The sequence below is a fragment of the Pseudomonas sp. NFPP25 genome (genome assembly GCF_900116505.1).
GTDB classification, from domain to species: Bacteria; Pseudomonadota; Gammaproteobacteria; order Pseudomonadales; family Pseudomonadaceae; genus Aquipseudomonas; species Aquipseudomonas protegens.
In genome coordinates this window covers 1-227,315 of the sequence record NZ_FPBG01000002.1, presented here as the reverse complement: position 1 = coordinate 227,315, position 227,315 = coordinate 1, and the positions used below count along the sequence as shown (strand labels likewise).

The 227,315-nt window shown below is 61.7% G+C and carries 218 protein-coding genes, 2 tRNA genes, 1 rRNA gene, 1 other RNA gene, 1 pseudogene and 1 riboswitch (1 of these 224 running past the window's edge); of the genes and pseudogenes, 121 read left to right on the top strand and 102 right to left on the bottom strand.

All coding sequences use genetic code 11. The annotated features are described in order from the left end of the window. From BM382_RS08005 to BM382_RS07990, 4 genes are all read left to right on the top strand, one after another. Positions 1 to 640, top strand: partial view of a pyridoxal phosphate-dependent aminotransferase gene (locus BM382_RS08005; RefSeq protein WP_011063274.1) — the 3' portion only. The gene continues 542 nt to the left of window position 1, outside the view; the window shows 640 of its 1,182 coding nt (coding positions 543-1,182); the start codon falls outside the window, past its left edge; the stop codon is at positions 638 to 640. A gap of 108 nt (positions 641 to 748) precedes the next feature. Continuing rightward, on the top strand, positions 749 to 2,494 hold the full coding sequence (locus BM382_RS08000; RefSeq protein ID WP_072442558.1) for an amidohydrolase: 1,746 nt from the start codon (positions 749 to 751) through the stop codon (positions 2,492 to 2,494). After that, positions 2,494 to 3,420 carry a CobW family GTP-binding protein gene (locus tag BM382_RS07995; protein WP_011063276.1) on the top strand — a complete coding sequence of 309 codons (927 nt, stop codon included), beginning with the start codon at positions 2,494 to 2,496 and terminating at the stop codon, positions 3,418 to 3,420. Before BM382_RS08000 ends, BM382_RS07995 begins: the two co-directional genes overlap by 1 nt. Positions 3,421 to 3,585: 165 nt before the next feature. Then, the gene (locus tag BM382_RS07990) at positions 3,586 to 4,287 is read left to right on the top strand and encodes a hypothetical protein (RefSeq protein WP_011063277.1); all 702 of its coding nucleotides are present in this window, start codon (positions 3,586 to 3,588) and stop codon (positions 4,285 to 4,287) included. 101 nt (positions 4,288 to 4,388) lie between these two features. On the opposite strand, the gene BM382_RS07985 is transcribed toward BM382_RS07990, so the two are convergent. After that, positions 4,389 to 5,744, bottom strand: coding sequence for a serine hydroxymethyltransferase (locus BM382_RS07985; RefSeq protein WP_072442556.1), 1,356 nt, complete (start codon positions 5,742 to 5,744; stop codon positions 4,389 to 4,391). Between the two features lie 527 nt (positions 5,745 to 6,271). On the opposite strand from BM382_RS07985, the gene BM382_RS07980 reads away from it, so the two are divergent. Continuing rightward, the gene (locus BM382_RS07980; protein ID WP_011063279.1) at positions 6,272 to 6,874 is read left to right on the top strand and encodes a helix-turn-helix transcriptional regulator; all 603 of its coding nucleotides are present in this window, start codon (positions 6,272 to 6,274) and stop codon (positions 6,872 to 6,874) included. Beyond that, positions 6,861 to 7,742 carry a queuosine precursor transporter gene (locus BM382_RS07975; protein ID WP_011063280.1) on the top strand — a complete coding sequence of 294 codons (882 nt, stop codon included), beginning with the start codon at positions 6,861 to 6,863 and terminating at the stop codon, positions 7,740 to 7,742. The genes BM382_RS07980 and BM382_RS07975 overlap by 14 nt, the downstream gene beginning before the upstream one ends. A gap of 94 nt (positions 7,743 to 7,836) precedes the next feature. Here the strand turns inward: BM382_RS07975 and queC are convergent, their stop codons facing one another. The 7 genes from queC to cyoA all read right to left on the bottom strand — a co-directional run bounded on the left by queC (position 7,837) and on the right by cyoA (position 14,193). Next, positions 7,837 to 8,535, bottom strand: a complete 699-nt coding sequence (gene queC / locus BM382_RS07970) for a 7-cyano-7-deazaguanine synthase QueC (protein ID WP_072442940.1) — start codon at positions 8,533 to 8,535, stop codon at positions 7,837 to 7,839. Positions 8,536 to 8,655: 120 nt separating this feature from the next. Then, positions 8,656 to 9,210 carry a cytochrome b gene (locus BM382_RS07965; protein WP_011063282.1) on the bottom strand — a complete coding sequence of 185 codons (555 nt, stop codon included), beginning with the start codon at positions 9,208 to 9,210 and terminating at the stop codon, positions 8,656 to 8,658. A 158-nt stretch (positions 9,211 to 9,368) separates the two neighbouring features. Further along, on the bottom strand, positions 9,369 to 10,256 hold the full coding sequence (gene cyoE / locus BM382_RS07960; protein WP_011063283.1) for a heme o synthase: 888 nt from the start codon (positions 10,254 to 10,256) through the stop codon (positions 9,369 to 9,371). A 10-nt stretch (positions 10,257 to 10,266) separates the two neighbouring features. Continuing rightward, positions 10,267 to 10,596: a cytochrome o ubiquinol oxidase subunit IV gene (gene cyoD, locus BM382_RS07955; RefSeq protein ID WP_011063284.1), complete on the bottom strand. Its 330-nt coding sequence runs from the start codon at positions 10,594 to 10,596 to the stop codon at positions 10,267 to 10,269. Then, positions 10,597 to 11,223, bottom strand: a complete 627-nt coding sequence (locus BM382_RS07950) for a cytochrome o ubiquinol oxidase subunit III (protein WP_011063285.1) — start codon at positions 11,221 to 11,223, stop codon at positions 10,597 to 10,599. It abuts the gene before it with no gap. A gap of 3 nt (positions 11,224 to 11,226) precedes the next feature. Then, a complete protein-coding gene (cyoB, locus tag BM382_RS07945; protein WP_011063286.1) occupies positions 11,227 to 13,245 on the bottom strand; it encodes a cytochrome o ubiquinol oxidase subunit I in 2,019 nt (672 codons plus the stop codon). Positions 13,246 to 13,248: 3 nt separating this feature from the next. After that, on the bottom strand, positions 13,249 to 14,193 hold the full coding sequence (cyoA, locus tag BM382_RS07940) for a ubiquinol oxidase subunit II (protein WP_011063287.1): 945 nt from the start codon (positions 14,191 to 14,193) through the stop codon (positions 13,249 to 13,251). A 27-nt stretch (positions 14,194 to 14,220) separates the two neighbouring features. On the opposite strand from cyoA, the pseudogene BM382_RS32230 reads away from it, so the two are divergent. After that, positions 14,221 to 14,415, top strand: a pseudogene (locus BM382_RS32230) (hypothetical protein); the annotation flags it as partial. Positions 14,416 to 14,989: 574 nt separating this feature from the next. Here the strand turns inward: BM382_RS32230 and BM382_RS07930 are convergent. Beyond that, positions 14,990 to 15,499: a disulfide bond formation protein B gene (locus tag BM382_RS07930; RefSeq protein WP_011063288.1), complete on the bottom strand. Its 510-nt coding sequence runs from the start codon at positions 15,497 to 15,499 to the stop codon at positions 14,990 to 14,992. A 363-nt stretch (positions 15,500 to 15,862) separates the two neighbouring features. Further along, positions 15,863 to 17,044, bottom strand: coding sequence for an NO-inducible flavohemoprotein (gene hmpA, locus BM382_RS07925; protein WP_072442554.1), 1,182 nt, complete (start codon positions 17,042 to 17,044; stop codon positions 15,863 to 15,865). Positions 17,045 to 17,200: 156 nt separating this feature from the next. Between hmpA and norR the strand changes: the two genes are divergently transcribed. The 5 genes from norR to BM382_RS07900 all read left to right on the top strand — a co-directional run bounded on the left by norR (position 17,201) and on the right by BM382_RS07900 (position 21,586). After that, positions 17,201 to 18,757, top strand: a complete 1,557-nt coding sequence (gene norR, locus BM382_RS07920; protein WP_015636917.1) for a nitric oxide reductase transcriptional regulator NorR — start codon at positions 17,201 to 17,203, stop codon at positions 18,755 to 18,757. Between the two features lie 177 nt (positions 18,758 to 18,934). Next, complete coding sequence (locus BM382_RS07915) at positions 18,935 to 19,837, top strand: chemotaxis protein (RefSeq protein WP_072442552.1); 903 nt, start codon at positions 18,935 to 18,937, stop codon at positions 19,835 to 19,837. 3 nt (positions 19,838 to 19,840) lie between these two features. Continuing rightward, on the top strand, positions 19,841 to 20,320 hold the full coding sequence (locus BM382_RS07910; RefSeq protein ID WP_072442550.1) for a GNAT family N-acetyltransferase: 480 nt from the start codon (positions 19,841 to 19,843) through the stop codon (positions 20,318 to 20,320). Positions 20,321 to 20,418: 98 nt separating this feature from the next. Continuing rightward, complete coding sequence (locus BM382_RS07905; protein WP_011063293.1) at positions 20,419 to 20,745, top strand: hypothetical protein; 327 nt, start codon at positions 20,419 to 20,421, stop codon at positions 20,743 to 20,745. A 91-nt stretch (positions 20,746 to 20,836) separates the two neighbouring features. Next, positions 20,837 to 21,586 carry a YkgJ family cysteine cluster protein gene (locus BM382_RS07900; protein WP_072442548.1) on the top strand — a complete coding sequence of 250 codons (750 nt, stop codon included), beginning with the start codon at positions 20,837 to 20,839 and terminating at the stop codon, positions 21,584 to 21,586. Positions 21,587 to 21,617: 31 nt separating this feature from the next. Here the strand turns inward: BM382_RS07900 and BM382_RS07895 are convergent, their stop codons facing one another. Together BM382_RS07895 and BM382_RS07890 are read right to left on the bottom strand one after the other, a co-directional pair. Next, positions 21,618 to 23,201 (bottom strand): methyl-accepting chemotaxis protein, encoded by a 1,584-nt coding sequence (locus BM382_RS07895; RefSeq protein ID WP_015636920.1) that lies wholly within the window; start codon positions 23,199 to 23,201, stop codon positions 21,618 to 21,620. A 158-nt stretch (positions 23,202 to 23,359) separates the two neighbouring features. Further along, positions 23,360 to 23,605, bottom strand: a complete 246-nt coding sequence (locus BM382_RS07890) for a hypothetical protein (protein ID WP_011063296.1) — start codon at positions 23,603 to 23,605, stop codon at positions 23,360 to 23,362. Between the two features lie 213 nt (positions 23,606 to 23,818). Between BM382_RS07890 and BM382_RS07885 the strand changes: the two genes are divergently transcribed. The 7 genes from BM382_RS07885 (at position 23,819) to BM382_RS07855 (ending at position 33,740) form a co-directional block, all read left to right on the top strand. Then, positions 23,819 to 24,979 carry an efflux RND transporter periplasmic adaptor subunit gene (locus BM382_RS07885; protein ID WP_072442546.1) on the top strand — a complete coding sequence of 387 codons (1,161 nt, stop codon included), beginning with the start codon at positions 23,819 to 23,821 and terminating at the stop codon, positions 24,977 to 24,979. Continuing rightward, the gene (locus tag BM382_RS07880) at positions 24,976 to 28,071 is read left to right on the top strand and encodes a multidrug efflux RND transporter permease subunit (RefSeq protein WP_072442544.1); all 3,096 of its coding nucleotides are present in this window, start codon (positions 24,976 to 24,978) and stop codon (positions 28,069 to 28,071) included. Before BM382_RS07885 ends, BM382_RS07880 begins: the two co-directional genes overlap by 4 nt. Before the next feature lie 8 nt (positions 28,072 to 28,079). Next, on the top strand, positions 28,080 to 28,757 hold the full coding sequence (locus BM382_RS07875) for a heavy metal response regulator transcription factor (RefSeq protein WP_011063299.1): 678 nt from the start codon (positions 28,080 to 28,082) through the stop codon (positions 28,755 to 28,757). Continuing rightward, positions 28,747 to 30,111, top strand: coding sequence for a heavy metal sensor histidine kinase (locus tag BM382_RS07870; protein WP_041119787.1), 1,365 nt, complete (start codon positions 28,747 to 28,749; stop codon positions 30,109 to 30,111). Before BM382_RS07875 ends, BM382_RS07870 begins: the two co-directional genes overlap by 11 nt. A 226-nt stretch (positions 30,112 to 30,337) precedes the next feature. Beyond that, the gene (locus tag BM382_RS07865) at positions 30,338 to 30,562 is read left to right on the top strand and encodes a hypothetical protein (RefSeq protein ID WP_011063301.1); all 225 of its coding nucleotides are present in this window, start codon (positions 30,338 to 30,340) and stop codon (positions 30,560 to 30,562) included. Between the two features lie 190 nt (positions 30,563 to 30,752). Further along, positions 30,753 to 32,078 carry an OprD family porin gene (locus tag BM382_RS07860; RefSeq protein ID WP_053153705.1) on the top strand — a complete coding sequence of 442 codons (1,326 nt, stop codon included), beginning with the start codon at positions 30,753 to 30,755 and terminating at the stop codon, positions 32,076 to 32,078. A 138-nt stretch (positions 32,079 to 32,216) separates the two neighbouring features. Next, the gene (locus BM382_RS07855; RefSeq protein WP_015636925.1) at positions 32,217 to 33,740 is read left to right on the top strand and encodes a sensor domain-containing diguanylate cyclase; all 1,524 of its coding nucleotides are present in this window, start codon (positions 32,217 to 32,219) and stop codon (positions 33,738 to 33,740) included. Positions 33,741 to 33,808: 68 nt separating this feature from the next. Here BM382_RS07855 and lpxC read toward each other — a convergent pair whose 3' ends face one another. From lpxC to rsmI, 18 genes are all read right to left on the bottom strand, one after another. Further along, positions 33,809 to 34,720 (bottom strand): UDP-3-O-acyl-N-acetylglucosamine deacetylase, encoded by a 912-nt coding sequence (gene lpxC / locus BM382_RS07850; RefSeq protein ID WP_011063304.1) that lies wholly within the window; start codon positions 34,718 to 34,720, stop codon positions 33,809 to 33,811. Positions 34,721 to 34,832: 112 nt separating this feature from the next. Further along, on the bottom strand, positions 34,833 to 36,026 hold the full coding sequence (gene ftsZ / locus BM382_RS07845) for a cell division protein FtsZ (protein ID WP_011063305.1): 1,194 nt from the start codon (positions 36,024 to 36,026) through the stop codon (positions 34,833 to 34,835). Between the two features lie 72 nt (positions 36,027 to 36,098). After that, entirely contained in the window at positions 36,099 to 37,358 is a 1,260-nt protein-coding gene (ftsA, locus tag BM382_RS07840; RefSeq protein ID WP_011063306.1) for a cell division protein FtsA, read from the bottom strand. A 14-nt stretch (positions 37,359 to 37,372) separates the two neighbouring features. Then, the gene (locus BM382_RS07835; protein WP_015636926.1) at positions 37,373 to 38,239 is read right to left on the bottom strand and encodes a cell division protein FtsQ/DivIB; all 867 of its coding nucleotides are present in this window, start codon (positions 38,237 to 38,239) and stop codon (positions 37,373 to 37,375) included. 4 nt (positions 38,240 to 38,243) lie between these two features. Next, the gene (locus BM382_RS07830) at positions 38,244 to 39,200 is read right to left on the bottom strand and encodes a D-alanine--D-alanine ligase (protein ID WP_011063308.1); all 957 of its coding nucleotides are present in this window, start codon (positions 39,198 to 39,200) and stop codon (positions 38,244 to 38,246) included. Beyond that, complete coding sequence (gene murC, locus BM382_RS07825; RefSeq protein ID WP_011063309.1) at positions 39,197 to 40,651, bottom strand: UDP-N-acetylmuramate--L-alanine ligase; 1,455 nt, start codon at positions 40,649 to 40,651, stop codon at positions 39,197 to 39,199. The genes BM382_RS07830 and murC overlap by 4 nt, the downstream gene beginning before the upstream one ends. After that, positions 40,644 to 41,714, bottom strand: coding sequence for an undecaprenyldiphospho-muramoylpentapeptide beta-N-acetylglucosaminyltransferase (gene murG, locus BM382_RS07820; RefSeq protein ID WP_072442542.1), 1,071 nt, complete (start codon positions 41,712 to 41,714; stop codon positions 40,644 to 40,646). The genes murC and murG overlap by 8 nt, the downstream gene beginning before the upstream one ends. Further along, positions 41,704 to 42,915 carry a putative lipid II flippase FtsW gene (gene ftsW / locus BM382_RS07815; protein WP_169892250.1) on the bottom strand — a complete coding sequence of 404 codons (1,212 nt, stop codon included), beginning with the start codon at positions 42,913 to 42,915 and terminating at the stop codon, positions 41,704 to 41,706. The genes murG and ftsW overlap by 11 nt, the downstream gene beginning before the upstream one ends. A gap of 2 nt (positions 42,916 to 42,917) precedes the next feature. Continuing rightward, positions 42,918 to 44,264, bottom strand: a complete 1,347-nt coding sequence (murD, locus tag BM382_RS07810) for a UDP-N-acetylmuramoyl-L-alanine--D-glutamate ligase (RefSeq protein WP_019093698.1) — start codon at positions 44,262 to 44,264, stop codon at positions 42,918 to 42,920. Between the two features lie 5 nt (positions 44,265 to 44,269). Continuing rightward, complete coding sequence (gene mraY, locus BM382_RS07805; protein WP_011063313.1) at positions 44,270 to 45,352, bottom strand: phospho-N-acetylmuramoyl-pentapeptide-transferase; 1,083 nt, start codon at positions 45,350 to 45,352, stop codon at positions 44,270 to 44,272. Further along, the gene (murF, locus tag BM382_RS07800; protein ID WP_015636930.1) at positions 45,352 to 46,719 is read right to left on the bottom strand and encodes a UDP-N-acetylmuramoyl-tripeptide--D-alanyl-D-alanine ligase; all 1,368 of its coding nucleotides are present in this window, start codon (positions 46,717 to 46,719) and stop codon (positions 45,352 to 45,354) included. Before murF ends, mraY begins: the two co-directional genes overlap by 1 nt. Continuing rightward, positions 46,712 to 48,175 carry a UDP-N-acetylmuramoyl-L-alanyl-D-glutamate--2,6-diaminopimelate ligase gene (locus BM382_RS07795; protein WP_072442541.1) on the bottom strand — a complete coding sequence of 488 codons (1,464 nt, stop codon included), beginning with the start codon at positions 48,173 to 48,175 and terminating at the stop codon, positions 46,712 to 46,714. The genes murF and BM382_RS07795 overlap by 8 nt, the downstream gene beginning before the upstream one ends. Beyond that, a complete protein-coding gene (locus tag BM382_RS07790) occupies positions 48,175 to 49,914 on the bottom strand; it encodes a peptidoglycan D,D-transpeptidase FtsI family protein (RefSeq protein ID WP_011063316.1) in 1,740 nt (579 codons plus the stop codon). Before BM382_RS07790 ends, BM382_RS07795 begins: the two co-directional genes overlap by 1 nt. Next, on the bottom strand, positions 49,911 to 50,204 hold the full coding sequence (gene ftsL / locus BM382_RS07785) for a cell division protein FtsL (protein WP_011063317.1): 294 nt from the start codon (positions 50,202 to 50,204) through the stop codon (positions 49,911 to 49,913). The genes BM382_RS07790 and ftsL overlap by 4 nt, the downstream gene beginning before the upstream one ends. After that, complete coding sequence (gene rsmH, locus BM382_RS07780) at positions 50,201 to 51,142, bottom strand: 16S rRNA (cytosine(1402)-N(4))-methyltransferase RsmH (protein ID WP_085983368.1); 942 nt, start codon at positions 51,140 to 51,142, stop codon at positions 50,201 to 50,203. Before rsmH ends, ftsL begins: the two co-directional genes overlap by 4 nt. 2 nt (positions 51,143 to 51,144) lie before the next feature. Then, positions 51,145 to 51,600: a division/cell wall cluster transcriptional repressor MraZ gene (gene mraZ, locus BM382_RS07775; RefSeq protein WP_011063319.1), complete on the bottom strand. Its 456-nt coding sequence runs from the start codon at positions 51,598 to 51,600 to the stop codon at positions 51,145 to 51,147. A gap of 307 nt (positions 51,601 to 51,907) precedes the next feature. Further along, positions 51,908 to 52,261: RNase P RNA component class A (gene rnpB / locus BM382_RS07770), an RNA gene on the bottom strand. 72 nt (positions 52,262 to 52,333) lie between these two features. Continuing rightward, a complete protein-coding gene (gene rsmI, locus BM382_RS07765; protein WP_019093695.1) occupies positions 52,334 to 53,206 on the bottom strand; it encodes a 16S rRNA (cytidine(1402)-2'-O)-methyltransferase in 873 nt (290 codons plus the stop codon). A 219-nt stretch (positions 53,207 to 53,425) separates the two neighbouring features. Between rsmI and BM382_RS07760 the strand changes: the two genes are divergently transcribed. The 4 genes from BM382_RS07760 (at position 53,426) to BM382_RS07745 (ending at position 56,881) form a co-directional block, all read left to right on the top strand. Then, complete coding sequence (locus tag BM382_RS07760; protein ID WP_011063321.1) at positions 53,426 to 55,237, top strand: penicillin-binding protein activator; 1,812 nt, start codon at positions 53,426 to 53,428, stop codon at positions 55,235 to 55,237. After that, positions 55,237 to 55,608, top strand: coding sequence for a YraN family protein (locus BM382_RS07755; RefSeq protein ID WP_019093694.1), 372 nt, complete (start codon positions 55,237 to 55,239; stop codon positions 55,606 to 55,608). The genes BM382_RS07760 and BM382_RS07755 overlap by 1 nt, the downstream gene beginning before the upstream one ends. Positions 55,609 to 55,712: 104 nt before the next feature. Continuing rightward, a complete protein-coding gene (locus tag BM382_RS07750; protein ID WP_015636934.1) occupies positions 55,713 to 56,306 on the top strand; it encodes a phosphoheptose isomerase in 594 nt (197 codons plus the stop codon). Continuing rightward, positions 56,303 to 56,881, top strand: coding sequence for a BON domain-containing protein (locus BM382_RS07745; protein ID WP_011063324.1), 579 nt, complete (start codon positions 56,303 to 56,305; stop codon positions 56,879 to 56,881). The genes BM382_RS07750 and BM382_RS07745 overlap by 4 nt, the downstream gene beginning before the upstream one ends. A gap of 51 nt (positions 56,882 to 56,932) precedes the next feature. Here the strand turns inward: BM382_RS07745 and BM382_RS07740 are convergent, their stop codons facing one another. The 7 genes from BM382_RS07740 to rplM form a co-directional block, all read right to left on the bottom strand. Beyond that, positions 56,933 to 57,346 carry a ClpXP protease specificity-enhancing factor gene (locus tag BM382_RS07740; protein ID WP_011063325.1) on the bottom strand — a complete coding sequence of 138 codons (414 nt, stop codon included), beginning with the start codon at positions 57,344 to 57,346 and terminating at the stop codon, positions 56,933 to 56,935. 16 nt (positions 57,347 to 57,362) lie between these two features. Next, complete coding sequence (locus tag BM382_RS07735) at positions 57,363 to 57,980, bottom strand: glutathione S-transferase N-terminal domain-containing protein (protein ID WP_011063326.1); 618 nt, start codon at positions 57,978 to 57,980, stop codon at positions 57,363 to 57,365. Between the two features lie 152 nt (positions 57,981 to 58,132). After that, entirely contained in the window at positions 58,133 to 58,915 is a 783-nt protein-coding gene (locus tag BM382_RS07730; RefSeq protein WP_011063327.1) for a cytochrome c1, read from the bottom strand. Beyond that, positions 58,915 to 60,126, bottom strand: coding sequence for a cytochrome b (locus tag BM382_RS07725; protein WP_011063328.1), 1,212 nt, complete (start codon positions 60,124 to 60,126; stop codon positions 58,915 to 58,917). Before BM382_RS07725 ends, BM382_RS07730 begins: the two co-directional genes overlap by 1 nt. Next, on the bottom strand, positions 60,126 to 60,719 hold the full coding sequence (gene petA / locus BM382_RS07720; RefSeq protein ID WP_011063329.1) for a ubiquinol-cytochrome c reductase iron-sulfur subunit: 594 nt from the start codon (positions 60,717 to 60,719) through the stop codon (positions 60,126 to 60,128). Before petA ends, BM382_RS07725 begins: the two co-directional genes overlap by 1 nt. Before the next feature lie 253 nt (positions 60,720 to 60,972). Next, entirely contained in the window at positions 60,973 to 61,365 is a 393-nt protein-coding gene (rpsI, locus tag BM382_RS07715; RefSeq protein ID WP_003228056.1) for a 30S ribosomal protein S9, read from the bottom strand. A gap of 14 nt (positions 61,366 to 61,379) precedes the next feature. Beyond that, complete coding sequence (rplM, locus tag BM382_RS07710) at positions 61,380 to 61,808, bottom strand: 50S ribosomal protein L13 (protein ID WP_007928449.1); 429 nt, start codon at positions 61,806 to 61,808, stop codon at positions 61,380 to 61,382. Between the two features lie 247 nt (positions 61,809 to 62,055). Between rplM and BM382_RS07705 the strand changes: the two genes are divergently transcribed. Beyond that, a complete protein-coding gene (locus BM382_RS07705; RefSeq protein ID WP_072442539.1) occupies positions 62,056 to 63,096 on the top strand; it encodes an NADP(H)-dependent aldo-keto reductase in 1,041 nt (346 codons plus the stop codon). Between the two features lie 79 nt (positions 63,097 to 63,175). Here BM382_RS07705 and BM382_RS07700 read toward each other — a convergent pair whose 3' ends face one another. Then, positions 63,176 to 64,312, bottom strand: a complete 1,137-nt coding sequence (locus BM382_RS07700) for an acyl-CoA dehydrogenase family protein (protein WP_011063331.1) — start codon at positions 64,310 to 64,312, stop codon at positions 63,176 to 63,178. A 244-nt stretch (positions 64,313 to 64,556) separates the two neighbouring features. Between BM382_RS07700 and BM382_RS07695 the strand changes: the two genes are divergently transcribed. Continuing rightward, positions 64,557 to 65,456 carry a GlxA family transcriptional regulator gene (locus tag BM382_RS07695; protein WP_169892244.1) on the top strand — a complete coding sequence of 300 codons (900 nt, stop codon included), beginning with the start codon at positions 64,557 to 64,559 and terminating at the stop codon, positions 65,454 to 65,456. 42 nt (positions 65,457 to 65,498) lie between these two features. Here BM382_RS07695 and zapE read toward each other — a convergent pair whose 3' ends face one another. From zapE to BM382_RS07680, 3 genes are all read right to left on the bottom strand, one after another. Next, the gene (gene zapE, locus BM382_RS07690; protein ID WP_019093692.1) at positions 65,499 to 66,593 is read right to left on the bottom strand and encodes a cell division protein ZapE; all 1,095 of its coding nucleotides are present in this window, start codon (positions 66,591 to 66,593) and stop codon (positions 65,499 to 65,501) included. 88 nt (positions 66,594 to 66,681) lie between these two features. Then, complete coding sequence (locus tag BM382_RS07685; protein WP_015636937.1) at positions 66,682 to 68,037, bottom strand: tryptophan--tRNA ligase; 1,356 nt, start codon at positions 68,035 to 68,037, stop codon at positions 66,682 to 66,684. A 24-nt stretch (positions 68,038 to 68,061) separates the two neighbouring features. Beyond that, the gene (locus tag BM382_RS07680; protein ID WP_011063335.1) at positions 68,062 to 68,691 is read right to left on the bottom strand and encodes an alpha/beta hydrolase; all 630 of its coding nucleotides are present in this window, start codon (positions 68,689 to 68,691) and stop codon (positions 68,062 to 68,064) included. 144 nt (positions 68,692 to 68,835) lie between these two features. On the opposite strand from BM382_RS07680, the gene BM382_RS07675 reads away from it, so the two are divergent. Continuing rightward, positions 68,836 to 69,270, top strand: a complete 435-nt coding sequence (locus BM382_RS07675; RefSeq protein ID WP_011063336.1) for a Z-ring associated ZapG family protein — start codon at positions 68,836 to 68,838, stop codon at positions 69,268 to 69,270. Positions 69,271 to 69,347: 77 nt separating this feature from the next. Here the strand turns inward: BM382_RS07675 and BM382_RS07670 are convergent, their stop codons facing one another. Next, on the bottom strand, positions 69,348 to 70,106 hold the full coding sequence (locus BM382_RS07670; RefSeq protein ID WP_011063337.1) for a YiaD family glycine zipper/OmpA-like lipoprotein: 759 nt from the start codon (positions 70,104 to 70,106) through the stop codon (positions 69,348 to 69,350). 111 nt (positions 70,107 to 70,217) lie between these two features. Further along, a complete protein-coding gene (locus BM382_RS07665; RefSeq protein WP_072442537.1) occupies positions 70,218 to 70,862 on the bottom strand; it encodes an MBL fold metallo-hydrolase in 645 nt (214 codons plus the stop codon). 463 nt (positions 70,863 to 71,325) lie between these two features. On the opposite strand from BM382_RS07665, the gene rfaH reads away from it, so the two are divergent. From rfaH to wecB, 15 genes are all read left to right on the top strand, one after another. Further along, positions 71,326 to 71,862 (top strand): transcription/translation regulatory transformer protein RfaH, encoded by a 537-nt coding sequence (gene rfaH, locus BM382_RS07660; protein ID WP_308447954.1) that lies wholly within the window; start codon positions 71,326 to 71,328, stop codon positions 71,860 to 71,862. A gap of 360 nt (positions 71,863 to 72,222) precedes the next feature. Beyond that, positions 72,223 to 73,212, top strand: a complete 990-nt coding sequence (locus BM382_RS07655; RefSeq protein WP_072442535.1) for an FAD-binding oxidoreductase — start codon at positions 72,223 to 72,225, stop codon at positions 73,210 to 73,212. 12 nt (positions 73,213 to 73,224) lie between these two features. After that, entirely contained in the window at positions 73,225 to 73,998 is a 774-nt protein-coding gene (gene rfbF, locus BM382_RS07650; RefSeq protein ID WP_011063341.1) for a glucose-1-phosphate cytidylyltransferase, read from the top strand. Positions 73,999 to 74,000: 2 nt separating this feature from the next. Beyond that, a complete protein-coding gene (gene rfbG / locus BM382_RS07645; RefSeq protein WP_072442533.1) occupies positions 74,001 to 75,086 on the top strand; it encodes a CDP-glucose 4,6-dehydratase in 1,086 nt (361 codons plus the stop codon). 24 nt (positions 75,087 to 75,110) lie between these two features. Then, positions 75,111 to 76,424 (top strand): lipopolysaccharide biosynthesis protein RfbH, encoded by a 1,314-nt coding sequence (gene rfbH, locus BM382_RS07640; protein WP_011063343.1) that lies wholly within the window; start codon positions 75,111 to 75,113, stop codon positions 76,422 to 76,424. Positions 76,425 to 76,427: 3 nt separating this feature from the next. Further along, positions 76,428 to 78,134, top strand: a complete 1,707-nt coding sequence (locus BM382_RS07635) for a thiamine pyrophosphate-binding protein (RefSeq protein WP_072442531.1) — start codon at positions 76,428 to 76,430, stop codon at positions 78,132 to 78,134. Positions 78,135 to 78,140: 6 nt separating this feature from the next. Next, positions 78,141 to 79,073 (top strand): NAD-dependent epimerase/dehydratase family protein, encoded by a 933-nt coding sequence (locus BM382_RS07630; RefSeq protein WP_072442529.1) that lies wholly within the window; start codon positions 78,141 to 78,143, stop codon positions 79,071 to 79,073. Then, positions 79,070 to 80,380, top strand: coding sequence for a hypothetical protein (locus tag BM382_RS07625; protein ID WP_072442527.1), 1,311 nt, complete (start codon positions 79,070 to 79,072; stop codon positions 80,378 to 80,380). The genes BM382_RS07630 and BM382_RS07625 overlap by 4 nt, the downstream gene beginning before the upstream one ends. Next, the gene (locus tag BM382_RS07620; protein WP_239690405.1) at positions 80,335 to 81,351 is read left to right on the top strand and encodes a glycosyltransferase family 2 protein; all 1,017 of its coding nucleotides are present in this window, start codon (positions 80,335 to 80,337) and stop codon (positions 81,349 to 81,351) included. The genes BM382_RS07625 and BM382_RS07620 overlap by 46 nt, the downstream gene beginning before the upstream one ends. Before the next feature lie 113 nt (positions 81,352 to 81,464). Beyond that, the gene (locus tag BM382_RS07615) at positions 81,465 to 82,280 is read left to right on the top strand and encodes a glycosyltransferase family protein (protein WP_019096020.1); all 816 of its coding nucleotides are present in this window, start codon (positions 81,465 to 81,467) and stop codon (positions 82,278 to 82,280) included. 60 nt (positions 82,281 to 82,340) lie between these two features. Continuing rightward, the gene (locus tag BM382_RS07610) at positions 82,341 to 83,534 is read left to right on the top strand and encodes a glycosyltransferase family 4 protein (RefSeq protein WP_072442526.1); all 1,194 of its coding nucleotides are present in this window, start codon (positions 82,341 to 82,343) and stop codon (positions 83,532 to 83,534) included. A 2-nt stretch (positions 83,535 to 83,536) separates the two neighbouring features. Then, on the top strand, positions 83,537 to 84,766 hold the full coding sequence (locus tag BM382_RS07605; RefSeq protein ID WP_072442524.1) for a glycosyltransferase family 4 protein: 1,230 nt from the start codon (positions 83,537 to 83,539) through the stop codon (positions 84,764 to 84,766). Between the two features lies 1 nt (position 84,767). Beyond that, entirely contained in the window at positions 84,768 to 85,625 is an 858-nt protein-coding gene (locus BM382_RS07600; RefSeq protein WP_019096021.1) for a dTDP-4-dehydrorhamnose reductase family protein, read from the top strand. Between the two features lie 86 nt (positions 85,626 to 85,711). After that, the gene (locus BM382_RS07595; protein WP_011063353.1) at positions 85,712 to 86,722 is read left to right on the top strand and encodes a nucleoside-diphosphate sugar epimerase/dehydratase; all 1,011 of its coding nucleotides are present in this window, start codon (positions 85,712 to 85,714) and stop codon (positions 86,720 to 86,722) included. Further along, positions 86,715 to 87,842: a non-hydrolyzing UDP-N-acetylglucosamine 2-epimerase gene (gene wecB / locus BM382_RS07590; RefSeq protein WP_072442522.1), complete on the top strand. Its 1,128-nt coding sequence runs from the start codon at positions 86,715 to 86,717 to the stop codon at positions 87,840 to 87,842. The genes BM382_RS07595 and wecB overlap by 8 nt, the downstream gene beginning before the upstream one ends. Positions 87,843 to 87,926: 84 nt before the next feature. On the opposite strand, the gene BM382_RS07585 is transcribed toward wecB, so the two are convergent. The 3 genes from BM382_RS07585 to BM382_RS31565 form a co-directional block, all read right to left on the bottom strand. Continuing rightward, positions 87,927 to 88,427: a methylated-DNA--[protein]-cysteine S-methyltransferase gene (locus BM382_RS07585; RefSeq protein ID WP_011063355.1), complete on the bottom strand. Its 501-nt coding sequence runs from the start codon at positions 88,425 to 88,427 to the stop codon at positions 87,927 to 87,929. A gap of 165 nt (positions 88,428 to 88,592) precedes the next feature. After that, positions 88,593 to 88,847 carry a hypothetical protein gene (locus BM382_RS07580; RefSeq protein ID WP_011063356.1) on the bottom strand — a complete coding sequence of 85 codons (255 nt, stop codon included), beginning with the start codon at positions 88,845 to 88,847 and terminating at the stop codon, positions 88,593 to 88,595. Further along, positions 88,828 to 89,010 (bottom strand): hypothetical protein, encoded by a 183-nt coding sequence (locus BM382_RS31565; RefSeq protein WP_011063357.1) that lies wholly within the window; start codon positions 89,008 to 89,010, stop codon positions 88,828 to 88,830. The genes BM382_RS07580 and BM382_RS31565 overlap by 20 nt, the downstream gene beginning before the upstream one ends. 139 nt (positions 89,011 to 89,149) lie before the next feature. Between BM382_RS31565 and BM382_RS07575 the strand changes: the two genes are divergently transcribed. The 3 genes from BM382_RS07575 to BM382_RS07565 all read left to right on the top strand — a co-directional run bounded on the left by BM382_RS07575 (position 89,150) and on the right by BM382_RS07565 (position 92,284). After that, a complete protein-coding gene (locus tag BM382_RS07575; RefSeq protein WP_019093010.1) occupies positions 89,150 to 89,824 on the top strand; it encodes a response regulator transcription factor in 675 nt (224 codons plus the stop codon). Next, on the top strand, positions 89,817 to 91,148 hold the full coding sequence (locus BM382_RS07570) for a sensor histidine kinase (protein ID WP_072442520.1): 1,332 nt from the start codon (positions 89,817 to 89,819) through the stop codon (positions 91,146 to 91,148). The genes BM382_RS07575 and BM382_RS07570 overlap by 8 nt, the downstream gene beginning before the upstream one ends. 233 nt (positions 91,149 to 91,381) lie before the next feature. After that, a complete protein-coding gene (locus BM382_RS07565; protein WP_011063360.1) occupies positions 91,382 to 92,284 on the top strand; it encodes a LysR family transcriptional regulator in 903 nt (300 codons plus the stop codon). A gap of 24 nt (positions 92,285 to 92,308) precedes the next feature. Here BM382_RS07565 and BM382_RS07560 read toward each other — a convergent pair whose 3' ends face one another. From BM382_RS07560 to BM382_RS07540, 5 genes are all read right to left on the bottom strand, one after another. After that, positions 92,309 to 95,044 (bottom strand): winged helix-turn-helix domain-containing protein, encoded by a 2,736-nt coding sequence (locus tag BM382_RS07560; protein WP_072442518.1) that lies wholly within the window; start codon positions 95,042 to 95,044, stop codon positions 92,309 to 92,311. A gap of 293 nt (positions 95,045 to 95,337) precedes the next feature. Continuing rightward, positions 95,338 to 96,702, bottom strand: a complete 1,365-nt coding sequence (locus BM382_RS07555; RefSeq protein WP_011063362.1) for a DUF1329 domain-containing protein — start codon at positions 96,700 to 96,702, stop codon at positions 95,338 to 95,340. A 30-nt stretch (positions 96,703 to 96,732) separates the two neighbouring features. Beyond that, positions 96,733 to 98,622, bottom strand: coding sequence for a DUF1302 domain-containing protein (locus BM382_RS07550; protein WP_011063363.1), 1,890 nt, complete (start codon positions 98,620 to 98,622; stop codon positions 96,733 to 96,735). Between the two features lie 338 nt (positions 98,623 to 98,960). Next, positions 98,961 to 100,643: a fatty acid--CoA ligase gene (locus tag BM382_RS07545; RefSeq protein WP_019093006.1), complete on the bottom strand. Its 1,683-nt coding sequence runs from the start codon at positions 100,641 to 100,643 to the stop codon at positions 98,961 to 98,963. A gap of 146 nt (positions 100,644 to 100,789) precedes the next feature. Further along, positions 100,790 to 101,974, bottom strand: a complete 1,185-nt coding sequence (locus BM382_RS07540; protein ID WP_011063365.1) for an MFS transporter — start codon at positions 101,972 to 101,974, stop codon at positions 100,790 to 100,792. An 87-nt stretch (positions 101,975 to 102,061) separates the two neighbouring features. On the opposite strand from BM382_RS07540, the gene BM382_RS07535 reads away from it, so the two are divergent. Then, on the top strand, positions 102,062 to 102,835 hold the full coding sequence (locus BM382_RS07535) for an AraC family transcriptional regulator (protein ID WP_072442516.1): 774 nt from the start codon (positions 102,062 to 102,064) through the stop codon (positions 102,833 to 102,835). Here the strand turns inward: BM382_RS07535 and BM382_RS07530 are convergent. Further along, positions 102,819 to 103,448, bottom strand: coding sequence for a LysE family translocator (locus tag BM382_RS07530; RefSeq protein WP_011063367.1), 630 nt, complete (start codon positions 103,446 to 103,448; stop codon positions 102,819 to 102,821). The two genes, BM382_RS07535 and BM382_RS07530, sit on opposite strands and share 17 nt — an antisense overlap. An 84-nt stretch (positions 103,449 to 103,532) precedes the next feature. Between BM382_RS07530 and BM382_RS07525 the strand changes: the two genes are divergently transcribed. The 3 genes from BM382_RS07525 to BM382_RS07515 all read left to right on the top strand — a co-directional run bounded on the left by BM382_RS07525 (position 103,533) and on the right by BM382_RS07515 (position 106,379). Then, complete coding sequence (locus BM382_RS07525; protein WP_072442938.1) at positions 103,533 to 104,498, top strand: 2-hydroxyacid dehydrogenase; 966 nt, start codon at positions 103,533 to 103,535, stop codon at positions 104,496 to 104,498. 31 nt (positions 104,499 to 104,529) lie between these two features. Further along, positions 104,530 to 105,528 (top strand): class I SAM-dependent methyltransferase, encoded by a 999-nt coding sequence (locus tag BM382_RS07520; RefSeq protein WP_011063369.1) that lies wholly within the window; start codon positions 104,530 to 104,532, stop codon positions 105,526 to 105,528. Between the two features lie 52 nt (positions 105,529 to 105,580). Beyond that, positions 105,581 to 105,702, top strand: a riboswitch (yybP-ykoY riboswitch). A 92-nt stretch (positions 105,703 to 105,794) separates the two neighbouring features. After that, complete coding sequence (locus BM382_RS07515) at positions 105,795 to 106,379, top strand: TMEM165/GDT1 family protein (RefSeq protein ID WP_011063370.1); 585 nt, start codon at positions 105,795 to 105,797, stop codon at positions 106,377 to 106,379. Positions 106,380 to 106,463: 84 nt separating this feature from the next. Here the strand turns inward: BM382_RS07515 and BM382_RS07510 are convergent, their stop codons facing one another. After that, positions 106,464 to 107,282: a M48 family metallopeptidase gene (locus tag BM382_RS07510; RefSeq protein WP_011063371.1), complete on the bottom strand. Its 819-nt coding sequence runs from the start codon at positions 107,280 to 107,282 to the stop codon at positions 106,464 to 106,466. A 273-nt stretch (positions 107,283 to 107,555) separates the two neighbouring features. Here BM382_RS07510 and BM382_RS07505 point away from each other — a divergent pair, with 273 nt between their 5' ends. Further along, the gene (locus BM382_RS07505) at positions 107,556 to 109,697 is read left to right on the top strand and encodes a methyl-accepting chemotaxis protein (protein ID WP_072442514.1); all 2,142 of its coding nucleotides are present in this window, start codon (positions 107,556 to 107,558) and stop codon (positions 109,695 to 109,697) included. A 115-nt stretch (positions 109,698 to 109,812) separates the two neighbouring features. Here BM382_RS07505 and BM382_RS07500 read toward each other — a convergent pair whose 3' ends face one another. From BM382_RS07500 to BM382_RS07490, 3 genes are read right to left on the bottom strand one after another with little or no spacing between them, the layout of a single operon-like run. Further along, positions 109,813 to 110,433 (bottom strand): SOS response-associated peptidase, encoded by a 621-nt coding sequence (locus tag BM382_RS07500; RefSeq protein ID WP_011063373.1) that lies wholly within the window; start codon positions 110,431 to 110,433, stop codon positions 109,813 to 109,815. A gap of 35 nt (positions 110,434 to 110,468) precedes the next feature. After that, positions 110,469 to 110,729, bottom strand: a complete 261-nt coding sequence (locus BM382_RS07495) for a putative signal transducing protein (RefSeq protein ID WP_011063374.1) — start codon at positions 110,727 to 110,729, stop codon at positions 110,469 to 110,471. Between the two features lie 16 nt (positions 110,730 to 110,745). Beyond that, a complete protein-coding gene (locus BM382_RS07490; protein WP_011063375.1) occupies positions 110,746 to 110,928 on the bottom strand; it encodes a CPXCG motif-containing cysteine-rich protein in 183 nt (60 codons plus the stop codon). A gap of 140 nt (positions 110,929 to 111,068) precedes the next feature. On the opposite strand from BM382_RS07490, the gene BM382_RS07485 reads away from it, so the two are divergent. Continuing rightward, positions 111,069 to 112,235, top strand: coding sequence for a 1-acyl-sn-glycerol-3-phosphate acyltransferase (locus tag BM382_RS07485; protein ID WP_015636954.1), 1,167 nt, complete (start codon positions 111,069 to 111,071; stop codon positions 112,233 to 112,235). Positions 112,236 to 112,301: 66 nt separating this feature from the next. On the opposite strand, the gene BM382_RS07480 is transcribed toward BM382_RS07485, so the two are convergent. Beyond that, positions 112,302 to 112,589, bottom strand: a complete 288-nt coding sequence (locus BM382_RS07480) for a hypothetical protein (protein ID WP_015636955.1) — start codon at positions 112,587 to 112,589, stop codon at positions 112,302 to 112,304. Between the two features lie 189 nt (positions 112,590 to 112,778). Here BM382_RS07480 and BM382_RS07475 point away from each other — a divergent pair, with 189 nt between their 5' ends. Continuing rightward, positions 112,779 to 112,985 carry a hypothetical protein gene (locus BM382_RS07475; RefSeq protein WP_011063378.1) on the top strand — a complete coding sequence of 69 codons (207 nt, stop codon included), beginning with the start codon at positions 112,779 to 112,781 and terminating at the stop codon, positions 112,983 to 112,985. Between the two features lie 88 nt (positions 112,986 to 113,073). On the opposite strand, the gene BM382_RS07470 is transcribed toward BM382_RS07475, so the two are convergent. Further along, positions 113,074 to 113,658, bottom strand: coding sequence for a YajG family lipoprotein (locus BM382_RS07470; RefSeq protein ID WP_011063379.1), 585 nt, complete (start codon positions 113,656 to 113,658; stop codon positions 113,074 to 113,076). 206 nt (positions 113,659 to 113,864) lie between these two features. Between BM382_RS07470 and BM382_RS07465 the strand changes: the two genes are divergently transcribed. Beyond that, a complete protein-coding gene (locus BM382_RS07465; RefSeq protein ID WP_019096022.1) occupies positions 113,865 to 114,098 on the top strand; it encodes a hypothetical protein in 234 nt (77 codons plus the stop codon). Positions 114,099 to 114,833: 735 nt separating this feature from the next. After that, entirely contained in the window at positions 114,834 to 116,345 is a 1,512-nt protein-coding gene (gene mqo, locus BM382_RS07460) for a malate dehydrogenase (quinone) (RefSeq protein WP_011063381.1), read from the top strand. Between the two features lie 67 nt (positions 116,346 to 116,412). Here the strand turns inward: mqo and BM382_RS07455 are convergent, their stop codons facing one another. From BM382_RS07455 to BM382_RS07440, 4 genes are all read right to left on the bottom strand, one after another. Next, on the bottom strand, positions 116,413 to 116,700 hold the full coding sequence (locus tag BM382_RS07455) for a PA4642 family protein (protein ID WP_011063382.1): 288 nt from the start codon (positions 116,698 to 116,700) through the stop codon (positions 116,413 to 116,415). Between the two features lie 63 nt (positions 116,701 to 116,763). Beyond that, a complete protein-coding gene (locus tag BM382_RS07450) occupies positions 116,764 to 117,249 on the bottom strand; it encodes a hypothetical protein (protein WP_011063383.1) in 486 nt (161 codons plus the stop codon). 99 nt (positions 117,250 to 117,348) lie between these two features. Continuing rightward, the gene (locus BM382_RS07445) at positions 117,349 to 117,822 is read right to left on the bottom strand and encodes a WbuC family cupin fold metalloprotein (RefSeq protein ID WP_011063384.1); all 474 of its coding nucleotides are present in this window, start codon (positions 117,820 to 117,822) and stop codon (positions 117,349 to 117,351) included. A gap of 3 nt (positions 117,823 to 117,825) precedes the next feature. Next, positions 117,826 to 118,383: a hypoxanthine-guanine phosphoribosyltransferase gene (locus tag BM382_RS07440; RefSeq protein WP_011063385.1), complete on the bottom strand. Its 558-nt coding sequence runs from the start codon at positions 118,381 to 118,383 to the stop codon at positions 117,826 to 117,828. 164 nt (positions 118,384 to 118,547) lie between these two features. Here BM382_RS07440 and upp point away from each other — a divergent pair, with 164 nt between their 5' ends. Both upp and BM382_RS07430 read left to right on the top strand, forming a co-directional pair. Further along, the gene (gene upp, locus BM382_RS07435) at positions 118,548 to 119,186 is read left to right on the top strand and encodes a uracil phosphoribosyltransferase (protein ID WP_011063386.1); all 639 of its coding nucleotides are present in this window, start codon (positions 118,548 to 118,550) and stop codon (positions 119,184 to 119,186) included. A gap of 2 nt (positions 119,187 to 119,188) precedes the next feature. After that, entirely contained in the window at positions 119,189 to 120,463 is a 1,275-nt protein-coding gene (locus tag BM382_RS07430) for a uracil-xanthine permease family protein (RefSeq protein WP_011063387.1), read from the top strand. A gap of 58 nt (positions 120,464 to 120,521) precedes the next feature. On the opposite strand, the gene hemH is transcribed toward BM382_RS07430, so the two are convergent. Both hemH and BM382_RS07420 read right to left on the bottom strand, forming a co-directional pair. Continuing rightward, positions 120,522 to 121,544: a ferrochelatase gene (hemH, locus tag BM382_RS07425; RefSeq protein WP_072442512.1), complete on the bottom strand. Its 1,023-nt coding sequence runs from the start codon at positions 121,542 to 121,544 to the stop codon at positions 120,522 to 120,524. Positions 121,545 to 121,552: 8 nt separating this feature from the next. Beyond that, positions 121,553 to 122,461, bottom strand: a complete 909-nt coding sequence (locus BM382_RS07420) for a TIGR01777 family oxidoreductase (protein ID WP_072442510.1) — start codon at positions 122,459 to 122,461, stop codon at positions 121,553 to 121,555. Between the two features lie 194 nt (positions 122,462 to 122,655). Between BM382_RS07420 and BM382_RS07415 the strand changes: the two genes are divergently transcribed. From BM382_RS07415 to BM382_RS07360, 12 genes are all read left to right on the top strand, one after another. Beyond that, positions 122,656 to 123,642, top strand: coding sequence for an NAD(P)/FAD-dependent oxidoreductase (locus BM382_RS07415; RefSeq protein ID WP_011063390.1), 987 nt, complete (start codon positions 122,656 to 122,658; stop codon positions 123,640 to 123,642). Beyond that, complete coding sequence (locus BM382_RS07410) at positions 123,639 to 123,854, top strand: TIGR02450 family Trp-rich protein (RefSeq protein WP_011063391.1); 216 nt, start codon at positions 123,639 to 123,641, stop codon at positions 123,852 to 123,854. The genes BM382_RS07415 and BM382_RS07410 overlap by 4 nt, the downstream gene beginning before the upstream one ends. A gap of 120 nt (positions 123,855 to 123,974) precedes the next feature. Beyond that, the gene (locus tag BM382_RS07405; RefSeq protein ID WP_072442508.1) at positions 123,975 to 124,925 is read left to right on the top strand and encodes a YbgA family protein; all 951 of its coding nucleotides are present in this window, start codon (positions 123,975 to 123,977) and stop codon (positions 124,923 to 124,925) included. A 3-nt stretch (positions 124,926 to 124,928) separates the two neighbouring features. Next, complete coding sequence (locus tag BM382_RS07400; protein ID WP_072442506.1) at positions 124,929 to 125,864, top strand: MerR family transcriptional regulator; 936 nt, start codon at positions 124,929 to 124,931, stop codon at positions 125,862 to 125,864. A gap of 13 nt (positions 125,865 to 125,877) precedes the next feature. Next, complete coding sequence (gene phrB / locus BM382_RS07395) at positions 125,878 to 127,323, top strand: deoxyribodipyrimidine photo-lyase (RefSeq protein ID WP_019095045.1); 1,446 nt, start codon at positions 125,878 to 125,880, stop codon at positions 127,321 to 127,323. Further along, positions 127,316 to 127,741: a nuclear transport factor 2 family protein gene (locus tag BM382_RS07390; RefSeq protein ID WP_011063395.1), complete on the top strand. Its 426-nt coding sequence runs from the start codon at positions 127,316 to 127,318 to the stop codon at positions 127,739 to 127,741. Before phrB ends, BM382_RS07390 begins: the two co-directional genes overlap by 8 nt. After that, a complete protein-coding gene (locus BM382_RS07385) occupies positions 127,738 to 128,508 on the top strand; it encodes an SDR family NAD(P)-dependent oxidoreductase (protein ID WP_065365196.1) in 771 nt (256 codons plus the stop codon). Before BM382_RS07390 ends, BM382_RS07385 begins: the two co-directional genes overlap by 4 nt. After that, positions 128,505 to 129,752, top strand: a complete 1,248-nt coding sequence (locus BM382_RS07380) for an NAD(P)/FAD-dependent oxidoreductase (RefSeq protein WP_011063397.1) — start codon at positions 128,505 to 128,507, stop codon at positions 129,750 to 129,752. Before BM382_RS07385 ends, BM382_RS07380 begins: the two co-directional genes overlap by 4 nt. Beyond that, a complete protein-coding gene (locus BM382_RS07375) occupies positions 129,749 to 130,564 on the top strand; it encodes a DUF1365 domain-containing protein (protein ID WP_011063398.1) in 816 nt (271 codons plus the stop codon). Before BM382_RS07380 ends, BM382_RS07375 begins: the two co-directional genes overlap by 4 nt. Then, complete coding sequence (locus BM382_RS07370; RefSeq protein ID WP_019095041.1) at positions 130,551 to 131,822, top strand: SAM-dependent methyltransferase; 1,272 nt, start codon at positions 130,551 to 130,553, stop codon at positions 131,820 to 131,822. Before BM382_RS07375 ends, BM382_RS07370 begins: the two co-directional genes overlap by 14 nt. Next, positions 131,815 to 132,330, top strand: coding sequence for a DUF2878 domain-containing protein (locus BM382_RS07365; protein WP_072442504.1), 516 nt, complete (start codon positions 131,815 to 131,817; stop codon positions 132,328 to 132,330). The genes BM382_RS07370 and BM382_RS07365 overlap by 8 nt, the downstream gene beginning before the upstream one ends. Before the next feature lie 54 nt (positions 132,331 to 132,384). Continuing rightward, positions 132,385 to 132,693, top strand: a complete 309-nt coding sequence (locus BM382_RS07360; protein ID WP_011063401.1) for a YkgJ family cysteine cluster protein — start codon at positions 132,385 to 132,387, stop codon at positions 132,691 to 132,693. A gap of 8 nt (positions 132,694 to 132,701) precedes the next feature. Here BM382_RS07360 and BM382_RS07355 read toward each other — a convergent pair whose 3' ends face one another. From BM382_RS07355 to hemA, 6 genes are all read right to left on the bottom strand, one after another. Further along, positions 132,702 to 133,220: an acyloxyacyl hydrolase gene (locus BM382_RS07355; RefSeq protein ID WP_015636972.1), complete on the bottom strand. Its 519-nt coding sequence runs from the start codon at positions 133,218 to 133,220 to the stop codon at positions 132,702 to 132,704. Between the two features lie 116 nt (positions 133,221 to 133,336). Further along, positions 133,337 to 134,128, bottom strand: coding sequence for a glutamate racemase (gene murI / locus BM382_RS07350; protein WP_072442502.1), 792 nt, complete (start codon positions 134,126 to 134,128; stop codon positions 133,337 to 133,339). Then, positions 134,121 to 134,876, bottom strand: a complete 756-nt coding sequence (locus BM382_RS07345; RefSeq protein WP_072442936.1) for a molybdopterin-synthase adenylyltransferase MoeB — start codon at positions 134,874 to 134,876, stop codon at positions 134,121 to 134,123. The genes murI and BM382_RS07345 overlap by 8 nt, the downstream gene beginning before the upstream one ends. Beyond that, positions 134,870 to 135,700: a peptide chain release factor N(5)-glutamine methyltransferase gene (prmC, locus tag BM382_RS07340; protein WP_015636975.1), complete on the bottom strand. Its 831-nt coding sequence runs from the start codon at positions 135,698 to 135,700 to the stop codon at positions 134,870 to 134,872. Before prmC ends, BM382_RS07345 begins: the two co-directional genes overlap by 7 nt. Continuing rightward, positions 135,701 to 136,783, bottom strand: coding sequence for a peptide chain release factor 1 (gene prfA / locus BM382_RS07335; protein WP_011063406.1), 1,083 nt, complete (start codon positions 136,781 to 136,783; stop codon positions 135,701 to 135,703). Further along, positions 136,783 to 138,057, bottom strand: a complete 1,275-nt coding sequence (gene hemA / locus BM382_RS07330) for a glutamyl-tRNA reductase (RefSeq protein ID WP_011063407.1) — start codon at positions 138,055 to 138,057, stop codon at positions 136,783 to 136,785. The genes prfA and hemA overlap by 1 nt, the downstream gene beginning before the upstream one ends. Before the next feature lie 347 nt (positions 138,058 to 138,404). Between hemA and BM382_RS07325 the strand changes: the two genes are divergently transcribed. From BM382_RS07325 to ychF, 8 genes are all read left to right on the top strand, one after another. Then, positions 138,405 to 140,129, top strand: coding sequence for a tetratricopeptide repeat protein (locus BM382_RS07325; protein ID WP_011063408.1), 1,725 nt, complete (start codon positions 138,405 to 138,407; stop codon positions 140,127 to 140,129). 4 nt (positions 140,130 to 140,133) lie between these two features. Further along, positions 140,134 to 140,751: a lipoprotein insertase outer membrane protein LolB gene (gene lolB, locus BM382_RS07320; protein ID WP_019095037.1), complete on the top strand. Its 618-nt coding sequence runs from the start codon at positions 140,134 to 140,136 to the stop codon at positions 140,749 to 140,751. A gap of 1 nt (position 140,752) precedes the next feature. After that, positions 140,753 to 141,604, top strand: a complete 852-nt coding sequence (gene ispE / locus BM382_RS07315) for a 4-(cytidine 5'-diphospho)-2-C-methyl-D-erythritol kinase (RefSeq protein ID WP_072442501.1) — start codon at positions 140,753 to 140,755, stop codon at positions 141,602 to 141,604. 36 nt (positions 141,605 to 141,640) lie between these two features. Then, positions 141,641 to 141,715, top strand: a tRNA-Gln gene (locus tag BM382_RS07310). Between the two features lie 47 nt (positions 141,716 to 141,762). Further along, on the top strand, positions 141,763 to 142,704 hold the full coding sequence (locus tag BM382_RS07305; protein WP_003171603.1) for a ribose-phosphate pyrophosphokinase: 942 nt from the start codon (positions 141,763 to 141,765) through the stop codon (positions 142,702 to 142,704). A gap of 138 nt (positions 142,705 to 142,842) precedes the next feature. Further along, positions 142,843 to 143,442: a 50S ribosomal protein L25/general stress protein Ctc gene (locus BM382_RS07300; RefSeq protein WP_011063411.1), complete on the top strand. Its 600-nt coding sequence runs from the start codon at positions 142,843 to 142,845 to the stop codon at positions 143,440 to 143,442. A 168-nt stretch (positions 143,443 to 143,610) separates the two neighbouring features. Next, positions 143,611 to 144,195 (top strand): aminoacyl-tRNA hydrolase, encoded by a 585-nt coding sequence (gene pth / locus BM382_RS07295; RefSeq protein WP_011063412.1) that lies wholly within the window; start codon positions 143,611 to 143,613, stop codon positions 144,193 to 144,195. Between the two features lie 23 nt (positions 144,196 to 144,218). Continuing rightward, entirely contained in the window at positions 144,219 to 145,319 is a 1,101-nt protein-coding gene (ychF, locus tag BM382_RS07290) for a redox-regulated ATPase YchF (RefSeq protein ID WP_065365190.1), read from the top strand. Between the two features lie 60 nt (positions 145,320 to 145,379). On the opposite strand, the gene BM382_RS07285 is transcribed toward ychF, so the two are convergent. Together BM382_RS07285 and pobA are read right to left on the bottom strand one after the other, a co-directional pair. After that, positions 145,380 to 147,434 carry a TonB-dependent receptor domain-containing protein gene (locus tag BM382_RS07285; RefSeq protein ID WP_072442499.1) on the bottom strand — a complete coding sequence of 685 codons (2,055 nt, stop codon included), beginning with the start codon at positions 147,432 to 147,434 and terminating at the stop codon, positions 145,380 to 145,382. 189 nt (positions 147,435 to 147,623) lie between these two features. Then, complete coding sequence (pobA, locus tag BM382_RS07280) at positions 147,624 to 148,811, bottom strand: 4-hydroxybenzoate 3-monooxygenase (protein ID WP_072442497.1); 1,188 nt, start codon at positions 148,809 to 148,811, stop codon at positions 147,624 to 147,626. A gap of 190 nt (positions 148,812 to 149,001) precedes the next feature. On the opposite strand from pobA, the gene BM382_RS07275 reads away from it, so the two are divergent. Next, positions 149,002 to 149,892, top strand: coding sequence for a helix-turn-helix domain-containing protein (locus BM382_RS07275; protein WP_015636982.1), 891 nt, complete (start codon positions 149,002 to 149,004; stop codon positions 149,890 to 149,892). A 66-nt stretch (positions 149,893 to 149,958) separates the two neighbouring features. On the opposite strand, the gene BM382_RS07270 is transcribed toward BM382_RS07275, so the two are convergent. Then, positions 149,959 to 151,176 carry an MFS transporter gene (locus BM382_RS07270; protein ID WP_011063417.1) on the bottom strand — a complete coding sequence of 406 codons (1,218 nt, stop codon included), beginning with the start codon at positions 151,174 to 151,176 and terminating at the stop codon, positions 149,959 to 149,961. A gap of 87 nt (positions 151,177 to 151,263) precedes the next feature. Further along, positions 151,264 to 152,172: a LysR substrate-binding domain-containing protein gene (locus tag BM382_RS07265; protein ID WP_011063418.1), complete on the bottom strand. Its 909-nt coding sequence runs from the start codon at positions 152,170 to 152,172 to the stop codon at positions 151,264 to 151,266. 226 nt (positions 152,173 to 152,398) lie between these two features. Here BM382_RS07265 and BM382_RS07260 point away from each other — a divergent pair, with 226 nt between their 5' ends. The 8 genes from BM382_RS07260 to BM382_RS07225 all read left to right on the top strand — a co-directional run bounded on the left by BM382_RS07260 (position 152,399) and on the right by BM382_RS07225 (position 159,834). Further along, complete coding sequence (locus tag BM382_RS07260; RefSeq protein ID WP_072442495.1) at positions 152,399 to 153,517, top strand: ABC transporter ATP-binding protein; 1,119 nt, start codon at positions 152,399 to 152,401, stop codon at positions 153,515 to 153,517. Between the two features lie 15 nt (positions 153,518 to 153,532). Beyond that, positions 153,533 to 154,453, top strand: coding sequence for an ABC transporter permease (locus tag BM382_RS07255; protein WP_011063420.1), 921 nt, complete (start codon positions 153,533 to 153,535; stop codon positions 154,451 to 154,453). After that, entirely contained in the window at positions 154,450 to 155,259 is an 810-nt protein-coding gene (locus BM382_RS07250) for an ABC transporter permease (protein ID WP_019095032.1), read from the top strand. The genes BM382_RS07255 and BM382_RS07250 overlap by 4 nt, the downstream gene beginning before the upstream one ends. Positions 155,260 to 155,286: 27 nt before the next feature. After that, positions 155,287 to 156,321, top strand: coding sequence for an ABC transporter substrate-binding protein (locus BM382_RS07245; protein WP_011063422.1), 1,035 nt, complete (start codon positions 155,287 to 155,289; stop codon positions 156,319 to 156,321). A gap of 70 nt (positions 156,322 to 156,391) precedes the next feature. Then, positions 156,392 to 157,855 carry an amidase gene (locus BM382_RS07240; RefSeq protein WP_072442493.1) on the top strand — a complete coding sequence of 488 codons (1,464 nt, stop codon included), beginning with the start codon at positions 156,392 to 156,394 and terminating at the stop codon, positions 157,853 to 157,855. Positions 157,856 to 157,932: 77 nt separating this feature from the next. Continuing rightward, positions 157,933 to 158,009: transfer RNA gene (locus BM382_RS07235), tRNA-Met, on the top strand. Between the two features lie 180 nt (positions 158,010 to 158,189). Continuing rightward, a complete protein-coding gene (locus tag BM382_RS07230) occupies positions 158,190 to 159,029 on the top strand; it encodes a 5'-nucleotidase, lipoprotein e(P4) family (protein ID WP_072442491.1) in 840 nt (279 codons plus the stop codon). 118 nt (positions 159,030 to 159,147) lie between these two features. Beyond that, entirely contained in the window at positions 159,148 to 159,834 is a 687-nt protein-coding gene (locus BM382_RS07225; RefSeq protein ID WP_011063424.1) for a T6SS immunity protein Tli3 family protein, read from the top strand. 49 nt (positions 159,835 to 159,883) lie between these two features. On the opposite strand, the gene BM382_RS07220 is transcribed toward BM382_RS07225, so the two are convergent. Then, entirely contained in the window at positions 159,884 to 160,780 is an 897-nt protein-coding gene (locus BM382_RS07220) for a cytochrome-c peroxidase (RefSeq protein WP_275656327.1), read from the bottom strand. A 331-nt stretch (positions 160,781 to 161,111) separates the two neighbouring features. Between BM382_RS07220 and ggt the strand changes: the two genes are divergently transcribed. The 11 genes from ggt to BM382_RS07165 all read left to right on the top strand — a co-directional run bounded on the left by ggt (position 161,112) and on the right by BM382_RS07165 (position 168,811). After that, entirely contained in the window at positions 161,112 to 162,947 is a 1,836-nt protein-coding gene (gene ggt / locus BM382_RS07215; protein WP_072442489.1) for a gamma-glutamyltransferase, read from the top strand. A 154-nt stretch (positions 162,948 to 163,101) separates the two neighbouring features. Then, positions 163,102 to 163,596 (top strand): GNAT family N-acetyltransferase, encoded by a 495-nt coding sequence (locus tag BM382_RS07210; protein ID WP_072442487.1) that lies wholly within the window; start codon positions 163,102 to 163,104, stop codon positions 163,594 to 163,596. Between the two features lie 194 nt (positions 163,597 to 163,790). Next, on the top strand, positions 163,791 to 164,111 hold the full coding sequence (locus BM382_RS07205; protein ID WP_170866316.1) for a transcriptional regulator: 321 nt from the start codon (positions 163,791 to 163,793) through the stop codon (positions 164,109 to 164,111). Beyond that, on the top strand, positions 164,098 to 164,415 hold the full coding sequence (locus BM382_RS07200) for a helix-turn-helix domain-containing protein (protein WP_072442485.1): 318 nt from the start codon (positions 164,098 to 164,100) through the stop codon (positions 164,413 to 164,415). Before BM382_RS07205 ends, BM382_RS07200 begins: the two co-directional genes overlap by 14 nt. A gap of 463 nt (positions 164,416 to 164,878) precedes the next feature. Next, positions 164,879 to 165,145, top strand: coding sequence for a DUF3077 domain-containing protein (locus BM382_RS07195; RefSeq protein WP_072442483.1), 267 nt, complete (start codon positions 164,879 to 164,881; stop codon positions 165,143 to 165,145). A gap of 115 nt (positions 165,146 to 165,260) precedes the next feature. After that, the gene (locus BM382_RS07190; protein ID WP_019093548.1) at positions 165,261 to 165,572 is read left to right on the top strand and encodes a type II toxin-antitoxin system HigB family toxin; all 312 of its coding nucleotides are present in this window, start codon (positions 165,261 to 165,263) and stop codon (positions 165,570 to 165,572) included. Further along, positions 165,569 to 165,940 (top strand): helix-turn-helix domain-containing protein, encoded by a 372-nt coding sequence (locus BM382_RS07185; RefSeq protein WP_011063430.1) that lies wholly within the window; start codon positions 165,569 to 165,571, stop codon positions 165,938 to 165,940. Before BM382_RS07190 ends, BM382_RS07185 begins: the two co-directional genes overlap by 4 nt. A 78-nt stretch (positions 165,941 to 166,018) precedes the next feature. Beyond that, the gene (locus BM382_RS07180; protein WP_019093549.1) at positions 166,019 to 166,831 is read left to right on the top strand and encodes a MerR family transcriptional regulator; all 813 of its coding nucleotides are present in this window, start codon (positions 166,019 to 166,021) and stop codon (positions 166,829 to 166,831) included. Positions 166,832 to 166,964: 133 nt separating this feature from the next. Further along, positions 166,965 to 167,681: a purine nucleoside phosphorylase YfiH/LACC1 family protein gene (locus tag BM382_RS07175; RefSeq protein WP_015637009.1), complete on the top strand. Its 717-nt coding sequence runs from the start codon at positions 166,965 to 166,967 to the stop codon at positions 167,679 to 167,681. Further along, a complete protein-coding gene (locus BM382_RS07170) occupies positions 167,678 to 168,133 on the top strand; it encodes a GNAT family N-acetyltransferase (RefSeq protein ID WP_015637010.1) in 456 nt (151 codons plus the stop codon). Before BM382_RS07175 ends, BM382_RS07170 begins: the two co-directional genes overlap by 4 nt. Before the next feature lie 96 nt (positions 168,134 to 168,229). Next, a complete protein-coding gene (locus BM382_RS07165; protein WP_011063434.1) occupies positions 168,230 to 168,811 on the top strand; it encodes a membrane protein in 582 nt (193 codons plus the stop codon). 9 nt (positions 168,812 to 168,820) lie between these two features. On the opposite strand, the gene BM382_RS07160 is transcribed toward BM382_RS07165, so the two are convergent. The 4 genes from BM382_RS07160 to BM382_RS07145 form a co-directional block, all read right to left on the bottom strand. Then, positions 168,821 to 169,174 (bottom strand): gamma-glutamylcyclotransferase family protein, encoded by a 354-nt coding sequence (locus BM382_RS07160; RefSeq protein WP_011063435.1) that lies wholly within the window; start codon positions 169,172 to 169,174, stop codon positions 168,821 to 168,823. Between the two features lie 30 nt (positions 169,175 to 169,204). After that, positions 169,205 to 170,299 (bottom strand): D-alanine--D-alanine ligase, encoded by a 1,095-nt coding sequence (gene ddlA, locus BM382_RS07155; protein WP_011063436.1) that lies wholly within the window; start codon positions 170,297 to 170,299, stop codon positions 169,205 to 169,207. A 43-nt stretch (positions 170,300 to 170,342) separates the two neighbouring features. Next, entirely contained in the window at positions 170,343 to 170,822 is a 480-nt protein-coding gene (locus BM382_RS07150; RefSeq protein WP_011063437.1) for a GNAT family N-acetyltransferase, read from the bottom strand. A 73-nt stretch (positions 170,823 to 170,895) separates the two neighbouring features. Next, positions 170,896 to 171,537, bottom strand: coding sequence for a LysE family translocator (locus BM382_RS07145; RefSeq protein ID WP_011063438.1), 642 nt, complete (start codon positions 171,535 to 171,537; stop codon positions 170,896 to 170,898). Positions 171,538 to 171,779: 242 nt separating this feature from the next. Between BM382_RS07145 and BM382_RS07140 the strand changes: the two genes are divergently transcribed. From BM382_RS07140 to BM382_RS07125, 4 genes are all read left to right on the top strand, one after another. After that, positions 171,780 to 172,589 carry an AraC family transcriptional regulator gene (locus BM382_RS07140; RefSeq protein WP_011063439.1) on the top strand — a complete coding sequence of 270 codons (810 nt, stop codon included), beginning with the start codon at positions 171,780 to 171,782 and terminating at the stop codon, positions 172,587 to 172,589. Positions 172,590 to 172,670: 81 nt separating this feature from the next. Further along, complete coding sequence (locus BM382_RS07135) at positions 172,671 to 173,057, top strand: cupin domain-containing protein (protein WP_011063440.1); 387 nt, start codon at positions 172,671 to 172,673, stop codon at positions 173,055 to 173,057. A 258-nt stretch (positions 173,058 to 173,315) separates the two neighbouring features. Then, a complete protein-coding gene (locus BM382_RS07130) occupies positions 173,316 to 173,930 on the top strand; it encodes a biliverdin-producing heme oxygenase (RefSeq protein ID WP_019093552.1) in 615 nt (204 codons plus the stop codon). Further along, on the top strand, positions 173,927 to 176,167 hold the full coding sequence (locus BM382_RS07125; RefSeq protein ID WP_072442480.1) for an ATP-binding protein: 2,241 nt from the start codon (positions 173,927 to 173,929) through the stop codon (positions 176,165 to 176,167). Before BM382_RS07130 ends, BM382_RS07125 begins: the two co-directional genes overlap by 4 nt. Positions 176,168 to 176,203: 36 nt before the next feature. Here BM382_RS07125 and BM382_RS07120 read toward each other — a convergent pair whose 3' ends face one another. Further along, entirely contained in the window at positions 176,204 to 177,103 is a 900-nt protein-coding gene (locus BM382_RS07120) for a LysR substrate-binding domain-containing protein (RefSeq protein ID WP_011063443.1), read from the bottom strand. A gap of 102 nt (positions 177,104 to 177,205) precedes the next feature. Here BM382_RS07120 and BM382_RS07115 point away from each other — a divergent pair, with 102 nt between their 5' ends. Continuing rightward, complete coding sequence (locus tag BM382_RS07115; RefSeq protein ID WP_011063444.1) at positions 177,206 to 178,138, top strand: DMT family transporter; 933 nt, start codon at positions 177,206 to 177,208, stop codon at positions 178,136 to 178,138. Between the two features lie 5 nt (positions 178,139 to 178,143). Here BM382_RS07115 and BM382_RS07110 read toward each other — a convergent pair whose 3' ends face one another. After that, positions 178,144 to 179,550 (bottom strand): MFS transporter, encoded by a 1,407-nt coding sequence (locus BM382_RS07110; RefSeq protein ID WP_015637015.1) that lies wholly within the window; start codon positions 179,548 to 179,550, stop codon positions 178,144 to 178,146. A 97-nt stretch (positions 179,551 to 179,647) separates the two neighbouring features. On the opposite strand from BM382_RS07110, the gene BM382_RS07105 reads away from it, so the two are divergent. Continuing rightward, the gene (locus BM382_RS07105) at positions 179,648 to 180,532 is read left to right on the top strand and encodes a LysR family transcriptional regulator (RefSeq protein WP_072442478.1); all 885 of its coding nucleotides are present in this window, start codon (positions 179,648 to 179,650) and stop codon (positions 180,530 to 180,532) included. 6 nt (positions 180,533 to 180,538) lie between these two features. Here BM382_RS07105 and BM382_RS07100 read toward each other — a convergent pair whose 3' ends face one another. Then, positions 180,539 to 181,045 (bottom strand): YbaK/prolyl-tRNA synthetase associated domain-containing protein, encoded by a 507-nt coding sequence (locus BM382_RS07100; RefSeq protein ID WP_019093556.1) that lies wholly within the window; start codon positions 181,043 to 181,045, stop codon positions 180,539 to 180,541. A 68-nt stretch (positions 181,046 to 181,113) separates the two neighbouring features. Continuing rightward, positions 181,114 to 182,016: a LysR family transcriptional regulator gene (locus tag BM382_RS07095; RefSeq protein ID WP_041119880.1), complete on the bottom strand. Its 903-nt coding sequence runs from the start codon at positions 182,014 to 182,016 to the stop codon at positions 181,114 to 181,116. Between the two features lie 95 nt (positions 182,017 to 182,111). On the opposite strand from BM382_RS07095, the gene BM382_RS07090 reads away from it, so the two are divergent. After that, the gene (locus BM382_RS07090; RefSeq protein ID WP_072442932.1) at positions 182,112 to 183,194 is read left to right on the top strand and encodes an SDR family oxidoreductase; all 1,083 of its coding nucleotides are present in this window, start codon (positions 182,112 to 182,114) and stop codon (positions 183,192 to 183,194) included. Position 183,195: 1 nt separating this feature from the next. Here BM382_RS07090 and BM382_RS07085 read toward each other — a convergent pair whose 3' ends face one another. Further along, complete coding sequence (locus tag BM382_RS07085) at positions 183,196 to 183,801, bottom strand: flavin reductase family protein (RefSeq protein WP_011063450.1); 606 nt, start codon at positions 183,799 to 183,801, stop codon at positions 183,196 to 183,198. 164 nt (positions 183,802 to 183,965) lie between these two features. Between BM382_RS07085 and BM382_RS07080 the strand changes: the two genes are divergently transcribed. The 3 genes from BM382_RS07080 to BM382_RS07070 all read left to right on the top strand — a co-directional run bounded on the left by BM382_RS07080 (position 183,966) and on the right by BM382_RS07070 (position 186,338). Beyond that, positions 183,966 to 184,739, top strand: coding sequence for an SDR family oxidoreductase (locus BM382_RS07080; protein WP_015637019.1), 774 nt, complete (start codon positions 183,966 to 183,968; stop codon positions 184,737 to 184,739). 109 nt (positions 184,740 to 184,848) lie between these two features. Next, positions 184,849 to 185,757: a LysR family transcriptional regulator gene (locus BM382_RS07075; protein WP_019093558.1), complete on the top strand. Its 909-nt coding sequence runs from the start codon at positions 184,849 to 184,851 to the stop codon at positions 185,755 to 185,757. 53 nt (positions 185,758 to 185,810) lie between these two features. After that, positions 185,811 to 186,338: a GNAT family N-acetyltransferase gene (locus BM382_RS07070; protein WP_015637021.1), complete on the top strand. Its 528-nt coding sequence runs from the start codon at positions 185,811 to 185,813 to the stop codon at positions 186,336 to 186,338. Positions 186,339 to 186,377: 39 nt separating this feature from the next. Here BM382_RS07070 and BM382_RS07065 read toward each other — a convergent pair whose 3' ends face one another. Together BM382_RS07065 and BM382_RS07060 are read right to left on the bottom strand one after the other, a co-directional pair. Continuing rightward, positions 186,378 to 187,694, bottom strand: coding sequence for a methyl-accepting chemotaxis protein (locus tag BM382_RS07065; protein ID WP_011063454.1), 1,317 nt, complete (start codon positions 187,692 to 187,694; stop codon positions 186,378 to 186,380). Positions 187,695 to 187,967: 273 nt separating this feature from the next. Then, the gene (locus tag BM382_RS07060) at positions 187,968 to 189,284 is read right to left on the bottom strand and encodes a methyl-accepting chemotaxis protein (RefSeq protein WP_011063455.1); all 1,317 of its coding nucleotides are present in this window, start codon (positions 189,282 to 189,284) and stop codon (positions 187,968 to 187,970) included. A 216-nt stretch (positions 189,285 to 189,500) separates the two neighbouring features. On the opposite strand from BM382_RS07060, the gene BM382_RS07055 reads away from it, so the two are divergent. Continuing rightward, positions 189,501 to 189,995, top strand: coding sequence for a RidA family protein (locus tag BM382_RS07055; RefSeq protein ID WP_011063456.1), 495 nt, complete (start codon positions 189,501 to 189,503; stop codon positions 189,993 to 189,995). 60 nt (positions 189,996 to 190,055) lie between these two features. Here BM382_RS07055 and BM382_RS07050 read toward each other — a convergent pair whose 3' ends face one another. Then, on the bottom strand, positions 190,056 to 190,388 hold the full coding sequence (locus tag BM382_RS07050) for a DUF2790 domain-containing protein (RefSeq protein WP_015637022.1): 333 nt from the start codon (positions 190,386 to 190,388) through the stop codon (positions 190,056 to 190,058). A 321-nt stretch (positions 190,389 to 190,709) separates the two neighbouring features. Between BM382_RS07050 and BM382_RS07045 the strand changes: the two genes are divergently transcribed. Together BM382_RS07045 and BM382_RS07040 are read left to right on the top strand one after the other, a co-directional pair. After that, on the top strand, positions 190,710 to 192,038 hold the full coding sequence (locus BM382_RS07045; RefSeq protein ID WP_072442476.1) for an OprD family porin: 1,329 nt from the start codon (positions 190,710 to 190,712) through the stop codon (positions 192,036 to 192,038). 176 nt (positions 192,039 to 192,214) lie between these two features. Further along, positions 192,215 to 192,436 (top strand): hypothetical protein, encoded by a 222-nt coding sequence (locus BM382_RS07040; protein WP_011063459.1) that lies wholly within the window; start codon positions 192,215 to 192,217, stop codon positions 192,434 to 192,436. Positions 192,437 to 192,609: 173 nt separating this feature from the next. On the opposite strand, the gene BM382_RS07035 is transcribed toward BM382_RS07040, so the two are convergent. The 3 genes from BM382_RS07035 to BM382_RS07025 all read right to left on the bottom strand — a co-directional run bounded on the left by BM382_RS07035 (position 192,610) and on the right by BM382_RS07025 (position 198,394). Beyond that, positions 192,610 to 195,747, bottom strand: a complete 3,138-nt coding sequence (locus BM382_RS07035) for a CusA/CzcA family heavy metal efflux RND transporter (RefSeq protein WP_072442474.1) — start codon at positions 195,745 to 195,747, stop codon at positions 192,610 to 192,612. Between the two features lie 26 nt (positions 195,748 to 195,773). Further along, positions 195,774 to 196,943 (bottom strand): efflux RND transporter periplasmic adaptor subunit, encoded by a 1,170-nt coding sequence (locus tag BM382_RS07030; protein ID WP_041119885.1) that lies wholly within the window; start codon positions 196,941 to 196,943, stop codon positions 195,774 to 195,776. A 200-nt stretch (positions 196,944 to 197,143) separates the two neighbouring features. Next, the gene (locus tag BM382_RS07025; protein WP_072442472.1) at positions 197,144 to 198,394 is read right to left on the bottom strand and encodes a TolC family protein; all 1,251 of its coding nucleotides are present in this window, start codon (positions 198,392 to 198,394) and stop codon (positions 197,144 to 197,146) included. A 386-nt stretch (positions 198,395 to 198,780) separates the two neighbouring features. Here BM382_RS07025 and BM382_RS07020 point away from each other — a divergent pair, with 386 nt between their 5' ends. Next, entirely contained in the window at positions 198,781 to 199,455 is a 675-nt protein-coding gene (locus tag BM382_RS07020; protein ID WP_011063463.1) for a heavy metal response regulator transcription factor, read from the top strand. A gap of 57 nt (positions 199,456 to 199,512) precedes the next feature. Here BM382_RS07020 and BM382_RS07015 read toward each other — a convergent pair whose 3' ends face one another. Further along, entirely contained in the window at positions 199,513 to 200,409 is an 897-nt protein-coding gene (locus BM382_RS07015) for a cation diffusion facilitator family transporter (protein WP_011063464.1), read from the bottom strand. Between the two features lie 248 nt (positions 200,410 to 200,657). Between BM382_RS07015 and BM382_RS07010 the strand changes: the two genes are divergently transcribed. Then, positions 200,658 to 202,028, top strand: a complete 1,371-nt coding sequence (locus BM382_RS07010; protein ID WP_072442470.1) for a GntT/GntP/DsdX family permease — start codon at positions 200,658 to 200,660, stop codon at positions 202,026 to 202,028. Positions 202,029 to 202,115: 87 nt separating this feature from the next. Continuing rightward, positions 202,116 to 202,532 carry a lysozyme inhibitor LprI family protein gene (locus BM382_RS07005; protein ID WP_015637031.1) on the top strand — a complete coding sequence of 139 codons (417 nt, stop codon included), beginning with the start codon at positions 202,116 to 202,118 and terminating at the stop codon, positions 202,530 to 202,532. A gap of 72 nt (positions 202,533 to 202,604) precedes the next feature. Here the strand turns inward: BM382_RS07005 and BM382_RS07000 are convergent, their stop codons facing one another. Both BM382_RS07000 and BM382_RS06995 read right to left on the bottom strand, forming a co-directional pair. Beyond that, positions 202,605 to 203,123 carry a hypothetical protein gene (locus BM382_RS07000; protein ID WP_011063467.1) on the bottom strand — a complete coding sequence of 173 codons (519 nt, stop codon included), beginning with the start codon at positions 203,121 to 203,123 and terminating at the stop codon, positions 202,605 to 202,607. 168 nt (positions 203,124 to 203,291) lie between these two features. Then, a complete protein-coding gene (locus BM382_RS06995; protein WP_053153842.1) occupies positions 203,292 to 204,620 on the bottom strand; it encodes an MFS transporter in 1,329 nt (442 codons plus the stop codon). A 175-nt stretch (positions 204,621 to 204,795) separates the two neighbouring features. Between BM382_RS06995 and panB the strand changes: the two genes are divergently transcribed. Next, positions 204,796 to 205,623, top strand: a complete 828-nt coding sequence (gene panB / locus BM382_RS06990) for a 3-methyl-2-oxobutanoate hydroxymethyltransferase (protein WP_011063469.1) — start codon at positions 204,796 to 204,798, stop codon at positions 205,621 to 205,623. Here the strand turns inward: panB and BM382_RS06985 are convergent. Together BM382_RS06985 and BM382_RS06980 are read right to left on the bottom strand one after the other, a co-directional pair. Beyond that, positions 205,611 to 206,999: an aminotransferase-like domain-containing protein gene (locus BM382_RS06985; RefSeq protein WP_072442468.1), complete on the bottom strand. Its 1,389-nt coding sequence runs from the start codon at positions 206,997 to 206,999 to the stop codon at positions 205,611 to 205,613. The two genes, panB and BM382_RS06985, sit on opposite strands and share 13 nt — an antisense overlap. A gap of 4 nt (positions 207,000 to 207,003) precedes the next feature. Beyond that, entirely contained in the window at positions 207,004 to 207,237 is a 234-nt protein-coding gene (locus BM382_RS06980; protein WP_041774476.1) for a hypothetical protein, read from the bottom strand. Between the two features lie 115 nt (positions 207,238 to 207,352). Between BM382_RS06980 and BM382_RS06975 the strand changes: the two genes are divergently transcribed. The 5 genes from BM382_RS06975 to BM382_RS06955 all read left to right on the top strand — a co-directional run bounded on the left by BM382_RS06975 (position 207,353) and on the right by BM382_RS06955 (position 215,573). After that, positions 207,353 to 208,771, top strand: coding sequence for a short-chain fatty acid transporter (locus BM382_RS06975; protein ID WP_011063472.1), 1,419 nt, complete (start codon positions 207,353 to 207,355; stop codon positions 208,769 to 208,771). 186 nt (positions 208,772 to 208,957) lie between these two features. After that, positions 208,958 to 210,661, top strand: a complete 1,704-nt coding sequence (locus tag BM382_RS06970; RefSeq protein WP_015637036.1) for an acid phosphatase — start codon at positions 208,958 to 208,960, stop codon at positions 210,659 to 210,661. A gap of 192 nt (positions 210,662 to 210,853) precedes the next feature. After that, complete coding sequence (locus BM382_RS06965) at positions 210,854 to 212,551, top strand: molecular chaperone HscC (RefSeq protein WP_011063474.1); 1,698 nt, start codon at positions 210,854 to 210,856, stop codon at positions 212,549 to 212,551. An 11-nt stretch (positions 212,552 to 212,562) separates the two neighbouring features. Then, positions 212,563 to 214,284, top strand: a complete 1,722-nt coding sequence (locus BM382_RS06960) for a J domain-containing protein (RefSeq protein WP_072442466.1) — start codon at positions 212,563 to 212,565, stop codon at positions 214,282 to 214,284. Positions 214,285 to 214,400: 116 nt separating this feature from the next. Then, positions 214,401 to 215,573 (top strand): hypothetical protein, encoded by a 1,173-nt coding sequence (locus tag BM382_RS06955; protein ID WP_019093569.1) that lies wholly within the window; start codon positions 214,401 to 214,403, stop codon positions 215,571 to 215,573. Between the two features lie 113 nt (positions 215,574 to 215,686). Here the strand turns inward: BM382_RS06955 and can are convergent, their stop codons facing one another. Further along, positions 215,687 to 216,331 (bottom strand): carbonate dehydratase, encoded by a 645-nt coding sequence (gene can, locus BM382_RS06950; protein ID WP_011063477.1) that lies wholly within the window; start codon positions 216,329 to 216,331, stop codon positions 215,687 to 215,689. 155 nt (positions 216,332 to 216,486) lie between these two features. On the opposite strand from can, the gene BM382_RS06945 reads away from it, so the two are divergent. After that, positions 216,487 to 216,819, top strand: coding sequence for a hypothetical protein (locus BM382_RS06945; protein ID WP_011063478.1), 333 nt, complete (start codon positions 216,487 to 216,489; stop codon positions 216,817 to 216,819). Positions 216,820 to 216,957: 138 nt separating this feature from the next. On the opposite strand, the gene rimI is transcribed toward BM382_RS06945, so the two are convergent. Beyond that, a complete protein-coding gene (rimI, locus tag BM382_RS06940; protein ID WP_011063479.1) occupies positions 216,958 to 217,410 on the bottom strand; it encodes a ribosomal protein S18-alanine N-acetyltransferase in 453 nt (150 codons plus the stop codon). Beyond that, positions 217,407 to 218,207 (bottom strand): hypothetical protein, encoded by an 801-nt coding sequence (locus BM382_RS06935; protein WP_015637039.1) that lies wholly within the window; start codon positions 218,205 to 218,207, stop codon positions 217,407 to 217,409. Before BM382_RS06935 ends, rimI begins: the two co-directional genes overlap by 4 nt. A 179-nt stretch (positions 218,208 to 218,386) precedes the next feature. Here BM382_RS06935 and mksB point away from each other — a divergent pair, with 179 nt between their 5' ends. From mksB to mksF, 3 genes are read left to right on the top strand one after another with little or no spacing between them, the layout of a single operon-like run. After that, complete coding sequence (gene mksB / locus BM382_RS06930; protein WP_041120711.1) at positions 218,387 to 219,664, top strand: Mks condensin complex protein MksB; 1,278 nt, start codon at positions 218,387 to 218,389, stop codon at positions 219,662 to 219,664. After that, complete coding sequence (gene mksE, locus BM382_RS06925) at positions 219,654 to 220,361, top strand: Mks condensin complex protein MksE (protein ID WP_015637041.1); 708 nt, start codon at positions 219,654 to 219,656, stop codon at positions 220,359 to 220,361. The genes mksB and mksE overlap by 11 nt, the downstream gene beginning before the upstream one ends. Continuing rightward, complete coding sequence (mksF, locus tag BM382_RS06920) at positions 220,358 to 223,201, top strand: Mks condensin complex protein MksF (protein ID WP_015637042.1); 2,844 nt, start codon at positions 220,358 to 220,360, stop codon at positions 223,199 to 223,201. Before mksE ends, mksF begins: the two co-directional genes overlap by 4 nt. Before the next feature lie 155 nt (positions 223,202 to 223,356). Here mksF and BM382_RS06915 read toward each other — a convergent pair whose 3' ends face one another. The 4 genes from BM382_RS06915 to rrf form a co-directional block, all read right to left on the bottom strand. Beyond that, positions 223,357 to 225,660 (bottom strand): PqiB family protein, encoded by a 2,304-nt coding sequence (locus BM382_RS06915; protein ID WP_053153853.1) that lies wholly within the window; start codon positions 225,658 to 225,660, stop codon positions 223,357 to 223,359. Further along, positions 225,653 to 226,276 (bottom strand): paraquat-inducible protein A, encoded by a 624-nt coding sequence (locus BM382_RS06910; protein WP_072442464.1) that lies wholly within the window; start codon positions 226,274 to 226,276, stop codon positions 225,653 to 225,655. The genes BM382_RS06915 and BM382_RS06910 overlap by 8 nt, the downstream gene beginning before the upstream one ends. Continuing rightward, positions 226,263 to 226,922, bottom strand: a complete 660-nt coding sequence (locus BM382_RS06905) for a paraquat-inducible protein A (protein WP_015637045.1) — start codon at positions 226,920 to 226,922, stop codon at positions 226,263 to 226,265. The genes BM382_RS06910 and BM382_RS06905 overlap by 14 nt, the downstream gene beginning before the upstream one ends. Before the next feature lie 148 nt (positions 226,923 to 227,070). Beyond that, positions 227,071 to 227,186, bottom strand: a 5S ribosomal RNA gene (gene rrf, locus BM382_RS06900). Between the last annotated feature and the right edge of the window lie 129 nt (positions 227,187 to 227,315).

Below are 227,315 nucleotides of genomic sequence, written 5' to 3'. Positions count from 1 at the left end.
CTACAGCCGTGAGGAGCTGGAAGCCGTGGCCGAGGTGGCGCGCAAGCATGACCTGTGGGTGATCTCCGACGAGGTCTACGGGCAACTGACCTACGACCGCGAACACCTGAGCATCGCTTCGCTGCCGGGCATGGCCGAGCGCACGGTAATCCTCAACAGCCTGTCGAAAACCCATGCCATGACCGGTTGGCGCGTGGGCTGGGTGATCGCCCCGCCGGCCCTGGTCGGGCATCTGGACAACCTCTTGCTGTGCATGCTCTACGGCCTGCCGGGGTTTATCCAGGAAGCCGCGCTCAAGGCCCTGGAACTCGATGAAGAAGTGATCGGCAGCGCCCGCGAGGTCTATCGCCGGCGCCGCGACCTGGTGGTGGCGGGCCTCAAGCAGGTGCAACTGCTGGACTGCCGCGAGCCGGAAGCCGGGATGTTCATGCTGGTGGACGTACGCCGCACCGGCCTGTCGAGCATGGATTTCGCCTGGCAGCTGTTCCGCGCCACCGGGGTCTCGGTGCTCGACGCCCAGGCTTTCGGCGCCAGTGCCGAGGGCTTCGTGCGGATCTCCTTCACCGTCGCCGACGAGGTGCTCAAGGACGCCTGCCAGCGCATTGCCGGCTTTGTCGAAACCCTGGGCGCACAACGCTGAATGCATGACCCGGGCCGCCCAGCGGCCCTGGTACCTCCGACAAGAACACTGCTGCGCCTTACTTTTTTGCCCACCTTTGAAGGGCCCCCTGCTTGAGAGGTTGACCCCGTGACCGCTTCCGACCAATTCAACTCCACCCATAGCGCCGTCGATCAATACGCTGAACTGGTGCTGCACAACGGCCGGATGTACACCCTCGATCCGGCCCAGCCCTGGGCCGACGCCGTGGCCATCCGCCAGGGCAAGCTGATCGCGGTGGGCAGCCTCGCCTCCCTGGCTTCGCTGATCGGCCCCAACACCCGCCAGCACGATCTGGGCGGGGCCTTCTGCATGCCCGGCCTGCATGACATGCACACCCACCCGGACCTGGCCCTGGCCCCGCGCTACGCCGACGACCTGGACGTGGGCATCGAAGACCCGACCCCGGAGCAACTGGCAGCCGCGATCCACGCCTATGCCGACAGCCATCCCGGCGACGGCTGGATCTACGGCCAGTACTGGGTGCGCTACACCTTCCGCGAGGCCGGGCTGACCCCGGGCCGCGAATGGCTCGACAGCGTCATGCCGGACCGCCCGGTGGCCCTGCTGGACCGCATGTGGGGGACCATGATGGTCAACTCCAAGGCCCTGGAACTGGCCGGCATCGACCGCCACACCAGCGACCCGCGCAACGGCTACCTGGAGCGCGACGAGCTGACCGGCGAACCCAACGGCTTGTTGATCGACGGTGCCTACGCCCTGATCCATGCCGCCATGCCGCCGACTCCGGTGTCGGTGCTGCGCCGTGCCTATCGCGATGGCGTGCACTTCCAGACCTCTCGCGGGGTCACCGCCACCAAGTACGTGCACGTCTGCGAAAACCGCCTGCAGGCCCTCAAGGAACTGGACGATGCCGGCGAGCTGACCCTGCGGGTGGAAGCCGCCATCAGCTGGCAGGACGACATCTTCCCGGTGCGCCGGCGCTGGGAACTGCTCAGTGGCGAGCGGCATTTCTATCGCAGCGCGCGCCTGAGTGCCAACGCGGTGAAGTTCCACTTCGATGGCACCGTGGAGCCCAAGTCTTCCTACCTGCTGACCCCCTGGCCGGAAGAGTCGAGCTGGCGCGGCAAGCTCAACCTGACCCCGGAACACATCACCGACATGGTGGTGGACATGGACAAGCGCGGCCTGCGGGTGATCGCCCACTGCACCGGCGACGGCGCCTCCGACGTGTTCCTCGATGCCGTGGCCGAGGCCCGGCGGCGCAACGGCAACAGCGGCATCCGTCACCAATGCGCCCACAGCACCCTGCTGCACCCGGGCAACCTCAAGCGTTTCCAGGCCCTGGACGTGATCGCCGAGTTCTCTCCGGCAGCCTGGTACCCGACGCCGTTCGCCAGCGGCGCACGCTCCGGCTACGGCCAGGAACGCCTCAAGCGCATCTATGACTTCAAGGGCGTGTTGGCAGCTGGTGGCATCGCGGTGTTCGGCACCGACTGGCCGGTGGCGTCCATCGATCCATGGCTGGCCCTGGAAACCATGGTCACCCGGCAGAACCCGTGGAACCAGGAACCCGACACCTTCGGTGACCCCATCAGCCTGGAACAGGCGCTGCAAGTGGCGACCCTCAACGGCGCCCATGCCATGGGCCTGGAACACCTGACCGGCAGCCTGGAGGCCGGCAAGTCGGCGGACCTGATCGTCCTCGACCGCGACCTGTTCGCCCAGGGCGCACGCAACTACATCCACCACACCCAGGTGCAACTGACCTTCGTCGAGGGGCAACTGGTCTACGACCGCCAGGGCACCTTCAGCGACACCCCGCTGCAAGCGGTGTGGGAAGGCCTGCCACCGGTGATCGAGGGCAAGGAATAATGAACAGCACCCCGAGCATCCCGGTAACCGTGGTTGCAGGCTTTCTCGGCGCCGGCAAGACCACCCTGCTCAACCGCATGGTGCAACGCGCCGACAGCGGCCGGCTGGCGGTGATCGTCAACGATTTCGGCGAGCTGAACATCGATGCGGCGATCATCGCCGAGGTCACCGACGCGGTGTACAGCCTGCAGAACGGCTGCATCTGCTGCACCGTGCAGGAGGACCTGCTGGCGCAACTGGTGAGCCTGTCCAAGCTGCGCCCGGCCCTGGAGCGAATTGTCATCGAGTGCAGCGGCGTCTCCGACCCGCAGCGCATCGTGCAGACCATCGGCTACCCGCAACTGCGCAACCGCCTGCACCTGGACGCGGTGATCACCCTGGTGGACGCCAGCGGCTACCAGGACCTGGAAGGGGAAATGGCCCGCCTGTCCCGAGCCCAGGTGGCCTGCGCCGACTGGGTGCTGCTGAACAAGGCCGACCTGGTGAGCGCCGAGCAATTGCAGAGCATCCGCGCCAGCCTCGGCAATCGTGCCCCGGTGTTCGACACGGTGCAGGCCGAGCTGCCCCCCGAGCTGCTGCTGGCGCCGCCGGTGCGCTCCACCGAAGTGCTGTTCAAGGCCCTGCCCCAGGCCCACGACCAGTTGTTCGAAAGCTGGGTGTGGAAAAGCTCGCGACCGCTGCAGCCCAAGGCTTTGCGGGACTGGCTGGCGCGCCTGCCAGCCGACCTGCTGCGCCTCAAGGGCCTGGTGCGCCTTGAAGGCAATGAACAACCTTATTGGTTGCAGCATGTGGGCAACCGCAGCCAGTTCACCCTGGCCGCCGATCAGCCCACCGAGCATGCCGCGCAATTGGTATTCATCGCCCGCCGAGGCAGCGATCTGCGCCAGGAACTGGAGGCTGGGGTCAGCGATACACAAGTGCTTTGAACGACAGGGAATCTGTGGCGCGAAGGCCGGTCTGAAAGAGGCGCGGCTGCCGGGCCGTCGCTTGGTCCGTGACAATAGGGCCCGGGTCCAATAGATTAGGCGCCCCCGAAAATCCCCCTGGGCCTTTCGCGCCTCAAACCTGTTAAACCAAGTAGTGGATGTTCAATGCCTGATTCCAACACCGAAGAATCCGTAGTCGCCCTGTCCAACAAGGCCGAATACGAAAACGCCATTCATCTTTCACAACACGTGTCCCAGGCCAAGACCATCAGCGAGATGGTGCTCGACGCCTTCCACACCTCGAAAGAAAGTGACCAGATTCGCGAACTGCGCGCAGCGATTCGCCAGGCCCACGACCGCTTTGACGACGACACCGCCTATGAACTCATGGGCCAGCTCAAGCAGCTCAAAGACGCCGAGGCCGCCGACCTCGCCGCCCTGGAAGACCTGAGCAAGAAATTCCCCATCAGCCGGATTCTCTCCAGCTACAAGGACGATCCGGACTTCCAGGAGCTGGTCTACGGCCTGGCCCTGAAGGTGCTGAACCAGACCCACCAGGCCATCAGCAACCCCAGCGGCGGCAAGAGCAAGGCGCGTCCGAAGAAGGAAATGGAAGTGTTCGCCATCAGCAAGGACGGCGTCAGCGTCACCCTGCCGATGCGCCCGCGCTCCAAGGCCAACGTCGACCGTGAAGCCTTCGAATTCCTCGGCTTCAGCTTTGTCGGCGAAGGCGACGAGGCGGAACTGGAAAGCGAGATGTTCCTCGACAAGGATGGCAACGAACAGCAGGCCACCCGCAAGAACATCGTTACCGCGATCCAGCAGCAGACCGCGTTCGAAGGCTACAGCGCGCAACAACAGCTGTAACCCGCCGCAGCAGGAGCGAGCTTGCTCGCGAAGCGCCAGCACAGCCTTCTGCAGACCTGAAAAGCCCCGTATTCCAGCGTGAAGACGGGGCTTTTCTTTCTTCAGCGATCCCCGTACTCAAGGATGGGGTACATCGCACACAACGCCTCGGTCTCCAGCCGGAAGCACTCCTGCTGCGCAGGCTCCAGAACGTATGGCTGCTCGCCCCGCGGCTGCAGCTGATCCAGTATCCGGCACACCAGGTCGACGATCTGCCGGCAGCCCTGGGGGTCCACATAGCGCTGTGCGATGGAGCCCGTGCCGATACACAAGCCATTGGCGGCAAATGACGATCGAGTCTCCCCCGGTGCGCGTTTTTTGCTGACGATGATTCCGCACTTTTCCAATGCCGATTCGGCGAGGGAGCCGCTGATGCCCTTAGGCAAACGCAACAGGATCGTGTGGTTTTCCGTCCCGCCGCCCATTACCTCGTAGTCCCGCGCCATGAACGCGCAGGCCATTTCATTCGCCGTGGCGCGAATCCGCCCCATGTAGGCATCGAACTGTGCAGACATGGCATAGCCCAGCGCGGCCGCCTTGGCGGCGATCATGTTGACTGCAGGCGCCCCCTGCATCCCGGGGAAAACTGCCTGGTCGAGCACCCGACGAAAGCTCGACCTCAGGCCGGGCACCTTGGTGTCCGCGTCCCGCCCGGAAAGAATCAGGCCGCCGCGTGGCCCGGCGAGCTGTTTGTGGGTGCAAGTGGTGGTGACGTGCGCCACATCGATCGGGCTCGGGTGACGCCCCGTGGCAACCAGACCGGCGATATGTGAGATGTCGGCAAGGACGATGGCCCCGGCTTCATCGGCAATGTCGCGAAAACGCTGGAAGTCCACGACCCGCGAATAAGCCGTTGCCCCACAGATGATGATGCGCGGGCGGTGGGCCATCGCCAGCTGACGTACCTCCTGGTAGTCGATGGTGCCCAGGGCCGTGGTGCCGTAGCGGATCGCCTTGTAGTGGGCACCGGTAAAAGCGAGGGAGCTGCCGTGGGTCAGGTCGCCGCCATGATCCAGGGCCATCCCGAGCAGGGTGTCCCCCGGCTCAAGCAGCGCGGACAACACCTGGTAGTTGGCGTTCGAGGCCGAGTGCGATTGCACCGCGGCGTATTGCGCGGCAAACAGCTCCCGTGCCCTGCGGATCGCCAGGGATTCCACCAGATCGACGTTTTCGCACCCGGCGTGATGGCGTTTGCCCGCAACCCCCTGCGCCGTCACGTTGACCAACGCCGAGGCCGAGGCGGCAAGGCTTCTGGGGGTGGCTGCACAGGAGGATGAAACCAGGGAAAGCGTGCGTTGTTGCCGGCTTACTTCAGCGTCCAGGATCCTGGCCAGCTCGGCGTCTTCTGTTCGCAGGTCCGCCAAGCCACATCGCAGCAAGTCGGCCTGGTTCCTCAGTGGTTCGGTATCGGCTGCCATAAATCTGTGCCCCTTCCTTGAGTGCTGCGCGCCACGAACGAGGGCGTGCTTCCTGGGTTTTACGTTCGTTGGTTTGAATCGGGCTGATCCGGGCCCTGGGTCAAGACTGTATAAGGCGTAACAGAATTAATCAAAAAATTAAACATCCCCAAAGTTAAATGCTTCTTTTTTGAAGTGGAAGGACATCGGCGCAGCCTTGCCGGTGCAAGCCTCAGGGCGAGAGTGATAATGCCCAACCCCTGGGGCTTTATTGTCATGGCTGACGCATGCAACACTTGTCCGTTGCGGCCCTGTGCAAACCGGCCCCTCTCAGCGACTTGATCGCCCACAGACCCCGTAGCGAAGTATCCCAGGACGGATACAGGCTGGCTAAAGGAGCACTAGCGAATTACCAGACAACACAAAAGCAACTGACAGGCTTCTGCCACAGTGATCCCGCTATTGGCACCAGGCAATCGATGTCATGCGCGATGTGAACGCTAAAAAATTCGATGCATTACGACTATAAGGAAATGGTGAGGCATTTGATGCACAGAAGAGAAAGAACAGAGTATTTAAAAAGCAATATCAAATACCTGATTAAAAGTCGCGGAGAGACACAACTGTCTTTATGCAACGCCAGTGGCCTGACCAGAACAACCATATACAACATCCTGGAAGGCAAGGTCAGCAACGTCCAGCAGTCCACCATTCGAAAAATCTCCGACTTCTTCGGTATTTCCTATGAGGAAATAGAAACCGTCGACTTTGAAGAGAAAGAGATCATCGAAAGCAGCATTTCCCCGCAAGGGAACATGAACCCGGCTGCTGTTCCGATCCTCAAGGAAAGCCAGTTGATGGCCAACATGGATAAACGTATTGGCGAACTCGCCACTTGTTTCCCATTGACCTACTACTTCGGTACATCCTGCAACTTGATAGCCGTGCGCCTGGAAAACGATATCAAGGGCATGTATGAGGTCGGCGGCCTGCTGATCGTGCAAAAGGGGACGATCACCGATGAAAAGGAAAAACTGGCTTACGACAAACAGACCAGGAAACTGCTGATCATGAACGAGGTCGTCTTCGACCCAGATCGTATATCCGTTGTCGGCGATATCATTGAGGAACGCTTCAATGACTGCCTATGAAGGTGATATCGAGAACAGCAAGTACAAGCTTCTGGGGTTTGAGAACAATAAAAACCTGGCCGTGATCATGATCATCGACACCGGCAAGGTCATAAAAATAAAGCTGAGCGAAGTAGTGAACAGCGAAATAATGGATAACTTAAACAAAATGGAAGTTAAAAACCTGTATAAAAAGTTCTACTCCCAAGGAGGAACACTTACTGCATACGACTTGAACGACCGCAATGAAAACTCATGGATGATCTACATCATCCTCAACCTGCTGCTCTTTACCTTTTATATTTTCACCAGCATCGCTGCAACAAAGCCGATCTACCTTGAATCCCTCGACATCATTATTACCCCCGGCACCTTTCTGTACCCTCTGACATTCCTGATCGTTGACCTGCTGAACGAGAACTTCGGACTCAGGCTCGCCAGAAGAGCCATTCTGTTTGCATTTGCAAGCAACGCCATGATCATCATCCTGCTCTACGCGTCCACTTTTCTCCCCGGACTGCCAGGCTGGAAACTCGATACAGCTTATAACGACGTCATTATCCAGGTGTCGTCTGTACTCGTAGCGTCTTCCGTTTCCTTCCTTGTTTCTGAAAACATAAACTCATATTTGCTGTGCAAGATAAAGGAACTCACAAATTCCAGATTCCTATTTCTGCGAATATTCCTCAGCACCTTGTTTGCGGTCATCATCGACAGCTTCGTGTTTTGCTACATCGCATTCTATGGAGCCATGCAAAACAACGACATCCTGAACATGATTTATGTTCAGATCGCAATCAAGGTCTGTTTTGCATTCTTCAATATATTGCCCGCCTATGGCGCACGATCACTGTTCAAGAGATACATAACGGATAGCCAGGCAAAATGATCGATCGCTGTTTGTAGAGCGACGCCGGAGCTCAACACCTATCTGCCAGGCAGGTTCAGTGTTGGGCTCCAAGGGCAGCAAGCTGCTCAAATCCTCACTTCAGACCCATCTTGCTCTTCAGGCTATCCATGACTTGCGTCTTGTTCTCCAGATAAGCGTTCAAGCCTTTTGCCCGCAGATTGCAGGCGTCGCAGTTGGCGCAGCCACTGCCCATGATGCCGTTGTAGCAAGTCAGGGTTTGCTCGCGAACCAGCTCCAGTTGATTGTGGTAGTCCGCCAGAGCCCAGGTTTCTGCCTTGTTCAGCCACATCAGTGGAGTCTCGAGGTGCAACTTGTACTCCATGCCCAGTTCGAGGGCCTTGTTCAATGCCTTTACAAATTCATCGCGGCAATCGGGGTAACCCGAGAAATCGGTCTCGCACACTCCGGTAATCACGGTCTCGGCTTTTACCTGATAGGCATAGATAGAGGCCAGGGTAAGGAACAGGATGTTTCTTCCGGGTACAAAGGTGCTGGGCAAGCTCTCGCCTGAACTGTTCACCGTGGGCACCGGAATGTTGTCCCGAGTGAGGCTGCTGATCGCCAGTTCGTTGAGCAACGAAGCGTCCAGCACTTTGTGCACGGTCGCCCCCAGCTGCTTGGATAGCCGCTGCGCGGTCTCGATTTCCGCGTGGTGCCGCTGGCCATAGTCGAACGTAATGCAGTGCACTTCGTCATAGAGCGGCAAGGCGTGGATCAGACAGGTTGTCGAGTCCTGTCCGCCGCTGAACACGATAACCGCTGTTTTCTTCATCATTCTGCTTCCTGCATGAGTTGGGTCATTTGAATAGTTGGGCAGCCCACGCAAGGGCTCTCAATAAAATACCCCGCGCGTCTCTCGAAGGCGGGGCTTTTCCGTGTTCGGGTGCGCGGCTCACGCCGAGCGTGCACTGCCGGCCATGCGCCGCAGAATATGCCCCTGGCCCTTGATGCAGTGCAGGATCAGCGCCGCCACATGGCCGACGATCAGCACCAGCAGGGTCCAGCCCAGGAGGCTGTGGAAATTGTTGCCCAGCTCGGTCATCCACTGGATCTTCGGCCCGTCGAAGCCGTTCATTACCGGCAGACCGAAGGCGGAAAAGGCGCGACCCGAGCCGTACTGACGCAACAGGCCGAGAAACGGAATGGCAAACATCCCGGCATACAGCAGCCCATGCCCCAGGGTTGCTGCAAGGTTGAGGCTCGGCGGCCGGCGATGACGGTTCAACAGGCTCCAGAGCACACGCACCAGCAGCAGGGCCATCAACAGCAGGCCGACTTGCTTGTGGGTCGGCCAGAGGAACTTGTCCAGGGCCGAATCGGCCAGCAGGTAATGCGCACTGGTGGTGCTGTAGATCCAGGCAAAGGCCAGGGCCATGGCCCAGTGCAGTCCGCGACTGATGACGCCATAGCGCGCCTTCGAGTCGTACAGTTCAATACGGTTTTCCATTGCATCCACTCAGGTTCTATCCACGAACGGCGCATTTTACCCGGCCAGGCCAGGCCTTCGGGCCGAAAAACTTTAAATGATGTGACCATCAACCCCGCGCAATGAAAAAAGCCCCGCGCTTCTTGCGAAGGCGGGGCTTTTCCTGTGGCCTGGACAGCTTAGTGTGCGTAGGTCAGCAGGAGCTCGGTCGGGGCCTTGAAATCCACCGACATCATCACGCTCAGCGCGGTGATGGTGAAGATCGAGAACACGAAGAGCTTGCGCGCCCACACGGTGTCATCCACTGCCTTGTAGCCGGTCCAGGCCATGTACAACCAGTACATGCCCATGGCCGCCGCTACCGCCAGGTAGCTCATGCCGGCGTAACCGCTGAAGGTCAGCATCAGGGTCGCCACCAGGAATGCCAGGATGTAGAGCAGGATGTGCTTCTTGGCCACGCGGATGCCACGCTTCACTGGCAGCACCGGAATCGATGCGGCCAGGTAATCGTTGAAGCGGAAGATCGCGATAGCGTAGGAATGCGGCATCTGCCACAGGCTGAACATCACCAGCAGGGTCAGCGCAGCCATGTCGAAGCTGTTGCTGACCGCGACATAGCCGATCACTGGCGGCATGGCCCCGGACAGACTGCCCACCAGCGTGCCGTGAACCGACTTGCGCTTGAGGTACAGGCTGTAGAAGCCGACGTAGATGACAAAGCCGATTACCGCGAACAACGCGGCCAACGGGTTGGCCACGTAGTACAGCAGGGCGACGCCGGCGACACCGAGGATAGAGGCGTAGACCAGTGCCACTTCCAGGGAAATCAGGCCCTGGACCAGCACGCGGTTCTTGGTGCGCTCCATCTTCAGGTCGATGTCACGGTCGATGCAGTTGTTGAACACGCAACCGGACGCTACCACCAGCGAGGTGCCGATCATGGCGGCCAGGAAAATGGCCAGATCGACATGCCCTTTCGAGGCCAGGAAGAACCCGCCTGCCACAGAAAGCACGTTACCGAAAATGATCCCCGGTTTGGTGATTTGGATAAAGTGCTTGAGCGACATCGGGTTTACCTCACTTCGCCATCATGACGGTGTGGATGCTGAACATGATCCACAACGACAGACCAACCAGCAGAACAATGACCAACGCGGCGAAGATGAACGCCACCACGTTGTTGCGCTGTGCTTCGGAACGGTCCAGGTGCAGGAAGTACACCAGGTGCACCAGCACCTGGATGACTGCGAACGCCAGGACGATCCACAGGGTCACGTCTTTGGGCAGCGATGGGTACATCACCAGGCCGAACGGGATCAGTGTCAGGATGACCGACAGGATGAAGCCGATGGCGTAGGACTTGACGCTGCCGTGACCGGCTTCGTCGTGGGAGTGTGTGTTGGCCATTTACATAGTCCCCATCAGGTAAACAACGGTGAATACGCAGATCCACACCACGTCCAGGAAGTGCCAGAACAGGCTCAGGCAGCTCAGACGGGTCTTGTTGGTCGCCGTCAGGCCGTTTTTCTGCACCTGGTACATCATGATCGCCATCCAGATCAGACCGCTGGTCACGTGCAGACCGTGGGTACCGACCAGGGTGAAGAACCCGGACAGGAAGCCGGAACGGCTAGGGCCATAGCCTTCGGAGATCAGCAGGTGGAACTCGTTGATCTCCATGCCGATGAAGCCCAGGCCAAACAGGAAGGTCATGGCCAACCAGCCCAGTACCTGCTTCTTGTTGCCCCGGAAGAACGCCAGCATGGCGAAGCCGTAGGTGATCGAACTGAACAGCAGCAGGGCGGTTTCACCCAGTACGTATGGCAGTTCGAAGATGTCGTGGCCCGACGGGCCACCCGCTACGTTGTTAACCAGTACCGCGTATACCGCGAAGATCGACGCAAACAGAATGCAGTCGGTCATCAGGTAGAGCCAGAAACCGAATACGGTCATCTCGCCCGAGTCGTGGTGATGGTCATCGTGCCCATGGTCATCGACATGGGCGTGTCCAGCATTGGTCACTAAGTTCGACATGGATTAAGCCTGTTCCAACGAGGTTTCAACACGGGTAGCCGGGATCTTGTTCTCCGATACCAGACGCTTGTGCTGTTCGGCTTCGATGCGCTCGATCGTTTCGACCGGCACCATGTAGCCTTGATCATCACGGGCAGCGTGGATCGCGAAATAGATCACGGTGCCGGCCAGGCTTGCGATGGCCAGCCACCAGATGTGCCAGATCATGGCGAAACCGAACACGGTCAGCAGAGCACCCATGACCAGACCGGTAGCGGTGTTGTTGGGCATGTGGATCGGCTGGTAGCGGCCAGGCTGCGCGTAGGCAGTGCCGTTTTCCTTGGCTTCGGTGAACGGATCGATGCCTTCGGCTTTCGGCAGTACCGCGAAGTTGTAGAACGGAGGTGGCGACGAGGTCGACCATTCCAGGGTGTGGGCGTTCCAAGGGTCGCCGGATACACACATGTTCTGCTTGCGGTCACGCACGCTGACGTACAGCTGGATCAGTTGGCAGGCGATACCCACGGCGATCATCACCGCACCTACCATGGCGACGTACAGATACGGCACCCACTCAGGGTTGGTGGTGGCGTTCAGACGACGGGTCATGCCCATGAAGCCCAGTGCATAGAGCGGCATGAACGCGACGAAGAAGCCGGAGATCCAGAACCAGAACGCAGCCTTGCCCCAACCTTCATGCAGCTTGAAGCCGAAGGCTTTCGGGAAGTAGAAGCTGAAGCCGGCGATGTAGCCGAATACCGCGCCGCCGATGATCACGTTGTGGAAGTGAGCGATCACGAACAGGCTGTTGTGCAGAACGAAGTCGGCACCCGGAATGGCCAGCAGTACGCCAGTCATGCCGCCGATGGCGAAGGTCACCATGAAGCCCAGGGTCCACAGAACCTGGCTGGTGATGCGCAGACGGCCGTGGTAGATGGTGAACAGCCAGTTGAACAGCTTCACCCCCGTCGGAATCGAGATCAGCATCGTCGCCAGGCCGAAGAAGGCGTTGACGCTGGCCCCCGAACCCATGGTGAAGAAGTGGTGCAGCCAGACCATAAAGCCCAGTACCGAGATCGCGCCGGAAGCGTAGATCATCGAATGGTGGCCGAACAGGCGCTTGCCGGAGAAGGTCGAGATCACTTCGGAGAAGATACCGAACGCCGGCAGGATCAGGATGTACACCTCGGGGTGACCCCAGGCCCAGAACAGGTTCACGTACATCATTGGATTGCCACCAAGTTCATTGGTGAAAATGTGGAAATCCATGTAACGGTCAAGCGTCAGCAGTGCCAGGGTAGCGGTGAGGATCGGGAACGAAGCCACGATCAGCACGTTGGCCCAGGTGCAGGTCCAGGTGAAGATCGGCATGTCCATCATCTTCATGCCCGGGGTACGCATTTTCAGCACGGTGGCCAGGAAGTTGACCCCCGTCAGCGTTGTCCCCAGCCCTGATAGCTGTAGCGCCCAGATGTAGTAGTCCACACCCACGCCCGGACTGTATTGCAAGCCCGACAGCGGCGGATAGGCAACCCAGCCGGTCTTGGCGAATTCGCCAACGCCCAGGGACAGGTTGATCAGCACCACGCCCGAAACCAGCAGCCAGAAGCTCAGGGAGTTGAGGAACGGATAGGCCACGTCACGCGCGCCGATCTGCAGCGGCACGACAAGGTTCATCAGGCCGGTGAAGAATGGCATCGCCATGAAGATGATCATGATCACACCGTGAGCGGTGAAGATCTGGTCATAGTGTTCAGGTGGCAGGTAGCCAGGCGAACCCTCGGTGGCCATGGCCAGCTGGGTACGCATCATGATGGCGTCGGCAAAACCACGCAGCAGCATGACCATGGCGACGATGATGTACATCACACCGATTTTCTTGTGGTCGACGGACGTCAGCCACTCGGTCCACAGGTAGGTCCACTTCTTGAAGTAGGTGATTGCCGCGAACAGCGCCACGCCACCGAGCAGAATCATGGCAACGGTGACCATGACAATCGGCTCGTGGAACGGAATCGCTTCCAGACTTAATTTACCAAACATCGTTTACTCCTCTGCCCCGGCAGCTGAATGCGAACTCACGTCCATCCCTTCCGTTGCGGCCACTTCCTTTTCTTTCTTCTCGTGCTTGAGCGGCTTGCCCGGTTTCATGCCTTCATACTTGTCGATGACGGTCTGGAACAGGTTTGGCGCGTAGGCGGAGTAGAGCTCTACAGGATTGTTCTGGCTTGGCTTGGAAAGGGCTTCGTATTCAGCGGTGTCCAGCTGTTTAGGTGCCTTCTTGACTTCGTTTACCCAGGCGTCGAAATCTTCCTGACTGGTAGCGATCGCTTTGAACTTCATGCCGGTGAAACCCGCGCCACTGTAGTTGGCGGAGATGCCTTCAAGTTCGGTGTTCTGGTTGGCAATCAGGTGCAGCTTGGTGGTCATGCCCGCCATCGCGTAGATCTGGCCGCCCAGGCCCGGGATGAAGAACGAGTTCATCACGGTGTCGGAGGTCACGCGGAAGTTCACCGGGGTATGGGCCGGGAAAACGATCTTGTTGACGGTGGCGATCCCTTGGTCGGGATAGATGAACAGCCACTTCCAGTCCATGGCGACCACTTCGATGGTCACTGGCTTGACGTCGGAATCCAGCGGACGGTACGGGTCCAGGGCGTGGGTCGACTTGTAGGTGACATAACCCAGGGCAATGATGATGAGCACCGGAACCAGCCACACCGCGATCTCGATCTTGGTGGAGTGGGACCACTTCGGCGCGTAGGTCGCGTCCTTGTTGGAGGCGCGGTATTTCCAGGCGAAGGCGAAGGTCATGATGATGACCGGCACAACCACCAGCAGCATCAGGATGGTTGCCGTGATGATCAGGTTTCGTTCATCCAGACCGACCTGACCCTTGGGATCGAGCAAGGTCCACTTGCAGCCTCCCAGCATTAACATGCCGAGCAGCGGCAATAAGCCTAGTAATCTGGGGTACCTGTTTTTACTCATCTCACGACCTCTAAAGCAGCTTGCGCAATGCAGTTGGGTTTTGATCGCCAACACTTCACCCTGCCAAGGGTTGGCATTTTTCTTCAATTGAATAAGGGCCTGCCCGTTGCGTTAAGCGCTCAACGACACATCCCGGGCTAGCAGTGGTTCTTATTCGATCTCGTGGTCAAAGGCCTTGTTACAGACCAATTCCATTTGGTGCGGAAGTTTGGAAGGCGCCGACACCCGCAGTCGCATGGAGCGCTCTATCCGCCCCTCGACCGTCCTCGTGTGCTCAGGGTTGAGCAGCGTCGGAAATTCAGTGCGGGCGATTGTAGATATGTCGCGTTTTATAAACCATGTCTTATCCCGAAATAATTTTTATCCCATGGCGCAACAATCCCTCATGATTGTTGCGAAGGATCGCAATCATAGCGATTTTCATTTGCAACAAAAAGCCCCAAAAAGGACCTGAAACACCCACCTTCCAGGACTCTCGATCCCCCCTGAGGGCCGCCTTCCATCAGGCTTCACCCCTTGTAAAACGGGCGCTGTGAAGATTTGTATCGATAGCAGGCTATGGTTCTCGGCCGACAGGCTCGCGTACACAAACTGACAGGCTCTCATTGAACCAGCGCGCCAGAATGCAGTCTGTTGCAGCGACTCAACCGCCCCTCTGCGACCGCGGCACTGTGACAACATGTCGCACTTTTGCCGCACCTGCGCTTGCCGCAAATCACGGACTTTTCAGGTGCCGAATGAACGGCACAAAAAAGCCCCGGCCCTCCCATGGGGAGCCGGGGCTTTTACGAGTGAATCAGTAGGTTTTCTTGCGATTGCGTACCACACCCAGAGGCACCAGGATCACCGTCAGCACGAACGCCACCAGCGCCCACTGGGCCAGGGACAGACCGAGGATCGGCGGGTACGGCGTGGAGCAGAAACCGTCCACCTGAAAGCCCAGGGGGAAGATCTTGGCCAACGGCAGGCTGTCGACAATCGGCTGCAGTACATCGATGCCACAGCTCACCGAGGGGTAGAACTGGGTGTACACATGGTGCCCCGCCACGCCCGCGCCGGCGAGGGCGCAGATGACCACCAGGGTTTCCATGACCGTGACCCCACGTCGCGAACTCATGGCCGCGCCGATGAAGGCAAACAGTGCAATCAGCAGCAAGGCATAACGCTGCAGGATGCACAGCGGGCACGGCGCCTCACCCAGCACCACCTGCATGTACAGGGCTCCGCCGATCAGTGCCAGGCAGATAATCCCCAGCAGCACCAGGAAACGCCGTTCGCGTCCCAAACCCAGTCTGTCGTCACTCATCCCTATTCCTTTTTCTGTTGTGTTCAGCCTGCCCCCGAGACCCGAGGCGGCAGACCGAGATTGTCTTCGATGAACCCGTCGATCGCGTGCAGGCCAATGCTCGCAGAGGCACACCCGGCTGCCGGGAAGTCTACACGTTGAACATGACCTTTGAATGCAGGGACGTACAGCGCCACTGCAACGCGGCTTCGGGCGCTTTGCCAGTTGCGGACAATAGCGACAAGCAGGTTAAGAGTGGATTAACCGCCATACCAAATACGCCGAGAATAAAGGCGGTTTCGGGAAAATCAGCGAATGCCGGAGCGACATGAAACGAAGGGGAGAGAGAAAAGGCCGGCGCCCGAGGGGAGCCGGCCGGGGTGGTTATTCCAGGGCCGCTGCCGGACCGAAGAACTCATAGCGGCTCTGCTGCTCGGGAATGCCCAGGGCCTGAAGGTGGCGCTTGATCGCGGCCATGAAACCCTTGGGCCCGAGGAAGTAGGCGTCCAGGTCGCGTTGCTCCGGCAGCCACTCGGCCAGTTGCTCGCGGGTCAGCATGCCCAGCTTGTCCGCCGCCGGGCTGACACCGTCATCCTCGGCGTAGCAATAGAAGCGCTTGAGCTGTGGATACCGCTGGGCCAGTTCATCGACCCAGTTGCGAAAGGCATGCACCTGGCCGTTGCGGGCGCAGTGGATGAAATGCACCGGACGCTCGGTGGCCAGCGCCGCCTCCAGCATCGGCAGGGTTGGAGTGATGCCCACCCCGCCGCTGATCAGCACCAGCGGTTTGTCGCTGGCCGCCAGGGTGAACTCCCCCGCAGGAGGGAACAGCATGACGCTGGTGCCCACCGGGCATTGGTCATGCAGGTAGTTGGAGGCCACGCCGCCGGTTTCGCGCTTGACGCTGATGCGGTACTGGCCCTGGTTGGAAAGTGCCGAGAGGGAGTAGTTACGACGGATTTCCTCGCCCCCTATAAAGAGCTGCAAACCGATGTACTGCCCCGGTTCAGCGGCGAGGATCGGCCCCTGGTCCAGCGGTTCGAAATAAAAGGAGGTGATTTCCGCGCTTTCTTCCACCTTCTGCACCAGCCGGAACTCACGGGCACCGCGCCAGCCGCCGGGCGCCTGGGCTTTCTCGTCGTAGATCGCCGCCTCGGCGCCGATCAGGATATCCGCCAGCTGGTTATAGGCGGCGGCCCAGGCATCGATCACTTCCTGGGTGGCGATCTCGCTGCCCAGCACTTCGGAAATGGCCCGCAGCAGGCAACCGCCAACGATGGGGTAATGTTCCGGAAGGATCTGCAAGGCGACGTGCTTGTTGATGATCTTGGCCACCAGGTCCCCCAACTGGTCCAGTTGGTCGAGGTGCCGGGCATACATCAGAACACCATTGGCCAAGGCCCGGGGCTGATCGCCGCTGGCCTGATGCGCCTGGTTGAACAGTGGCCGCACTTGCGGGTACTCGGAGAGCATCATCCGGTAGAAGTGGGTAATCAGGGCTTCGCCGCCGCTTTCGAGCAGGGGCACAGTGGCTTTGATAATGGCACGATCTTGAACGCTTAGCATAAGGACAACTCCTGGACTTTATGACTGCTTGCAGGTTTCCTATGCCTAATCAGTTTTCGTGCCATAAATAAATCCGTTAAATATCAACAAGTTAAAATAAATATAGTCATAAAGACACTCTGTCTTTTATAGTCATTAAGACACCATGGAGTCATTATGACTGCAAAATCCCTGCTCACCGCCCTGCTTCCCCTGGTCACCGACCTGTCCCGCGAACTGCCCGAAGGCGAGCGCTATCGCCGCCTGCTGGAAGCTCTGCGCGCCCTGCTGCCCTGCGATGCCACCGCACTGCTACGCCTGGATGGCGAGTGGCTGGTGCCCCTGGCGGTCAACGGCTTGAGCACCGACACCCTGGGCCGCCGTTTCAAGGTCAGCGAGCATCCGCGCTTCGCCGCCCTGCTCAGCAGCCCGGGCCCGACCCGATTTGCCAGCGACAGCGACTTGCCCGACCCCTACGACGGCCTGGTGGAAGGGCTCGATGATCACCTGGAAGTGCATGACTGCATGGGCTGCCCGCTGTTCGTCGACGAGCGCCCCTGGGGCCTGCTGACCCTCGATGCCCTGGACCCGCAGCGCTTCGAACCCATTGAGCTGGATGCCCTGCAAGCCTTCGCCAGCCTCGCCGCCGCAACGGTCAGCGCCGCCCAGCGCATCGAACGCCTGGCCCAGCGCGCCGAAAACGAGCACCAGCGGGCCGAGGTCTATCGCCAGGCCAGTGGGCAGAACCGCGAGATGATCGGCCAGAGCAAGGCCCACAAACGCTTGCTGGAGGAAATCAAGCTGGTGGGCGGCAGCGACCTGACGGTGCTGATCACCGGAGAAACCGGCGTCGGCAAGGAACTGGTCGCCCAGGCTATCCACGCGGCTTCGCCCCGGGCCGAGCAGCCGATCATCAGCCTCAACTGCGCGGCCCTGCCCGACACCCTGGTGGAGAGCGAGCTGTTCGGCCACGTGCGCGGCGCCTTCACCGGGGCCACCCAGGATCGCCGGGGAAAATTCGAACTGGCCAATGGCGGCACGCTGTTTCTCGATGAAGTGGGCGAGTTGTCGCTGACAGTACAGGCCAAACTGCTGCGGGTGCTGCAAAGCGGCCAACTGCAACGCCTGGGGTCGGACCAGGAGCATCGGGTCGACGTGCGCCTGATTGCCGCCACCAACCGCGATCTGGCGGAAGAAGTGCGCAACGGCCGCTATCGTGCCGACTTCTACCACCGTCTCAGCGTCTACCCCCTGCGGGTGCCGGCACTGCGCGAGCGCGGCCGCGATGTGCTGCTGCTCAGTGGCTACTTCCTGGAACAGAACCGCTCGCGCATGGGCCTGGGCAGCCTGCGCCTGAGCGTTGAGGCGCAACAGGCGCTGCTGGCCTACCACTGGCCGGGCAACGTTCGCGAGCTGGAGCACTTGATCGGGCGCAGCGCTCTGAAAGCGCTGGGCAACCACCCCGAGCGACCGAAGATCCTCAGCCTGGATGCCGGCGATCTGGACCTGCCCCGGGCCAGCGAAAGAACCAGCGCCCCCGTCGAGCCTGCTGTTGCAACCCAGGCCATGCCTGCCGTAGCCGGCGACCTGCGCCAGGCCACCGACCACTACCAGCGCCAACTGATCAGCAGTTGCCTGGAGCGGCACCAGCACAACTGGGCCAGCGCCGCCCGTGAGCTAGGCTTGGACAGGGCCAACCTGAGCCGCCTGGCCAAGCGCCTGGGCCTGCGGTAAACGCCAGCGCCGACAAAGCGCCCCGCCCCTCTGCAGGAGCCGGCTTGCCGGCCAGGGTCGCGCCGCCGACGGAAAGCGGGAACACCGCTAAAGCCAGCCCTGAACACGTCGATAACCCGTTATCAATGGTTGTCCGTGGCCCGTGCCACGAGCCAATTTTCTCCAGAGAAGGTTTTTATGTCCTCCAACAAAGCCCGCGCAGATTCGCTATCGCTTCTGCTGTTTACCTTGCGCAGCGGCAAGCTGATGGCAATCAACCTGCTTAAAGTCAGTGAAATCATTCCCTGCCCGCCGCTGACCAAGCTGCCCGAATCCCACCCCCACGTGAAAGGCATCGCCACCCTGCGGGGCAACTCGCTGTCGGTGATCGACCTCAGCCGGGCCATCGGCGAGCGGCCCCTGGCCGACCCCGACAGCGGCTGCCTGATCGTCACTGACGTCAGCCGCTCCAAACAGGGCCTGCACGTGCAGGCCGTGAGCAAGATCGTGCATTGCCTGACCACCGATATCCGTCCACCGCCCTTCGGTTCCGGCGGCTTGCGGTCCTACATCACTGGGGTGACCCAAATGGACGGCACCCTGGTGCAGGTACTGGATATCGAGAAAGTGATCCATGGCATCGCCCCGGCCCAGATCGAGATGGCGCCCACCGAGCTGAGCATGGAAGACGCCGAAGCCCTGGGCAACGCGCGGATCCTGGTGGTGGACGACAGCCAGGTGGCACTGCAGCAATCGGTACACACCTTGCGCAACCTCGGCCTGCAATGCCACACCGCCCGCAGCGCCAAGGAAGCCATCGACTGCCTGCTGGAACTGCAAGGCACGGCCAACGAGATCAACCTGATTGTCTCGGACATCGAGATGTCGGAGATGGACGGCTACGCCCTGACCCGCACCCTGCGGGAAACCCCGGACTTCGCCCACCTCTACGTGCTGCTGCACACCTCCCTGGACAGCGCCATGAACAGCGAGAAAGCCCGTGTGGCCGGTGCCAACGCCGTGCTCACCAAGTTTTCCTCGCCCGAACTGACCCGCTGCCTGATCGACGCAGCCAAGACCATTGCCACCCAGGGCGCCTGAGGCATGAGCCAGATCCACTGTTTGTTGATGCGCCGCGATCTCACTACCCCATTGGCAGCGCCGCAGTGGCCTGCCGGCGTCACTGTGTACAACTACAGCCCCGAGCATGCGCAGGCTGTGCATCAGTTGATGCATCTGGGCTACCAGGACGGTGGCGGCGACGTCCCGGTGCTGGACAGCTGGCGCCAAGCCTTCGAGAGCGATGCCGAATACGACCCCGAACTGTGCCTGGTGGCCCGGGATGCCGAAGGTGTGATCGGCGTCGCCCAGTGCTGGACCAGCGCCTACATCAAGGACCTGGTGGTACACCCCCGAGCGCGCGGCCAGGGCCTGGGGCGCGCCTTGCTGCAGCAAGCCTTCATCCTGTTCGCCGAACGCCGGGAAGGCTGCGTCGATCTGCGGGTACTGGAAGGCAACCTGGGGGCCCGGCGCCTCTACGAAAGCGTCGGCATGTACATCGTGCGTCACGAAACCCTCGACTGATCCGCCGGTCACTATCCTGTAGCCGCCGCCGAAGGCTGCGAACGGCCGGATCAGCCCCGGCGATCCCAAAGCCCCTGCGCCCCAAGGAGCCGCCCCCCATGAACGCCAAGACTCTGTGCCTGCTCTGCCTGGCCACCCTCACCGGCCAGGCCAGCGCCTCCAGCGACGATGCCTGGGCCGCCCTGGAGCAGGCCATCCGAATCAGTTGCACCCAGGCCAGCGGCCTGCAAAACCCCAAACCCGTGGGAACCATCGCGCAATTTCCCGACCAGGTCGGCGTCAGCGCCCTGTTGCTGCAAGGCCGCTACCCGCAGAAACACATGCACGGCCAATCGGGCATCGAACTGTGCCTGTACAACAGGCAGACCGGCCAGGCTGCGGTCAGCGAGTGGGACTCGATCCGGCCGGCCCTCAAGGCCCGGTGAATGGCGCATAACTTGCTTCGGCATAGCCCCGGGTAGCGTCCATGACGGTTTTCCCACCTGACTCCTGCTGATCCACAAGGCGCTTCGTGCAATGAACACTCAGTTTTCCTGCGTCGGCTGCGGCAAATGCTGCAACGATCACCACGTGCCCCTGACCCTGCTGGAAGCCCGCGACTGGGCGGCCGACGGCGGCCAGGTGATCATTCTGGTGGAAGCCTTCCTCGGCAATGGCCTGGGGCTGCCGATGCAGCAGCGCGAGCACGCCGAACGCCGTTCCTGCCGGGTCCGCAGTGGCGCCACCGAAGCCTATGTGGCGATCACCTTCGCCGCCTACAACGTCGGCCCCTGCCGGAATCTTGACGAAGACCAGCTCTGCCGCATCTACCAGCGCCGGCCACTGGTGTGCCGCATCTACCCCATGGAAATCAATCCGCACATTCCCCTCAACCCGCAGGCCAAGGAATGCCCGCCGGAATCCTGGGAACAGGGCCCGCAACTGATTCTGGGGAATGAACTGGTGGATCAGGAGCTGGCCGAGCTGATCCGCCGCTCGCGCCAGGCCGACCGTGACGACATCCACACCAAGGAGGCCATTTGCGCCTTGCTGGGCATTCGCACCACAGCGCTCAAGGGCGACGGTTTCACCGCTTACCTGCCGGACATGGGCGCCCTGGCTAACGCCATCGACCAGGTCCAGGCTGCACCACCCGGAACACCGGGCCAGCCCTGGCGCTTTCACCTGTCCGGAGACGATATCGCCGGTCAGGTCCAGGCCGCCGGTGCCCAGGTGGTCAGTGAAACGCCTCTGGACTACGCCTTCATTTCCCTGCGCGCCGCCTGAGCCGCGGACAACGGCGGGTCGGCGAACAGCCCTAGCCGCGCTTGTGCCAGAACTCCAGGGCCAGTTGCCGCAAGTCCCCCGCCAGCCCGGCCACGTCGCCTGAGTTGACGTGGCTGAGCTGGCCGGCACTGACGGTCGCCTCACAGGCATTGCGAATGCCGATGATGTTGCGGTTGATGTCCTCGCTGACTGCGCTCTGCTCTTCCACCGCTGCGGCGATCTGCAAGCTCATCTCGGTAATCTGGTTGACCCGCTGGCTGATGCCGTCCAGGGCCACCGCCGCGCGCTTGGCCTGGTCGACACTGCTCTCCAGGTGCTGGCTGCTGTGCTGCATGGCCTCCACCGCATTGCGCGCGCCCATTTGCAGGGTGCTGATCATGCGCTGGATCTCGTTGGTGGAATCCTGGGTACGCTGGGCCAGCCCGCGCACTTCATCGGCGACCACGGCAAAACCCCGGCCCTGCTCCCCGGCCCGCGCCGCCTCGATTGCCGCATTCAGGGCCAGCAGGTTGGTCTGCTCGGCGATGCTGCGGATCACCTCCAGCACCCCGGAAATATCGGTGCTATGGCTTTCCAGTTGATGGATGACCTCGGTGGCCCGCTCCAGCTCGCTGGCCAGTCGCAGCACCGCACTGCGGCTTTCGCCCACCAGCAGGTGGCCCTCACGGGTTTCGCTTTCCGCCTGGTCCGCTGCCACCGAGGCCTGCTGGGCATGGGTGGCGACCTCGGCGACGCTGGCCGCCATCTGGTGAATGGCCGCCGCCACCTGATCGGTTTCCGCCTGCTGTTCCAGGGTGCTGTTGTGGCTGCTGTGCAGATGCTCCACCAGTTCCGCGGCATGCCCCTCCAGGCGCTGGGACGCATCGCCGATGCGCCCCACTACCGCGCCCACCTGGGCTTCGAGCATCTGCAGGGCGAACTCGATGCGCCCAAACTCGTCGGTACGGCCGGTATAGATGCCCTGGCTCAAGGGGTTGTCACCGATCTGCCGGGCGCGCTCGGCCAATCGATCCAGTGGCCGCGCTTGCACGCCGACCGCCGTCAGGCTCAGGCACCACCCCATGGCCATCACGGCCCCCTGGACCATCCAGGATTCGGGCAGCAGCCACACTGAAACGCCGTAGCTGCCGATGAAGCCGGCGCTGATGGAGGCCCAGAGACGCAACCGCAGGCTGATCACCGGCAACAGGCTCCACCACGAGGGGCCGGCACCGTTGAGCTGGGCATAGGCCCGCTCCGCCGCCTCGATCTGACGGACGCTGGGTTTGGTGCGCACCGACTGGTATTCCACCGCCTGGCCATCGCGGGTCACGGGCGTGACATAGGCACTGACCCAATAGTGATCGCCGTTCTTGCAACGGTTCTTCACCATGCCCATCCACGAACGGCCGCGCTTGAGGGTGCGCCACATGTGGGCGAAGGCTGCGGAGGGCATGTCCGGGTGGCGCAACAGGTTATGCGGCGAGCCCAGCAACTCCTCACGGCTGTAGCCACTGATCTTGATGAAATCAGGGTTGGCGTAGGTGATCGCGCTAGTCAGATCAGTGGTCGAAAGGATATTCGCATCAGGGGCAAAGTCCACGTTTCGCCCAGTAACCGGAAGGTTGATCTTCATGGATAGCGCGCTCGTATGTGTTGGGTGGAGTCGGCAGGGGTGCTGACTCTAAGCGCACTGATGCCACAAATACTGATCCAGCTCAGGTTTAAAGCAATTAGCCATCATTGCGATTAAAAAAGCGCAAATCGGGATTTTTTCTGCGAATGTCGGCGATATCAGCGTTTGCCCATGGAGCGACGAGTGCCGGGAGGCGCTGCGCCGGGGGTCTTGGTGTGTCCGTTGCTGGCACCATTTTTGTACCAGGGCTGCTGTGCATTCTTGGCAGGAGCAAACTCGGAAGGCTTGAAGGGAAACTTGAACGCCGGGATCGCCGCTGTGCTCGGGGTGTCGGTAGCGGTTGCGTCGGCGGCCGGGTCGACGTTCAGGGCGTCATCCGCAGCGGGTTGTGCAGGGGAAGTCATGGAAACTCCAGGAGAGAAAGGAAATCCGCGCCGGGGTGCAGGCCGCAGTGGGCGCCAGTATACCTGTGCGCCAGCCATCTTTGATCGGGGCCCACCGGGAGTTTTCTGACAGCGCTGACAGCTGGCCGTCACGGTGCTGACCGGGTTGTCGGGCTATAACTGTGCCCAGATCATGGCCATCCTTCCGACATCATTGCCCGGCGCTCTCTCCCCATGCCCATTGCCAAGAAAACAGTCGTGACCGCAGCGGTACTCGTGGTGCTCATCGCCGGCCTCGCGTGGTTCCTGAACAAGCCCGCCACAGCCAAGCTGGCCGCGCCCACGGCCATTCCGGTACGGGTGGTCAGCGTGCACCAGCAGGATGTGCCGCGTTACGCCAGCGGCATCGGCACGGTGCTGTCGCTGCACAGCGTGGTGATTCGCCCACAGGTGGATGGCATCCTGACCCGGCTGCTGGTCAAGGAGGGGCAACTGGTCAAGACCGGCGACCTGCTGGCGACCATCGATGATCGTTCGATACGCGCCAACCTCGATCAGGCCCGGGCCCAGCTGGCGCAGAACCAGGCCCAGTTGCAGGTGGCCCAGATCAACCTCAAGCGCTACAAGCTGCTGTCGGTGGATGACGGCATCTCGAAGCAGACCTATGACCAGCAAGTGGCCCTGGTCAATCAGCTCAACGCCACGGCCCAGGGTAACCAGGCTGCCATTGATGCCGCTCAGGTACAGCTTTCCTACACTCAGATCCGCTCTCCCGTCAGCGGCCGGGTGGGGATTCGTACCGTTGATGAAGGCAACTTCCTGCGCATGAGCGATACCCAGGGCCTGTTCTCGGTGACCCAGATCGACCCGATTGCCGTGGAGTTTTCCCTGCCCCAGCAAATGCTGCCAACCCTGCAGCAACTGATCCGCGCCCAGGACCCGGCGGCGGTCAAGGCCTTCCTCGGCGCTGACAGCAACAGCGCCGGGGCCCTGCTGGGCAACGGCCACCTGACCCTGATCGACAACCAGATCAACGCCGGGACCGGCACCATCCGCGCCAAGGCGGAGTTCAGCAACGCCCAGCAGCAGCTGTGGCCCGGGCAACTGGTGACGGTGAAAATCCAGACCGCCCTGGACCAGAACGCCCTCACCGTACCGCCGACCGTGGTCCAGCGCGGCCTGGACCAGCACTTCGTGTACCGGGTCAAGGGCCAGCAGGTGGAAGTCGTGCCGGTGCAGGTGGTGTATCAGGACAGCGGGTTGAACATCATCTCCGGGGTCCAGGCTGGCGATGTGCTGGTCAGTGACGGCCAGTCGCGGCTCAAGCCCGGCTCCCAGGTCCAGGTACTGAGCGATCCACCCCAGGTGGTACAGGCGACGGAGCCCCAGCCATGAAGGGCCATGGCTCGGTGTCAGCCTGGTGCGTCGACCATCCGGTCGCCACCGTTCTGCTGACCTTCGCCCTGGTACTGTTGGGCGCCATTGCCTTCCCGCGCCTGCCGGTGGCTCCGCTGCCAGAGGCCGAGTTCCCGACCATCCAGGTGTCCGCCGCCCTGCCCGGTGCCAGCCCGGACACCATGGCCTCTTCCGTGGCCACGCCCCTGGAGGTGCAATTCAGCGCCATTCCCGGCATGACCCAGATGACCTCCAGCAGCGCCCTGGGCTCGTCCTTGCTGACCCTGCAGTTCACCTTGAACAAGAGCATCGACACCGCCGCCCAGGAAGTGCAGGCGGCGATCAACACCGCCGCTGGCAAGTTGCCCAAGGACATGCCCACCCTGCCCACCTGGAAGAAGGTCAACCCGGCGGACAGCCCGGTGCTGATCCTCAGCATCAGTTCGACGCAGATGCCCGGCACCGAGCTCAGTGACTACGCGGAAACCCTGCTGGCCCGACAGATCAGCCAGATCGACGGGGTCGGCCAGATCAACATCACCGGCCAGCAGCGCCCGGCGATCCGGGTCCAGGCTTCGGCGGACAAACTGGCGGCCATCGGCCTGACCCTGGCCGACATCCGCCTGGCGATCCAGCAGACCAGCCTCAACCTGGCCAAGGGTGCACTGTATGGCGAGTCGAGCATCTCCACCCTGTCCACCAACGACCAGTTGTTCCATCCCGAGGAATACGGCCAGTTGATCGTTTCCTACAAGGACGGTGCCCCCGTGCACCTGCAGGATGTGGCGCGGGTAGTCAACGGTTCGGAAGATGCCTACGTCCAGGCCTGGTCCGGCGACCAACCGGGGGTCAACCTGGTGATCTCGCGCCAGCCCGGCGCCAATATCGTCGAGACCGTGGACCGCATCCAGGCTGCCCTGCCAGGCCTGGAGGCCATGCTCCCGGCCTCGGTGCAGGTCAAGGTGCTGGTGGACCGGACCCAGACCATCCGCGCCTCATTGCACGAAGTGGAGATCACCCTGCTGATCGCCGTGCTGCTGGTGGTGGCGGTGATGGCGCTGTTCCTGCGCCAGTGGTCCGCGACCCTGATCGTCTCCGCGGTGCTGGGCGTATCCCTGACCGCCAGTTTCGCCTTGATGTACGTGCTGGGCTTCAGCCTGAACAACCTGACCCTGGTGGCCATTGTCGTGGCCGTGGGCTTTGTGGTGGATGACGCCATCGTCGTGGTGGAGAACATCCACCGCCACCTGGAAGCCGGCGACGGCATGCGCGAGGCGGCAATCAAGGGCGTCGGCGAGATCGGCTTCACCGTGGTCTCCATCAGCTTCTCCCTGGTGGCGGCGTTCATTCCCCTGCTGTTCATGGGCGGCGTGGTGGGCCGGCTGTTCAAGGAGTTCGCCCTGACCGCCACTTCCACCATCATGATTTCGGTGGTGGTCTCGCTGACCCTGGCCCCCACCCTGGCGGCCCTGTTCATGCGCGCGCCGGTGCACCCGGCCCATGCCAAGCCGGGCTTCGGCGAGCGCCTGCTGGCGGTCTACGAGCGCGGCCTGCGCAAGGCTCTGGCCCACCAGAAACTGATGCTGGGGATCTTCGGCCTGACCCTGAGCATGGCCATTGCCGGCTATATCCTGATCCCCAAGGGCTTCTTCCCCGTGCAGGACACCGGCTTCGTGCTCGGTACTACCGAGGCTGCGGCGGACATTTCCTACCCGGACATGGTGAAAAAGCACCAGGCGCTGGCCGAGATCGTCGCCGCCGACCCGGCAGTGCAGGCCTTCTCCCACTCCGTGGGGGTCTCGGGCAGCAACCAGACCATCGCCAACGGCCGCTTCTGGATTTCCCTCAAGAACCGTGGCGACCGGGACGTGTCTGCCAGTGCCTTCATCGACCGCATCCGCCCGCAACTGATGAAGGTGCCCGGCATTGTCCTGTACCTGCGGGCCGGCCAGGACATCAACCTCAGCTCTGGTCCCAGCCGCGCCCAGTACCAGTACGTACTGAAAAGCAACGACGGCCCGACCCTGAGCACCTGGACCCAGCGCCTGACGGAAAAGCTGCGCAGCAACCCGGCCTTCCGTGACATCTCCAACGACCTGCAACTGGGCGGCAGCATCACCCACATCCAGATCGATCGCACGGCTGCCGCGCGTTTCGGCCTTACCGCCAGCGATGTCGACGAGGCACTGTACGACGCCTTCGGCCAGCGCCAGATCAACGAGTTCCAGACCGAGATCAACCAGTACAACGTGATCCTTGAACTCGACACCCAGCAACGGGGCAAGGCCGAGAGCCTCAACTACTTCTACCTGCGCTCGCCGCTGACCGGAGAAATGGTCCCGCTCTCTGCCCTGGCGCGCTTCGATGCGCCCACCATCGGCCCGCTGTCGATTGCCCACGACGGCATGTTCCCGGCGGCCAACCTGTCCTTCAACCTGGCCCCCGGCGTGGCCCTGGGCGATGCGGTCATCCTGCTCAACCAGGCCAAGAGCGAGATCGGCATGCCAACGGCCATCAGCGGCAATTTCCAGGGCGCGGCCCAGGCCTTCCAGAGCTCGCTGGCCAGCCAGCCGTACCTGATCCTGGCGGCGCTGGTGGCGGTGTACATCATTCTCGGGGTGCTGTACGAAAGCTTCGTGCATCCCTTGACCATCATTTCCACCCTGCCCTCGGCCGGGCTGGGCGCCTTGCTGATGCTCTGGCTGTGCGGCCAGGACTTTTCCATCATGGCGCTGATCGGCCTGGTGCTGCTGATCGGCATCGTCAAGAAGAACGGCATCCTGATGATCGACTTTGCCCTGGAAGCCCAGCGCCACGGCGGCCTGCCTCCCGAGGAGGCGATCTACCAGGCCTGCATCACCCGCTTCCGGCCGATCATCATGACCACCCTGGCCGCCCTGCTCGGTGCCCTGCCGCTGATGCTCGGCTACGGCGCCGGCGCCGAACTGCGCCAGCCCCTGGGGATTGCCGTGGTGGGCGGCCTGCTGGTCAGCCAGGCCCTGACGCTGTTCACCACGCCGGTCATATACTTGTGGCTTGAGCGGCTGTTCCACCGGCCCCAGCCGGCCCTGTTGCCGGCCACCACTACCTGAGGCGGGTCATGCGCGTTCTGATTATCGAAGACGAAGAAAAAACGGCCGATTACCTGCACCGCGGGTTGACCGAGCAAGGCTACACCGTCGACCTGGCCCGGGACGGCGTCGAAGGCCTGCACATGGCTCTGGAGGGCGACTATGCCGTGATAGTGCTGGATGTGATGCTGCCCGGCCTGGATGGCTTTGGCGTATTGCGAGCACTGCGTGCGCGCAAGCAGACCCCGGTGATCATGCTCACCGCCCGCGAACGCGTGGAAGACCGCATCAAGGGCCTGCGCGATGGCGCCGACGACTACCTGGGCAAGCCCTTCTCCTTCCTTGAACTGGTGGCCCGCCTGCAAGCCCTGACCCGTCGCAGCGGTGGGCATGAGCCGGTGCAGATCAGCATCGCCGACCTGTGGATCGACCTGATCAGCCGCAAGGCCAGCCGTGCCGGCAGCCGCCTGGACCTGACCGCCAAGGAGTTTTCCCTGCTCAGCGTGCTGGCCCGGCGCCAGGGCGAGATCCTGTCCAAGACCGCCATCGCTGAAATGGTCTGGGACATCAATTTCGACAGCGACGCGAATGTCGTCGAAGTGGCGATCAAGCGCCTGCGGGCCAAGCTCGACGGCCCCTTCGAGCAGAAACTGCTGCACACCATCCGTGGCATGGGCTATGTGCTGGAGAGCCGCGGTGCCGAGTAACTCCATCGCCCTGCGCCTGAGCGGGCTGTTCACTCTGGTGGCGCTGCTGATCTTCCTGCTGATTGGCGGGGCCCTCTACCAGCAGGTGGACAAGGGCCTGGGGCTGCTCCCGGAAGCCGAACTGGATGCGCGCTACAGCGTGCTGGAGTCGGCCCTGACCCGCTACGGCAACCCCGAGCACTGGGCCAAGATCAACGCCAAGCTCAAGCTGCTGAGCGAGGAAGACAAGCGCATCCGCTTCTGGGCCATCAGCGGCGACCCCGGCTATGAATACGGCAGCCCCGACGCGCAGATCCGCGAATTCGCCCAAGGCCCCCTGGGCATGCGTGACCTGAACCTGAGCGATCACCCCTATCCGCTGAAAGTCCTGGTCAGCCAGTTGCCGGCCAAGGAACAGCGCCCGGCCCTGCGCTTTCTGATCGCCATCGACACCGACACCTTCCACCAGACCCAGCATCAGTTGCTGATGGCCCTGATCGGCCTGGCCATTGTCGGCGTGCTGCTGGCCTCGGCCCTGGGCTACTGGGTGGCGCGGATCGGCCTCAAGCCGCTGATCAAGCTCTCCCAGGAAGCCCAGCGCCTGGCACCGCCACGGCTGTCCGGGCGCCTGCAATTGTCGCCACTGCCGCCGGAACTGAAGCAGTTCGTCAATTCCTTCAACTCCACGTTGGAACGGGTCGAACACGCCTACTCGCGCCTGGAGTCGTTCAACGCCGATGTGGCCCACGAACTGCGCTCGCCCCTGACCAACCTGATCGGCCAGACCCAGGTCGCCCTGACCCGGGGGCGCTCGGCGGAGCATTACTTCGAGGTACTGCAATCGAACCTCGAAGAGCTGGAGCGGCTGCGTTCGATCATCAACGACATGCTGTTCCTGGCCAGTGCCGACCAGGGCAGCAAGGCCACCAAGCTCACCACCAGTTCCCTGGCGGCGGAAGTGGCAACGACCCTGGACTACCTGGACTTCATCCTCGAAGACGCCCAGGTCAGGGTCGAGGTTCAGGGCGATGCCCAGGTGCGGATCGAGGTTGCCCACCTGCGCCGGGCCCTGATCAACCTGCTGAGCAACGCGGTGCAGCACACCGCAGCCGGGGAAGTGATCCAGGTGCGGATCGAGGTCCAGGAACACCAGGTGGCGATCGCCGTCAGCAACCCGGGGCAGGACATTGCCAGTGAACACCTGCCACGGCTGTTCGAGCGTTTCTACCGGGTGGATGCCTCGCGCAGCAACAGCGGTGCCAATCACGGCCTGGGGCTGGCCATCGTCAAGGCCATCGCCCTGATGCATGGCGGCGATGTGTTCGTGCGCAGCGACCGGGGCATCAATACCTTCGGCCTGTACCTGCCTCTCTGACTCGGGATTCTCGGATTCTGTAGGAGCCGGCTTGCCGGCGAAGGCGTCAACACATCCGGCGCAAGGCAATAGGACGCGTTCGCTGGCAAGCCAGCTCCTACAAGCCAGCTCCTACTATTGTTTTTTTTGTAACAGTCCTTATCCTGTTCGGCTCTTTTTCCAACAGCCACGTGGTTATATTTTTGTCGCACCGAATTGAACTTGCTCTGCAAGAAGGTCTTCAGAAATGTCCAACAGTATGGGTATCGCCAGCGCGTTTGTTTTGTCTTCCCTGTTCGTGGCACCAATGGCCATGGCCGAAGAATCCCAGGGATTCGTGGCAAGAAATGCCGCACGCGCCGCCGCTTTCGAACAAGCCCAGATCGCCCAGGCAGCCCAGCAGCAAAACACTCAGCAAGCCCAGAAGATCACTGCCGAGCAAAGCAAGAGCGACACTCAGAAAGACAGTTGATCCACGCTTCCGACTTGTTTCCCTCGACAACTTCTCTGCTTTCAACCCGGGAGTAAGTTGTCTTAAAGCCGCTGAGTTCAGCGGCTTTTTTTTGCCGTATAGAAACCCTCGGCACACTCGTCATACCCAGAACAAGAAACACCCGAATTCACAATAAGAAGCCATTGTCGTTCACCAAAGGAGCTAAACGTTGTTCAAGACCTCACTGAAGATCAGCCCCCTGTTCATTGCAATCGCCGCAACGATCCCGACACTCGGGCAAGCCGCCGAAGAAACCAAGGCCGAGGGTTTTGTCGAGGGTTCGAGCCTCAAGCTCAACGCCCGCAACTACTACATGAACCGCAACCGCCTGCAGCAGAACAAAGACAACATCGAATGGGGCCAGGGTTTTCTCGGCGTCTTCGAGTCGGGCTACACCCAGGGCACCGTGGGTTTCGGCCTTGATGCCAACGCCATGCTCGGCCTCAAGCTGGACGGTGGTGGCGGCACCACCAAGTCGAGCATCCTGCCTATCAGCGACGATGGCCGGCACAAGGCACCCGGCTCGTTCTCCACCGCCGGCGCCACCTTGAAAATGCGGGCCTTCGATACCGAGCTCAAGGCTGGCGACCTGTTCCTCAACAACCCGGTGATCGCCGGCGGCATGAGCCGCATGCTGCCCCAGACCTTCCGCGGCGTGAGCCTGACCAACCACAGCTTCGACGGCTGGTTGATCGAGGGCGGCCAGGCCAGCTTCACCAAGCCGTACAACCAGAGCGGACACAAGCGCATCGGTACTTCCTACGGCAGCCTGCGCGAGGGCGACGAGAGCCTGCACCTGAACTGGGCCGGCGTGGCCTGGAGCGGCGTGCCAGGGCTGACCAGCAGCCTCTACGCGTCCGAACTCAAGGACATCTGGAACCAGTACTACTACGACCTGGACTACACCTACGCGGTCAACGAACTGGTCAGCCTCAACCCGGGCCTGCACTTCTATCACACTCAGGACACCGGCCAGGCGCTGCTGGGCAACATCGACAACAACACCTACAGCCTGCACTTCACCGTCGGTGTGGGTAACCACAGCGTCACCGCGGCCTATCAGCGGGTCAACGGCAACACACCGTTCGACTACATCGCCCAGGGCGACAGCATCTACCTGGACAACTCCCAGCAGTATTCGGACTTCAACGGCCCCAACGAGCGTTCGTGGAAGCTCAAGTACGCCTATGACTTTGCCGGTCTCGGCCTGCCGGGCCTGACTTCGGCGCTGTCCTACTCGCGTGGCGAGCTGGACCTGACCAAGGTCGATCCGGCCAGCCGCGGCTATGCCAGCTGGTACAGCGCCGACGGCAAGAACGCCAAGCACTGGGAGCGCGACCTGGACCTCAAGTACGTGGTGCAGGGCGGCAGCGCCAAGGACCTCGCCGTACGCCTGCAGTGGGCCACCAACCGTGGCGGCAACGGCTACGGCGCGCTGGACAACGACACCGACGAATACCGGGTGATCGTCGACTACCCGATCAACGTCTTCTAAGCCGCCCAAACAAAAAGACCAGCATGTTTTGCTGGTCTTTTTTTATCGGAGATTTATACAAGCGCGCAGGCGTGACCGATTTCTGTAGCCCACGTCCACACTAGACTCAAAACTGTCGACGCAGCAGAAATCAAAATCATGAACGTGAGTAGTGCGACACCCCGCACAGGGAAGATCGCGTCAAATACCGAGCGCCTGCTGATCCTCTCCAGCTCGCTGATCGTTGTAGCCATTCTCGGCATCGTCACCTACCTGTTGATCCGCGAACACGCCGCTGCCGAACAGGCTGCCACACGTGCCGCCAACAACATCGTGCAACTGATCGACGCCGATGTATTGCGCAACGTCGAGCTCTACGACCTGTCTCTCAAGGGACTGATCAGTGCCGCGCAACGTGACGATCTGAAGGATGTTTCGGCGTCCATACGTCACCTGGCGCTGTTCGACCGGGCCACCGCAGCGCCCTACAAGGGCGACATCCTGCTGCTGGACAGGCACGGCGACGTGCTGGCCGACTCGGCCTCGGTCGTGCCGCGCACGGGCAACTACGCCGATCGCGAGTACTTTCGATCGCACATCGACAATCCGGACCCGAGGATGATGATCAGCCCGCCGTTCCGCGCGCGCACCGCCGATCACGACTGGCGGATCAGCTTCAGCCGCCGGCTCAGCGACGAGCATGGCCAGTTCATCGGGGTGGCCGAAGCGGCCATGCGCCTGAGCTACTTCAACGAGCTGTTCAGAAATCTGGATATCGGTCGCAACGGTACGATCAACCTGGTGAGCCGCGACGGCGTTCTGCTGGCCCAGCAACCGCCGCTGGCAGACGACCTGATAGGCAAGAACTTCAGCAGCCGCCCCAACTTCGTCCGCATTCTGCGTGAAGGCAACGGCAGCTTCAGCAGCGTCTCCAGCGTTGATCAGAAGCAGCGGCTGTACACCTTTTCCCAGGTCGGCGATCTGCCCCTGATCGTGATTGTCGCGCTGTCCATCGACGAGGTCTTCGGAGCCTGGCAACGCACCGCGGTGCTGATCAGCGGCGCCACTGGCGCCCTCTGCATCGCCCTGTTCTGGCTGACCTGGCAGTTGTGCCGCGAACTGCGGCGCCGGCAGAGCGCCGAGCAGGAACTGGCGCGCCTGGCAGCCGTCGATGCCCTCACCGGCCTGGCCAATCGCCGTACCCTGGACCAGGTGCTGGGCAACGAATGGTCGCGGGCCCGGCGAGCCAACCTGCCGTTGTCGCTATTGATGGTCGATGTCGATCACTTCAAATCCTTCAACGACCGCTTCGGCCATCCACTGGGGGACCAGGCCTTGCGTGTGGTGGCACAGAGCATTGGCGCCTGCGTCGGGCGCCCCTCGGACCTGGCGGCGCGCTATGGCGGCGAGGAGTTTGCGGTCATCCTGCCAGGAACCGACAGTGCCGGTGCCGCCGTACTCGCCGAGAAGATCCGCACCAGCATCGCCGCCTTGCCGGCCATCAGCGAACACGCCGCGCCGCTGACCGTGAGCATTGGCATCAACACCTGGTCGGGTAACCTCGATATCGGTCTTGAACAATGGGTGAGCGACGCCGACAAGGCGCTGTATCAGGCCAAGTACAGCGGGCGCAACCGGGTGGTTTCCAACATGTCCCAGGGCGGCTCCAAGCGCGGCGCTTGAAACCGCAGGCATAAAAAAAGGCCATCCGGGGGGATGGCCTTCAAAAACAAAAGGAAAGAGAGAGTGACTTACACGGCCGCAACCGGACGCATGTAAGAGATCGGTGCAGTGCTGGCATCTTCGAAGGTCACGACTTCCCAGGCATCTTTCTGCTCAATCAACTTGCGCAGTAGCTGGTTGTTCAGTGCATGGCCCGACTTGAAGCCTTTGAACTCACCTATCAGGCTGTTGCCCAGCAGGTAGAGGTCGCCAATTGCATCCAGGATCTTGTGCTTGACGAATTCGTCTTCGTAGCGAAGACCGTCTTCATTCAGTACGCCATCCGAATCGACCACAATTGCGTTTTCCACGCTGCCGCCGAGTGCGAGGTTGTGCTTGCGCAGGTACTCGATATCACTCATGAAACCAAAGGTACGGGCGCGGCTGACTTCTTTTACAAACGAAGTACTGGAGAAGTCCACGCTTGCACTCTGGGTGCGGTCACGGAAAACCGGGTGATCGAAATCGATCTCGAAGCTCACTTTAAAACCATCGAAAGGCACGAAAGTGGCGCGCTTGTCGCCGTCTTCCACGGTCACTTCACGAAGGATGCGGATGAACTTTTTAGCTGCGTCCTGTTCTTCGAGGCCAGCAGATTGAATCAGGAATACGAAGGGTCCGGCACTGCCATCCATGATCGGGACTTCAGACGCGGAGAGCTCGACGTAGGCGTTATCGATGCCCAGGCCAGCCATGGCCGAGAGCAAGTGCTCCACCGTGTCCACTTTGACGTCACCGTTGACCAGAGTGGTCGACATCGTGGTTTCGCCAACATTTTCCGCGCGAGCAGGAATCTGCACCACAGGGTCCAGGTCGGCACGACAAAACACAATGCCGGTGTCGACAGGCGCAGGCTTGAGGGTCAGGTATACCTTCTCCCCGGAATGCAGGCCTACACCTGTGGCACGGATAATATTCTTCAGGGTGCGTTGTTTAATCATGGCTTGGGCCGCTTCAGCGCAAATTGCGAACTGGTATCAACAAAGGCTGGCAATAATAGCAGACCATGCCTTTGCTGAACACCAATCACCCTAATACCCCTGATGCATTCCATCAATCGGCCTGACGACGCAGGAATGCCGGGATGTCCAGGTAGTCCAGATCATCTTGCGGATTCAGCTTCGCCGCGGTCGCCGCGTTCGACTGCGCCTGATTGCGCATGACGGTCGGACGGTCCAGGTCACGGTAGTTCACCGACGGCAGTTCCTGGCGAGCAGGGGCTGGCGCTTGCGACTGGGCGGACATGGAAGTCTGGACGGTGTTGTCGATGACCTTCACAGGCTTCTCGATTTTTGCGCCCAGGCCGGTGGCCACTACGGTTACATGCAGCTCGTCACGCATGTCCGGATCGATAACGGTACCGACCTTGACCATGGCGTGTTCGGAAGCGAAGGCCTCGATGATGCTACCCACGTCGGAGTACTCGCCCAGGGACAAGTCAGGACCGGCGGTGATGTTCACCAGGATGCCGCGTGCGCCTTCCAGGTTCACGTCTTCCAGCAGCGGGTTGCGGATCGCCGCTTCAGTAGCTTCACGTGCACGGTTCGGACCGCTGGCGCAGCCAGTGCCCATCATCGCCATGCCCATTTCGCTCATCACGGTACGTACGTCGGCGAAGTCGACGTTGATCATGCCCGGACGCTTGATGATGTCGGAAATACCGCGAACGGCACCGGCCAACACGTCGTCCGCCTTGGCGAAAGCCGACAGCAGGCTGGCGTCCTTGCCGAGGATGGTCAGCAGTTTCTCGTTGGGGATGGTGATCAACGAGTCGACGCTTTCGCTCAGCGCGCGGATGCCCTCATCGGCGATCTGCATGCGCTTGCGGCCTTCGAACGGGAACGGACGGGTCACCACCGCAACGGTGAGGATGCCCATTTCCTTGGCCACTTCAGCAATGATCGGCGCCGCACCGGTACCGGTACCGCCGCCCATGCCGGTGGTGATGAACACCATGTTGGTGCCCGCCAGTACTTCAGCGATACGCTCGCGGTCTTCCAGGGCGGCTTGACGGCCGACTTCCGGATTGGCACCCGCGCCCAGGCCCTTGGTCACGCCGGTACCCAGTTGCAGGATGGTCCGCGCGCCGATGTTTTTCAGCGCTTGAGCATCAGTGTTGGCGCAGATGAACTCGACGCCTTCGATGTTGCTCTTGACCATGTGATTGACCGCGTTGCCGCCGCCACCGCCAACACCGATAACCTTGATTACCGGACTTTGCGGGATGTTGTCTACGAGTTCGAACATTTTCCCTCTCCTTTCATTTCTCTAGTTTTTCGCCTACTGCCTACTGCTTTGAAACGGTGTTGCGGTAAATCTTTAGAAGTTGCCCTGCACCCAGCTCTTGATGCGATCGAGCAGTGCCGCCTTGGGCTCGTCGCTGCTGTAGCTGTCGCGGCTGCCGATGCCGGAGAACGAGATGCCGTCGGACTGTTTCTGCAGCCCGTACAGCAGCAAGCCGACACCGGTGGAATAGATCGGGTTGCGCACCACGTCGGACAGGCCCTTGACACTGTGGGGCACGCCCAGGCGAACCGGCATGTGGAAAATTTCCTCGGCCAGTTCCACCGCGCCTTCCATCTTCGAAGTGCCGCCAGTGAGCACGATGCCCGCCGGGATCAGGTCTTCGTAGCCACTGCGGCGCAGTTCGGCCTGGATCAGGGTGAACAGTTCGTCGTAACGCGGTTCGACCACCTCGGCCAGGGCCTGGCGCGAGAGTTCGCGCGGTGGGCGGTCGCCAACGCTTGGCACCTTGATGGTTTCGCCGGCACCGGCCAGCTTGGCCAGGGCGCAGGCGTAACGGATCTTGATTTCCTCGGCGTACTGGGTCGGGGTACGCAGGGCCATGGCGATGTCGTTGGTCACCTGGTCGCCGGCAATCGGAATCACCGCGGTGTGGCGGATCGCGCCTTCGGTGAAGATCGCCATGTCGGTGGTGCCGCCGCCGATGTCCACCAGGCACACGCCCAGCTCTTTCTCGTCGTCGGTGAGCACCGAGTAGGCCGAAGCCAGCTGCTCGAGGATGATGTCGTCGATTTCCAGGCCGCAGCGGCGCACGCATTTTTCGATATTCTGCGCGGCATTCACTGCACAGGTGACCACGTGCACCTTGGCTTCCAGGCGTACGCCGGACATGCCCAGGGGTTCACGCACGCCTTCCTGGTTGTCGATCACGTAATCCTGCGGCAGGGTGTGCAGAACCCGCTGGTCAGCCGGGATCGCCACGGCCTGGGCAGCGTCGAGGACCCGCTCCAGGTCCGCCGAGCTGACTTCACGGTCGCGAATCGCCACGATGCCGTGGGAGTTCAGGCTGCGGATGTGATTGCCCGCCACACCGACGAACGCCGAGTGGATACGGCAGCCCGCCATCAGTTGCGCCTCTTCCACCGCACGCTGGATCGACTGCACGGTGGATTCGATATTCACCACCACGCCCTTCTTCAGGCCGCGGGAAGGATGGGTGCCGATGCCGACGATTTCCAGCGAGCCATCGGCCGCGACTTCGCCCACCAGCGCCACAACCTTGGAGGTACCGATATCCAGGCCGACGATCATTTTGCCGCTTTGCACATTTGCCATGGTCCTGCCTCTTCTTAATTCTTCGCGACGGCAGGTTGCGCCGTCGTGGGTGCCGCCGGATCGCGCCAGCCGACGGCCAGGCCGTTGGCGTAGCGCAGATCGATGCGCGCGATGTTCGTGATCTGTTCTTTCAGCGTTTTTTCATAAATGGCAATGAAGCGGCGCATCTTCTCCACCAGGTGATCGCGGCCCAGGAGCAGTTCGATACCCGGGCCGGCACTGCCGGCGCCGGTGGTCAGGAACCAGCTGCCGCGCTCGCGCAGCTCCAGACGGGCGATCGAAAAGCCCAGCGGCCGCAGCATCTGGCTCAACACCTGATACTGCTGCATCACTTGCTGCTGGGCCCGCTGCGGCCCGAACAACTGCGGCAAGTGCTCATAGTTCGCCAGTTCACGCGGGGTGAAGGCCTGGCCCTGGTTGTTCAACAGCGCCTCGTCGCCCCAGCGGGCCACCGGCAGTTGTTCTTCCAGGCGAATCACCACTTGGTCCGGCCACACCCGACGTACCTCGGCGTGGGCGATCCAGGGCATCTGCTCCAGCTCGGTGCGCATGCTCGCCAGGTCGATGGTGAAGAAGCTCGCCGCGACATAAGGCGCGATCCGCTGCTGCACCGCCTGCTGGCTTATGTAGCTCAAGTCCCCCTGCACCGCGATCTTGGTGATCGGGCGGTCGGCGTACGGCAGCAGGCGCTGGGCCCCTTCATAGGTGCCAAACCCCAGAGCCACCAGCAGCACCGGCCAGAACAGGCTTTTCAGAAAGCCGAAGTTGGCTTTCGGCAGGCGCGCCGACATCGGCTCTTTGGCCACCATTCGGCTGGCACCCCGCGGCACCGGCTTGCGGCCGGGTGCGGGTTGCTGATGACGAAGCGACGCGCCTTGCATGGACTTAACCTCTCGCCTCAAGACTGGCTGCCAGGATGGCCAATACCAGTTGCTGGAAATCCAGGCCGGCCGCGCGGGCCGCCATCGGAACCAGACTGTGATCGGTCATGCCCGGAGCGGTATTCACTTCCAGGAACCAGAACTGCCCCTGGGCGTCCTGCATCACGTCGGCACGTGCCCAACCGGCGATACCGAGCGCCTCACAGGCTTTCGCCGTGAGTTCCATGAGTTCCTGTTCCTTGGAGCTGTCGAGCCCGCACGGGATCCGGTACTGGGTATCGGAAGCCAGGTACTTGGCGTCGTAGTCGTAAAATGTGTGGGGAGTGCCCAGGGCGATGGGTGGCAGCACCTGGTCACGCAGGGTCGCGATGGTGAACTCCGGACCCTGGATCCATTGCTCGACCAACACTTGCGAATCGTAGGTACTGGCCGCCTTCCATGCGTCGATCAATTCGGACGCGGAAGTCACCTTGGCCATACCGATACTGGAGCCTTCATGAGCCGGTTTGACGATCAAAGGCAGGCCCAGTTCCGCCACCGCGGAAATACAATCGGCCTCGGAGCTCAATACGGCGTGGCGCGGCGTCGGAATGCCCAGGCTGTGCCAGACCTGCTTGGTACGCAGTTTGTCCATGGCCAGGGCCGAAGCGAGGATGCCGCTGCCGGTGTAAGGAATCCCCAGGCACTCCAGCAGCCCTTGCATGCTGCCGTCTTCACCGCCACGACCGTGGAGAATGATGAAGGCACGATCGATCTTCTCGCTCAAGAGACGTTGCAGCAGATCATCGCCGACGTCGATGCCGAAGGCGTTCACACCGCCGCTCTGCAGCGCTTCAAGCACGGCCTTGCCGGACTTGAGCGACACTTCGCGCTCGGCGCTCTTGCCACCGTAAAGAACGGCGACGCGACCGAAATCGCTCGGTTTCACGGTAGAGAACAGGTTGGCGTAGGCAGCGGTCATTTCGCCCCCTTGCCAGCGGCTACAGCACCGGCGAACAGCGGGCTGCCGAGCAGTTTTGGCGCCAGGCCACCGATGTCACCGGCACCCTGACACAGCAGGATGTCACCGGCGCGCAGCAACGGCTTGACCAGCGGTGCCAGGTCGACCCCACGCTCGATGTAGATCGGGTCCAGTTGGCCACGCTGACGGATGCTGTGGCACAACTGACGGCTGTCGGCGCCCGGGATCGGCTCTTCGCCGGCCGGGTAGACCTCCATCAGCAGCAATACGTTGGCATCGGCCAGTACCTGCACGAAGTCGTCGTACAGGTCGCGGGTACGGCTGAAACGGTGCGGCTGGTAGACCATCACCAGGCGGCGTTCCGGCCAGCCACCGCGCACGGCCTTGATCACCGCAGCGACTTCGGTCGGGTGGTGACCGTAGTCGTCCACCAGCATCACGTTGCCCCCTTCCACCGGCAGTTCGCCATAGACCTGGAAGCGTCGGCCTACACCCTGGAAGCCCGACAGGCCCTGGACAATGGCTTCATCGCTGATGCCTTCGTCGGTGGCGATACAGATGGTCGCCAGGGAGTTCAGCACGTTGTGGTTGCCCGGCATGTTCACCGACACGTCCAGCGGCTCGCGGTCGCGACGCAGTACGGTGAAGAAGGTCTGCATGCCTTGCTGGCGTACATTGATGGCGCGCACGTCGGCTTCTTCGCTGAAGCCGTAGGTCACGGTCGGACGCTTGACCTGCGGCAGGATCTCGCGCACCACCGGATCGTCCAGGCACATCACTGCCAGCCCGTAGAACGGCAGGTTGTGCAGGAAGTCGACAAAGGTTTTCTTCAGTTTGTTGAAGTCACCGTCGTAGGTCGCCATATGGTCGGCGTCGATGTTGGTGACCACAGCCACCAGCGGTTGCAGGTGCAGGAAGCTGGCATCGCTTTCGTCGGCTTCGGCAATCAGGTAACGGCTGGTGCCCAGTTGTGCATTGGTGCCCGCTGCATTCAGCCGCCCGCCGATGACGAACGTCGGGTCCAGGCCGCCAGCGGCGAATACCGAGGCCAGCAGGCTGGTGGTGGTGGTCTTGCCGTGGGTGCCGGCCACGGCCACGCCGTGACGGTAGCGCATCAGTTCGGCGAGCATTTCCGCCCGCGGCACCACTGGAATACGCCGTTCCAGAGCCGTGGCAACTTCCGGGTTGGAGGTGTTCACGGCGCTGGAAACCACCAGCACATCGGCATTGGCAGCGTTCTCGGCGCGGTGGCCGATGAAAATCTGTGCGCCAAAGGACTCCAGGCGCTCGGTAACCGGCGATGCCTTGAGGTCGGAACCGGAAACCTGGTAGCCCAGGTTCAGCAGCACTTCAGCAATCCCGCACATGCCCACGCCGCCGATACCGACGAAGTGGATGCGGCGGATGCGGCGCATTTCCGGCTGCGGCATGGCTTTCTGATTCTCAACCATGGGCCACCTCCAGGCAGATATTCACTACGTCGTGGGTGGCGCCGGGCTTGGACAGGCGGCGGGCGGCCTGGGCCATGTTGTCGAGTCGTTCTGGTTGCATCAAAACCTCTGTCAGGCGAGCGGCAAGGTCCGCAGCACCAGTCGTTCTTTGCGGCATCAGGAAGGCAGCACCTTCACGAGCCAAATATTCGGCATTGCGGGTCTGGTGGTCGTCGATCGCGTGGGGCAAAGGCACCAGCATCGAGGGCAGACCGGCGGCAGCCAGTTCGCTGACGGTCAACGCGCCTGCGCGACAGACCACCAGGTCGGCCCAGCCATAGGCTTGGGCCATGTCTTTGATAAAGGGCTGCACCTGCGCCTCGACGCCGGCGGCGCGATAGCGCTCTACAGTGACTTCATCGTGGTTTTTGCCGGCCTGGTGGAACACCTCCGGGCGCAGCTCGGGGGCGACCTGTGCCAAGGCTTCCGGCAACAGCTTGTTCAACGGCTCTGCGCCCAGGCTTCCGCCCAGGATCAGCAAACGCGCCTTGCGTCCGGCCAGGGCCTCGCGCGGTGTTTCGAGGAACAGTTCGGTGCGTACCGGGTTGCCCGTGGTGCGCCGGCTTTGCGAGGCACCGAAGGTGTCCGGGAAAGCTTCGCAGACTCGGGCAGCCAACGGCACCAGCAGCCGATTGGCGGTACCGGCCACGGCGTTCTGTTCATGAACGATGACCGGCACCCCGGACAACTTCGCGGCAACTCCACCAGGGCCGGTCACATAACCGCCAAAACCCAGGACACAGACCGGCTTCAACTGGCGAATGACCCGCCGCGCCTGGAGCACGGCCTTGATCAACACGAACGGCGCCTTGAGCAGGGACAGCTTGCCCTTGCCCCGCAAACCGCTGACGTTGATCAGGTGCAACGGCAGCCCGGCCGCAGGCACCAGATCGTTTTCGATGCCGCGCGGGGTGCCCAGCCAGTGCACGGTGTAGCCACGGGCCTGGAACTCGCGGGCGCAGGCCAGTGCCGGGAACACGTGGCCTCCGGTGCCGCCGGCCATGATCAGGACATTAGCGCCCATGGCTCGGCTCCTCGGCAAAGTCACTTTCACTGAACTCCATCTCTTCACTGCCCAGGTGGGTCCTGCTCTCCCATTCGATACGCAGCAACAACCCCAGACAGGCGCAGCAGATCACCAGCGAGCTGCCGCCATAACTAAGGAAAGGCAAGGTCAGGCCCTTGGTCGGCAACAGGCCGACGTTCACCCCGATGTTGATCAGGAATTGACCAATCCACAGGAACGACAATCCGTAGGCGACATAGGCGGCAAAGAACTGCTTGGCCTTTTCCGCCCACAGGCCGATGTACATGCCGCGGATACAGACAAAGACGAACAGCGCCACCGTGCACAGCGAACCGACGGCGCCCAGCTCTTCAGCCAGTACCGAGAACACGAAGTCTGTGTGGGCCTCCGGCAGGTAGAACTGTTTCTGCACGCTGTTGCCCAGGCCGACGCCCAGCCACTCGCCGCGACCAAAGGCGATCAACGCCTGGGACAGCTGGTAGCCGGCACCGAACTGGTCGGCCCAGGGGTCGGCGAAGTTGGTCAGACGAGCCATACGATAGGGTTGCATCTGGATCAGCAGCACCACCGCGGCAACCGCCAGCACCACCATCAGGGAAAACCGGAACAGCCCGACCCCTCCCAGGAACAGCATGGCCGCAGCGGCGCCCATCATTACGACAGTGGCGCCGAAGTCCGGCTCCATCAGCAGCAGGCCAGCCATGGGCAGCAGCACGATGAACGGCTTGAAGAAGCCCATCCAGCTCTCGCGCACTTCTTTCTGGCGCCGCACCAGGTAACCGGCGAGGTAGATCACCACGAACACCTTGGCGATCTCGGAAGGCTGGACGTTGAAAAAGCTGAAGCCGATCCAGCGCATCGAACCGTTCACTTCCCGGCCGATCCCTGGAATGATCACCATCACCAGCAGGCCGAAGGCACCGATCAGCATCAACCAGCCCAGGCGCTGCCAGGTGGCGATCGGGATCATCATGGTGACGATGCAGGCCCCCAGGCCCAGCAGGATGTAGATCAGGTGGCGAATCATGTAGTACAGGGCGCTGCCCGACTGCGCCGCCGCCACTTCAGTGGAGGCCGAGGCAATCATGACCAGGCCCAGGCCGAGCAGGGTCAGGCAACCGGCGAGCATCGGGAAATCGAGGTCGATGCCCCGACCGGTGATGATCGGCGATGGATAGGGCTTGATGATGTTTCTCAGGTTCATGCCAGTTCCTCCACAACGCGGACGAACTGGTGGCCACGGTCTTCGTAGTTCTTGAACATGTCGAAACTGGCGCAGGCCGGCGACAGCAGCACCACATCACCGGGCTGGGCAGTGGCGCGGCATTGCTCCACGGCTTCCTGCAGCGAGCCGACACGAATCAGCGGCACGGCGTCACCGATGGCTTCGCCGATCTGATCGGAGTCGCGCCCCATCAGGATCACCGCGCGGCAGTTGGCCGCCACCGGGCCGCGCAGATCCTTGAAGTCGGCGCCCTTGCCGTCACCACCGGCGATCAGCACGATCTTGCCTTCGATGTCGGCGCCAAGGCCTTCGATGGCCGCCAGGGCGGCGCCCACGTTGGTGGCCTTGGAGTCGTTGTAGTACGCCACGCCATCCAGATCGCGAACCCACTGGCAGCGATGCTCGAGGCCGGCGAAAGTGCGCAGCGCCGCGAGCATGGCGTCGAACGGCAAGCCCACTGCATGACCCAGGGCCAAGGCTGCCAGGGCGTTGGACTGGTTATGGGCGCCGCGGATCTTCAGCTCGCGCACGGGCATCAGGTTCTGGAACTCGAAGGCCAGGTACTTCTCGCCGTCCTCTTCGCGCAGGCCGAAGGCCTTGAAATCAGGCTTGCTCAGGCCGAAGGTCCAGCATGGCAGGCCTTCACCGATCAGTGGCCGGGTCAGAGCGTCCTGGCGGTTGAAGACCACCTGCCGGGCGCCACGGAAGATCCGGTGCTTGGCCAGGTGGTAGGCCGGCAGGCCGCTGTAACGGTCCATGTGGTCTTCGCTGATGTTGAGCACGGTGGCCACTTCGGCGCCCAACTGGTCGGTGGTCTCCAGCTGGAAGCTGGACAGCTCCATCACGTACAGCTCGACGTCATCGCTGAGCAGGTCCAGGGCCGGGGTCCCGAGGTTGCCGCCGACCGCCACGCGCTTGCCCGCCGCCGCTGCCATCTCGCCCACCAGGGTGGTCACGGTGCTCTTGGCGTTGGAACCACTGATTGCCACGATCGGTGCCTTTGCGTTACGCGCGAACAGCTCGATATCACCGGACAATTTCACCCCACGGGCAGCAGCAGCCTGCAGGGCCGGGGTCGCCAGGGCCAGGCCGGGGCTCACGTAGAGTTCGTCGGCACGGCACAGGAAGTCCACGTCCAGCTCGCCACAACGCACCTCCACCTGCGGGTAGTCACGCCGCAGCGTGGCCAGCTCAGGTGGATTTTCCCGCGTATCGGCCACCGCAAAGGCAACGCCCCGGCTCGCCAGGAAGCGAACCAGGGACATGCCGCTCTTGCCGAGGCCGACAACGATGCGGAAGTGGTCAGAAGCGATCAGAGACACTCGTTCTACCTCAGCTTCAGGGTGGCAAGGCCGATCAGCACCAGAATCACGGTGATGATCCAGAAACGGACGATCACGCGCGGCTCGGGCCAGCCCTTGAGTTCAAAATGGTGGTGAATCGGCGCCATGCGAAACACACGGCGGCCGGTCAACTTGAAGGAGGCAACCTGGATCACCACGGACAGGGTTTCCATCACGAACACGCCGCCCATGATGAACAGAACGATTTCCTGACGGACGATGACCGCGATAGTGCCCAGGGCCGCGCCCAGTGCCAGGGCGCCAACATCACCCATGAACACCTGCGCCGGGTAAGTGTTGAACCACAAGAAGCCCAGGCCCGCGCCAATCAGCGCACCACAGAAGACAATCAGCTCTCCCGCCCCCGGTACATAAGGAATCAGCAGGTATTCGGCGAACTTCACGTTACCCGACAGGTAGCAGAAGATGCCCAGCGCACCGCCCACCATCACCGTCGGCATGATCGCCAGGCCATCGAGGCCATCGGTCAGGTTGACCGCGTTGCTCGAACCGACGATGACGAAATAGGTCAGGACCACGAAGCCGATGCCAAGGGGAATGCTCACGTCCTTGAGCATCGGGATCAGCAGAGTGGTTTCCACCGGACTCTGGGCAGTCATATAAAGGAAGATCGCCGCGCCCAGGCCGAACACCGATTGCCAGAAATACTTCCAGCGGCTGGGCAGGCCACGGGAATTCTTCTCGATCACCTTGCGATAGTCGTCGACCCAGCCGATGGCACCAAAGGCCAGGGTCACCAGCAGCACGACCCACACATAGTGGTTGCGCAGGTCGGCCCACAGCAGGGTGCTGATACCGATGGCCGAGAGAATCAGCGCACCGCCCATGGTCGGTGTGCCCGATTTGGACAGGTGAGATTGCGGACCATCGTTACGCACGGACTGGCCGATCTGGCGGTTCTGCAGAGTGCGGATCATCCACGGACCCAGGCACAGCGCCAAAGACAGCGCGGTCAGTACCCCGAGGATCCCGCGCAGGGTCAGGTACTGAAAGACCGCGAAGCCTTTGTAGAACTGTTGCAGGTACTCCGCTAGCAGCAGCAGCATCAATGTTTCTCCGTACTGGAGCCGCACAAAGCCGCGACGATGTTTTCCATCACCGCGCTGCGCGATCCTTTGATCAAAATGGTGGTATTTGGGTCTTGCTCGACGCCCAGGGCGGCAATCAGGTCAGCCTGGCTGGCGAAGTGGCGCGCGTGCTCGCCGAAGGCGGCAACGGCATGAGCCATCATCGGGCCTACGGCGTAGAGGGCCGAAACCTTGCCAGCGGCATATGCACCTACTTCGCGGTGCCCCTGCTCCGCCCACTCGCCCAACTCGCCGATGTCTCCGAGCACCAGGACGGTGCGGCCGGAAAAGCCGGCGAGTATATCAACGGCGGCGCACATTGAGGTGGGGTTTGCGTTGTAAGTGTCATCAATGACCCGCATGCCGTTCTTGGCCAGTTGGGCGACGGTACGCCCCTTGACCGGCTGCACCGCATTCAGGCCGGTGACGATGCCGAACAGCGAGACGCCCATGGCGTGGGCCGCGGCTGCCGCAGCCAGGGCATTGGCAACGTTATGGGTGCCCAGCAGGTTCAATTGCACCGCCTCCACACCCTTGGGGCTGTGCAACTTGAAGGATGGGCAGCCACGGGCATCGCGACCGATATCGGAGGCAAAGAAATCGGCAGAACTGTCAGTCAGCGCGAAGCTCAGCACCTGACGGCCGGCAGCACGGGCCTTCCAGATAGGGAAAGCCTTGTCGTCCAGGTTGAGCACGGCGATCCCGGCGCTATCGAGGCCTTCCAGGATTTCCCCCTTGGCCTCGACAATCTTCTCCGGCCCGCCAAACTCACCGACATGAGCGGTGCCGGCGTTGTTGATGATCGCTACGTGGGGGCGAGTCATGGCCACGGTGTAGGCAATCTCGCCGATGCGCGAAGCGCCCAGCTCTATCACTGCGGCTGTGTGTTCCGGGGCCAGTTCCAGCAGGGTCAGGGGCGCCCCCAGGTCATTGTTCAGGTTGCCCCGAGTGGCGTGTACCGGACCACGGGTGCGCAGGATGCTGGCGAGCATTTCCTTGACCGTGGTCTTGCCGCTGGAGCCGGTTACCGCAGCGACCGGGCGGCTGAACGCGGCGCGATTGAGCGCACCCAACTGCCCCAGCGCCAGGCGAGTGTCCTTGACCAGCAGTTGCGGCAGCGTGCTGTCGGGAACCTCACGTTCAACCAACGCCGCCACGGCGCCCTTGGCCGCCACTTCATTCAAGTAATCGTGGCCGTCAAAGCGTGGGCCGGTCAGAGCAATAAACAGTTGGCCGGCCTGAATCGCCCGGCTATCGATACTGACGCCGCTAAAACGAGCATCGCCCGCGATCAGGCGGGCGTCCAATGGAGCCGAGACTTCACTGAGTTGCAGGGCTTTAAGCATGGCCCACCTCCCACGCGGTCAAGGCTTTGTCCGCCTCGGCGAGATCAGAAAAATCATGTCGCTGGCCGTTTATTTCCTGGTAATCCTCATGGCCTTTACCGGCCAGCACCACCACGTCATCGGCCGACGCGGAAGCGATCAGGCGAGCAATGGCCAACCCGCGACCGGCTACGAATTCCACCTTTTCTGCCGCGCTGAAGCCGGCACGAATATCGTCGAAGATTTGGGCCGGCTCTTCGCTGCGTGGGTTGTCATCAGTCACCAGCACGCCGTCGGCCAGACGCTCGACCACCTCAGCCATCAACGGACGCTTGCCGCGGTCCCGGTCGCCGCCACAACCGAACAGGCACAGCAGGCGGCCCTTGGCATGCGGACGCAGGGCCAGCAAGACTTTTTCCAGGGCATCCGGGGTGTGGGCATAATCCACCACCACCAGCGGCTGAGTACCGCCACCCAGGCGCTGCATGCGTCCGGCGGGGCCTTCAAGCTTGGGCAGGACCGCAAGAATTTCGTCCAGCGCGTATTCAAGACCCAGCAACGCACCTACCGCAGCCAGCACGTTGCTCAGGTTGAAGCGCCCGAGCAGGCAACTGCGCAGGTGGTGCTCACCCTGCGGGGTCACCAGGGTCGCGCGCACGCCATCATCGTCAAAACGCGCTTCGCGGCAGTACAGATAAGCAGCGGCGTCTTCGAGGCTGTAAGTGATCAGTCGTGACTCATGTTTGTCCGCCGCCAGTTGCCGGCCAAAATCGTCGTCGAGGTTGATCACCCGGCAACGCAGGTCGTTCCAGGCAAAGAGCTTGGCCTTGGCTGCGCCATAGGCTTCCATGGTCCCGTGGTAATCCAGATGGTCACGGGACAGGTTGGTCAGCACCGCCACATCGAAAGCCAGTGCCGCCACGCGCCCCTGATCCAGGCCATGGGACGAGACCTCCATGGCCACCGCCTTGGCTCCTGCATTCTTCAGGTCTGCCAGGGTGGCCTGCACGGCAATCGGGTTCGGCGTGGTGTGCATCCCGCTTTGCAGCGCGCCATGAAACCCGGTCCCCAGGGTACCTACCAGGCCACAACGCTGGCCGAGCAGATCCAGGGCCTGAGCCACCAGTTGGGTAACGCTGGTCTTGCCGTTGGTGCCGGTCACGCCCACCAGGTTCAACTGGCGGCTCGGGTCACCATAGAAGCGCCCGGCTATGTCCGACAGCTGCGCCGCCAGGCCCTTGACCGGAATCAGCGGTACATCGGTCAGCGGCAACACAGTTGCCCCTTCCACTTCATAAGCCACCGCGGCAGCGCCGCGCTGCAGGGCATCGGCAATGTGCGCACGCCCATCGAACTTGGCGCCGGGCACCGCAAGAAACAGGTCCCCGGCCCGCACGTTACGGCTGTCCAGGGTCAACTCACGAATCAGCAGGTCGCGACCGGCGTGGGCGAAAATCTTGTTCAGGCTAAGAGACATCAGCCGCGCCCTCCATTGGCTCGTACAGGGGTGCCGGATGCGGCGTTGGCCTGCTGCGTGGTCGGCAGGTTGTCCGGGGTGATGTTCATCAAGCGCAGGGTGCCGGACATCACTTTGCTGAACACCGGCGCCGATACCAGGCCACCGAAGTAACCGGCTTTGCTCGGTTCGTCGATCACCACCACGATCGCGTAGCGTGGATCACTCATCGGACCGAAGCCGGCGAACAGCGAGCGGTAGGAGTTCTCGGCGTAGCCCTTGGTACCCACCGAAGTCTTGCGCGCAGTACCACTCTTGCCGGCCACGTGATAGGCCGGAACCTGGGCACGGAATACTCCGCGCGGGGCCTCGATCACTTGCTGCAGCATGCCCTGCATGGTCTTGGCGACATTTTCCGGAATCACCTGGGTGGTCTGCGGAGTCTTGTCGGACTTGATCAGTGTCAGCGGCGCAATACGGCCGTTGTTGGCCAATGCGGAAAAGGCGTGCACCAGCTGGATCGCGGTCACCGACAGGCCGTAGCCATAGGACAGGGTCGCGGTTTCCGCCTTGCGCCATTCGCGGTAGTTCGGCAGGTTGCCGACCCGCTCACCAGGGAAGCCGAGCCCCGTGTCCTGGCCCAGACCGATTTTCTGTGCCAGGCGGAAAATGGTTTCGCCGCCGATATCGAAGGCCACCTTACTCATGCCGACGTTACTGGAGTTGATCAGGATGCCGGTCAGGTCGAGTACCGGACCTTCGGTCTTGGAAACGTCACGGATGGTGTATTTGCCCAACTGCAGGGTGCCCGGGTAGACCTCGACGGTATCGCTGGGCTTCCAGCGTCCGGTTTCCAGTGCGGCACTCATGGAGATCGCTTTCATGGTCGAGCCAGGCTCGAACACGTCGATCATCGCGCGGTTGCGCATCATCGCCGGCTGCAGGTTGCGCCGGTTGTTCGGGTTGTAGGTCGGCTGGTTGACCATGGCCAGGATCTCGCCGGTCTTCACATCCATGATCACCAGGCTGCCAGCCTTGGCACCGTTCTCGACGATGGCGTTGCGCAGCTCGCGGTTGGCCAGGTATTGCAGGCGCAGGTCAATCGACAACGCCAAGGGCTTGCCGGCCTTGGCGTTCTTGGTGACCTGGACGTCCTTGATCAGCCTGCCGCGCCGGTCCTTGATCACCTGGCGCTTGCCCGGAACCCCTGCGAGCCATTCGTCGTAGGCCAGTTCCACCCCTTCGCGACCGCGGTCGTCGATATCGGTGAAACCCACCATGTGCGCGGTTACTTCGCCGGCTGGATAGAAGCGTCGGAATTCCTCGATGCCATAGACACCGGGGACCTTCAGATCCAATACGGACTGGCCCTGTTCAGGCGTCAGGCCTCGGACCAGATAGATGAACTCTTTATTGGCCTGGGCTTCAAGCCGCTCGGCCAGGGCTTTCGGGTCTTGGCCAAGTGCCATGGCCAGCGCCGGCCAGCGATCCTTGGCCAGCTGCATTTCCTTGGCATTGGCCCAGAGGGTGGTCACGGGCGTACTGACGGCCAGAGGCTCGCCATTGCGATCGGTGATCAGACCGCGGTGCGCGGGAATCGGAATGTGCCGGACACTGCGTGCATCGCCCTGCCCCTTGAGGAAGTCACGGTCGACCACTTGCAGGTCGATGATGCGCCAGGCAATCGCCGACACCATGACCGCCAGCAAACCCAGCACTACACGGAAACGCCATGGATAGAGCGCGCCTTCGAGCTTCATGGCGCCACCATGCGGACTTCGGCCGCGCCGGGAATGTGCATTTTCAACTGTTCGGTGGCCAGCACTTCAATGCGGCTGTGAGCAGTCCAGGTGCTTTGCTCAAGAATAAGACGGCCCCATTCGGCCTGGGCTTTGTCACGCACGCTCAACTCGCCGTACAGCGTATTGAGCAACTGACGGTTCCAGTGGGCGCTGTAGGACACCGCAATCGCGGAAACCAGAACGCCGACGAATAGCAGGAACATGAAAAAGCTTCCGCCCGGAAGTGGCTTGGCGAAAAGCTTGCTCACCGAAGCTTCTCCGCGACGCGCATGACGGCACTACGGGCACGCGGGTTGGCCTTGAGCTCTGCCTCGGAGGCGAACTGCGCTTTGCCGTGGATCTTGATTTTCGGCACAAAGGCTTCGAAACGTACCGGCAGATTGCGCGGCAGGTTGTCCGATTCGCCCTTGACCAGACGACGCATGAACAATTTGACGATGCGGTCTTCCAGGGAGTGGAAGCTGATCACCACCAGGCGACCACCCACTTCCAGGGACTCCAGTGCAGCTTCAAGGCCAGCCTCGAGATCACCCAGTTCATTGTTGACGTGAATGCGCAGCCCCTGGAAAGCACGGGTAGCCGGGTTCTTGCCCTTCTCCCAAGCCGGGTTGGCGACTTTCAACACTTCAGCCAGATCGGCGGTACGCTCGAACGGCTGGATCTCGCGGCGCTCGACCACGGCTCGCGCCATGCGACCGGAGAAACGCTCCTCGCCGTACTCCTTGAATACCCGGGCAATTTCCTCTACCGGAGCGGTGGCGATGAACTGCGCAGCACTGATGCCGCGAGTCGGGTCCATGCGCATATCCAGCGGGCCGTCATTGAGAAAACTGAAGCCGCGCTCAGGGTCGTCCAGCTGCGGCGAAGACACCCCCAGATCCAGCAGGACACCGCTGACCTTGCCCGCCAGGCCGCGTTCGGCAACCTCCGAACCGAGCTCGGCGAAACTGCGCTGTACAACGACAAAGCGGCCGTCTTCGGCCGCTAGCGCTTGCCCGGTGGCAATCGCCTGGGGATCCTTGTCGAATCCGAGGAGGCGCCCCTGGGGCCCGAGCTTGCTGAGAATCAGCCGGCTATGCCCGCCACGCCCGAAGGTGCCATCCAGATAGCAGCCATCAGGACGTACGGCGAGAGCCTCGACGGCTTCGTCAAGCAGTACGGTGATGTGGTTAAAGCCGCTATCAATAGTCACAGGATCAAATCACGCAGTTCATCAGGCATGGCGCCCGGTTGTTGAATAGCTGCCAGGTCCGCTGCGGAAACAGCATTCCAGGCATCCTCGTCCCACAATTGGAACTTGTTCAGTTGGCCCACCAGCATTGCGCGCTTATCCAACTTGGCATATTCGCGCAGGCGCGGCGGCACCAGAAAACGACCACTGCCATCGAGTTCAAGGTCGACGGCGTTACCAATCAGCAAACGCTGCAAACGACGGTTCTCTTCACGAAGAGAAGGCAGTGCGCGCAGTTTGGTTTCAATCAGCTCCCACTCATCGAGGGGGTAAACACACAAACAGGGATCAACGGCATCGATGGTGACGATTAACTGCCCGGAACTTCGCGAAACGAGCTCGTCACGATACCGGCTCGGCATGGCGAGACGGCCTTTTGCATCGAGACTGATAGCGTTAGCTCCGCGAAACACGTCAGCGTTTCTCCAAATTTTAGCGTTTTGCGCTCAAAAAACCCACTTCATGCCACTTTCCGCCACTTGCGCACACTATAGGAATGCGCCCACACCACCGTCAAGGCGCGCGGCGACGGAAAAGCCTTATAGAACGGAGATTTAGGAGACTTAAAGGAGAGGTAACGGGAATTCGAAGGGTGTTTCAGAGCATCAACTTCCGACAGCTCAATAAGCTGCAGCGCGAAGTTAAAGTAATTTATTAAGAGTAAGATTTTTTCGGTATTACAAAAACGCTTCTGCTATTGATTCAAGCAGGGAGGGAAAGGTGGAGAGTCGATCTGTAAGCCGGGTTCTGTCGAGGACAGTCATTCCTCTACGATGGCCATCACTGGACATCTTTAGCAACCTACCCGGTTCCAGCGCGGGCCACGCCTTGGAACCCTATTTGGTCTTGCTCCGAGTGGGGTTTACCTAGCCACGAACTGTTACCAGACGTGCGGTGCGCTCTTACCGCACCTTTTCACCCTTACCGGCACCGAAGTGCTTAGGCGGTTATTTTCTGTGGCACTTTCCGTAGGCTCACGCCCCCCAGGCATTACCTGGCACTCCGCCCTATGGAGCCCGGACTTTCCTCCCCCCTCTAATTTTCATAGAGGGCAGCGACTGTCCAATCGACTCTCCGCCGCGCAGGTTAACGGCAGAGCGAACGAAGAACAAGCGCTAAAAGCCTTTGGCCACCCTGCTACGCAATTTATTGTTCTTTCTGTTTATCCAGGGCCACCTGATACAGCACATTCTTGCGCTCGCCAGTGATTTCCGCAGCCAAAGCAGCAGCCCGCTTCAGCGGCATTTCCTTGAGCAACAGGTCGAGGATACGCATCGACTCACTACTGATCGCCTCATCACTTTCCGGTGCTGTCCACCCCGCGACCAGCACCACGCACTCCCCACGCTGCTGATTGCTGTCGGACTCGACGAACTGGCGCAGCTCGGAAAGTGGCAGCCCCTTCAGAGTCTCGAAGGTCTTGGTCAATTCACGCGCCAGCAATGCCGGCCGCTCACCACCGAATACCGACTCCATATCCTGCAGGCATTCAAGTATGCGATGCGGTGCCTCATAGAAAATCAGCGTACGCGGCTCTTCCTTGACCGCTTCCAGGCGCGCCCTGCGCCCAACCGCCTTGGCCGGCAGAAAGCCTTCGAAGATGAACCGGTCTGAAGGCAAGCCCGCCGCCGACAACGCCGCGATCAGAGCACAGGCCCCCGGTACTGGAACCACATTGATACCCGCCGCCCGCGCCTGGCGCACCAGGTGGTAGCCGGGATCGGAAATCAGCGGCGTGCCCGCATCGGAGATCAAGGCGACATTATCCCCAGCCAGCAGACGAGTAATGAAGCGACTGCCCTCATCACGCTCGTTGTGCTCATGGCAGGCAGCCAGGGGCGTGGAAATACCAAAGTGCTGCATCAGGCGCTGGGAATGCCGGGTATCTTCAGCAGCGATCAACGACACCTCGCGCAACAGCTTCAAGGCCCGGGCGCTGATATCGTCCAGGTTGCCGATGGGCGTCGCCACCACATAAAGCGAGCCAGCAGCGGAATTCAAAGGACCTGGAGCAGTCAAAGCGCACACCTCTTGATCGGCAAAAGCGCCATTGTAGCGCGTTGAAGCATTCTCAATACGCCTTGCGATCAGCCGGTATGGCGCTGCGCTGCGACCTTTCAGGCAGCCAAGCAACATTTGCTTGAGCTAAATCGACGGTTTATCGCCAGTAACATCGCACCCCAGCCAGCGCTTGGGTACAATTCCACGCTCATTTGATCGAGTATCAGGAACACTTACATGATCGCTTGCCTGCGGCTGTTTCTTGCCCTCTGCCTGGCTACCCTTCTGGTGGCTTGCGCCAGCTCGCCCTCTTCCAGCCTTGGCGAACTTCCACGGACACCGGATGCCAGTATCGAGCAACTGCTCGAACAGGCCGCCACCAGCAAAACTCCGGAAAAAGCAGCCCTGCTGCGCCTGAGCGCCGCCGACCTGGCGTATCGTCAAGGCAATGCCGGACGCGCCGGACAAATCCTGCAGCAAGTGCCGCTGGATCAACTCAAGCCTGCCCAGCAAATCTTCGCCAGCACCCTGTCCGCAGAGCTGGCCCTGGTGCGCAACCAGCCAAAGGCTGCCCTCACCGCACTGAGCCATCCAAGCCTGCAACACCTGAGCGAACTGCCGGCAGCTCAACAGATTCGCACCGGCAGCGTTCATGCTCGCGCACTGGAAGCCGACGGCCAGACATTGGCCGCCGCCAAAGAGCGCATCGTTATCGCGCCCTTGCTCAAGGATGATGCAGCAGCCAAAAACCACGAAGCCATCTGGGCACTGATTGCCGCCCTGCCGACCGATCAGTTGCAGCCTGCCGGCAATGACGACCTGGCCGGCTGGATGAGCCTGGCCCTGGCAGTCAAGAGCGCCGGCACCCTGGAACAGCAGCAGGCAGCCATCGATACCTGGCGCGCCCAGAATCCAAAGCACCCGGCTGCCATTCAACTGCCCCAACCCCTGATCAAGCTCAAGGAACTGGCCAGCCAGCCGGTATCGAAAATTGCCTTGCTGCTGCCACAGGACGGCCCCCTCGCATCGGTTTCCAAAGCACTGCGCGAAGGTTTCATGGCTGCTCACTACCAGGCTCAGCAAGCCGGACAGAATCCACCCAGCATCGAGTTCTATGACAGCTCGCGCCTAAGCTCGCTGGATGACTTCTACCGCAAGGCTCAGGCCGCTGGCGTGCAACTGGTCGTCGGCCCACTGGAAAAGCCCCTGGTCAAGCAACTTGCCGCTCGCCCGCAGCTGCCGATCACCACCCTGGCCCTGAACTACAGCGAAGGCGAACAAGGCCCGGCGCAGTTGTTCCAGTTCGGCCTGGCAGCCGAAGACGAAGCCCGCGAGGTTTCCCGTCGCGCCCGCGCCGACGGCCTGCACCGCGCCGCCGCTCTGGTTCCGAAAGGCGAATGGGGCGATCGCGTGCTCAAGGCATTCCGTCAGGATTGGGAAGCCAACGGTGGTAGCGTAATCGGTATCGAACGCGTCGATCAGCCCGTCGCCCTGGCACAGCAGATTGCCGACCTGTTCCAGCTGCGCCAGAGCGAAGGCCGCGCCAAGAGCCTGCAGAGCACCGTAGGCACCCAGGTAGCCGCACAGCCATCACGTCGCCAGGATATCGAGTTCATTTTCCTCGCCTCCACTCCGCAACAGGCTCAGCAAATCAAGCCGACCTTGAACTTCCAATACGCTGGTGATGTACCGGTCTACGCCACCTCCAATGTGTTCAGCGCCAGCGGCGACCAGAACCAGTACAACGACATGAACGGCGTGATGTTCTGCGAAACCCCATGGCTGCTGGATGCCAACGGCCCGCTGCGCCGCCAGGTCACCGCACAATGGCCGCAAGCCGGCGGCAGCCTAGGGCGCCTGTATGCCATGGGCGTCGACGCCTACCGATTGGCGCCACGCCTGGGCCAACTCAAGGCCCTGCCAGACAGCCGGATAGAAGGTGAATCCGGCAGCCTGGGCATGGCTGCCGGGCAACGCATCGAGCGTCAGCTGCCATGGGCCAAGTTCGTCGGGGGCCAGGTGACCCGCCTGCCCGACACGCCGCGCTGATGCTCCAAGGATCAAGCCAGCACAGCGGACGAGATGCCGAAAGCCAAGCGCTTGGGCATCTCCAACAGCACGGACTGCGCCTGCTGGCGCAGAACTGGTTGTGTAAACGCGGCGAGCTTGATCTGGTCATGCTTGACGGCGATACAGTAGTATTCGTCGAAGTCCGCTACAGAAAACACACGCAATGGGGTGGCGCACTGGGCAGTATCGATGGGCGCAAGCGTCAAAAACTGATCCTTGCCGCGCAGCTTTTCCTGCAAAGCGAATCACGCTGGTCCAGCCATCCTTGCCGTTTCGACGTGGTCGCCATTGACGGCGCCTCGGGTGCAGAAGCCCGCTTGAACTGGCTACGCAATGCCTTCGACAGCTGAAAGAAGCCCTCAGGCCGCACCCATTTTCACTCAACTTTTTTGCTCTTTGCTTTGCGGGCTGCACATTTACGTGCCACCAAGCCGCGCCACTTAAGGTCACACAGATGGACATGCAATCCCGAATTCGCCAGCTTTTTCAGGCCAGTATCGACACCAAGCAACAGGCGATGGACGTACTTGCACCGCACATCGAGCAAGCCAGCCAGGTCATGGTCAACGCCCTGCTCAACGAGGGCAAGATGCTCTCTTGCGGCAACGGCGGCTCCGCCGGCGATGCCCAGCATTTCTCCTCCGAACTGCTCAACCGCTTCGAGCGCGAACGCCCGAGCCTGCCGGCCATTGCCCTGACTACCGACAGCTCTACCATTACCTCGATCGCCAACGACTACAGCTACAACGAAGTCTTCTCCAAGCAGATCCGCGCCCTGGGCCAGCCCGGTGACGTATTGCTGGCGATTTCCACCAGCGGCAACTCCGCAAACATTATTCAAGCGATCCAGGCCGCACATGATCGCGAAATGATTGTCGTAGCATTGACCGGTCGTGACGGCGGCGGCATGGCTTCCCTGCTGCTGCCTGAAGATGTCGAGATCCGCGTACCGGCCACCGTCACTGCACGCATTCAAGAAGTCCACCTGCTGGCGATCCATTGCCTCTGTGATCTGATCGACAGCCAATTGTTCGGGAGTGAAGAATGACCCCTAATCGCCTTGGCCTCCTGGCCTTGACCTTGTGCCTGAGCATCACTGGTTGCAGCTCGGTGATTACCGCCACCCGCGACAAACCCATCGATGATGACCGCGGCACCCGCACCTTTGGCAGCAAGATCGACGACTCGCTGATCGAGACCAAAGTCGCCGTCAACGTCGCCAAAGCCAGCCCAGACCTGGAAAACAACTCGCACATCGTTGTCACCAGCTTCAACGGCATCGTCCTGCTGGCCGGACAAACACCCCGCCCGGACCTCAAGGCCATGGCCGAACAGGCCGCCAGCGAAGTGCAGCGCGTCAAGAAGGTGCACAACGAACTGCAGGTACTGCCACCTTCCGGCTTCCTGGCCCGCCAGAACGATGGCTGGCTGACCACCAAGATCAAGACCCAGATGCTCACCGACGCCAGCGTGCCCGCCTCGCGAATCAAGGTGGTGACCGAGAACGGCATCGTCTACCTGCTGGGCTTGCTGACCCAACAGGAGGCCACCCAGGCCACCAACCTGGTTCAAGGCGTGTCCGGTGTGCAGAAGATCGTCAAACTGTTCGAATACATCGACTGACACACAACCGCGAGATACAAAAAAGGCGATCCGGATGGATCGCCTTTTTTATTACTTGACCACTTTCAAGCTGGGTCGGCCACTGGGGCGCGGCGGCTCACTGTCCGGTGGCGGCAGGTCGTCATCCGGCTCGAGATCATCCTCTTCATCCAGAGGCGACTCCAGATCGAAGACCATGCCCTGGCCATTCTCACGGGCATAGATCCCCAGGATCGCCGCAACCGGCACATGCAGGCTGTGCGGCACACCACCGAAGCGCCCTTCGAAGGTCACTACGTCGTTATCCATATGCAGATGACGCACGGCACTGGGAGAAATGTTCAGGACGATCTGCCCATCACTGGCAAAGCCCTGGGGCACCTGCACTGCCGGATAGTCGGAATTGACCAGCATGTGCGGGGTGCAATCGTTGTCCACAATCCACTCATAGAGCGCGCGGACCAGATAAGGTCGACTGGAGTTCATAGCGGCTCCTTAAGCCTCAGCGCATATCGCGTTCGACACCAGACAGACTCGCCTGGAAAGCCTCACGCGCAAATTGGCGTTCCATATAATCAAGCAGCGGCTTGGCCTGCCGCGGCAGTTCGATACCCAGGACCGGCAATCTCCAGAGTATGGGCAGTAGGCAGCAGTCCACCAAACTTTGTTCCTCACTGAGGAAAAATGGCTTGTCGGCAAACAAAGGAGAAACACCCGTCAGGCTTTCACGCAATTCCTTGCGCGCCTGCACTCGAGCAGCCTCCTTGGTCCGCGGATCAAGAATCAGATCCACTTGCCCGCACCAGTCACGCTGGATCCGGTGTATCAGCAGACGGCTGTTGGCTCGCGCCACAGGATAAACCGGCAGCAGTGGCGGATGCGGATAACGCTCATCCAGGTACTCCATCACCACTGTCGACTCCCACAACGCCAGGTCGCGATCGACCAGCGTTGGCAAGCTCCCATAAGGGTTCACTTCGATCAGCTTCGGCGGCTGACGCCCCGCCTCCACACTGATGATCTCGGCGCTGACACCCTTCTCTGCGAGCACAATGCGCACCCGGTGGGAATAGTGGTCGGCGGGGTCGGAGTAACAGGCCAACCGATTGGTCACGCCCATGGCGATCCTCCTCGCTTGTTGAAATTATCGGAAGCAGAAAAAACGAGCGCGCCCTCAGGGCGCCTCTGGTAACCCCCGAATGATACAGGGTTGTTACAGTTTCAGAGACGCCCTTGGGCGCGCACGTTCAACAACTGATGCTTAAAACGCTATCAATGCACATCCTTCCAGTATTCGCGCTTGAGCAGATAGGCGAACACGAAGAAGAAGGCCAGGTACAGCAGTACGTAGGTACCGATGCGCTGGTGCTGCAGCTTGACCGGGTTGGCCGAGTAAGCCAGGAAGGTCACCAGGTTCTTGACCTTCTCGTCGAACTGAGCCTCGTTGAGAGTCCCGGTGTTCTCCTTGATGGTCAGCTGGTCACAGGCTTCATGAGTCAGCGGCGTGCCGGTCAGCGGATCGTATTGCTTCTTGCCGTCTTCGACGATCTGCACCTGCTTGCAACCGATCACCTGGCGACCCTGCAGGCCAACCAGAACGTTAGGCATGCCCACGTTCGGGAAAACCTTGTTATTCACACCCCAAGGGCGCGCCGGGTCCTCATAGAAGGACTTGAGGTAGCCATAGAGCCAGTCGGTACCCCGCACACGGGCCACCAGGGTCAGATCCGGTGGCGCAGCGCCAAACCAGGTCTTGGCATCTGCCGGCTGCATGCCGATGTTCATGTGGTCACCGATCTTGGCGCCGGTGAAGACCAGCTTGCTCAACATCAGATCGTGAGGGATACCCAGATCGTCGGCAACCCGCTCATAACGCTGGAACTTGGCGCTGTGGCAGCCCATGCAGTAGTTGGCAAAGGTACGCGCGCCGTCTTGCAGGGCAGCTTTGTCGGCCAGGTCGATATCGACCTTCTCCAACTCAGGGCCGCCGTGCTCGGCCGCGAAAGACAATACAGGCATAGCAGCAAGAATCAGTACAGCAAATAGCTTTTTCATCAGCCAGTCACCCTTTCCGGAACCGGTTTGGTCTTCTCGAGCCTGGTGTAGAACGGCATCAGAATGAAGTAGGCGAAGTACAGGAAGGTACATACCTGCGACAGCAGCGTACGGCCCGGAGTCGGTGCCAATACACCCAGCACACCCAGGATCACGAACGAGATGCAGAACACCAGCAGCCAGATCTTGCTCAGCCAGCCTTTGTAGCGCATGGACTTGACCGGGCTACGGTCGAGCCAAGGCAGCACGAACAGCACGGCAATGGCAGCACCCATGGCAATGACGCCCATGAGCTTGTCCGGCACCGCACGCAGGATCGCGTAGAAGGGGGTGAAGTACCACACCGGAGCAATGTGCTCAGGCGTCTTGAACGGGTTGGCCTGTTCGAAGTTCGGCTTCTCGAGGAAGTAGCCACCCATTTCCGGGAAGAAGAACACGATCGAGCAGAAGATGAAGAGGAACACCACTACGCCGACGATATCCTTCACGGTGTAGTAAGGGTGGAAAGGAATACCATCCAGCGGGATGCCGTTCTCATCCTTGTTCTTCTTGATGTCGACGCCATCCGGGTTGTTCGAACCCACTTCGTGCAGTGCCAGGATGTGCAGCACCACCAGACCGAGGATCACGATCGGCAGAGCAACAACGTGCAAGGCGAAGAAGCGGTTCAGGGTGATACCGGAAATCAGGTAGTCACCGCGGATCCACTGAGTCAGGTCGTCGCCGATGACCGGGATCGCACCGAACAGCGAGATGATCACCTGGGCGCCCCAGTAGGACATCTGGCCCCACGGCAGCAGGTAGCCCATGAAGGCCTCGGCCATCAGTGCCAGGTAGATCAGCATGCCGAACAGCCACACCAGCTCACGGGGCTTCTGGTAGGAACCGTAGAGCAGGCCACGGAACATGTGCAGATAGACCACGATGAAGAACGCCGAAGCGCCGGTGGAGTGGAGCAGACGCAGGATCGCGCCGTACTCGACGTCGCGCATGATGTATTCAACGGAAGCGAAGGCCTCTTCCGCCGAAGGGGTGTAGCTCATGGTCAGCCAGACACCGGTTACGATCTGGTTGACCAGAACCAGCAGCGCCAGGGAGCCAAAGAAATAGAAGAAGTTGAAGTTCTTCGGAGCGTAATACTTGCTGAGATGGTCTTCCCACATCTTGGTCGCGGGGAAGCGCGCATCAACCCAATCCATGAACTTGCTCATCACGCTTTCTCCGTGTCGACGCCAATGACGATGATGTCATCCGACTCATAGGAATGCGGGGGTACTGGCAGGTTCAAAGGCGCAGGTTGCGACTTGTAGACGCGACCAGCCAGATCGTAGTGGGAACCGTGGCAAGGGCAGAAATAGCCACCTACCCAGTCCTTGCCCAGATCCGCGGGCGCCACTTCAGGACGGAAGGTCGGAGAACAGCCCAGGTGGGTGCAGATACCGATCAGCAGCAGAATCTCTGGCTTGATCGAACGCACTTCCGGGTCGACGTAGGTTGGTTGTACTGAGTTCTTGGAGTCAGGGTCAGACAACTGGCCCTCGATCTTTTTAAGATTCCCCAGGATTTCCTCGGTACGGCGGACGATGAATACCGGCTGACCACGCCATTCAGCAATCATCTGCTGACCTGGGTCGATCTTGCTGATATTCACCTTCACCGGTGCACCTGCGGCTTTCGCCTTGGCACTGGGAAACCATGACCCCACGAACGGGACCGCAGCCCCCACCGCTCCAGCAGCACCCACCACGGATGTGGCTGCTACTAGGAAGCGACGCCGGCCTGCATTCACGCCGTCATTGCTCATTCAGTCCTCTCCCATCAGCTTTGTGGCCTGTTAAATCAGGCATCTACTAAGTAAAAATCTGAACTTATAAAAATTTTGCCGAATGGTAATGAAAAGCCCCTATTCTGACAAGGTAATTACCAAGCCGAGCTGGCCCGAAGCCTTGCAGTATAGGGCCTCCGCGGATGTGGCAAGTTGTCACAGAGCAAATTCTAGACAATAAAAAACGCCCAGCTCCGCGAGGAGACTGGGCGCTTTTGAACGCAGTAGCGAATTAACGCTTGGAGTATTGCGGACGCTTACGCGCTTTACGCAGACCCACTTTCTTACGCTCAACTTCACGTGCGTCACGGGTTACGAAACCAGCTTTACGCAGCGCGCTGCGCAGAGTTTCGTCGTAATCCATCAGAGCGCGAGTGATACCGTGGCGGATTGCGCCAGCTTGACCACTTACACCGCCGCCGATAACGGTGACGTAGATATCGAACTTTTCAACGGTCTCGGTCAGCTCCAGCGGTTGACGAACTACCATGCGGGCAGTTTCGCGACCGAAGAAGTTATCCAGGGAGCGGTTGTTGATCGAGATGTTGCCAGTGCCCGGACGCAGGAAAACGCGTGCGGTTGCAGTCTTGCGACGGCCAGTGCCGTAATTTTGAGTCGCCGACATAATGAACTATTCCGTTAAATCTTCAGTTCTTGGGGCTGCTGAGCAGTATGAGGGTGTGCAGCGCCCGCATAGACTTTCAGCTTACGGTACATGTCGCGACCCAGCGGGTTCTTAGGCAGCATGCCTTTTACCGCGGTCTCGATCACGCGCTCAGGGGCTTTGGCGATCAGCTTTTCGAAGTTGATCGACTTGATGCCGCCCGGGAAACCGGAGTGGGAGTAGTACATTTTGTCAGTGGTTTTAGCGCCAGTAACACGTACCTGCTCGGCATTGATCACGACGATGTAGTCGCCGGTGTCAACGTGAGGAGTGTACTCAGGCTTGTGCTTGCCACGCAGACGGCTCGCGATTTCGGTGGCCAGACGACCCAGGGTCTGACCAGCAGCGTCGACGACGAACCAGTCGCGCTTTACTGTTTCCGGTTTAGCAGTAAAAGTTTTCATTCTTTATAGCCTCAGGGGCCGCCCAGCAAAATAGACGGCGGATCTTACTGAATAGTGCTTACTTTGACAAGGTCAAAGGCAGCCGGACACAGACGCTATCGGGGGCTCGGGTCAGCGCGTCTGATATACGGCAAGATTCTTCGGCAGGCGGCGCATCACTTCCACTGCAGAAAGAGCTGCCGAATTATGCAGATTGCGAAAAAAATTTCAACCTGCTTTTATGATTGTTTTGCCAAGGGAGCACCCGATGGACTACCGCCAGCTGGGCCGAACCGATCTGAATGTGAGTGCAATTTGCCTGGGCACCATGACCTGGGGCGAGCAGAACACCGAGGCTGAAGCCTTCGCTCAGATCGAGCGGGCCAAGAACGCCGGAATCAACTTCATCGACACTGCCGAGATGTACCCGGTGCCGCCAAAGGCCGAAACCTACGCCACCACCGAGCGCTATATCGGCAACTGGTTCAAGCAGCGTGGCGACCGCGCCGACTGGGTCCTGGCCAGCAAGATCGCAGGTCCGGGCAACACCATCGACTACATTCGCGACAAACAGCTCAAGCACAACCGCAAGCACATAGTCGAAGCCGTGGATGCCAGCCTCAAGCGCCTGCAGACCGACTGGATCGACCTGTACCAACTGCACTGGCCCGAGCGCAGCACCAACTTCTTCGGCCAACTGGACTACAAGCACCAGGCCGATGAAGACTTCACTCCGCTGGAAGAAACCCTCGAAGCCCTGGACGAGCAGGTCAAGGCCGGCAAGATCCGCCATATCGGCCTGTCCAACGAAACGCCATGGGGCACCATGAAGTTCCTTGCCCTGGCCGAGAGCCGTGGCTGGCCGCGGGCGGTTTCGATCCAGAACCCCTACAACCTGCTCAACCGCAGCTTCGAAGTAGGCCTGGCGGAAATAGCCATTCGCGAACAATGCGGCCTGCTGGCCTACTCTCCTCTGGCCTTTGGCTACCTGTCCGGCAAGTACGAAGGCGGCGCGCGGCCAGCCAAGGCACGGCTGAGCCTCTACAGCCGCTTCAGCCGCTACTTCAACCCTCAGTCGGAAGCGGCCTGCAGCCGCTACGTGGCGCTGGCCCGCGAGCAGGGCCTGGATCCGGCACAAATGGCCCTGGCCTTCGTCACTCAACAGCCGTTCGTGACCAGCAACATCATCGGCGCCACCACTCTGGAACAGCTGGACAGCAACATCGCCAGCGCCGCCTTGAAGTTGTCGGAGGAGGTCCTCGCCGGGATCGAGGCAATCCACAAGGATCACCCCAACCCCGCGCCTTAATAGGCCCACAGTTGCTGGCTTGCCAGCGAATGGATACGTCGCATAACCCGCTTCGCACCCTTCGCCGGCGGCCCGCTTCCTATAGTGAGCGGGCAATGATCTCCTTCATGATCTCGTTGGTCCCGGCATAAATGCGCTGCACCCGGGCATCGGCCCAGGCCCGGGCCACCGGGTACTCCCACATGAAGCCGTAGCCGCCGTGCAACTGCACGCATTCATCAAGCACCTTGCACTGCAGGTCAGTCCCCCAGTACTTGGCCATGGCCGCCGTCGGCACATCGAGCTTGCCCTGCAAGTGCAGCTCCAGGCAGCGATCGACAAATACCCGACCGATCTGAATTTCCGTGGCCATTTCCGCCAGCTTGAAACGGCTGTTCTGGAAATCGGCAATCGCCTTGCCAAAGGCTTTGCGTTCGCGGGTGTATTCCAGGGTCCACTGCAACGCCGCCTCGGCACTGGCCAGGCCACCAATGGCCACGGTCAGGCGCTCCTGGGGCAACTCCTGCATCAAATAGGCAAAACCTGCCCCAGCCTGCCCCAGCAGATTCTCCTTGGGTACTCGCACATCCTGGAAGAACAGCTCGGAGGTGTCCTGAGCCTTCATTCCCACCTTTTCCAGGCGCTTGCCCTTGGAGAACCCGGGAGTATCGGCCTCAACCAGAAACAGGCTGGTGCCCTTGGCTCCGGCCTTGGGATCGGTCTTGGCCACGACTATCACCAGGTCCGCCAGGTAGCCGTTGGTAATAAAGGTCTTGGAACCATTGATCACGTATTCGTCGCCGTCGAGCACTGCCGTGGTCTTCACCCCTTGCAGGTCGGAGCCCGCCCCCGGCTCGGTCATGGCAATGGCCGTGACCATTTCCCCCGAGACCAGCCGGGGCAGGTACTTGTGCTTCAGCGACTCACTGCCGTAATGCAGGATGTAGGGCGCGACAATGTCCGAATGCAGGGAAAAACCAATGCCCGTCAGCCCCAGCCGGCCAATCTCCTCGATCACCACCGCGCTGTAGAGAAAGTCCGCCCCCAGGCCGCCGTATTCCTCGGGAATGTGCGAACACAGCATTCCGGCCTCACCCGCCTTGCTCCACAACTGACGGTCGATATAGCCCTGTTTTTCCCATTCGCCATGGAAGGGCACTGCCTCTTTCTCAAGGAATGTACGCACGCTGTCACGGAAGAGTTCGTGCTCGGAGCTGAACAAGGTTCTAGGGATCATGCAGGCACCTGTGATGGTTATTGATCATGGGTTGGCTGCCAGAGCCTAAGGCTAGCCACCTGCACGGGACACTGGACACATCCGACAAAAAATAAGACGATCCAGCCGTCTGGTGACCACTTTCCCCTATAAGAACAATTGAATTATGTCTAACCAAACCTCCACGCCCTTGCGGCGCGTCAGCATCCTGGCTATCGACCGGGTTTTCGCTTCCACCCTCATGCAAGCCAAGGATTTCTTCCATCTGGCCAGCCTGCGCTACGGCAAACAACTGGGCCAAGGCCTGACCCCGGCGTTCGAAACCCGCCTGGTCAGCCCCGACGGTCAACCCGTATGCAGTTTCAGCGACGTGATCATGCCGGTGGACGGCCCACTGGAAGACACCGATATCATCATTCTCCCGGCGTTCTGGGACGACTTCGACACCCTGTGCCAGCGTTACCCGCAGATCTTGCCCTGGCTGCGCGCCCAGCACGCTCGCGGCGCGGTGCTCTGCGGCGAAGCCACCGGGGTGTTCTGGCTGGCGGAAGCCGGCTTGCTCGATGGCAAGGAAGCCACTACCTACTGGCGCTTCTTCAGCGCCTTCAATGAGCGCTTCCCCAAGGTCCAGCTCAATCAGGACAAGCACCTGACCGACGCCGACAACCTCTACTGCGCGGGCGGTACCACCTCGGCCTGCGACCTGTACATCTACCTGATCGAACGCTTCTGCGGTGCCAACGTGGCCCAGGCCGTGGCCCGGGACATTCTCTATGAGGTACAGCGCAGCTACGCCCCAGGGCGCATCGGCTTCGGCGGCCAGAAGCTGCATCAGGATGTGATCATCCTGCAGATCCAGCACTGGCTCGAAGAGCACTTCGCCGACAAGTTCCGCTTCGAGGACGTGGCCCGCGAGCACGGCATGAGCATTCGCAACTTCATGCGCCGTTTCCAGACCGCCACCGGCGACAAGCCCCTGCATTACCTGCAGCGCCTGCGCATCGAAACCGCCAAGGGCCTGCTCTCGGGAACGCGCAAGAGCATCAAGACCATCAGCTACGAAGTCGGCTACGACGACGCCAGTTTCTTCGCCCGACTGTTCCGCCAGCACACCGAACTTTCACCCAACCAGTACCGCCAACAGTTCCAGCAACAGGCGGCATAAAAAAAGGGCCTGCAATGCAGGCCCTTTTTCATCTGGCAACGCTTATGGCTTGTGCGCCCGCGACAGGAACTCGTGGGACTGCATCTCCAGCAGGCGGCTAAGGGTGCGCTGGAACTCGAACGTCAGGCGGCCACCGGTGTAGAGGTCCTTGAGTTCGACCTCGGCGGAAATGATCAGCTTGACGTTGCGGTCGTAGAACTCGTCGACCATGTTGATAAAGCGCCGGGCGATGTCGTCGGTGGTGACGCTCATCTGCTCCACGCCACTGAGCAACACGGCATGGAAGATCTTGCCCAGCTCGATGTAGTCGTTCTGGCTGCGCGGGCCGTCGCACAGCTCCCGGAAGTCGAACCAGGCCACATCATCGCAGGTACGCAATGCGCGGATCTCGCGGTTCTCGATGATCAACACATCGTTTTCCACCGCCTGGGTGCACTCCGGCGTCAACGCCCGGAAGCTCTTGCGCAAGCTTTCCTGTGCTTCTTCGTTCAATGGATAGTGGAACAGCTCCGCCTGCTCCAGGTGACGCAAGCGATAGTCGACACCGCTGTCGACGTTGACGATCTCGGTGTTCTGCTTGATCAGGGCAATCGCTGGCAGGAAGCGCGCGCGCTGCAAGCCATCCTTGTACAAGCCGTCGGGGACGATGTTCGAGGTGGCGACCAGGGTCACGCCATTCTTGAACAGCTCCTCCATGAGGGTGCCAAGAATCATCGCGTCAGTAATGTCAGACACGAAGAATTCGTCGAAGCAGATCACCCGCGCCTCTTGCGAGAAACGCTTGGCGATGATGGTCAACGGGTTCTTCTCACCGCCCAGGGTCTTCATTTCTTCGTGTACGCGCTTCATGAAACGGTGAAAGTGCGTGCGTACCTTTTCCTTGAACGGCAAGGCTTCGAAGAAGGTGTCCACCAGATAGGTCTTACCGCGCCCCACTCCGCCCCAGAAATACAGACCCTTGACCGGCGTCTGATCCTTCTTGCCAAAAAGCTTGCCGAGCAGGCCCGGCTTGTTTTGCTCGGCCGCGATCAGATCGTCATACAGGCGCTGCAGATGACGCACAGCCGTTTCCTGTGCCGCATCATGAAAGAAATCCGGGCGTTTCAGATCTGCTTGGTATCGTTCTAGGGGCGTCATAATTCGTTAGCAAGGCAACAAAAACGGGCCGTCACTTTAGCGACGGCCCTGGGGAATGGCAATCAGCCCTTGGTCGGGAAGATGCCGATTAGTCCTGCGCCGGGGTCAGAGCAATGCGCAGTGCATCTACAGCCGCGTCACGGGCGCTGGCATCGGCAAAGTCCGGGCTGTCCGCCACACAGGCGCCGTCCAGCCAGATACCGAATGCATTGCCCTCGGTCCGCAGATCCAGCTCCTGGCCCGATTGCAGTTGCTTGGTGACAGCACCTGCAGCCTTGCCATCAGCGAAATTGCGCGACAGCAGCAGTTGCTCGCCATCGGCCGACAGCAAACGGAAACGGAAGCTGCCGTCATCCTCGCGAAAGCTGATGAAACGCGCGGCCTTGGCGGCTTTTTTCTTGGTGGTGGCTGCCACCTGTACCTGGGCGGCGAAAGAGCGCAGGCCCACGGCTTCGCGCAGTTCGTTGAGGAACGGCGTGGCCACGGCACGGGCCTTGACGGCGCCGGCACGCAAGATGTCTTCCAGGTCCGAAGGGCGTGCGATCAGTTGGTGATAACGCTCGCGGGCTTCGCCCAGTTCGGCATCCAGCAATTGGAACAGGCGGTTCTTGGCTTCGCCCCAACCCAGGCCCTGAAGCAGCTCGCTGCGGAACTCGGCGGCTTGCGCAGGGGTGGAGAACGCCTGGTACAGGGTGAACAAATGAGAGTTGTCCGGATCCTTGGCCTCGCCTGGCGCCTTGGAGTCGGTGACGATCCGCGAGATCGCGTCCTTCATGTCCTTGGCGCTGGTGAACAGCGGGATGGTGTTGTCGTAACTCTTGGACATCTTGCGGCCATCGAGGCCTGGCAAGGTGGCAACGCTTTCCTCGATCAGCGCCTCGGGCATGGTGAAGAACTCCTTGCCCTGGCCGAACAGGTGGTTGAAACGCTGGCCAATGTCCCGGGCCATTTCCACGTGCTGGATCTGGTCGCGGCCCACCGGCACCTTGTGCGCGTTGAACATCAGGATGTCCGCCGCCATCAGTACCGGGTAGCTGTACAAGCCCATGGTGATGCCGGCGTCCGGGTCTTCACCGGCCTCGACATTCTTGTCCACCGAAGCCTTATAGGCATGGGCACGGTTGAGCAGCCCCTTGGCCGCCACGCAGGTCAACAGCCAGGTCAGCTCGGGGATCTCCGGGATGTCCGACTGGCGATAGAAAGTCACGCGCTCCACATCCAGGCCACCGGCCAACCAGGTGGCGGCGATTTCCTGGCGCGAACGCTGGATGCGCAGCGGGTCATCGCACTTGATCAGTGCGTGGTAGTCGGCCAGAAAGTAGAAGGAGTCGGCATTGCTGTCGCGGCTGGCGACGATCGCCGGGCGGATCGCACCGGCATAGTTGCCCAGGTGCGGAGTGCCGGTGGTGGTGATGCCGGTGAGGATACGCGTACGAGTAGTCATGGGTAATCGCTTATCAGACTGCTATCAATTCGAAAGTCGCGGCAGCACCAGATCTTTCAGATCGGTGAGCTTGCCATGAAAAAAGTGCCCGCATTCTGCCACTTTCAGCAGCTCATGGGGGCGAACAAGCGCGTCGGACCAGTCGTAGACCGCCTGAGGGTCGATGACCTCATCGGTTTCCGGCTGGATCAGGGTCAACGGGCAGTTCTGCGGCAGCAGGTCGCTATCACGCAGGCGGGTGACTGCCGGCGCCACCATGAACAAGTGCTTGAGCTGCGTGCCCTGGCCTTCCAGTCGCCCGCCAAGGCTGGCCGCGACAAAACCGCCAAAGGAGAACCCGAACAGGGTCAAGGGCAGTTGCGGATGCTGGGCCTGCAACCACTGGGCTGCCGCCTGGGCATCGTCGACTTCACCGCTGCCCATGTCGTGGCTGCCTTCACTGGCGCCCACGCCACGGTAGTTGAAGCGCAGGGTGCTCAGGCCGGCATCCCGCGCAGTGCGCTGCAGGGTGGATACCACCTTATTGAGCATGGTGCCGCCCTGCACCGGATTGGGGTGGCAGATCAGCGCCATCCCACGTGCATCGGGCACCTGCAGATACAGGGCTTCCAGTTGGCCCACCGGGCCGGCAATCACTACAGGGGTTTCACGCATAAGCAAGGAAGGAACTCCGTGACCTCGAAGGGGGTCGACTCGTCTAGCAAATGGTCTGTGCCAATCTATTGCGAGTGAATCGCGGTATACAGCGCAGGTTCGAGCCGTTAACGTAAAGCAAAGCCGTTTATAGAGGAAGGACTCGTGGAACACTCGCTCTTAGTTTGGTTGTTGCCGACTCTTGCCCTGGTCGCGGGTGTCGCCATTGGATTCCTGGTCGCTCGCCTGCTGCCCAATGCCGCGCCTAACCGCACGCAGCGTCAGTTGGATGATATTCAGGAACGTTTCGACAATTATCAGAATGAAGTGGTCACTCACTTCAACAGCACCGCAACCCTGGTCAAGAAACTGACCCAGAGTTACCAGGAAGTGCAGGATCACCTCGCCGAGGGCGCCAATCGCCTGGCATTGGACGAACTGACCCGCCAGCGCCTGCTGGCCGCCTTGCACTCGGAGTCGGTGCAGGCTCCACGTGAGCGCCTGACCCCTCCACGGGACCAGGAACCACCACGGGACTACGCGCCGAAGACGCCGAATGCCCCAGGCATGCTCGACGAACAATATGGCCTGAAGAAGTAATACGCCTCAGCCATTAAAAAAGCCCGCCCGATCTGCATCGGGCGGGCTTTTTTATGCCTGGGGTTCAGCCAGTCTGGTCAGGGATACTGCTGGTATTGCTGACCTTGCTGCTGATAGGGCTGCTGGTACTGCTGGTTCGGTTGCTGGTATTGCTGGCCCGGAATCGCCTTGAGGTTGACCTCGACCCGACGGTTCTGCGCACGGCCGTTGACATCGGCGTTGCTGGCGATCGGGTTGTCCGGACCGGCGCCACGAGCGGACAGGTTGGAACCGCTGACCCCCTGGGACGTCAGGTAGGTCGCTACGCTCTGGGCGCGACGCTGGGACAGATCCATGTTGTGCTGACGGCTGCCGGTGCTGTCGGTGTAGCCGACGATCTCGATCTGGTTCTGGTTGAACTCACGCAGGGAGTTGGCCAGGTTGTTCAGGGGCTGGTAGAAGCTGGGCGCGATATTCGCCGAGTCAGTGGCGAAGGTGATATTGCCCGGCATGATCAGCTTGATCTGATCACCCTGGCGCTGCACTTCGACCCCGGTATTGGCCATGCTGGCGCGCAGTTTTTTCTCCTGCTGGTCAGCGTAGTAGCCATAACCTGCCGCGGAAGCACCGACCACTGCAGCACCGATCAAGGCCCCCTTGCCACGGTTGTTGTGGTCGATGGCAGCACCAGCCAACGCACCGGCCAAGGCTCCCAGCCCACCGTACTTGGCGGTTTTACTCATGCCAGACGAGCCGCCGTCGGCCTGCCCCTGGTTGTCATAGGGGTTAGGCGAAGCGCAGCCGGACAACAAGGCCACAGCAGTAGCGACAACAATCAAACGACGTGAGGTGAACATGGAAAGCTCCTACATTTTGCATTCTGTGGTGCAGCGGACGTTGGCAATAGACCTTTGCCGGCGTTGGAACACGCAGAACGGCAAAAATTCCGTGAACCAACGGGCAAATAGTCAGGCTCGCACGAACGGGTTCTGACGCATCTCATCTCCCAGCCGGGTGTCTGGGCCGTGCCCGGCAACCACTGTGGCGTCTTCGTCGAGGGTATAGAGACGCTGCTTGATCGAACGCACCAGCGTGGCCTGGTCGCCACCCCACAAATCCGTGCGTCCGACCCCGCGCTTGAACAGCGTGTCGCCGGCAATCAGAAGCTTAGCCTCGGAAAACCAAAAGCTCATGGAACCTGGGGTATGCCCTGGAGTGTGCAAGGCCACGCCGCAACCGCAGGCCAGCTCTTCGTCATCACCCAGCCAGCGATCCGGGGACGGCACAGGGGTGTAGGGCACGCCGAACATGCTGCACTGCATCTCAAGGTTGTCCCAGAGAAACTGGTCGTCCTTGTGCAAGTGCAGGGTGGCGCCGGTCTTTTCCTTCATCTGCCCGGAGGCCAGGAAGTGATCCAGATGGGCATGGGTATGGATGATGCTCACCACCTTCAGGCCCAGTGCGTCCAGGCGCGCCATGATCAGGTCGGGGTTGCCGCCCGGATCGACGACTATGGCTTTCTTGGTCAGCGGGTCGCCAATGATGGTGCAGTTGCACTGCAGCGGGCCGACGGGGAAGGTTTCGCGGATGAGCGCGCTTTTTAAGGGTCTCATATAAAACTCTCTACAGAATCGAATTGCACCAGGCTTTTCATGCAAGAAAGAGAAGTCGCCCCGTGAAGGACTGCAAGCTCAATCGCCTCCCCACGCAGTGAGAAAAAACAAAGGCCATGAGACGAGCACCCAAAAACCCGAGCAAGCCTCTCGACACGGCAACAGTTCATCGGCAGCATCTCGAAACACTGGCACCTTGACCCAAACCATGCCAGGCGGGAAGCGCTACAGACTGGCATCAGGATGACTACCATACGTGATTCCAATGCCCCTCTGACTTGAAATCCCGAACAGGCCCGTCAACCAGCGGGCCGACTAAATACGTGACATGCCTAAGTGCGGATGAGCGGCTCGCAGGTTACAATGCGCAGCATGAAATCACGCTACTCATAACCTTAAAGTCGGAACTCCTTAGCGTAGCGCGACCTATTGCAATAATGAATATGATCACACAGCTACCAAAATGGCAGGCGTGTATATAGAGACTGTTGACTCAATGGCTACGTATCAACCAGACAGCTCTACCACTTGGTACCTGGTGCAATGCAAGCCACGACAAGACCTGCGAGCCGAAGAAAACCTGCGGCGCCAGGGCTTCCACTGCTACCGCCCCCAGCGCGGATGTGAACGCGTCGTCCAAGGGCGTCGACAAAGCGGTACTGAGTCCCTGTTCCCAGGTTATCTGTTTATCGCACTTGAGCATGACGCCAGCTGGGCACCGCTACGGTCGACACGAGGGGTGAATCGGCTAGTCGCCTTCAATGGGCAGCCATTGGCGGTGCCAGTAAGTTTGATAGAGAGTTTGCGACAGCGTGTAACAGACATGGATACATCGTTGCCGTACAAGGGAACAAGAGTTTGCATCACAGAAGGCTGCTTTGCCGATCTGGAAGCCATATTCGAAAGCAGCATTGGTGATGAGCGTGTTGTATTGCTGCTCACCCTGCTCAATCAGCAGCGGCGAATTGAACTCCCCCTATCCAGCATTCGCAAGATCTAGGCCCCTTCAGCCTGATATGGAGACCCTCCCATTGAGCTATAAGCGCCCACAGCAGGGCTGTAGCATCAGCGGGAGAACATTGCTAAGAATCGTTCTCAGGAATCGACGCCAAATCCTGGGGCGGTAGCGTGTCAAAATGCTAGTTCGAGCACACTGACACCGTTACAGGACGAACCAACCCGCGAGAGAGGCGGAGATGCCTTGACTCATGAATATCGACAACAACGTATAGGCAGGCTCCATCACCGAGAGGCGCCTACACAGACAACCTTCGACGCTCTGCTGGAAACTTTTATAACACTTGATAGTGTCACCTTAAAGTTCAGAAAAAACGTCGTAATTAAGAGCGATGTTTAAAGCATGCATACCATAACTTTATCCAATCACAAAAGCTTCGCTGCAGAGCAAGAAAAAAGCCTGCTCGACAATGGCAGGTCTCAAAATATTATCCTGGAATACAGCTGCCGAACTGGTCGATGTGGAATCTGCAAGGCCAAATTACTGAAAGGTACGACGACCATACTTCAGGAAGAGCTGGCTCTTACGGAAACCGACTCAACAGCTGGCTACATTCTAACTTGCTGTCGAGCCCCTTCAAGCGATATCGAGCTTGACATCGAGGACCTTGGCCAACTTGCAGACATCAAAATCAAAACTGTACCTTGCCGGGTCGACTCGATTGAGCTCATGAGCGAAGATATTGTTCGGGTATTACTAAGAACTCCGCCTGCTAGCACACTATTTTATCTTTCTGGACAGTATATCGACATTATCGGAAAGGAAGGAATACGCCGTAGTTATTCAATCGCCAATGCTCAGCGAGACGACGGAAAGCTTGAACTCCACATAAAGCGGGTTTACGAGGGGGTCATGAGCCAATACTGGTTTAACCAGGCCCAGGTAAATGACCTGCTACGACTGGAAGGCCCGTTGGGAACCTTCTGCCTGCGTAACTCCGCAGCAACCCACCTTGTATTCTTAGCTACAGGGACCGGCATAGCCCCCGTAAAAGCAATACTAGAGACTCTAGCACTAAACCCAGATCAACTGACTGGTAAATACGTTCATGTCTACTGGGGTGGAAGAACTGAATCAGATATTTATTGGCGTCCAGAGCTTCCCGGAATCGATATGGTCTTTACTCCCGTATTGTCGCGAGCGCCTATCCAATGGTCAGGACGTAGAGGCCATGTTCATAATGCTCTGATTGCAGATGCTATCGAACTGAACGAGGCCGTAGTCTATGCCTGTGGCTCCGAAGCGATGATTCACTCCGCGCATGACATATTGACGACAGCCGGCCTGCCTGTAAAAAATTTCTATTCCGATGCCTTTGTAAGCTCAAACTAATCCGGAGAAAGCATGAAAGCAGTTATTTTGGCCGGTGGCCTGGGAACTCGTTTAAGTGAAGAAACCAGTGTCCGTCCAAAGCCCATGGTGGAAATTGGTGGAAAACCAATTCTTTGGCACATCATGAAGATGTACTCATCTCATGGAATCAATGATTTCATCATTTGCTGTGGTTATAAGGGATATGTAATCAAGGAGTACTTCGCTAACTATTTTCTGCACATGTCAGACATCACCTTCAACATGCGTGACAACGCAATGGAAGTCCACGACAAACGGGCCGAGCCCTGGAATGTGACGCTTATTGATACAGGTGATGACTCCATGACTGGGGGGCGTCTGCGTCGAGTGGCTGATTACGTAAAAAATGAAGAATCGTTCTGCTTCACTTATGGCGACGGTGTCAGCGATCTGGACATCAGAGCATCAATTGACTTTCACAAAAGACATGGCAAGGCCGCCACCTTGACTGCAACCTTCCCCCCTGGTCGCTTCGGTGCCCTGGACATAAAAAAAGGCCAGGTTCTTAACTTCAAGGAAAAACCAAAGGGCGATGGAGCCATGATCAATGGTGGCTTCTTTATCCTGACCCCTAAAGTGCTCGACTACTTGACCGATGACAGCACCACTTGGGAACAAGAACCTCTTATGAGGCTTGCCGAAGAAGGCGAGCTGATGGCTTTCGAGCACCCCGGCTTTTGGCAACCCATGGATACTCTGCGGGACAAGCACTTGCTGGAAGAACTCTGGCAGTCGGGCCAGGCCCCATGGAAAAGTTGGGACTGAATATGAAGGCGACAGTTACTCCGGCCTTTTGGCAAGGCAAGAAAGTTTTCCTGACCGGTCATACAGGCTTCAAAGGCAGCTGGCTGGCGCTTTGGCTACAAAGCATGGGAGCACAAGTGCAAGGCTTTGCTTTGATGCCACCAACGACACCTGCACTGTTCGATGTGGCTAATGTTGTTAAAGGTATGCAATCTTGCATTGGTGACATTCGTGACTTGCAGGCTATCACCCACAGCATGGTGGGCTTCAATCCAGACGTGCTGATTCACATGGCAGCCCAACCACTGGTGCGCTTGTCTTATCGTAAACCCCTACAGACTTACGCCACCAATGTGATGGGCACCTTGCATGTTCTTGAAGCCGCCCGCCTTTGCCCAAACCTGCGTGCGATAGTCAACGTCACCACCGACAAGTGCTATGAGAACCGGGAGTGGGAATGGGGATACCGCGAAGATGAGCCCATGGGAGGACATGACCCGTATAGCAACAGCAAAGGCTGCGTGGAACTGATAACCGCCTCTTACCGTAATTCATTCTTCAACACCCCACACGCAGCAGCGCTGGCAAGTGCCCGAGCGGGAAACGTTATAGGCGGCGGCGATTGGGCAGAGGATCGTCTGATCCCCGACATCCTGCGAGCATTCGAGAAAGGTCAGCCTGTAACAGTACGCAATCCCCAGGCAACTCGTCCCTGGCAGCACGTACTTGAGCCTTTGAGTGGGTATCTGGTCCTCGCTGAGCATCTATGGAATAACGGGCACCAGTTTGCTCAGGGCTGGAACTTCGGCCCCAAGGATGAGGATGCTCGGCCAGTTGAGTGGATACTCAACTACATGGTCGATTCTTGGGGAGATGGCGCCCACTGGCAACTGGATCGCGACTCTCACCCCCATGAAGCAAACTACCTAAAGCTGGATATCTCCAAGGCGCGTGCTCGGCTGAATTGGGCTCCAACTTGGAACCTGGAAAAAACACTTTCACGTATCGTCCAATGGCACCGAGCCTTCTTAAGTGGCGCAGACATACAAGCTCAATGCCTCGACGAAATTCACGCATACATGTCAGCCATGCATGCCACCGGCAACTAAATAAATTTTTAAGCAGGAACGTTCATGACTCCCGATATGCTCCGTCAGGAAATCAGTAAGCTCGTTGAGCAGTACGCACAAGTCGCTTTGGCGAGCCAACCTTTCGTGGCAGGTGAAACTGTCATCCCCCCCTCGGGCAAAGTGATTGGCGCACGTGAATTACAACTGATGGTCGAAGCGTCTTTGGATGGCTGGTTGACTACTGGTCGCTTCAATGCCGAGTTTGAGAAGAAGCTGGCTGAGTTTCTCGGGGTGAAATTTCTTCTCTCAGTTAACTCAGGCTCCTCGGCGAATCTGGTTGCCTTCAGCACCCTGACCTCGCCAAAACTCGGGGAGCGCGCCATCAAGAAAGGCGATGAGGTGATCGGTGTTGCTGCGGGCTTTCCAACAACCGTTAATCCCATCGTCCAATTTGGCGCTATTCCGGTGTTCGTCGACGTCGACATGGCAACCCACAACATCAATGCCGAATTGATCGAGGCCGCGATCACGCCAAAAACCAAAGCGATCATGCTGGCCCACACCCTAGGCAACCCGTTTAATTTGGGCAAAGTCAAAGCGCTTTGCGAAAAGTACAACCTCTGGTTGATCGAAGACTGCTGCGATGCTTTAGGCGCAACCTATGACGGCAAACTGGTGGGCACCTTTGGCGACATCGCCACACTCAGCTTTTACCCCGCACACCACATCACCATGGGCGAAGGAGGTGCAGTATTTACCAACAACCCATTGCTGAAAGTAATTGCCGAATCATTTCGTGATTGGGGGCGTGATTGCTATTGCGCTCCTGGTTGCGATAACACTTGTGGTGATCGCTTTGGGCAGCAATACGGAAGCCTGCCTCAAGGTTACGATCACAAGTATGTGTATGCACACTTGGGCTATAACCTGAAAATTACTGACATGCAGGCAGCCTGCGGCCTAGCCCAGCTTGAGCGCGCTCAGGACTTCATCGATACCCGCAAGCGTAATTTCAAGCTACTCAAGGATCGTCTGGCCAGCCTGACAGAATTTTTGGAAATCGCTGAAGCTACACCAAACAGTGAACCTTCCTGGTTCGGTTTCCCAGTCACCCTCAAAGAGAGCAGCGGCGTTAAACGAGTAGACTTGCTCAAATTTCTTGACCAAAACAAGATTGGTACACGGCTGCTGTTTGCCGGTAACCTCACCCGCCAGCCCTACTTCCAAAATATTGAATACCGGGTCGTTGGCGAGTTAACAAATACAGATCGCACAATGAATCAAACTTTCTGGCTGGGTGTACAACCTGCGCTAGGCCAAGAACACTTTGAATTTGTTGGTGAAAAGCTGGAAGAGTTCTTCGGGATTGGTTTCTAAATTATGAAAGCCTCGGATGCAGTAGCAAAAATTCTTGCAGATAATAATGTTCTGTATGGGTTTGAGTTGATTGGTGGAATGATTACTCACCTAGTAGATAGTATTAATCTATTAGGTAAGACCAAGTTGGTTTCAATGCACCATGAACAAGGCGCCGCCTTTGCTGCATCTGCAGTATCTCGAGTAACCCACCACAAGACTCTGGGGTTAGCCCTTGCAACCAGCGGCCCTGGTGCGACCAACTTGATCACTGGCATTGCAGACTGCTGGCTTGATAGCCACCCCTGCATTTTCCTTACCGGCCAAGTCAACACTCACGAACTGAAAGGCGAAAAAGATATTCGTCAGCAGGGCTTCCAAGAGCTGGATAGTGTAGCGTTAGTCTCCAGCATCACCAAGTATGCCTACCAAGTTAAAAGCGCTGACGAACTCATACCTTGTTTGAGGAAAGCAATCCGGATTGCCAAGGAGGGGCGCCCTGGTCCGGTATTACTCGACATTCCAATGGATATACAGCGAGCAGATATCGACGAAGCTTTTCTGGGCTGTTCTATCGACGCGCCCCCTGAAAAAACTTCACCTTGTATAGAAATTAAAGAAATAGAGTTTATAAAAAATAAACTTCAGCATGCCAAAAGACCACTGCTGCTAATCGGTGGCGGCGCGGTAAATACACCGAGTTTTCAACGCTGGATAGAGCAAATTGATCACAAAGGAATCCCTTATATCGCCAGCTTGAAAGGCGCTGAAAAAATCAAGTCCAGCGATCTGTATCTGGGAATGCTAGGCGCTTACGGTACAAGGGCTGCCAATTATGCAGTACAAAACTGTGACCTCTTGCTGGTATTGGGAAGTCGGATGGATGTACGCCAGACTGGAGCGCAGTCAGGAGACTTCGCCAGGAACGCCGAAATCATCCAGATAGATCTGCAAGAGGGACAGTTAAATAATCGTGTGACTGCCCACTACTCATACCGCCTTGAGCTTGAAAACTACTTCTTCCAGTTTTGCCCGCGCCAGATACTTCCCAATGATAACTGGAGTTCTTGGAACTCCTTATTGAAAGAGAAATTCAGAACAACTTTTATTGATGAATACCTTGATTGGAGCATAAGCCCCTTCTCTCTATTCATGCTATTGAACGAATTGACAGCGGGCGTAGCGTTAGACTACATCTTGGATGTTGGAAATAACCAGATGTGGGCCGCACACACATTAAGACTCAATAGCAATCAAGCCATGCACCACTCTGGCGGCTTGGGCAGTATGGGTTTCGCGATACCGGCAGCAGTAGGTGCATGCTACGCAGGAAATAAACCTATCGTCGTGGTTACAGGTGATGGCGGTGCCCAACTCAATATTCAAGAACTTGATATTATAGCCAGAGATAACCTACCCATTCTGACAATCATCATGAACAACCAGTCGCTGGGTATGGTACGAGGATTCCAGGAGATTTACTTTGAGGGAAGAAACTCCTCTACCTATTGGAATGGGTACACCTCGCAGTTCAAGGAAATTGGCACTGCTTATCGAATCGAATCAAAGACCATAACTACTACACAAGCCTTTAGATCAGTAGTAAAAAGCTTTCTAGAATCACCACGCCCCATGCTATTGGAAATTTCAATGCCTGATGCCAGAGAGTGCCGACCAAGGCTTGAATATGGCAGCTTAATTGATCAACAACTGCCCAAGCACTGTGGATAGCATACAATGAACATCGCAATACTAGGTGCAAGTAGCCAAATAGCTAAAGATTTAATTATTTCATTCTCACAAAAAACCACTTCACACCTAAATCTTTTTGTGAGGAGTACTTCCAATGTCGACAACTCCATCTTAAAAATAGTTGAAAAAAAACAATATAATTTGCTGGAGTACTCCCATTTCAGCAACAACATGCATTTTGACGCTATCCTTAACTTTGTTGGTGTGGGCGATCCTGCTAAAGCAGCCAGCATAGGTGATAAGATCTTCGAGATCACAGAGTATTACGATGGGCTAGCAATTGGCTACATCAAGAATCACCCACTCTGTAAATATATCTTTCTAAGCAGCGGCGCAGTGTATGGCGGAACCTTCGAAAAGCCTGCCTGCATTAACTCCACGGCACAAATAAATATTAATCATATAAAAAAGACTGACTGGTATACAATTGCCAAACTCTATGCCGAGGCTAAGCATAGGGCTATGCCACATCACCAAATAATAGACGTTAGAGTATTTAACTACTTCAGCCACACCCTCGACATGCAATTGAGCTTCCTGATTACCGATCTAGTCAGAGCCACTCTAAACTCAAACGTATTCAAAACTTCAGCCCAAAATATTACTCGCGACTTCATAACTCCAGTAGATTTTTTTCAGCTTATTCAAAAAATAATCTTCAGCAACCATTTTTTCAATCAGGCTATTGACTGTTATACACAAGCTCCCATTGATAAATTTTCAATACTGGACGCATTTAGCAAGCGTCTTTCATTGACTTACACATTACAAGAAGATTTCCAGGGCATTAATGGTACAGGTTTAAAATTGAATTACTACTCGCTGAATAAAGCCCCAATCGAACTCATGTATACCCCTTCTCTCTCTTCCTTAGATGGAATTTTTTATGAGCTGGAAAAAATCCCAGGAATAAAATGAACTTCAAGAGCCTTTTCAATAAAGACTTTCGCCAAACGGCTGTGAATCAGATCTGGAGACTATTTTCCGGCCCATTACTCCTAATATTGTTGCCAATATATCTAAGTCCAGAAGCACAAGGCTACTGGTACACCTTCATAAGTTTAGCTGCCTTAGCGATCTTTGCAGACATGGGGTTTTCAGCAATATTACTATTGTTTTCCGCACATGAATTTGCACACCTTAAATTTGAGAGTGACAAAACAATATCTGGTGACGAACATCGCTTGACTCGCCTAGCGACACTTTTTCGCTTTTCAGTAAGATGGTCCTCGCTCATGGCTGTGACTATATTTCCAATAGTGCTGATTATTGGTTACTCAATTTTAAATGCTAAAGAGACAACAACTGACTGGAAACTCGCTTGGCTCATATATGGAGCAGCTTCAATTTTTGTATTCGTCAATAGCATGATCCTTTCATTTATCGAGGGGTGTAACTCGGTAGGTGATGTACAGAAAATACGCTTTCATATCAGTTTCGTAACATTTATAACGACACTCATTCTCCTAGTCAGCGGGGCAAGCCTCTATGCACTTTCACTCTCACTGTTAGTCGGAGCCTTGAGCGGAACAGCTATAATCCTATTTAATTACAAGCGAATGCTGCACCAGCTCCACCAACAGGCATCAAGCAAAAATCATCCCTGGATGCAAGAAACCTTGCCATTAATGTGGCGCTTTGCCGTAAGCTGGATCAGTGGGTATTTTATATTCTCCATATTCACCCCTTTGGCATTTCATTATTATGGCTCAGTTGAAGCAGGAAAAGTCGGTTTATCGTTAGCGGTCTGTACAGCTATTTTCAGCATAGCAAGTATATGGATTACAGTAATTACCCCAAGAATGAGTATTTACGTCGCACAAGAGGAGCAAAAAAAGCTCAACTCAGACTTTAAAAAACACACTTTTCTTGCCACCCTAACCTATATTTTAGGTGTACTTACTTTATACATAATGGCCTTCCTGTTAGAGAACCAACTACCCATTTTGAAACGTCTACTACCGATGTCGTCTTTCCTTATCATCGCGACTGCCTACTTTGCCCAACTCCTGATAAACTCCATGGCTACTTATATGCGAGCCCATAAACAGGAACCGCTGGTATTGGTTTCCATATTGAATGGCATTTATGTAACAAGCATCACATTAATCATTGCAGCCAACATGTCGTTCGAGTATCTATTCCTTGGATTCTTGTCAGCCTATATCGTGACCCTACCATGGGTATACATAATATTCAAAAACCACAAAAGGGCATCTCGTTGACTCCTACAACAACTTCAAAGCTTTCCATTGTTATACCGACTTACAACCGTGCAAACTTTCTTGAGCATCTACTCGAAAGCCATATGCCGATGCTAGAAAAACATCAAGTAAAAGTTTTTATCTCAGACAATGGCTCAACAGATGAAACATGTAAAATCATTGAACGCTTAAAAGAAAAACACCCATCTCTTTACTATCATCAAAACAAAGAAAACCTAGGCGCTGATTTAAATATCGAAACCGCATTAAAAATGCCAGAAACTGATTATATCTGGCTATTAGGCGACACCTATAATTTTTGTGAGGACGTACTCATTTACGTCCTAAAAAGTCTTGACAGCAATTATGATCATATCTTGCTAAATGTTGGAAATGAAGTAAAAACAGTAACCAGTCAAATCTACACTGACCAGAATAAATTACTCGACGATCTTTTTTGGCTAATGACATGTTTAAGCGTTCATATTTACAGCCGAAAAATAATCAACAACGCAAATTTTAAAAGATATAGAGGCTGTCACTTTCTCCAAACCGGCATACTCCTCGAATACATTGATCAAAATAAATTCAATATTTGCTGGTCATTAGAGCACTCCGTTGATCGAAAGCCAGAGATAAAGGGAGTCAAGAAAACCACGTGGAATGATAGATTCTTTGAAATCTGGATCGAATCAAGAGTAAATTTTGCACTATCACTCCCCCCTACTTACAAGCTTAGCTCTAAGATCAAAGGCGCCAGATCAGTTTCTGCCGAGTATAAAGCTTTAAGCCTCAAGCAGATTTTAGCGTTCAGAGCGAACTCAACTCTAAACTTTAGAACTGCAACCAAATACAAACATGCGTTGAGACTTTGCTGCTCACGTCCCAACCTTTTAATCTTACTTCTCTGCTCAATACTTCCAAGTATTTTTTTTTCGCCCATCAGATATCTTTATAGACTCAGAGCAAGACAAACTATAAAAACCCAGTAAACAGCGCCAATATTTTTTACTCACAATTAAAACACAAATATACTTATCAACTCCTCATGCAGCACAAGTACACTTCAAGAAAGTAAATTTTTACCCCCCTCAGAGACTAATAAATGGAATATTTATTTCTCATAGTTATCTACAACAGATCCCTTAAAGACTCACAAAGTATTTGCTCGCTGATCAAGTCGATCTCGACATTAGAAGGTTCAACTTTTATCATCTGGGACAATAGTCTTGAACCACAAGCAAAAAGTCAATTGGACTGGCTTAGCAGCGAACTGAAGAAAAACAACTTCATTTATAAACACACACCCGAAAACAAAAGCCTTTCAGAAATATACAATTCTTTTTTAACTTTAGCCCCTCAAAAGAAAGACTTTATCATTCTGCTGGATCACGACACTTCATTCGACCTACACCTATTCACGGCCCACAGGGAAGCCTTAAACGACTGCACAATTACTAACCTTTACCTTCCCATAGTAAAATTCAAAAATAAAATTGTCAGTCCTGGCAAACAGGTTTTTTTCAAAAGTCTCCCCTATAAAAACTTACACCCCGGACTAATGCCTTCACGACACAACACAGCGATCAACAGTGGAATGATTATTCGCTGGTCATACTTCACTGAAACTTTCAAGGGGTATGATAAACGACTTAAATTCTATGGAACTGATGATTACTTCATGATGCAATATCGAAAAACGAACAAGTCTTTCTATTTGCTTGACTACACCATCGAGCATGATCTCACCTGCGATCCAGAAGCTGATGATATTTACAAGTTTAGAAGCAGCTTTCAAGAGGCTCAAAAATCATTTCTAATTTTGCACAGCAATGGTCGGACACTTTCAATGGCAGGCCTTGTTGTTTTCATTCGACGCTTGAAACACACGATAAAATTTAAAATCAATTTTTTCAGCTAATTGACTTATAGTAAATTCACACTGATTTCTGCCAGCATCATCAGAATTATAGGAAATTTTATGAGACCTGATGTAAAAAACAAAGTTAAGGTCTTGACCTTTTTAGGTTATTATATTCCAGGCTACAAAGCTGGCGGACCAATACGTACATTAGCCAACATAGCAGATCATCTCAGTGAGCACTTCGAGTTCTGGATCATTACACGTGATCGCGATCAAGATGAATCTCTGGCATATGACTCAGTCTCCGTCAATACTTGGCAAAAAGTAGGTAATGCCAATGTCTACTACCTATCCCCCGATCGCTGTACTGTGCGAGGTATAGCTAGAGTAGTAGATTCAACACCTCATGATTTGGTCTACCTGAACAGTTTCTTCGACCCAAATTTTACGTTAAAGCCTTTATTAGGCTGGAAATTTCTAAAGTCGACTGACAAGCCGATCATCCTGGCACCCCGTGGGGAATTTTCAGAGGGGGCCTTAAGTATCAAGACCACCAAAAAAAACATTTATATACGCTTATGTTCTTGGATATATCGAGGAATTACTTTTCATGCCTCCAGCCAATATGAAAAAAATGACTCGTTACGCAACTTATCCTGGCTATTGGATAAAAATATTTTTGTAGCAATCGATCTTCCAACAAAACTCGACCAGACTCATCTACCTCCACCATTGCCGACAAATCCAGACACTTCCTCCCTACGAGTTATCTTTCTTTCTCGGATATGTCGAATGAAAAATCTGGATTATGCATTGGCAGTCTTGGCGCACGTAACAAAAAAAATCAAACTAGACATCTATGGACCAAAAGAAGATCCGGACTACTGGATGGAATGCGAGTCATATATTCGTCAATTGCCAGCCAATATTGAAGTGAGTTACTGTGGTAATGTAATGCCCGAAAATGTAAAAGACACCTTCGCGAGCTACGATCTTTTCTTTTTTCCCACTAAAGGAGAAAACTACGGTCATGTAGTTGCGGAATCAATAAGCGTAGGAACCCCAGTATTGCTGAGTGATCAAACACCTTGGCGAAACCTTGAGAAGGAGAACCTAGGCTGGGATCTTTCCTTGGATGATCCTCTACTTTTTGCAAAAACAATAGACAATTTCGCATCAACTCCAAAAGATGAACGACAATCTCAACGAGTATCCGTCTATAAAAAAGCTCTTGAAAAACTCTCTGACAGCACATCCGTCGAGTTGAATAAAGAACTATTCCTTTCTGTTCTCAAAAATAGGAAGGGCTGATAATGCGGATATTGATGTTAAGTCAGTACTTCTATCCTGAAAGTTTCATCATAAATGACATCGTCTCAAACTTGGTAAAACAAGGTCATGAAGTAACTGTTGCTACAGGCAAGCCTAACTACCCGGAAGGTAGGGTTTTTAACGGTTATACTGCAGGAGGCGTACAGCGTGAGCGATTCCAGAACACCGTCGAGGTAGTACGGGTACCTCTATGGCCACGCGGCCTCGGCGGGGCCAGAAATCTCGTACTCAACTATCTTTCGTTCATGCTCCTGGGATTGATATGTTTTCCTTGGTTGCTGCGCAAGCGCCAATTCGACGCCATCTTGGTCTTTGCTCCCTCTCCTATCACTCAGGTGGTTCCGGCGATTCTGCTCAAGTGGATCAAAGGTGCAAAGCTGGCTCTGTGGGTACAGGATTTGTGGCCCGAAAGCCTTTCTGCGACAGGCTTTGTCAAAAATCGCCACGTGCTCAAAGCAGTCGGCTGTATGGTAAAGGCGATCTATAGCTGTTGCGATATTCTGCTGGTTCAATCAAAAGCTTTTGTCAATCCAGTAGCGCAATACGCCGCCAGAAAAAAGATTATTTATTACCCAAACTCTTTCGACGCTAAGACTACTTCTGCAACCGCGATCCCCGACTCGCTCAGTCATCTGCTCGATCAGCATTTTTGTGTGGTCTTTGCCGGTAACCTTGGCACCGCGCAGTCTCTGGACACCCTGCTGCAAACAGCATTGGAGTTACGTAGCGACTCATCGATTCGCCTGGTATTGATCGGCAGCGGTAGCCGATTGGAGTGGCTTGAGAACCAAAAGAAACTTTACGGCCTGGACAATCTGATCTTGCCTGGTCGCTTTTCAATGGAGAGCATGCCGCAGATTTTCGAGCGAGCCTCTGCTTTGTTGGTTTCGCTTACAGATGAGCCCATTTTTGCCCAGACAATCCCGAGTAAAATTCAGGCCTATTTGGCAGCAGGGCGCCCGATCATAGCCAGCATCAACGGTGAAGGTGCCAGGATCGTACTTGAGGCCGAAGCCGGCTATACGTCCGCTGCTGAAGAGGTGCAACCTCTGGTAGCGAACATACGTCGCCTGAAGGCGCTGGACATAAGTGAGCGAGAGGCCATGGGACGCGCAGGCCGAGCATATTTTGACGAACACTTCGACATGAACCGACAGGTTTCCGTGTTGGTAGATCTGCTCGAAAACGACTCAAAAAGTAAGGTTGGTTGAAATGAAAGTATTAGTTCTTGGCGTCACGGGTATGCTCGGACAAGCAGTTTTTCGCGTATTCAGCAGTGATACCGGGCATGACACGTGGGGCACGCTGCGCAGCCCATCAGCCCTTCGGTACTTCTCCGAAACCTATCACTCACACTTGATCACAGGGGTCGATGTCCTGGATCAGGACGCTCTGGCCACAGTACTGGCGAAGGTTCGCCCGGATGTGGTGATTAACTGCGTCGGTTTGATCAAGCAACTGGCCGATGCCAATGATCCTCTGACAGCACTGCCCATCAACGCCATGCTGCCTCATCGCCTTGCACGCTTGTGCGCCCTAGCGCACGCGCGACTGATCCACGTGAGTACCGACTGCGTGTTCTCTGGAAACAAAGGCGGCTACTTGGAATCGGATATCTCTGACGCCGAGGATCTGTACGGCAAGTCGAAGTACATCGGCGAGCTTCATGATGAGCCTCATGCGATCACTCTGCGCACCTCGATCATCGGCCATGAGTTAGGATCAAGCAACGCTCTGGTTGACTGGTTCCTGTCTCAGCAAGGCTGCGTCAAGGGGTTCTCCAAAGCCATATTCTCCGGCCTGCCCACAGTAGAGTTGGCGCGGGTGATGAAAGACTACGTTCTGCCCCATCCGCAGCTCCGTGGGTTGTATCATGTTGCCGCAGCACCGGTTAACAAGTTGGACTTGTTACGAATGGTCGCCAACGAATATGGCCATGAGATAGAAATCCAACCTGATGATGCGTTAGTGATCGACCGCTCACTCAACGGTGAACGTTTCCGTGAGGCTACCGGGTATATTGCTGCCTCTTGGCCAGAGCTTATCAAAAGTATGCACGCCAATCGCTAAGGCGATTGGAAGGGTGGCTCCCTGCCGGGGAGTTGACCAATATTTTTCCTGACCCGTTGCTGGGCTTACACGATTTGGAAGGTTTTATGTTCAACGACAAGGTATTGATGATCACCGGTGGCACCGGCTCATTTGGTCATACGGTGTTGCGACGTTTCCTCAATACCGACGTGCGCGAAATACGTATTTTTTCCCGTGACGAGAAGAAGCAGGAAGACATGCGGATCGCCTTGGCGAACGACAAAGTCAAGTTCTACATTGGCGACGTACGTGATCCGGACAGCCTGAGGCAGGCCATGGTTGGCGTTGACTATGTCTTCCATGCAGCAGCGCTCAAGCAAGTACCATCCTGCGAGTTTTATCCTATGGAGGCGGTGCGTACAAACGTACAGGGCACTGAAAACGTACTTAATGCCGCAATTGCCTGTGGAGTAAAACGGGTGGTGGTATTGAGTACCGATAAGGCGGTGTATCCAATCAATGCCATGGGTATCTCCAAAGCCATGGCAGAGAAACTCATGGTAGCCAAGTCGAGAATGATCCCGGAAGGCGGTACCGTGATCTGCGCGACACGCTACGGCAATGTCATGGCTTCCCGTGGCTCAGTTATTCCGCTATTCGTAGAGCAACTCCGAAAGGGCGAGCCACTGACAGTGACAGATCCCCAGATGACCCGATTCCTTATGTCTCTGGAAGACTCAGTGGATCTGGTACTGCATGCTTTTGAACATGGGCAACAAGGTGATCTGTTCGTGCAGAAGGCGCCTGCTTCTACCGTTGGTGATCTGGCACAAGCCCTGAAAGAGTTGTTCTCCCTCGACAGCCCTGTCCGGGTGATTGGTACTCGCCATGGCGAAAAACTCTATGAATCACTGGTATCGCGTGAGGAAATGGCCAAAGCCGAGGATATGGGCCGCTACTATCGGGTTCCCGCAGACAATCGTGACCTGAACTACAAGAAGTATTTCGTAGAGGGTGAGGAGAAGATTTCCGAACTGGACGACTACACCTCGCACAATACAGAACGTCTGGACATTTCCGGCATCAAGCATCTGCTGCTCAAACTCGACTACATCCAGGAGCAGCTCAATGCTTAAGGTCATGACCCTGGTCGGAACCCGACCTGAACTGATCAAGATGAGCCGAGTGATTGCCGAGCTGGATAAGCAGGTCGATCACATACTGGTGCATTCGGGGCAAAACTACGATTACGAACTGAACCAGGTTTTCTTCGATGACCTGGAGATTCGTAAACCCGACCATTTCCTTGGCGCTGCCGGTGAAACAGCAGCACAAACCATTGCCGAAGTTATCGCCAAGGCCGACCAGGTGTTTGAACTCGAACAACCTGATGCCCTATTGCTGTATGGCGACACCAATACCTGCCTTGCGGTGATTGCAGCCAAACGGCGCAAAATTCCGGTATTCCACATGGAAGCCGGTAACCGCTGCTTTGATCAGCGAGTACCTGAAGAACTGAACCGCAAGGTGCTGGACCACTTGTCCGACATCAATATGGTGCTGACCGAACATGCCCGGCGCTATCTGATCGCCGAAGGCATACGTCCGGAGACCATCATCAAGACTGGTTCACACATGCAGGAAGTCCTGGACTATTACATGCCCAAGATCCTGAAGTCCGATGTGCTTGAGCGCAGTGGCCTAGAAGTCGGGAAGTTCTTCATTGTCAGCACACATCGCGAAGAGAACGTCGATACCCCCGACAATCTTCGCGATCTACTGGCAAGCCTGCGGGCTCTGGCCGACGAGTACGGCTACCCGCTGATCGTTTCCACACACCCGCGTACCCGTAAACGCCTGGAAGCATTGGGTGAATCACTGGATCATCCGCTGATCCGCTTCGTCAAACCCTTCGGACTACTGGACTACATCAAATTGCAGATGTCGGCGTTCTGCGTCCTGTCAGACAGTGGCACCATCACCGAAGAAGCTTCGCTGCTCAATCTTCCCGCAGTAACTTTACGCAATGCCCACGAACGCCCAGAAGGGATGGACGAAGGCACCTTGATCATGAGCGGGCTGGATAAATCTTCGATACTCGCTGCTGTAAAGGTCATCACCGCTCAGCACAATGGGCAACAACGGGTAATTCCGCTTGTCCCCGACTACCAAGGTGGACCGGTATCGCTACAAGTCGTTCGAGTTGTGCTCAGCTATACCGACTACATCAATCGTACGGTCTGGCGTAAAACCTAAGCCTGCATCTTGCAGGTAATAGCCTGAAGGCCCAGCTGGTGATGCCTACTTGTTAGCACATCAACCACCGGGCCTTCAGTACATTCAAAACGCCAGCTGCAACGTCTCCTCGCCTTCCAGTGCCAACAGGAACTGCTTGGCCTCAAGACCGCCGGCGAAACCGGTGAGGCTGCCCGAGGCGCCGATCACCCGGTGGCAGGGGGCGACGATCGAGATCGGATTACGCCCATTGGCCGCCCCTACCGCACGCACTGCAGTGGGATTGCCGATCTGTCGGGCGATCTGGCTGTAACTGCGGGTCTCGCCGAAAGGAATGGTCAGCAGGGCTTGCCAGACCTGGCGCTGGAACTCGGTGCCGACAAAGTCCAGCTCAAGCTCGAAACGCTCGCGGGTACCGGCAAAGTATTCGCGCAACTGGCGCTCGGTCTCCAGCAACAGCGGATGCTCCGCGGCTTCCTGCAGCGGGCCCAGGCGCACCCGGTTCTGCCGCTCGTGCTCCCACAGAATCGCCGCCAGCTTCGCTCCCCGGGCGACCAGGGTCAGTTGGCCAACCGGGGACGCCATTTTCTTGAATACGCAGGACATCGCAGTTCTCCTTCAATCCGCCAGGGAAATCAGGCCGGCAACCCTGGGGTTCGCCGCCTTCATCTCAGTACGCCTGCACTGTAGAACGAGATTTCAGCGCAAGAACCTCGTTTCTTGCGCTGGAACTCGAAGGCGGATCATTCTGGGCGCTGCCAGGCGGCGAGGCTAGTCGTCTTCGTCCACCAGGTAGCAATTGTCGCTGCTGCTAAGCCGGCCATGGGGGTCGACGATAAAGGCCCCCCGCCCCTGACCACACTCCAGCAAGTGCACCGGCGACAGCTCGCGCTGGCGGTCGATCTGGGCGTTGAAGCGCACGATATAGGCACCCAGGGAAATGGATACACACAGGATCAGCATCAGACACAGCACCAACTGGTCGGTGTAGCCGGCGCCGCTATCGTCAGACGATACCCGCGACATGCTCGGCCTCCGCCCGTTGCAGGTCATGCCCCAGCAGGAACAAGCTCAAGGGGCCGCCGTCCCCAAGGCGCACCATGGGTGCCCCGGACGGCAGGACGCAAGCCATCAGGCCGAGAAGAATCAACACCAGCAGGATGCCTTTGAGCACTGAAGACAGGTTCATGGCTGTGCCGCGCTCTGCAGTTAAGAAGAGCCTGAGCTTAGAGAGCGCCGGGTTAACAGCGGGTAAACATCAATGGAAAAGCCTCGGCTTCCGCTATCCTTCGGGCCATCGAGTGCCAAGGGTCCAAGGGGACGTTTCCGTGCATATTCACCTGCTGCTGGTCGAGGACAACCTCGACCTGGCCAATACCGTCATCGAGTACCTGGAAATCGGCGGCATCGTCTGCGACCACGCCAGCAACGGCCAGACCGGCCTTAACCTGGCCCTGAGCCAGCATTACGACGTGATCCTCCTGGACATCATGCTGCCGCGGCTGGACGGCCAGCAGCTGTGCGAACAACTGCGCCAACACGGCAGCCAGACTCCCATCCTCATGCTCACCTCGCTGGATGCCCTGTCGGACAAGCTCGCCAGCTTTGCCGCCGGTGCCGACGATTATCTGGTCAAGCCCTTCGAACTGGCCGAGCTGGTGGCCAGGATCCGCGCCCTGAGCCTGCGCCGCAGCGGCCAGGCCAGCCGCCTGCAGGTGGCCGACCTGGTGATGGAGCTGACCACCCGCAAGGTCAGCCGCGCCGGCCAGGAACTGCACCTGTCGCCCATCTGCTGGACCCTGCTGGAATGCCTGATGCGCGCCAGCCCCGAACCTGTCACCCGGGAACGCCTGGAGGCGACGATCTGGGGCGACGAGCCGCCCGACAGCAACACCCTCAAGGTGCATATGCACCGGCTGCGCAAGACTGTGGACAAGTCCTTCGACCAGCCCCTGATCCACACCCTTCCCGGTATTGGCATACAGCTGAGGTCACATGCGTAACGGCCTGAGTTTGAAATGGGTGATCAGCGGCAGCTTCCTGCTGCTGATTGCCGTGGTACTGCTGATCTACAGTCTGCTGCTGCCGGAATACAGCGTCCGCGGCCTGCTCTACACCGCCAGCGCGATGATGGAGGAAGAAGCCCAGTACTTCGCCAGGCACTACAACAAGGACCCCACGACCCCGCCGCCGCACAACTATTTCTATACCAGCGTCATCGGCAAGGAGGCGCTGCCCGAGAAGGTCCGCCAATTGCTGGACACGCCCCCGAGCCTGTCCTTCGGTGCAGTCCAGGTCTTTGGCGACCTGGATTCCGATGACGACGATGAAGGCCGGGCGATCCTTGCCCAACCCCTGGCGGACGGCAAGACCCTGTACATGTACGACGTCGACCATGACCAAGAAGAAGGCGGCGAAGTCGAGACGCCACTGTCCGATGCCTACCTGGACCGTGAACTGCACGGGGTGATTTTCATCAGCCTGGCGGTGTTCATACCGGCGCTGATCATCATTGCCCTGCTGGTCTGGTGGCTGGTGCGGCCCCTGGGCCGCCTGTCCCAGTGGTCCAGTACCCTCAAGGACCCCGACACGGTGGCCGGCGAACGGCCCAATTTCAGCTTCAAGGAATTCAATATGCTGGCCGACGCCCTGGCCCAGAGCATCCAACAGGTCCAGGCAGCCAGCCTGCGTGAAGGTCGGCTGCTACGCTACACCAGCCATGAACTGCGTACCCCGCTGGCAGTGCTCAAGGCCAATATCGAGCTGCTGACCCTGCAATCCGGCGGCGCCCTGCCGCCGCCCCTGCAACGTATCGAACGCTCGGTGCTGAACATGCAGCGCATCGCCGAGACCTTGCTGTGGATGAGCCGCGAGCTGCCCGAAGCCCTGCCCGAGGAGCCCATCGACATGAGCGGGCTGGTCAACGAGCTGATCCAGGAGCAGCGCTACCTGATCGGGACACGGGATATCGAACTGACCCTGGACATCAGCACCACGCCCTGCCGCCTGCCCCTGACCGCCTGCCGAATCGTGGTCGGCAACTTCCTGCGCAATGCCCTGCAATATGCCGATGACGGCACCATCGAGATCCACTTCGACTACCCGCGCCTGCGCATTCTCAACCGCATCCGCGAAGCCAAGCAGATCGAGCCTTCCAGCGACTACGGCTACGGCCTGGGCCTGGAACTGATGCGCCAGTTGTGTGCCCGCCTGGGCTGGCGCATCGACGTGCTGGTGGAGGAGCAACGCTTCAGCGTCACCCTGGACTTCGACGCCAGCCCGACCGAGGAAGCCCCGCCCGCCGATCCCGGCGAGGAGAGTGCCTGAAGCCAAGCGAGGAAAAATGTGCTCGCAAGCGATGAAAAAACTGCCTTGACCATGCCCTCCCTCCCGGCACTTGTGAGTATCGTTGCGGGACAAAAAAACACGCCGGGGGGTGCCTTGCCGGTGCGTAACTTGCTTGTATCAAGCGCACTGCATGCGCGGTGATGCATGCAGGTCCCGGGTCACCCTGACCCGGCCGCCCTTCCCCCGTGCCCGGGCAAAGAACGAGGTTCGCTGTGGCTGCCTACAATCTGCGTCAACTGAAGTACTTCATCACCACCGTCGAGTGCGGCAGCGTCGCCGAGGCATCACGCAAGCTGTACATCGCCCAGCCGTCGATATCCACCGCCATCAAGGGCCTGGAGGACAGCTTCGGCGTGCAATTGCTGATTCGTCACCATGCTCTCGGCGTCTCCCTGACCCCCAGCGGGGCACGTTTCTACCGCAAGGCCCAGGAGCTGCTGCGCATGGCCAAGGAGTTCGAGCAGAACGCCCTGGCAGACAACGACGTGGTCGCCGGACAGATCGACATCGGCTGCTTCGAAACCGTGGCACCGTTGTACCTGCCACAACTGATCGCCGGCTTCAGCGCGCTCTATCCCGGGGTGGAAATCCGCATCCGTGATGGCGAGCAGCAGGAACTGGTACAGGGCCTGACCGGTGGCGCGTTCGATCTGGCGATCCTCTATGAGCATGACCTGGACGGCACCATCGAAACCGAGCCACTGATGCCGCCGCAACGGCCTTACGCCTTGCTGCCGGCCGGCCATCGCTACGCCAAGCAGCCCCAGGTATCGCTGCGCGACCTGTGCCTGGAGCCGATGATCCTGCTGGACGTGCAACCGAGCCGCACCTATTTCGTCAGCCTGTTCGAAGAACTGGGGCTGACGCCGCAGATTGCCTTCAGCTCACCGTCCATCGAGATGGTGCGCGGGATGGTCGGCCAGGGCTTCGGTTTCTCGATCCTGGTCACCCGCCCCCACTCGCCTTTTTCCTACGATGGCAAGCCGGTGGTGTGTGTCGACATTGTCGAGGACGTCACAGGTTCAGGCCTGGTGGCCGCCTGGCTCAAACGTGGCCAACTGACCAAGCCGGCGCGGTTGTTCGCCGACTACTGCAAGGAGCACCTGGCCCGCTAGCCCCGGCAGCCAGTGGCGCAGCGCCTACCCCAGCAACCCCAGCTCCTGGGCCCGGGCCACGGCCTGGGTCCGGCGCTCTACCCCCAGCTTGCTGTTGATATGGCTGGCATGGGTCTTCACCGTATGCAGCGAGATGAACAGGCGCTCGCTGATTTCCTGATTGGAGCAGCCCTGGGCGATCAACTGCAACACTGAAAGCTCTCGGGAGCTCAAGGACTCGTTATGGGCTGCGATCTCCTGAGGCTCACGCGATGCTGCCGGCAACCGCTCCAGCAATGCCTGGGTCAGCGCTGTCGATACGCCCTGCTGCAACTGCTCACGCATCCAGCCGGGATGGCCATGGAGCAATGCCATGAACGGCTGCATCGCGCCTCCAACCCCGGCCTCCAGAGCCTGGGCCAGGTCCTGGCGGGCCTGCGGACCGCGACCGGCCGCCAGCAACAGTGCGGCTTTCTGGGTCAGGGCCATCACGCTCAGCAACTGCCGGCCGCTTTGCTGGCCATGTTCGACCAACCGATTCAAGCGCTGCTCCGCCCGGCCCAGATCGCCCTTGATGCTTTCAAGCTGGGCTTGCTGCAATTCGATGTGCAACGGCAGTTGCGGGTGGAACTCCGGTGGCGCCGCCGCCTGTTCGCCGGTGTAGGTCTGGCCCAGGCGGGCCAGCCAGGCTTCGGCCAGATCGGTACGCCCCTGGGCCAGCCACAGCTCGCATTTCACCAGGGTGATCATTGCCAGGTAATAGATCGGTGGCACGTCCCAGATGTGCATCAAGCGCTCGGCTTCCGCCAGCTCGGCGAAGGCTCGGGAGAACTCGCCACCCAGGCCTTCCTGCTTGGCGATCACGCAGTGACCGATCAGCACGCTGATATCGCGACAGGCCCGGGCCTCCACCAGGCCGGCCTGCAAGCGCAACAGGCCGGCCTCGGGCTGGGCGCGCAGGGTCAGCAGATAACCGTCATACAGGGTCAGCCGGGCCCGCACCGCATACAACCGCTGGGCCGACAGGCCCTGCAGGCGCCGCAGCCCCTGGTGTACCTCCTCCTGCGCCCGCAGCACTTCGCCGCGGGCCTGCAGGACCCGGGCACGGTCGTAGTGGGCCAGGGCTTCGAACAACGGATTGCCGACCCGTTGCGCCAGCTCCAGGGATTCGCGATTGAGGCTGCGGGCCCGCCACAGATCGGCATCGGTAATGGCCAGGTTGGACAAGGTCGACAGGCACATCAGGCGCTGCCCATAACGTTTGGGCGGCAGGCTTTCCAGGGCCTCGCTGCAATAGGCCAGGGTGTTTTCCCGCTGGCCGCGGCCACGGGCGATGATTCCGCTCAGGGCCAGCCATTGCGCCAACATCGACTTCTGCGCCGTGGCCGAAGGGGCCGGCAGGAAACGACTCAGGTGATTGGCCAGTTCCTCCGCCGCATCCAGCTGGCAGGCCAGGCCCAGGGCCCAGCTGTAGAGCACGATCAGCCGCGGCGTGCTGATCAGCAGGCTGTCGGGCAGGTCCATCTTCCAGCGCAGCAGCATGCCGACGTTCTGTTCCGCCAGCAGTTGCTCTTCGGACAGGTTCTGCACCAGGTTGGCCGCCACGTCCAGGTGCCCGGCGCGCAGCGCTTGCTCCACCGCTTCGTCGAGCAGCCCCTGGGCGTTGAACCAGCGACAGGCGCGCAGGTGCAGGCTGGCCGCTGGCACCAGGGCATTGGCCGTGGGCCGGCTGCGCAGCAGGTCGGAAAACAGGTGGTGATAACGATACCAATGGCCGTGTTCATCCAGGGGCACCAGGAATACCTGGTGAGCCTGGAGGAAACCCAGGATCTCGGCGCTGTCATGGGCTTCGCGCAGGGCATCGCACAGCTCGGCGCAAAACCGCTCTTGGGGCGCCGTGTCATACAGGAATGACTGCACTTCGGCGGGCAGGCAGTCGATGACCTCTTCCAACAGGTAGTCGCGGATCAGTCCTTCCCCGCCATGCAGGCCCTGGGGTAGCGCGCCCCCGGCTCCCGCCTCGGACGCCGCCAGCAGCCAGAAACGCAGCCCGGCCACCCAGCCTTCGCTGCGCTGAATCAGGTTTTCCAGGGCTTCGCCGCGCAGCGAACTGCTGTGCCGGTCGAGCAGGCTCAGGGACTCGTCGTGGGTCAGGCGCAAATCCTGCTCGTGCAGCTCCAGCAGTTGCCGGGACAACCGCAGCCGCGCCAGGTGCCAGTCCGGACGTTGGCGGCTAGTGACCAGCACCAGCAAGCCATCGGGCAGGTGATTGAGAAAAAACTGCAGGCAACGATCGAGGACCGGCCCCTGGGCCAGGTGATAGTCGTCCAGCACCAGCAATAACGGACTGGCACCGGTCAATTGCACCGCCAGCTCATCCAGCAGGCCGTCCAGCCACTCTTCAAAGGCGAAGGGCTGGTGGCGCTGACGCATTTTCAACAGGCCCAGGGACTGCCGTCCCAATTGGGGAAAGTACTGCTGCAGACCGGCCAACAGACGCTCGAGGAAACGCCCGGGATCGCTGTCCCGGCGGCTCAACCCCAGCCACAGGCTCTGCCAGTTATCCGGTAGGCCCTGGCAAAACTCCACGGCCAGCGAGCTCTTGCCAAACCCGGCAGGCGCACAGACCAGCAGCAATCGCCCCTTCAACCCGGCGCCCAGGCGCTCGCAAAGACGCGGCCGCTGCACGTATCCATCGGGCAGGGGGGGTCGATAAAAACGCCCCTCCAGAGCGGGGATCACCGCGCTGGTAGGCCGTTGCAGGGGGGACAGGTCAGTCATGGCCAACTCTTATTGATGTACGGTTGTCGGCGTAGCAGATGTCCGCAGACTAGCGGTAAAAGGCCACCTGTTGAAGATTTTTGCGACCATTCGGGCGAAAAAGACTATGAGCAAATTGGTCAGATAACTCTGAATGATTGAAGGATATTTCGTTTATTTATTGATTAAGTGGCTAATTAGCTTAGAGAAAGCCGTCTGTACCCCGATGGATTCCAAGGCCGGGCCTCAGGCAAAAAAAAGCCCCGAACCAGGTCGGGGCTTTTTCCGAGGATGCGGCCTCTATTTGCAGCGGCTCAGCGAACCCCGTCCTGACGCAGGGCGGCTGGGGTGAAATCGCTGGTGGTGGCGGTGAAACCGAAGTCGTAGGCCTGTTTCTCTTCGTTCTTCATGCCCAGGGCCAGGTAACGGCCGGACTGCAGGTCGTAGAGGGTTTCCAGGGCGTACCACGGCACTTGCTTGTCGTAGTAGTTCTCGGCGTGAGCCTCGGCCACGCGCCACAGCTGGCCACGACCGTCGTAGTGGTCGATCACCGCGGCCTGCCAGGTGTCTTCGTCGATGTAGAAGTCACGCTTGGCGTAGATGTGGCGCTGGCCTTCCTTCAAGGTTGCCACCACATGCCAGACCCGGCGCAGTTCATAGCGAGCCAGGTCCTGGTTGATGTGGCCGGCCTTGATGATGTCGGCGTACTTCAGGGTCGGCGAGTCGAGCTTGTAGCTGTCGGAAGCGATGTACATCTCCTTCTTGCCTTCCAGCTTCCAGTCGTAGCGATCCGGCGCACCGTTGTACATGTCCAGGTTGTCGGAAGTACGCAGGCCGTCGGCAGCGGTACCCGGGCCGTCATAGGACACTTGCGGGGCGCGGCGTACGCGGCGCTGACCCGCGTTGTAGACCCAGGCCGAACGCGGCTCCTTCACTTGGTCGAGGGTTTCGTGCACCAGCAGCACGCCACCGGCCAGGCGCGCTGGCGCGGTCACTTTCTGCTTGAAGTAGAACAGGATGTTGCCAGGGTTTTTCGGATCGTAGTCCTTCATCTTGTCGCGGAACACGAACTGGTCCTGGAAGTACACCAGGCTGTAGGAGCCGTTGGCCTGTGGCGTGGCCTGGGTCACTAGGCGGGTCACACTGCCACCGCGATAGCGGGTGATGTGGTTCCAGATGACTTCCACGCCGCTTTTCGGGATCGGGAACGGAATCGCGGTTTCGAAGTTCTCCAGGCCGTTGCCGCCGGACACCAGGTTGGTGCTGGTAGCGTTGCGCTTGATCGCGGCGAACACGTCAGCCGGCACGGTGGCCCCGCGATGGGACGGGTAGACCGGCATCTTGAAGGTTTCCGGGTAGCGCTTGAACATCGCGTACTGCCCCGGCGCCAGCTTGTCCTTGTACTGCTCGACGTTCTGCGCGGTGATGGTGAACAGCGGCTGCTCGCTGCCGTAGGGGTTGGACAGGAAACCCTTGCTGTCCACGGTGCCAGCATTGGTCGCCAGTGGCTTCCAGGCCGGAATGGTGCCGGCGGCATTGCCGGCCATTTCCGCGCCCATCGGCGTCAGGCTGGTACCCAGCTTGGCGGCTTCATCGGCCGAGACCGCGGCCATGACCCCGGTGGCCAGCAGTGACAGTCCCAGCACACCGACGTGCAACAGACTCTTGGTGATTTTCATATTGTTGTTCTTCCTGAAAATGCAGTGTGCTTAGAAGTTCACGCCAACGCTCAAGGCGAGGAAGTCCCGGTCATCCACGGTGCTGTAGTCGCCACCGAAGAAGTTGGTGTAGGCCAGGCTCGCGGTGTAGGTGTTCTGGTACTCGGCATCCAGCCCCAGGCTGATGGCCTTGCGGCCTTCTTCGAAGTTGCCGCCAGGACCTGGCGAGTAACCCTTGACGTCATGGGACCAAGCCACGTTCGGCTTGAGGTTCACACCAGCGAACACATCCGGGTACTCCCAGATGGCACGGCCGCGGTAGCCCCAGGAGGTGGCGGTGGTGAAGCCATCGTTGTTGCAGTTGGCGCTCAGATTGCTGGCGTCTGCACCAGGACCTGCACCGGCAATGGTGGTGGAGTTAAGCGCACGACAGGTGTTTTGCCCGCCGGTGGCTGGCAAGGCGCCAGGACCAAACACCGGATCACGTCCATAGCGGACATCCGACTTGCTCTCAAGGCCACCGACGTGGGTAACCCCCACCTCACCCACCAGCGTCAGACGGCTGGCGCCCATGACCTGATCGAAGAAGTGCGTGAAGGTGGTCTGGAACTGAGTGACTTCCTTGCGGCGATAGCCGTGAAGGTCCTGCCCCGCTACACCTTCAAGCAGCGAGGCGTTGGCGAATGCCCCCTTCAGAGGTCGAACGGCGGAATAGAGAATATCGGTAGAGTTGAGTTGTACAGGCGCATTCGGCCGGTAGCTGATTTCACCGCTCCACGCCGTCCCCGTAGGCAGGGTGGTGGAGAAACTCAAGCCATACAGGCGAATGTCTTCTGGATACTCAACGAAGTACTTCGAATTACCGGCGATCCACACCGGCGCCAGAGAGCCAAAGCCAGGAGCGATGTTGTAAGCCGACTGTGGTGCCGCCGTGGCACTGAAGATCGGCGCTCGGCTGTGATAGTTCATGAAGTAGGCACCGAACTCGGTGTCCAGCGGCTCGAAGTTGTAGTGGAACGCCGCACCGAATTGGCCGCTGTCACGGGCATCTCGGTCGCCACTGCGACGCACCAGCGTGCCTTCTTCGTTGACGTCGACGCCACGAGCCTGCATCGCGGCCAGGGCCGCGCGCCCCGGCGCCGTGGCGGCGATGGTCGAACGCTTGGCGAGCAGACGCAGATTGTCGTCACAGCCATCGGAAATGTTGTCCGGCTGCGAGAAGAAGGTTCCGCAGTTATCGGTAACGGTCTGGTCCCACTCCAACTGGTAGAACGCTTCGGCCGACAGGTTCTCGGTCAGGTTCTGGGAGATGTAGAACATGTTGACCGGAATCAGACCTTCCTTGACCTCGGCACCAGGACGGCGGAACGCCGACACGTCGATCGGGTTGATCGAGTTGATACCGCCACCAATGAAGGTACTTTCGCCCCAACTCACCACCTGCTTACCGAAGCGCACCGAACCTGGCTCATCGGCAATGGAGTAGTTGTGATAGACGAAGGCATCGAGGATCTGACCGCCGGAAGACTTGGCGCCTTCCTTGCGGTTGTTGTCGCTGATGTTCTTGAAGTCCATGTCTTCGTCTTTGAGCTTGAAGTCATACCAGTACTTGCCACGGACAAACACACCGGTATCGCCGTACTTCAATTCCAGGTCATGGATACCCTTGAAGATCTTCGAGAAGGTCTGGCCCTTGTTGAAGTTCAAGTGGCCGTCATCGGTGGTCTGGGACAGGCCCTTGCCGCCGTTGTTGACCCCGATCAGGTCCTTGTTGCGCCCGGCGGTCGACCAGCTGGCCCCCACCGACAGGGACGAATCGAAGCTGCCTTCGATTTCACCGATGTTGAAGCTGACGCCGAATGCCGGCCCGGCGAGCGTGGAGGCGAGACCGACGGCCAGGGGCAGTTTCGCCCGGCGCCAGAACTGGTTTGCTGATGTCATCGACGCTACTCCATGTGCATTATTGTTATGGCAGTACGCTTTTCTGAAAACGCTTCGAATACCGGTTGAATGAACACTTGTCCCGGCTCCGAAGTTGCGTGGCGCGAGCCCCCCGCAATGCTCCGTCGTTCAGAAAAATCCGTGAACGGACTATATCCAGCAGGGATTACTGCTTGATCCCTCTAAAGTGTGATTTGCAGCCACCCACCGCACTGGAACAGCCCTTTGCCATAACCTTTGAAAAACGGCGCGGCAAGAATGACTGAAAAATCCGTGAGTACAAGGCAAAGGCTTGCCGGGTGGGCATGCCGTGCCCTGGCGGGCACGGCAGAGGACGCTCAGAGCGTGGAGAGGAAGGTGCTGTTGCTGGCCTGCCACTCGCTGATGTCGACGCGGATGCGCTTCTTGTCGAGCTTGCCAACGCTGGTCTTGGGAATTTCAGTAACAAGGGCGATCTGACTGGGAATCGCCCACTTGCTCAGGTGGCCCAGCTCGACGAAGGGCTTGAGGTGTTCCTTGAGCTCGCGGGCGCCAATCTCATGGCCCTCGCGGATGACCAGCAGGGCGAATGGGCGTTCGCCCCACTGCGGATCGGCAATGCCCACCACTGCTACTTCACGTACCGCTACGTGGCGGCTGATGAGGTCCTCCAGGTCCAGGGAGGAGATCCACTCGCCACCGGTCTTGATCACGTCCTTGATCCGGTCGCGGATGTCGATCACCCCCATGCTGTCCAGGGTTGCCACGTCACCGGTATGTAGCCAGCCGCCTTCCCAGAGCTCGGCGCCTTTTTGCGGCTCGTTGAAATAACCTTCGCTCAGCCAGGGCGCCCGCAGCACCAGCTCGCCCTGGGCCTCGCCGTCCGCCGGGAGGAAGTTGCCTTCGGCATCGATGATCGCCGCCTCCACCAGCGGCCCCGGTACTCCGGCCTTGATGCGGTAGGTGGTGCGCTCGTCCTCGCTGCCCGCCATCAGTTCATCGTTCAGGTGTGCACAGGACACCAGCGGTCCGGTTTCCGACATGCCGTAGGCAGCCGTCAGCTGGATGCCCTTGGCCTTGGCCGCCTCGTACAGCGCGCGGTTCAGCGCACTGCCGCCGATGACGATCTTCCAGCCGCCGAAATCGGTACCCTGGGCCGCCTTGGCATTGAGCACCATCTGCAAGATGGTCGGCACGCAGTGAGAGAAGGTGACCTTCTCCCGGCGCCACAGCTCCACCAGGTACTCCGGGTCGTAGCGCCCGGGATAGACCTGTTTGAGCCCGAGCATGGTGGCCACGTACGGCAAGCCCCAGGCGTGTACGTGGAACATCGGGGTGATGGGCATGTACACATCGTTGGTGCCCAGCAGGCGCACGCTGTCGATGGCCCCCATGATGGTGGACACCCCCAGGGTGTGCAGCACCAGCTGGCGGTGGGTGAAGTACACGCCCTTGGGGTTGCCGGTGGTGCCGGTGGTGTAGAAGGTGGTGGCCACCGAGTTCTCGTCGAAATCCTCGAACGCGTACTGGGGGCTGGCGGCGGCGAGCAAGGTCTCGTACTCGCCCACCAGGTTCGGCAGCTCGGCAGTTTTCTCCGGGGCATCGGTGAGCAGCAGGGTTTTCTCCACCGTGGTCAGGTGCCCGGCAATCGCCTGGTACAGGCCGACGAACTCGCTGTTGACCAGCACGAAGCGGTCCTCGGCATGGTTCATGGTGTAGAGAATCTGCTCCGGCGACAGACGCACGTTGATGGTGTGGATCACCGCACCGATCATCGGGATGGCAAACATGCACTCCAGGTAGCGATGGCTGTCCCAGTCCATGACCGCCACGGTGTCCCCCGCCTTGACCCCGGCCGCGGTCAGCACATTGGCCAGGCGCGCCACCCGCTCGATCAGGGTCGGATAGGTGTAGCGCAACTGGTCACGGTAGATGATCTCGCGGGTTTTTTCGTAGCGGGTGCCGGACATCAGCAAGCGCTTGATCAGAAGTGGGTATTGGTAGGCGCCTTCGGCGGGAGGAATAACGCGAGTCTGCAACATAAGAATCCCTTTTCTGACGGCTCGGTCGTGACTGGAGGATAACCACTCTAGAGCTCCTGCGCGCCCGCTAAATCAGCCAAAGGAATGATTTGCAGGGCCGTACAAATACTAGCTTCAGGCCAGTATTGTTACGGCCCTGCACGACCTCAGGCGCTTTGCCCCACGGCTGCCTCCGCCGGGGTGCGGGGAAAGGCCAGCGCCGCGGCAAACGTCAGCGCCGCGACCCCCGCCAGGACCAGGTACAGGCCGCTCAGGCCCTGACGCGGTTCCACCAGAGCAATCAGCGGAATCGCCGTGGCACTGGCACCGAACGACAGGCAGTAACGCAAGGCGAAGATTCGCGACTGCCACTGGGGCGCAACGAAGTTGGCGACCATGGCATCGTTCACCGTGACCTGGCCAAACACCACGAACATGAAGGCCGCACCCAGGACGATCACACCCCAACCCTGGCTGTCGGCCATCGCCAGCAGCAACGGGGCCTGGAGCAGAGTCAAAATGATGAACGGCCACTTCAGGCTGAAGCGGTGCAATACCCGGCCGATCAACAACTGCGCCACTGCGCCGAAGGCATAGGCCAGGCTGACCACCACCCCCAGGGTCTGCGGCGAGGTGAACAATTCATGCAAGCGTTCCTGGAACAGCTTCGGGTAAGTCATGGTGGTGGCGTTGAAGACCACCCCGCCGGTGGCTGTGGCCAGGGCCAGCACGCCGAACACCAGGAGCATGGAGATCTGCTGCCCGCCCTTGCCCTTGAGCGGCACATGGGCGCGTGCGGGGGCAGGCTCGTCACGCACCTGCAAGGCAAAGCCGACCCCCAGAAGGATGGCCACGCCCCCTGGCAGGATGAACGCCGAGCGCCAGCCGAACTGCGCCACCAGCAAGCCGGTAATCAAGGCCGAGAAGGCCACGCCGAGGTTGCCCCACATACCGTTGATGCCGATCTCGCGCCCGCGATTCTGCGCATAGGCCACCAGCATCGCGGTGCCCACCGGATGATAGATAGCGGCGAATATTCCCATCAGGGTCAGCCCGATCACCAGCATGCTCGGGCTATTACTGAGCCCGGTGAGGATCGAAGCGCCACCGATGCCGAAAAAGAACAGCAGCATCATCTGCCGCCGACTCCAGTGATCCCCCAGCCAACCGGCCGGTAGCGAACAGGCGCCAAAAGCGATGAAACCACCCAGGGACAGACCGATCAGCCCGGCATAGTCCAGGCCAAAGGCCTGGGTCATGCCCAGCACGGCAGCGGGAAAGATCAGCATGAACATGTGATCGATGACATGGGCGGCGTTGACGTAGCGGATCACGTTTCGGGCTTGATTCATGGCGACACACCGGGGGTTGGTTGTTGTGCCGCCTATGCTAATTTGGCAATCCACCGCATTTCTGACAACAAAGTCATTGGACCGGACATGTTAATCGACCACTTCCACCATGGGCCGGTCAGCGCCTATCCACGGGACTACCCCGACGCCGCGTATCAACCGTTGCACCGCCATCGCGAGGCGCAGTTTCTCTACGCCGCCTGCGGCACCATGCGCCTGGTCACCGCCCAGGGCGCCTGGGTGATCCCACCGAGCCGGGCGGTGTGGATCCCGCCACTGGTGGAGCATGAAATCTTCATGGTTGGCGAGGTGCGCATGCGCTCTCTGTTCATCGACCCGGAGCTGTCTGCGCCCGCATTGCGCCAATGCTGCGTCCTGGCGGTCACACCGTTGCTGCGGGAGTTGATCCTGCGTGCCGTGCAAGGTCCGGAACAAGCGGAAAACCCCTTGATCCAGCAATTGATGCTGGAAGAAATCGCCGCCCTGGAAAACCTTCCGCTGCACATTCCCATGCCCCAGGACCGGCGCTTGCAAGCCATCTGCCGGACCTTGATACAGACCCCGGATCACCCCCACACCCTGGAAGACTGGGCGCAGCAGGTCGGCGCCAGTTCACGAACCCTGGCGCGGCTGTTCCAGAAGCAGGTGCAGATGAATTTCAATGCCTGGCGCCAGCAGGTGCGCCTGATGGAAGCCCTGCCACGCCTGCTCGCCGGGGAAAGCGTGCACAGCGTGGCCGACTCGCTGGGATACGGCAGCGCCCGGGCCTTCAGCGCGATGTTCTGCCGTTTGCTCGGGGATACGCCACGGCATTACGTGGCGGCCTTGAATCAGCTCAGCGCAATCAATGCATCTCGGTGAAAGCCAGCTTCACGCCGATGGCGATCAGCACTGCGCCCATGGTGCGGTCGAACCAGTGGCCCATGCGGGCAAAGCCGGCACGAACCCGCTGCTGGCTGAAGAGCATGGCCACCAGGCAGAACCACACAGCGGTGGCCACCGCCAGATACACGCCATACCCGGCCTGGATCGCCAGCGGCGTATGCGGGTTGATCACCACGGTGAACAGCGAGAGAAAGAACAGCGTCGCCTTGGGGTTCAGACCATTGGTGACAAAGCCTGAAGTGAAGGCCCCACGCGCAGTGCGGACCCCGGCTTCCTTGTGCAGGTCGTCGGCCGCCGGTTTGGCCGGCTGGGCACGCAGGGCCTTGTAGCCGATGTACAGCAGGTAGGCCGCAGCCAGCCACTTCAGTGCGTTGAACAGAACGATGGACTGGGAAACGATCAGGCCGATCCCCAGCAGCGAGTAACCCACGTGCAGGAAGATTGCGCAGCCCACGCCCAGCGCGGTCCAGGTGCCGGCTCGACGGCCGTGGGTCACGCTTTCACGCACCACCACGGCGAAGTCCGGGCCGGGGCTGGCCACTGCCAGAAGATGGATGAGGGCAACGGTCAAGAACTCGGTGAAGTACATGCAGGCTCCTGTGTATGTCTAATTATTTCATCTGTTAGGCTCGGCAGATTACGCCTTAGAACCCTCGTGCAAAAGGTACAGTTCATGACTAACAATCGCCGCGCAGTCTTCCTCGATCACAGCTCACTGGACCTCGGTGACCTGGACCTGGGTGCGCTGCATGACAGCTTCAGCCCTCTGCAAGTACATGCCCACACAGCGCAGGAACAGGTCGCCGAACGCCTGCAGGGAGCCCGGGTGGCCATCAGCAACAAGGTGGCACTGACAGCCGAAACCCTGGCCGCCTGCCCCGACCTGCAACTGATCCTGGTGGCCGCCACCGGCACCAACAATGTCGACCTGGCCGCAGCCCGCAAGCAGGGGATCACCGTCAGCAACTGCCAGGGCTACGGCACTCCCTCGGTGGCCCAGCACACCCTGATGCTGCTGCTCAACCTGGCCACCCGGGTCGCCGATTACCAGCAGGCCGTGGCTGCCGGGCGCTGGCAACAGGCCAGTCAGTTCTGCCTGCTGGACTACCCGATCATCGAACTGGCGGGCAAGACCCTGGGCCTGCTGGGCAATGGCGAACTGGGCAGCGCGGTGGCCCGCCTGGCCGAAGCCTTTGGCATGCGTGTGCTGCTGGGGCAGATTCCAGGCCGCCCGACCCGCCCGGACCGCCTGCCGCTGGAGGAACTGCTGCCGCAAGTGGACGCCCTGACCCTGCACTGCCCCCTCAACGAGCACACCCGCCACTTTATCGGTGCCCGGGAACTGGCCCTGCTCAAGCCCGGAGCCCTGGTGGTCAACACCGCCCGCGGCGGGCTGATCGATGAACAGGCCCTGGCCGATGCATTGCGCAATGGTCACCTGGGTGGTGCAGCCACCGATGTGCTCAGCGTCGAACCCCCGGTGGCTGGCAACCCCCTGCTGGCCGGCGACATTCCGCGCCTGATCGTCACTCCACACAACGCCTGGGGCAGCCGCGAGGCCCGCCAGCGAATCGTCGGTCAATTGACGCAAAACGCCCACGCCTTCTTCAGCGGCGCCCCGCTGCGGGTCGTGAGTTGATAAACTTCGCCACTTTTTTCGGGGGCGGATCATGGACACACGCAGTGAAGTACTGTTGCGTCAGGCTGAATTGTTTCAAGGCTCACTGCTGCTGGCCGGCCTGGCCGCCGACGATCTGCTGGGCCGCCTGCCCAATGCCCGGGGCTGGAGCTGGCACGCCGGCGACCAGGCAGCCCTGGAGGCGCGCTTTCCCGGCCGCAGTCACTTTGGCGTAGACGCACCGGCCCAATCCTTCGACAGCGCCGTGCTGTTCCTGCCCAAATCCAAGGACCTCACCGACTACCTGCTCAACGCCCTGGCCTCGCGCCTGGCCGGGCGCGAACTGTACCTGGTGGGCGAGAAGCGCAGCGGCGTGGAGAGTGCGGCCAAGCAACTCAACCCCTTCGGCAAACCGCGCAAGCTCGATAGCGCCCGGCACTGCCAGCTGTGGCAGGTCACGGTGGCCAATGCTCCCGAACCGCTCACCCTGCAGAGCCTGGCCCAGGAGTACGAACTGCCTCTGGCCGAAGGCCCGCTGAAAGTCATCAGCCTGCCGGGGGTGTTCAGCCATGGCCGGCTGGATCGCGGCACCGCGCTGCTGCTGGAGCACCTGGACCACCTGCCCGCCGGCCACCTGCTGGACTTCGGCTGCGGTGCCGGAGTGCTCGGGGCCACAGTGAAACGCCGCTACCCGGACAGCCGCGTGACCCTGCTGGATGTGGACGCCTTCGCCGCCGCCAGCAGCCGCCTGACCCTGGCGGCCAACGGCCTGGAAGCCGAGGTGCTGACCGGTGACGGAATCGACGCCGCGCCCATGGGGCTGAACGGCATCCTGACCAATCCGCCCTTCCACACCGGGGTCCATACCGACTACCAGGCAACGGAAAACCTGCTGCGAAAAGCAGCCAAACATCTGCAAAAAGGTGGAGAACTGCGAGTAGTTGCCAACAGCTTCCTGCGCTACCAGCCGCTGATCGAAGAGCACCTGGGGCCCTGTGCGATCAAGGCCGAAGGCCAGGGCTTTCGCATTTATCGGGCCAAGCGTGGCTGAAATCCTTTTTCGCAAACAAGGCTTGCCGAAAGGGTTTTGCCTAGGCAGAATCCGCTCCGTCCTAGGGGAGTAGTCTCCCACGAGCGCCACGCTCGTCCGGCATGCGTCAACATACTTGGTCAACAGACCATGGCGCATGCGACCCAAGAGTCCGCACAGACGGACCGCAGGGTTTGACAAGACCTATGACACGCACACCTTACCCGGGGCGGGAAGGCTGTACGTGTCATAGCCGTGTCGACCCGCCCCTTAGGAAAACCCTGATGATGCTGGATTCTCTCCTCGTTCCCACCGCAATCGTTGCCTTGGCCGAAATCGGCGACAAGACGCAACTGCTTGCCCTGATTCTCGCCGCACGTTTTCGCAAACCCTGGCCGATCATCGCCGGCATCGTTGCCGCGACCCTGGCCAACCACGCGGCGGCCGGTGCGGTAGGCGCCTGGTTCGGCAGCTTCTTCTCGGACTCGACCCTGCACTGGATCCTCGCCGCCAGCTTCACCGCCACCGCGCTGTGGACCCTGGTTCCGGACAAGATGGACGACGACGAAGCCAATACTGCACGCAAGTTCGGCCCATTCCTGACCACCCTGATCGCCTTCTTCCTGGCAGAAATCGGTGACAAGACCCAGGTCGCCACCGTCATGCTGGCGGCGCAGTACCCGGATCTGTGGCTGGTGATCATCGGTACCACCCTGGGCATGCTGATTGCCAACGTACCGGTGGTCCTGGCAGGCAACTTCGCCGCAGACAAGCTGCCCCTGACCCTGATCCGTCGCCTGGCGGCGTCGGCCTTCTTCATCCTCGCCGTGGTGGCGGTGTACAAGGCCATGCAGATCAGCGGCTGGGTATAAACGAAATCGCCGGCAAGCTGGCCCCTACGCAACCGTAGGAGCCGGCTTGCCGGCGATAGCATCATCGACAATGACGCGAAGGGATCAGGACTTCTTGGCGGCCTGATACAGCGGCATCACCTTGGGAATCGCCGCCTGCAAGGAAGCGATACGGCTGGTGGAAGCCGGGTGAGTGCTCATGAACTCGGGCGGCGCGGAGCCACCGGCAGCCTGGCCCATCTTGTTCCACAGGCTGATGGCCGCATTCGGGTTGTAACCGGCACGGGCGGCCAGTTCCAGGCCGATCAGGTCCGCTTCGTTTTCATTCTCGCGGCTGTTGGGCAGGGTCATCAGCAGGTTCACCCCGTTGTCGCCCAGGGCTACGGTTTCCTGCGGAACGCCGAACAAGGTGGCGATCTGCTTGCCGGCACCGACCGCGTACTGCTTGGACATGGCTTCGCGACCGTGCTCGCGCAGGGCGTGGGCAATTTCATGGCCCATGACCGCGGCGATTTCATCGTCGGTGAGTTTGAGCTTCTCGATCAGCCCGGAGTAGAAAATGATCTTGCCGCCAGGACCGCAGTTGGCGTTGAGCTCGTCGCTCTTGATCAGGTTGACTTCCCATTTCCACTGCGCGCAGTCGGGGCGGAAAGTCGGCGCCTGGGCAATCAGGCGGTTGGCAATGACCTGCAGGCGCTTGGCGTTGGCGCTGGTCTTGTCCAGTACGCCCTGGCTGCTGGCTTCACCCAGAGTCTGCTGATAGGACTGGGCATAGGACTGGTTCACTTCAGCGCTGGAAACCATGCTGAACATGGATTGCTTGCGATCCACACCGACCACGCCACCGCTGGTGGTATTGACCGTTTCACAACCGCTGAGCAGTACTGCGGCACTCAATGCACATACGACCAATGACTTCTTCATCATGAAACCTCCCTGAAAACGTGGCGCGTATCCTAAGGGCGGAAATGTATCCGCGCCAGATGTAAAAACAGCAATCGGTCGCATTTCAGATACATATCTGCCTTGCAGGAGAAAATTCATTCCTCCCGCAAATCCCGCCCGGGTTACCCCCACAGCTTGCCAAGAACGACATCAAGCTCCCTGAAACAGTCATTTTTCCGTGTAAGGCTAATGGCCAGTGCTGCAGCGGCCGATACAGCTCGGCAGACCTAAATTCCTGCGCCCGGAGCCTCTATGAAGTTCAAGTCGATCCAGTTTTCCGTCGCCGCCCTGGCCGGCGCCATCGTTCTCAGCGTGGTTGCAGCCCTGGTGCTGTACGCCCTGTTCTCCGGGGCCAGGACCCAGCAGATGGTGCAAGACCGTACCCAGGCCCAGTTCGAACAGGTCATCGAACAACGCCTGAGCGGCCTGGCGCAGACCCAGGTCAGCCAGATCCAGCGCGAACTGGAAGCGCCCCTGCTGATCGCCGGCGGCCTGGTGCGGGTCAATGCGCTGATGGGCACCCAGGACTCGCAAGGCCATGCCGGGCTGAGCCTGAGCCGTGAACAGCTGATTGCCCTGATCAAGGAAAACGTCACCCAGAACCCGAAGATCCTCGGTGCGTACATTGGCTGGGAACCCGGCGCCATCGACCATGACGACGCTGCCTACGTAGGCACCTCGGTGGTGGGTATCGATGCAGCAAACGGCCGCTTCCTGCCCTGGTGGTTCCGCAACGAAGACGGCAGCCTGGGCCTGGACAAACTGGCCGACGTCAATGATCGGACCCTGCTTTCCACCGGCGTGCGCGCCAGCGAGTACTACCTCTGCTCCCAGGACAGCCTAAAGCCTTGCGCCATCGACCCCGCTCCCTACAAGGTCGGCGACAAGGTGGTGATGCTGGCCTCCTTTATTCAGCCGATCCTGCTCAACGGCAAGTTCCAGGGCATCGTGGGTGCCGACCTGTCAGTGAACTTCATCCAGGACATGCTGGTGGGCGCCAACCAGAAGCTCTACGGCGGCGCCGGGCACATGGCCCTGATCGGCGGTAACGGTCGCCTGGTCGCCTATACCAAAGACTCGAGCAAGTTCGGTGAAAAAGTCAGCGACGTGCTCAGCAGTGATGCACTGACCAAGCTGTCCAGCCTCAAGCGCGGCGAAGTGACCTACGACGTCGACCAGGCCAACGGCAACATCAGCCTGTACCTGCCCTTCGGCATCGGCCAGACCGATGCGCACTGGACCCTGATGCTGCAACTGCCGCTGAGCGCGGTGATGGCCGACCTCGACAAACTGCAAGGTGACCTGGCCGAACAACGCAAGGCCGACACCTTCGGCATGGCCATGGTCGGGCTGGTGATTGCCGGCCTCGGCTTGCTGGTGATCTGGCTGGTGGGCCACGGCATTGCCCGGCCACTGCGGCAGATGGTGGCAATGCTCGATGACATCGCTCAGGGCGAAGGCGACCTGACCCGACGCCTGACCAGCGATCGCGCTGACGAGCTGGGCTCCATCGCCAAAGGCTTCAACACCTTTTTGGCCAAGCTGCAGGCGATGATCAGCCAAGTGGTGACCTCGGTTCAGAGCGTCAGCGATTCTTCGGAACACACCGCAGACATCGCCATTCGCACCAACCAGGGCGTGCACAAGCAAATGGTTGAAATCGATCAGGTAGCCACCGCGGTGCACGAAATGACCGCCACCGCCCAGGACGTCGCGCGCAATGCCACCCAGGCCGCGCAAGCCGCCAGCCACGCCGACCAGGCCGCGAGCCAGGGCATGCAGATCGTGCGCGACACCTCCAGCGCCATCGGCGCCCTGGCCGAGGAAATCGGCCGTGCGGTGGGCGTGGTGCAGACCCTGGCCAAGGACAGCGAGAACATCAACGCCATCCTCATCGCCATTCGCGGGATTGCCGAGCAGACCAACCTGCTGGCGCTTAACGCGGCAATCGAGGCGGCCCGGGCCGGCGAGCAAGGCAGGGGCTTTGCGGTGGTTGCCGACGAGGTGCGCAACCTGGCGCAGAAAACCCAGCAGGCCACCGAAGAAATCCAGTCGATGATCCAGCAACTGCAACAGGGCACCCGGGAAGTGGTGCGGGTGATGGAGGACAGCCAGCACAAGACCGACCAGAGTGTGGAGCACGCGGCCAAGGCGGCCCAGGCCCTGGAAACCATCACCCAAGCGGTGTCGGTGATCAACGACATGAACACCCAGATCGCCAGCGCCGCCGAGGAGCAGAGCGCGGTGGCCGAGGACATCAACCGCAATGTGATCAATATCGGCCAGGTGGCCAATGAAGTGGCGGGCGGCGCCGATGAGTCCAGTGCGGCCAGCGCCGGGCTGACCAAGCTCGCCGAACAGCAACGACGCCTGATCAACCAGTTCAAAGTCTAATCACGGACCTGTAGGAGCCGGCTTGCCGGCGAAAGCGATCCTGGCTTGGACAGCAAACCAGGGGGCCTCTTCGCTGGCAAGCCAGCTCCTGCAGCCAGCTCCTGCAGTTGATGCTTCAGGCGGGGGTCAGGCACTCGGGGCCGTTGAGCTTGGGGTCATTGACCAGGTTGGCCAGGACCCGCTCGCGCAGGGCTGCCGGCGGGCTGGCCAGCAAGGCTTGCAGGGCATGCAAGGGGGTCTCGGGATCGAGCCAGGCTTGCTGGCCGGCGGCATCGAGGATCAGCGGGCGACGCAGATTGGAAGCCGCCTGGGTTACCACGGCAGTGCTCAGCCAGACCTGCTCCTGCACCGGGTAGGCCTCCCATATCGCGGCAAAAAAGATCGACGAACCTTCCCCCGGCGTCAGCCAGTAGGGGCGCTTGCGGGTGCCGCCGCGCCATTCGTAGAAACCATTGGCCGGCAGCAGGCAGCGCCGCTCGCGAAAGGCCTGGCGAAACATCGGCTGCTCCGCCAGGGTTTCCGCCCGGGCATGGGCGGGCGTCCGGGAAAGGTCCGTGAGCCACGGCGGTGTCAGCCCCCAGCGGGCCCGGGCCAGGGTGCGCTGGCCGTTTTCCGCGCGCTGGATCAGCACCGAATCATTGGGCGAGATGTTCCACTGCGCCTTCTGGTCGGCGGGAAATCCCGGCAAGGCGGCAAACGCGGGGTTCCAGCGAAACAGGGCATAACGTCCACACATGGGGCAATACAACTCTCGGCAAATCGGCGCTCAGCCTAACAGACCAGCACCCCGGCAAAATTGTCCGGTTCATCAAAGGGCAACGGCAGGGCCGCATTGTACGCAGCGATCAGCTCTCGCGCCTGTTGCGCCTGGTGGTTTTCCACCGACAGCCCCAGCAGCCCGAACAGCGGCAGCTCCCCTGCCCCGCCCAACAGATCGCGCCCCTGCAGATGGGCCTCGATCCCCTCGCTGGCCAGCATGCACTGGAGCAACTCGCCTTCCAGCAGGTTTTCCGGCTCGTAGATGCGCTGCATAAGGGCCACTCCCCATTCAGTCGTTTTCACTGTGAACGTCGAGCATCCATTCCCGACCGTCGGTTTGCAGCGTGAATACAATGGGCCGGCAGCACACCGGGCAGTCTTCGATATAGGTCTGGTCGCCGCCAGACAGGTCCAGCACCGCCTCTGCCTGTTCGCCACAGTAAGGGCACTGATAATGGTCGGTTTCCAGCATCGCCGTCTCCAGAGTGACTTATGCGTATAATCGCCGGTCTATTTGCAGGGCTTTTTTTGTTTGAGCTGAATTTTCAGACCGTGCCCGGCTTTTTTTCGATCCGAACCTTTTCTTACCCTAGCCGTTTCTAACAAGAGAGCATGATGGGCGAATTCGATGCCATCCGACCTTACCACGACAGCGAAGTACCAGCGGTGCTGGCCCGGCTGCTCGGTGACAAGGCGTTTCTAGATATCCTCACCCACTTTCGCTTCCCGCGTTTTGCCAAGACTTTCGGCTGGCTGCTCAAACCCCTGATCGCTCACCGCCTGCGCCGTGAGTTTGCCGGGGTCACTTCGGTGGCCACCCTGCAGGACAAGGTCGAATTCTACGTCGACCACACCATCGAGCGGGCCACCGACGGCGTGACCTACACCGGCGTCGAGCAGTTCAAGTCGGGCACCGCCTATGTGTTCCTGGCCAACCACCGCGACATCGTCATGGACCCGGCCTTCGTCAACTACGCGGTGTACCACGCCGGCCTGCCGACGCCACGCATCGCCATTGGCGACAACCTGCTGCAGAAGCCGTTTGTCAGCGACCTGATGCGCCTGAACAAGAGTTTCATCGTGCACCGTTCCATCAGCGGTCGCCGGGAAAAGCTCGCGGCCTACCAACTGCTGTCGGCCTATATCAACCATTCGATCCGCAACGACGGCCAGTCGATCTGGATCGCCCAGGCCGAGGGCCGGGCCAAGGATGGCGACGATCGCACCGAATCGGCGATCCTCAAGATGTTCCACATGAGCCGCAAGGACGAGCCGTTCGGCGAGGTCATCCAGTCGTTGAACCTGACGCCGGTGTCCATCAGCTACGAATACGACCCCTGCGACCAGGCCAAGGCCCGCGAGCTATACATCCGCGCCACCACCGGCACCTATACCAAGGCACCAGGCGAGGATGACGTGAGCATCGCCAAGGGCATCACCGGCTATAAAGGCCGGGTCCACGTGAACTTCGCCGCGCCCATCAGCGAATCCTTCGAGGACACCAAGCAACTGGCCATGGAAATGGACCGGCAGATCCTCGGCGGCTACCGCCTGTTCCCGGTGCACTACCTGGCCTATGCCCAGTGGAGCGATGCCGATCCACAACTGCAGGTGCCAACGGCCGCCGAGGTCTTCCCGGCCCAGGAGCTGGCCAAGGCCGAACAGGAGTGGCAGCGCCGGCTGGATGCCTGCCCGGCAGAACACCGGCCGTACCTGGTACTGCAATACGCCAATCCGGTGCGCAACCAGTATCGGGTCAAGGCCGGTCTGGCGCTGTAACGGCCGGACTGGAAAGCACAACGGCGCCTGCGGGCGCCGTTGTCGTTTCTGCAACCTGGGGGTTGATCAGAACCGGGTGCTGATCCAGGACACCAGCAACGCCAGGCCAAGGCAGGCGAAGCCGAAGCGGTAGAAAAACCTATTGATGCGCAAGGTTGCGGGATCCAGCATCAGCAGCGGCTGATCCACCGCCCGTCCCTCGCTCTGCACGGCCAGATTGGCCAGGGCCCGCAGTTCACGACGGCGGGTGGCGTGCAGCAGCCAGCTGCCTGGGCAGGCGAACAGCAGGGCAAGCAGGTTGATCAGTTTGGCGGGATGGGCGTTGAACATCGACCAGATCAGTTGCAGCGACATCATGAACCTCGGAGGAAAGCCGTATACGGGCCGTCGAGTGCACCCGCGGCGCGGATTCTACTCAATCCCCGACAAAACGCGGGGGGCTTTCCGACCAGTAACGAGACGCCGGTCCATTAATTTAAAGCGTCATCTTTTCGTCATCTAAACAAGCCAGTCTGTCGCCCCTCGAAACCCACGGAGCTTGTCATGCTGCACGCCGAAAACCAGGACCGCCTTTACCTGATCGCCCCCAGTGAAGAACAGCAGGCGCTGGTGGGCGCCCTGGCGTTCAACGTGCAGGACCGGCACTGGCTGGTGTATTGCGCCCTGGGCGGGCACCAGCACGCGGACCTGCCGGAAACAGACCTGCTGACGGGCGTCAGTATGCTGGACTTCTACGTCGAGGCGGCCTGATCCGCGCCCATAAAAAAGCCCGGCGCGCCATCAGGCAGCCGGGCTTTTTCGTTGCTTGGCCAGGGCTCAAACCCCGGCCAGGCGCGGGTTACTCGCCGAGGATCTGGCCCACGGTCGGATCCTTGAACAGACGGGTCAGGGCATCGCTGAGCACATCACCCACCAGCTTGGTATTGGTGTCCTGGTTCGGCGCCATGCCGAAACGCTGGTCCAGGGAAGCACCGTAACGGCCGCTGTAACGACGGTTGGCGTTCTGCACATCCGAGCGGAAGGTGGCACCGATGGTGGCCTCGGTCACGTACAGGCCTTCTTTAGGCGACTGGTACTTGAGCTCGGCCAGGGTCACGGTCAACTGAGGGGCGTTGGCGCCACCGGCGGTCGGAGTAAAGCCCAGCAGGCGCACTGCGGCTTCGGCCTGGGCCTGCAGCTTGGGCAGGATCTGCGCGCTCTGCACGGTGATGGCACTGGTTTCCGGGTACAGGCCGCCACGGGTGCCCAGGGTCGGCGAAGGACGTCCATCAACCACTTTCACCACCACCGGCTGGCCATGGCCGACAGGCGCCAGCTGGGCAGTGAGCTTGGGCTCCGGGCTCAGTTGTTGCGGGCTGTGGGCGCAACCCACCAGCGACAGGCTGGTCACAGTGATCAAACCGAACAACAGGCGTTGCAACATGCTCATCTCTCCAGGAATCAGGCACAAACAGGCCCGCAGTATAGCGGTGCACAAGGACGGCAAACCAGCGCCAGGCATGACTTAGTCAAGACTCAGACAGGTCCCGTACAACCGGGTTCCTGTAACCTGCCGTTCACTGGCAATACATCATGATGTAACGGCTCAAGGGCATTCTTATCGTCAATGACACATTCAGGTACCTGGTCATGAACTTCCTCCGCTCCCTGTTCGCCCCGCGTCAACAGTTTCGCAGCTTCGCCCTGCTGGACAGCCAGGGACGTTGCCAGGCCTTCAAGCACTGCCTGCTGGCCCCGGTAGGCGATGGCTGGGTGGAAATCCAGGAAATTCGCCTGAACTGGTTGCACCAGGCGCTGCCCGCCAGCGCCCGGGTCAGCCCGCGCTGCGCTCGCTCCCGGGTGCAACCGATACTGGCCACCTGACCAAAAGCCTAATAAAAGTCGCGAAACAGGATCATTTCTGCGCATTTCTTCGTTACAATCTCCCCCCGATTATAAGGACGTCTCCTGATCGGGCCTCGCAGTACCGCCAACGCCACTGCTTTGGCACCCCGCACCGCCCACAGAGAGCCGCCCACACAGTTCGAGTGAAGCTGGCGTGCTTGCTGTTCACCTTGCAAACCTCCACTTTTCGCGAAACTGCAGAGCTGCCGTTGCTCGGCCACTTAAAGCTGTTTGCCCGTCGTGCCCGCATCCTTTGCCGGCATCACCGCGCGGGCCAGGTGCCAGGCTGAGGCAGCCCTTTTTTGAGGTTCACGTCTTCAAAAGAGCGTGAAAAAACGGGTTTTCACAACTTCACAAGAGTGTGGCGAGCAAATGAATAGTTTTGCGTCTGAACTGGCACCATTGGCCTCTACAACAGCCCGATTACACAGGACCGAGCACTCCTCAAGAACTGGTGCTTGAAGCCTGTCCGCTGACGGATTTGGTTGCACGAGCGGATGTATCGACCATAAGTCGAATTGCCCGAGGCTCCCCGAGATGCGTTCATACGCACCTTGAGGCCCGGTTGGCAGCGTCCGTGGTAGTTGCAAAAAATTGCGAAGATTCGGACATGGCGATCCTGGCCATGGGTAACCTGGGGCATTACGTGAACCGCCCCGTCACTCCTGGCAGCCATGCCGTCAATTTGGTGCTGCAGATTTTGGAGACGCGTTAATGGCGCATAACGAAGCAGTAGACGTCGTATTGGTCGGGGCCGGCATCATGAGTGCCACCCTTGCTGTACTGCTCAAAGAGCTCGACCCCGCGATCAAGCTGGAAGTCGTCGAGCTGATGGATTCGGGTGCCGCGGAAAGTTCCAACCCGTGGAACAACGCCGGTACCGGCCATGCCGGCCTCTGTGAGCTGAACTACACGCCACAGGCCGCCGATGGCAGCATCGACATCAAGAAAGCCGTGCACATCAACACCCAGTTCGAGGTGTCGAAGCAGTTCTGGTCCTACCTGACCAAGAAAGGCACCTTCGGCTCGTCCAAGTCCTTCATCAGCCCCGTGCCGCACCTGAGCTTCGTACAGGGCGAAAAAGGCGTTTCCTTCCTCAAGAAGCGCTTTGAAGTACTGAGCCAGCACCATGCCTTCGCGGACATGGAATACACCGAAGACAAGGCCAAGATGGCCGAGTGGATGCCGCTGATGATGCCGGGCCGCCCAGCGGACGAAACCATCGCCGCCACTCGCGTGCTCAACGGTACCGACGTCAACTTCGGCGCCCTGACCAACCAGTTGCTCAAGCACCTGACCAGCGCTCCCGATGCCCAGGTCAAGTACTGCAAGCGTGTCACTGGCCTCAAGCGCAACAAGGCCAACGGCTGGACCGTGAGCATCAAGGACGTCAACAGCGGCAGTACCCGCGAAGTCGACGCCAAGTTCGTGTTCCTCGGCGCCGGTGGCGCGGCCCTGCCCCTGCTGCAGGCCTCGGGCATCGAGGAGAGCAAGGGCTTCGGCGGTTTCCCGGTGAGCGGCCAGTGGCTGCGTTGCGACAACCCGGAAGTGGTCAAGCAGCACCAGGCCAAGGTCTACAGCCAGGCGGCCGTGGGCTCGCCACCAATGTCCGTGCCGCACCTGGACACCCGCGTGGTCGAAGGCAAGAAGTCCCTGCTGTTCGGGCCTTATGCCGGCTTTACCACCAAGTTCCTCAAGCACGGCTCGTTCCTCGACCTGCCGATGTCGGTACGCGCCGGCAACATCGGCCCGATGCTGGCCGTGGCCCGGGACAACATGGACCTGACCAAGTACCTGGTCAGCGAAGTCATGCAGTCCATGGAGCAGCGCCTGGAATCCCTGCGCCGCTTCTACCCCGAGGCCAAGGCCGAGGACTGGCGCCTGGAGGTGGCCGGCCAGCGGGTGCAGATCATCAAGAAGGATCCGAAGAAAGGCGGCATCCTGCAGTTCGGTACCGAACTGGTGGCCGCCAAGGACGGCTCTCTGGCCGCCCTGCTCGGCGCCTCGCCAGGTGCCTCGGTGACCGTTTCGATCATGCTGGAGCTGATCGAGCGCTGCTTCCCGGCCAAGGCCAGCGGCGAATGGGCTGCCAAGCTCAAGGAAATCTTCCCGGCACGGGAAAAGGTCCTGGAAACCGACGCAACGCTGTACCACCAGATCAACAGCGAAAACAACCTGAGCCTGGAGCTGGTCGAGCCAAGCAAGGAAACCGAAAGCTGCATCTGATCCGCGCTGAATGAAAAACGCCCCGTCCTTCGCAGGACGGGGCGTTTTTTTATGCCTGGCGAGAAGATCAGCCGCGGGCGTTGTCCATCAGCTCGATGTAGTCGGCGGCGTTGCGCTGATCACGGATCAGGTCGACGAAGGTCTGGCCGTGCTCATCCTTGCCATCCAGGTCGAAACCGGCCTCGACGAAGAAGGTCAGGAAGCGTTCGAAATCATCGATGCGCAGGCCACGATAGGCCTTGATCAGCTTGTGCAGGGACGGCGAAGTTGCATCGACCGGCTCGAAATCGAGGAACAACTTGATCTGCTCGTCGCTGATCTCGTCACCAATCACTTGTTTCTTATCTTTACGCATTGCCGACTCCAGCTCGCAGACATTTCACGGGGCGGGCAGTTTACCCCCAGCCCGCATATGGCCTCAACGCGAACGCACGCTGCCGGTATGCAGGTCAGCCCAGATGTGCCCGTTGGCATAGCTGAGGAACTGGCAATACACCGTGTCGTTGCGCAACAGGTCCATCACCGCACGGTACTGGGCCAGCGGGTAATACAGGGTCAGGGTCCGGGTCTTGGCATCGAACTGCGGCTTTTTCAGGCTTTTGCTTTCACCGTCGAAGTTCACCAGCACCTGGCTGATGGTGGCGCCCTTGTTCAACGGCTTGCCCTTGAGCCGCACCCACACTGGCGAAGTCACGGGAATCGGTTGCTGGTTCGATTGGCGCTGGCTGCCGATCACCACCGAATACTCGGTGACCTGTAACAACTGCTGCTGTTGCGGGACGCTGTCGCGCAGGGTCAGATCATCGGGAGGCAGGAACTGCCCGTGCAAGGGGGCCGGGGCGGCTGCCAAGGGCAGGCTCAAGCACAGAAGAAGGGCCGCGCTACTGCGAATCAACAGGCTCATGACAGGCTCCAGACAAGGGCCGAGCACTCTAGCACGGGTTTTTACCGCAAATCTTGCACCGTTACCGACGGTAGGCCGCTGTCACGGGCGCGGGCCTGTTCAGTCGAACTGGGCGCGCATCCAGGCCTGGTATTCGGCCACGCCGGGCTCGCCTTCACGGGGCGCCCAACTGGCCTGCTCACCCTCGCCCACTGGGCGATAAGGGCCGGCCTTGCATTCGAACATCAGGCTGTCGGGCTCCAGCACCACCAGGCCGTGGAAAACCCCGGCCGGCAAGTCCACACCGACGCAGTCGCCGCCGGCCTGCAGCACCCGCTTGCCCTGGACCTGGCCCGCTTCATCGAAAATCAGCACGCCCAGGCGCCCCTTGAGCACCAGCAGGGTCTCGGCCTTGTCAGCGCTCAGGTGGCGATGCGGCGGAACATAAGTGGAGGGTTGCAGCCCCACCGCCATGCGGTGGCAAGGCTCTTCCATGGCATGGAAGTTGTGGTGCTGACGACCGCGGGGGTTGGCCGCGGCTTTCTCAGCCAGGTCGCTGAACAACGCTTGATCGAGAAAGCTCGGCCCGGTCATCGCTTACATGCCCTTGACGGCATAGATGCCGGCAGCGTTACGCCAGTAGCCCTTGTAGTCCATGCCGTAGCCGAACACGTAGCGGTCCACGCAAGGCAGGCCCATGTAGTCGGCCTTGAGGTCCGGACGGGCCTTGCGGTCGTGGTCCTTGTCGATCAGCACGGCCGTGTGCACGGCGCGGGCGCCGGCGTGTTTGCAGAAGTCGATGATCGCACCCAGGGTGTGACCTTCATCGAGGATGTCGTCGATGATCAGCACGTCGCGGTCGATAAAGGAGACTTCCGGCTTGGACTTCCAGAACAGCTCACCGCCGCTGGTTTCGTTGCGGTAGCGGGTAGCGTGCAGGTAGGAGGCTTCCAGGGGAAAGCGCAGGTGGGTCAGCAGCTTGCCCGCGAAGATCAGGCCACCGTTCATGACGCAGAACACCACCGGATTGCGCTCAGCCAGTTCTTCAGTGATTTGTGCACCGACCCGGGCGATGGCCGCCTCGACTTCAGCTTCGGTGTACAGGCAGTCAGCCTCGCGCATGATTTGACGGATATGCTCGAGATCAGCGGACATGGCGCTCTCCAAGGGGTGGCAGTTTCGGAAAAGCGGGCAAAGGTACGCATCCGGCCCGGTCAGATCAAGCGTTTCTGGACTAACGTACTTTATGTCTATAGGACAACAACCCCGGATAGATTAATCTAGGCCGTTTTTTTTGCCCGCCGCCGGAGCCTTTCCCTATGCCCATCCGTGAGATCCGCCATCCGCTGATCCGACACAAACTTGGCCTTATGCGCCGCGCAGACATTAGCACGAAGAACTTTCGTGAGCTCGCTCAGGAAGTCGGTGCCCTGCTGACGTACGAAGCCACCAAAGACCTGCCCCTGGAAAGCTACGAGATTCCAGGCTGGTGCGGCCCTGTCCAGGTCGAGAAGATCGCCGGCAAGAAGATTACCGTGGTACCGATCCTGCGTGCCGGCATCGGCATGCTCGAAGGCGTGCTGAGCCTGATCCCGGGCGCCAAGGTCAGCGCTGTAGGCGTGGCGCGCAATGAGGAAACCCTGCAAGCCCACACTTACCTGGAAAAACTGGTACCGGAAATCGACGAGCGCCTGGCGATGATCATCGACCCGATGCTGGCCACCGGCAGTTCCATGGTCGCCACCATCGACCTGTTGAAAAAGGCCGGCTGCCGTGACATCCGCGCCATGGTCCTGGTGGCCGCCCCCGAGGGCATCGCCGCCGTCGAGCAGGCGCACCCGGACGTGACCATCTACACCGCTTCCATCGATCAGAAGCTCAACGAGCATGGCTACATCATTCCTGGCCTGGGTGATGCCGGTGACAAGATCTTCGGCACCAAGCAGAAGGATTCCTGATCATGCAGGACGAGTTCAACGATCCGCTCTGGCGCCAGGTACTGTCTGGCGCGCAGATGCTCTTCGTGGCCTTCGGTGCCCTGGTGTTGATGCCGCTGATCACCGGTCTCGACCCGAACGTGGCGCTGTTCACGGCGGGTCTCGGGACTCTGTTGTTCCAGGTGGTGACCGGGCGCCAGGTGCCGGTCTTCCTGGCGTCGAGCTTTGCCTTCATCACCCCGATCATTCTCGCCAAGGGCCAGTTCGGCCTCGCCGCGACCATGGGCGGGGTAATGGCGGCGGGCTTCGTCTACACCTTTCTCGGCCTGGCCGTGAAGATCAAGGGCACCGGTTTCATCGACCGCCTGCTGCCGCCGGTGGTCATTGGCCCGGTGATCATTTCCATCGGCCTGGCCATGGCCCCCATCGCCGCCAACATGGCCATGGGCAAGGCCGGTGACGGCAGCGAGCTGATTCATTACCAGACGGCGATGATGATCTCGATGCCGGCGCTGCTCACCACCCTGATCGTCGCGGTGTTCGGCAAAGGCATCTTTCGCCTGGTGCCGATCATTTCCGGCGTGCTGGTGGGGTTTGCCCTGTCGTTCTACTTCGGCGTGGTGGACACCGCGAAGATCGCCGCCGCCCCCTGGCTGGCGCTGCCGCACTTCACCGCACCGGAGTTCAACTGGCAGGCGATCCTGTTCATCGTCCCGGTCGCCCTGGCACCGGCCATCGAGCACATCGGTGGCGTGATTGCGGTCGGCAGCGTCACCGGCCGCGACTACCTGAAGAAGCCCGGACTGCACCGCACCCTGTTCGGTGACGGCATCGCCACCACCGCTGCCGGCCTGTTCGGCGGGCCGCCCAACACCACCTACGCCGAAGTCACTGGCGCGGTGATGCTGACCAAGAACTACAACCCGAAAATCATGACCTGGGCGGCGGTCTTCGCCATCACCCTGGCCTTTATCGGCAAGTTCGGCGCGCTGCTGCAAAGCATCCCGGTGCCAGTGATGGGCGGGATTCTCTGCCTGCTGTTCGGCTCGATCGCCGCAGTGGGGATGAACACCCTGATCCGCCACAAGATCGACCTGGGCGAAGCCCGCAACCTGGTGATCGTCTCGGTGACCCTGGTGTTCGGCATTGGCGGCGTGCTGGTGGGAACCGGTACCGGTCCGGATGACTTCGGCCTCAAGGGCATCGCCCTGTGCGCCGTTGTCGCCATCGTGCTGAACCTGGTGCTGCCGGGGAACGACGGCTGGAAGAACAAGAAGGCCGATGAGCCGTTGATCTAGAGAACCCTTCGCCGGCAAGCTGTCTCCCCCGCAGGAGCCGGCTTGCCGGCGAAGCTATTTACAACGCCAGCGGCGCTCGCTCGCACAAGGCGTTCAAGGCCTTGGCCCATTGTGGGTCGTCATTCAGGCAAGGGATCAACACCAGTTCCTCCCCTCCCGCCTCGCGAAACTGCTCGCGACCGCGATCACCGATCTCCTCCAGGGTTTCGATGCAGTCGGCGACAAATGCCGGGCACATCACCAGCAGCTTCTTCACCCCTTGTTTACCCAGTTCATCAAGGCGTGCCTCGGTGTAGGGCTCGATCCATTTCGCTCGCCCCAACCGTGACTGGAAGGAAACCGACCATTGCCCGTCGGCCAGGCCCATCTGCTGGGCAAAGGCCCTGGCGGTGCGGAAACACTGGCCGCGATAACAGTTGGCAAGCACCTGGGGCGATGACTCTGCGCAGCAGTCCCCGGCACCATCGAGGGAGTGTCCCGGGTTGAGCTTGTTCAAGTGCCGCTCGGGCAGGCCGTGGAAACTCAGCAGCAGATGATCGAAAGGCTGTTGCAGGTGCGGCCGGGTGCTGGCCACCAACGCCTCGATGTACTCGGGTTGATCGTAGAAGGGTTGCAGCACGCTGAATTGCACGTCCAGCTTATGCTCGCGTACCACACGCCTGGCCTCCTCGACCACGGTGGTGACCGTGCTGTCGGCAAACTGTGGATACAGCGGGGCCAGGGTGATCTTGCGTTGCCCTTGGGCCACCAGCTTGAGCAGCACGGACTCGATCGAAGGCTCGCCGTAGCGCATGGCCAACTCTACCGGGCCCTGCTTCCACTGCTCGCTCATTACCTTCTGCAGACGCCGGCTGAGCACCACCAGCGGCGAACCCTCTTCCCACCAGATCGACGCGTAGGCGTGGGCCGATTGCTCTGGCCGCTTGATCAGGATCAGCGACACCAGCAAACGTCGGACCGGCCAGGGCAGGTCGATCACATATGGGTCCATGAGGAATTGGTTGAGGTAGCTGCGCACGTCCGCCACCGAAGTGGAAGCCGGCGAACCCAGGTTGACCAGGAGCAACGCGTGATCGGTCATGCAACGTCCTATTTCAGAGGCGGCTGGACACAGGCGTCCAGGGCCGCAGGCAAATCAGTGAACTGGAAAGTGAAACCCGCTTCCAGCAACCGCGCGGGAACGGCACGCTGGCCTCCCAGCAACAGCAACGACAATTCACCCAAGGCCAGGCGCAGGAAAAACGCCGGCAGCGGTATCAGTGCAGGCCGGTGCAGAACCCGCCCCAAGGTCTTGGCGAACTCGCGGTTGCGCACCGGTTTTGGCGCGCAGGCATTATAAGGACCCTGCGCCCCAGGCTGATGCACAAGAAAATCAATCAGGGCGATTTGATCGTCGATATGAATCCACGGCATCCATTGCCGGCCGTTGCCGATCGGCCCGCCCAGCCCCAGCTTGAAGGGCAGCAGCAGGCGCGACAAAAAGCCGCCCTCGGGCGACAGCACCAAACCGGTGCGCACCAGCACCACACGCACGCCCATGGCCTCAGCGCGCTGGGCAGTTTCTTCCCAGGCTATGCACAACTGGCTGGCAAAGTCCTCGTTGACCGGGGGCGAATCCTCGCTCAGTTCCCGTTCGCCACCGTCGCCGTACCAGCCCACCGCCGAGCCCGACACCAGCACACCGGGTTTGTGTTCGCGGCTTTCGAGCCAGGCCAGCAGGGTTTCGGTCAGGGCGATGCGGCTGTGCCAAAGCAGCGCCTTGCGCTTGTGGCTCCAGGGCCGATCGGCGATCGGCGCCCCGGCCATGTTGATCACCGCGTCCACCGGGATCTGGTCCAGCTCTTGCAACGCCTTGACAGCCCGCACCTGGGGACCGCACAGGGCGGCAACCTTATCGGGTTGGCGAGTCCATACACTCAACTGGTGACCCTGGGCCTGCCAGTGACGACACAGGGCACGCCCGATCAAACCAGTACCGCCGGTCAGCAATATATGCATGACATCTTCCTCGCGTGGCGTTTTACCCGAATCACTAGTCTATTTTTATAAGCAGGGATCTTTTCAATCGGACAGGCTGTGTTTTAACGATAGACAACCTGAACAACCGATGACGCCGAAAGCTATACCAAAAAACAATATTGTACAGGTTTTGGCGGCGGCGTAATCTGTACAGAAAGGTAAACGAGGCCCCTATGACAGTACCCATCGCAATCATTGGTACCGGCATCGCCGGACTCTCCGCCGCCCAGGCGCTACGAGATGCCGGGCATACCGTCCACCTTTTCGATAAAAGCCGCGGCAGCGGCGGGCGCATGTCGAGCAAACGCAGCGATGCCGGCAGCCTGGACCTGGGAGCCCAGTACTTTACCGCCCGTGACCGTCGTTTCGTCACCGAAGTCCAGCGCTGGCAAGCCAAGGGCTGGGTCGCCGAATGGACGCCACAACTCTACAACTCCCACGGCGGCCAGCTCAGCCCCTCGCCGGATGAACAGACCCGTTGGGTCGGCACTCCCCGCATGAGTGCCATCACCCGCGCGCTGATCGGCGACCTCGAGGCCCACTTCGCCTGCCGCATCACCGAAGTCTTCCGCGGCGAACAGCATTGGCATCTGCAGGACGCCGAAGGTTTCACCCACGGCCCTTTCAGCCACGTCGTGATCGCCACGCCGGCACCACAGGCCACTGCCTTGCTGGCCGCCGCGCCGAAGCTTGCGGGCGTCGCCGCCGGGGTGAAAATGGACCCGACCTGGGCCGTCGCCCTGGCCTTCGATACCCCTCTGGAAACCCCCATGGAAGGCTGCTTCGTGCAGGACAGCCCGCTGGACTGGCTGGCCCGCAACCGCAGCAAGCCCGGGCGCGACAGCCACCTCGACACCTGGGTCCTGCATGCCACCAGCGCCTGGAGCCGGCAGCACATCGACCTCTCGAAAGAAGCCGTGACCGAACAACTGCACGGTGCCTTCGCCGAGCTGCTGCACAGCGTCATGCCCGCCCCCACCTTCAGCCTGGCCCACCGCTGGCTCTACGCCCGCCCGGCCACCAGCCATGAATGGGGCGCCCTGGCCGACGCCGATCTGGGCCTGTACGTTTGCGGCGACTGGTGCCTGTCCGGCCGCGTCGAAGGCGCTTGGCTCAGTGGTCAGGAAGCCGCACGCCGTTTGCACGAGAGCCTGCAGTGAATCGACTCAACCCGCGCAAACTGCTGCTGTCGAAATGGACAGCAGCCCACCCGCAACACCGCGAGAAACACTTCCTGGTCACTGAGCTTTTCTGCGACGAAGAAGGCACTGTGCTGGACATCGAACTGCAAGCCGTACTCACCCGACGCAGCCAGCGCATGAGCTGGCAAACCCTGCTCAACGACAGCGACTGGCGAATGGGCTGGAAATAACCCGACAACCTACCAGGCAATACCTATACAAATAATTTGACTTGTACAACTTTAATTCTATGATGAAGACAAGTTGTACAGCGTTACTTTTTTGTACAGGTAAGCCCCGGAGGTTGCACCATGTCCGCCAAGCCGAAAATTGCCATCAGCGCCTGCCTGATGGGCGTCGAGGTCCGCTACAACGGTGGGCACAAGGAGTCTCGCCTGTGCAGCCGAGTACTCAGTGACTACTTCGATTTCCTGCCTCTGTGTCCGGAAGTTGCGATCGGCATGGGCACCCCCCGCGAACCTATTCGACTGGTCGGCGACCCCGAGCAACCCCGGGCCGTAGGCACCGTGGATGCCAGCCTGGATGTCACCCTGCCCCTCGCGGAATATGGCGAGCGCATGGCGGCCCAGGTAGACGATATCTGTGGCTATATCTTCATGCAGAACTCACCATCCTGTGGTCTGGAGCGGGTCAAGGTGTACCAGGCCAACGGCATTCCCCACCGAAACGGCGGCCGGGGAATCTATGCCCAGGCATTCTGCGCACAGCATCCCAATCTGCCGGTGGAAGAAGCCGGACGCCTGAACGACCCGGTACTGCGGGAAAACTTCCTGACCCGGGTCTACGTCTATCGCGACTGGCAGGCGTTGCTCAAGCAAGGCCTGACCCGCCGCGCCCTCACCGACTTCCACTCGCGCTGCAAATACCTGCTGATGGCCCATCACCCCGAACAGTACAAGGCCCTGGGCAATCTGTTGGGCAGCATGGGCAAGGGCGATGCGACGCTGATCGGCCCACGCTACTTCAGCCAGTTGATGGAAGCGCTGAGCCGCTGCGCCACCCGTGGCACCCACAGCAATGTGCTGCAGCACATCAGTGGCTACTTCAAGCGGGCCATCAGCAGCGAGGACAAGCAGGAAATGCAACGCCTCATCAGCCAGTACCGCCAGGGCATCGTGCCGCTGGTGGTGCCCCTGACCCTGCTCAAGCACCACTTGCGCCAGAACCCCGATCCCTACATTGCCCAGCAACTGTACCTGCAGCCGCACCCCGAAGACCTCAGCCTGCGCAACGCGATCTGAGCCATGAAACCCTTCCCCCCAGCGGTCGACGAAGACACCGCCCCGGATACCGACTGCCAGGAACAGGGCTGGCTGCCGATCCGCGAGGTGGCGCGCCAGACCGGTGTCAACGCAGTCACCTTGCGGGCCTGGGAGCGCCGCTACGGGCTGATCGTGCCCCGGCGCACGCCCAAGGGCCACCGGCTGTATTCCAGCGAGCAGGTGCAGCAGATCCTGACCATCCTCACCTGGCTCAATCGAGGGGTTGCGGTGAGCCAGGTCAAGCCCTTGCTGGACAGCGACACCAGCTCCAGCCCCCAGGTGGAGAATGACTGGCTGCACCTGCGCGCCGCCCTCGCCCGGGCCATCAGCCAGCTGGCCGAGCGCAAGGTCGACGACACCTTCAATCAGGCCATGGCGCTGTACCCGCCACGGACCCTGTGCGAGCACCTGTTGATGCCGCTGCTGGCGGAACTGCAACAACGCTGGCAAGGCCAGTTCGGCAGCCAGATGGAACAGGTGTTCTTCTACTCCTGGCTGCGCAGCAAGCTCGGCGCCCGGATCTATCACAACAACCGCCAAGTGCAGGGCGCCCCGCTGTTGCTGGTCAATCAGTCGGACCTGCCACTGGAGCCGCACCTGTGGCTCACCGCCTGGCTGGCCAGTAACGCCGACTGCCCGGTGGAGGTCTTCGACTGGCCGCTGCCCGGCGGCGAACTGGCCCTGGCCACCGAACGCCTGCAGGCCCGGGGCCTGCTGCTGTATTCCGGCAAGGCACTCAACCCCGCCCAGTTGCCCAGGCTGCTCAGCGGCGTGGCCTGCAAAAAATTCATCGTCGGACCCGCGGTGTGCATCCACCCCGCCCAGTGGTCCGTATGTACCACTGAAATCGCCGATCTGTACCTGGCCCAGGACCCGATAGCGGCCTGCCAGCTACTGCTCGAGCGAGGACTTTTCTGATCCGGGAACCGACATGCAATTGATCTGGCTGCGCAGCGATCTGCGCCTACATGACAACACCGCCCTGAGCGCCGCTGCCCAGCGGGGCGCGGCCGTAGCGGTGTATCTGCTGAGCCCGGAGCAGTGGCTGGCCCATGACGATGCACCGTGCAAGATCGATTTCTGGCTGCGTAACCTGCAGTCGCTGAGCACCGCCCTGGGCCGCCTGAATATCCCGCTGCTGATCCGCAGCGCCGCCACCTGGGAGCAGGCGCCTCAGGTCCTGCTGGAGCTGTGCCGGCAATTGCAGGTGCAGATGCTGCACTTCAACCAGGAATACGGCATCCACGAAAGCCGCCGCGATGCGGCCGTGACCCGGGCCCTGCAACACGCCGGAATCAGCGTCCAGGGTCATCTCGACCAATTGCTGTTCCAGCCCGGCAGCGTACTGACCAAGAGCGGCGGCTACTTCCAGGTCTTCAGCCAGTTTCGCAAGGTCTGCTACAGCCGCCTGCATACCGCACTGCCGGCCCTGGTGAAGGCACCCGGGGCTCAGTTGCCGCTGTCGATCAACGCCGATCCGCTCCCGCAGCGGGTCGAAGGCTTTCCCAGCCCCACCCAAGCCCTGCGCGAGCTGTGGCCCGCCGGCGAGGACGAGGCACAAAGGCGCCTGGAGCAGTTCAGCGATGAACAGATCCACTACTACCAGAGCGAACGCGACTTCCCGGCCAAACCCGGCACCAGCCAGCTTTCGCCCTACCTCGCCGCCGGCGTGATCTCGCCCCGCCAGTGCCTGCACGCCGCCTTGCGCGGCAACCAGGGCGAGTTTGAAAGCGGCAGCCCCGGGGCCGTCACCTGGATCAACGAGCTGCTCTGGCGCGAGTTCTACAAACACATCCTGGTGGGCTACCCACGGGTGTCCCGGCACCGGGCCTTTCGCCCGGAAACCGAGGCGGTGAAATGGCGCCATGCCCCCGAGGAACTGGCGGCCTGGCAGGAGGCCCGCACCGGCCTGCCGATCATCGATGCCGCCATGCGCCAGCTGCTGGAGACCGGCTGGATGCATAACCGCCTGCGCATGGTGGTGGCGATGTTCCTGACCAAGAACCTGCTGATCGACTGGCGCGAGGGCGAGCGTTTCTTCATGCGCCACCTGATCGACGGCGACCTGGCGGCCAACAACGGCGGCTGGCAGTGGAGCTCGTCCACCGGCACCGATTCGGCGCCCTACTTCCGCATCTTCAACCCCATCAGCCAGTCGCAGAAGTTCGACAGTGAGGGGCGCTTCATCAAGCACTGGCTGCCGCAACTGGCGGGGCTGAACAAAAAAGATATCCACAACCCGGCGGCCATGGGCGGCCTGTTCGGCGTGCCTGGCTACCCGGCGCCGATCGTCGATCTTTCACGCTCCCGGGAGCGGGCCCTGGCGGCGTTCAAGGCACTGCCCGCGCGAATGGATGCAGGGGTGAGCCATGAGTGACTTTCTCGACAACTTCGCCCGGGAGTTCGCCGCCCTCGACCGGCACAATCTCGACCGACTGGAGCAGCTCTACAGCGATGACATCCAGTTCACCGATCCTCTGCACGAGGTCCAGGGGCTGGCCCAGTTGCGCGGCTACTTCGCCGAGCTCTACGCCAACGTCCGTGAGCTGCGCTTTGAATTCCACGGCAGCGACCTGTGCGCCGAGGGCCAGGGCTACCTGCGCTGGACCATGAGCTACCGCCACCCGCGCCTCAACGGCGGCGGCCTGATCCAGGTGGCGGGCTGCTCGTACCTGCAATGGCGCGACGCCAGGGTCTACCGCCACCGCGACTATTTCGACGCCGGTGCCCTGCTCTATGAACACTTGCCGCTACTCGGGGCGATGATCGCCTGGCTGAAACGGAGGCTCGGATGAAGCCTGCCATGCCACGAAGGGTCTGGCTCACCGGTGCCAGCAGCGGCATCGGCGCAGCCCTGGCCGAAGAACTGCTCAAGGCCGGGGCCCAGCTGGCGCTCAGCGCCCGTTCCCGCGAGCCCCTGGAGGCCCTGGCCAAGCGCTATCCGGGCCGAGTGCTGGTGGTGCCCGGCGACCTCACCGATGCCTTGCAGGTACGCGAGATCGGCAAGCGCATCGCCCAGGCCTGGGGCGCCCTGGACACGGTGATCCTGAATGCCGGGACCTGCGAATACATCGAGGTACAGCAGTTCGACGCAGCGCTGATCGAACGGGTGCTGAACACCAACCTGCTGGCCGCCAGCTACTGCATCGAGGCCGCACTGCCGCTGTTGCGCGCAGGCAATCGCCCGTACCTGGTGGGCGTGGCCAGTTCGGTGACCTGTTTGCCACTGCCCCGGGCCGGTGCCTATGGCGCCTCCAAGGCGGCGCTGCGCTATCTGCTGCAGTCCCTGCGTATCGATCTTGCTGCCGAAGGCATCGACGTGACCCTGGTCAGCCCGGGTTTTGTCGACACGCCACTGACCGCACGCAACGATTTCCCGATGCCCATGCGCTGGACCGCCGAACAGGCCGCCCGGCATATCCACCGGCATCTGGGCAGGCGCCCCCTGGAGATCGCCTTCCCAGGTCTGTTCATCTTCGGCCTCAAGCTCTTGGCCTGGCTGCCCGGCCGCCTGCAACTGGGCATTGCCAGGCGCCTGGCCCGTAGCGGGGAAACATCGTGAAAATCGCCATCATCGGCAGCGGCATCGCTGGCCTGACCTGCGCCTATGTGCTCAACCGCCGGCATGACATCCGGGTCTACGAGGCCGGCAGCTGGATCGGCGGCCATACCCACACCGTGAACGTCAGCCTCAATGGCGAGACCCAGGCCGTGGACACCGGCTTCATCGTCTTCAACGACTGGACCTACCCCAACTTCATTCGCCTGCTGAAGCAGCTCGGGGTGCGCTACAAAGCCACCGAGATGAGCTTTTCGGTGTGCGACCCAGCCTCCGGGCTGGAGTACAACGGCAACAACCTCAACAGCCTCTTCGCCCAGCGGCGCAACCTGCTGTCACCGGGGTTCTGGGGCATGCTGCGGGACATCCTGCGCTTCAACCGGGCCTCCCAGCAGGACCTGCTGCAACAACGCATCGCCGCCGACACCACCCTGGGCCAGTACCTGCAAAGCCAGGGCTACGGCGAGCGTTTTATCCGCCACTACATCGTGCCCATGGGCGCAGCGATCTGGTCGATGTCGCCGGGGCAGATGCTCGGTTTCCCTTTGCAGTTCTTCGTGCGTTTCTTCAAGAACCACGGCTTGCTCTCGGTGAGCAACCGCCCGCAATGGTGCGTGATCGAAGGCGGCTCCAGCCGTTACATCGAGCCGCTGACCGCAAGCTTTCGCCAGCACATCCGTCTCGACTGCCCGGTGCGGCGGGTCGAACGCGATGAGCAGGGCGTACTTATCCACAGCGACGCCGGCAGCGAGCGCTTCGACAAGGTGGTGTTCGCCTGCCACAGCGACCAGGCCCTGCAACTGCTATCCAGCCCGAGCCTCGCTGAACAGGAAATCCTCCAGGCCCTGCCCTACGCCGACAACGACGTGGTGCTGCACACCGATACCCGCCTGCTGCCACGCCGGCGCCTGGCCTGGGCCAGCTGGAACTACCGCCTCGACGCCAGCGCCGAAAAGGCCGCAGCCGTGACCTACGACATGAACATTCTCCAGGGCCTGCAAAGCAGCAGTACCTTCTGCGTCAGCCTCAACCAGAGCGCCGCCATCGACCCTTCGAAGATTCTTGCCCGCTACACCTACGCCCACCCGCAATACAGTCTCGGCGCGCTGGCCGCACAAGCGCGCTGGGGCGAACTGCAGGGCGCGCACCACAGCTTCTATTGCGGAGCCTACTGGGCCAACGGCTTCCATGAAGACGGCGTGGTCAGCGCCTTGCGCGTGGCCCAGGCCTTTGGAGAGCAACTGTGAACAGCGCCCTGTACAACGGCTGGATCAGCCACCGGCGCTTCGCCCCCAAGGACCATGCCTTCCGCTACCGGATCGGCCTGCTGTACCTGGACCTGGACGAGCAGGAAGCGGTGCTGGGGCTCTCGCCCCTGGCAGGCCGCAGCCGTTTCGCACCCTTCGCCTTCCGTGAAAGCGACTACCTGCCGACCTTCACCGGCCAGGGCATGCGCCTGATCGACGCGGTACGCCAGCAGGTGGCCGCGGCCATCGGCCACGCTCCCAGCGGCGCAATACGCCTGCTGACCCAGGTGCGCAGCTGGGGGCTGGCGTTCAATCCGGTGAGCTTCTTCTATTGCTTCGAGGCCAACGGGCAATTGGCGGCGATTCTCTGCGAAGTCACCAACACCCCCTGGCGCGAGCGCTATCACTATGTGCTACCGGCCCGCCCGGGCACTGCCACAACGCCCGAGCACCAGCACTTCGCCGTGGCCAAGGCCTTCCACGTATCGCCATTCCTGCCCCGGGATCTGGAGTACCGCATGAGCTTCAGCCCGCCGGCCGAGCGGCTGGGCGTGCACATGGCCGACTGGCAGGGCGAGCTCAAGGTGTTCGACGCCACCCTCAACCTGCAACGCCAGCCTCTGGATCGACGCAGCCTGCACCAGTACCTGCGACATTTTCCATGGATGACCGCCAAGACCTGCCTGGCGATCTACTGGCAGGCCCTGCGCCTGGCCGCCAAGGGCATGCGCTTTTTTCCCCATCGGGCCGCCGTTGGCGCCTATCGCACAGCCGTCGTACAACCCAAGGATCGCCGCCATGAAATCCTCTAGCATCTCGGCCAGAACCCCCTTGCTCAGCACCCACAGCCTCACCGCCAGCCTGCTGCGCCGTGGCGTGCTGCGACAACTGGCGCAGCTCAGGCACGGCCAACTGGTGGTCTGCGAAGAGGGCGAACGCCTGGTGTTCGGCAGCAGTGGTGCCGCCCTGCTGGGGGAAATCCACATCCACGACTCCAGCGCCTGGGGCCTGGTGGCCAGCAGCGGTTCGATCGGCGCCGGCGAGGCATTCATCCACGGCTACTGGAGCACCCCGGACCTGACCGCGGTGATCCGCGTGTTCGTCAGCAACCTGGACGTGCTGGACGCCATGGAAGGCGGCCTGGCGAAACTGGGCCGGCCGCTGATCCGCGGCCTGCACTGGCTCAACCGCAATACCCGCAAGGGCTCGCAGAAAAACATCGCGGCCCACTACGACCTGGGCAACGAGCTGTTCGAGCAGTTCCTCGACCCCACCATGATGTACTCCGCCGCGCAGTTTCGCAGCGCCGAAGACAGCCTGGAGCAGGCCCAGCTGAACAAGCTGCAACGCATCTGCCAGAAGCTGGCGCTCAAGCCCGAGGACCACCTGCTGGAGATCGGCACCGGCTGGGGCAGCATGGCCCTGTATGCCGCGCAACACTACGGCTGCCGGGTGACCACCACGACCCTGTCCAGGGAGCAGTTCGCCTATACCCGGCAGCGGATAGAGGCCGCCGGCCTGCAGGACCGGGTAACCCTGCTGCTGGAGGATTACCGCGACCTGCGGGGCCAGTACGACAAGCTGGTGTCGATCGAGATGATCGAAGCCGTGGGCCACCGCTTCCTGCCCACCTACTTCAAGCAATGCGCGCACCTGCTCAAGAGCAACGGCCTGATGCTGCTACAGGCCATCACCATTCGCGACCAGCGCTATGAGCAGGCGAAAAATGGCGTGGATTTCATCCAGCGCTACATCTTTCCCGGTGGCGCCCTGCCCTGCGTACAGAAGATGCTCGAAGTGGTCAGCCGCGACACCGACATGAACCTGCTACACATGGAGGACTTCGGCCTGCATTACGCCCGCACCCTGCGCCTGTGGCACGAGAACTTCCGCCGCGCCCATGGCCGCCTCGGCGAACTGGGCTACGACGAATACTTCCTGCGGCTCTGGGAGTTCTACCTGTGCTATTGCGAAGGCGGCTTCCTGGAACGCAGCATCGGCACCGCCCAACTGCTGCTGGCCAAACCTGCGGCCGCGCCACAACCGCTGCTCGGGCGCCTCGATGCCTAGGCAACTGGTCAATGCCCTGCTGTTCCAGCTGGGCTGGTTCATCTGCGTGCTCAGCGGCGACAGCCTCTGGCTGCTGCTGGGGGTGGCGATCCTGCTGGCGCATCTGCACTGGATCGGCCGCTGGGCCGACGAAGGCCCGATGATCGTCGGCATTGCCCTGATCGGCATCGCCCTGGACAGCTTCCTCAGTTGGCTCGGGGTGTTTCAGTTCCAGCAAGTCAGCCTGCTGGTGCCCTTGTGGCTGATGCTGCTCTGGGCCCTGCTGGCCACCACACTGCGCCATGGCCTGGCCTGGAGCGCCCGGCCCTGGTGGCTGGGGTGTGTGCTGGGGGCATTGGGCGGGCCGCTTTCCTACTACGCCGGGGGGCGCCTGGCGGGAGTGACCTTTCCCTACGGCACCGGCCCCACCCTGCTCGGCCTGGGGCTGCTCTGGGCGCTGCTATTGCCGCTGCTGCACGTGCTCGCGCGGCCGGCCCCGCAAGAGCCGCCACTGGTCACCGGAGACTGAGCATCCGTCCGGGCTTTAACACAGCCCGGGCTCACTGCCTTACACTGCGCGCCTATGACCACCATCCCCGTTACCTCCATCGCCGCCGAACCCGCCGTCAGTTGCTCCACCTGCGCCGCCTGTTGCTGCCAGCTGGAGGTCATGCTGATCACCGACACCGGGGTGCCCGAGCGTTTTATCGATACCGACGATTGGGGAGGGGAAGTCATGCGCCGCCTGGATGACGGCTGGTGCGCGGCGCTGGACCGCGACAGCATGCGTTGCAGCATCTATGAGCTGCGGCCGCTGATCTGTCGCGAGTTCGAGCTGGGCGAGGCCGATTGCTTGAGCGAACGCCGGGGAATTGCCACGGCGTATCGCTGATAGCGGCCTCAGAGCGGCATCGTGTAATGCAGAGCGTAGCTTTCGATACCGTCGTTGGGGGTCTTGATGCCGGCGTTGGAGTAGTGCGTGGCGCGGATACCGACTTCATGGCCACCGGCGAAGCGCAGGCCGAAACCGATGCGGTCTTCGAACTGGAAGGATGACCCCAGCTTGTTGTCCTCGACCTGGGTATGGGCAAAGGCCGCTACCCCGATGCCGGCCTCGATGTAGGGCTTGACGCTGGCCCCGGCGAATTCGTAGACCAGCACCGGGGAGAACGACAGGCTGTGGTTGCTGGAGGTCTTGTCGCCATCCCAATAGGTGTAGGCGCCGCTCCAGTAACCTGTGAGACGGCCGACGTCACTTTGCAGCCAGCTCTTGTCCCAATCCCATTGCATACCCAGCCGATAGGCCTGGGTCGAATCGCCAGTTTGCCCCACGGAGAACTCGACTCCGGCCGCCTGCGCGGAAAAACTGTGCCCCAACAACCCGGCCGCAAGTGCAGCCAAACACAACAGTCGCTTCATCAGGAACATCCTTTTCGAACGGTTTTATATGGTGTTGTACAACCCTGTGGATAGGCTATAGAAGCCAGCGCGCATTCAGAAGTTCAGCGCCAGCGAAGGGATTTTTCACGATTTTTTCACAACTGCAAAGGCAGGACTTCAGCAGACTCTTTCCACAACAGAGGCAGCACCCGGGCAAAGTGCGGGACATCGCCACTGGTCCAGAAACAGGTTTCCCGGGCTGGCCCCTGGGCGCGCAGATCGCCTTCGTCGAGCAGCCGCTGCAATTGCCGGGCAACCGCGGCGCCGGTATCGATCAGGCTGATGGGCCCGGGCAGCATCTGCGCCAGCAGCGGCTTGAGAAACGGATAATGGGTGCAGCCCAGGATAATGGTGTCGCAGCCGGCAGCCAGCAGAGGCTCGAGGTAGCCGTGCAACAGTTGGCGCAGAGCGGCACTGTGCAAGTCGCCATTCTCGATCATCTCCACCAGCCCCGGGCAGGGCTGCGTGACGACCTTCACATCAGTGGCGAAACGGTCGAGCAAGGCGGCAAACTTGGCACTCTGCAAGGTGCCGGTGGTGGCCAGCACCCCGACCACGCCGCTGCGGGTCGCGGCCGCCGCCGGCTTGACCGCAGGCTCCATGCCAACGATGGGCCAGTCCGGATAATCGCGGCGCAGGTCGGCCACCCCGGCCACGGTAGCAGTGTTGCAGGCCAGCACCAGAGCCTTGGCGCCCTGTTCACGAAAGAACCGGGCCATCAGGCTGCAACGCTGGCGAATGAACTCCGGGGTCTTTTCGCCATAGGGAATATGCCCGCAGTCGCCGAAATACAGCAGCGACTCGTGGGGCAGCAACTGTTGTATTTCCGTCAGCACCGAGAGGCCGCCGACGCCGGAGTCGAACACCCCGATCGGCGCTTCACTCACGATGGGTACCACAGACGCTGCACCCCGGATCGCGCTTGACCCGCAACTCGCGAAAGCGCGTGCCCAGGGCATCGATCAACAACAACCGGCCCACCAGCGGCTCGCCAAACCCGGCCAGCAGTTTCAGGGCTTCCAGGGCCTGCAGGCTGCCCACGGTGCCCACCAGCGGGCCGAGCACCCCGGCTTCGCTGCAGGTCAGTTCGGCTTCGCTGCCATGCCCGTATAGACAGTGGTAGCAAGGGCTTTCCGGGCGCCGCGGGTCGAAGACCGACAATTGCCCTTCCAGGCGGATCGCCGCACCGCTGACCAGGGGCTTGCCGGCCGCCACGCAAGCGGCGTTCACCGCCTCGCGGGTACTGAAGTTGTCGGAGCAATCGAGCACCAGGTCCACCGCCGCCACGGCAACGGCCAGGGTATCGACATCCAGCGCCTGACGATGGGGTACCAGGCGGACCTCCGGGTTGAGGGCAGACAGGCGACTGATGGCCGAGTCCACCTTGCTGACCCCGACGCTGTGGCTGTCGTGGATGATCTGCCGTTGCAGGTTGGTCAGGTCCACGCTGTCGAAGTCGGCCAGGTGCAGCTCACCAACCCCCGCCGCCGCCAGGTACAAGGCTGCGGGAGCACCGAGACCGCCGAGGCCGACGATCAGCACGCGGCTTTCCTTGAGGCGCAGCTGGCCGTCGATATCGACATGCTGCAACAGAATCTGTCGGCTATAGCGCAACAGCTCCTGGTCGGTCAGCACGGCCGGCACCCGAGGCTAATGCGCTCATGTCCACCGAGGTCGACCCGGCTGTGGACTTCGATGAAACCCTGGGCAGCCAGCAACTCGCGGACCGCCGCGGCCTGATCGTAACCGTGCTCCAGCATCAGCCAGCCACCGGCCTCCAGGTGCTGCGGAGCCTGGGCGACGATCAGCCGCAGGTCGTCCAGGCCATCCTTGCCCGCCACCAGGGCGCTTTCCGGCTCGAAGCGCACGTCGCCGGCCACCAGATGGGGGTCGGCTTCGGCAATGTAGGGCGGGTTGCTGATGATCAGATCAAAGCGCCGGGACTCGATGGAGCTGAACCAGTGGCTGCTGAGCACGCTGACGTTGTCCAGTTGCAGGCGCTGGCGGTTGCGTTCGGCCAGGGCCACGGCTTCCAGTACCCGGTCCACCGCCGTGACCTGCCAGGCCGGGCGCTCGCTGGCCAGGGCCAGGGCGATGGCACCACTGCCGGTGCCCAGGTCAAGGACCGTGGCTGGGGTCGCGGGCAACAGTTCCAGCGCCGCTTCCACCAGTAGTTCGGTGTCGGGGCGCGGGATCAGGGTGTGGGGCGCCACCTCCAGGTCGAGCTTCCAGAAGCCCTGCTGGCCAAGGATATAGGCCACCGGCTCGCCGGAGCGGCGTCGCTGCAGGTAGTCGGTGAACACCAGGGCCGCCTCGCTGGGCACGATGCGCTCCGGCCAGGTGTGGAGAAAGCTGCGGGGCTTGCCCAGGGCCGCGGCCAGGAGCAGCTCGGCATCCAGGCGCGGGGTCGGCGAGTCGGGCAGTTGGGCTGCGCGCAGCAGGCTGGCGATGATGGTCATTTACTCACCCAATGCCGCAAGTTGATCGGCCTGATATTCAGCCAGCAACGGCTCGATGACGGCTTCCACGCCCCCGGCGAGGATTTCGTCCAGGGAATACAGGGTCAGGTTGATGCGGTGATCGGTGACCCGGCCCTGGGGGAAGTTGTAAGTGCGGATGCGCTCGGAACGGTCCCCCGAGCCCACCAGCAACTTGCGCTCGCTGGCAATGGCATTGGCCGCGGCACTGGTCTGCTGGTCGTTGAGCTTGGCCGACAGCCAGGACATGGCCCGCGCCCGGTTCTTGTGCTGGGAACGCTCTTCCTGGCACTCCACCACGATCCCCGAAGGGATGTGGGTGATGCGGATCGCCGAGTCGGTCTTGTTCACGTGCTGGCCACCGGCACCCGAGGAGCGATAGGTGTCGATGCGCAGGTCCGCTGGGTTGATCTCGATGGCTTCCTGTTCATCCGGCTCGGGCAGTACTGCCACGGTGCAGGCCGAAGTGTGGATGCGGCCCTGGGATTCGGTGGCCGGCACTCGCTGCACGCGGTGCGCGCCGGATTCGAACTTCAGCTTGCCGTAGACGCTCTCGCCTTCGACCCGGGCAATGACTTCCTTGTAGCCGCCGTGCTCACCCTCGTTTTCCGAGAGGATCTCCAGCCGCCAGCCGCGCCGCTCGGCGTAACGGGAATACATGCGGAACAGGTCGCCGGAGAAGATCGCCGCCTCGTCGCCGCCGGTGCCGGCACGGATTTCCAGGAATACGTTGCGCCCGTCGTTGGGGTCCTTGGGCAGCAGCATGCGCTGCAGGCTGCTTTCCAGTTCGGCCAGTTGTTCCTTGGCCTCGCGCACTTCCTCGGCGGCCATTTCCCGCAGGTCCGGGTCGTTGTCCTTGAGCAGCGCCTGGGCGCCTTCAAGGTCCGCCTGGACCTTGAGCACCTGTTTATAAGTAGCCACGATCGGCTCGACTTCCGCGTATTCCTTGGAGTAGGCGCGGAACTTGGCCTGATCGGAAATGACCTCAGCATCGCCGAGCAAGGCGGTCAGTTCCTCGAAACGATCCTGGAGAATGTCCAGCTTACTGAGCAGTGACGCTTTCATTACGGGGTTTTATCCGATGAGCCCTCACCGAGGGCAAAGAGTTCTTGGGCCATGGCCAGCGCATCGAGGCGGCCTTCGGCGGAGAGCTTTTTCAACTGCACGCTCGGCGCGTGCAACAGTTTATTGGTCAGGCCGCGGGCCAACTGGGCCAGCACGTCCTCGGCGCCGCTGCCGTTGGCCAGCATGCGCAGGGCTTTCTGCAGTTCTTCATCGCGCAGGCGTTCGCTCTGCTGACGATAGGCCTTGAGCACATCCACCGCCGCCAGTTCCCGCAGGCGCACCATGAAATCCTCGGCGCCGATGTTCACCAGTTCCTCGGCGGCCTGGGCCGCGCCCTGGCGGCTCTTGAGGTTTTCTGCCACCACTTCGTGCAAGTCGTCGACGGTATAGAGGTAAACGTCGTCCAACTCGCCGACTTCTGGCTCGATATCCCGGGGAACGGCGATGTCCACCATGAAAATCGGCTTGTGCTTGCGCAGCTTCAAGGCACTTTCCACTGCGCCCTTGCCGAGGATCGGCAACTGGCTGGCGGTGGAACTGATGACGATGTCGCTGTGCACCAGTTCCTGGGGAATATCCGAAAGCAGCACGGCATGGGCACCGAATTGCTCCGCCAGGAGGCTGGCGCGCTCCAGGGTACGGTTGGCCACGACGATACGCTTGACTCCCAGGTCGTGCAGGTGCCGGGCCACCAGGGTGATGGTCTCCCCGGCGCCGATCAGCAGGGCCTGACTGCGTTGCAGGTCGCTGAAAATCTGTTTCGCCAGGCTCACCGCGGCGAAGGCCACGGACACCGGGTTCTCACCGATGGCGGTGTCGGTGCGCACCTGCTTGGCGGCGCTGAATGTGGCCTGGAACAGCCGGCCCAGCAGCGGCCCGACGGTGCCGGCCTCGCGGGCCACGGCGTAGGCGGACTTCATCTGCCCGAGAATCTGCGGCTCGCCCAGTACCAGCGAATCCAGCCCCGACGCCACCCGCATCATGTGACGAACTGCCGCATCGTCCTCATGCACGTAGGCACTGGCGCGCAGCTCGTCTAGGCTCAAATGGTGATATTCCGCCAGCCAGCGCAGCACCACATCCGCAGAAAGATGATCCTGTTCTATATAGAGCTCACTGCGATTGCAGGTGGAGAGGATCGCAGCTTCGCGGCTGTCGGTGAGTCGGCAGAGCTGCTGCAAGGCCTCAACCAACTGCTCAGGGGTAAAGGCCACGCGCTCGCGGACGTCTACAGAAGCAGTCTTGTGGTTAATACCGAGTGCAAGGAAGGCCATTCAAGGTCGCTGATGATGTCGAGAAGCCGGCAATTGTCCTACTTCGCCCGACTCAGAACAACTACCGCCGACTATTGTCCTAGTTTTGTGCCAAAACTCGCCGAGCGAAGATCAGGCAAGGCGAAAACAGGCGAGGAAGCGGAGTTTAGGAGCCTAAATGAGCATTCCGAGCCTGTTTCTGCGTAGCGCCAAGGCCGCCCAGCGCGCAGCATGGTCGAAGCGCAGGCAGTTTTCGCGCAGAAACTAATAGACTGCCTCTGTTCTGGCATCCCGTTGAGTCTCGGTTATGTTTGGCCGAAGGCTTGTGTCATGATGATCCGACCGCAGGTTAGTCGCCCTCTTCCTATATGAATAGATCTTCCGCGTTGCTCCTCGCCTTTGTCTTCCTCAGCGGTTGCCAATCTCTGGCACCCGTTTCATCGGACGCTACGTCGCCGGTGGAAGACAGCACCTCCGCCCCTGAAAAGCCCAAGGTCTATTCCTCGTTCAGCGAAGACACCGTCTTCAGCCTGCTGAGCGCTGAACTCGCGGGCCAGCGCAATCGTTTCGACATTGCCCTGGACAACTACGTGACCCAGGCCATCAACACCCAGGATCCGGGCATCTCCGAGCGGGCCTTTCGCATCGCCGAGTACCTAGGCGCCGACCAGGCTGCCCTGGACACATCGCTGATCTGGGCGAAAAACGCCCCCGACGACCTGGAAGCGCAGCGAGCCGCCGCGATCCAGCTGGCCCGGGCCGGGCGCTATGACGACTCGATGGTCTATATGGAGAAGGTCCTGCAAGGCAAGGGCGATACCCACTTCGACTTTCTTGCCCTGTCCGCAGCCGATACCGACCAGGACACGCGCAACGGCCTGATGAAAAGCTTCGACCGCCTGCTGCAGAAACACCCGCACAACAGCCAGTTGATTTTCGGCAAGGCCTTGCTCATGCAACAGGACGGCGACGCCAAGGAAGCCCTGGCCCTGCTGGAACAGAACCCACCGGAAGACGGTGAAGTTGCGCCATTGCTGCTGCGCGCCCGCCTGCTGCAAAGCCTGAACCGGGGTAAAGAAGCCCTGCCGCTGCTGGAAAAAAGCATCCGCAAGTACCCGGACGACAAGCGCCTGCGCCTGACCTACGCCCGCATGCTGGTGGAGCAGGACCGCATGGAGGATGCCAAGACCCAGTTCTCCAGTCTGGTCCAGCAATATCCGGAAGATGACGAACTGCGCTATTCACTGGCACTCGTCTGCCTGGAGGCCAAGGCCTGGGAAGAAGCCAAGGGCTACCTGGAAGACCTGATTGCCCGTGAAAGCCACGAAGACTCCGCACACCTGAACCTGGGCCGGATCGCCGAAGAACTCAACGACCCGCAAGGGGCCTTGATCGAATACGGCCAGGTCGGCCCGGGCAATGACTACCTGCCCGCACAGTTGCGCCAGGCCGATATCCTGATGAACAACGGCCGCACCGACGAGGCGCAAAAGCGCCTGGTGGCGGCCCGCGACGCCCAACCCGACTACGCCATCCAGCTGTACCTGATCGAAGTCGAGACCCTGTCGGCGAACAACCAGGGCGAGCGCGCCTGGAAAGTCATCCAGCAGGCCCTGCAGCAATACCCCGACGACATGAACCTGCTGTACACCCGTGCCATGCAGGCGGAAAAACGCAATGACCTGGCGCAGATGGAAAAGGATCTGCGCCTGATCATCCAGCGCGAACCGGACAATGCCATGGCATTGAACGCCCTGGGCTACACCTTGTCTGACCGCACCACACGCTATGCCGAAGCCAAGACCCTGATCGAGCAAGCCCACCAGCTGACTCCGGAAGACCCGGCCGTCCTCGACAGCCTGGGCTGGGTGAATTTCCGCCTGGGCAACCTGGACGAAGCCGAACGCCTGCTGCGCCAGGCCCTGGAACGCTTCCCCGATCAGGAAGTGGCGGCGCACCTGGGTGAAGTGCTGTGGAACAACGGCAAGCAGCGCGAGGCCAAGCAGATCTGGAGCAAGTTCCTCAAGGATCAGCCCGACAGCCCCGTGCTACGCGGCACCATCAAACGCCTGACCGGATCAGAGACTCTTTAAGACCATGTTTTTGCGCCACTTTATCGTTTTCAGCTTTATCGCCCTGCTGGCCGGCTGCGCCGGCTTCGGTGCCCGCGAGTCCGTCCAGGGCCAGGGCAACCCTGCGCAATGGCGCTTGCACAAGGATCAACTGACCGGCCTCGACGGCTGGCAGATCAACGGCAAGATCGGCATTCGTGCCCCCAAGGATTCCGGCAGCGGCACGCTGTTCTGGCTGCAACGCCAGGACTACTACGACATCCGCCTGTCAGGCCCGCTGGGCCGTGGCGCCGCACGACTCACCGGTCGTCCCGGCCAGGTCAGCCTGGAAGTGGCCAACCAGGGTCGCTATGAATCCGCAAGCCCGGAAACCCTGCTGGAAGAACAGCTGGGCTGGAAGCTGCCGGTCTCGCACCTGGCCTGGTGGGTTCGCGGCCTGCCCGCGCCCGACAGCAAAAGCCGCCTGACCCTGGACGGCGACAGCCATCTGGCGAGCCTGGAGCAAGATGGCTGGCAGGTGGAATACAGCAGCTACTCGCAGCAGAACGGCTATTGGCTGCCCGAGCGGATCAAACTGCACGGCAGCGACCTTGACGTCACCCTGGTGATCAAGGAATGGCTGCCGCGCAAGCTGGGGCAATGAAATGTCCGTGGAAAAACTGACCCTGCCCTCCCCGGCCAAACTCAATCTGATGCTGCACATCCTCGGTCGCCGTGAAGATGGCTATCACGAGCTGCAGACCCTGTTCCAGTTTCTCGACTACGGCGATGAAATCACTTTCGCCCTGCGCGATGACGGCGTGATTCGCCTGCACACCGCGTTCGAAGGCGTGCCCCACGACAGCAACCTGATCGTCAAGGCAGCGAAGAAACTCCAGGAACAATCGGGCTGCACCCAGGGCATCGACATCTGGATCGACAAGATCCTGCCCATGGGCGGCGGCATCGGCGGCGGCAGTTCGAATGCCGCCACCACCCTGCTGGGCCTCAATCACTTGTGGCAACTGGGCTGGGACGAAGACCGACTGGCTGCACTGGGGCTGACCCTGGGCGCCGATGTTCCGGTTTTCGTCCGCGGGCATGCTGCCTTCGCCGAAGGTGTGGGGGAAAAACTGACCCCTGAATATCCCGAAGAACCCTGGTATCTGGTACTGGTCCCGCAAGTGTCTGTTAGTACAGCAGAAATTTTTTCAGATCCTTTGTTGACACGGAACACCGCGCCCATTAAAGTGCGCCCCGTTCCCAAGGGAAACAGCAGAAACGACTGCCTTCCGGTAGTCGCAAGGCGTTATCCAGAAGTACGTAACGCATTGAATTTGCTAGGTAAATTTACCGAAGCAAAACTGACTGGAACTGGAAGTTGTGTGTTTGGGGGCTTCCCAAGCAAAGCTGAAGCTGATAAAGTCTCGGCCCTTCTTACAGAGACCCTTACAGGGTTTGTAGCCAAAGGAAGCAACGTTTCGATGTTGCATCGCAAGCTGCAAAGTCTGCTCTAAAGGAACCGAGTGCCAGGCATTCGAAGCAACAGATACAGGGGCGTCGCCAAGCGGTAAGGCAGCAGGTTTTGATCCTGCCATGCGTTGGTTCGAATCCAGCCGCCCCTGCCATTTTCCTATACTCATCCAGGTATACCCTCAGCCTTCAGGTACTGCGCGTGTCCAAGATGATGGTCTTTACGGGGAACGCTAACCCCGATCTGGCTCGGCGTGTCGTACGTCAGCTGCATATCCCTCTCGGTGACATCTCTGTTGGAAAATTTTCCGACGGCGAAATTACTGCCGAGATCAATGAAAATGTCCGCGGTAAAGACGTCTTCATTATTCAGCCGACTTGCGCTCCGACCAACGATAACCTGATGGAACTCGTGGTGATGGCCGACGCCTTCCGCCGTTCCTCAGCTACTCGTATCACTGCTGTTATTCCTTATTTTGGTTATGCCCGTCAGGATCGCCGTCCGCGTTCCGCACGTGTGGCTATCAGCGCGAAAGTCGTCGCTGACATGCTCACCGTAGTCGGCATCGACCGTGTTCTCACGGTTGATCTGCATGCTGACCAGATTCAGGGCTTCTTCGATATTCCGGTAGATAACATCTACGGCTCCCCGGTTCTGGTGGATGACATCGAAGATCAGCGTTTCGAAAACCTGATGATCGTGTCCCCGGACATTGGCGGCGTCGTGCGTGCACGTGCCGTGGCCAAGTCCCTGGGCGTTGATCTCGGGATCATCGACAAGCGTCGTGAGAAAGCCAATCACTCCGAAGTGATGCATATCATCGGCGACGTCGAAGGACGCACCTGCATTCTGGTCGATGACATGGTCGATACCGCCGGCACCCTGTGCCACGCGGCCAAGGCCCTGAAAGAGCATGGCGCAGCCAAGGTCTTTGCCTACTGCACACACCCTGTGCTGTCGGGTCGGGCCATCGAGAACATTGAAAATTCCGTGCTGGACGAGCTGGTGGTGACCAACACCATCCCGCTGTCCGCTGCAGCACAAGCCTGTGCGCGTATCCGTCAACTGGATATCGCACCGGTAGTTGCCGAGGCGGTTCGCCGTATCAGCAACGAAGAATCGATCAGCGCGATGTTCCGCTAGGGCCCGTCCCTGGCAGAACATCCCGATGACGAAAAGCGCCCCGTCCCAACCTGTGTTGGGACGGGGCTTTTTTGCCCATATCGCCTTTAGCGCTGGTCGCAAACGCTGGGGCGAGTGTGGTTATTTTGGAGATACAACATGAACGATTTTACTCTGAATGCTGAAGTGCGTTCCGACCTGGGGAAAGGTGCGAGCCGCCGCCTGCGTCGTCTCGCAAGCCTGGTTCCAGCTGTAGTTTACGGTGGCGACAAAGCCCCTGAATCCATCAGCATGCTGGCCAAAGAAGTTGCCAAGCTGCTGGAAAACGAAGCTGCCTACAGCCACATCATCGAACTGAACGTTGGTGGCACCAAGCAGAACGTCGTGATCAAGGCCCTGCAACGTCACCCAGCCAAAGGCCACGTGATGCACGCTGACTTCGTTCGCGTGGTTGCTGGTCAGAAACTGACCGCCATCGTTCCAGTGCACTTCATCAACGAAGCTGCTCCGGTCAAGAAAGGCGGCGAGATCTCGCACGTAATCGCGGAAATCGAAGTTTCCTGCCTGCCCAAAGACCTGCCTGAGTTCATCGAAGTCGACCTGGCTGACGCTGAAATCGGCACCATTGTTCACCTGTCCGACATCAAGGCCCCTAAAGGCGTTGAATTCGTGGCCCTGGCACACGGCAACGACCTGGCAGTAGCCAACGTCCACGCTCCACGTGTTGCTCCAGAAGCTGCAGAAGGCGCTGCAGAGTAATTCACTCTGACGCGGGAGTTAAGCGGAGTACATCGCGGACTGGAACGTAGCGAGAAAGCGGGCGAGAACGCGAAGTTTGCCGCAAGGCAACCCAGCTCTTGTCGTCCACTTTCGCCGTAGCACCGGTTGCGGCGATGTCATCCACCACTCCAAAGAAGGGCCCCTATCGTGACTGCCATCAAACTGATCGTTGGCCTGGGTAATCCAGGCACCGAATACGAACAGACCCGGCATAACGCAGGGGCCCTTTTTGTTGAGCGCATCGCCGAAAAACAAGGGATCAACCTTGTCGCCGATCGCAAATATTTCGGCCTGACCGGGCGCTTCAGTCACCAGGGTCAGGACATTCGTCTGTTGATTCCCACCACCTACATGAACCGCAGCGGCCAGGCCGTGGCGGCGCTTGCCGGCTTCTTCCGCATCAAGCCGGAAGAGATCCTGGTGGCCCACGACGAACTCGACTTGCCGCCAGGCGTCGCCAAGCTCAAGACCGGCGGCGGCCATGGCGGGCACAACGGACTGCGGGACATCATCGCGCAGCTCGGTAATCAGAATACCTTTCACCGCCTGCGGCTCGGCATCGGCCATCCGGGCGTTGCCAGTATGGTTTCAAACTTTGTCCTGGGTCGTGCGCCACGCGCCGAACAGGAAAAACTCGATGCCAGCATCGATTTTGCCCTCGGCGTGCTGCCGGATATCTTCGCCGGTGAATGGAACCGCGCGATGAAAAACCTGCACAGCCAGAAGGCCTGACTCTACTCCTCGGGGAATACACCATGGGATTCAATTGCGGCATCGTCGGCCTGCCTAACGTCGGCAAGTCCACCCTGTTCAACGCCCTGACCAAATCCGGGATCGCGGCCGAGAACTTCCCCTTCTGCACCATCGAGCCCAACAGCGGTATCGTGCCGATGCCCGACCCGCGCCTGGACGCCCTGGCCGCCATCGTCGTGCCCGAGCGCGTGCTGCCCACCACCATGGAGTTCGTCGACATCGCCGGCCTGGTGGCCGGTGCTTCGAAAGGTGAAGGCCTGGGCAACAAGTTCCTGGCCAACATCCGCGAAACCGACGCCATCGCCCATGTGGTCCGCTGCTTCGAAGACGACAACGTGATCCACGTGTCCAACAGCGTCGACCCCAAGCGCGACATCGAAATCATCGACCTGGAACTGATCTTCGCCGACCTCGACAGCTGCGAAAAACAGTTGCAGAAAGTCGCCCGCAACGCCAAGGGCGGTGACAAGGATGCCGTGGCCCAGAAAGCCCTGCTGGAGCAGTTGATCGCCCACTTCACCGAAGGCAAGCCGGCCCGCAGCCTGATGAAGGACATGAGCAGCGATGAGAAGCTGATCATCCGTGGCTTCCACCTGCTGACCACCAAGCCGGTGATGTACATCGCCAACGTTGCCGAAGACGGCTTCGAGAACAACCCCCTGCTGGACGTGGTCAAGGCCATTGCCGAGGAAGAAGGCGCGATCGTGGTGCCGGTGTGCAACAAGATCGAGGCGGAAATCGCCGAGCTCGATGACGGCGAAGAAAAGGACATGTTCCTCGAGGCCCTGGGCCTGGAAGAGCCCGGCCTGAACCGGGTGATCCGCGCCGGCTACGAAATGCTCAACCTGCAGACCTACTTCACCGCAGGTGTGAAGGAAGTTCGCGCCTGGACCGTGCGTGTCGGTGCTACCGCGCCCCAAGCGGCCGCGGTGATCCACACCGACTTCGAGAAAGGCTTCATCCGTGCCGAAGTCATCGCCTACAACGACTTCATCCAGTTCAAGGGTGAAGCCGGAGCCAAGGAAGCCGGTAAATGGCGCCTGGAAGGCAAGGAATACATCGTCAAAGACGGCGACGTGATGCACTTCCGCTTCAACGTGTAATGCCCCTTCAGCCCCATTGCCTGGCAATGGGGCTGATTCCCCCCGCTACATCCAGCGGCCTCAGAAGTAAGTGGTCGCCCCCGCGAAGAACGCCCGTCCGGGCACATAGAAGTTGGTCGATCCGTCCCGCAGGTCTTTATCCAGCAGGTTCTGCACGCCGCCATTCAGGGTCAGCCACTTGGTCAGCGCCAGGTTCGCCGTCAGGTCGTAGGTGGTGTAGGACTGCACGAAATCATTGCCCATGCCCCGCTGCTTGCCGACGTGCTGAGCCGAAAGCTCGGTGCTCAAACGGTCGGTGACCTGCCAGTCCAGCGCACTGAATGCCGACAGTTTGGGTGAACTGATCAGGTCTTCACCGGTGGACAGGTTCTTGCTTTCCAGCATGTAGGTGGCGTTGGTGCGCCAGTTCACGGAGTCGCCCAGCGGCACCCGGGCGGTGCCTTCCCAGCCACGGGTACGGGCCTTGTCGACGTTTTCCAGCATGGTCCACCAGCGGCCCTGGTACTGGCCCAACGGGCCGTATTCGATCTTGTCGGTGAAATCGGTGTGGAAGTAGGTCAGGCCCGCTTCCCAGCCATCGTGGTCGAACGAAAGGCCGATTTCCTTGTTGGTGCTGGTTTCCGGTGTCAGGTTCGGATTGCCCGCCATCCAGCAACTACCAGTGACATAGCCCAACGGCCGCAACGAACCACAGCCCCGGCCTGCGGATTCGGTAGCCGCCCCCGCACTGCCCTCCTTCAGGCTTGGCGCACGAAAACCCTTGGAAACACCGCCACGCACGGTCCAGTCCGGGTGCGGGTGATAGACCACATACGCCCGCGGGCTGTTGTGGTTACCGTACTTGTCGCTGTGGTCGAAACGGTTGCCCAGGGTCAGGGACAGGTTGTCCAGCAGAAACAGCTCATCCTCGATAAAGGCCGCCGAGTAATCGCCCTTCAAGGTCGAGCCACTGACCGGCGTGCCCTGGTAATCCACCGGCACGGTGCCCAGGGTATTGGTGTTGGTCAGCTCCTCGCGCTTCCATTGCCCGCCCAGCGTCAGGCGCTGGTCCAACAGCAATTGGAAGGGAATATTCAGGCTGCCCTCGACGATCTTCTCTTCCGAGTTGGCTTTGCCCAGGTCAAGGTCGTTGCGGTACTTGTTCAGGTAGGCATCGAGCTTCGAGGTACCAAAGCTCCAGTCGCCGGTATGGGACAGAATGTAGCTGTCGCGGGTCAGGCGGCTGGGGCCGAAGGCGCCACCAACGGTCTCGTTCCAGTCACCAAAGGTCTTCTTGGACGCCCAGGAATGCTCAACGCCATGCACCGCCTCGAAGGACAGGCTCTGCTCCTGGTTGATCTGCCAGTCCAGCAGTGCATTCACGCTCTGATCCTTGGAGCCGCCCGCGCCATCGTCGTACATGAAATCGCCCTGGGCATCGCGCCGCGCCTCTACCTCATCCGCAGCCCGACGCGTGACGTTGGCCCCCAGGCGCAGCCCCAGGGACTCCGTCAGCGGACCTGCCGCATTCACGCTGTACTGAGTGGTCTGGCCGCGGTCGGAATCCTTGGGCACGGTGATATTGGTGCTGGCCGAGCCGGTCCAGGTCCGCGAGACCTTGCGGGTGATGATATTGATCACCCCGCCCATGGCGTCCGAACCATACAGCGACGACATAGGCCCGCGGACGATCTCGATGCGCTCGATCATGTTCGGCGAGATCCAGTTCAGGTCCTGGCGCGCCAGGTCGCGGCGATAACTCAGGTCCGCGGAACTGCCGACCCGCTTGCCATCCACCAGGATCAGCGTGTACTTGTCGTCCAGCCCCCGCAGCTTGATCTTCGACTGCTCGCCCACCGGGCCGAAACCACCGGTCACCCCCGGCACCCGGCGCAGCAGGGTATTGAGGTCATAGACCGGCTGGCGCTCGATTTCCTCGCGGGTGATGACGCTGACACTGGCCGGGGCATCCTTGAGATCCGTGGCACCGCCAGTAGCCGTGACAAAGGCGGTATCCAGTTCCAACGATGCAGGCTTGGCCTCTTCAACCGCATCGCCGGCCTGCGCCAGCGGGGCCAGCAGGCCGACACCGGCGCTGAGCAGAAGCGAATTGAACAGGCAGGAGCTGACTTTCATTACAAACGATCCTTGTCGATTCAATGCACCCGGATGGTGCATCAAGGGAGAGAGGGATCGGAGTGTAATGCTAATGAATATCATTTATAAATAGGAATGTTTCCGCACTGTTACATTACGGCTTGCCGCCCGTTGCAGGCAGCGCCCTGAAACGGCCCACTGCATGCGGGTCGCTTCAGGGTCGTGGGCTCAGCAGATTTCTTCGTAAGGCAGGCCCACATAGTTCTCGGCAATGTTCACCAGGCCAGCGTGGGAGTTGAGGAAATATTCGCGATCGGCCTGCTGCATCTTGTGGTCCCAGGCATCCTGCCGGTCGCCGAAATCGTGCAGCAGATTGGTCATGAACCAGCTGAAGCGTTCGCCCTTCCACACCCGGCGCAAGGCCAGTTCGGAATACTTTTCCAGCAGCTCGGTACGCCCTTCGCGGTAGACCTTGACCAGGATCCGGTACAGGTAGCACACATCGGAGGCCGCCAGGTTCAGGCCCTTGGCACCGGTAGGCGGAACGATATGGGCCGCGTCCCCCACCAGGAACAGCTTGCCGTACTGCATGGGCTCCACCACATAGCTGCGCAGCGGCGCGATGCTTTTCTCCAGCGCTGACCCGGTCACCAGGTCAGCCGCCACCTCTTCTGGCAGACGGGCCTTGAGCTCGTTCCAGAAGCGCTCGTCGGACCAGTCCTCGACCTTGTCGCTCAGCGGGACTTGCAGGTAGTAGCGGCTGCGGGTCAGGGAGCGCTGGCTGCACAGCACGAAACCACGTTCATGCTGCCCATAGATCAGTTCGTGATTGACCGGTGGGGTATCGGACAGCAGCCCCAGCCAGCCGAAGGGGTATTCGCGCTCGTAGTGGGTCAGCACGTCTTCGGGGATGCTCTTGCGCGCCACGCCATGAAAACCGTCGCAGCCGGCGATGTAATCGCAGTCGATGCGCTGCAGCTGGCCGTCTTTTTCATAGGTGATATAGGGCTGCGCGCCCTTCATGTCATGGGGCTGCACCTTGTCCGCCGAATAGATGATCGGCGCTGCGCAGGCAGCGCGGGCCTCCATCAGGTCGCGGGTGACTTCGGTCTGGCCATACACCATCACCGTCTTGCCGCCGGTCAGGGCCTTGAGGTCGATACGCACGCGCTTGCCGCCCATCAGCAGCTCCACCCCTTCATGGACCAGGCCTTCAGCGTCCATGCGGCGGGCCACACCGGCCTCGCGCAGCATGTCCACGGTGCCCTGCTCCAGCACACCGGCACGGATGCGGCCCAGCACGTAGTCCGGGGTCTGGCGCTCGACAATCACGGTGTCGATGCCGGCCTTGTGCAGCAGTTGGCCCAGCAGAAGGCCGGAAGGTCCGGCGCCGATAATCGCAACCTGAGTTTTCATTGTTGTCGTCTCATAAGGGCATTCCAGTCACCGTGCAGGCGAAATCCGGAATTTATGGTTATTGTTGTACCCCTGCATTTTTGCCGACAAAAATCGCAAAAAATGGTGATTAACCTCCGTAAAAATGCACTTTTGAAAACAGCGTTCGATTATCGAGCATTCCAATCCCTCACCCCCAGGGCCGCGCCCGATGAAAGCCAGTCGCTCCAGCATCCCCGTATTCAAGCTCTACGGCGAAAACCAGGCCTGGCCGACTCCGGACCTACTGCACTGTGAATCCATCCCCAAGCGCAGCAGCCTGCACCACTGGGAGATCAAGCCGCACCGCCACGCCGACCTGTATCAACTGCTCTATGTGCAAAGCGGACAGGCGCTGGTGGAAGTCGAAGGGCGCCGCGAGGACGTGCGCGAAGCAACCATCCAGGTGGTGCCGCCGCTGATGGTCCACGGCTTTCAGTTTTCCGAGAACATCGAGGGCTACGTGCTGACCCTGGGTGCGCCGCTGGTGGCCCAGCTGGAAAGCCAGCTGGGTGCGCCGCTGGCGGTACTGGCCGCGGCCGGGCGCTACCCGGTGGGCCGTGACCGGCAGCGCCTCAACAGCCTGTTCAAGACCTTGCTGGAGGAATACGAAGGCAGCGCCTCGGCGCGGGACCTGCTGCTGCATTCGCTGGTCAACGTACTGCTGGTGTGGATCAGCCGCCGACGCCAGCAGAACGTGACGCCCAGCAACCGCAGCGAGCGCAACCAGCAACTGCTGGGGCACTTCATCAAGCTGGTGGAGCAGCATTACCAGGAGCACCCGACGGTGGAAGCCCTGGCCCATCGCATCGGCCTGTCCAGCGTGCACCTCAATACCCTGTGCCGGGAACTGGCCGGGCAGACCGCGTTGCAGATCATCCACCAGCGCCTGATGCTGGAGGCCAAGCGCAACCTGATCTACACCAACATCAGCATCAGCCAGCTCTCGGACAACCTGGGCTTCAGCGACCCCACCTACTTTTCCCGCTTCTTCAAGCGCCTCGGCGGCCAGACACCCAACGCCTTTCGCCAAGGCACCGGGCACACCCGCCAGGGCGGCTGAAGCCCAGGCAAAAAAAAGCCCGGGGCCAGAACCCCGGGCGTTCTATCGCCAGCACGCCTCAAGCCATCAGGCTTTGCGGGTACGCGGCAGGAAGATCGCCAGTACCCCGAACAGCGGCAGGAACGAGCACAGGTAGTACACATACTCGATGCCATGAATGTCCGCCAGGTGCCCCAGCAGCGCCGCACCGATCCCGCCAAAACCGAACATCAGGCCGAAGAACACCCCGGCGATCATGCCAACGTTGCCCGGCACCAGTTCCTGGGCGTACACCACGATGGCGGAGAATGCCGAGGCCAGGATAAAGCCGATCACCACGCTCAGGACGCTGGTCCAGAACAGGTCGACATGGGGCAGCAACAGAGTGAACGGCGCCACCCCGAGGATCGAGAACCAGATCACTGCCTTGCGCCCGATCTTGTCGCCGATCGGGCCGCCGAAGAAGGTTCCCGCCGCCACGGCTCCCAGGAACAGGAACAGATGCAGTTGCGAGCTGGCCACCGACAGGTCGAATTTCTCGATCAGGTAGAAGGTGAAGTAGCTGGTGAAGCTGGCCATGTAGAAATACTTGGAAAACACCAGCAGCCCGAGGACCACCAGGGCGCTGATCACCCGGTTCCTGGACAGGCCGTGAGTCGCCGCCTGGCCCTGCTTGAGCTTGTACAGGCGCAGGTGGTTGGCATACCAGCGGCTGATGGCGTACAGCACCACCAGGGCAAACAGCGCGAACAGGCCGAACCAGGCCACATTGCCCTGGCCGTAGGGAATGATGATGGCCGCAGCCAGCAAGGGGCCGAAGGCGGTGCCGGCATTGCCGCCGACCTGAAAGCTCGACTGGGCCAGACCATAGCGCCCGCCCGAGGCCAGCCGCGCGACCCGCGAAGCCTCCGGATGGAAGGTCGAGGAGCCAATGCCGATCAATGCTGCTGCCAGCAGGATCAAGGGAAAGCTGCCGACCTGGGACATCATCAGGATGCCGATCAGGGTGCAGATCATTCCCGCCGGCAGCAGGAATGGTTGAGGCCGGCGGTCGGTGTAGTAGCCGACCCAGGGCTGCAACAGCGACGCGGTCAGCTGGAAGGTCAGGGTAATCAGGCCGACCTGGGTGAAGGTCAGGCCGTAGCTGTCCTTGAGCATCGGGTAGATCGCCGGCAGCACTGCCTGGATCAAGTCGTTGATCAGGTGCGCCAGGGCCACCGCACCAATGATGCGCAGGACCAGGGGACTGCTTTGCGAAGCCGGGGAAGCCGTCGCGGCGACGCTCGGGGAGTTGCTGCTAGCCATAGGATTTTCCGTACAACGGGTGGGTGCACAGGGGCAGGTGCGTCAATGTGCCATTTTTCGGTGCAGTCGCGCCATCCCATTAGCTTGCTAACGAACCCCGATTCGCGCCTCGGGGAAATCCGCTTCCAGCTCGGCCTTGAGCCACTGGATAAACCATTCCACGTCCTCCGACCACTCGCTGGCCGGGGTCAGCACCCGGTAGCTTTCCAGCTGCACCTGGTCTTCCAGCACCCGCACCAGGGTGCCGGCCTTGAGCTCCTCGCGCACCAGCACTTCGTTGGCCAGGGCAATACCACCGCCGCTTTCAGCCACCGACAGCGCATGGTCGTTGTTCACGTAGATCAGGTCGGACGTGAGCTGGATATCCAGGCCATTGGCGGCGAACCACATGTTCCACCACTCGCCGTCATCGAAGTGGATCAACTCATGGCGGGCCAGGTCCGCCGGCTCGCGAATCGCCTCGATACTGGCCAGGTAGGCCGGGGTGCAGATGGGAAACACCCGGGGGCAGATCAGGCTGACCCGGGACTCGGCGTATTGCCCGTCCAGGCCGTAGGCGATCCCCAGGTCGCTGCTCTTGGCATCCACTTCGCTAAAGGTCGAGTTCGGCTCGATGGCGAACTTCAGGCCCGGGCGCACGTGGCGCAGCGCCTCCAGGCGCGGGGTCAGCCAGCGCTTGGCAAACCCCGGCACGACCATGATCCGCAGCCAGCGCTCGGCGGCCCTGGGCTGTACCTCGCGCCCGGCCTCGATGATCAGTTGCAGGGCGGCGGCGATCTTGCGGTGGTACTTCTCCCCCGCCGGGGTCAGGTTCACGCCGCGGGACGTGCGCTCGAACAGCTGCACCCCGAGCCAGTCCTCCAGCAGCTTCACGTGGCGGCCGATGGCCGGCTGAGTCACATGCAAGGCCCTTGAGGCTTCGACATAGCTGCCAAGACGGGCGGCGGCATCAAAAGCACGCACTGCATTCAACGGTGGCAAACGCTGCTCGACCATGATTTCGCCCGCCCCTTGCTATTAAATTTTTTAACAGCCGGTATGTTAAAATTGATGTTTCGCCCCCGCAACCCCTCACTGATAATCAGCCCCAGCAGAACCCGGTAAAACCCGCGCAAAGCCTGCAAAGACAAGCTTTCCACGCACCCGACACATTTCGATCCTGCCCAAGAAAAACAAGATCCATGGCCTGCACGACAGCTCATGGGGGAATCGGAGGTAAGGCATGAATGCCCTGCATGCGCTGCAAACGCTGGCGGTGTCCATCCGTTCAGTGCGCAAGGTCTACGGCGATCCACACAGCGGCCCGGTGGCCCTGAAGAACATCGACCTGGATATCCGCGACAACGAATTCTTCACCCTTCTCGGCCCCTCGGGCTGTGGCAAGACCACCCTCTTGCGGATGATCGCCGGGTTCGAGTTCCCGACCCAGGGCGAGATCCTTCTCTATGGCGAGAACATCGCCGACCGGCCGCCCTTCGAGCGCCCGGTGAACACGGTGTTCCAGCATTACGCACTGTTCCCCCACATGACCCTGGCCGAGAACCTGGCCTTCGGCCTGGAATCGCGCCCTATGGGCCAGGTATTGAGCAAGGCGCAGATCGCCGAGCGGGTGCGCGAGATGCTGGCCCTGGTGCAGATGGAGCGCTTTGCGGCGCGCAAGCCCAACCAGCTGTCCGGCGGCCAGCAGCAACGCATCGCCCTGGCCCGAGCCCTGGCCCCCCACCCCAAGGTACTGCTGCTGGACGAGCCGCTGTCGGCCCTGGACCTCAAGCTGCGCCAGGCCATGCGCGAAGAACTCAAGGCCATCCAGGCCAAGACCGGTATCACCTTCATCTTCGTCACCCACGACCAGGAAGAAGCCCTGACCCTGTCCGACCGCATCGCCGTGCTCTCCGAAGGCGAAGTGCAACAGGTGGGTCGCCCGGAAGAAATCTACGAGCAGCCGCGCAATCGCTTCGTCGCCGACTTCATCGGTGAAACCAACTTCATCCAGGCCACGGTCAGCCGTGTCGAAGCGGGCCTGGCCTGGTTCAGCGGGCCCGCCGGGCAGGCGCTGCCGGCGCAACCCTGCACCACCGCCAAGGTCGGCCAGCAGGTCACCCTGTCGGTGCGCCCCGAGCGCTTGCACCTGCGCGGTGATGCCTCGCAAGGCGCCCTGGCGTGCCGCATCGAAGCGCTGATCTACCTGGGCACCGACCTGCAATACCAGGTCAGCCTCGGCGACGGCACGCGCCTCACCGTGCGCACGCCCAACAGCCTCGAACACCACCCGCGTCTGAGCGTAGGCAGCAGCGCCGGGCTGCTGTTCGAACGCGGCAGCGCCAGCGTCCTGCTGGATTGACCACGAGGATTCGCCATGCACGCTTCTTCGATTTCCCAGCACCTGGAACGGCGCAAGGCCCTGCGCAGCTTTCTCGGGGTCAGCCCGGCCCTGGTCGCCATCGGCCTGTTCCTGATCGTGCCAATCCTTATCGTCATCGGCTATTCGTTGATGGAAGCCAACCCCTACGGCGGGGTGAACAAGGTCTTCAGCAGCGACGCCTACACCTCCCTGCTGTTCGAACGGCAACTGGACGACAGCCTGGCCTTCGCCGACTCCTACCTGCTGATCGCCCTGCGCTCGATCGGCATCGCCGGGCTGACCACGGTGATCACCCTGCTGATCGGTTTTCCGGTAGCGGTGTGGCTGGCCATGCAGCCAGTGCGGCGCCGCGGCCTGCTGATCTTCCTGATCACCGTGCCGTTCTGGGCCAACCTGCTGATCCGCACCTACGCCTGGATCCTGCTGCTGCGCAACACCGGGGTGATCAACAACAGCCTGATGGGCCTGGGGGTCATCCACGAGCCGTTGCAGTTGCTGTACACCGACGGTGCGGTGCTGCTGGGGCTGGTCTACACCTACGCGCCCTTCGTGGTGCTGCCGATCTACGCCACCCTGGAAAAGATGGACACCCGCCTGCTGGAAGCGGCCCAGGACCTCTACGCCGGACGCATTCGGACCCTGCGCAAGGTGGTGCTGCCCATTGCCAAGCCGGGAATTTTCGCCGGGGCGATCCTGACTTTCGTGCCCTGCCTGGGGGCGATGATCGCCCCGGAACTGCTGGGGGGCGGCACCCGGATGATGCTTGGCAACCTGATCTTCCGGCAGTTCAGCGATGCCCGTAACTGGCCCTTCGGCGCAGCCCTGTCGCTGGTGCTGATGGCCGCGGTGATGCTGGTACTGACCGTCTACGCCCTGCGCGCCCAGCGCCAGAAAACCCTTCAGGAGGGTGCATGATGATCCGCCTGTTCAAGCGCAAAGGCCTCGGTGTCCAGGACTTTCCCGGCTTCGGCGGTTTCAGCTTCCTGTTCTACCTGTACCTCTACGCGCCGATCCTGGTGCTGGTGGTGTTCTCCTTCAACGCCAACCAGTCGGCCACGGTGTGGAGCGGCTTCAGCCTCGACTGGTACCGCGCGGCGTTCGCCAACCAGGCCCTGCGCCAGGCGGCAGGCAACAGCCTGCTGATCGCCGTGTGCGCCAGCATGGCGGCCACCGCCATCGCCACCCTGGCGGCCCTGGGCACCTCACGCGGGGCGAAGTTCAAGGGCCTGCAACTGTCCATGGGCGCCATCATGCTGCCCCTGGTGCTACCGGAAATCGTCGTCGGCGTGGCCACCCTGGCGCTGTTCTCCACCCTGGGGCTGTCCCTGGGCTACGGCAACCTGATCATCGCCCACACGGTGTTCTGCATACCCTTCGCCTATTTGCCGATCCGCGCCCGCCTCAACGACATGGACCTGTCCCTGGAACACGCCGCGGCGGACCTGTACGCCGGCCCCTGGCGCACCTTCCGCAAGGTGACCCTGCCGCTGCTGATGCCGGGGATCGTCTCCGGGCTGATGCTGGCCTTCATCGTCTCCCTGGATAACTTCGTGATCTCGATGATGGTGTCCCAGGCCGGCACCACCACCCTGCCGATCTTCATCTTCGGCCTGTTGCGCATGGGCGTGACACCCGACGTCAACGCCGTGTCGACGCTGATCCTCGGCGTCTCGGTGCTGTTCGTCAGCCTCTCTTATCTGCTGAGCAAGAAACACGCTTGAACCTTCCACTGACCTTGGGGAAATGACATGAGCAAGTTGATCGCAAGCCTGGGTACCTCGTTGTTGCTGAGCCTGCCACTGGCGGTGCAGGCCGCCGAGAAACTCAACGTCGTGAGCTGGAGCGGCTACTTTTCGCCGGAAATTCTCGCCAAGTTCCAGAAGCAGACCGGTATCGAGGTCACGGTGGATTCCTACGATTCCAACGAAACCCTGCTGGCCAAGCTGAAACAGGGCGGCACCGGTTATGACGTGGCGATCCCCTCCCACCAGTTCATCCCGATCCTGATCAAGGAGCAGTTGCTGGAGCGCTTCGACCCGGCCAAGCAGCCCTATTACGCCAGCGTGGTCGACAACCTGAAGAACCCGACCTGGGACCCGGAAGGCGCCTACTCGGTGCCCTTCATCTGGGGCACCACCAGCGTGGTGCTCAACGGCGAACGCTACAAAGGCCCGAGCGACAGCTACAAGGTGCTCTACGAGCCGCCAGCGGAGCTGCAGGGGCGGATCAACATGTTCGACTCGGTGAGCGAAGTGATCGACATGGCCAGCCTGTACCTGAACATTCCACTGTGCAGCGAAGACCCCAAGCAGATGCAGCAGATCCTTGGCCTGCTCAAGGCGCAGAAGCCCTTCGTCAAGACCTACAGCTCCAAGGCCGGGGCGATCCGCGAGAACCTGGCGGCCGGGGAAATCGACATGTCGATGTTCTGGGGCGGCTCGTCGATGCGCGCCCGGGAGATGAAGCCCGGCCTGAAATATCTCTACCCGAAAGAAGGCGTGCTGGCCTGGGTGGACAACATGGTCATCCCCAAGGGCAGCAAGAATCCGGCGAACGCCAAGGCCTTTATCGCCTTCCTCAGCCAGCCTGAGAACGCCGCCATGACCCAGAACTTCCTCAAGCACCAGAGCCCGATCAAGGGCGTCGAACCCTTCCTCGACGCCGGGTTGAAGGATGCTCCCGAGCTGCACATTCCCGAGGGTACCAAGGTGGTCTTCAGCCAGACCTGCGGCGAAGGCGCAATCCGCCTTGCCGACCGCCTGTGGACCAACCTGATGCGCTGAGCAGCGTTGACTTGCCGCCCCGGTCTGGATGCCGGGGCGTTTCCAAAGCCGTTTGAAAGGCCCTCCTGCCATGATCGCCAAGCCCCCCAGCGAACTGGTCCTGCTCCAGGCCCATGAACTCGCCGAACGTATCCGCCTGCGTCAGGTTTCCTGCCGGGAAGTGATGCAGACCTACCTTGCCCACATCGAGCACTACAACCCCCTGGTCAATGCCCTGGTCAGCCTGCAACCGGCCGAAGCCCTGCTGGCCGAGGCCGACCGGCGCGACGCCGAACTGGCCCGTGGCGAATATCGCGGCTGGATGCACGGCCTGCCCCACGCCATCAAGGACCTGTCCCTGACCCAGGGCATCCGCACCACCCTGGGTTCGCCGCTGTACCGGGATTTCATCCCCGAGCGCGACGGCATCATGGTGGAACGGATCAAGGCTGCCGGGGCGATCCTGATCGGCAAGAGCAACACTCCGGAATTCGGCCTCGGCTCCCAGACCTACAACCCGCTGTTCGGCGCCACCGGCTGTGCCTATGACCCGAGCAAGACCGCCGGCGGCAGCAGTGGTGGCGCCGCCGCGGCCCTGGCCCTGCACCTGGTGCCGGTGGCCGACGGCAGCGACATGATGGGTTCGCTGCGCAACCCGGCGGCCTTCAACAACATCTTCGGTTTTCGCCCGTCCCAGGGCCGGGTGCCGTTCGACGACAGCAGCGACCTGTTCATCGACCAGCTCGGCTACGAAGGCCCCATGGCCCGCAGCGTGCGCGACGCAGCCCTGCTGCTGTCGGTGCAGGCCGGGGGCGATGCGCGGGCGCCGCTGTCCATCGCCGAATCCGGCCAGGGCTTCGCCGCCCCGCTGGAACGCGACTTCAAGGGCACGCGCCTGGGTTGGCTGGGGGACTTCAACGGTTACCTGCCAATGGAAAAGGGCCTGCTGGAGCTCTGCGAAAAGGCCTTGGGCGATTTCCGCAGCCTGGGCTGCAGCGTAGAACCGGCCAGCCCCGACTTCGCCCCCGAACGCCTGTGGAGCAGTTGGCGCACCCTGCGCCACTGGATGGTCGCCGGGTCCCTGGGCGGCGCCTATGCCGACCCGCATAAGCGTTCACAACTCAAGGCGGAAGCCATCTGGGAAGTAGAGAACGGCCTCAAGCTGTCCGCCAGCCAGGTGTTCGAGGCCTCGGTAATCCGCAGCGACTGGTACCGCGCCATTTCAAAACTGTTCGAACGCTTCGACTACCTGCTGCTGCCCAGCGCCCAGGTCTTCCCCTTCGACAAGAACATACCCTGGCCGCGCAACATCGAAGGTGTGGCCATGGACACCTACCACCGCTGGATGGAGGTGGTGATTCCCGGCACCTTGTCCGGCTGCCCGGTGGCCAACGTGCAGGCCGGCTTCAATGCCAACGGCCTGCCCATGGGCTTGCAGATCATCGGCAAGCACCAGGCCGACTTCGCCGTCCTGCAATTGGCCCACGCCTACGAACAGGCCAGCCGCTGGTTCCAGCGCTGCCCATCGCCACTGATTTTCGGGGGGAAGGGATAAACGGTTGATAGCGTAGATAATTTTTTTATAAAAACGCTTGACGCATTGTCGTTCCGAGCGAATAATGCGCGCCACTTGGCTACATAGCTCAGTTGGTTAGAGCATAGCATTCATAATGCTGGGGTCCGGGGTTCAAGTCCCTGTGTAGCCACCAAGTACTAAAAACGGCTTACCGCAAGGTAGGCCGTTTTTTTATGCCCGCAGAAAAGTGCCGGAGATTACGCCGCATTGATCCACAAACGCGACACCTGCATTGAGCCCCCGCCCGGGGTGAGATAGAACACCGGGGCAGTGTTTGTGAGAGCTGCGCAATCCTCACTTCAAGGGCTCGATAATGACAATAAAAAACCACAGGACTTCAGTCGCCCCCTGGCTGTTCTCGCTCCTGGCAATCACCTGTACCCCAGCCTTCGCCGAACAGGCCCCTACCCCGCCCTCCAACCTGCTGACCGCCGCCGTGGCCTGGAAGCAGACCGCCGCAGAGTTCGAGGCGCTGTACTACCAGGGCTTCAACATCGCCCGTCTGCAACTGGACCGCGCCCTGCAGGAACACAAGGCCGGCGAGCGGCCACTGGCGATCATCAGCGACGTTGACGACACCGTGCTCAGCAGCAACAGCTACTGGGGCTACATGATCAATTCGGGCAAGGAGTTCTTCGACGACGAGGCCTGGGACAAATGGGTCGCGGACAATGGCCCGGTGGCCACCCCGGGCGCCGTGGAGTTCCTCAAGTACGCCCAGTCCAAGGGTGTCGAAGTCTTTTACGTCACCAGCCGCGACCAGGGCGAAAAGACCTACGAATACGCCCTGGCCAACCTGCGCAAGAACCAGCTGCCCTATGCCGATGAGCAGCACCTGACGGTGTACCGCGACAGCTCCAACAAGGAGCCGCGGCAGCAGGAGATCGCAAAGGACCACAACGTGGTGCTGATGCTGGGCGACAACCTCAACGACTTCAAACGCAAGTACTACGTGGCCGACGTCAAGCAGCGCAGCAGCCTGATGACCGAGGACAAGGAGCAGTTCGGCCGCAAGTTCATCCTCTTCCCCAACCCCACCGACGGCCATTGGCTGAAGGCGATCTTCGGCGACTCCGAACCGCCGGCCACTCCTGAAAATCGGGCCAAGTTCAAGGCCGCGGCCAGCTCGACGGCCTGGCAGATGAAGCCCTGACAGGGCGTCGCAACATCAGCGCAACGCTGGCCCGCCATGGCCAGTGTTGCGCCAAGCCCCCAGGGATGTCATAAACGCCAGCCCCTGCACTCAGGCAGGAACAAGGAGTCGTTTTCTCATGCGGGCAAGGAAGCTGCTGTTGCTGATCTCGTGCGGGGTACTTGGGGCCTGCAGCACTCCCGAGCCGATCCAGTACCTGCCCGGCCGGGTCATCTACCGCATCGACTCATCACGCTTTTTCGAGATCGACCGGACCACATTCAAGCTCTGCAACGGTTCCTCGCCGGTCATCGCCAGCAGTGGCGACATGGTGCACTACACCGACACCCGGCTCGGCATCCACACCCCGGTTGCACCCTTTGGCTCATTCAACGGCATCACCGTGCATGGCCGTGGTTCGCACTTGATGATCGATGCTGCCAACTCCAACTACCTGGTGATTCCGATTGCCCAAGGACCGGGCTTCAGCAAGGGCGGGGCCGGCTTGCCGCGCCTGTACTTTTCCCAGGATGCCGGGCGTACCTGGCTGCGCATCACCGCGCCCAGGTACCTGGAAAGCCCTGAGCGAACCTGGCTGACCGGCTCCGTCCTTTCGATCGAAGGGCCACTCCTGCACGGCGCCGCGCAGATCGACCTGTCCTTGAACTACGAGACGCTCAAGGACCACTCGCCCTACTCGATGCTGTCTTACCCACAACGCTGGCAACGCACCGATAGCACTCGTACACCTGGCTACTTCGAACCCGCTCGCCAAGCCCCCATCGATGACCGATTCAATTGCGCCACGGGGGCCAGGCAGGGCTGACCCAGCACGTAGGGCTTGAAAAACCGCAGCAGGCTGCGGTTTTTTTCGCTCAGTTGAACGGCTGCGGACGCGGTGTCTGCGCCGAGGACGGCGGCAGGATCGGCAGCTTGAAGTCCGGCTGGTCACCGGTCAGGGTTTCAAGGAAGGCCACGATCTGGCTGACCTCCTCGGTACCCAGCTTGCGTCCCAGTTGCAGACGGGCCATCACGTCCACCGCCTCTTCCAGCTTCCAGTAGGCGCCGTCGTGGAAGTAGGGATAGGTCAGCGCCACGTTGCGCAGGGTCGGCACCTTGAACAGCATGCGGTCGGCATCCTTGCCGGTCAGCCCGGCCACGCCCTGGGCCGGGTTCTGGGTGACATAGGGCTCGATCATGCCCATCTTCTGGAATGAGCCACCGCCCACGGCCTCGCCGTTGTGGCAAGCCACGCAGCCGATGGACTTGAACAGTTGGTAGCCCTTGAGCGCGGTGGGGCTGATGGCCGCCTTGTCGCCCTTGAGCCAGCGGTCGAACGGCGCATTGGGGGTAACCAGGGTTTCTTCGAACGCAGCGATGGCGTTGGTCACGTCGTTAAACTTGATGCCGTCGTCGCCGTAGACCTGCTTGAAGGAGGCCCGGTACTGGGGAATGGAACGCAGCACGTCCACCGCCAGGTCATGGGTGAAGCCCATCTCCCCCGGGTTGGCGATGGGGCCACCGGCCTGTTCCTGAAGCGTGGCCGCGCGGCCGTCCCAGAACTGCGCGATGCTCATGCCGGAGTTGAGCACCGTGGGCGAGTTGATCGGCCCCTGGTGCCAATTGTGGCCAATGGAGGTGGGCAGGTTGTCGCTGCCGCCCATGCTCAGGTTGTGGCAGGAGTTGCAGGATATGAAACCGGACTTGGACAGGCGCGGGTCGAAGAACAACTGCTTGCCCAGCTCCACCTTGGCCACATCGGTGATCTTCACCGGCTGTACCGGCTGGATCGGTTCGCTTGGCGTTTCCCCCCTGACCTCCCCCCCCAACAGCAATCCGAAAACAAGTAACCACTTACAACGGTGCATGACGTCCCCTCATCAGGCTTATAGTTTGTTTCACCCTGTACCCAACGCCCCCCTCCCGCCCTGACTCAGATCAATCGACGGCCGGGTGAAAGACTGCCTGCGACCCTGTGTACAGGGGAGATGCCCCACTCCAGCCAACTGCCCAGGGCTACATCCGGGTCCAACTGCCGGCGCCACTGCTGTACATTCCCCCGCACGGACGACCCCTCATTTCCCTGTGAACGGAGCTCAACGCGTGTTCTCGAACTTCCCTCCCCGTCACCGCCAACTGCTCGGCCTCAGCCTGCTGGCTGCCGCCCTCAGCCTTGGCGCCTGCCACAACCCGCCTTCTTCCAACGCTCTGCCTGCCGCCCCGGAAATCGCCTCGGGCTACCGCACCGACATGCAGACTCGCCATGCCGGCAAGCACATGGCCGCCGCTGCCAACCCGCTGGCCGCCGAGGCCGGGCGCGAAATGCTGCGCAAGGGCGGCTCGGCCATCGACGCGGCGATTGCCATGCAGGCCGTGCTGACCCTGGTGGAACCGCAGTCCTCGGGGATTGGCGGCGGCGCGATGATCGTGCTCTGGGACGGCAAGGCCGTGCGCACCTATGACGGTCGGGAAACCGCGCCGGCCGGCGCCACCGAGAAGCTCTTCCTGCAAGCGGACGGCAAGCCCATGGCCTTCCCCCAGGCGCAGATCGGTGGACGCTCGGTCGGCACCCCGGGCGTGCTGCGGGCCCTGGAAATGGCCCACCAGAAACACGGGCGCCTGCCCTGGGCGCAATTGTTCGAACCGGCGATCCGCCTGGCCGAGCAAGGCTTCGCCATTTCGCCACGGCTGCACACCATGATCAGCGCCGATCCTTTCCTGGCACGCTCGCCGGACATGGCCGCGTATTTCCTGAATGCCGACGGCACGCCGAAAGCCGTGGGCACCTTGCTGAAAAACCCGCCACTGGCAGCGGTGCTCAAACGCATCGCCGAGGAAGGCCCGGACGCTCTGTACAAGGGCCCGGTGGCCGCGGAAATCGTCGCCAAGGTCCAGGGCCACGCCAACCCCGGCAGCCTGTCGCTCAACGACCTGCAAGGCTACCGCGCCAAGGAACGCGCGCCGCTGTGCAGCGACTACAAGCGCTGGCAGGTGTGCGGCATGCCGCCGCCCTCCTCCGGCGGCGTGGCGGTGGCGCAGATACTCGGCACCCTGCAGGCCCTGGAACAGCGCGACCCGCGCTACGCCCTGGCCAACCTCAAGCCGCAGAAAACCAACTTGCCCGCCGGCCTGGAGCCCGCGCCACAAGCGGTGCACCTGATCGCCGAAGCCGAACGCCTGGCCTATGCCGACCGTGGCCTGTACGTGGCCGACAGCGACTTTGTGCCCGTACCGGTGGCCGGCCTGATCGCCCCGGACTACCTGGCCAAGCGTGCCGCACTGATTGGCGAGCGCAGCATGGGCAAGGCCGAACCGGGCAAGCCCCAGGGCATCCAGGTGGCCTATGCACCGGACCGTTCGCCAATGCGCATCTCCACCTCGCAAGTGGTGGCAGTGGATGACCTGGGCGGCGCCGTATCGATGACCACCACGGTGGAAGCGGCCTTCGGCTCGCACCTGATGGTCCAGGGCTTCATGCTCAACAACCAGATGACCGACTTCTCGTTCATTCCCGAGGAAAACGGCCAGCCGGTGGCCAACCGCGTCCAACCGGGCAAGCGCCCGCGCTCGTCCATGGCGCCGACCCTGGTCTTCGACCGTGCCAGCGGCGAACTGCTGGCCAGCGTCGGCTCCCCCGGCGGCTCGCAGATCATCGAGTACGTGGCCAAGTCGGTGGTGGGCATGCTCGACTGGAACCTGGACCCGCAAGCCGCCGTCGGCCTGCCCAACTTCGGCAGCCGCAACGGGCCGACCGAACTGGAGAAAGGCCAGTTCAGCCCGGCCCTGAAGCAGGCACTGCAAGCTCAGGGGCATGAGGTAAACGAGATCGACATGACCAGCGGCACCCAGGCCATCGTTCGCGTGCGTGATGCACAGGGCAAGGCGTCCTGGGCCGGCGGCGCCGATCCACGGCGTGAAGGGGAAGCGCTGGGGGATTGAGTGTTATCGGATGAACCCGAGGGCTGGCCGTGAGGCTGGCCCTTTTTTGTGGGCGGTGAACGAGGGCTCTGTATGCAAGATTTTGCGGCGGTCTGTGTCTGATCCGGCCTTTGGATCTGCCCTAGCATCGTCCCTGTCCACCGAGGAACCGACGATGAACGAAATTGCAGCCGACCTTGATATCCCGGGCCTGAGCCCACGCCGCCTGACGCCCCAGGACCTTGAGCTGATCTGCCGCCATCGCCAGGCGATGTTTCTCGATGCGGGCAAGGATCTCTCCACCTTGCAAGTGATGACGGAGCACTTTCGCCCCTGGTTGCGTGAACGCCTGGAGGACGGCCGCTACTACGGCTTCGCCCTGATGGACGCCGAGCAGAGCGTGGCCAGCATCGGCCTGATGAGCATCGACTGGCCGCCCCCCCCTTCCCATCCGACCCAGGATCAACGCGGCTACGTGCTCAACGTCTACGTCGAACCGGCCTACCGGCGCCGCGGCCTGGCTTCGGCGCTGATGAAACTGGCAGAGGCCGAGTTCAGCCAGCGCGGGCTGGGCTTTGCCGTGCTGCATGCGACCGAGGCTGGCAAGCCGCTGTATCAGGGGCTGGGTTGGGCGGCGACCAGTGAGATGGCGAAAGTGCTGGTAGGTTGAGTGAGTGACTGAGTTTCAGGTGATGCAAAAGGTGACATCGGAGGCATGGATCACACACAAGAAAGCGAATGGGCTGACTGGAAATCAGGACTCCGCTCATTGGCGTTGCAACTCCACGTTCTTAATCTTTCAGGAGTCATCTCCTAGCACCCACCATTGCCGCCAGGTACGTCAAAGACGTAGAATCCTCCCGCATGCTGACGATCATAGAATCTCCGCTGTTTTCCAGACTCTGGCCCGATTACTGGTCCGAAGAAGAGCGTGGAGAATTCATGACATTTCTTGCCAACGACCCGGAGTCCGGCGTTGTCATCCCGGGTTCTGGTGGTTGCAGGAAAATTAGGTGGAGCGTTGAAGGACGTGGAAAAAGTGGCTCGGTGCGGGTCATCTATACCACCCAGCTCGCATGCGGAGCCCTGGTTACGCTGGTGATCTATGGCAAAGGCGCTACCGAAAACATTCCAGCAGCTGTTCTGCGCAGAATTGCGAAGGAGATGAATCATGCCCCTTACTGAAAAAGAACTATTGGAGCGCGATGCCAAGCGCAATGTCGGCCAGGAGCTTCTGGACGCGATCATCGATGTCAAAGCCGGCCGGCAGGGCCATACCCATAGCATTCCGATCACCAAGGCCGCCGAGGCGCGGGGTAAAACCGGGTTGTCGCAACCCAAGTTTGCCCAACTGCTCGGCGTCTCGGTAAGGACCCTTCAGGAGTGGGAGCAAGGTCGGCGCTCGCCTTCAGGAGCGGCCCGTTCATTGCTGCATATCGCGATGCTCAGGCCCGATGTATTTCGTGAGGTGCTGGCACAACCTCTGTAGCCGCTGCCGCAGGCTGCGACAAGGACCGAAGGGCCTTCGGCGCCTGGGAGATCGCTGCGACCGTTCCGGTCGTTCGCAGCCTGCGGCAGCGGCTACAGGGTTGGTTCACAAAATGTCGCAGTAATGCCGTTGCGACTCCCCCTACTCAAACCTATGGTTCGACCGTCGCTGCAAAATCAGCGAACAGGCTTGGCGGCCTGATAGAATCGAGGCGCAACAGCGCCCCACCCACATGCGGGCGCTTTTTTTGCGCCCGCATACCTGCGTTATGGCGGGTTGCGTGGGAGAACCTTCGGGTTCGCCGGTTCCTTGATTCCCGGTCCGCCAATCCTGCGCAATCCGCCACCCTGATCTGCTTGGCGGCAGACGGTGACGGTCCTTCGAATCAAGGAGTCGTGACCATGAACTGCTACTGCAATCTGTTTCTCCATTACCTCCAGTCCCAAAAAACCGGAGGTGCCCGATGACCACTCAATCGCCCCTGACCACCCTCGGTGAAATCCGCTTTTCCCAGTGCGGCGAACACCTGCATCCGCTGTTTCGGGTGAATGCCGACGTGCCGATCAACGACGCCCTGGAACACGCCTCGACCCTGTTGCATCTGGCAAAGCAATTCACCCTGGAAGCGGCCATGGAGCCCCGGTGCGACCGCTATGCTTGGGCGGCACACTACCTGGCAGAGATGGGCAAGGCACTGATGGACGACGTGCACGCCACGCTCTCTGCATGACCTGATCGTCCCTGAACCAACGTCGCCTGCGCGGGCAGATCCAGCGATCTGCCCGTACATCGCTTGACGCACTCAGCGACTTGTTTAAGTCCCAGGACGGGACTAGGGTCACGCCATGAGAATTATTGCAGTCAGTCAGTTGAAGGCCTTCTGGGCAAAGCACCCGGAAGCAGAACAGCCTCTGCTGGCCTGGGTCGATGAAGCAAGGAAAGCCGAGTGGTCCAACCCTGCGCAAATCAAGGACCAATATCGCAACGCGAGCATTCTCAAAAGCCGCAGGGTGGTCTTCAACATCAAGGGCAACGAGTATCGACTGATCGCTGTCGTGGCCTACCGCTTTGGTGCGCTGCACATCAAGTTCGTGGGCACTCACCAAGAGTACGACGCCATTGATGCCGACAGCGTAGACATGGAGCAACCCGCATGAACATCCGCCCCATCCACACCGACCAGGACTACCGCGCCGCACTGAAAAGCGTCTCGCCCCTGTTCGACAACGAACCGCAGCCCGGGACGCCTGAAGGCGATTACTTCGATGTGATGATCACCCTGATCCAGGCGTACGAGGCCAGGCAGTTTCCCCTGGACCTGCCCAACCCGATCGAGGCGATCAAGTTCCGCATGGAACAGTCCGGCTTGTCCGCCGCCGACCTGGCGCCCGCCATCGGCCGCACCAACCGCGTCTACGAAGTGCTCAACGGCAAGCGCGCGCTGACCCTGCCCATGATCTGGAAACTGCACCAGCTGTTCGGCATTCCCGCCGAAAGCCTGATCAAGCCGATCAAATCGTCCTGAGCCGTGCTGCCGGGCTTGAGCTTGCCCCTGGGTAAAGGCTCAGCATGCCCCGCAGCCCAACCACACCAAGGACGCTCCATGCTCACCATCGGACAAATGGCCCGCTGCCACGGCCTTACCACCAAGACCCTGCGCCATTACGACAGCATCGGCCTGTTCACCCCGGCCCTCACCGGCCGGGACAACGGCTACCGCTACTACAGCCCGGAACAGATCGTGACCCTGGGGCGCATCGCCTGGCTGCGGCAGTTGGGCATGTCCCTGGAAGACATCCGCACTCTGGCGGACCAGGGCGGCCTGGACAGCGTGCTGCACATGCAGCAGTCACTGCAGGCGCATGCCCGGCAGTTGCAAAGCGAGATCGCCCGCAGCCAGAAAGTACTGGGCCATCTGCAGCGCTACCTGGCCCAGCCGCAGCGCCAACTCCCAGCCGCGCAGACACCACAGAAGGTATTCCTGGCGTCGCAGCGGATCATCGGCATGGCCTGGCAGCAGGATGACCCGGGCACCATCGCCGAGCTCTGGCAACGTTTCGAACCTCGGGAACAGGAGATCCAGCGCCTGGCCGAGCCGGTGGGCACCTATGGCATCTGCCAGCCCCTGGAAGACGGCCAGTGGCGTTATGTGGCCGGCCTGCCGGTCGCCGCCGACGCGCCCCTGGTACCCGGCATGGTGGAGCTGGAAATCCCTGCCCGCCATTACGCGCGAGTCGAGCATCACGGCAGCGTGGCCACCCTGCCGGAAACCTTTCGCGCCGCCTACAGCGAGTGGTTGCCCGCCGCCGGGCTGATGCCCATCGACGCGGTGGAGTTCGAGTACACCGGCGAGCGCTTTCTGGGGCCCATGCACCCGGACAGCGTGGTGGAACTGTATATCCCGCTGAGCGCCTGAAACGCCCGGTGAAGGGGCCGACCAGCAGGCTACCGCTGGTCTGCCCCGGCCTATCCAGCGTTGTCTGTCAGCAAAAGTACCTCGGATACCGCTATGCTCTGCAGCCATTCCCAGGTTACCGAGCGAAGGCCCGATGAGTTTCCAGGCAGGTGTGTTGAACCAGATATCCGGCATCCGTCATGCGTTTTCGACCCTCGGCGCCGCCCTGCCGGCCAACCTGTTCTTCTGCTCGCAGATCCACAGCGGCGAGGTGGTGCAAGCCAGTACCACGCTGCCCAGCGGAATCATCCGCGGCGACGCGGTACTCACCCATTCCAGCCGGCCCATCGCAGTGGTCACCGCCGATTGCCTGCCGTTGCTGATCAGCAGCGAGGACGGTTCCTGGGTCGCGGCAGTGCACGGCGGCTGGAAAGGCCTGCATGGCGGGATCATCGCCAATGTGCTGCAACACTTCGCCAGCAAGGGCATCACCCCACAGCAATTGCGGGTGGCCATCGGCCCATCGATCAAACCCTGCTGCTATGAAGTCAGCGCCGATTTCATCGACACCCTGTCCGCCACTCAGGACCCGCTGTGGCCGGCCGCACAGGCCCCCTGGAGCCGTGAGCAACCGGCCCCGCTGCTGCCGCCGCAGATTCCGCCACCGCAACCGACCCAGGCCGATTCCCTGTGGTTCGACCTGAGCCGCTATGCCGTGCACTTGCTGCACGCCGCTGGAATCAGTGATGAACAGATCGAAATCAGCGAGCTGTGCACCTACTGCTCGACCCCGGCCCTGGCCAGTTATCGTCGACGCGGGCACCGGGGTGAAGCCAAGGCCTTCCAGTACTCGTGGATCGGCCGGACATGAACCTCGAGAGTGCACTACTCCCAACCTCCCTGAGCGACCTGGAAACCCTGGTCCAGATGCGCATCGCGGCGATGCGCGAAAGCCTTGAGCGCCTGGGGCGCTTCGATCCGCAGCGGGCCCGGGAGCGTTTTGCCGCAAGCTTCGCGGCCGAACGCTGCCACTTCATCCTCAGTGACGGACAGCCCGCAGGCTTTATCCAGAGCCAATCACACGGCGATCATCTGCGCCTGCAGCACCTGTACGTCCTACCGCAATTCCAAGGGCGGGGCCTCGGCGCCAAGGCCCTGGAGCAGCTTTTGGAACGCTCCGCCAACGAGCAGCTACCCATCCACCTGGATGCGTTGCGCGGCAGTGACTCGAATCGTTTTTATCGACGCCTGGGTTTTGTTCAGGTGGGTGAAAGTGAATGGGATATTCACTACGTTCGGCCGGCGGATCCACCCCAGGCCTGAACCCGGTTCCGGTTGGCCACCGAGCCCCTGCTGGTTCTTGGCCAGCAACCTGAGCTAACGTTGCCTCCCCCCTCAGGCCCAACCCAAGGAGTGCCCGTGTCTGACAACCTCTATGCCCCGCCCCAGGCGGATCTGGTCGCCCCCTCGCCCGAAGCGGCGCAACAGCCGTTCTATGTGGTGTCCAAGGCCAAGTTCCTGACCCTGTACATCCTCACCTTCGGTATCTACCAGGTGTACTGGGCCTACAAGAACTGGCATCAGTTCAGGCACGCCAGCGGCCAGGAGCTGTGGCCGGTGGCCCGGGCCTTCTTTGCCATCTTTTTCACCCACGCGCTGTACCGCGAAGCCGATGCACAGCTCAAGCGCGACGGCCGCAGCCATGACTGGCGGCCCGGTGAACTGGCAACCCTGTTTGTGGTGGGGGTGATCATCAACAACGTGGTGGACGCGCTGTCGCGCAAGAATATCGGCTACCCGGTGACCGACATTGCCAGCCTGGCGCTCCTGCCGGTACTGGCGTGGATCACCTGGCTCGGCCAGCGCGGCCTGAATGCCGCCGCGAAAGATCCCGAAGGCCGCAGCAACGCCCGTTTCACGCCGCTGAACTATGTGTTCATCGTGCTCGGGGCGGTGCTGCTGGCCCTGGCGTGCATCGGTGTGATGCTGCCGCCGGAGTGAGCCGAAGACTCAGGCGCTGACGTAGACCCAGGCCTGGATGCCCGAGGCCAGGGTCACGCTGACCCGCTTGTAGTCCGAGACTTCATAGCTGTCGGCCGCTGCCAGCTCCTCGGGGGTGATGCAGAACACGGTGCCGGGAATCGGCGCGCTGTCCGCCGCCCCCGGGCGCAGGATCGGGTGGTGGGTCTTGCCGCTGGCCGCCAGCACCTCGGGGTCGGTGATTTCCACCCAGCTCTGTTCGTAGCCAAGCATGGCATCCGCGCTGCCACTCAACTCACGGCCAAAGTTGGCGATCTGCACCGCCTTGTCTTGCAGGGTGCCGTAGGAAAAAAGATAAACCGATGCATCTGTTGCCGAACTCATTCGTCACGTCCTTAACCACGATGATCCGCTTCAGCGGTTGATTTTCAGCCCTTGCCGTTCAGCGTGACGCTCCAGCGCCAGCTCGATCAGGCGGCTCACCAGCTCGCTGTAGCTCATGCCGGTGGCCTGCCAAAGTTTGGGGTACATGCTGATCCGGGTGAACCCCGGCAGCGAGTTGATTTCGTTGATCAGCACTTCCCCCTCATCGGTGAGAAACACATCGACCCGAGCCAGCCCGGAGCAGCCCAGCACCTGGAATGCCTCGACAGCCAGGGCCCGAATGCGCTCGCTGTGCTCGATGCTGATGTCCGCCGGTACCAGCACCTGGGCCGCCTCCCCGTCGATGTACTTGCTGTCGTAGGAATAGAAACCGTTGCTGACCACGATCTCGCCGCAGCCACTGGCAATGGGCTGGTCGTTGCCCAGCACCGCGCATTCGATTTCCCGCCCACGCACGGCCGACTCCACCAGCACCTTGTGATCGAAGCCCAGGGCCAGTTCCACCGCGGCCTCGTATTCGGCCTCGTTGTCGACCTTGCTCACCCCCACCGATGAACCCTGGTTGGCCGGCTTGACGAACAGCGGCAGGCCGAGTGTTTCCCGGGCCCGGGCAAAACCGTAGCGAGCACGGGTGGCCCGGGTCAGGGTGATGAACGGGGTCACCGCCAGCCCGGCATCGCGCAGCAGGCGCTTGCTGATGTCCTTGTCCATGCACACCGCCGAGCCCAGCACGTCGGAGCCGACAAAGGGCAGGTCGGCCATGCGCAGCAGGCCCTGCAGACAACCGTCTTCGCCCAGGGTGCCGTGGACGATGGGGAAGATCACATCGACATGCCCCAGCAGTTCCTGGCTGGAGGTTTCCACCAGTTGCTGGCTGGCCTTGCCCGGCACCACCGCCAGTTCGCGATTGGACTGGTTGAGGGCGATCAGCGCCGGGTTTTCCTGGTTGATCAGGAAGTTCGAGGTGTCGTTGAGGTGCCAGTGCCCCTGTTTGTCGATGCCGATCAGCACCGGCTCGAAACGCGTGCGATCCAGGGCATCGACGATATTGCGCGCCGACTGCAGCGACACTTCGTGTTCGGCCGAACGGCCACCAAAAATAATCCCGACCCGCAACTTGCTCATGACTGCTTCCCGTTGAAAAAATGATTGCTGACGGTTCTTCAATTCAGCTGGGGCTGTAACGCAAATGGATCAGCGCCACTCGCTCCTGTTCCTTGTTCTTGCGCTCTTCGATGGCGAACGGCACAAAGCCCAGCTTCGGATAGAGCAGCAACCCCGCCACGTTGCTGTTGAAGCACGACAGCGTCACCTCACTGGCCTGGTGCTTGCTGTGGGCGATGTGGATCATCTGCCCGATCAATTGCGCCGCCAGGCCCGCGCCGCGCACCTCTGGGTCGACGATGACATTGCCGATGGTACAGGTGCCGCCCTTGGCCCAGCGGTAGAAGTTGGCAAAACCCACTACCTGCCCGTCACGCTCGATCACCGTCGAGTCGCTGCGCTGGGCGATGGAGTCGCGCAACTGCTCGTGGGTCAGCGGCCAGGTGGCGGCGGGAAAGAAGAAATACAGCTCCTGGGGATTGCCCACGAAACTGCAGATCCGCGGAATGTCCGCCTCTGCCACCGGGCGAAAAACAACAGCCATGTTCGGTCTCCTGATACGGGGACGGGTCGTCCTTGTTGGGGGCGGATACTGGCCGGCGCAAGGCACCGGCCGTTCAGCGATTGGCCAGCAGATGCCCGCCGAACAGCACATAGCAACCACCGGCCAGGCGGTCCAGCCAGCGCCGGGCCCGGGCATAGAACCCGGCCACCCGGCTGCTGGCGAAAAACAGCGCCACGCAGCAGTACCAGGACAGCGACAGGCCGGCCATGGTCAGCACCGCCAGCCCCAGTAGCAGAGGTGGCGGGGAGGCCGGCATCGAAGTGGCAAAAATGGTGGCCACGAACAGCGCCGACTTGGGGTTGGTCATGTTGCCGAGAAAGCCCAGCCGGTAGGCCGAGAACAGGCTGCGCGCAGCATGGCTCGCGCCATCGGTGGTCGGGGTCTCCAGGGCCGGCTTGCGCTTGAACTGCTTGAGCCCCAGGTAGATCAGGTAACAGCCACCGGCAACCTTGAACAACACGAACAGCGCCGGCGCCGCGCTGAACAGCGATTTGATGCCCAAGCCTCCCGCCAGCCCCCAGAGCACGGTGCCGCTGGCCACCCCCAGGGCGGCGAACAGGCCATGGCGCCGCGAACAGCCCGCCGCCAGTTGTGCAGTGGTGAAAAAGTTCGGCCCGGGGGTGATCACCGCCACGCTCCAGAGCAGGGCCAGCGACAACAACGGAGCGAGGTAAACCAGGTGCGAGGTGTACATGGGAACAGATGGCCATGAAGAGGGTCCGGGGGAACGACGCTACTCCACTCGCGCCTGCCCAGGCAACCGCCGATTGGCCTCGCAACCCGGCTCAGGCAACAAGCCATCGTGCAGCGCCGGAACCCTCCTGCAAGCCGCCCGTCTTCGGGCAGAACCGCTACGGCGTAGAACCGAGGGGCAAGACAGCCAGCGCGCCCCTGAGTTAACGTACGGCCCTTGGTTTCATCCATCAGGACCGTTCCATGGCCAAACCCGCAGCTGTCACCGACTGGGTTCACCGCGCGCCGCCCGCCCGGGGCCTGGAGCGCATCGAGGCGTATTTCGCCGGCCATGGCTATGACATGCACCGCCATGACACCTACGCCATCGGCCGCACCCTGCACGGGGTGCAGAGCTTCCAGTACCGCGGCGGCTGGCGCCACAGCCTGCCCGGCGCCACCATGGTCCTGCACCCCGACGAAGCCCACGACGGCGAGGCCGGCACCCACGACGGCTTTCACTACCGCATGCTGTATGTCGAGCCGGCGCTGATCCAGCAGATCCTCGGCGGCCAGCCGCTGCCCTTCATTACTGGCGGCCTGTCCAACGACCCGCGGCTGTTTGCCGCCACCGAGGCCCTGCTGCGTGGGGTCGACAGCCCCCTGGACCCGCTGGAACAGGAAGACGCCCTGTTCGACCTGGCCCATGCCCTGAACAGCGTCTCCGGGGTCGCCCAATCACGGCAACGTTTCGACTATGTGGCGGCCGAGCGGGCCCGGGAATACATCCACAGTGCCCTGGACCGCACCCTGACCCTGGAGGAACTGGCGGCCCACAGCGGGCGCGACCGCTGGAGCCTGTCCCGGGATTTTCGCCTGCTGTTCGGCACCAGCCCCTACCGCTACCTGAGCATGCGCCGCCTGGACCTGGTCCGCGCGCTGCTGGTGCAGGGCCAGAGCCTGGCCAACGCCGCACTGATCGCCGGCTTCACCGACCAGAGCCACATGACCCGGCAGTTTCGCCAGACCTACGGCCTGCCACCGGCGCGCTGGCTGAAGATGCTCGGCCGCTGAGGCCACACACGATCGTTCAAGAAGCCCTAGCCCCTGGCTGTTTACCCTCAGCGCTCATTCATCACTGAGGTGGACCACACCATGCAAAACCCTGCCCCGCAAGACGCCTACCAGAGCATCAACTTCGCCAGCAAACTCGGCCTGTTCAGCGAACACTGGACCCCCAAGGTGATTGCCGAGATGAACGACTACCAGTTCAAGATCTCCAAGTTGCAGGGCGAATTCGTCTGGCACTCCCACGCCGACACCGATGAAACCTTCATCGTGCTCGACGGCCAGTTGTACATCGACTTCCGTGACGGCCGGGTGGCCATCGGCAGTGGCGAGATGTTCGTGGTGCCCAAGGGCGTCGAGCACAAACCCTGGGCCGAGCAGGAGGTCAAACTGCTGCTGATCGAACCCAAGGGCGTGCTCAACACCGGCGATCAAGGTGGCGAACGCACCGCCCAGAACGACGTCTGGATCTGATCCTCACCGCTGAACCTGCGAGACGGAAAAAGGAATTTCTGCCTCTTGAACACAGTCAGACACAGCAACACGTCATCGATCGACTACCCTTGGCCGACCAATGGTGCGTCAAAAACTGTACGTCAGTGCAAAAAGCACAGGTAGAGTGACGCTCTTATTTTTCTGTGCGATGGCTCTAGTGCAGGGACTACGGCCTGGTCCCAGCTTTCGATGACGCCCATGGCGCGTCCATTACCTGTTGCGACCCCTGACCCCTGAATGCCCAAACCGCACCAAGACACCACCGCCCCCACCCTGCTTCAAGACCTGCGCGCCGGCACCGCGACCTTGCACGTGGCCCTGGAAAAGCGCCTGCCGTTCTTCTCCGAGCACCTCGATGCGGCCTGGTACCGGCGCCTGATCCAGGCCTATTTCGGCTTCTATCAGCCCCTGGAGGCGGCCCTGCATGACAGCGGCCTGATCCCTGCCGGCTACGACCCGGAGCAGCGCCGCAAGACCCCGGCCCTGGCCGGCGACCTGCAGGCCCTGGGCCTGGCCCCGGAGCGCATCGACGCCCTGCCCCGCTGCGACCATCTGCCCGCACTGGCCAGCCCCGGCGCGTGCCTGGGCGCCCTCTATGTACTGGAGGGTGCGACCCTGGGCGGGCAGATCCTGCGCCGGGAAATGGCCCAGCGCCTGGACCTGCACGGGGATAACGGCGGGGCTTTCCTCGACGTGTATGGCGCCGCCACCGGGCGGCGCTGGAAAGATTTTCTCGACTACCTGGGGCGCATGCCCGAGGACGCGAGCGCACGACAACAAGTGGTCCGCGCCGCGCAATCCACATTTGCCTGTTTCGAGCACTGGCTCGACAGCCGCGAGGTGCTGCTATGACCCCACAAGACGCCCAAGCCTTCGAACAACTGCTGGCCAACTGCGCCGATGAGCCAATCCGCTCCCCCGGGGCGATCCAGCCCCATGGCGTGCTGCTGACGCTGTCGGAGCCGGAGCTGCGCATCCAGCAGATCAGCGCCAACGTCGAGGCCCTGCTGGGCCAGCCTGCCGCGCAGGTCCTCGGCCAGCCCCTGGAGCAACTGCTGGGAGACACCGACGGCCAGCGCATCCGCGAGGTGCTGCAACTGCCGCAGTTGTCCGATGCGCCACCGCTGCACCTGGCCGTCAATGGCGCGCGCTTCGAAGGCTTGCTGCATCGCCACCAGGGAGTGCTGATGCTGGAACTGGAAATCCAGCTCGAACACCTGCAGCCCCAGCACCTGAAAGAGCAGACCGAGAACCTGGGGCGCCTGCTGCGGCGCTTGCAGACGGCCAAGACCCTGAATGAGCTCTACGCCATCAGCGTCAGCGAAATCCAGGCGATGACCGGCTACGACCGGGTGCTGATCTACCGCTTCGAAGAGGAAGGCCACGGCCAGGTGATCGCCGAAGCCACCCGCCCCACCATGGAAGTGTTCAATGGCCTGTTCTTCCCGGCCTCGGACATTCCCCAGCAAGCCCGCGAGCTGTACCGCAGCAACTGGCTGCGGATCATCCCCAACGCCGACTACCAGCCGGTGCCCCTGCTGCCGGCACTGCGCCCGGACACTCAGCAGGCCCTGGACCTGAGCTTCGCCACCCTGCGCAGCGTGTCGCCGATCCACTGCCAGTACATGAAGAACATGGGCGTGCTGTCCTCCATGAGCATTTCCCTGCTCAAGGGCGACCAGCTCTGGGGCCTGATCAGTTGCGGCAACCGCCAGCCGCTGCTGGTGCCCCACGAGCTGCGCATTGCCTGCCAGACCATCGGCCAGGTGCTGTCGTTGCAGATCAGCGCAATGGAAGCCCTGGATATCAGCCGCCAGCGGGAAGAGAAAGTCACCGCCCTGGCCAGCCTCGACCAGGCCATGCGCGACACCCCCGACAGCGTCTTCGACGGCCTGACCCAGGTGCCGCAACTGCTGCTGGACCTGACCCAGGCCGGTGGCGTGGCAATCATCGAAGACAAGCAACTGCACTGCTTCGGCAACTGCCCGCCCCAGGACGAAATCCGCGCCCTGCACCGCTGGCTGCAAGGCACCGGGCAGGCGGTGTTCGCCAGCCATCACCTGGCCAGCGTCTACCCGCCGGCGGCGAGTTATCAACAGGTGGCCAGCGGGGTCCTGGCCATGACCCTGCCCAAGCCTGTGGATAACGGCGTGCTGTGGTTCCGCCCGGAAGTGAAGGAAAACATCAACTGGAGCGGCAACCCGCAAAAGCCCCTGGACCTGGAAAACTCCGACGCCGGCCTGCGCCTGCGGCCGCGTACCTCGTTCGAGATCTGGAAAGTGGAGATGGCCGGGATCGCCACCAAGTGGAGCCACGGCGACCGCTTCGCCGCCAATGACCTGCGCCGCTCGGCCCTGGAGCACGACCTGGCGCGCCAGGTGCTGCGCGAGCAACAGGCCGTGCGCGCCCGGGACGAACTGGTGGCGGTGGTGTCCCACGACCTGCGCAACCCGATGACCGTGATCTCCATGCTCTGCGGCATGATGCAGAAGGCCTTCAGTTCCGATGGCCCGCATACCTCACGGCGCATTTCATCGGCCATCGACACCATGCAGCAGGCCGCCAGCCGCATGAACAATCTCCTGGAAGACCTGCTGGACACCTCCAAGATCGAGGCCGGGCGCTACAGCATCGCCCCGCAGCCGCTGGACGTCAGCCAGATGTTCGAAGAGGCCTATTCATTGCTGGCGCCACTGGCCCTGGACAAGGCCATCGACATCAGCTTCCACGCCGAACCGGACCTCAGGATCAACGCCGACCCCGAGCGCCTGTTCCAGGTGCTGTCGAACCTGGTGGGCAACGCCATCAAGTTCACCCCCAAACAGGGCAAGGTCGGGGTGGTGGCGATGTCCGACGGCGAGCAGATCGTGTTCAGCGTGCGCGACTCCGGGGAGGGCATTCCCACCGACCAGTTGCCATTCATTTTCGACCGCTACTGGACCATGAAGGAAGGCAACCCCAACGGCACCGGCCTGGGGCTGTACATCACCCAGGGCATCATCCACGCCCACGGCGGCAAGATCGAAGCCCACAGCGAAGTGGGCAAGGGCAGCGAGTTCCGCTTCAGCGTTCCGCGCGCCAGCCTCTGACCCATAGCCCGGGGCTGACCATTGAGCCCCGGGCGCTCATTCAGCCGCCTGGGCCACCAGCCAGTCGCGAAACAACTGGCCGCTGGCGGACAGGCGCTTGTGCCGCGGATGCACCAGAAAATCCGCCTGCCCGGTGCGGAACGCCCACTCGCCAACCCGCAGCAACTCACCCTGGGCCACCAACTGGCTGGCCATGAAATCCCAGCCCAGCCCCACGCCCATGCCCTGCTGCACCGCGCTGAACATCAGGGTCAGCTGGTTGAACCCCAGGGCCCCCGGTGGCGCGCTGTAGTCCAGCCCGAAATGATGGAACCAGTCCCGCCAGTCGATGCAGTTCCACTCCGAGGCGTCCAGCTGGATCAACGGCAGTTCGGCCAGTTGCGCCAGCTCCTTGACCACAGGCAGCTCCAGGCGCCGGCTGACGATGGGGTAGACCATCTCGGCGAACAGCGATACCGCCGCCAGGGACGACCAGTGCCCCGCACCATAGAGAATGCCGAAGTCATGCTCGGCCACGCTGGACTCGTCCATGTCGTTGTTGGCATGGATGCTCACGGTGATGTCCGGGTGCTGCTTGTTGAATGCCAGCAGGCGCGGGAACAGCCAGAACTGCGCCACCGCGTGGGTGCATTGCACGGTGATGGTATTGGCGTCGCGCCCGGCCCGCAGGCGGCTGACGCTGCGCAGCAGGGCTTCGAGCTGGGTGCTGACCTCGACGAACAGCGAGGCGCCGCTGGCGGTGAGCTTCACCCCCCGGGCCTGGCGCTCGAACAGTTCGGTCTTGAGCGACAGCTCCAGGGCACGGATCTGCTTGCTCACCGCGCTCTGGGTCAGGCACAGCTCGGTGGCCGCACGGGTGAAGCTGGCGTTGCGGCCCACCGCCTCGAAGGTGACCAGGGTTTCCAGCGGCGGCAGATGACGGGCGAAGCGGCTCACAAGGCATTCCCCAGGAGAATAGGTAGGTGCCTATATATCCTTTGTCCATCCGGTCAGCAATGACTAGCCTGCGCAGCTTGATGACTAGGTACGAGTGTTTGCATGAAACGTGGAGTTGCTTATGCCGCCCTGGCCGGTGCGGTCTGGGGCCTGGCGATTGTGGTGCCCAGCCTGCTGCCTGAGTTCAGCCCGTTGCTGCTCAGTTGCGCGCGCTTCAGCCTCTACGGTGCATTCTCCCTGCTCCTGGCTGCGCCTCAGGCCCGGGAGCTGCTGCAACGCCTGACCTGGGGCGATGCCGTACTGTTGGTGAAGCTGGCGCTGACCGGCAACCTGATCTATTTCATGCTCCTGGCCAGCGCCATCCAGTGGGCCGGCGTAGCCAGCACCGCCCTGATCGTCGGCTTGCTGCCGCTGACCATCACCCTGGCCGGCCGCGGCGATGCCGATGCCGTGCCCCTGCGCCGGCTGCGCTGGCCGTTGTTGCTGGTGTTCGCCGGCATCTGCTGCATCAACCTCGACACCCTGCTCACCGCCCACAGCGATTCGGTGGAACTGGGCCAGCGCGCCCTGGGCCTGCTCTGCGCCTTCGGCGCCTTGCTGTGCTGGACCTGGTTTGCCACCGACAACGCCCGCTACCTCAAAGGCAGCCGTTTCAACAGCAGCCAGTGGTCGACCCTGTGGGGCATTACCACTGGGCTGATGAGCGCCCTGGTCTGGCTGCTGGCGGACGGGTTCTCATTGCCCGGCACCCGGGCCGAGGCCAGCGAGCAGCGCTGGATGCTGTTCTGGGGCCTGAGCCTGTCCAGCGCGGTGCTCGGCTCCTGGTTCGGCAATCGCATGTGGAATGCCTCGACCCGGCGCCTGCCGCTGACCCTGAGCGGCCAGTTGATCGTGTTCGAGACCCTGTTCGCCCTGCTCTATGGCTTCATCTGCCTGCAGCACCTGCCCAGCCTGCTGCAAAGCAGCGCCGCCCTGTTGCTCCTGGCCGGGGTCCTGTGGGCAGTGCGCCGCCACCTGCCACAGGCCCATGGCTGACGCCCTCAGCCCTGGGCCACGGAACAGGCCGGCAAGGCCACTCCAGCCCGGGGCAGGCGCAGCGCCAGCAAGGCCCCGAACAGCGCCAGCAGGGCACTGGCGGCGGTAGCCATCTCGATGCCATAGGCCTGATTACCGCCGGCGCTCAAGGTGTTGGCCAGGGACACCAGCAGCGCCAGCCCCAGGGCGCCGCCGATCTGCTGGCTGGTGGAAGCCACGCCCGCAGCCACCCCTTGCTCGGACGCCGCGATACCCTGCCCGGCCGAGACCCACATCGAGGTCCAGGTCATGCCCTGGCCGATGCTCATGATCACGATCCCCGGCAGCAGGCCGACAAAGCCGCTACTGCCCGGCAGGGCCAGGTACATCAGGCCGATGCCCAGCGCCCCGAGCAGCAAGCCGCTGACCAGGGTCGCCCGCAAGCCTACGCGCAGCAGGGCCCGCTCCGCGACCCAGATCCCGGCCGTGCACAGCAGGGTCGAGGGCAGGAACGCCAGTCCGCTCTGCAACACACTGAACTGATAGACCTGCTGGAAATACAGGCTGAGGAAGTAGTACTGCACGCCGAAGCTGCTCATGAACAGCGCGGTAATCACCATGGCCATACGCAGTTGTGGATAACCCAGCAGGCGCAGGGGCATCAGCGGGTCGGCGCTACGCTGTTCAAGGCGCACGAACAACCCGAGCAGGGCCAGGGACAACGCCAGGCAGCCCAGGGTCGCCGGGGCGCTCCAGCCCCACTCCGGGCCCTGGACGATGGAAAACACCAGCAGGGTGCCACCCAGGGTCACGGTCAGCGCGCCGCGCAAGTCGAACTGACGGCCGCGCTGGCGCGCAGGGTCGGCGGGTATCCAGTGCCGGGCCAGCAACGCACAGGCCCCAGCCAGGGGCACGTTGACCAGGAACACCGCCTCCCAGCCCCAGTACTGGGTCAGCACCCCGCCCAGCAGCGCCCCCAGGGCCAGCCCCGCCGCCGAGGCTGCGCTCCACACCGCAAAGGCCCGGTTGCGCGCCGGCCCCTCGGCGTACCAGGTGTTGATCAGGGCCAGGGTCGCGGGGAACAGCATTGCCCCGCCCACGCCCTGCACCGCCCGGGCCAGCACCAGCAGCAGCGCGCTGCCGCCCAGGCCGCCGGCCAGCGAGGCCAGGGCGTACAAGGACTGGCCGACGATGTAGAAACGCCGCTTGCCCAGGAGGTCCGCCGCCCGTCCGCCCAGCAGCAGGAAACCACCGAAGGCCACGCTGTAGGCACTGACCACCCATTGCAACTGCTGGGCGGAGAAGCCCAGGTGGCTGCCGATTTCCGGCAGGGCGACAAACACGATGGTGGCGTCCAGGGCGATGATCAATTGCGCGGTGGCCAGCAGTAACAGCATCCAGCCCGACGGCTTGGCTAACGGGGTCGCGGACATCGCGAAGATCCTTGTGTGGAAATAACCGGCGGCCAGTGTCATCGATGCCGTTTAAATGATAAACAAGCCATTATCTCTTTCAGTAATGACTTTAATCATGGATCTTAACGCCCTTCGCCTGCTGGTCCGGGTTGCCGAAACCCGCAGTTTCACCCGTGCCGCCGGTGACCTGGGGCTGACCCAGTCCGGCCTGTCCCGAGCCATTTCCCGCCTGGAACAGCAGCTCGGGGTCCGCCTGCTGCAACGCAACACCCGCAGTGTCAGCCTGACCCCGGACGGCCAGGTGCTGGTCGAGCGCGCCACGCCCCTGCTGGCGGAACTGGCCCATGCCGAACACCTGCTGCTGGACCGACGCGAATCCCCCAGTGGAATGTTGAAGATCAGTACCCCGTCACTGTTCGGGCGCAAGGTGGTGATGCCGGTGATCGGCGAGCTGACGGCCCAGCACCCGGGGCTGAGCATCGAAGCAGTGATGACCGACCGGGTGGTGGACATCATCGATGAAGGTTTCGACGCGGTGGTGCGCACCGGGGTGATCCAGGACCAGCGCCTCATTGCCCGGCCCCTGGCGCCCCTGCGCTGGGTCACGGTGGCGGCGCCAGGCTACCTGGAGCGCCATGGCACGCCTCGGCACCTGGCCGACCTGCAGCAGCACAACTGCCTCGCCGTGCGTAACCTGCGCAGCGGCCGGCTGGTGGACTGGCAGTTCATGGACCAGGGCAAGCCCCTGGACCTGGCCGTCCAGGGCCGGCTGATCTTCGATATCGGCGATGCCCTGGTGGACGCGGTGCTCGGCGGCTTCGGCATTGCCCAGTTGATGGAGTTCGCGGTACGCGAAGCCCTGGACACCGGCCGGCTGGTGCCGGTTCTGCAGGAGCATGCCGGGCGCAGCCGCGAGCTGTCGCTGGTGTATCCGCCCTCGCGCCAGTGCTCGCCGAAGCTCACCGCTTTTGCCGAGGCCCTGGTTCGGTTGAGCTGGTAGCCGCCTTCAACCGGGCTGGGCGCTGTCGCTCTCCAGGTCCCGGGTCACGCTCAGCAGCAGCGGCTGGGCGATCCTCAGGTAGTCCTGGGTATCGAGCACCATGGAGGCATCCAGGCGCCCGGCGTTGAAGGCGATCTCGCTATAGCGGGAGGTCAGTTGCGGGTCGACGATCAGCCGGATGCGCGGATCGAAACTCAGCGGAGCAATGGCGCCGATCACGCAACCAGTCAGCTCCCTGGCCAGCTCCGGCGATACCAGTTGCGCCTTCTTGCCCCCCAGGGCCGCGCCGACCTTTTTCATGTCCAGCTTCTGGTCGCCGCTGAGAATCACCAGCCCATACACCTCGTCTGTGCCCTTGAGGCTGCAGAGCATGGCCTTGGCCCCCTGCCCAGGTTCGGTGCCGCGGATCTCGGCAACCCGCGCCGACTGCCCTTCGGCCGGGTGAAAAATCACCCGATAGCGCGCCTGGTGGCTGTCCAGCAGGCTCACCAGTCGTTGGAAAACTGCATGCATGTTCTGTCCTTGGAAAAGTCGCCAGGGGGTTGATTCAAGCATCCGTCGCCACGCCTGACCAGTGGCGGCTACAAGCGCACCCGCTGCGCCAGGAAGTCGATGAACACCCGCACCCGCGACGGCACGTGGCCGCCCTGGCCGACATACAGCGCATAAAAACTTTCCAGCGGCGCCTGGTTGAAGGCTTCCAGTACCGGTACCAGCCTGCCGCTGGCCAGGTCATCGGCGATGGTGAAGGCCGCCAGTTGCGCCAGCCCGGCACCGTGTAGCGCCAGATGGCGCAAGGCTTCGCCGTCGCTGGCCTGCACCCGGCCATTGGGCTGCAGCAGTTGGCTCTCGCCCGCCGCGCCCAGGCGCCAGCCCGGCACGGCCCGGGCGTAGTCGAAACCAAGCAGGTGGTGCGCGGCCAGATCCTCCGGGGTCTGCGGTACGCCACAGCGAGCCAGGTAGGCCGGGGAGCCAACGACAACGCCGCGGGTTTCCCCGAGCTTGCGGGCAATCAACTGCGAATCCGCCAGCGGCCCGGTGCGGATCGCCACATCGGTCTGTTCTCCCAAGAGGTCTACCAGGGCATCGCTGTGCACCAGGTCCAGGGCCACCTGCGGATACAGCTGGAGAAACTCCGCCACCAGGGGCGCCAGCACATGCAGGCCAAAGGAGGCGCTGGTGTTGACCCGCACCCGGCCCACCGGAGCCCGGGCGCTGCTGGCCTCACCCTCCACTTCTCGCAGGTCTGCCAGCAGGCGCACGCTGTTTTCATAGAAGCCGCGGCCTTCCGCGGTCAGTTGCAACTGGCGGGTGGAGCGGTTGAGCAAGCGTACGCCCAGGCGTGCTTCAAGCCGCGCCAGCAGCTTGCTCACCGAGGAAGGCGTCACCTGCCTCAACCGCGCAGCGGCCGACAAGCCGCCACACTCCACCACCGCGACAAAGGTTTCCATCTCGGCAAACCGGTTGATCTCGCTGCCCGCCATATGAATTCAACTCACAGATGCTGTTCCGGCCGGCAGTCTATTTCACTCAAAGACCCGACTCTATGCTGGCGATCCCTTTATTCGAGGTATCCCCGATGAGCGTTTCAACTTCCCCGGACCGTCACTTGCTGGTGATCGGCGGCTATGGCGTGGTCGGCACCGCAGTGGTCGAGCTGATGCACCGTACCCCGGGCTGGCAACTGACCACCGCCGCCCGTCGCCGCCCACCGACCAGCCTGCTGGACGGCAGCCCGGCACCGGCGCACATCAGCGCCGACCTGCTGGACGCCGCCGGCACCGCCCGCGCCTTTGCCGGACTGGGCAGCGTCACCGACCTGGTGTTCTGCGCCTACAGCGAGCGGGAAAGCATGGCCGCCACAGTGGCGCCGAACCTGGCGATGCTGGAGCACAGCCTCAAGGCCCTGCGCCAGGCCGGAGCCAGGTTGCGCCAGGTGGTGCTGATCGGTGGCGGCAAATCCTACGGTGAACACCTGGGGCCCTATAAGACGCCAGCCAAGGAAAGCGACCCGCGCTTCATGGGGCCGATCTTCTACAACGATCAGGAAGACCTGTTGTGGCATGAAGCCGAACGCGAGGGTTTTGCCTGGACGGTATTGCGTCCGGACGGGGTCATGGGCCCCAGCCTCAACTCACCGATGAACATCCTCACCGGCATCGCCAGCTTCGCCGCCATCAGCCAGGCACTGAACCTGCCACTGCGTTTTCCCGGCAGCCTGCAGGCCTGGTCGGCGCTGCACCAGGCCACCGATTCCCGGGTGCTGGCCCAGGCCGTGCTCTGGGCCCTGACTTCACCGAATGCACAGCAGCAGGTCTTCAACGTGACCAATGGCGATCACTTTCGCTGGCAGCACCTGTGGCCACAGATCGCCGGGTTCTTCGGCCTTGCCAGCGCCGCGCCGCAACCGATGAACCTGGGGGTGCAGATGGCCGACAAGGCGCCGCTGTGGGCGCGCATTGTCCAGGAGCAGCAACTGCGCCCCACGCCCTGGGAGCAGATCGCCGCCTGGCCCTTCGTCGATGGCTGGCTCAATACCGGCTACGACATGGTGCAAAGCACCATCAAGATCCGCCAGGCCGGCTTTACCGGTTGCATCGACAGCCACCAGAGCGTGCTCGAACAGTTGCAGCGGCTGCGTGATTACCGGCTGATTCCCTGACTCAGGGCTCGCCGACCAGGGGCAGTTGCCGACCGTCAACGGCGTCACCGATGGTCAGGAAATGCCCGCCCGCAACATGGTGCAGGGTACGCAGCCGGTCGTGCCCGTCGAAGTGCCAGCGCCCTTCGCTGAACACCCGGGCATCGGCCTGGGCGGCAATCACTTCGCCAAGGAACAGGTCGTACTGCTGGTGGTTGTGGGGCTCGGGCAGCAGCCGGCATTCCAGCCAGGCCACGCAACCTTCCAGCAGCGGCGCCGCCAGTTGCTCGCCGGCAAAGGCCTGCAGACCGTAGGCGGCGAACTTGTCGCTACCGCCCTGGCTCAGCTCCAGCCCGGAGCTGTTGCCCAGGCTCTGCACGATATCCACCTGGGCCACGCAAGGCACATTGAGCACGAAGGTGCCCGAGGCCTCCAGCAGTTGTCGGGTCCAGGTGGACTTGTCGAGCACCACGGCGACTTTCGGCGGCTCGAAATCCAGGGGCATGGCCCAGGCCGCGGCCATGATGTTGCGCTGCCCGCCATGGGCTGCGCTGACCAGCACCGTTGGGCCGTGGTTGAGCAAGCGGTACGCCTTGTCCAGCGGTACCGGGCGACGAAGATCGGACATGACTGGCTCCTGAAAAAAACTGCGATTGTAGCCCCATCGCGGCCGCCGGCAGGCAAGGTCATTGGCCGGATTTTCTGGATAATCCGTCCAGCCGCCGACGGCTTATCAACAGCGGTGCAGACACTAGACTCAGCCTTCACCCCAATTGTTGAAGGACCCGCGCCATGACCGATCACTCCCTGAACAACAAAGTCGTGCTGATCGCCGGTGGCGTGAAGAACCTCGGCGGCCTGATTGCCCGCGACCTGGCCAGCCACGGTGCCCGGGCGGTGGCCGTGCACTACAACAGCAACGCCAGCCGGGCCGACGCCGAGGCCACGGTGGCGGCACTCAAGGCCCTGGGTGTGGAGGCCCAGGCGTGGCAGGCCGACCTCACCCGCGCCAGTGCCGTGGAGCAGCTGTTCAACGAGGCCAAGGCGCGCTTCGGCAAGATCGACATCGCCATCAACACCGTGGGCAAGGTGCTGAAGAAACCCATCATTGAAATCAGCGAGGACGAGTACGACCAGATGTTCGCGGTCAATGCCAAGAGCGCCTTCTTCTTTATCAAGGAAGCCGGCAAGCACCTGGAGGACAACGGCAAGCTGGTGACCCTGGTGACTTCGCTGCTGGGGGCCTTCACTCCGTTCTATGCCGCCTATGGCGGCTCCAAGGCGCCGGTGGAACACTTCACCCGGGCCGCGGCCAAGGAGTTCGGTGCCCGCGGCATTTCAGTGACTGCCGTCGGCCCCGGGCCCATGGATACCCCATTCTTCTACCCGGCCGAAGGCGCCGACGCCGTGGCGTACCACAAGAGCGCCGCAGCCCTGTCGCCTTCGAGCAAGACCGGGCTCACCGATATCGAGGACGTGGTGCCCTTCATTCGCCACCTGGTCACCGAAGGCTGGTGGATCACTGGCCAGACCTTACTGATCAACGGCGGCTACACCACCAAGTAATCCTGGCGCCCAAGGGGTAAATTGGCCTGCCGAGCCGCAGCATCGATCGCCTCGGCCGATGCTGCGATCCACTGCCGTCAGGCGCCCCCGAACCAGGATCGTTCAAACGATGGATAAGCTTGAGCAATACCGCGTGTTCATCCAGGTGGCCGACATGGGTAGCTTCATCAAGGCTGCCCATGCCCTGGAACTGCCACGGGCCACCGTCTCTTCCGCCGTGCAGCAACTGGAAACCGGCCTCGGCACCCGACTGCTGCACCGCACCACCCGTCACGTGCAGTTGACCGCCGACGGCGCCATTCTGCTGGAACGGGCGCGGCGCCTGCTGGCAGACGCCGCCGAACTCAACCAGTTGTTCCACCACCGCCAGATAGACGTCAGCGGGCGCTTGAACATCGATGTGCCCAGCCGCATCGCCCGGCGCCTGATCGTCCCCGCCCTGCCCCGATGGCTGGCGCAATACCCCGGCCTGCAACTGGCCCTGGGCGCCAGCGATCGCAGCATCGACCTGGTCCAGGAAGGCATCGACTGCGCGATCCGCGTCGGCAGCCTGGCCGACAGCAGCCTGGTCGCCCGCCCCCTGGGGCAACTGGCGCTGATCAACTGCGCCAGCCCCGCCTACCTGGCCGAACAGGGCGAGCCCCACACCCCCCAGGACCTGCAGAACGGCCAGTGGATGGTCGGTTATGCCTCCCCGGACACCGGCCGCGAGCAGCCCTGGGAATACCTGCTGGAAGGTCGCGAGCACCTGCTGGGGCTGCCCAGCCGGGTGATCGTCAACAACGTCGAGAACTACATCGCCTGCTGCCGGCAGGGGCTGGGGCTGATCCAGGTGCCACGCTTCGACGTGCAGCACCTGCTGGACCGTGGCGAGCTGGTGCAGGTGCTCCGTGAACTGCCGGTGGCGCCCATGGATATCTGCGCGCTATACCCCGACCGGCGCCATCGCTCGCGCCGCCTCAACGTGTTCATCGAATGGTTCGCCGAGCTGATCAAACCGCACCTGGAGGCTTGCTGAACACCCGCGGATCGTGAGAAGAAAGCGCCTTCACGGATTGAGGCACTGGCACCATGACCCACCTGCACATCAGCGCTCCCCACCTCGACGACCTGGATGACCTGCTGGCCTTCGAAGGGGAAAACCGAGCGTTCTTCGAAGCCTCGATCAACGCCCGGCCTGCCACCTACTACTCCCGCGAAGGGGTCGCCGAAGCCATAAACCAGGCGTGCGAGGATGCCGAGGCAGACCGCGGCTATCAGTTCCTGATCCGCGACAACGCTGTGCTGGTGGGGCGCGTCAACCTGCACCGGGTGCAGCGCCCCTACTTCAATTGCGCGGAACTGGGCTACCGGGTCGGCGCCCGCTTCAACGGCCGCGGCATTGCCCGCACTGCGGTGCAGCAGGTGCTGCTGCGCGCCTTCGGCGAACTGCAACTGAGCCGCATCGAAGCCAATGCGCGGCCGCAGAACACCGGTTCGGTGCGGGTGCTGGAAGCCTGCGGCTTCTCTTGCTACGGCCATTCGCGGCGCAGCTTCCTGTTGCACGGCGAGTGGTTCGACCGCTTGCACTACGAGTGCCATGGGCCTGCGCCACGCTAGCAACCCGGGCGTGCGCCCCCAAGACGCACGCCCACGCCCTCAGGCCGACAGCTGGTTGGCGAACTGGCCGACCGCGCTGACCACTTTCTGCGCACCGTCCTGAATCTCGACGATGACCGTGCCGGCCTCCGCTGCCAGGGTCAGGCCCTGTTCCGCCTGCTGCCGGCCCTCGGCCATCAGCTCCACCGCCGAGCGGGCCATGTCCTGGTTCTGGCGCACCACGCCGACGATCTCGTCGGTGGCATTGCTGGTGCGCGAGGCCAGTTGCCGGACCTCATCGGCGACCACCGCAAAACCCCGCCCCTGTTCACCGGCCCGGGCCGCTTCGATGGCCGCATTGAGGGCCAGCAGGTTGGTCTGTTCGGCAATCCCGCTGATGGTCTTGACGATGCTCGCTATCACCAGGGACTGCTCGTTCAGGGCTTCGATGCCGTCCCCGGCCTGCTGCATGCAGGTAGCCAGGTCACGCATCACGTCCAGGGTCTCGGTGACCACCGCCGAGCCGCGCTGGGCGCTGGTGTCGGTCTGTCGGGAGATGCTGTAGGCGATGTCCGCCGCCTCGGCCACCCGTTGCTCCTGGTTCACCTGATCGGTGATCAGGATGGCGAACTTCACCACCTTGTAGAGCTGGCCACTGGCGTCCAGCACCGGGTTGTAGGAAGCGTCGAGCCACACCACCCGGCCCTGGCTGTCGATGCGCTTGAACCGCTGGGCGATGTATTCGCCGGCGTTCAACCGTGCCCAGAACTCCTGGTAGCCGGGTCCCTCGTATTCCTGCGGTTCACAGAACAGGCGGTGGTTCTGGCCCTGGACCTCATCCAGCCGGTAGCCCATGCAGGCGAGAAACCGCGAGTTGGCCGTCAGCACCCGGCCTTGCAGGTCGAACTCGATCACCGCAGAGGAGCGCAGCAGCGCCGCCATCAGGTTTTCATGCTCGCAGGCACTTTCCACCGAAGCGCTCTGGTCGGTGCAGATCAGGTTGTAATGATCGAGCCGCCCGGCGCCATCGCGGATCGGCTGCACGCAGACCTGCAGCCAGGCCTCGCGGCCGCCTCCGCGTTGCAGGCGCAATTGGCCGGTGTAGCTTTCGTTGCGCCCCAGGGCCGCCTTGAATTCGCGATACAACGGCACAGCCTGCGGGTGGCGCGAGATGATGCTCTCCAGGGCCACGCCGGCCAGTGGCTGGCCATCGAGTTCCAGGGCCTGGATGAAGTTCTGGTTGGCCCGGCGGATGGCCCCCTCGCCATCGAGTTCGAGATTGAGCACCTGGCTTTCCAGGCAGGCCTTGAATTGCTGCAGAGCGTTCAGCTCGTCGCTCAGGGTGGCAAGTTGCTGCTTCAAACGTTTGTTGAACATGGATACACCGACAGACTAGGAGTGGATACAACAACCCCTAGCCATCGGCGCAGTTTGGGCTTTCTCCAAGCCTCGCAGCGCTTTCCAGATACTTCCTACAAGCCTCTAGGAAATTTCTTGGTTTTTCTTGGGCGCAGCCGTCGCCCGGGGCCCTATCGGTCATGCCCGAGTGTTTCAGCGTGGGAAATGAATGGCGCCAAGGGCGCCGGGGCTGGCCGATGCCGCCCTGAAATCCACAGTGCCCCGTGACGGGAGCACTGTGCTGGGGAGCAATCAGGAGGACAGTTGGTTGGCGAACTGGCCGACCGCGCTGACCACCTTCTGCGCGCCGTCCTGGATCTCGACGATCACGGTGCCGGCTTCCGCCGCCAGGGCCAGCCCCTGCTCGGCCTGCAGCTTGCCTTCGGCCATCAGTTCCACGGCTTCGCGGGCCATGTCCTGGTTCTGGCGCACCACGCCGACGATTTCCTCGGTGGCCTTGCTGGTGCGCGAGGCCAGTTGCCGGACTTCATCGGCCACCACCGCGAAACCACGCCCCTGCTCACCGGCCCGGGCCGCCTCGATGGCCGCGTTGAGTGCCAGCAGGTTGGTCTGTTCGGCAATCCCGCTGATGGTCTTGACGATGCTGCCGATCACCAGGGATTGCTCGTTGAGGGCGCCAATGCCTTCGCCGGCCTCCTGCATGTGCTTGGCCAGATCGCGCATCACGTTCACCGCCTCGGTAACCACCGTGGTGCCGCGCTGGGCGCTGTTGTCGGTCTGCAGCGAGGTGTTGTAGGCAATGCTCGCCGCCTCGGCCACGGCCAGTTCCTGGTTTACCTGGTCGGTGATCACGGTGGCGAACTTCACCACTTTGTAGAGTTTGTTGTTGGCGTCCATGACCGGGTTGTAGGAAGCCTCCAGCCAGACCACCCGGCCATGAGCGTCGATGCGCTTGAAGCGCTCGGCGATGAACTCCCCGGCGTTCAGGCGTTTCCAGAAGGCCTGGTAGGCCTGGCTGTTGTACTCCTCCGGCTCGCAGAAGATGCGGTGATGCTTGCCCTGAATCTGCGCCAGGCTGTAGCCCATGCTGGAAAGGAAGCGGTCATTGGCCGTCAGCACGTTGCCGTTGAGGTCGAACTCGATCAGCGCGGTAGAACGCATCAGCGCGCCAATCAGGTTCTCGTGCTCCCGAGAGGCCTCGATGGTACGGGTCAGGTCGCTGGAGAAGATCGCGAAATACTTGATCCGCCCCTCGGAGTCGCGAACCGGCTGGGAGATGGAACGCAGCCAGGCTTCCTGGCCATTGCCGCGCAGCAGCCGCACCGCCCCGGCAAAGTGTTCGCCCCGGGTCAGGGTCGCCTTGAACCGCAGGTGAAACTCATCATGCTTGACGTGTTCCGGGACGATGTCCTCCAGGGCCCGGCCCACCAGATCGCCAGTCTTGTAGAGCATTTCCTGGGCGAAATTGTGATTGACCGACTGAATCCGTCCATCGGCGCTCAGGTTGATGACGAGCATCTCGCTTTCAAGGCTCTCCTTCACTTGCTGAAGGCTCGAAAGTTCTTCGCGTAGAGTCGACAACTCCTGCTTCAAGCGTTTATTGAACATGAGGATGTACCGGGGGGGGCTGAAAAAGTGGACTGCTTTGGGCCTAACATCGGCCCTGAAAGATTTTTCTTAATAGCCATTGAGGCTTGTCTGACAAAAATAATTCCGCAGCCAGCAAAGCCGCGGAATTCGGGCCCGCAGCCGGGGATTTCGCGCAACCAAGGAGCGCGTATAGTCGGTGACGGGAAATTCCAGGGCGATCGACGGAGTTGGACTATGGATGCATCACGCAAGGCACTTTTCCAGCAGGCCGCAGCACAGGTCGGACACAGTTTCGAAGGCGAGATGCGCATTGGCGGCAATTACGTGCCGGCGGTGCGCAATGGCGATGAGGTGTATGTCAGCGGGCAGATCCCGCGTATCGACAATACCGTGATGGTGGTTGGCCGGGTCGGTGCCGAAACCTCCCTGGAGCAGGCCCGGCACGGGGCGCAGATCTGCACCCTGCGGGCCCTGGCGATCCTCGAGCAGATGCTCGGCGACCTGCAGCGGATCAAGCGCATCCTGCGGATCAACGTCTATGTACAGAGCGCGGCGGACTTCACCCAGCAGAGCGAAGTGGCGGACGGCGCCTCCGCAGTCCTCTATTCGATCTTTGCCGACGCCGGCGTACACACCCGGACCTCGGTGGGGGTCTATCAATTGCCCAAGAATGCCTCGGTGGAAGTGGACATGATCGTCGCCCTGCACCCCGGCTCCGGCAACGACTGAGTGCAGCCACGCTGGCCGGGCCCACCCCTGCGGGCCCGGCACAGCAGCGCCGGCGGCCCATCAACTGCCGTTGTTGCGGCACTGGCCCATGACCTGGTACTCGATGGTCTTGAGCTGGCCGGCGGAATCCTCATACGTCATGCGCGAAGGCACCACCTCGCAGGACTTGATCGGCGGGGTCACGTTGACCACCTTGGCGACATCCAGCTTCATGCCGTAGCGGTACGCCTGCACCACCGGCGCCGGCTTGCCCTGGTTCGCCGCATAGCGCTCCATGGCCTTCTGGTTTTCCACCATGGCCCGGGCGAACGTACGGTCGCCTCCCCCTTCGGCCTGCGCCAGGGAAGCCAGGCTCAACAGCAGCGCGGCGAGACTCAGGTTGATTGCTTTCATCACAGTTTCCTCGTCCAGTTGACGCCAGCGAGGATAAGCAACCGACCCTGTCAGGATGATCGCGGGCAGATTACTTATCTGTAATGGGCGCTGCCGACAGCCCGCCCTACCCGGGATAACCCCCGGCCCGTCGGGGTTTTGGCCCGGGCCCTGGACGGCTTTCTTGCACAATTGTAATGACCGGGTCACCCCGCCGTTATCTGCCGTTTGCAACTATCGACAGCGACTGGGCAGGCGTTGCGACGCCTGCCGGTCGAGCCCAATAAGAACGCCTCTGGCGATATAAAAGTTGATAGCTGCCAACACTCAGGAGCGACCCCCATGCGTATTAATCCCCCCTTGTCCCTGTCCGTGCTCGCTGCGGTACTGGGGCTCAGCCCTATGGCGGCAGTGGCCGCCGAGGAACGGCCCGAAGGCTTTGTCGAAGGCAGCCGCCTCGACCTGCTGCTGCGCAACTTCTACTTCAACCGCGACGACCGCAAGGGCCAGTCCAGCCCCACCGGCAACGGCTATTCCGAAGCCTGGGCCCAGGGCCTGATCGGCCAGTTCGAATCCGGCTTCACCCAGGGCACGGTGGGCTTTGGCCTCGATGCCTTTGCCATGTACGGCCTCAAGCTCGACTCTGGCACCGGCCGCAGCGGCGGCGGTGGCTCCTTCGGCATGCTGCCGCTGAACCACGACAACCGGCCCGCCGACAGCTACGGCAAGGCTGGGGGGGCGGTGAAAATGCGAGCCCTGGATACCGTGGTGAAAGTCGGCGATGTGTTTCCCAAGACCCCCGTGGTGCACTACGGCGACTCCCGCCTGCTGCCGGAAAGCTTTCGCGGGGTGACCCTGGAGAACACCAGCATCGACGGCCTCAACCTGCAGGGCGGCCGCCTGCATGCCATGAGCCAGCCCGACAGCAGTGGCATGCGCGATGGCTTCGCCACCTTCTACGCCGGCAAGGTGGACTCGCCCTGGGTCGGCTACTTCGGCGGCGACTACCGGCTCAACTCCAATCTCAACTTCAGCCTCTACAGCAGCCGCCTGAAGGACGCCTGGGACCAGTACTACTTCGGCGTCGCGGGCAACTACCCGCTGTCCGACCAACTGAGCCTGTTCAGCGGCGTCAACTATTACAAGGCCGTCGATGAGGGCAAGAAACTCCTGGGCGAGTTCGACAACAACATCTGGAGCGCCAAGGTCGGCGCCACCTACGGCGCCCACACCCTGGCCCTGTCGCATCAGCGCAACAACGGCAACGACGACTTCGACTACCTGCGCCAGTCGGACTCGATCTTCCTCGACAACTCGATCCAGTACAGCGACTTCAACTCGCCCAAGGAACGCTCGTGGATGGTCCGCTACGACCTCGACATGCAGCCCCTGGGCATTCCCGGCCTGTCGTTCATGACCCGCTACGCCCGCGGCAGCGGCGCCGACTACAGCCACGCCAACTCGGTGTACATGCGCCGCGATGCGGCAGGTGACCCACTGACCGACCAGCGCCGCTGGGAGCGGGATATCGAAGCCAAGTACGTGTTCCAGGGCGGCAGCCTCAAGGATCTGTCCCTGCGCATCCGCCAGGCGACCATCCGTTCCAGCCAGTTCGAATCCGACCTGGAAGAGTTTCGCCTGATCGTCGAGTACCCCCTGGCCCTGCTCTAGAGAGCGGCTCCGGGCAGGCGCCAGGCCTGCCCGGTGTTAAAACTTCTTCACAGACTCATGCCTTTCAGAACTGTAATATCGACCTCACCTTCTCGTTAGGTTGGCCTTCATATACTCCCGGACACACTGGCAGCCACCGTGTTTTTCACGGCCGCCCAACGTGTCAGGAGAAGCTCATGCGCCCAACCCAACTGTTATTGATCGGCCTACTGGCCACAACCAGCTCCGCCACCTGGGCCGCTGATGGCAGCGAACGCCCACAGCAGGTCCGCGAAGCTTTCCTGGCCAGCCAGGAACAGATCCACGGCGACGCCAACCAGGAAACAGCCGCCACCGGCAGCACCGGCAAAGCCCCTCGCGATGCTTCTGCGCCTACCACGGCCGAAGAAGACATCTGACAGCGATTGCCTACCGAGCACATTCATCTCTTGAAGCGTTTTTTCTGATGCTCCTTTGGAAAGAGATGAATTTTTAGCGCCCCCTTGGGGCGCTTTTTTTTGCCCGAAAATTGCCGCAGGACTGACACCTGTAGCCGCTGCCGCAGGCAGCGGCTACAAGAAGCGGCGCGCGATCAGTCTTCTTCCCTGCGATGCGCCCATTGGTACAGGGCAGGCAGCACCAGCAAGGTGAGGATGGTGGAGGACAGGATGCCGCCAATCACTACCGTGGCCAGGGGCCGTTGCACCTCGGCGCCGGTGCCGGTGGCCAGGGCCATGGGGATGAAGCCCAGGGAGGCCACCAGGGCGGTCATCAGTACCGGGCGCAGTCGGGTCAGGGCGCCTTCATGAATCGCCAGGGACAACGAGCGCCCTTCCTCTCGCAGGTTACGGATAAAGGCAATCATCACCAGGCCGTTGAGCACGGCGACCCCGGACAAGGCAATGAAGCCCACCCCCGCCGAGATCGACAGCGGTATGTCCCGCAGCCACAGGGCCATGATCCCGCCGGTCAGGGCGAAGGGAATCCCGGTGAACACCAGCAGGCCATCCTTGAGGTTGTTGAACATCATGAACAGCAGCCCGAACACCAGCAGCAAGGCCACCGGCACCACCACCTGCAGGCGCTGGGAGGCTTCCTGCAATTGTTCGAACTGACCGCCCCAGGTGGTCCAGTAGCCGGCCGGGATTTTGACCTTCTCGGCAATCAGGCTTGTGGCCTCTTCGACGAAGGAGCCGATATCCCGCCCGCGCACGTTAGCGCTGACGATCACCAGGCGCTTGCCGTTCTCGCGGCTGACCTGATTGGGGCCCAGCACCAGATCGAGGCTGGCCACTTCCGACAGGGCGATGAAGCCGATCTGCCCGTTGGCCGTGCCCGCCGTCGCCGGTATGGGAATCAGCAGCCGGGACAGGCCGTCGATATCGGTGCGCAGTTGATCGGACAGGCGCACCACCATATCGAAGCGCCGGTCGCCTTCGTACAGGGTGCCGGCCTGGCGCCCGCCCACCGCAACGGCGATGGTGTCTTGCACATCCCCCACGTTGAGGCCGAAACGTGCGGCCTTGTCGCGGTCGATATTGATGGTCAGCACCGGCAGCCCCGAGGTCTGCTCGACCTTGACTTCCGAGGCGCCAGGCAAGCTCTGCAAGGCCGTAGCAATTTGCGTGGCGGTCTTGTTCAGCACCGCCATGTCATCGCCAAACACCTTCACCGCAACATCGCTGCGCACCCCGGAAATCAGCTCGTTGAAGCGCAGCTGGATCGGCTGCGACAGCTCGTAGGCGCTGCCCGGCACCAGGGCACTGGCACGCTGGATATCAGCGATCAGCGCCTCTCGCGACTTGTTCGGGTCCGGCCACTGGGCCTTGGGCTTGAGCATCAGGTAGCTGTCGGAAATATTCGGCGGCATCGGGTCCGAGGCGATCTCCGCGGTGCCGGTGCGGGCGAACACCCGCTCGATCTCCGGCACTTGCGCCAGCAGGGTTTTCTCCAGGCGCTGCTGCATGTCCACCGACTGAGTGAGGCTGGTGCCGGGCACCCGCAGGGCCTGCTGGGCAAAGTCGCCTTCGCTGAGGCTGGGGATGAATTCACTGCCCATGCGGCTGGCCAGCAGCGCACTGCCAGCGAGGATCAAGCCGGCCAGGGCGAAGGTCAGGCCACGCCGGGCCATCACCCAGTCCAGCACCGGGGCGTAGCCGCGCTTGGCGCTGCGCATCAGCAGGTTTTCCTCTTCCTTGACCTTGCCGGTGACAAACAGCGCGATGGCTGCCGGAACGAAGGTCACCGAGAGAATCATCGCCCCCAGCAACGCCATGACCACAGTGAAGGCCATGGGGTGGAACATTTTCCCGGCCACCCCGGTAAGGGCAAAGATCGGCAGGTACACCACCATGATGATCAACTGGCCGAAGATCAGCGCGCGCCGGGCTTCCTTGGCCGCGGCAAAGACTTCATGCAGGCGTTCGGAGCGGGTCAGCATGCGCCCGTGGTGCTGCTGGGCATGGGCCAGGCGGCGGATGGCGTTCTCGACGATGACCACCGCGCCGTCGACGATGATGCCGAAGTCCAGGGCACCGAGGCTCATCAGGTTGGCGCTGACCTTGTTGCTGAACATGCCGGTGAAGGTGAACAGCATGGACAGCGGGATCACCAGGGCGGTGATCAGCGCCGCGCGGATATTGCCCAGGAACAGGAACAGAATCACGATCACCAGCAGCGCGCCCTCGAAGAGGTTCTTCTTCACCGTGGCGATGGCCTTTTCCACCAGGTTGGTGCGGTCGTACACCGTGACCGCCACCACGCCTTCGGGCAGCGAGCGGTTGATCTCCTCAAGTTTGTTCGCCACCGCCTGGGACACGGTACGGCTGTTCTCGCCGATCAGCATGAACACGGTGCCCAGCACCACTTCCCGGCCATTCTCGGTGGCCGCGCCGGTGCGCAACTCGCGGCCGATCTGCACGTCGGCCACGTTGCGCACGCGGATCGGCGTGCCGTCGCTGCTGCTGATGACGATGTTGGCGATGTCCTCGATGGACGCCAGTTGCCCCGGCGCGCGGATCAGCAACTGCTCGCCGCTGCGCTCGATGTAGCCGGCGCCGACGTTGGCGTTGTTGCGCTCCAGGGCCGTCACCAGGTCGCTCAGGGTCAGCTTGTAGGCCGCCAGGCGCTTGGGGTCCGGGGCAATCTGGTACTCCTTGGCAAAGCCGCCGATGGTGTTGATCTCGGCCACGCCCTGCACGTTGCGCAGTTGCGGCTTGATGATCCAGTCCTGGATCACCCGCAGGTCGGTGGGGGTGTAGGGCGTACCGTCCTCCTTGCGGGCGCCCTCCTCGGCCTCCACGGTCCACAGGAAGATCTCCCCGAGCCCGGTGGAAATCGGCCCCATCACCGCCTCCACACCGTCGGGCAATTGCTCGCGAGCCACTTGCAGGCGCTCGTTGACCAGTTGGCGGGCGAAGAACAGGTCGGTGCCGTCCTTGAAGATCACGGTTACCTGGGACAACCCCGAGCGCGACAGCGACCGGCTCTGCTGCAACCCCGGCAGGCCGGCCATGGCCGTCTCGATGGGAAAGGTGATGCGCTGTTCGGTTTCCAGGGGCGAGAACCCCGGCGCCGCGGAGTTGATCTGCACCTGGACGTTGGTGATGTCCGGCACCGCGTCGATCGGCAGCTTCTGGTAGCTGGCGATGCCGACGCCGGCCATCAGCAGCACCGCCAGCAGGACGATGATGCGCTGCTCGATGGCGAATTGAATGATGCGTTCAAACATGGGAAGTCACTCTCTGATGAGGCCGATCAATGGCCGTGGTCGGCCGCGCCCTTGCCCAGTTCGGACTTGAGGGTAAAGCTGCCGCGGGCGGCTACCTGGGCCCCGGCTTCGAGGCCCTCGCGGATCTCGACAAAACCGTCCTGGCTGGCCCCGGTGACCACAGGCGTGGCCTGGAACCCCTCGGCCACGCGGACGAACACCGAGGGCCGGTCTTCCACGGTCTGGATCGCCGTCTGCGGCACGCTGACCGGTGCGTCGAAGGCTTCGGTGGCCACCTGTACCGAGACGAACAGCCCCGGGCGCCAGGCGTCATTGGGGTTGGCCAGGGTCACCCGCACCGTGGCGGTGCGGGTCTGTTCCCCCAGCAGGCTGCCGACGTAGGCCACCTGGCCCTGGACCTGGGTCCCCAGCTCACTGGAGCTGACCTGCACCGGCTGGCCGACCCGGACCTTGTCCAGGTCCTTGGGAAACACGCCGAAGGTGGCCCAGACCCGGGACAGGTCCGAGAGGGTGAACGCGGCGCTGGTTTCGCCCACCACTTCGCCCACGCTCAGGTGTTTTTCCACCACCACACCGTCGAACGGCGCGCGCATTTCATAGCGGTTGCCGCCCACCAACTGGGCGCTGCCGCTCAGGGCATTCATCTTCTGCCGGGCATTGTTGAGGGCGATTTCCGCCTCTTGCAGGGCCTGGCGTGCCAGCAGGTAATCCTGCTCGGCGGAGATCTGGTCGACCCACAACTGGCGCTCGCGCTGGAAGGTGGTACGGGCCAGTTCCACCCGCCGCCCGGCGGCGGCCAGCTCGCTGCGCTGGTCGGAGATCTGCTGGCTGGCGATCACCGCCAGCAGTTCGCCGCGCTTGACCGCCTGGCCGAGGTTGACCTGTACCGACTCCACCACACCGGCGGCCCGGGGCACGATGTGCGAGGTACGGTCCTCGTCGAAGCGGATCTCTCCCGGCAGGCTGAGTACCCGGTTGAGGCGCCGCGGACCGGCTGCGGCCAGCTCGATGCCGGCGGCCTGGATCTGTTCCGGGCTGAGTTCCAGATGGCCCTCGGGCTCCTGGGTGCCGTGCCCGGCCTCCTCGGCCTGGGGCACCGTTGCCGGGCTGGCGAACAGGCCCGGCAGCAGCAAGGCCGCCAGCCCGAGGCCGACCACTGCCGTGCTGGCCAGAACAAGGCTGCGTTTTTTATCCATGGGGACTCCTGAATCGATCGACGGTCGGTAGCGCCAGGCGCTGCCTTACGGGGTAGAGGGAAACAGCCATTGACCAATGGCCCGATGCAGCTCATGCACGCACCAATGCGCGGGTGGGTCTTCGGGGGCTGTCGGGGGTGCGCCACTGCAGTCGCTCACCAGCAACGCGGCAAGGCACGCCAGGCCCATCAGCCAGGGTTTCACCAACGGCTGAGGTCGCCGTAGATGCGCTCGATCCGTACCCAGGCATCGGTGGTTTGCGCCAGCGCGGCGAGGTACTGGGTACGCGCGCCGATCAGGGTGCGTTGAGCATCGAGAACGTCGAGAAAGCTGAACTTGCCCATCTCGAAGCCCTGGGTGGCGCTGTCCACCGCACGCTGGGCGGCGGGCAGGATGGTCTGGTTGAAGGACTGCACCTCGCCCCGGGCGGTGTTCCACTGTTCCAGGGCCTGGCGGGTTTCGGTACGCAAGCGCAATTCGGTGGCGTTGCGCAGGTCCCGGGCCTGGTCGGCGCGGCGGGCGGCGGACAGCACGTTGCCCTGGTTGCGATTGAACAGCGGCAAAGGCATCGACAGCCCTACCAGGTTGACCCGCTCCCGGGCGCTGGCGTCGTACTGGCTGCCCACGCTGACGTCCAGGTCGGGAATGCGCTGGGCCTTCTCCAGCCCCAGGGACGCCTCGCGCTGCACCACTTCCTGCTCCGCCAGGCGCAGTTCGGTGGTTTCCGGCAGGCGGCCAAGCAACTGTGCCGGGGCCGGCAGCGCCGCCAGTGCCTGGGGCTGCTCCTGCACCCCGGCAAAGTCGCTGGTGGCCGCGCCAGTGACCATGGCCAGGCGTCGGTAGGCATTGTCCTGCTCCATCTGCCCCCGGTTCAGTTCCAGGCGCACCTCGGCCAGTTGCACCTGGGCCCGGGTGGCTTCCACCGGCGAGGCCTTGCCGGCGTTGACCCGGCCCTGGGCTACCGCCACGCCCCGTTCGGCCAGGGCCAGGGAGCGCCCGGCCAGTTGGGTGCGCTCCTGGGCCCGCAGCGCCGTGTAATAGGCATCCAGAACATCCGCACGCAACTGGTTGCGACGCCGCTCCAGCTCCAGGGCCGCCAGTTCCTGACCGCGACTGGCCACGTCGATCCGTGCTCCGCGCTTGCCCCCCAGCTCCAGGGCCTGGCTGAGCTTGACCGAAGTGGTGCGCGAATCCCGGCGGGTGTCCTCGGCGTCCACCGACAGCACCGGGTTGGGGATGAGCCCGGCCTGCTGGCGGGCGCCCTGGGCGATGTCGATCTCCCAGCGTGCGGCGGCCAGTTCAGGGTTGTTGGCAAAGGCTCGGGCCAGGGCGCTGTCCAGGCTCAACAGCGGTTGCTCGACGGCGCTTGCAGATTGGCTCGCCAGGGCCAGCAACAGGGTCAGGACGCAGGTGCGTGCTGCCCGGGCAGATATTCTCGGGAAAGTCGGCATAACAAGTTCCGGCCCCTATGGAGGCAAAGTGTCTGCGAAGTTGCAGCGCACCATATCGACGCTTATCCACAGGAGTTCCGGCCGATATGAAACTGCAGCAGTTCGCCCATTGACAGGGAGAGTTTCAAGTTCGGCCAACTGTAACTTTCAGTGCTTATCAGCAGGGTGGCGCAAAGATTACAAATCCGTTAGCAAAGGCTCTGGCTCAAGGTTCTGTATTAACATCCGGCTATTCGAAGTGAACATCAAGAGCACTTTTCAAGTGCCAGCAAGCGAACTTTAAAGAACACGAATACGGCACGGGGCCGCACAACTTTCGAGCATTGGCCCGCTGATTACTCGCGTCTTTTCGTTACTGTCCCCCACCTGCCGAGAACCTCATTTCCATGCGTATTCTGGTCATCGAAGACGAACCCAAGACCGCTGACTACCTGCATCAGGGGCTGACTGAAAGTGGCTACGTGGTGGATTGCGCCAACAACGGCGCGGACGGCCTGCACCTGACTCGCCAGCATGCGTACGACCTGGTGATCCTCGACATCAACCTGCCGCACATCGACGGCTGGGGCGTGCTCGGGCAGATCCGCCAGGACAGCAGCACCCGGGTGATGATGCTCACCGCCCAGGGCCGGCTGGCGGACAAGATCCGTGGCCTGGACCTGGGCGCCGACGATTACCTGGTCAAGCCGTTCCAGTTTCCGGAATTGCTGGCCCGGGTCCGCACCCTGATGCGCCGCAGCGAACAGGCGCCGGTGCCGGATGTGCTGCGGGTCGCCGACCTGGAGCTGGACCAGGGCCGGCACCGGGCCTTTCGCGGCAAGCAGCGCATCGACCTGACCACCAAGGAGTTCGCCCTGCTGCACCTGCTGATGCGCCAGAGCGGCGTGGTGCTGTCGCGGACCCAGATCATTTCCTTTGTCTGGGACATGAATTTCGACTGTGACACCAATGTGGTGGAAGTCTCGATCCGCCGCCTGCGGGCGAAGATCGACGACCCTTTCGAACGCAAACTGATCCACACCCTGCGCGGTGTGGGTTATGTCCTTGAAGAACGCGACTGAGGCACGGCCGTGTTCGCCGGCAAGCCGGCTCCTGCACAAGACGCAAGCGCGGCTCCCTCAATGTTCATGCACCTGCTCATGAAACCCTGCCTGCTCCACCTGCAAGGTGACGTGGGCAATGTCGAAGCGCTCCTGTAGCAGCTCGGTGACCTCGGCCAGGATCGCCTGTTCATCCCGCCCTTGCAGGTGCGCCACCAGATGCGCGCTAAGCACGTTCTTGCCGCTGGTCAGGGCCCAGATATGCAGGTCGTGCACGTCGCTGATCCCCGGCACCTGGCGTATGGCCTGCTCCACCTGGTCGATGTCGACCCCGTCCGGCACCCCTTGCAGCAGCACGTTCATGCTCTCCTTGAGCAGGGTCCAGGTCCGAGGCAACACCCACAGGCCGATGGCCGCGGCCACCAGGGAATCGACCCAGCCCCAACCGGTGAACATGATCACCAGCGCGGCGATGATCACCCCCAGTGAACCGAGCATGTCGCTCCATACCTCCAGGTATGCACCCTTGACGTTGAGACTCTGGCTGCTGCCGGAGGCCAGCAGGCCCATGGAGATCAGGTTGACGATCAGCCCCAGCACCGCGATCACCAGCATTCCCGTGGACTGGATCTCGGCCGGTGTCTGCAGGCGTTGCCAGGCCTCGAACAGAATGTAGAACGCCACCACGAACAGCAGCAGGGCGTTGAACGCCGCGGCGAGGATCTCGAAGCGCGCATAACCGAAAGTACGCTTGCGGTCCGCCGGGCGCTTGGCGACCTGGATCGCCACCAGGGAGATGGCCAGCGCCAGGGTATCGGTGAGCATGTGCGCGGCATCCGACAGCAGCGCCAGGCTGCCGGTGACAAAGGCCCCGATGACCTCGGCGAGCATGAAGCTGCCGGTCAGCCCCAGGGCCATCCACAACTTGCGTTCATGCCCGGCCCGTACCTGGCCGTGACTGTGTCCTGCGCCCATGAAAGATCCTCGGTTGGCTGGTAAAGCGTGGCTCTGATGATAGTTCGATAGGCCAGGTGCCCAGGGCTGGATAAGCGAATTGTCATCTGCCGGTTATCCGCCGGTTATCCAGGTCAGGCCCATAGTTAGCCGGCTAACGAATGCACCAAAAGTGCGCATAAGCTCTCTGCGGCGGGCGCCTCGGGTATGCTCCCGAAAAAGTGAAACAAAACGTAACAGATAAAAATAGCCGATTGAGGAGTCCCGCCTTGGATGTATCGACTGCCGCCTGGATGGTCCACGACACCCGCCTGATCATCTGCTGCCTGGTGGCCATCGCCAGCATCATTGTGCTGATCAGCGCCACCAAACTGCCGCCGTTCCTGTCGATCCTGATCGGTACCTTCATTGCCGGGGTGGGCGCAGGCCTGCCGCCGGAGGAAGTGGCCAAGGCCTTCAGCAAGGGCGCCGGGGCGATTCTCGGCGAGGCCGGGATCATCATTGCCCTGGGCTCGATGCTCGGCGCATTGATGGCCGAGTCCGGCGCCGCCGACCGCATCGCCTCGACCTTGCTGGGCCTGGGCAAGGGCAAGTCGCTGCCCTGGGTCATGGCCCTGGTGGCGATGGTCATCGGCCTGCCGCTGTTCTTTGAAGTGGGGCTGGTGATGATGGTGCCGATCATTTTCGTCATGGCCCGCCGCTCGGGCCTGCCGCTGCTGAAAATCGCCATTCCGGCCCTGGCCGGGATGACCACCCTGCACGCGCTGATGCCCCCGCACCCGGGCCCGCTGATTGCCGTCAGCGCCCTGCACGCCGACCTCGGCCTGACCATGCTGCTGGGCTTGTGCCTGGCCGTGCCGGCGGTGATCCTGGCCGGCCCGCTGTATGGCAACTGGTTGTCCAAGCGCCTGCTGGTCAGCGAACCGGCGGAGCTCGGCGCGCTGTTCAGTGCTGCGCCCAAGGCCCCGCGCCAGCCGGGCTTCGGCGTGTCGCTGCTGATCATTGTGCTGCCGGTGCTGCTGATGCTCGGCAGCACCCTGGCCAAGGTCGCCATGAGCCCGGAGAACACCCTGGCCCTGACCCTGAAGTTTCTCGGCGAACCCCTGATCGCCCTGGGCCTGGCGGTGATCGCCGCGGTGATCTGCCTGGGCTGGGCCAATGGCATGGCCCGGGACCAGGTGGGCAACACCCTGCGCAAAAGCCTGGCACCGATTGCCGTGCTGCTGCTGACCATTGGCGCCGGCGGCGGGCTCAAACAGACGCTGCTGGATGCCGGGGTCAGCCAAACCATCAGCAAGGTGGCCGAAGGCGCGCACCTGCCCTATATCCTCCTGGCCTGGCTGATCGCCGTGGCCCTGCGCCAGGCCACCGGCTCGGCTACCGTGGCCACCACCACGACCGCCGGTATCCTGGCGCCGATGATGGCCGGTCTGGCCGCCACCCAAAGCTCCCTGGTGGCGCTGGCCATCGGCGCCGGCTCGGTGTTCTTCTGCCACGTGAACGACGCCGGGTTCTGGATGGTGCGCGAGTATTTCGGCCTGCAACTCAAGCAGACACTCTGGGTCTGGTCGGTGCTGCAGACCATTGTTTCCGTGGTCGGGCTGGTGGGGACGCTGCTGCTCTGGCACTGGTTGCAATAACCGCTGGCCGTGGTGGGCAGGCCAGCCCTTCTGCATTGGGAACAGCGCTGTAGAATGCCCGCTTCATTCTCAGCGCAAGGGACCGACATGCCTTATCAGCCCTGGATCTTTGGCCTCGTCATCGCCGTAATTGCAGGCGCCGCTGGCTGGGCGCCTGCCCAGGCCGCAGCGCTGGATTGCGAGCACATCAGCGTCAGCGAACAGGTCGACCGCTGCGCCCAGCAGGACAAGGAGCGGGCCGACGCCGCACTCAACCAGAGCTATCAGGCGCTGCTGGTCCGGGTGCACAACCTGTACCCCAGCAGCCTGCTGCAAGAACAGGAATACCTCGGCAAATTGAAGAACGCCCAACGCGCCTGGATCAAATACCGCGACAGCACCTGCGTGCTGGAGGCCTTCGAAGTGGAACCGGGCAAGCCGGCCCATGTGACCCTGATCAACCTCTGCGTGACCCGCCTGAGCACCGAACGCACCCGGTATCTGGAACAACTGCTGCCCGAATGACAGCAGGCCCGGGGGCCTCTTCGCCGGCAAGCCGGAGCACCTGCAGGAGCGGGCTTGCCCGCGAAAGCGGCCTCAGGAGCCCGCTCGCTGCCAGAACGGTCGATGCCCCAAGCCATGCAGCAGTCCGCAGATCAGGCTGACGAGCCAGGCAAAGCCCAGCATGCCAACACACGAGTCGCCCTGGCGCAGGCGCTGCTGGCACTCTGCGGCGCTGGAACACAGGGCGCTGCACCCGGGTTGATCGTCGCGGCGACAACTGAGCAGGTACCCCCGCAGGTGGCGGAGAACCAGGGTCTGCCCCGGCAGTTGAGCGAGTGGCAGCTGGAGCCGGGTCAGTTCGCGGTTCAGGCGCAAGCGTTGGCGCTCCCCGGTGTCGAGTTCCTCCACCAGCAGCGCCCCGGCCTCCACTGCGATCACCCGGGCGCGCAAGCTGTCGGGGCTGGCGCCCTCCAGGCCGTAGTCCAGTTGAGTGCAGGTCCAGGCCTGGATCAGGGCAAACACCAACCCCAGCACGAAGCTCATCAGCGCCACTTGTAACAGTGGCGCCAAGGCGGAGAAATTTCGCAAGGAACACAGCGTCGAACGAATCAAGACAGCTCCCGGAAACCCAAGCGCAGGCCGCGCGTTCCGGGAGATTAGCGGGAAAAAACCGGGGGCTGAAAGCCCTTTTCCAACCCGGTTTCACGCGGGATCAAGAGGCGTTTTGGTGAAGGCTCTAGCTCGCCGCTTCGCTGAATCACAGCAAGCCGAAGAAAAGTCCTAGCGTTGGTCAGCCATGCAGCTTTCTCTCGCTGCCGCAGGCCCTTCCTCACCCACACGGCCGCCGAAGTAAGCGGCGCTGACGACCCCCACCGCTCCCATCACTGCGCAGTAGATCACGCAGATCCAGGGGCTCCAGGGCATCAGGGCGATCAGCAGCAACGGCGTGGTACTGGCCCAGAGGGCATAAGCGATGTTGTAGGTGAAGGAGATCCCCGACACGCGAATCCGCGCCGGAAACAGGCCCACCATCACCGACGGCACCGCCCCCACCACGCCGCAGCCCAGGCCGGCGATGGCATAGGCCAGGCCGATCCAGGCGCCGCCGCTGATCAGGCAGCCATAGAGCACGGCGATGCCCAGTGGCAGCAGCAGGCTATAGAGCATCACCGTGCGCCAGGCACCGAGGCGGTCGACGACCAGCCCCGCCAGCACGCAACCAATGTTGAGAAAGACAATCCCTAGGCTGCTCAGGGCAAAAGTGTGGCTGGCGCTCATGCCGAAGCTTTTTTGCATCATGGTCGGGGTGATGACCACGAACACCACCACCGCCGAGGTCAGCACGCAGGTGAGGATCAGCGCCGGCAGGATCGCCAGCCGGTGTTCCCGCAACACGGTGCGCAGGGGCAGTTCGGCGGCGGCATCGCGCTGGTGCTGCAGCGCCACGAACACCGGGGTTTCGCTCAACCAGCGGCGCAGCCAGACGCCGATCACGCCGAACACGCCGCCCAGCAGGAAGGGATAGCGCCAGGCGTGGTCGAGGATTTCCTCGGGGCTGAAGACCCGCGCCAGCAGGGTCGCGGTCAGGGCGCCCAGCAGGTAGCCGAAGGTCAGTCCGGCCTGGAGAAAGCCCAGGGCATAACCGCGATGGGCCCGCGGCGCGTGCTCGGCGACGAATACCCAGGCGCTGGGCACTTCACCGCCCACGGCGGCACCTTGCAGCACCCGCAGCGCCAGCAGCAGCAAGGGCGCGAAATAACCGATCTGGGCATAGGTCGGCATGATGCCGATCAGCAGGCAAGGCAGCGCCATCATCAGGATGCTCAGGCTGAAGACCTTCTTGCGCCCCAGGCGGTCGGCGAAATGGGCCATGAGGATGCCGCCCAGGGGCCGGGCCAGGTAGCCGGTGACGAAGATCCCGAAGCTCTGCAGCAGGCGCAGCCACTCGGGCATTTCCGGGGGAAAGAACAGCTGGCTCAGGGTCAGGGCGAAAAATACGAAGATGATGAAGTCGTAGATTTCCAGGGCACCGCCCAGGGCGGCCAGGCCCAGGGTCTTGTAGTCGGAGCGGGAAAAGCGCGCCGGCGACGACTCAGTGGAAGGGGTCATAAAGCAACTCGATGGCAGCACAAAGCAAAGGCGCTCATGGTCTACGCAAAAGATCCGGGGAACAACCCGTTCCCGGCCCTGGGTTGGTTTTCCGGGGTTTTCTGTACCTTGAACGGCCGCGCGCCAGGCCAATAATCGGGCACTTTCCCACCCAAGCAGAATCAGGAAAGTCGTCATGAGCAGCCATACCCGCACCCAGCGCCTGAGCGTCCCGCAACTGGTGGCCATGAAAGGCCGGCAGAAGATCGTTTCCCTCACCGCCTATACCAGCCACATGGCGCGGCTGATGGACCCCTTCGTGGATTTCATCCTGATCGGTGATTCCACCGCCATGGTCGGTTACGGGCGCACCTCGACCCTGGACATGAGCCTGGCGGAAATCATCGCCCACACCCGCGCGGTGGTGGCCGGCAGCCGCCTGGCCTGCGTGATTGCCGACATGCCCTTCGGCAGCTACCAGGAATCCCCGCAACAGGCCTACCGCAATTGCGCCGAGGTGATGGCCCGCACCGGTTGCGCCGCCCTCAAGCTGGAGGGCGGCCGGGCCCTGGCGCCCACCGTGGAGTTCCTGGTGCAGCGGGGCATTCCGGTGATGGCGCATATCGGCCTGATGCCGCAGTTCGTCAACCAGATGGGCGGGTTCAAGGCCCAGGGGCTCGACAGCGAGGCGGCCCGCAAGATCGAGGAAGATGCCCGGGCCCACCTCGAGGCCGGCGCCTTCAGCCTGTTGCTGGAAGGGGTTGCGGAGCCCCTGGCGCGGCGCATCAGCGACTTCTCGCCGATGCCGACCATTGGCATCGGCGCCTCCCCGGCCTGCGACGGCCAGGTACTGGTGACCGAAGACCTGCTGGGGCTGGGCGGGCCCCAGGTGCCGCGTTTCGTCAAGCAATACGCCGATGCCGGCGCCCTGATCAGCCAGGCCTGCGAACGCTTCGCCGCAGAGGTTCGGGAGCAGGCCTTTCCGCAGTTGCAGCATTGTTATGGGGTGGTTCAGGAGGCCTGACTCACCGCCCGCGCCAACAGCCCGAGGGCGCCCTGGATATCCTTGCTCCAGTCCAGGGTGAAGCTCAGGCGCAGGTGCTGCTGCCACAAGCCCTGCTGGCTGAAGATCGCCCCCGGGGCGATGACGATGCCGTCGGCCAGCAGGCGCTCGTAGACCCGGGTCATCGGCACCGGGCGCCTGGCTTCGACCCACAAGGTCGCGCCGCCGGCGGCAAGCGGCGCATGCAACAGCCCGCCGGCCTGCTCGTCCAGCAGTTGCTGCAACTGCTTCATTCGCTGTTGCAGCATGCCCCGCAGTTTCAGCACGTGCTGGTCTACGCGACCGGAACTCAAGAGCCGGGCCACGGCCTTCTGGCGGATCGGCGACAGGCGAAAGCGCCGCTCCAGGCACTGGCGCTGCAAGGCCGGGCCCAGGCTGCGGCTCAGCACGTAGCTCAAGGGCGCCTCGGCGCCGATGGCCTTGTCCAGGCTGGCGAACACCAGCAGGCGCTCGGGATCGGCGAAATCCCGATAGCGAGCAGCGCCGGGCACGAAGCTGAATGCTCCGTAGCTGTCGTTCTCCAGCAGCCAGATCCCCCGCTCGGCGAACCAGCGGCACAGCTGCTGCTTGTCGGCGGCGGGCATCAGGCTGCCGTGGGGGATGTTCACCGTCGAGGAGAACACCGCCAGGCGCACCGGCTCGCGCTGAAGCAGCGCTTGCACCTGCTGCAGATCGAAGCGCCCGCCGGCATCCAGGGGCAGCTCGATAATCCGCAGGCGCGCCGCCCGCAACTGGCGCAGGATCGCCCAGGAACACGGGGACTCCACCAGCACCACGCCGCCGTCCAGGTCCAGCGCTCGCAACGCCAACTCCACCACGCTGTGCAGATCGGCCCCCAGGAACACCTGGTCGGCCTGCCAGTAGTCGCGGCTGGAGCAGGTGTAGCGCCGGGCCAGTTCGCTGCGCAGCTCCTGCTCGCCCAGGGGCTGGTACAGCGGTGCCTGGTTGCGCGGGTACTGGCGGGCCAGTTCGCGCTCGGTCATCAGCAAGGGTTGCTCCAGCGACAGCAGCATCGCCGGCGCATCGCTGCACAGCGCCAGGCGCCCCGGCAGGCGGGCCTGGGCATAGAGGTTGTCGAGCAGATCCTCACCGGCCTCGGGCACGGTCGCGGCGGCCAGGGCCCGGGTGAAATAGCCCTGGCGCGGCCGCGAACAGATGCGCCCCTCGTCTTCCAGCAGAGCGTAGGCGTACTTGATGGTGGACAGGGAAACCTTCAGCCGCTGCGCCAGTTCGCGCAATGACGGCAGGCGTTGCTCCTGATCGCTGGCGGCGTTGTCGATCCACTGCGACAGGTAGCGGTAGACCGCCTGATAGGCGAAAGACGGGTGGCGCTGCACCGCTTCAGTTGCCTTTGGCCATGGCGATCGCCGCCTGGATCGCCGCGCGGGCCTGGGGGCTGTTCTTCCAGCAACTGGAACCCACCAGGGCCGAAGCCTGGGTGACGATGTGCAGGGCATCGGCGGCGGCCAGCTGGGCCAGGGAAGTGATGCCCAGTTGTTCCAGGCGAGCGACCACGGTAGAACCGACACCCTTGACCTTGAGCAGTGCGGCGCGTTCTTCGGGGGAAAATGACATGGGCGTTGAGATCCTTTGCAGTCCGTGGCAATTGCCGCATTCTTGCACAGTTCTCGGCCGCCTCTGCCTGGGGCGGCCGACCTCCTTATAAACATAAGAAATCCGAGGTACTCACGTGGCCGCTGATATTCAAGATAGCCGCTCCGCCCGCTTTGCCCTGCGCTGCTCGAACTGGGCCGAACGCTGGTTTCCCGACTCCTGGGTGTTCGCCGCGCTGGCGGTGATCATCGTTGCCCTGGCCACACTGGCCATGGGCGCCAAGCCCACCGATGCCGCCATGGCGTTTGGCGACGGCTTCTGGAGCCTGATCCCCTTCACCATGCAGATGGCCTTCGTGGTCATTGGCGGCTATGTGGTAGCCAGCTCACCTCCGGCGGTGAAGCTGATCGACAAGCTGGCGCGCATTCCCAGGAACGGCCGCTCGGCGGTGGCCTGGGTGGCGCTGATTTCCATGGTCGCCTCCCTGCTCAACTGGGGCCTGTCCCTGGTGTTCGGAGGCCTGCTGGTGCGGGCCCTGGCCCGGCGTACCGAACTGCGCATGGACTACCGCGCCGCCGGCGCTGCCGCCTACCTGGGCCTGGGCGCGGTCTGGGCCCTGGGGCTGTCGTCTTCGGCGGCGCAGTTGCAGGCCAACCCCGGCAGCCTGCCACCGTCGATCCTGGCCATCACCGGGGTCATTCCCTTCACCCAGACCATCTTTCTCTGGCAATCCGGCGTCCTGCTGCTGGCCCTGGTGGTGGTCTCGCTGATCGTCGCCTACGCCACGGCGCCCGGCCCCGGCAGCGCCCGGGATGCCCAGGCCTGCGGGGTCGACCCGAGTTTCAGCATGCCCAAGCCGCAACCCCGGACCCGCCCTGGCGAATGGCTGGAATACAGCCCGTTGCTGACCCTTCTCCTGGCGCTGCTGGCGGCCGGCTGGCTGTATCACGAGTTCGCCACCAAACCGGCGATCACCGCGATCTCCGGGCTCAACACCTACAACTTCCTGTTCCTGATGGCCGGCGCCCTGCTGCACTGGCGCCCGCGCAGCTTCCTCGATGCCGTGGCCCGGGCAGTGCCCACCACCACCGGGGTGCTGATCCAGTTCCCGCTGTACGGTTCGATCGCCGCGCTGATGACCGTGGTCAAGGGCGTGGATGGCCAGACCCTGGCCCACCACATCTCGACCTTCTTCGTGCAGATCGCTTCCCACGACACCTACGCCCTGCTGATGGGGCTGTACTCGGCGGTGCTGGGCTTCTTCATTCCTTCGGGCGGCGGCAAGTGGATCATCGAGGCGCCCTACGTGATGCAGGTGGCCAATGACCTGCAGTACCACCTGGGCTGGGCGGTACAGATCTACAACGCCGCCGAGGCCCTGCCGAACCTGATCAACCCCTTCTACATGCTGCCGCTGCTGGGGGTGCTGGGCTTGAAGGCCCGGGACCTGATCGGCTTCTCCTTTGTCCAGTTGCTGGTGCATGCGCCCCTGGTGCTGGTGCTGCTCTGGGCCCTGGGGACCACCCTGTCCTACCTGCCGCCGGTCATTCCCTGACAGAGCCACAGGCCCGCTGCACAGCGGGCCTGTGGATAACGGCCCGTCGGCCCAATCGCAGATTTATCCAGGGCCCAGACAGCCAGGCCGTGCCGCATTCCTGTAGCCTTTGCGTCATATTCGGTTGTTACCGTGCGACCGAAATACTTTGTAACGAATCCTCAGAGAGCCGAGCAAGGAGCCGACATGAGCGACGATACCGACCTGCGCGACACCCCCGAATCCGCCACCGACCAGCCTGCCGATACCAGCCGCCGCCGCTTCCTAGGCGGCGTTGCGGTTCTGGGGGTCGGCGCCACCCTGAGCGCCTGCGGCCAGCCCGGCGAGCCAGGAGGCAAACCGCCGGTGGAACGCCCCTTGTCCCCGGCCGAACTGGACAAGGCGCTGCAGGAGCAGGTGAAGAACGTAGTGGTACTGTTCGCCGAGAACCGCAGCTTCAACAACCTGTTCGCCAACTTTCCCGGGGTGGAGAAACCGCTCTCGGCCCTCAAGCCCGAAGACTTCCAGCAGCGCGACCGCGACGGCAACCTGTTGCAGAAACTGCCGCCGATCTGGGGCGGCATTCTCCAGGTGGGCCCGCAGACCCTGGACGGCATCACCTACCCGGTGGAAACCCAGTTCCAGGAAAACCTGCCCAATGCCCCCTTCGCCCTCAAGGGGCCCAGTGGCGAGGACCTGCCCCTGGGCCTGGTGACCCGCGACCTGTGGCACGTGTTCTACCAGAACCAGATGCAGATCAACGGAGGCAAGAACGACAGCTTCGTGGCCTGGGCCGACTCCGGCGCCCTGACCATGGGCCACTACGCCCAGACCCGCTACTCCCTGCGCCTGTGGGACGTGGCTCGGGAGTTCGTGCTCTGCGACAACTTCTTCCAGGGGGCATTCGGTGGCTCGTTCCTCAACCACCAGTACCTGATCAGCGCCAAGGTGCCGTTCTACCCCGATGCCGCCAACTCGGTGGCCAAGTCGCAGATCGCCACCCTGCAGGGCGACGACCCCAAGGGCACCCGCCTCAAGCCCCTGGACAAGTCCCCGGCCAGTGCCATGGACGGCGCTCCGCAGTTCGGTCCCAGCGCCCTGACCCCGGACGGTTACGCGGTCAATACCATGGCCCCGCCCTACTGGCCGACCTGGATCCGCGACCCGGAGCGCCCGGACTACGCCAAGCCGGACCTGCCCAGCGTACTGGTGCCTCAAACCCACGAACACATCGGCGACAAGCTGTCGAAGAAGAACGTCGACTGGGCCTGGTACGGCGGCGCCTGGCAGGCGACCCTGGAGCAGTTCAAGGATTCCGGCGGTATTCCCAAGATCCCCAACTTCCAGTACCACCACCAGCCCTTCAACTACTTCGTGCGCCAGGGCCCGGAAAACCCCGCCGAACGGGCCAAGCGCCTGCGCGACGGCGGCCTGGGCGATGAGTCGAGCACCAACAAGTTCTTCGCCGATGCCGAGGCCGGCAAGCTGCCGGCGGTGACCTTCTACAAGCCCCAGGGCAACCTCAACCTGCACGCCGGCTATGCCGATGTGGCCGCCGGCGACCGGCATATCGACCGGGCATTGAAAGTGCTGCGGGAAAGCCCACAGTGGAAAAACATGGTGGTGATCGTCACCGTTGACGAAAACGGCGGCTGGTGGGACCACGTGGCACCGCCCCAGGGCGACCGCTGGGGCCCGGGCACGCGGATTCCGGCGCTGGTGGTATCGCCGTTCGCCCGCAAGGGCACGGTGGACCACACGGTCTACGACACCGCCTCGATCCTGCGGCTGATCACCCGGGTGTTCCAGCTGGAAACCCTGGACGGCATCAAGGAACGTGACCAGGCCATGATCGCCCGGGGCCAGAAGCCCATGGGCGACCTGACCAACGCCCTGCACTTCACGGCCTGACCCCGGCCGGGCCCGCAACGGGCCCACCTGCCACCGCAGAACCGAAACCCAAGCCCGGCTTCGGTTCTGCGGCACCGGCACAAATGATAGCCATATAACATCACCCACTTTACCCATCCACCCGGCGGGTAATATCCTGCGCGCCACCTATTTGTTTCATCTGTTTTCCGATTGGAAAGGGAGTTCGTCGTCATGATCGTAGGTATCGACCTGGGGACCACCAACAGCCTGGTCGCGGTCTGGCGCGAAACCGCCAGCGAGCTGGTGCCCAATGCCCTGGGAGAACTGCTCACCCCCAGCGTGGTGGGCCTGGACGACGAAGGCCGGATCCTGGTGGGGCAAGCCGCCAGGGAGCGCCTGCACACGCACCCGCAGCTCACCACGGCGCTGTTCAAGCGCTACATGGGCAGCGCCACCGAAGTGCGCCTGGGGGAGCGTACCTACCGCCCCGAAGAACTCTCGGCCCTGGTGCTCAAGAGCCTCAAGGAAGACGTTGAGCGGGCCTATGGCGAACCGGTGGAGGAAGCGGTGATCAGCGTGCCAGCCTACTTCAGCGATGCCCAGCGCAAGGCCACGCGGATTGCCGGCGAACTGGCCGGGCTCAAGGTGGAAAAACTGATCAACGAACCCACCGCCGCAGCCCTGGCCTACGGCCTGCACCAGCGTGACCGGGAAACCTCGTTCCTGGTCTTCGACCTCGGTGGCGGCACCTTCGACGTGTCGATCCTGGAGCTGTTCGACGGGGTCATGGAAGTCCGCGCCAGCGCCGGCGACAACTTCCTCGGCGGCGAGGACTTCGACAACCTGCTGCTGGAACACTTCCTCGAACAGCAGGCCCAGGCCGCGGGCTTTCCCGAACGCCAGAGCGTGCTCCAGGCACTGCGCCGGGAAGCCGAGCGCGTGCGCCGCGCCCTCGGCCAGGAGCCCAGTGCCGAATTCAGCCTGCGGGTCGATGGCCGGCAATGGACCCAGACCATCACCCAGGCGCAACTGGCCAGCCTCTATGCGCCGCTGCTGGAACGCCTGCGGGCGCCCATCGAACGCGCCCTGCGCGATGCACGGATCCGCGTCAGCGACCTGGATGAAATCCTCCTGGTGGGCGGCGCCACCCGCATGCCCCTGGTGCGCAAGCTGGCGGCCGGGCTGTTCGGGCGCTTTCCCTCCATCAGCCTCGATCCCGACCAAGTGGTGGCCCAGGGCGCGGCGGTCCAGGCGGCCCTCAAGGCACGCTCAGCGGCCCTGGAAGAAGTGGTGCTGACCGACGTCTGCTCCTACACCCTGGGGATCGAGACCTCCCAGCAATACGGCAACCAGATCGAGAGCGGGCACTACCTGCCGATCATCGAGCGCAACAGCGTGGTGCCGGTAAGCCGGGTCAAGACCGTGCAGACCTTGCATGACAACCAGGAGCAGGTGCTGCTGAAGATCTTCCAGGGCGAAAGCCGCCTGGTGCGCGACAACGTCGCCCTGGGCCAGCTGGAAATGCGCGTGCCCAAGCGCCCCGCCGGCGAAGTCTCGCTGGACGTGCGCTTCACCTACGACATCAACGGCCTGCTGGAAGCCCAGGTGAGCATCCCGCTGACCGGGGAAAGCCATTCCCTGGTGATCGAAAACAACCCCGGCGTGCTGACTCCGGAAGAAATCCAGGAGCGCCTCAAGGCCCTGGCGCAATTGAAGATTCACCCCCGCGACCAGCAGGTCAACACGCTGCTCAGCGCCCGACTGGAACGCCTGTATCAGGAGAGCCTGGGGGAGTTGCGCGAACAGATCGGCTATTGGGCCGGGCAATTCCAGCAAGTGCTGGAAACCCAGGACGAGCGCAAGATCCGCGAAGTGCGCAGCCAGCTCAGTGAACAGCTGCAACACCTGGAAAACGGCCACTGGCACTGAGGAGCGGCAACATGGATTGCTGGTCCCTGCTGGAGTTGCCCGAGGACGCCGACGAACGCAGCATCAAGCGCAGCTATGCCCGGCAGTTGAAGATCACCCGTCCGGACGAGGATGCCGAAGGCTTCCAGCGCCTGCGTGAAGCCTATGAGCGGGCGCTGCAACTGGCCCGCTGGCGGGAAGAGATCGCGGATGAAGTCGCGGTGATCCAGACCGCCTCCACTAAGGCACCGCCCCCGGACAACCTGCAGGCCTGGTCGGGCCTGATAGAGATGGACGCGGCCGCCCCGCGGCCAACGCCGAGGGGCCCTTCCCAGGCCCAGCAATGGGCCAGCCTGCTTGAAGACGTCCCGCTGTCCGTCGAACCGCTGGCGGACTGGGTCCCGCCCGCCCCGCAGGATCCCGCCCCCCTACCCGCTCCAGCCACTAGCGCATTGCCGCTGCTCAAGGGGCTGGGCGTCGAGAACCTGCCAGAGCGCTGGCAACAGGCTCGGCAGCAGGGCTGCGAGGACGATTTCCTGCAGCGCCTGCTGGTGGCGTGCTGCGCCCACCCCGAGCAATACGCCGCGATCATCGGCTGGGCCGCCGAGCATCTGGACTGGCTGACACCCTGGCAACAACCGCCCATGGAGGCCTGGCAAGAGGCATTCCTGGTCAAGACGCTATTGCAGGAATACCGCCGGACGCTGGAAGCGTTGCTGCAAGCCGGCCAGGAGCGGGCCTTCCTCGAACGCCTGACGAGCTACTGCGCACAACCCTGGCTGCGGATCTTCGATCATCGCCAGAACTGGCAGCATGAAATGCTGCAGTTGCTGCAGCAGCAAGCCTGGCAGGTACCCTTGTTCGATCGGGTATGCCAGTTGTTCGGCTGGGACGAAAGCCGTGGCAACACCCCTGAACCGGCGTGGCTCTGGCAGTCGCTGATCGAGCGCTGCCAGCAGGAGGCCTTCTATCAGAAGCTGCTGGCCAACGCCGGGGAACCCGGCGAAGCGACGCCGGACGTTGCCGCGGCTCGCCTGCTGCTGAACCCCATGCCCCGACGTCGCCAGGTCGCCCTGACCCGGCACTTCGAAGACGAACATTGGCAGGCCTGCATGGAGCTGTCGCAGACCCTGGCCTCGCGTTTCCCGGCGCTGCTGGAGCGGCTGCCTCGCAGCGATGTGTTTTTCTGGCAGAACCTGATGCCGCGTCCGCAGGGCGTGGACAGCTGGATCAGGTCAGGGGTCGCCATGGGGTTGGCCCTGAGCCTGTACTTCATGAACAAGCCCCAACACAGCAAAGAACTTGCAGTGATGATGGGGCTGTTCTGGGGGGGTGTCCTGGCGATTTTCGGGCTGATCCTGCTCAACACCTGGGCCCCTGCGATCGCCCGCCTGCTGGCCATCGACCTGTGGTTGAGCGAGCGCCTGGTGCCCAAGCGCCTGAATCCGCACCAGCACTGGCTGGTGCTGCGCCACGGGGTGCCGCAAGCGGTCATGCTGGGCCTGTTCGGCTATTGGCTGGGGGCCCTGGGGATACTGGCCTACCTGGGCTTTGTGCTGATCGGCCTGCTGCATTCGCGGCGCATCGGCCAGCCGGACCCGGATTTCTGTGCCCGCAGCCCCTGGCTGGGCGCCTTGCACTGGAATCACTTCAGCCCCTGGCAGCCGATCTATCTGGTCGTCATGATCGTGGTCATCCGGGTCTGTCAGCTCCATGCCCCGGGGTTTCCCTGGACGCGCCTCATGCCTGGTTGAACCCTGCGCGGCCGGGGCAATGGATATTTTTTCACTCCCGGCTGTTTCTCCGCTCGGTGCTGTTTCAGTATGTCCTTCCCCCCTTCGAAGGGGTTCACGCTGAAAAGGATCTGAGCATGTTCAAATTCGCAGGAATGACCCTGGCGCTGACCGCTGCTGCCCTGAGCGCGACGGCACAGGCCGATGTCGAAGTCGATCTGGGCAGCCCCCAGCGCGTCACCCAACTCTTCGCCTACCCCAACAACTGCAACGTGATCTGCTATCGCAACTGGACCCTGGAGGAGACGGTGGCTCACTACCTGACCCAGAGCGTGCAGCGTGACGGCTACAGCGCTGCAAAAGTCAGTGTCAAGACCACCGGCGACAAGGTCCTGGCCTCCATCAGCGGTGTGCCGGACGGCTACGACAAGCCCCTGAGTGCCCTGCTGGATGCCGGCGACCTGGCCTACAAGGGCGCCAGCCAGCTCAATGCCGATGGCAAATGGGCCTACAGCTGGTACCTGTTCCTGCCCCTGGGCATGGCCCTGGAAAACCGCAAGAGCGTCGAGCTGCTGCACTTCCCGCCGGACTATTCATTGACCCAGGCCCAGGACTATCTGGAGTCGGCCACCACCGACCGCTGGGCAACCCTGTTGACGGCCAACGGCATCGCCGCCGAGCAGACCCCGGCCTACCAGACCATCGTCGACATCGCGCCGATTGCCGCGCCATCGAGTGCCGGCAAGGACCTGGAGGGGGTCTACAGCTACTTCAACAGCTACCAGACCAGCATGGTCAGGCAGGTCAGCCAGAGCACCAGCGGCGCGGCCCTGCCGATGGTGGCCTTCGGCGCACCGGTGCGCAATTGGCTCAAGCAGCAGTACGGGGTCACGGTGAATGTGCTGGGCCTGGCACAGATCAGCCCCAGCGAGGGGGTCAAGGTGCCGGTGCTGGGCTCCAACCACCCGAGCTATATCTGGTACGCGGCAGACCCGGCGAACTACGACGATGACCAGGCCAAGGCCGATGCCGCGGGGTTGAAAGTGATGGGCCAGGACCTGAGCGCGGCCTGCTGGCAGGCCGGCATGGGCAGTAAGCCGGGAACCGATCCCAGTACGCTGCTGAGCAGTTGCACCCAGACCTGGCAGGTGACGCAGAAAGTGCAGACCTGCGAGCTGTTCTACACCTCGGTGCGCAAGCTGAGCGAGCAGCAAGCCGCGGCCAAATGCACCAGTGCACCGGTCAAGACCCAGCTCAACCAGCTCAAGGCCCCGGCACCGGCGCCAAGCACCGAGGTACCGCACCTCTGAGCCGGCCCCTCAACCTGTAGCCGCTGCCGCAGGCTGCGATCGACCCGCAGGGTCGCGGTGCTCTGACAGAGCCCGCAAGCCTGCGCTCTATCGCCGCCTGCGGCCAGCGACGATCAGACCGCGCCCACCGGACGCAGCCGATACTGCGGCGGCAACTGCTCGAAGCCGCTGATGGTGGCATTCAGGCTCTTCCAGCGACCGTCCTTGATGCCATAGATGCAACCGTGGATCGACAGGCTCTGCCCGCGATGCCAGGCGTTCTGCACGATGCTGGTATGGCCGACGTTGGCCACCTGCTGGATCACGTTCAGCTCGCACAGACGGTCGACCCGCTCTTCTTCCGTGGGCAACTGCCCCAGCGCTTCACGGTGCTCGTAGTACAGGTCGCGGATCGAACGCAGCCAGCCGTCGATCAGGCCCAGCTGGCGATCCTGCATAGAGGCGCGCACGCCGCCACAGCCGTAGTGGCCGGTAACCAGGATGTGCTTGACCTTGAGTACATCCACCGCGTACTGGATCACCGACAGGCAATTGAGGTCGGTGTGCAGTACCACGTTGGCCACGTTGCGGTGCACGAACAGATCGCCCGGCAGCATGCCGACGATCTCGTTAGCCGGCACCCGCGCGTCCGAACAGCCGATCCACAGGTATTCCGGGGTCTGCTGGCGAGCCAGTTTGGAGAAGAAGTCCGGATCTTCCTGCTTGATCGCTTCGGCCCAACGCTCGTTGTTATCAATCAGATCTTGTAGTTCGTTCATGCTGTGAAGCCTCAAGAATGATGCGCTGGTTTGACAGACGGCCGCCCGTCGAGGTCACGCCTATTGCTACAGATACCGGCCATCCCTTGCGGGGGAATCTTCAGGGGCGTGCAAGGGTCCACCCTTTATCCAGTCCCGAAGTATGAGTAATCGCCATGAACGAATCACGACGCCCCTACAACGCCCCCCAGCCCGAACCCATCGACGACGATCAGGACCGCATGGGCTCCATGGAGGAGCTGCATTTCGATGACGACGAACCCGCCGCCCGCGCCAGCAACCGCGTCACGGACGACGGTGCAAGCGATGATGACCTGAGCCCGGAAACCCTGATCCGCGAAGACGGTGCCCGCTCCGCCCATGAGGCCGGTGCCGACAAACCGGCCGACTGGGACCTGAGTATTGTCGAAGAAGAGAACATTGGTGGCGGCAATGGCCTGGATGAAGCCGAACTGGCCCGCCGCGACCCGCTGGACGGCAAGCCCTGAGCCCTGCACCGCATTCAATGACGCGCTCTCCCGCAGGAGCCGGCTTGCCGGCGAAGAGGCCCTCAAGCCGTGCATCGCCCCGAATGGCGCCTTCGCTGGCAAGCCAGATCCTACAGCGGCCCGCGTGCGGTTAGAGGCTCAGTCGACCAGCGTGCAGGCCATGACCAGGGCGTCTTCGCGACCACCTACCGCCGGATAGTAGTCGCGGCGGCGCCCCACTTCATTGAAGCCATAACGCTCGTATAACCGATAGGCGGTCTGGTTGCTGGAGCGCACTTCCAGGAAACACTCCCGGGCGTCCTTCTGGTAGGCGCGCTTCATCAGCTCTTCCAGCAACCGCAGGCCCAGGCCGCGGCCCTGGCTTTCCGGCTTGACGGTGATGTTCAGCAGATGCGCTTCGTCGATGATCACCTGGATCACCCCGTGGCCCACTTGCTGGCTGCCTTCGAACATCAGCCAGACCTCGTAGGACTTGAAGGCATCCATGAAAATGCCCCGGGTCCAGGGGTGGCTGAACGCCGCATATTCGATTTTCAGGATGCTATCCAGGTCCGCTTCGGTGGCCAGGCGGAAGGTCAACGCGTCACTCATTGGTCATTTTGCTCATCAGTGCTTTTCCAGCGCGTCATCAAGCGACGCATGGCTTGCCAGACATCAGCCTTACGCTGTGGCTCTTCCATCAATAGTTCCAGGCCAGGCAGGGCCCAGGCCGAACCCAGGCCTTCGACCTGGAGTTCGCGGTTGTAGGATTCGGCATTCGCCTCGCCGGCAAATCGCACCGCCGGCAGGCCGATCAGCCACAGACAGACACAGGGTTCCTGCTCGATCCGCACGCCGACAAAGGCCTGGACGAAATCCCGCGCAGCCTCGGGGCCCTGGTCCAGGTTGCCCCGGGTCAGCATCGGCCAGCGCACCGGCTCGGCGAGGATCTGCGGGCTGTCCGGCAGGCCGGCGGCGCGCAGCATGTCCTTGAGCAACAGGTAGGCCGGGTCGCGGCTCTGGAAGGCTTCGCCTGTGGGTAACTCCACCAGCAGCAGGCAACGGCCGGCCCGCAGCAACTGCAGGGCAAAACGCGGCGGCGGTACCACCGGGGCCTTGACCACCGGGGCCGGGGCCTCTTCGCCCTCGGTCGGCGCCTTGCTGGCTGGGCGCGCAGGGGCGGTGGAGGGGCGCGGCACCTCGATCTTCGGCCGTTCGACGTTCCTTGCCGCCGGCGCCGCGGGGGCCTTGGCCTCGACCACAGGGGCAGGCGGCGCCTCCACCTCCGGTTCCGGCAGGGCCAGCAACTCGGGGCGCGAAGGGGCGGCAAAGGGCAATTCGCTGCGCGGCAGCCAACTGACCACCTGCATGGCGGACAGATAAGCGCGACGACGGGACTCGATAAGCAAAGGTCGGCCACTTGTGGATAACTGAGGAGGGGGATTCTACCGTCCTTCGCCGAAGATCGCCCGCAGTTGATTGCGCACAAAAGCGACTGTCCGTCTCATACCTGGACCTGGGGGTGAATCGTCAGCCCCCTGATGCAGTACAATCGCCGCTTTTCATTGCCAACCAGCCGGCCATTCCGATGATCGAACCCAAGCGCGTCTTGCGCGCCCTCGCCGAACACTGGGCACTTCTGGAGCCGCTGTGCGAGCACTTCGACCAAGGCACCCTGAGTCTTGCCGAACTGCGTTCACAGCTGTCTGCCCAACAACTGGACAGCACGCCCCAGGACATCACCCACCTGCTGGACGTATGGATACGCCTGGACATCCTGGTCCCGGTGGCGAAAAGCCCGAACCGTTTCGAGCTCAATGCGCAGATCCACGACTTCCTCGCTTACCTGCGCCGTGAACACCGCCTGGGCCTGTGCCTGGAAATCGAAGCCTACCTGCGCCACCTCGAGCGCCTGGCCGGTTACATCCAGGACGCCTTCGACGTGCGCGACGGCAACGACCTGGCGCGTCAGCTGCGGCTGCTGGACATGCGCGTGCGCGATGTCCTGAAGAAGCTCGCCAACGACGAACAGGCCCTGGTGGCAGTGGCCGAGCGGGCCAAGACCAGCGACCGGCAGATCCCCCTGCGCCAGCGTTATGCCGAGGTGCTGGCCACCTGGGACGAATACGTTGAACCGATGATCCAGCTGGTGAACGCCGACGGCGCCTTCGAACAGGGCGTGCGCAAGGTGGAGAACGTCCTGCTGCGCATGCTCACCGAACAGCAGCGCCTGGGCCACCTGGTGGACGACGACATGCTGTTGCGCACCCACGCGCGGATCCTGGAAATGCAGACCAGCGCCCAGTTGACCCTGCGCCATGCCCGGGAACTGCTGCTGCCGCTGCGTGAGGAGGCGCGCCGTCACAACGCCGTGACCCGCGGCGCGGCCCTGGCCCTGTCGGCCATCCGCCGCAAGGGCATCGACGCCGTGCCCCAGGCCGCCATGCCGATGTTCACCCGTCCGCAAAGCACCTTCCTCGGCAGCTCCGGCCAGGTGGAAGCCTATGTCTACGCCCTGGCCCGCTTCGAACCCAAGCCCGCGCGCTTCCCCAAGGCCCACAAGACCCACAAGGGCGTGGCCCCCAAGGCGCCGCGCACGGTCCGGGAAATGCTCGAACGTTGCGAAGACGCCCTGCCGATGCCGGACCTGATGAGCTGGCTGCTGGACCAGGAGCCCGATGGCGCCACCGACGAACTGCTGTACTGGTTCTCGCGCCTGTCCCGGGAAAAACGCTTCAAGCGCGAGCGCCTCGAACGCCGCGATTACCACACCCAGGAGCACCAGGTCAGCCTGCGCTCCTTCGCCCTGCTCTCGGCCCGCGATGACGCCGCCGAGCATTCTGCGAGCAACGCCAATGCATCTTGATCTTTCCGAACTGTCCCAGCTGGCGCCGATCTTCCGCGAGCTGTTCAAGGGTTACCACGTCAGCCGCCGCGACCCGGAGCTGTACGCCCAACTGTCGAATTTCCAGGACCAGTACCGCACCCTGTTCAAGGCCCTGGGCTTCGAGCTGGTGTGCGATACCCGCGGCTTCTACTACTTCGTGCCGGACAACGCCGCCGCCCAGGTGAACAAGACCGCCCAGCGCCTGGCGCTGTTCACCTTCATCCTCGTGGAGCACCTGGCCGACCAGGGCCGCGACCCGATCGCCGTGCTCGACGGCGGCAGCCTGGGCCGCGACGAACTGCCGTCGCTGCTGGAAAAATACCGCGACCTGTTCATCCAGGCCGAAGTGCAGACCCAGGAAGAGCTGGAAGAGAAGATCATGCGCCGCATGACCCAGCTGGGTTTTGCCGCCGAGGAGCCGGGGATCTATCGCTTCCTGCCGCCGATGCACCGCTTCCTCGATGTCTGCCTGTCGGTGCAGCAGGACCGCGACCTGGCCGCCAGCCTGCACAGCGTGCTGCCGTTGCCGACCCCGGTGCTGGTGGACAACGACAGCGACGAGAAACTGCTGCAGACCGATGACCCGCTGGACCTGAGCGAATTCGACGAGTCCGAAGAAAGTGAAGAAGACGCGCTGGCCCGAGCCATCGCCGAAGAACAGGAGCTCGACGCATGAGCAAGGAACGCTACGGCATCCGCCGCTTTGCCCTACTGAACACCGCCGGCTACAGCCTCGGCCTGTTCCCCCTGGAAGAGCCGCTGTCGGTGTACGGGGCCAACAACCTGGGCAAGTCGGCGTCGATCAACGCCCTGCAATTCCCGATTCTGGCGCGCATGTCGGACATGAGCTTCGGCAAGTACAGCCTGGAGCAATCCCGGCGCTTCTACTTCGCTTCCGACACCAGCTACATCCTGGTGGAAGTCTCGCTGCCCCACGGCCCCCATGTGATCGGCGTGGTCGGGCGCGGCCCGGGCGGCGGTTTCGGCCACCAGTTCTTCGCCTACGCCGGGCAGCTGGACCTGGCGCATTACCAGAAGGACGACACCTGCCTGCGGCAGAAAGAGCTGTTCACCAACCTGGAGCGCCAGGGCCTCAAGGCCTATGAGCTCAAGCCCGATGAACTGCGGCGCCTGCTGGTGGGCGGCCACACCTCGATCCCCCTGGACCTGACCCTGATCCCGCTGCGCTCCACCAGCGAGCAGAGCCTGAAGACCTTCCGCGCGTTGTTCATCAACCTGCTGCACATGCGCGAAATCACCGCGGCCAAGCTCAAGCAGCTGTTCCTCGACGCCTTCGAGCACAGCCTGCGCTCCGGCAGCGTCGACTACATCGCCGCGTGCGACGAAGCTTTCCGCGACGTACGACGCATGGAGCAGGACTACAACTCCCTGGTGGCCGCCGGCCCCCTGGTGGAGGCCCTGGCCAACGGCGTGAAGCAGCGGGACATTCTGCGGGGCAAGCTGCATCGCCTGTCGCCGTTGCTGGACTCGCTGCTGGGCACCTGGTCGGACTACGCCGGCGCCCGCAAGGAAGAGCTGACCATCCAGGCCGAGCATTACCGCAACGAGCAGGACGCGCTGCAGAACGACCAGCGCAGCAGCACCCAGGAAATGATGCGCCTGGAGCGGGAAATCACCGGCACCCAGCGCTGGCTGGGTGAGCTGTCGGTGCTCAAGCACCGCTTCGCCCTGGTGGATGACGTCAAGGTCCTGGAACAGCAACTGCTGGCGGCCAAGGATGCTCACGACGAACTGGCCGGCGCCCTGGCCCAGTCCCGGCAATTCTCCGCCGAAGACCTGGAAGAGCGCCTGCGGGACCTGGAAAAACGCCTGAAGTCGGTGAAGCAGCAGCTCGATCATGCCGACAACAACAGCTACGCCCGCCTGCGGGAAGAGTTCTCCCAGCAGGACGTGGAGCGCCTGATGCGCCTGTTCAACAGTGCGCTGTTCAGCCTGCCCCTGGGCGAACACGGCATTGCCCTGGACGACAACGGCGAGTGGGTGAAGTCGGTGGAGCTGATCCTTGACGGCTTCAAGGGCGAGCGTTTCGAAGTGCCGGGGCTGTCGATCGACATCTCCCACATCGAACCGCCAGCCTTGCAGGCCCTGGCCGACCGCGCCGCCCTGCGGGATCAGAAAGAACGCCTGGAAAAAGAGCTCAAGCAGCTCAAGACCCAGGCCGCCGTGGCCGCCGACCGCGCCGCGAGCAAGACCCAGACCGAAGCCCTGTACCAACAGGTACTGGATGCCCAGAAGGCCCTGGAAGACTTCCGCCGCGCTCAGACTCTGAGCGCCGAGGAAGGCGAGAAGCTGGAGCAGCTGGCACAGATGGAGGCCGCCCAGGACGAACTCAAGCGCTCCAGCGACGCCTTCACCGAGCGCGTCCAGCAGTTGTCCGCGAAGCTGCAACTGGTGGGCCGGCAGATCGCCGACATGGAAGCCAAGCAGCGCACCCTGGACGACGCTCTGCGTCGCCGTCAGCTGCTGCCGGCAGACCTGCCCTTCGGTACGCCGTTCATGGACCCGGTGGACGACTCCATGGACAACCTGCTGCCATTGCTCAACGACTACCAGGACAGCTGGCAGGGCTTGCAGCGGGTCGACGGGCAGATCGAGGCGCTGTATGCCCAGGTGCGCCTCAAGGGCGTGGCCAAGTTCGACAGTGAGGATGACGTAGAGCGGCGCCTGCAGCTGCTGATCAACGCCTATGCCCACCGCACCGACGAAGCCCTGACCCTGGGCAAGGCGCGCCGCGCCGCGGTCACCGATATCGCCCGGACCCTGCGCAATATCCGCAGCGACTACGACAGCCTGGAACACCAACTGGCGCTGTTCAACCGCGAGATCAACAAGCGCCAGGTGTCCAACCTGCAGAGCTTCCGCATCGTCCTGGCGCCGAACAAGGAAGCCCTCAAGCACATCGACCAGATCATCCACAGCGCCGGGCAATACGAAGAAGGCGAGACCCTGTCGGTGTTCGACCTGAGCCAGAGCGCCGAGCAGGACAACAAGAACGAAGAAGCCAAGGAGTACCTGGCGCGGCTGGTGGCGGCCAACCACAACCAGCTGGGCCTCAAGGACCTGTTCGAACTGGCGTTCGAGATCACCAAGGTCAACGGCCAGCCGGTCATCCACACCGACATCGATGGCGCGGCGTCCAACGGCACCACCATGACCATCAAGGCGCTGACCAACATGTACCTGTTGCTGCACTTGATGGACCGCGACCAGGCCGGGCGCATCCGCCTGCCTTACTACCTCGACGAGGCGGCGGACATCGACGAGCGCAACCAGGCGGCGCTGCTGGAAACCAGCCTGCAATTGGGCTTCGTGCCAATCCTGGCCAGTGTGAAGCCCCAGGTTTCGGCCCAGGTGGCCATCGACCTGGAAGGTGGCAGCGGACCGAACGGCATCTACATCGACGAGGCCGACTGGAAGTTCATCCGTCGTCACGATCAGGTCAAGGCCGTGCTGAACGCAGAGCCGGAAGCAGAAGCGGAGCTGGACGAAGTCTGATTTCGTAACGCTGCAACGAAAAAGGCCGCGCTCTTCCGAGCGCGGCCTTTTTTATGGGAAGGCTGCTGTAGGAGCTGGCTTGCCAGCGAAGGCGTCCTCTGGCGCGACGCAGGGCTGAGGGCCTCTTCGCCGGCAAGCCGGCTCCTACAAGAAGGTTATTTGCCCAGGGGGATCTTCGGTGCCCAGGTCAGCCATTCCTCTTCGAACTTGTCGAACAACGGGAAGGTCTGCTGAGGCCGCGCCGGGTTGCCCATGCGCTCGCCATCCGGCGTCGCGAAGGCAATCCCCCCCTGGATCAGGGTCTCCAGGGATTCGGTACGCACCGTCGCCCCTTTGAACAGGCCGAAGTCGACACCAAATCCACTGCTGTTCCAGAAGCGCGTACCACTGCGAACCAGCGGTGCGTACTTGGGTTCGATGAGGATGTGGATCAGTACCCGATCGGCCGTCTGGCCCAGCTCGTAACCGGTCACCTTGCCCACCGCCACTTCGCGGTAGGTTACCGGCACTCCGACTTTCAGCGAGCCACGCCGAGCAGCGCTCAACACCAGGCTCAGGCCGGCTTCCTGAACGCTGGCTTCCGGCGGTTGCGGCAAGGCGACAAAACTGGTCTGCACGCCCTGGCTCTTCGTCGCAGGCTGGACCTCGATGTATTGGCCGGTGACCAGGGTTTCCAGGTTCGAGGTCTTCATCAGGCCCAACTCCGGCTTGACCACCCAGAACTGGCTGCCGACCCGGGCGATGCGCTCGGGCACTTCGGTGATCCGCGCCTTGAGCATGACCGATTGCATGTCGGCGCTGAGGGTCACTTCTTCCAGCTTGCCCACGTCCAGGCCCTTGAAGCGTACAGGCGTACCGGCCCGCAAGCCGTCGGCGCGATCAACCTTGATGCTCACCAGGGTGCCGCGCTGCGCCGCCTCCTCCTGGTTGGCGAACAGGCGGAAACGTGGAATGCGCTTTTTCAGCGGCACGTTGGGCAGCGGGGTCTCGAAGGCGATGCCACCCGCCATCAGGCTTTGCAGCGACTCGCTCTTGATCTGGATACCACCGCTCAGGCCCCCGGTCAGGGTGATGCCACTGACGTTCCAGAAGCGCGTCGAACCGTTGACCAGGCCTTCATATTCCTTCTCGATGTGGACGCCGATCACCAGTTGCTTGCGGGTGTGGGAGAACTGGTAGCTCTGCACCGACCCGACCTTGACCTGTTTATAGAGAATCGGGCTGCCGACATCCAGGGACCCCAGGTTGTCGGTGAACAGCACCATGTGCAGGCCGGGGGCACGCAGGTCCAGCGGCGGGGCCTTGGCCCGGGCCTCGAACTCGCGCTGGGGCGCGGCGCCCTTGTCGCCGGGACGGATAGCGATGTAGTTACCCTTGACCAGGGCCTCAAGACCGGTGATGCCGGCCAGGGAGATCGAAGGCTTGACGGTCCAGAACTGGGTGCCCTGGACCAGGTAATCCTCGGCCAGGGGATCGAGAGTCAGCTCGGCGGTGGCGCTGCTCAGGTCGGAGTCGACCTTCAGGGCCTTCAGGCTACCCACCTGGATGCCCTTGTACATCACCGGGGTGCGCCCGGCCTGCAGGCCTTCGAAATCGGTGAGCTTGACCTTGACCCGGATCCCGGCCTGGGCGGCGTCGAAGTCCTCATACAGACGGAACGGCAGGCTTGGGTCGGTGGGCGGGCTGTCCTTGCGATTCTCCGGCGTGGCAAAGGCGATCCCCCCGGCGACGATGCTGGACAGGGACTCGCTGCGTACTTTTACCCCCGACAGGTTGGCGTCGATGCTGATGCCGCTGGCGTTCCAGAAACGTGTGTGTTTGCGCACCAGATTGGCATAGGTGGGCTCGATATAGACCTTGAGCTCTACCGTGTTCTGGTCTTCGGAGAGCAGGAAGCTCTTGATCTGGCCAACCTGGATCTGCTTGTAGAACACCGGGCTGCCACGGTTCAGCGACCCCAGGCGCTCGGCCTTGATGGTCAGGTGCAGGCCCGGTTTGGCATCAGATAAAGGAGGCTCTTCGGCCAGGGCCTTGAACTTGCGACTCGGCTCGCCATCCCCGGGGCTGACGGCGATGTAGTTGCCCGAGACCAGGGTTTCCAGGCCAGTGATCCCGGCCAGGCTGACACTGGGTTTGACCAGCCAGAAGCGGGTGTTGGTCTTCAGGTACTGTTCGACGTCCTTGTTCATCTCGACCGTGGCAATCACTCCCTTGGAGTTGCCCTCATCGTCCAGAGCCAGGGTCTTGACCTTACCTACGGGCATGCCCTTGTAGACCACTTCAGTCTTGTTGGCCTGGATCCCCTCGCCGCTTTCAAAGCGCAACTGGATCTCGATACCGGTCTGGCTGTAGGCACGCCAGCCCAGCCAGCCGCCGATGATCAGGGCAATCAGGGGCAATACCCAGATAGCCGACCAGTTGGAGGCCGGGCGGGTTTTGGCGGTAGGCAAATCACTCATGGTCGTCGTCCGACTCCGTGTTATCCCAGATCAGTCGGGGATCGAAAGTTACTGCAGCCAGCATGGTCAGAATCACCACGCTGGCAAAGGCGACCGCACCGAGATTGGCCTCGATGCTGGCCAGCCGGCCAAAGTTGACCACCGCCACCAGGATGGCGATGACAAAGATATCCAGCATCGACCAGCGGCCGATGAACTCGATAAAGCGGTACATGATGATCCGCTGTCGGGCCGAGAGCGGCTGGTGACGTTGCACCGAAAACAACAACAGGGCAATGCCCACCAGCTTGAAGGTGGGCACCAGGATACTGGCGACGAACACCACCGCAGCGATGGGAAACATGCCGTGCTGCACCAGCTGGATGACCCCGGACATGATGGTGCTGGGGTCACCCTGGCCCAGGGAACTGACGGTCATGATCGGCAGCACGTTGGCCGGGATGTAGAGGATCGCGGCGGTGATCAGCAACGCCCAGGTGCGCAGTATGCTATTGGGGCGACGAGGATGAACCATGGCCCCGCAGCGAGTGCAGGTCTGCTCTTCGCTGTCAGCCTCCTGCCGATTCAACTCGTGGCATTCAGTACAGATCAGAATGCCTGCCTCAATCGCCCGCATGTATGTCCTCTCCCGATAACGCTTGCCAGATCTGGTGAGGCGACATCACCACCTCCAGCCAGACCTGCACCAACAACAGACTGATAAAACACACTAGGCCCAGGCCCACGGTAATGGATGCCATGTCGGCCAACTTGACGATGGCCACCAGCACCCCCATCAGGTAGACCTCGAGCATGCCCCAGTCGCGCAGATGGTGATAAATGCGATAGAGCAGCAGGCCGTAACTGCGGCCGATGTCCCAACGAATACTCAGCAGGACTAAAAGCTGGCAAATCAACTTGAGCAGGGGAATGCCCATGCTGCACAGGAACACCACCACCGCCACGCCTTCCATCCCGGTGTCGAACAGCCCCTGCACACCACTCCAGACCGTGTCCTCGGAAGACTGTCCCAGTAGATTGAGCTGCATGATGGGTAGAAAGTTCGCCGGCACATAGAGCAACAAGGCCGCGATCACCAGGGCCAGGCTGCGTTCGACCACATTGTGCCGGTGCGCGTAGAGCTCATAGCCACAACGCGGGCACTGGGCTTTCTCACCGAGGGCGAGCTTGGGCTTGCGCATCAACAAGTCGCATTCATGGCAGGCAACCAGGTCGTCCAGTGGTAATTCTGACAACCCGGGGGCGTCAACCGGTTCTGGCATAGAAGGCTCTGGGAGTGGAGAAAGTAACGGTTATTCTAGTGTTCCAATCCGAAAATAACTGTGCAAATTTGTTTGCGAATAAGAGCAATTTTTTCGCGCGCAAAAACAAAACCCCAACTGCATGTGCAGTTGGGGTTTCGGAATTTAATCTTGACGATGACCTACTCTCACATGGGGAAACCCCACACTACCATCGGCGATGCATCGTTTCACTTCTGAGTTCGGGATGGGATCAGGTGGTTCCAACGCTCTATGGTCGTCAAGAAATTCGGTAGCCAGTCCGTTGCTTGTGCAACGTGCCAGCGAATGGGTATGTAATAGATTTGTGTGTTTGCAAACTTTCGGTTTGTATCGTCTTCACACACCGCAACTCGCTTCTTAAGCAAATTGCTT

Coding starts and splice junctions, on each gene's coding strand:
- BM382_RS07995 (WP_011063276.1), top strand. CDS start 2,494: ATGAACAGCACCCCGAGCATCCCGGTAACCGTGGTTGCAGGCTTTCTC.
- BM382_RS07990 (WP_011063277.1), top strand. CDS start 3,586: ATGCCTGATTCCAACACCGAAGAATCCGTAGTCGCCCTGTCCAACAAG.
- BM382_RS07985 (WP_072442556.1), bottom strand. CDS start 5,744: ATGGCAGCCGATACCGAACCACTGAGGAACCAGGCCGACTTGCTGCGA.
- BM382_RS07980 (WP_011063279.1), top strand. CDS start 6,272: ATGCACAGAAGAGAAAGAACAGAGTATTTAAAAAGCAATATCAAATAC.
- BM382_RS07975 (WP_011063280.1), top strand. CDS start 6,861: ATGACTGCCTATGAAGGTGATATCGAGAACAGCAAGTACAAGCTTCTG.
- queC (WP_072442940.1), bottom strand. CDS start 8,535: ATGAAGAAAACAGCGGTTATCGTGTTCAGCGGCGGACAGGACTCGACA.
- BM382_RS07965 (WP_011063282.1), bottom strand. CDS start 9,210: ATGGAAAACCGTATTGAACTGTACGACTCGAAGGCGCGCTATGGCGTC.
- cyoE (WP_011063283.1), bottom strand. CDS start 10,256: ATGTCGCTCAAGCACTTTATCCAAATCACCAAACCGGGGATCATTTTC.
- cyoD (WP_011063284.1), bottom strand. CDS start 10,596: ATGGCCAACACACACTCCCACGACGAAGCCGGTCACGGCAGCGTCAAG.
- BM382_RS07950 (WP_011063285.1), bottom strand. CDS start 11,223: ATGTCGAACTTAGTGACCAATGCTGGACACGCCCATGTCGATGACCAT.
- cyoB (WP_011063286.1), bottom strand. CDS start 13,245: ATGTTTGGTAAATTAAGTCTGGAAGCGATTCCGTTCCACGAGCCGATT.
- cyoA (WP_011063287.1), bottom strand. CDS start 14,193: ATGAGTAAAAACAGGTACCCCAGATTACTAGGCTTATTGCCGCTGCTC.
- BM382_RS07930 (WP_011063288.1), bottom strand. CDS start 15,499: ATGAGTGACGACAGACTGGGTTTGGGACGCGAACGGCGTTTCCTGGTG.
- hmpA (WP_072442554.1), bottom strand. CDS start 17,044: ATGCTAAGCGTTCAAGATCGTGCCATTATCAAAGCCACTGTGCCCCTG.
- norR (WP_015636917.1), top strand. CDS start 17,201: ATGACTGCAAAATCCCTGCTCACCGCCCTGCTTCCCCTGGTCACCGAC.
- BM382_RS07915 (WP_072442552.1), top strand. CDS start 18,935: ATGTCCTCCAACAAAGCCCGCGCAGATTCGCTATCGCTTCTGCTGTTT.
- BM382_RS07910 (WP_072442550.1), top strand. CDS start 19,841: ATGAGCCAGATCCACTGTTTGTTGATGCGCCGCGATCTCACTACCCCA.
- BM382_RS07905 (WP_011063293.1), top strand. CDS start 20,419: ATGAACGCCAAGACTCTGTGCCTGCTCTGCCTGGCCACCCTCACCGGC.
- BM382_RS07900 (WP_072442548.1), top strand. CDS start 20,837: ATGAACACTCAGTTTTCCTGCGTCGGCTGCGGCAAATGCTGCAACGAT.
- BM382_RS07895 (WP_015636920.1), bottom strand. CDS start 23,201: ATGAAGATCAACCTTCCGGTTACTGGGCGAAACGTGGACTTTGCCCCT.
- BM382_RS07890 (WP_011063296.1), bottom strand. CDS start 23,605: ATGACTTCCCCTGCACAACCCGCTGCGGATGACGCCCTGAACGTCGAC.
- BM382_RS07885 (WP_072442546.1), top strand. CDS start 23,819: ATGCCCATTGCCAAGAAAACAGTCGTGACCGCAGCGGTACTCGTGGTG.
- BM382_RS07880 (WP_072442544.1), top strand. CDS start 24,976: ATGAAGGGCCATGGCTCGGTGTCAGCCTGGTGCGTCGACCATCCGGTC.
- BM382_RS07875 (WP_011063299.1), top strand. CDS start 28,080: ATGCGCGTTCTGATTATCGAAGACGAAGAAAAAACGGCCGATTACCTG.
- BM382_RS07865 (WP_011063301.1), top strand. CDS start 30,338: ATGTCCAACAGTATGGGTATCGCCAGCGCGTTTGTTTTGTCTTCCCTG.
- BM382_RS07855 (WP_015636925.1), top strand. CDS start 32,217: ATGAACGTGAGTAGTGCGACACCCCGCACAGGGAAGATCGCGTCAAAT.
- lpxC (WP_011063304.1), bottom strand. CDS start 34,720: ATGATTAAACAACGCACCCTGAAGAATATTATCCGTGCCACAGGTGTA.
- ftsZ (WP_011063305.1), bottom strand. CDS start 36,026: ATGTTCGAACTCGTAGACAACATCCCGCAAAGTCCGGTAATCAAGGTT.
- ftsA (WP_011063306.1), bottom strand. CDS start 37,358: ATGGCAAATGTGCAAAGCGGCAAAATGATCGTCGGCCTGGATATCGGT.
- BM382_RS07835 (WP_015636926.1), bottom strand. CDS start 38,239: ATGCAAGGCGCGTCGCTTCGTCATCAGCAACCCGCACCCGGCCGCAAG.
- BM382_RS07830 (WP_011063308.1), bottom strand. CDS start 39,200: ATGACCGCTGCCTACGCCAACCTGTTCTCTACCGTGAAACCGAGCGAT.
- murC (WP_011063309.1), bottom strand. CDS start 40,651: ATGGTTGAGAATCAGAAAGCCATGCCGCAGCCGGAAATGCGCCGCATC.
- murG (WP_072442542.1), bottom strand. CDS start 41,714: ATGGGCGCTAATGTCCTGATCATGGCCGGCGGCACCGGAGGCCACGTG.
- mraY (WP_011063313.1), bottom strand. CDS start 45,352: ATGCTGCTGCTGCTAGCGGAGTACCTGCAACAGTTCTACAAAGGCTTC.
- murF (WP_015636930.1), bottom strand. CDS start 46,719: ATGCTTAAAGCCCTGCAACTCAGTGAAGTCTCGGCTCCATTGGACGCC.
- BM382_RS07795 (WP_072442541.1), bottom strand. CDS start 48,175: ATGTCTCTTAGCCTGAACAAGATTTTCGCCCACGCCGGTCGCGACCTG.
- BM382_RS07790 (WP_011063316.1), bottom strand. CDS start 49,914: ATGAAGCTCGAAGGCGCGCTCTATCCATGGCGTTTCCGTGTAGTGCTG.
- BM382_RS07760 (WP_011063321.1), top strand. CDS start 53,426: ATGATCGCTTGCCTGCGGCTGTTTCTTGCCCTCTGCCTGGCTACCCTT.
- BM382_RS07755 (WP_019093694.1), top strand. CDS start 55,237: ATGCTCCAAGGATCAAGCCAGCACAGCGGACGAGATGCCGAAAGCCAA.
- BM382_RS07750 (WP_015636934.1), top strand. CDS start 55,713: ATGGACATGCAATCCCGAATTCGCCAGCTTTTTCAGGCCAGTATCGAC.
- BM382_RS07745 (WP_011063324.1), top strand. CDS start 56,303: ATGACCCCTAATCGCCTTGGCCTCCTGGCCTTGACCTTGTGCCTGAGC.
- BM382_RS07740 (WP_011063325.1), bottom strand. CDS start 57,346: ATGAACTCCAGTCGACCTTATCTGGTCCGCGCGCTCTATGAGTGGATT.
- BM382_RS07735 (WP_011063326.1), bottom strand. CDS start 57,980: ATGGGCGTGACCAATCGGTTGGCCTGTTACTCCGACCCCGCCGACCAC.
- BM382_RS07730 (WP_011063327.1), bottom strand. CDS start 58,915: ATGAAAAAGCTATTTGCTGTACTGATTCTTGCTGCTATGCCTGTATTG.
- BM382_RS07725 (WP_011063328.1), bottom strand. CDS start 60,126: ATGAGCAAGTTCATGGATTGGGTTGATGCGCGCTTCCCCGCGACCAAG.
- petA (WP_011063329.1), bottom strand. CDS start 60,719: ATGAGCAATGACGGCGTGAATGCAGGCCGGCGTCGCTTCCTAGTAGCA.
- rpsI (WP_003228056.1), bottom strand. CDS start 61,365: ATGTCGGCGACTCAAAATTACGGCACTGGCCGTCGCAAGACTGCAACC.
- rplM (WP_007928449.1), bottom strand. CDS start 61,808: ATGAAAACTTTTACTGCTAAACCGGAAACAGTAAAGCGCGACTGGTTC.
- BM382_RS07705 (WP_072442539.1), top strand. CDS start 62,056: ATGGACTACCGCCAGCTGGGCCGAACCGATCTGAATGTGAGTGCAATT.
- BM382_RS07700 (WP_011063331.1), bottom strand. CDS start 64,312: ATGATCCCTAGAACCTTGTTCAGCTCCGAGCACGAACTCTTCCGTGAC.
- zapE (WP_019093692.1), bottom strand. CDS start 66,593: ATGACGCCCCTAGAACGATACCAAGCAGATCTGAAACGCCCGGATTTC.
- BM382_RS07685 (WP_015636937.1), bottom strand. CDS start 68,037: ATGACTACTCGTACGCGTATCCTCACCGGCATCACCACCACCGGCACT.
- BM382_RS07680 (WP_011063335.1), bottom strand. CDS start 68,691: ATGCGTGAAACCCCTGTAGTGATTGCCGGCCCGGTGGGCCAACTGGAA.
- BM382_RS07670 (WP_011063337.1), bottom strand. CDS start 70,106: ATGTTCACCTCACGTCGTTTGATTGTTGTCGCTACTGCTGTGGCCTTG.
- BM382_RS07665 (WP_072442537.1), bottom strand. CDS start 70,862: ATGAGACCCTTAAAAAGCGCGCTCATCCGCGAAACCTTCCCCGTCGGC.
- rfaH (WP_308447954.1), top strand. CDS start 71,326: ATGGCAGGCGTGTATATAGAGACTGTTGACTCAATGGCTACGTATCAA.
- BM382_RS07655 (WP_072442535.1), top strand. CDS start 72,223: ATGCATACCATAACTTTATCCAATCACAAAAGCTTCGCTGCAGAGCAA.
- rfbF (WP_011063341.1), top strand. CDS start 73,225: ATGAAAGCAGTTATTTTGGCCGGTGGCCTGGGAACTCGTTTAAGTGAA.
- rfbG (WP_072442533.1), top strand. CDS start 74,001: ATGAAGGCGACAGTTACTCCGGCCTTTTGGCAAGGCAAGAAAGTTTTC.
- rfbH (WP_011063343.1), top strand. CDS start 75,111: ATGACTCCCGATATGCTCCGTCAGGAAATCAGTAAGCTCGTTGAGCAG.
- BM382_RS07635 (WP_072442531.1), top strand. CDS start 76,428: ATGAAAGCCTCGGATGCAGTAGCAAAAATTCTTGCAGATAATAATGTT.
- BM382_RS07630 (WP_072442529.1), top strand. CDS start 78,141: ATGAACATCGCAATACTAGGTGCAAGTAGCCAAATAGCTAAAGATTTA.
- BM382_RS07625 (WP_072442527.1), top strand. CDS start 79,070: ATGAACTTCAAGAGCCTTTTCAATAAAGACTTTCGCCAAACGGCTGTG.
- BM382_RS07620 (WP_239690405.1), top strand. CDS start 80,335: ATGGGTATACATAATATTCAAAAACCACAAAAGGGCATCTCGTTGACT.
- BM382_RS07615 (WP_019096020.1), top strand. CDS start 81,465: ATGGAATATTTATTTCTCATAGTTATCTACAACAGATCCCTTAAAGAC.
- BM382_RS07610 (WP_072442526.1), top strand. CDS start 82,341: ATGAGACCTGATGTAAAAAACAAAGTTAAGGTCTTGACCTTTTTAGGT.
- BM382_RS07605 (WP_072442524.1), top strand. CDS start 83,537: ATGCGGATATTGATGTTAAGTCAGTACTTCTATCCTGAAAGTTTCATC.
- BM382_RS07600 (WP_019096021.1), top strand. CDS start 84,768: ATGAAAGTATTAGTTCTTGGCGTCACGGGTATGCTCGGACAAGCAGTT.
- BM382_RS07595 (WP_011063353.1), top strand. CDS start 85,712: ATGTTCAACGACAAGGTATTGATGATCACCGGTGGCACCGGCTCATTT.
- wecB (WP_072442522.1), top strand. CDS start 86,715: ATGCTTAAGGTCATGACCCTGGTCGGAACCCGACCTGAACTGATCAAG.
- BM382_RS07585 (WP_011063355.1), bottom strand. CDS start 88,427: ATGTCCTGCGTATTCAAGAAAATGGCGTCCCCGGTTGGCCAACTGACC.
- BM382_RS07580 (WP_011063356.1), bottom strand. CDS start 88,847: ATGTCGCGGGTATCGTCTGACGATAGCGGCGCCGGCTACACCGACCAG.
- BM382_RS31565 (WP_011063357.1), bottom strand. CDS start 89,010: ATGAACCTGTCTTCAGTGCTCAAAGGCATCCTGCTGGTGTTGATTCTT.
- BM382_RS07570 (WP_072442520.1), top strand. CDS start 89,817: ATGCGTAACGGCCTGAGTTTGAAATGGGTGATCAGCGGCAGCTTCCTG.
- BM382_RS07560 (WP_072442518.1), bottom strand. CDS start 95,044: ATGACTGACCTGTCCCCCCTGCAACGGCCTACCAGCGCGGTGATCCCC.
- BM382_RS07555 (WP_011063362.1), bottom strand. CDS start 96,702: ATGAAAATCACCAAGAGTCTGTTGCACGTCGGTGTGCTGGGACTGTCA.
- BM382_RS07550 (WP_011063363.1), bottom strand. CDS start 98,622: ATGACATCAGCAAACCAGTTCTGGCGCCGGGCGAAACTGCCCCTGGCC.
- BM382_RS07545 (WP_019093006.1), bottom strand. CDS start 100,643: ATGTTGCAGACTCGCGTTATTCCTCCCGCCGAAGGCGCCTACCAATAC.
- BM382_RS07540 (WP_011063365.1), bottom strand. CDS start 101,974: ATGAATCAAGCCCGAAACGTGATCCGCTACGTCAACGCCGCCCATGTC.
- BM382_RS07535 (WP_072442516.1), top strand. CDS start 102,062: ATGTTAATCGACCACTTCCACCATGGGCCGGTCAGCGCCTATCCACGG.
- BM382_RS07530 (WP_011063367.1), bottom strand. CDS start 103,448: ATGTACTTCACCGAGTTCTTGACCGTTGCCCTCATCCATCTTCTGGCA.
- BM382_RS07525 (WP_072442938.1), top strand. CDS start 103,533: ATGACTAACAATCGCCGCGCAGTCTTCCTCGATCACAGCTCACTGGAC.
- BM382_RS07520 (WP_011063369.1), top strand. CDS start 104,530: ATGGACACACGCAGTGAAGTACTGTTGCGTCAGGCTGAATTGTTTCAA.
- BM382_RS07515 (WP_011063370.1), top strand. CDS start 105,795: ATGCTGGATTCTCTCCTCGTTCCCACCGCAATCGTTGCCTTGGCCGAA.
- BM382_RS07510 (WP_011063371.1), bottom strand. CDS start 107,282: ATGAAGAAGTCATTGGTCGTATGTGCATTGAGTGCCGCAGTACTGCTC.
- BM382_RS07505 (WP_072442514.1), top strand. CDS start 107,556: ATGAAGTTCAAGTCGATCCAGTTTTCCGTCGCCGCCCTGGCCGGCGCC.
- BM382_RS07500 (WP_011063373.1), bottom strand. CDS start 110,433: ATGTGTGGACGTTATGCCCTGTTTCGCTGGAACCCCGCGTTTGCCGCC.
- BM382_RS07495 (WP_011063374.1), bottom strand. CDS start 110,729: ATGCAGCGCATCTACGAGCCGGAAAACCTGCTGGAAGGCGAGTTGCTC.
- BM382_RS07490 (WP_011063375.1), bottom strand. CDS start 110,928: ATGCTGGAAACCGACCATTATCAGTGCCCTTACTGTGGCGAACAGGCA.
- BM382_RS07485 (WP_015636954.1), top strand. CDS start 111,069: ATGATGGGCGAATTCGATGCCATCCGACCTTACCACGACAGCGAAGTA.
- BM382_RS07480 (WP_015636955.1), bottom strand. CDS start 112,589: ATGTCGCTGCAACTGATCTGGTCGATGTTCAACGCCCATCCCGCCAAA.
- BM382_RS07475 (WP_011063378.1), top strand. CDS start 112,779: ATGCTGCACGCCGAAAACCAGGACCGCCTTTACCTGATCGCCCCCAGT.
- BM382_RS07470 (WP_011063379.1), bottom strand. CDS start 113,658: ATGTTGCAACGCCTGTTGTTCGGTTTGATCACTGTGACCAGCCTGTCG.
- BM382_RS07465 (WP_019096022.1), top strand. CDS start 113,865: ATGAACTTCCTCCGCTCCCTGTTCGCCCCGCGTCAACAGTTTCGCAGC.
- mqo (WP_011063381.1), top strand. CDS start 114,834: ATGGCGCATAACGAAGCAGTAGACGTCGTATTGGTCGGGGCCGGCATC.
- BM382_RS07455 (WP_011063382.1), bottom strand. CDS start 116,700: ATGCGTAAAGATAAGAAACAAGTGATTGGTGACGAGATCAGCGACGAG.
- BM382_RS07450 (WP_011063383.1), bottom strand. CDS start 117,249: ATGAGCCTGTTGATTCGCAGTAGCGCGGCCCTTCTTCTGTGCTTGAGC.
- BM382_RS07445 (WP_011063384.1), bottom strand. CDS start 117,822: ATGACCGGGCCGAGCTTTCTCGATCAAGCGTTGTTCAGCGACCTGGCT.
- BM382_RS07440 (WP_011063385.1), bottom strand. CDS start 118,383: ATGTCCGCTGATCTCGAGCATATCCGTCAAATCATGCGCGAGGCTGAC.
- upp (WP_011063386.1), top strand. CDS start 118,548: ATGCCCATCCGTGAGATCCGCCATCCGCTGATCCGACACAAACTTGGC.
- BM382_RS07430 (WP_011063387.1), top strand. CDS start 119,189: ATGCAGGACGAGTTCAACGATCCGCTCTGGCGCCAGGTACTGTCTGGC.
- hemH (WP_072442512.1), bottom strand. CDS start 121,544: ATGACCGATCACGCGTTGCTCCTGGTCAACCTGGGTTCGCCGGCTTCC.
- BM382_RS07420 (WP_072442510.1), bottom strand. CDS start 122,461: ATGCATATATTGCTGACCGGCGGTACTGGTTTGATCGGGCGTGCCCTG.
- BM382_RS07415 (WP_011063390.1), top strand. CDS start 122,656: ATGACAGTACCCATCGCAATCATTGGTACCGGCATCGCCGGACTCTCC.
- BM382_RS07405 (WP_072442508.1), top strand. CDS start 123,975: ATGTCCGCCAAGCCGAAAATTGCCATCAGCGCCTGCCTGATGGGCGTC.
- BM382_RS07400 (WP_072442506.1), top strand. CDS start 124,929: ATGAAACCCTTCCCCCCAGCGGTCGACGAAGACACCGCCCCGGATACC.
- phrB (WP_019095045.1), top strand. CDS start 125,878: ATGCAATTGATCTGGCTGCGCAGCGATCTGCGCCTACATGACAACACC.
- BM382_RS07390 (WP_011063395.1), top strand. CDS start 127,316: ATGAGTGACTTTCTCGACAACTTCGCCCGGGAGTTCGCCGCCCTCGAC.
- BM382_RS07385 (WP_065365196.1), top strand. CDS start 127,738: ATGAAGCCTGCCATGCCACGAAGGGTCTGGCTCACCGGTGCCAGCAGC.
- BM382_RS07370 (WP_019095041.1), top strand. CDS start 130,551: ATGAAATCCTCTAGCATCTCGGCCAGAACCCCCTTGCTCAGCACCCAC.
- BM382_RS07365 (WP_072442504.1), top strand. CDS start 131,815: ATGCCTAGGCAACTGGTCAATGCCCTGCTGTTCCAGCTGGGCTGGTTC.
- BM382_RS07360 (WP_011063401.1), top strand. CDS start 132,385: ATGACCACCATCCCCGTTACCTCCATCGCCGCCGAACCCGCCGTCAGT.
- BM382_RS07355 (WP_015636972.1), bottom strand. CDS start 133,220: ATGAAGCGACTGTTGTGTTTGGCTGCACTTGCGGCCGGGTTGTTGGGG.
- prmC (WP_015636975.1), bottom strand. CDS start 135,700: ATGACCATCATCGCCAGCCTGCTGCGCGCAGCCCAACTGCCCGACTCG.
- prfA (WP_011063406.1), bottom strand. CDS start 136,783: ATGAAAGCGTCACTGCTCAGTAAGCTGGACATTCTCCAGGATCGTTTC.
- hemA (WP_011063407.1), bottom strand. CDS start 138,057: ATGGCCTTCCTTGCACTCGGTATTAACCACAAGACTGCTTCTGTAGAC.
- BM382_RS07325 (WP_011063408.1), top strand. CDS start 138,405: ATGAATAGATCTTCCGCGTTGCTCCTCGCCTTTGTCTTCCTCAGCGGT.
- lolB (WP_019095037.1), top strand. CDS start 140,134: ATGTTTTTGCGCCACTTTATCGTTTTCAGCTTTATCGCCCTGCTGGCC.
- ispE (WP_072442501.1), top strand. CDS start 140,753: ATGTCCGTGGAAAAACTGACCCTGCCCTCCCCGGCCAAACTCAATCTG.
- BM382_RS07300 (WP_011063411.1), top strand. CDS start 142,843: ATGAACGATTTTACTCTGAATGCTGAAGTGCGTTCCGACCTGGGGAAA.
- ychF (WP_065365190.1), top strand. CDS start 144,219: ATGGGATTCAATTGCGGCATCGTCGGCCTGCCTAACGTCGGCAAGTCC.
- BM382_RS07285 (WP_072442499.1), bottom strand. CDS start 147,434: ATGAAAGTCAGCTCCTGCCTGTTCAATTCGCTTCTGCTCAGCGCCGGT.
- pobA (WP_072442497.1), bottom strand. CDS start 148,811: ATGAAAACTCAGGTTGCGATTATCGGCGCCGGACCTTCCGGCCTTCTG.
- BM382_RS07275 (WP_015636982.1), top strand. CDS start 149,002: ATGAAAGCCAGTCGCTCCAGCATCCCCGTATTCAAGCTCTACGGCGAA.
- BM382_RS07270 (WP_011063417.1), bottom strand. CDS start 151,176: ATGGCTAGCAGCAACTCCCCGAGCGTCGCCGCGACGGCTTCCCCGGCT.
- BM382_RS07265 (WP_011063418.1), bottom strand. CDS start 152,172: ATGGTCGAGCAGCGTTTGCCACCGTTGAATGCAGTGCGTGCTTTTGAT.
- BM382_RS07260 (WP_072442495.1), top strand. CDS start 152,399: ATGAATGCCCTGCATGCGCTGCAAACGCTGGCGGTGTCCATCCGTTCA.
- BM382_RS07255 (WP_011063420.1), top strand. CDS start 153,533: ATGCACGCTTCTTCGATTTCCCAGCACCTGGAACGGCGCAAGGCCCTG.
- BM382_RS07250 (WP_019095032.1), top strand. CDS start 154,450: ATGATGATCCGCCTGTTCAAGCGCAAAGGCCTCGGTGTCCAGGACTTT.
- BM382_RS07245 (WP_011063422.1), top strand. CDS start 155,287: ATGAGCAAGTTGATCGCAAGCCTGGGTACCTCGTTGTTGCTGAGCCTG.
- BM382_RS07240 (WP_072442493.1), top strand. CDS start 156,392: ATGATCGCCAAGCCCCCCAGCGAACTGGTCCTGCTCCAGGCCCATGAA.
- BM382_RS07230 (WP_072442491.1), top strand. CDS start 158,190: ATGACAATAAAAAACCACAGGACTTCAGTCGCCCCCTGGCTGTTCTCG.
- BM382_RS07225 (WP_011063424.1), top strand. CDS start 159,148: ATGCGGGCAAGGAAGCTGCTGTTGCTGATCTCGTGCGGGGTACTTGGG.
- BM382_RS07210 (WP_072442487.1), top strand. CDS start 163,102: ATGAACGAAATTGCAGCCGACCTTGATATCCCGGGCCTGAGCCCACGC.
- BM382_RS07205 (WP_170866316.1), top strand. CDS start 163,791: ATGCTGACGATCATAGAATCTCCGCTGTTTTCCAGACTCTGGCCCGAT.
- BM382_RS07200 (WP_072442485.1), top strand. CDS start 164,098: ATGCCCCTTACTGAAAAAGAACTATTGGAGCGCGATGCCAAGCGCAAT.
- BM382_RS07195 (WP_072442483.1), top strand. CDS start 164,879: ATGACCACTCAATCGCCCCTGACCACCCTCGGTGAAATCCGCTTTTCC.
- BM382_RS07190 (WP_019093548.1), top strand. CDS start 165,261: ATGAGAATTATTGCAGTCAGTCAGTTGAAGGCCTTCTGGGCAAAGCAC.
- BM382_RS07185 (WP_011063430.1), top strand. CDS start 165,569: ATGAACATCCGCCCCATCCACACCGACCAGGACTACCGCGCCGCACTG.
- BM382_RS07180 (WP_019093549.1), top strand. CDS start 166,019: ATGCTCACCATCGGACAAATGGCCCGCTGCCACGGCCTTACCACCAAG.
- BM382_RS07175 (WP_015637009.1), top strand. CDS start 166,965: ATGAGTTTCCAGGCAGGTGTGTTGAACCAGATATCCGGCATCCGTCAT.
- BM382_RS07170 (WP_015637010.1), top strand. CDS start 167,678: ATGAACCTCGAGAGTGCACTACTCCCAACCTCCCTGAGCGACCTGGAA.
- BM382_RS07160 (WP_011063435.1), bottom strand. CDS start 169,174: ATGAGTTCGGCAACAGATGCATCGGTTTATCTTTTTTCCTACGGCACC.
- ddlA (WP_011063436.1), bottom strand. CDS start 170,299: ATGAGCAAGTTGCGGGTCGGGATTATTTTTGGTGGCCGTTCGGCCGAA.
- BM382_RS07150 (WP_011063437.1), bottom strand. CDS start 170,822: ATGGCTGTTGTTTTTCGCCCGGTGGCAGAGGCGGACATTCCGCGGATC.
- BM382_RS07145 (WP_011063438.1), bottom strand. CDS start 171,537: ATGTACACCTCGCACCTGGTTTACCTCGCTCCGTTGTTGTCGCTGGCC.
- BM382_RS07140 (WP_011063439.1), top strand. CDS start 171,780: ATGGCCAAACCCGCAGCTGTCACCGACTGGGTTCACCGCGCGCCGCCC.
- BM382_RS07135 (WP_011063440.1), top strand. CDS start 172,671: ATGCAAAACCCTGCCCCGCAAGACGCCTACCAGAGCATCAACTTCGCC.
- BM382_RS07130 (WP_019093552.1), top strand. CDS start 173,316: ATGCCCAAACCGCACCAAGACACCACCGCCCCCACCCTGCTTCAAGAC.
- BM382_RS07125 (WP_072442480.1), top strand. CDS start 173,927: ATGACCCCACAAGACGCCCAAGCCTTCGAACAACTGCTGGCCAACTGC.
- BM382_RS07115 (WP_011063444.1), top strand. CDS start 177,206: ATGAAACGTGGAGTTGCTTATGCCGCCCTGGCCGGTGCGGTCTGGGGC.
- BM382_RS07110 (WP_015637015.1), bottom strand. CDS start 179,550: ATGTCCGCGACCCCGTTAGCCAAGCCGTCGGGCTGGATGCTGTTACTG.
- BM382_RS07105 (WP_072442478.1), top strand. CDS start 179,648: ATGGATCTTAACGCCCTTCGCCTGCTGGTCCGGGTTGCCGAAACCCGC.
- BM382_RS07100 (WP_019093556.1), bottom strand. CDS start 181,045: ATGCATGCAGTTTTCCAACGACTGGTGAGCCTGCTGGACAGCCACCAG.
- BM382_RS07095 (WP_041119880.1), bottom strand. CDS start 182,016: ATGGCGGGCAGCGAGATCAACCGGTTTGCCGAGATGGAAACCTTTGTC.
- BM382_RS07090 (WP_072442932.1), top strand. CDS start 182,112: ATGAGCGTTTCAACTTCCCCGGACCGTCACTTGCTGGTGATCGGCGGC.
- BM382_RS07085 (WP_011063450.1), bottom strand. CDS start 183,801: ATGTCCGATCTTCGTCGCCCGGTACCGCTGGACAAGGCGTACCGCTTG.
- BM382_RS07080 (WP_015637019.1), top strand. CDS start 183,966: ATGACCGATCACTCCCTGAACAACAAAGTCGTGCTGATCGCCGGTGGC.
- BM382_RS07075 (WP_019093558.1), top strand. CDS start 184,849: ATGGATAAGCTTGAGCAATACCGCGTGTTCATCCAGGTGGCCGACATG.
- BM382_RS07070 (WP_015637021.1), top strand. CDS start 185,811: ATGACCCACCTGCACATCAGCGCTCCCCACCTCGACGACCTGGATGAC.
- BM382_RS07065 (WP_011063454.1), bottom strand. CDS start 187,694: ATGTTCAACAAACGTTTGAAGCAGCAACTTGCCACCCTGAGCGACGAG.
- BM382_RS07060 (WP_011063455.1), bottom strand. CDS start 189,284: ATGTTCAATAAACGCTTGAAGCAGGAGTTGTCGACTCTACGCGAAGAA.
- BM382_RS07055 (WP_011063456.1), top strand. CDS start 189,501: ATGGATGCATCACGCAAGGCACTTTTCCAGCAGGCCGCAGCACAGGTC.
- BM382_RS07050 (WP_015637022.1), bottom strand. CDS start 190,388: ATGAAAGCAATCAACCTGAGTCTCGCCGCGCTGCTGTTGAGCCTGGCT.
- BM382_RS07045 (WP_072442476.1), top strand. CDS start 190,710: ATGCGTATTAATCCCCCCTTGTCCCTGTCCGTGCTCGCTGCGGTACTG.
- BM382_RS07040 (WP_011063459.1), top strand. CDS start 192,215: ATGCGCCCAACCCAACTGTTATTGATCGGCCTACTGGCCACAACCAGC.
- BM382_RS07035 (WP_072442474.1), bottom strand. CDS start 195,747: ATGTTTGAACGCATCATTCAATTCGCCATCGAGCAGCGCATCATCGTC.
- BM382_RS07030 (WP_041119885.1), bottom strand. CDS start 196,943: ATGGATAAAAAACGCAGCCTTGTTCTGGCCAGCACGGCAGTGGTCGGC.
- BM382_RS07025 (WP_072442472.1), bottom strand. CDS start 198,394: ATGCCGACTTTCCCGAGAATATCTGCCCGGGCAGCACGCACCTGCGTC.
- BM382_RS07020 (WP_011063463.1), top strand. CDS start 198,781: ATGCGTATTCTGGTCATCGAAGACGAACCCAAGACCGCTGACTACCTG.
- BM382_RS07015 (WP_011063464.1), bottom strand. CDS start 200,409: ATGGGCGCAGGACACAGTCACGGCCAGGTACGGGCCGGGCATGAACGC.
- BM382_RS07005 (WP_015637031.1), top strand. CDS start 202,116: ATGCCTTATCAGCCCTGGATCTTTGGCCTCGTCATCGCCGTAATTGCA.
- BM382_RS06995 (WP_053153842.1), bottom strand. CDS start 204,620: ATGACCCCTTCCACTGAGTCGTCGCCGGCGCGCTTTTCCCGCTCCGAC.
- panB (WP_011063469.1), top strand. CDS start 204,796: ATGAGCAGCCATACCCGCACCCAGCGCCTGAGCGTCCCGCAACTGGTG.
- BM382_RS06980 (WP_041774476.1), bottom strand. CDS start 207,237: ATGTCATTTTCCCCCGAAGAACGCGCCGCACTGCTCAAGGTCAAGGGT.
- BM382_RS06970 (WP_015637036.1), top strand. CDS start 208,958: ATGAGCGACGATACCGACCTGCGCGACACCCCCGAATCCGCCACCGAC.
- BM382_RS06965 (WP_011063474.1), top strand. CDS start 210,854: ATGATCGTAGGTATCGACCTGGGGACCACCAACAGCCTGGTCGCGGTC.
- BM382_RS06960 (WP_072442466.1), top strand. CDS start 212,563: ATGGATTGCTGGTCCCTGCTGGAGTTGCCCGAGGACGCCGACGAACGC.
- BM382_RS06955 (WP_019093569.1), top strand. CDS start 214,401: ATGTTCAAATTCGCAGGAATGACCCTGGCGCTGACCGCTGCTGCCCTG.
- can (WP_011063477.1), bottom strand. CDS start 216,331: ATGAACGAACTACAAGATCTGATTGATAACAACGAGCGTTGGGCCGAA.
- BM382_RS06945 (WP_011063478.1), top strand. CDS start 216,487: ATGAACGAATCACGACGCCCCTACAACGCCCCCCAGCCCGAACCCATC.
- rimI (WP_011063479.1), bottom strand. CDS start 217,410: ATGAGTGACGCGTTGACCTTCCGCCTGGCCACCGAAGCGGACCTGGAT.
- mksB (WP_041120711.1), top strand. CDS start 218,387: ATGATCGAACCCAAGCGCGTCTTGCGCGCCCTCGCCGAACACTGGGCA.
- mksE (WP_015637041.1), top strand. CDS start 219,654: ATGCATCTTGATCTTTCCGAACTGTCCCAGCTGGCGCCGATCTTCCGC.
- mksF (WP_015637042.1), top strand. CDS start 220,358: ATGAGCAAGGAACGCTACGGCATCCGCCGCTTTGCCCTACTGAACACC.
- BM382_RS06915 (WP_053153853.1), bottom strand. CDS start 225,660: ATGAGTGATTTGCCTACCGCCAAAACCCGCCCGGCCTCCAACTGGTCG.
- BM382_RS06910 (WP_072442464.1), bottom strand. CDS start 226,276: ATGCGGGCGATTGAGGCAGGCATTCTGATCTGTACTGAATGCCACGAG.
- BM382_RS06905 (WP_015637045.1), bottom strand. CDS start 226,922: ATGCCAGAACCGGTTGACGCCCCCGGGTTGTCAGAATTACCACTGGAC.